Source organism: Ensifer adhaerens, assembly GCF_028993555.1.
GTDB lineage: Bacteria > Pseudomonadota > Alphaproteobacteria > Rhizobiales > Rhizobiaceae > Ensifer > Ensifer adhaerens_I.
This window is the reverse complement of sequence record NZ_CP118611.1, coordinates 1925275-2155960: the sequence shown is the minus strand read 5'-3', so window position 1 is coordinate 2155960 and position 230686 is coordinate 1925275. Positions and strand designations below refer to the sequence as shown.

At 63.2% G+C, this 230686-nt stretch carries 196 protein-coding genes and 3 pseudogenes (1 of these 199 cut by a window edge); 101 read left to right on the top strand and 98 right to left on the bottom strand.

What is annotated here, in order from left to right:
• The first annotated feature begins 76 nt into the window (after nt 1–76).
• The 7 genes from PWG15_RS29900 (at nt 77) to PWG15_RS29870 (ending at nt 9881) form a co-directional block, all read left to right on the top strand.
• Nucleotides 77–1354 (top strand): MFS transporter, encoded by a 1278-nt coding sequence (locus PWG15_RS29900; RefSeq protein ID WP_425536784.1) that lies wholly within the window; start codon nt 77–79, stop codon nt 1352–1354.
• A gap of 5 nt (nt 1355–1359) precedes the next feature.
• On the top strand, nt 1360–2577 hold the full coding sequence (locus PWG15_RS29895) for a mandelate racemase/muconate lactonizing enzyme family protein (RefSeq protein ID WP_275025158.1): 1218 nt from the start codon (nt 1360–1362) through the stop codon (nt 2575–2577).
• A 22-nt stretch (nt 2578–2599) separates the two neighbouring features.
• On the top strand, nt 2600–4213 hold the full coding sequence (locus tag PWG15_RS29890) for a GMC family oxidoreductase (protein WP_275025157.1): 1614 nt from the start codon (nt 2600–2602) through the stop codon (nt 4211–4213).
• 257 nt (nt 4214–4470) lie between these two features.
• Entirely contained in the window at nt 4471–6210 is a 1740-nt protein-coding gene (ggt, locus tag PWG15_RS29885) for a gamma-glutamyltransferase (protein WP_275025156.1), read from the top strand.
• Nucleotides 6211–6418: 208 nt separating this feature from the next.
• On the top strand, nt 6419–6775 hold the full coding sequence (locus PWG15_RS29880; RefSeq protein WP_275025155.1) for an SPW repeat protein: 357 nt from the start codon (nt 6419–6421) through the stop codon (nt 6773–6775).
• 298 nt (nt 6776–7073) lie between these two features.
• Nucleotides 7074–8408 (top strand): sensor histidine kinase, encoded by a 1335-nt coding sequence (locus tag PWG15_RS29875; protein WP_275025154.1) that lies wholly within the window; start codon nt 7074–7076, stop codon nt 8406–8408.
• 336 nt (nt 8409–8744) lie between these two features.
• Nucleotides 8745–9881 carry a YdcF family protein gene (locus PWG15_RS29870; RefSeq protein WP_275025153.1) on the top strand — a complete coding sequence of 379 codons (1137 nt, stop codon included), beginning with the start codon at nt 8745–8747 and terminating at the stop codon, nt 9879–9881.
• A gap of 244 nt (nt 9882–10125) precedes the next feature.
• On the opposite strand, the gene PWG15_RS29865 is transcribed toward PWG15_RS29870, so the two are convergent.
• Entirely contained in the window at nt 10126–10962 is an 837-nt protein-coding gene (locus tag PWG15_RS29865; RefSeq protein WP_275025152.1) for an N-acyl homoserine lactonase family protein, read from the bottom strand.
• 86 nt (nt 10963–11048) lie between these two features.
• Here PWG15_RS29865 and PWG15_RS36495 point away from each other — a divergent pair.
• From PWG15_RS36495 to PWG15_RS29840, 6 genes and pseudogenes are all read left to right on the top strand, one after another.
• A pseudogene (locus PWG15_RS36495) lies at nt 11049–11174 on the top strand (TetR family transcriptional regulator); the annotation flags it as partial.
• A gap of 45 nt (nt 11175–11219) precedes the next feature.
• Entirely contained in the window at nt 11220–11651 is a 432-nt protein-coding gene (locus PWG15_RS29860; RefSeq protein ID WP_275027261.1) for a TetR family transcriptional regulator C-terminal domain-containing protein, read from the top strand.
• Between the two features lie 161 nt (nt 11652–11812).
• Nucleotides 11813–12523: a 7-cyano-7-deazaguanine synthase QueC gene (gene queC / locus PWG15_RS29855; protein WP_275025151.1), complete on the top strand. Its 711-nt coding sequence runs from the start codon at nt 11813–11815 to the stop codon at nt 12521–12523.
• Nucleotides 12523–12879: a 6-carboxytetrahydropterin synthase QueD gene (gene queD, locus PWG15_RS29850; RefSeq protein ID WP_275025150.1), complete on the top strand. Its 357-nt coding sequence runs from the start codon at nt 12523–12525 to the stop codon at nt 12877–12879. Before queC ends, queD begins: the two co-directional genes overlap by 1 nt.
• Nucleotides 12876–13613 (top strand): 7-carboxy-7-deazaguanine synthase QueE, encoded by a 738-nt coding sequence (gene queE, locus PWG15_RS29845; RefSeq protein ID WP_275025149.1) that lies wholly within the window; start codon nt 12876–12878, stop codon nt 13611–13613. Before queD ends, queE begins: the two co-directional genes overlap by 4 nt.
• Nucleotides 13614–13710: 97 nt before the next feature.
• Complete coding sequence (locus PWG15_RS29840) at nt 13711–14061, top strand: DUF488 domain-containing protein (protein ID WP_275025148.1); 351 nt, start codon at nt 13711–13713, stop codon at nt 14059–14061.
• 8 nt (nt 14062–14069) lie between these two features.
• On the opposite strand, the gene PWG15_RS29835 is transcribed toward PWG15_RS29840, so the two are convergent.
• Nucleotides 14070–14918 carry an arylamine N-acetyltransferase family protein gene (locus PWG15_RS29835; RefSeq protein ID WP_275025147.1) on the bottom strand — a complete coding sequence of 283 codons (849 nt, stop codon included), beginning with the start codon at nt 14916–14918 and terminating at the stop codon, nt 14070–14072.
• Between the two features lie 3 nt (nt 14919–14921).
• Nucleotides 14922–16094, bottom strand: coding sequence for a serine hydrolase domain-containing protein (locus PWG15_RS29830; protein WP_275025146.1), 1173 nt, complete (start codon nt 16092–16094; stop codon nt 14922–14924).
• Nucleotides 16095–16287: 193 nt separating this feature from the next.
• Between PWG15_RS29830 and PWG15_RS29825 the strand changes: the two genes are divergently transcribed.
• The 3 genes from PWG15_RS29825 to PWG15_RS29815 all read left to right on the top strand — a co-directional run bounded on the left by PWG15_RS29825 (nt 16288) and on the right by PWG15_RS29815 (nt 19008).
• Nucleotides 16288–17103 (top strand): SDR family NAD(P)-dependent oxidoreductase, encoded by an 816-nt coding sequence (locus PWG15_RS29825; protein ID WP_275025145.1) that lies wholly within the window; start codon nt 16288–16290, stop codon nt 17101–17103.
• Nucleotides 17104–17110: 7 nt separating this feature from the next.
• Nucleotides 17111–17998 (top strand): LysR family transcriptional regulator, encoded by an 888-nt coding sequence (locus tag PWG15_RS29820; protein WP_275025144.1) that lies wholly within the window; start codon nt 17111–17113, stop codon nt 17996–17998.
• 158 nt (nt 17999–18156) lie between these two features.
• Complete coding sequence (locus PWG15_RS29815) at nt 18157–19008, top strand: alpha/beta fold hydrolase (protein ID WP_275025143.1); 852 nt, start codon at nt 18157–18159, stop codon at nt 19006–19008.
• Between the two features lie 62 nt (nt 19009–19070).
• Here PWG15_RS29815 and PWG15_RS29810 read toward each other — a convergent pair.
• The 7 genes and pseudogenes from PWG15_RS29810 to PWG15_RS29780 all read right to left on the bottom strand — a co-directional run bounded on the left by PWG15_RS29810 (nt 19071) and on the right by PWG15_RS29780 (nt 27646).
• A pseudogene (locus tag PWG15_RS29810) lies at nt 19071–20136 on the bottom strand (ABC transporter ATP-binding protein).
• A complete protein-coding gene (locus tag PWG15_RS29805; RefSeq protein ID WP_275025142.1) occupies nt 20133–22397 on the bottom strand; it encodes a glycoside hydrolase family 2 protein in 2265 nt (754 codons plus the stop codon). Before PWG15_RS29805 ends, PWG15_RS29810 begins: the two are co-directional and overlap by 4 nt.
• A gap of 8 nt (nt 22398–22405) precedes the next feature.
• Nucleotides 22406–23227, bottom strand: coding sequence for a carbohydrate ABC transporter permease (locus tag PWG15_RS29800; RefSeq protein WP_275025141.1), 822 nt, complete (start codon nt 23225–23227; stop codon nt 22406–22408).
• Entirely contained in the window at nt 23224–24123 is a 900-nt protein-coding gene (locus PWG15_RS29795) for a carbohydrate ABC transporter permease (RefSeq protein ID WP_275025140.1), read from the bottom strand. The genes PWG15_RS29800 and PWG15_RS29795 overlap by 4 nt, the downstream gene beginning before the upstream one ends.
• 77 nt (nt 24124–24200) lie before the next feature.
• The gene (locus PWG15_RS29790; protein ID WP_275025139.1) at nt 24201–25469 is read right to left on the bottom strand and encodes an ABC transporter substrate-binding protein; all 1269 of its coding nucleotides are present in this window, start codon (nt 25467–25469) and stop codon (nt 24201–24203) included.
• 124 nt (nt 25470–25593) lie between these two features.
• Nucleotides 25594–26622, bottom strand: a complete 1029-nt coding sequence (locus PWG15_RS29785) for a LacI family DNA-binding transcriptional regulator (RefSeq protein ID WP_275025138.1) — start codon at nt 26620–26622, stop codon at nt 25594–25596.
• A 136-nt stretch (nt 26623–26758) separates the two neighbouring features.
• Entirely contained in the window at nt 26759–27646 is an 888-nt protein-coding gene (locus PWG15_RS29780) for a LysR family transcriptional regulator (RefSeq protein WP_275025137.1), read from the bottom strand.
• A 91-nt stretch (nt 27647–27737) separates the two neighbouring features.
• Here PWG15_RS29780 and PWG15_RS29775 point away from each other — a divergent pair, with 91 nt between their 5' ends.
• From PWG15_RS29775 to PWG15_RS29745, 7 genes are all read left to right on the top strand, one after another.
• Complete coding sequence (locus tag PWG15_RS29775) at nt 27738–28637, top strand: EamA family transporter (protein ID WP_275025136.1); 900 nt, start codon at nt 27738–27740, stop codon at nt 28635–28637.
• A 215-nt stretch (nt 28638–28852) separates the two neighbouring features.
• Nucleotides 28853–29815 (top strand): galactofuranose ABC transporter, galactofuranose-binding protein YtfQ, encoded by a 963-nt coding sequence (gene ytfQ, locus PWG15_RS29770; protein ID WP_275025135.1) that lies wholly within the window; start codon nt 28853–28855, stop codon nt 29813–29815.
• Between the two features lie 123 nt (nt 29816–29938).
• Nucleotides 29939–31453, top strand: coding sequence for a galactofuranose ABC transporter, ATP-binding protein YtfR (gene ytfR, locus PWG15_RS29765; RefSeq protein WP_275025134.1), 1515 nt, complete (start codon nt 29939–29941; stop codon nt 31451–31453).
• Entirely contained in the window at nt 31450–32475 is a 1026-nt protein-coding gene (locus tag PWG15_RS29760) for an ABC transporter permease (protein ID WP_275025133.1), read from the top strand. The genes ytfR and PWG15_RS29760 overlap by 4 nt, the downstream gene beginning before the upstream one ends.
• On the top strand, nt 32472–33440 hold the full coding sequence (gene yjfF, locus PWG15_RS29755) for a galactofuranose ABC transporter, permease protein YjfF (RefSeq protein ID WP_275025132.1): 969 nt from the start codon (nt 32472–32474) through the stop codon (nt 33438–33440). Before PWG15_RS29760 ends, yjfF begins: the two co-directional genes overlap by 4 nt.
• A 16-nt stretch (nt 33441–33456) precedes the next feature.
• A complete protein-coding gene (locus tag PWG15_RS29750) occupies nt 33457–34185 on the top strand; it encodes a FadR/GntR family transcriptional regulator (RefSeq protein ID WP_275025131.1) in 729 nt (242 codons plus the stop codon).
• 156 nt (nt 34186–34341) lie between these two features.
• The gene (locus PWG15_RS29745; protein WP_275025130.1) at nt 34342–35859 is read left to right on the top strand and encodes an FAD-dependent monooxygenase; all 1518 of its coding nucleotides are present in this window, start codon (nt 34342–34344) and stop codon (nt 35857–35859) included.
• Between the two features lie 152 nt (nt 35860–36011).
• On the opposite strand, the gene PWG15_RS29740 is transcribed toward PWG15_RS29745, so the two are convergent.
• From PWG15_RS29740 to katG, 3 genes are all read right to left on the bottom strand, one after another.
• Nucleotides 36012–39200: an efflux RND transporter permease subunit gene (locus PWG15_RS29740; RefSeq protein WP_275025129.1), complete on the bottom strand. Its 3189-nt coding sequence runs from the start codon at nt 39198–39200 to the stop codon at nt 36012–36014.
• A gap of 3 nt (nt 39201–39203) precedes the next feature.
• Nucleotides 39204–40316, bottom strand: a complete 1113-nt coding sequence (locus tag PWG15_RS29735; protein WP_275025128.1) for an efflux RND transporter periplasmic adaptor subunit — start codon at nt 40314–40316, stop codon at nt 39204–39206.
• Nucleotides 40317–40738: 422 nt separating this feature from the next.
• The gene (gene katG, locus PWG15_RS29730; protein ID WP_275025127.1) at nt 40739–42946 is read right to left on the bottom strand and encodes a catalase/peroxidase HPI; all 2208 of its coding nucleotides are present in this window, start codon (nt 42944–42946) and stop codon (nt 40739–40741) included.
• 442 nt (nt 42947–43388) lie between these two features.
• Between katG and PWG15_RS29725 the strand changes: the two genes are divergently transcribed.
• The 12 genes from PWG15_RS29725 (at nt 43389) to PWG15_RS29670 (ending at nt 55401) form a co-directional block, all read left to right on the top strand.
• Nucleotides 43389–45629 carry an aq_1923 C-terminal domain gene (locus PWG15_RS29725; protein WP_275025126.1) on the top strand — a complete coding sequence of 747 codons (2241 nt, stop codon included), beginning with the start codon at nt 43389–43391 and terminating at the stop codon, nt 45627–45629.
• Nucleotides 45630–45780: 151 nt separating this feature from the next.
• On the top strand, nt 45781–45987 hold the full coding sequence (locus tag PWG15_RS29720; protein WP_275025125.1) for a hypothetical protein: 207 nt from the start codon (nt 45781–45783) through the stop codon (nt 45985–45987).
• Nucleotides 45984–46874, top strand: a complete 891-nt coding sequence (locus PWG15_RS29715) for a helix-turn-helix domain-containing protein (RefSeq protein WP_275025124.1) — start codon at nt 45984–45986, stop codon at nt 46872–46874. The genes PWG15_RS29720 and PWG15_RS29715 overlap by 4 nt, the downstream gene beginning before the upstream one ends.
• 134 nt (nt 46875–47008) lie before the next feature.
• The gene (locus PWG15_RS29710; RefSeq protein WP_275025123.1) at nt 47009–47917 is read left to right on the top strand and encodes a helix-turn-helix domain-containing protein; all 909 of its coding nucleotides are present in this window, start codon (nt 47009–47011) and stop codon (nt 47915–47917) included.
• Nucleotides 47918–48144: 227 nt separating this feature from the next.
• On the top strand, nt 48145–49053 hold the full coding sequence (locus tag PWG15_RS29705; protein WP_275025122.1) for a helix-turn-helix domain-containing protein: 909 nt from the start codon (nt 48145–48147) through the stop codon (nt 49051–49053).
• 144 nt (nt 49054–49197) lie between these two features.
• A complete protein-coding gene (locus tag PWG15_RS29700) occupies nt 49198–49848 on the top strand; it encodes a hydrolase (protein ID WP_275025121.1) in 651 nt (216 codons plus the stop codon).
• A gap of 84 nt (nt 49849–49932) precedes the next feature.
• Nucleotides 49933–50226, top strand: coding sequence for a XapX domain-containing protein (locus PWG15_RS29695; protein ID WP_275025120.1), 294 nt, complete (start codon nt 49933–49935; stop codon nt 50224–50226).
• Nucleotides 50226–52208, top strand: a complete 1983-nt coding sequence (locus tag PWG15_RS29690) for an amidohydrolase (RefSeq protein ID WP_275025119.1) — start codon at nt 50226–50228, stop codon at nt 52206–52208. Before PWG15_RS29695 ends, PWG15_RS29690 begins: the two co-directional genes overlap by 1 nt.
• Nucleotides 52209–52230: 22 nt before the next feature.
• Entirely contained in the window at nt 52231–52443 is a 213-nt protein-coding gene (locus PWG15_RS29685; RefSeq protein ID WP_275025118.1) for a hypothetical protein, read from the top strand.
• Between the two features lie 47 nt (nt 52444–52490).
• Nucleotides 52491–52946: a DoxX family protein gene (locus PWG15_RS29680; protein ID WP_275025117.1), complete on the top strand. Its 456-nt coding sequence runs from the start codon at nt 52491–52493 to the stop codon at nt 52944–52946.
• Entirely contained in the window at nt 52943–54484 is a 1542-nt protein-coding gene (locus PWG15_RS29675; RefSeq protein WP_275025116.1) for an MFS transporter, read from the top strand. Before PWG15_RS29680 ends, PWG15_RS29675 begins: the two co-directional genes overlap by 4 nt.
• An 86-nt stretch (nt 54485–54570) precedes the next feature.
• A complete protein-coding gene (locus PWG15_RS29670) occupies nt 54571–55401 on the top strand; it encodes an alpha/beta fold hydrolase (protein ID WP_275025115.1) in 831 nt (276 codons plus the stop codon).
• 96 nt (nt 55402–55497) lie between these two features.
• Here the strand turns inward: PWG15_RS29670 and PWG15_RS29665 are convergent, their stop codons facing one another.
• Nucleotides 55498–56385, bottom strand: coding sequence for a LysR family transcriptional regulator (locus PWG15_RS29665; protein WP_275025114.1), 888 nt, complete (start codon nt 56383–56385; stop codon nt 55498–55500).
• Between the two features lie 103 nt (nt 56386–56488).
• Between PWG15_RS29665 and PWG15_RS29660 the strand changes: the two genes are divergently transcribed.
• Entirely contained in the window at nt 56489–57682 is a 1194-nt protein-coding gene (locus PWG15_RS29660) for an MFS transporter (protein ID WP_275025113.1), read from the top strand.
• Nucleotides 57683–57691: 9 nt separating this feature from the next.
• Here the strand turns inward: PWG15_RS29660 and PWG15_RS29655 are convergent, their stop codons facing one another.
• Together PWG15_RS29655 and PWG15_RS29650 are read right to left on the bottom strand one after the other, a co-directional pair.
• Complete coding sequence (locus tag PWG15_RS29655; protein ID WP_275025112.1) at nt 57692–58336, bottom strand: Vgb family protein; 645 nt, start codon at nt 58334–58336, stop codon at nt 57692–57694.
• Between the two features lie 10 nt (nt 58337–58346).
• Nucleotides 58347–59567 carry a helix-turn-helix domain-containing protein gene (locus PWG15_RS29650; protein WP_275025111.1) on the bottom strand — a complete coding sequence of 407 codons (1221 nt, stop codon included), beginning with the start codon at nt 59565–59567 and terminating at the stop codon, nt 58347–58349.
• A gap of 445 nt (nt 59568–60012) precedes the next feature.
• On the opposite strand from PWG15_RS29650, the gene PWG15_RS29645 reads away from it, so the two are divergent.
• Together PWG15_RS29645 and PWG15_RS29640 are read left to right on the top strand one after the other, a co-directional pair.
• Nucleotides 60013–61080 carry an IS110 family RNA-guided transposase gene (locus PWG15_RS29645; protein WP_275025110.1) on the top strand — a complete coding sequence of 356 codons (1068 nt, stop codon included), beginning with the start codon at nt 60013–60015 and terminating at the stop codon, nt 61078–61080.
• Between the two features lie 264 nt (nt 61081–61344).
• Complete coding sequence (locus PWG15_RS29640; RefSeq protein WP_275025109.1) at nt 61345–62559, top strand: MFS transporter; 1215 nt, start codon at nt 61345–61347, stop codon at nt 62557–62559.
• Between the two features lie 95 nt (nt 62560–62654).
• On the opposite strand, the gene PWG15_RS29635 is transcribed toward PWG15_RS29640, so the two are convergent.
• From PWG15_RS29635 to PWG15_RS29585, 11 genes are all read right to left on the bottom strand, one after another.
• Complete coding sequence (locus PWG15_RS29635; protein WP_275025108.1) at nt 62655–63959, bottom strand: CynX/NimT family MFS transporter; 1305 nt, start codon at nt 63957–63959, stop codon at nt 62655–62657.
• Nucleotides 63956–64633 (bottom strand): FadR/GntR family transcriptional regulator, encoded by a 678-nt coding sequence (locus tag PWG15_RS29630; protein WP_275025106.1) that lies wholly within the window; start codon nt 64631–64633, stop codon nt 63956–63958. Before PWG15_RS29630 ends, PWG15_RS29635 begins: the two co-directional genes overlap by 4 nt.
• Before the next feature lie 217 nt (nt 64634–64850).
• A complete protein-coding gene (locus PWG15_RS29625) occupies nt 64851–65192 on the bottom strand; it encodes a slr1659 superfamily regulator (RefSeq protein ID WP_275025105.1) in 342 nt (113 codons plus the stop codon).
• 13 nt (nt 65193–65205) lie between these two features.
• Entirely contained in the window at nt 65206–65766 is a 561-nt protein-coding gene (locus PWG15_RS29620) for a slr1658 superfamily regulator (RefSeq protein ID WP_275025104.1), read from the bottom strand.
• Nucleotides 65767–65770: 4 nt separating this feature from the next.
• Entirely contained in the window at nt 65771–68131 is a 2361-nt protein-coding gene (locus tag PWG15_RS29615; RefSeq protein ID WP_275025102.1) for a SpoIIE family protein phosphatase, read from the bottom strand.
• A complete protein-coding gene (locus PWG15_RS29610; protein WP_275025101.1) occupies nt 68128–69303 on the bottom strand; it encodes a class I SAM-dependent methyltransferase in 1176 nt (391 codons plus the stop codon). Before PWG15_RS29610 ends, PWG15_RS29615 begins: the two co-directional genes overlap by 4 nt.
• A complete protein-coding gene (locus PWG15_RS29605; RefSeq protein WP_275025100.1) occupies nt 69300–69818 on the bottom strand; it encodes a ubiquinone biosynthesis methyltransferase UbiE in 519 nt (172 codons plus the stop codon). Before PWG15_RS29605 ends, PWG15_RS29610 begins: the two co-directional genes overlap by 4 nt.
• 144 nt (nt 69819–69962) lie before the next feature.
• A complete protein-coding gene (locus PWG15_RS29600; protein WP_275025099.1) occupies nt 69963–71639 on the bottom strand; it encodes a putative bifunctional diguanylate cyclase/phosphodiesterase in 1677 nt (558 codons plus the stop codon).
• Nucleotides 71640–72194: 555 nt separating this feature from the next.
• Nucleotides 72195–73991 (bottom strand): adenine deaminase, encoded by a 1797-nt coding sequence (gene ade, locus PWG15_RS29595; RefSeq protein ID WP_275025098.1) that lies wholly within the window; start codon nt 73989–73991, stop codon nt 72195–72197.
• Nucleotides 73992–74066: 75 nt separating this feature from the next.
• The gene (locus PWG15_RS29590; RefSeq protein ID WP_275025097.1) at nt 74067–75467 is read right to left on the bottom strand and encodes an NCS2 family permease; all 1401 of its coding nucleotides are present in this window, start codon (nt 75465–75467) and stop codon (nt 74067–74069) included.
• 60 nt (nt 75468–75527) lie between these two features.
• A complete protein-coding gene (locus tag PWG15_RS29585) occupies nt 75528–77327 on the bottom strand; it encodes an adenine deaminase (protein WP_275025096.1) in 1800 nt (599 codons plus the stop codon).
• A gap of 111 nt (nt 77328–77438) precedes the next feature.
• On the opposite strand from PWG15_RS29585, the gene PWG15_RS29580 reads away from it, so the two are divergent.
• Nucleotides 77439–78380, top strand: a complete 942-nt coding sequence (locus tag PWG15_RS29580) for a LysR family transcriptional regulator (RefSeq protein ID WP_275025095.1) — start codon at nt 77439–77441, stop codon at nt 78378–78380.
• Here PWG15_RS29580 and PWG15_RS29575 read toward each other — a convergent pair.
• The 7 genes from PWG15_RS29575 to PWG15_RS29545 all read right to left on the bottom strand — a co-directional run bounded on the left by PWG15_RS29575 (nt 78377) and on the right by PWG15_RS29545 (nt 83868).
• A complete protein-coding gene (locus PWG15_RS29575) occupies nt 78377–79411 on the bottom strand; it encodes a threonine ammonia-lyase (RefSeq protein ID WP_275025094.1) in 1035 nt (344 codons plus the stop codon). The genes PWG15_RS29580 and PWG15_RS29575 overlap by 4 nt on opposite strands.
• Nucleotides 79408–80385 carry an ornithine cyclodeaminase family protein gene (locus PWG15_RS29570; RefSeq protein WP_275025093.1) on the bottom strand — a complete coding sequence of 326 codons (978 nt, stop codon included), beginning with the start codon at nt 80383–80385 and terminating at the stop codon, nt 79408–79410. The genes PWG15_RS29575 and PWG15_RS29570 overlap by 4 nt, the downstream gene beginning before the upstream one ends.
• Entirely contained in the window at nt 80382–80993 is a 612-nt protein-coding gene (locus PWG15_RS29565; protein WP_275025092.1) for a helix-turn-helix transcriptional regulator, read from the bottom strand. The genes PWG15_RS29570 and PWG15_RS29565 overlap by 4 nt, the downstream gene beginning before the upstream one ends.
• Before the next feature lie 189 nt (nt 80994–81182).
• Nucleotides 81183–81695: a DoxX family protein gene (locus PWG15_RS29560; protein WP_275027260.1), complete on the bottom strand. Its 513-nt coding sequence runs from the start codon at nt 81693–81695 to the stop codon at nt 81183–81185.
• Nucleotides 81696–81702: 7 nt separating this feature from the next.
• Nucleotides 81703–82506, bottom strand: coding sequence for an HvfC/BufC family peptide modification chaperone (locus PWG15_RS29555; protein WP_425536783.1), 804 nt, complete (start codon nt 82504–82506; stop codon nt 81703–81705).
• Complete coding sequence (locus tag PWG15_RS29550) at nt 82493–83407, bottom strand: MNIO family bufferin maturase (protein WP_275027258.1); 915 nt, start codon at nt 83405–83407, stop codon at nt 82493–82495. Before PWG15_RS29550 ends, PWG15_RS29555 begins: the two co-directional genes overlap by 14 nt.
• Nucleotides 83408–83544: 137 nt before the next feature.
• Nucleotides 83545–83868 carry a BufA1 family periplasmic bufferin-type metallophore gene (locus PWG15_RS29545; RefSeq protein ID WP_057255561.1) on the bottom strand — a complete coding sequence of 108 codons (324 nt, stop codon included), beginning with the start codon at nt 83866–83868 and terminating at the stop codon, nt 83545–83547.
• A gap of 226 nt (nt 83869–84094) precedes the next feature.
• Between PWG15_RS29545 and PWG15_RS29540 the strand changes: the two genes are divergently transcribed.
• Nucleotides 84095–84631, top strand: a complete 537-nt coding sequence (locus tag PWG15_RS29540; protein WP_275025091.1) for a sigma-70 family RNA polymerase sigma factor — start codon at nt 84095–84097, stop codon at nt 84629–84631.
• 2 nt (nt 84632–84633) lie between these two features.
• Nucleotides 84634–85272, top strand: coding sequence for an NrsF family protein (locus PWG15_RS29535; RefSeq protein WP_275025090.1), 639 nt, complete (start codon nt 84634–84636; stop codon nt 85270–85272).
• Between the two features lie 262 nt (nt 85273–85534).
• On the opposite strand, the gene PWG15_RS29530 is transcribed toward PWG15_RS29535, so the two are convergent.
• Nucleotides 85535–86317 carry a DeoR/GlpR family DNA-binding transcription regulator gene (locus PWG15_RS29530; RefSeq protein WP_275025089.1) on the bottom strand — a complete coding sequence of 261 codons (783 nt, stop codon included), beginning with the start codon at nt 86315–86317 and terminating at the stop codon, nt 85535–85537.
• Nucleotides 86318–86562: 245 nt separating this feature from the next.
• Here PWG15_RS29530 and PWG15_RS29525 point away from each other — a divergent pair, with 245 nt between their 5' ends.
• Both PWG15_RS29525 and PWG15_RS29520 read left to right on the top strand, forming a co-directional pair.
• Complete coding sequence (locus tag PWG15_RS29525) at nt 86563–89859, top strand: autotransporter domain-containing protein (protein WP_275025088.1); 3297 nt, start codon at nt 86563–86565, stop codon at nt 89857–89859.
• 458 nt (nt 89860–90317) lie between these two features.
• Nucleotides 90318–92132 carry an ABC transporter ATP-binding protein gene (locus PWG15_RS29520; RefSeq protein WP_275025087.1) on the top strand — a complete coding sequence of 605 codons (1815 nt, stop codon included), beginning with the start codon at nt 90318–90320 and terminating at the stop codon, nt 92130–92132.
• A 61-nt stretch (nt 92133–92193) separates the two neighbouring features.
• On the opposite strand, the gene PWG15_RS29515 is transcribed toward PWG15_RS29520, so the two are convergent.
• The 4 genes from PWG15_RS29515 to PWG15_RS29500 form a co-directional block, all read right to left on the bottom strand.
• Complete coding sequence (locus PWG15_RS29515) at nt 92194–93402, bottom strand: TIGR03862 family flavoprotein (protein ID WP_275025085.1); 1209 nt, start codon at nt 93400–93402, stop codon at nt 92194–92196.
• An 81-nt stretch (nt 93403–93483) separates the two neighbouring features.
• Entirely contained in the window at nt 93484–94557 is a 1074-nt protein-coding gene (locus PWG15_RS29510) for an amino acid ABC transporter permease (protein ID WP_275025084.1), read from the bottom strand.
• A complete protein-coding gene (locus PWG15_RS29505) occupies nt 94554–95744 on the bottom strand; it encodes an amino acid ABC transporter permease (protein ID WP_275025083.1) in 1191 nt (396 codons plus the stop codon). Before PWG15_RS29505 ends, PWG15_RS29510 begins: the two co-directional genes overlap by 4 nt.
• 20 nt (nt 95745–95764) lie before the next feature.
• Complete coding sequence (locus PWG15_RS29500; protein ID WP_275025082.1) at nt 95765–96808, bottom strand: amino acid ABC transporter substrate-binding protein; 1044 nt, start codon at nt 96806–96808, stop codon at nt 95765–95767.
• A gap of 344 nt (nt 96809–97152) precedes the next feature.
• Here PWG15_RS29500 and PWG15_RS29495 point away from each other — a divergent pair, with 344 nt between their 5' ends.
• A complete protein-coding gene (locus tag PWG15_RS29495) occupies nt 97153–98286 on the top strand; it encodes a DUF930 domain-containing protein (RefSeq protein ID WP_275027257.1) in 1134 nt (377 codons plus the stop codon).
• Between the two features lie 190 nt (nt 98287–98476).
• Here PWG15_RS29495 and PWG15_RS29490 read toward each other — a convergent pair whose 3' ends face one another.
• Complete coding sequence (locus PWG15_RS29490; protein WP_275025081.1) at nt 98477–99679, bottom strand: MFS transporter; 1203 nt, start codon at nt 99677–99679, stop codon at nt 98477–98479.
• 107 nt (nt 99680–99786) lie between these two features.
• Between PWG15_RS29490 and PWG15_RS29485 the strand changes: the two genes are divergently transcribed.
• From PWG15_RS29485 to PWG15_RS29470, 4 genes are all read left to right on the top strand, one after another.
• Complete coding sequence (locus PWG15_RS29485; RefSeq protein ID WP_275025079.1) at nt 99787–100725, top strand: AraC family transcriptional regulator; 939 nt, start codon at nt 99787–99789, stop codon at nt 100723–100725.
• Between the two features lie 370 nt (nt 100726–101095).
• The gene (locus PWG15_RS29480) at nt 101096–102154 is read left to right on the top strand and encodes a P1 family peptidase (protein ID WP_275025077.1); all 1059 of its coding nucleotides are present in this window, start codon (nt 101096–101098) and stop codon (nt 102152–102154) included.
• 73 nt (nt 102155–102227) lie between these two features.
• A complete protein-coding gene (locus PWG15_RS29475) occupies nt 102228–103094 on the top strand; it encodes a D-amino-acid transaminase (RefSeq protein ID WP_275025076.1) in 867 nt (288 codons plus the stop codon).
• Nucleotides 103095–103123: 29 nt separating this feature from the next.
• Entirely contained in the window at nt 103124–103468 is a 345-nt protein-coding gene (locus PWG15_RS29470) for an immunity protein Imm33 domain-containing protein (RefSeq protein ID WP_275025075.1), read from the top strand.
• Here the strand turns inward: PWG15_RS29470 and PWG15_RS29465 are convergent.
• Together PWG15_RS29465 and PWG15_RS29460 are read right to left on the bottom strand one after the other, a co-directional pair.
• On the bottom strand, nt 103465–104364 hold the full coding sequence (locus PWG15_RS29465) for a LysR family transcriptional regulator (RefSeq protein ID WP_275025074.1): 900 nt from the start codon (nt 104362–104364) through the stop codon (nt 103465–103467). The genes PWG15_RS29470 and PWG15_RS29465 overlap by 4 nt on opposite strands.
• 88 nt (nt 104365–104452) lie before the next feature.
• The gene (locus PWG15_RS29460) at nt 104453–105973 is read right to left on the bottom strand and encodes a serine hydrolase domain-containing protein (RefSeq protein WP_275025073.1); all 1521 of its coding nucleotides are present in this window, start codon (nt 105971–105973) and stop codon (nt 104453–104455) included.
• Nucleotides 105974–106215: 242 nt separating this feature from the next.
• Here PWG15_RS29460 and PWG15_RS29455 point away from each other — a divergent pair, with 242 nt between their 5' ends.
• Nucleotides 106216–107256 carry a dipeptidase gene (locus PWG15_RS29455; protein WP_275025072.1) on the top strand — a complete coding sequence of 347 codons (1041 nt, stop codon included), beginning with the start codon at nt 106216–106218 and terminating at the stop codon, nt 107254–107256.
• A gap of 54 nt (nt 107257–107310) precedes the next feature.
• On the opposite strand, the gene PWG15_RS29450 is transcribed toward PWG15_RS29455, so the two are convergent.
• Entirely contained in the window at nt 107311–108180 is an 870-nt protein-coding gene (locus PWG15_RS29450; RefSeq protein WP_275025071.1) for a LysR family transcriptional regulator, read from the bottom strand.
• A gap of 168 nt (nt 108181–108348) precedes the next feature.
• Here PWG15_RS29450 and PWG15_RS29445 point away from each other — a divergent pair, with 168 nt between their 5' ends.
• Nucleotides 108349–109320 carry a quinone oxidoreductase family protein gene (locus PWG15_RS29445; RefSeq protein ID WP_275025070.1) on the top strand — a complete coding sequence of 324 codons (972 nt, stop codon included), beginning with the start codon at nt 108349–108351 and terminating at the stop codon, nt 109318–109320.
• A gap of 36 nt (nt 109321–109356) precedes the next feature.
• Here PWG15_RS29445 and PWG15_RS29440 read toward each other — a convergent pair whose 3' ends face one another.
• The 3 genes from PWG15_RS29440 to PWG15_RS29430 all read right to left on the bottom strand — a co-directional run bounded on the left by PWG15_RS29440 (nt 109357) and on the right by PWG15_RS29430 (nt 111325).
• Nucleotides 109357–110034, bottom strand: coding sequence for a helix-turn-helix domain-containing protein (locus tag PWG15_RS29440; RefSeq protein WP_275025069.1), 678 nt, complete (start codon nt 110032–110034; stop codon nt 109357–109359).
• A gap of 167 nt (nt 110035–110201) precedes the next feature.
• A complete protein-coding gene (locus PWG15_RS29435) occupies nt 110202–110450 on the bottom strand; it encodes a DUF2798 domain-containing protein (RefSeq protein ID WP_275025068.1) in 249 nt (82 codons plus the stop codon).
• 32 nt (nt 110451–110482) lie between these two features.
• On the bottom strand, nt 110483–111325 hold the full coding sequence (locus tag PWG15_RS29430; RefSeq protein ID WP_275027256.1) for an NmrA family NAD(P)-binding protein: 843 nt from the start codon (nt 111323–111325) through the stop codon (nt 110483–110485).
• A gap of 153 nt (nt 111326–111478) precedes the next feature.
• Between PWG15_RS29430 and PWG15_RS29425 the strand changes: the two genes are divergently transcribed.
• Nucleotides 111479–112372, top strand: a complete 894-nt coding sequence (locus tag PWG15_RS29425; RefSeq protein WP_275025067.1) for a LysR family transcriptional regulator — start codon at nt 111479–111481, stop codon at nt 112370–112372.
• A 43-nt stretch (nt 112373–112415) separates the two neighbouring features.
• Here PWG15_RS29425 and PWG15_RS29420 read toward each other — a convergent pair whose 3' ends face one another.
• Nucleotides 112416–113279, bottom strand: coding sequence for a DMT family transporter (locus PWG15_RS29420; protein ID WP_275025065.1), 864 nt, complete (start codon nt 113277–113279; stop codon nt 112416–112418).
• Between the two features lie 80 nt (nt 113280–113359).
• On the opposite strand from PWG15_RS29420, the gene PWG15_RS29415 reads away from it, so the two are divergent.
• Both PWG15_RS29415 and PWG15_RS29410 read left to right on the top strand, forming a co-directional pair.
• Complete coding sequence (locus PWG15_RS29415; protein WP_275025063.1) at nt 113360–114802, top strand: aminotransferase-like domain-containing protein; 1443 nt, start codon at nt 113360–113362, stop codon at nt 114800–114802.
• A 335-nt stretch (nt 114803–115137) separates the two neighbouring features.
• A complete protein-coding gene (locus tag PWG15_RS29410; RefSeq protein WP_275025061.1) occupies nt 115138–116178 on the top strand; it encodes a glutamine synthetase beta-grasp domain-containing protein in 1041 nt (346 codons plus the stop codon).
• A 119-nt stretch (nt 116179–116297) separates the two neighbouring features.
• Here PWG15_RS29410 and PWG15_RS29405 read toward each other — a convergent pair whose 3' ends face one another.
• The 9 genes and pseudogenes from PWG15_RS29405 to PWG15_RS29365 all read right to left on the bottom strand — a co-directional run bounded on the left by PWG15_RS29405 (nt 116298) and on the right by PWG15_RS29365 (nt 124813).
• Nucleotides 116298–117203 carry an ABC transporter ATP-binding protein gene (locus PWG15_RS29405; RefSeq protein ID WP_275025060.1) on the bottom strand — a complete coding sequence of 302 codons (906 nt, stop codon included), beginning with the start codon at nt 117201–117203 and terminating at the stop codon, nt 116298–116300.
• Entirely contained in the window at nt 117200–118003 is an 804-nt protein-coding gene (locus tag PWG15_RS29400; protein WP_275025058.1) for an ABC transporter ATP-binding protein, read from the bottom strand. Before PWG15_RS29400 ends, PWG15_RS29405 begins: the two co-directional genes overlap by 4 nt.
• Nucleotides 118000–118889: pseudogene (locus PWG15_RS29395) on the bottom strand (ABC transporter permease). Before PWG15_RS29395 ends, PWG15_RS29400 begins: the two are co-directional and overlap by 4 nt.
• A gap of 1 nt (nt 118890) precedes the next feature.
• Complete coding sequence (locus PWG15_RS29390) at nt 118891–119868, bottom strand: ABC transporter permease (RefSeq protein ID WP_275025057.1); 978 nt, start codon at nt 119866–119868, stop codon at nt 118891–118893.
• Between the two features lie 191 nt (nt 119869–120059).
• Complete coding sequence (locus PWG15_RS29385) at nt 120060–121709, bottom strand: ABC transporter substrate-binding protein (protein ID WP_275025056.1); 1650 nt, start codon at nt 121707–121709, stop codon at nt 120060–120062.
• A gap of 38 nt (nt 121710–121747) precedes the next feature.
• Entirely contained in the window at nt 121748–122770 is a 1023-nt protein-coding gene (locus PWG15_RS29380) for a glycoside hydrolase family 3 N-terminal domain-containing protein (RefSeq protein ID WP_275025055.1), read from the bottom strand.
• Between the two features lie 22 nt (nt 122771–122792).
• Nucleotides 122793–123272: a GNAT family N-acetyltransferase gene (locus PWG15_RS29375; RefSeq protein ID WP_275025054.1), complete on the bottom strand. Its 480-nt coding sequence runs from the start codon at nt 123270–123272 to the stop codon at nt 122793–122795.
• A 463-nt stretch (nt 123273–123735) separates the two neighbouring features.
• Complete coding sequence (locus PWG15_RS29370; protein ID WP_275027255.1) at nt 123736–124059, bottom strand: YbaN family protein; 324 nt, start codon at nt 124057–124059, stop codon at nt 123736–123738.
• A gap of 64 nt (nt 124060–124123) precedes the next feature.
• Nucleotides 124124–124813, bottom strand: coding sequence for a DUF2161 domain-containing phosphodiesterase (locus PWG15_RS29365; RefSeq protein ID WP_275025052.1), 690 nt, complete (start codon nt 124811–124813; stop codon nt 124124–124126).
• A gap of 252 nt (nt 124814–125065) precedes the next feature.
• Here PWG15_RS29365 and PWG15_RS29360 point away from each other — a divergent pair, with 252 nt between their 5' ends.
• Nucleotides 125066–126418: an NfeD family protein gene (locus PWG15_RS29360; protein ID WP_275025050.1), complete on the top strand. Its 1353-nt coding sequence runs from the start codon at nt 125066–125068 to the stop codon at nt 126416–126418.
• Between the two features lie 53 nt (nt 126419–126471).
• Nucleotides 126472–127245 carry a slipin family protein gene (locus tag PWG15_RS29355; protein WP_275025049.1) on the top strand — a complete coding sequence of 258 codons (774 nt, stop codon included), beginning with the start codon at nt 126472–126474 and terminating at the stop codon, nt 127243–127245.
• Between the two features lie 12 nt (nt 127246–127257).
• On the opposite strand, the gene PWG15_RS29350 is transcribed toward PWG15_RS29355, so the two are convergent.
• The 5 genes from PWG15_RS29350 to PWG15_RS29330 form a co-directional block, all read right to left on the bottom strand.
• A complete protein-coding gene (locus PWG15_RS29350) occupies nt 127258–128067 on the bottom strand; it encodes an inositol monophosphatase family protein (protein WP_275025048.1) in 810 nt (269 codons plus the stop codon).
• A gap of 33 nt (nt 128068–128100) precedes the next feature.
• Entirely contained in the window at nt 128101–129162 is a 1062-nt protein-coding gene (locus PWG15_RS29345; RefSeq protein ID WP_275027254.1) for an ABC transporter ATP-binding protein, read from the bottom strand.
• An 8-nt stretch (nt 129163–129170) separates the two neighbouring features.
• The gene (locus tag PWG15_RS29340; RefSeq protein WP_275025047.1) at nt 129171–131408 is read right to left on the bottom strand and encodes an ABC transporter permease; all 2238 of its coding nucleotides are present in this window, start codon (nt 131406–131408) and stop codon (nt 129171–129173) included.
• Between the two features lie 131 nt (nt 131409–131539).
• On the bottom strand, nt 131540–132565 hold the full coding sequence (locus PWG15_RS29335) for an ABC transporter substrate-binding protein (RefSeq protein WP_275025046.1): 1026 nt from the start codon (nt 132563–132565) through the stop codon (nt 131540–131542).
• Nucleotides 132566–132741: 176 nt separating this feature from the next.
• The gene (locus PWG15_RS29330) at nt 132742–133764 is read right to left on the bottom strand and encodes an ABC transporter substrate-binding protein (RefSeq protein ID WP_275025044.1); all 1023 of its coding nucleotides are present in this window, start codon (nt 133762–133764) and stop codon (nt 132742–132744) included.
• Between the two features lie 217 nt (nt 133765–133981).
• Here PWG15_RS29330 and PWG15_RS29325 point away from each other — a divergent pair, with 217 nt between their 5' ends.
• Complete coding sequence (locus tag PWG15_RS29325) at nt 133982–134722, top strand: response regulator transcription factor (protein ID WP_275025043.1); 741 nt, start codon at nt 133982–133984, stop codon at nt 134720–134722.
• The gene (locus tag PWG15_RS29320) at nt 134719–136812 is read left to right on the top strand and encodes a two-component system sensor histidine kinase NtrB (protein WP_275025041.1); all 2094 of its coding nucleotides are present in this window, start codon (nt 134719–134721) and stop codon (nt 136810–136812) included. Before PWG15_RS29325 ends, PWG15_RS29320 begins: the two co-directional genes overlap by 4 nt.
• Before the next feature lie 15 nt (nt 136813–136827).
• Here the strand turns inward: PWG15_RS29320 and PWG15_RS29315 are convergent, their stop codons facing one another.
• Nucleotides 136828–137625 carry a phosphatase PAP2 family protein gene (locus PWG15_RS29315; RefSeq protein WP_275025039.1) on the bottom strand — a complete coding sequence of 266 codons (798 nt, stop codon included), beginning with the start codon at nt 137623–137625 and terminating at the stop codon, nt 136828–136830.
• Nucleotides 137626–137943: 318 nt separating this feature from the next.
• Between PWG15_RS29315 and PWG15_RS29310 the strand changes: the two genes are divergently transcribed.
• The 4 genes from PWG15_RS29310 (at nt 137944) to PWG15_RS29295 (ending at nt 141487) form a co-directional block, all read left to right on the top strand.
• Nucleotides 137944–138639 carry a response regulator gene (locus tag PWG15_RS29310; RefSeq protein ID WP_058327291.1) on the top strand — a complete coding sequence of 232 codons (696 nt, stop codon included), beginning with the start codon at nt 137944–137946 and terminating at the stop codon, nt 138637–138639.
• Nucleotides 138636–139808 (top strand): ATP-binding protein, encoded by a 1173-nt coding sequence (locus tag PWG15_RS29305; protein ID WP_275025037.1) that lies wholly within the window; start codon nt 138636–138638, stop codon nt 139806–139808. Before PWG15_RS29310 ends, PWG15_RS29305 begins: the two co-directional genes overlap by 4 nt.
• A gap of 162 nt (nt 139809–139970) precedes the next feature.
• Entirely contained in the window at nt 139971–140969 is a 999-nt protein-coding gene (locus PWG15_RS29300) for a DUF535 family protein (RefSeq protein ID WP_275025036.1), read from the top strand.
• A 101-nt stretch (nt 140970–141070) separates the two neighbouring features.
• A complete protein-coding gene (locus tag PWG15_RS29295; protein WP_275025035.1) occupies nt 141071–141487 on the top strand; it encodes a GFA family protein in 417 nt (138 codons plus the stop codon).
• A gap of 59 nt (nt 141488–141546) precedes the next feature.
• Here PWG15_RS29295 and PWG15_RS29290 read toward each other — a convergent pair whose 3' ends face one another.
• The 3 genes from PWG15_RS29290 to PWG15_RS29280 form a co-directional block, all read right to left on the bottom strand.
• Complete coding sequence (locus tag PWG15_RS29290; RefSeq protein ID WP_275025034.1) at nt 141547–142170, bottom strand: LysE family translocator; 624 nt, start codon at nt 142168–142170, stop codon at nt 141547–141549.
• Between the two features lie 97 nt (nt 142171–142267).
• Nucleotides 142268–142720, bottom strand: a complete 453-nt coding sequence (locus tag PWG15_RS29285; protein ID WP_275025032.1) for an Lrp/AsnC family transcriptional regulator — start codon at nt 142718–142720, stop codon at nt 142268–142270.
• Between the two features lie 88 nt (nt 142721–142808).
• On the bottom strand, nt 142809–143867 hold the full coding sequence (locus PWG15_RS29280) for a LacI family DNA-binding transcriptional regulator (RefSeq protein WP_275025031.1): 1059 nt from the start codon (nt 143865–143867) through the stop codon (nt 142809–142811).
• A 244-nt stretch (nt 143868–144111) separates the two neighbouring features.
• Between PWG15_RS29280 and PWG15_RS29275 the strand changes: the two genes are divergently transcribed.
• The 21 genes from PWG15_RS29275 to PWG15_RS29175 all read left to right on the top strand — a co-directional run bounded on the left by PWG15_RS29275 (nt 144112) and on the right by PWG15_RS29175 (nt 169594).
• Complete coding sequence (locus PWG15_RS29275) at nt 144112–145104, top strand: autoinducer 2 ABC transporter substrate-binding protein (RefSeq protein ID WP_275025030.1); 993 nt, start codon at nt 144112–144114, stop codon at nt 145102–145104.
• Nucleotides 145105–145256: 152 nt separating this feature from the next.
• Nucleotides 145257–146771: a sugar ABC transporter ATP-binding protein gene (locus PWG15_RS29270; RefSeq protein WP_275025029.1), complete on the top strand. Its 1515-nt coding sequence runs from the start codon at nt 145257–145259 to the stop codon at nt 146769–146771.
• Nucleotides 146764–147765: an ABC transporter permease gene (locus PWG15_RS29265; protein WP_275025028.1), complete on the top strand. Its 1002-nt coding sequence runs from the start codon at nt 146764–146766 to the stop codon at nt 147763–147765. Before PWG15_RS29270 ends, PWG15_RS29265 begins: the two co-directional genes overlap by 8 nt.
• Complete coding sequence (locus PWG15_RS29260) at nt 147762–148760, top strand: ABC transporter permease (protein WP_275025026.1); 999 nt, start codon at nt 147762–147764, stop codon at nt 148758–148760. Before PWG15_RS29265 ends, PWG15_RS29260 begins: the two co-directional genes overlap by 4 nt.
• A 2-nt stretch (nt 148761–148762) precedes the next feature.
• The gene (locus PWG15_RS29255) at nt 148763–149611 is read left to right on the top strand and encodes a sugar phosphate isomerase/epimerase family protein (protein ID WP_275025025.1); all 849 of its coding nucleotides are present in this window, start codon (nt 148763–148765) and stop codon (nt 149609–149611) included.
• A gap of 42 nt (nt 149612–149653) precedes the next feature.
• On the top strand, nt 149654–151123 hold the full coding sequence (locus PWG15_RS29250; RefSeq protein WP_275025024.1) for an FGGY family carbohydrate kinase: 1470 nt from the start codon (nt 149654–149656) through the stop codon (nt 151121–151123).
• Nucleotides 151120–151815, top strand: coding sequence for a class II aldolase/adducin family protein (locus tag PWG15_RS29245; RefSeq protein ID WP_275025023.1), 696 nt, complete (start codon nt 151120–151122; stop codon nt 151813–151815). The genes PWG15_RS29250 and PWG15_RS29245 overlap by 4 nt, the downstream gene beginning before the upstream one ends.
• A 96-nt stretch (nt 151816–151911) precedes the next feature.
• Nucleotides 151912–152469, top strand: coding sequence for a gluconokinase (locus PWG15_RS29240; RefSeq protein ID WP_275025022.1), 558 nt, complete (start codon nt 151912–151914; stop codon nt 152467–152469).
• 250 nt (nt 152470–152719) lie between these two features.
• Nucleotides 152720–153622, top strand: a complete 903-nt coding sequence (gene bcsN / locus PWG15_RS29235) for a cellulose biosynthesis protein BcsN (protein WP_275027253.1) — start codon at nt 152720–152722, stop codon at nt 153620–153622.
• A gap of 109 nt (nt 153623–153731) precedes the next feature.
• On the top strand, nt 153732–155909 hold the full coding sequence (bcsA, locus tag PWG15_RS29230; protein ID WP_275025021.1) for a UDP-forming cellulose synthase catalytic subunit: 2178 nt from the start codon (nt 153732–153734) through the stop codon (nt 155907–155909).
• Complete coding sequence (locus tag PWG15_RS29225; RefSeq protein WP_275025020.1) at nt 155909–158242, top strand: cellulose biosynthesis cyclic di-GMP-binding regulatory protein BcsB; 2334 nt, start codon at nt 155909–155911, stop codon at nt 158240–158242. Before bcsA ends, PWG15_RS29225 begins: the two co-directional genes overlap by 1 nt.
• The gene (locus tag PWG15_RS29220) at nt 158239–159288 is read left to right on the top strand and encodes a family 8 glycosyl hydrolase (RefSeq protein ID WP_425536782.1); all 1050 of its coding nucleotides are present in this window, start codon (nt 158239–158241) and stop codon (nt 159286–159288) included. The genes PWG15_RS29225 and PWG15_RS29220 overlap by 4 nt, the downstream gene beginning before the upstream one ends.
• Complete coding sequence (locus tag PWG15_RS29215) at nt 159285–161468, top strand: tetratricopeptide repeat protein (RefSeq protein WP_275025019.1); 2184 nt, start codon at nt 159285–159287, stop codon at nt 161466–161468. Before PWG15_RS29220 ends, PWG15_RS29215 begins: the two co-directional genes overlap by 4 nt.
• Before the next feature lie 313 nt (nt 161469–161781).
• On the top strand, nt 161782–162945 hold the full coding sequence (locus PWG15_RS29210) for an isovaleryl-CoA dehydrogenase (protein WP_275025018.1): 1164 nt from the start codon (nt 161782–161784) through the stop codon (nt 162943–162945).
• Between the two features lie 46 nt (nt 162946–162991).
• Nucleotides 162992–164599 (top strand): carboxyl transferase domain-containing protein, encoded by a 1608-nt coding sequence (locus PWG15_RS29205; RefSeq protein ID WP_275025016.1) that lies wholly within the window; start codon nt 162992–162994, stop codon nt 164597–164599.
• 10 nt (nt 164600–164609) lie between these two features.
• Nucleotides 164610–164993 (top strand): RidA family protein, encoded by a 384-nt coding sequence (locus PWG15_RS29200; RefSeq protein ID WP_275025015.1) that lies wholly within the window; start codon nt 164610–164612, stop codon nt 164991–164993.
• A 14-nt stretch (nt 164994–165007) separates the two neighbouring features.
• Nucleotides 165008–166996 carry an acetyl/propionyl/methylcrotonyl-CoA carboxylase subunit alpha gene (locus PWG15_RS29195; protein WP_275025014.1) on the top strand — a complete coding sequence of 663 codons (1989 nt, stop codon included), beginning with the start codon at nt 165008–165010 and terminating at the stop codon, nt 166994–166996.
• Nucleotides 166993–167862, top strand: a complete 870-nt coding sequence (locus PWG15_RS29190; RefSeq protein WP_275025013.1) for a hydroxymethylglutaryl-CoA lyase — start codon at nt 166993–166995, stop codon at nt 167860–167862. Before PWG15_RS29195 ends, PWG15_RS29190 begins: the two co-directional genes overlap by 4 nt.
• Nucleotides 167859–168644 carry a crotonase/enoyl-CoA hydratase family protein gene (locus tag PWG15_RS29185; RefSeq protein ID WP_275025011.1) on the top strand — a complete coding sequence of 262 codons (786 nt, stop codon included), beginning with the start codon at nt 167859–167861 and terminating at the stop codon, nt 168642–168644. Before PWG15_RS29190 ends, PWG15_RS29185 begins: the two co-directional genes overlap by 4 nt.
• Before the next feature lie 72 nt (nt 168645–168716).
• Entirely contained in the window at nt 168717–169088 is a 372-nt protein-coding gene (locus PWG15_RS29180) for an antitoxin Xre/MbcA/ParS toxin-binding domain-containing protein (protein WP_275027251.1), read from the top strand.
• On the top strand, nt 169088–169594 hold the full coding sequence (locus PWG15_RS29175) for an RES family NAD+ phosphorylase (protein ID WP_275025010.1): 507 nt from the start codon (nt 169088–169090) through the stop codon (nt 169592–169594). The genes PWG15_RS29180 and PWG15_RS29175 overlap by 1 nt, the downstream gene beginning before the upstream one ends.
• 50 nt (nt 169595–169644) lie before the next feature.
• Here the strand turns inward: PWG15_RS29175 and PWG15_RS29170 are convergent, their stop codons facing one another.
• The 12 genes from PWG15_RS29170 to PWG15_RS29115 form a co-directional block, all read right to left on the bottom strand.
• On the bottom strand, nt 169645–171009 hold the full coding sequence (locus PWG15_RS29170) for an FAD-binding oxidoreductase (protein ID WP_275025009.1): 1365 nt from the start codon (nt 171007–171009) through the stop codon (nt 169645–169647).
• 175 nt (nt 171010–171184) lie between these two features.
• On the bottom strand, nt 171185–172324 hold the full coding sequence (locus PWG15_RS29165) for a sulfate/molybdate ABC transporter ATP-binding protein (RefSeq protein ID WP_275025008.1): 1140 nt from the start codon (nt 172322–172324) through the stop codon (nt 171185–171187).
• A gap of 70 nt (nt 172325–172394) precedes the next feature.
• Nucleotides 172395–173351 carry a sulfate ABC transporter permease subunit CysW gene (gene cysW, locus PWG15_RS29160; protein WP_275025006.1) on the bottom strand — a complete coding sequence of 319 codons (957 nt, stop codon included), beginning with the start codon at nt 173349–173351 and terminating at the stop codon, nt 172395–172397.
• A complete protein-coding gene (gene cysT / locus PWG15_RS29155; RefSeq protein ID WP_425536781.1) occupies nt 173341–174201 on the bottom strand; it encodes a sulfate ABC transporter permease subunit CysT in 861 nt (286 codons plus the stop codon). The genes cysW and cysT overlap by 11 nt, the downstream gene beginning before the upstream one ends.
• A 117-nt stretch (nt 174202–174318) precedes the next feature.
• Nucleotides 174319–175320 (bottom strand): sulfate ABC transporter substrate-binding protein, encoded by a 1002-nt coding sequence (locus PWG15_RS29150; RefSeq protein ID WP_425536833.1) that lies wholly within the window; start codon nt 175318–175320, stop codon nt 174319–174321.
• A gap of 354 nt (nt 175321–175674) precedes the next feature.
• Nucleotides 175675–176733, bottom strand: coding sequence for a D-TA family PLP-dependent enzyme (locus PWG15_RS29145; protein WP_275025003.1), 1059 nt, complete (start codon nt 176731–176733; stop codon nt 175675–175677).
• A gap of 104 nt (nt 176734–176837) precedes the next feature.
• Nucleotides 176838–177923, bottom strand: coding sequence for an ABC transporter ATP-binding protein (locus tag PWG15_RS29140; protein WP_275025002.1), 1086 nt, complete (start codon nt 177921–177923; stop codon nt 176838–176840).
• The gene (locus PWG15_RS29135; RefSeq protein ID WP_275025001.1) at nt 177920–178855 is read right to left on the bottom strand and encodes a PfkB family carbohydrate kinase; all 936 of its coding nucleotides are present in this window, start codon (nt 178853–178855) and stop codon (nt 177920–177922) included. The genes PWG15_RS29140 and PWG15_RS29135 overlap by 4 nt, the downstream gene beginning before the upstream one ends.
• Before the next feature lie 3 nt (nt 178856–178858).
• The gene (locus PWG15_RS29130) at nt 178859–179884 is read right to left on the bottom strand and encodes an SIS domain-containing protein (RefSeq protein WP_275025000.1); all 1026 of its coding nucleotides are present in this window, start codon (nt 179882–179884) and stop codon (nt 178859–178861) included.
• Nucleotides 179881–180726, bottom strand: a complete 846-nt coding sequence (locus PWG15_RS29125; protein ID WP_275024999.1) for a carbohydrate ABC transporter permease — start codon at nt 180724–180726, stop codon at nt 179881–179883. Before PWG15_RS29125 ends, PWG15_RS29130 begins: the two co-directional genes overlap by 4 nt.
• A complete protein-coding gene (locus tag PWG15_RS29120) occupies nt 180726–181607 on the bottom strand; it encodes a carbohydrate ABC transporter permease (protein ID WP_275024998.1) in 882 nt (293 codons plus the stop codon). Before PWG15_RS29120 ends, PWG15_RS29125 begins: the two co-directional genes overlap by 1 nt.
• Before the next feature lie 180 nt (nt 181608–181787).
• Nucleotides 181788–183026: an extracellular solute-binding protein gene (locus PWG15_RS29115; protein WP_275024997.1), complete on the bottom strand. Its 1239-nt coding sequence runs from the start codon at nt 183024–183026 to the stop codon at nt 181788–181790.
• 230 nt (nt 183027–183256) lie between these two features.
• Here PWG15_RS29115 and PWG15_RS29110 point away from each other — a divergent pair, with 230 nt between their 5' ends.
• A complete protein-coding gene (locus PWG15_RS29110) occupies nt 183257–184486 on the top strand; it encodes an ROK family transcriptional regulator (RefSeq protein ID WP_275024996.1) in 1230 nt (409 codons plus the stop codon).
• Nucleotides 184487–184497: 11 nt separating this feature from the next.
• Here the strand turns inward: PWG15_RS29110 and PWG15_RS29105 are convergent, their stop codons facing one another.
• Nucleotides 184498–185418, bottom strand: a complete 921-nt coding sequence (locus tag PWG15_RS29105; protein WP_275024995.1) for a LysR substrate-binding domain-containing protein — start codon at nt 185416–185418, stop codon at nt 184498–184500.
• A gap of 132 nt (nt 185419–185550) precedes the next feature.
• Here PWG15_RS29105 and PWG15_RS29100 point away from each other — a divergent pair, with 132 nt between their 5' ends.
• A complete protein-coding gene (locus PWG15_RS29100; protein WP_275024994.1) occupies nt 185551–186228 on the top strand; it encodes an isochorismatase family protein in 678 nt (225 codons plus the stop codon).
• An 80-nt stretch (nt 186229–186308) separates the two neighbouring features.
• On the opposite strand, the gene PWG15_RS29095 is transcribed toward PWG15_RS29100, so the two are convergent.
• From PWG15_RS29095 to PWG15_RS29055, 9 genes are all read right to left on the bottom strand, one after another.
• Nucleotides 186309–187562, bottom strand: coding sequence for a Zn-dependent hydrolase (locus PWG15_RS29095; RefSeq protein WP_275024992.1), 1254 nt, complete (start codon nt 187560–187562; stop codon nt 186309–186311).
• Nucleotides 187559–188095, bottom strand: coding sequence for an L-2-amino-thiazoline-4-carboxylic acid hydrolase (locus PWG15_RS29090; RefSeq protein ID WP_275024991.1), 537 nt, complete (start codon nt 188093–188095; stop codon nt 187559–187561). Before PWG15_RS29090 ends, PWG15_RS29095 begins: the two co-directional genes overlap by 4 nt.
• 205 nt (nt 188096–188300) lie before the next feature.
• On the bottom strand, nt 188301–188507 hold the full coding sequence (locus PWG15_RS29085) for a hypothetical protein (RefSeq protein WP_275024990.1): 207 nt from the start codon (nt 188505–188507) through the stop codon (nt 188301–188303).
• A 69-nt stretch (nt 188508–188576) separates the two neighbouring features.
• Entirely contained in the window at nt 188577–189950 is a 1374-nt protein-coding gene (locus PWG15_RS29080; RefSeq protein ID WP_275024987.1) for a hypothetical protein, read from the bottom strand.
• Nucleotides 189947–191518, bottom strand: a complete 1572-nt coding sequence (locus PWG15_RS29075; protein WP_275024986.1) for a VWA domain-containing protein — start codon at nt 191516–191518, stop codon at nt 189947–189949. Before PWG15_RS29075 ends, PWG15_RS29080 begins: the two co-directional genes overlap by 4 nt.
• Entirely contained in the window at nt 191515–192519 is a 1005-nt protein-coding gene (locus PWG15_RS29070; protein WP_275024985.1) for a vWA domain-containing protein, read from the bottom strand. Before PWG15_RS29070 ends, PWG15_RS29075 begins: the two co-directional genes overlap by 4 nt.
• Nucleotides 192506–193033, bottom strand: coding sequence for a DUF4381 domain-containing protein (locus tag PWG15_RS29065; protein WP_275024983.1), 528 nt, complete (start codon nt 193031–193033; stop codon nt 192506–192508). The genes PWG15_RS29070 and PWG15_RS29065 overlap by 14 nt, the downstream gene beginning before the upstream one ends.
• Before the next feature lie 2 nt (nt 193034–193035).
• On the bottom strand, nt 193036–194031 hold the full coding sequence (locus PWG15_RS29060; protein ID WP_275024981.1) for a DUF58 domain-containing protein: 996 nt from the start codon (nt 194029–194031) through the stop codon (nt 193036–193038).
• A gap of 16 nt (nt 194032–194047) precedes the next feature.
• Nucleotides 194048–195019, bottom strand: a complete 972-nt coding sequence (locus PWG15_RS29055; RefSeq protein WP_275024979.1) for an AAA family ATPase — start codon at nt 195017–195019, stop codon at nt 194048–194050.
• A 258-nt stretch (nt 195020–195277) separates the two neighbouring features.
• On the opposite strand from PWG15_RS29055, the gene PWG15_RS29050 reads away from it, so the two are divergent.
• The 4 genes from PWG15_RS29050 (at nt 195278) to PWG15_RS29035 (ending at nt 200058) form a co-directional block, all read left to right on the top strand.
• Nucleotides 195278–196249 (top strand): formylglycine-generating enzyme family protein, encoded by a 972-nt coding sequence (locus tag PWG15_RS29050; protein WP_275024978.1) that lies wholly within the window; start codon nt 195278–195280, stop codon nt 196247–196249.
• 42 nt (nt 196250–196291) lie between these two features.
• Nucleotides 196292–197335, top strand: coding sequence for an HAD family hydrolase (locus PWG15_RS29045; RefSeq protein ID WP_275024977.1), 1044 nt, complete (start codon nt 196292–196294; stop codon nt 197333–197335).
• A gap of 458 nt (nt 197336–197793) precedes the next feature.
• Nucleotides 197794–198069, top strand: a complete 276-nt coding sequence (locus PWG15_RS29040) for a hypothetical protein (protein ID WP_275024976.1) — start codon at nt 197794–197796, stop codon at nt 198067–198069.
• A gap of 219 nt (nt 198070–198288) precedes the next feature.
• Nucleotides 198289–200058, top strand: a complete 1770-nt coding sequence (locus PWG15_RS29035; RefSeq protein ID WP_275024975.1) for a tetratricopeptide repeat protein — start codon at nt 198289–198291, stop codon at nt 200056–200058.
• A 21-nt stretch (nt 200059–200079) separates the two neighbouring features.
• On the opposite strand, the gene PWG15_RS29030 is transcribed toward PWG15_RS29035, so the two are convergent.
• The 9 genes from PWG15_RS29030 to PWG15_RS28990 form a co-directional block, all read right to left on the bottom strand.
• The gene (locus PWG15_RS29030; protein WP_275024974.1) at nt 200080–201105 is read right to left on the bottom strand and encodes an NADPH-dependent curcumin/dihydrocurcumin reductase; all 1026 of its coding nucleotides are present in this window, start codon (nt 201103–201105) and stop codon (nt 200080–200082) included.
• Between the two features lie 169 nt (nt 201106–201274).
• The gene (locus PWG15_RS29025; RefSeq protein ID WP_275024973.1) at nt 201275–202636 is read right to left on the bottom strand and encodes an O-acetylhomoserine aminocarboxypropyltransferase/cysteine synthase family protein; all 1362 of its coding nucleotides are present in this window, start codon (nt 202634–202636) and stop codon (nt 201275–201277) included.
• Between the two features lie 45 nt (nt 202637–202681).
• Nucleotides 202682–203722 carry an isopenicillin N synthase family dioxygenase gene (locus tag PWG15_RS29020; RefSeq protein ID WP_275027250.1) on the bottom strand — a complete coding sequence of 347 codons (1041 nt, stop codon included), beginning with the start codon at nt 203720–203722 and terminating at the stop codon, nt 202682–202684.
• A 622-nt stretch (nt 203723–204344) separates the two neighbouring features.
• The gene (locus PWG15_RS29015) at nt 204345–204581 is read right to left on the bottom strand and encodes a hypothetical protein (protein WP_058328064.1); all 237 of its coding nucleotides are present in this window, start codon (nt 204579–204581) and stop codon (nt 204345–204347) included.
• 120 nt (nt 204582–204701) lie between these two features.
• Nucleotides 204702–205424: a TfuA-like protein gene (locus PWG15_RS29010; protein WP_275024971.1), complete on the bottom strand. Its 723-nt coding sequence runs from the start codon at nt 205422–205424 to the stop codon at nt 204702–204704.
• A complete protein-coding gene (locus tag PWG15_RS29005; RefSeq protein WP_275027249.1) occupies nt 205421–206608 on the bottom strand; it encodes a YcaO-like family protein in 1188 nt (395 codons plus the stop codon). Before PWG15_RS29005 ends, PWG15_RS29010 begins: the two co-directional genes overlap by 4 nt.
• Nucleotides 206609–206680: 72 nt before the next feature.
• Complete coding sequence (locus PWG15_RS29000) at nt 206681–206902, bottom strand: hypothetical protein (RefSeq protein WP_275024970.1); 222 nt, start codon at nt 206900–206902, stop codon at nt 206681–206683.
• A 32-nt stretch (nt 206903–206934) separates the two neighbouring features.
• On the bottom strand, nt 206935–208806 hold the full coding sequence (locus tag PWG15_RS28995) for an AfsR/SARP family transcriptional regulator (protein ID WP_275024968.1): 1872 nt from the start codon (nt 208804–208806) through the stop codon (nt 206935–206937).
• Between the two features lie 27 nt (nt 208807–208833).
• Complete coding sequence (locus PWG15_RS28990; protein ID WP_275024965.1) at nt 208834–209286, bottom strand: helix-turn-helix domain-containing protein; 453 nt, start codon at nt 209284–209286, stop codon at nt 208834–208836.
• Between the two features lie 474 nt (nt 209287–209760).
• Here PWG15_RS28990 and PWG15_RS28985 point away from each other — a divergent pair, with 474 nt between their 5' ends.
• The 6 genes from PWG15_RS28985 (at nt 209761) to PWG15_RS28960 (ending at nt 218321) form a co-directional block, all read left to right on the top strand.
• On the top strand, nt 209761–212340 hold the full coding sequence (locus tag PWG15_RS28985) for an SH3 domain-containing protein (protein ID WP_275024964.1): 2580 nt from the start codon (nt 209761–209763) through the stop codon (nt 212338–212340).
• A gap of 106 nt (nt 212341–212446) precedes the next feature.
• The gene (locus PWG15_RS28980; RefSeq protein ID WP_275024963.1) at nt 212447–214564 is read left to right on the top strand and encodes a mechanosensitive ion channel family protein; all 2118 of its coding nucleotides are present in this window, start codon (nt 212447–212449) and stop codon (nt 214562–214564) included.
• Nucleotides 214565–214605: 41 nt separating this feature from the next.
• Nucleotides 214606–216060 (top strand): MltF family protein, encoded by a 1455-nt coding sequence (locus tag PWG15_RS28975; protein WP_275024962.1) that lies wholly within the window; start codon nt 214606–214608, stop codon nt 216058–216060.
• A gap of 42 nt (nt 216061–216102) precedes the next feature.
• Nucleotides 216103–216387, top strand: a complete 285-nt coding sequence (locus tag PWG15_RS28970; protein WP_275024961.1) for a hypothetical protein — start codon at nt 216103–216105, stop codon at nt 216385–216387.
• A gap of 69 nt (nt 216388–216456) precedes the next feature.
• Nucleotides 216457–217554, top strand: coding sequence for a glycosyltransferase family 4 protein (locus PWG15_RS28965; RefSeq protein ID WP_275024960.1), 1098 nt, complete (start codon nt 216457–216459; stop codon nt 217552–217554).
• Complete coding sequence (locus PWG15_RS28960) at nt 217551–218321, top strand: polysaccharide deacetylase family protein (protein WP_275024959.1); 771 nt, start codon at nt 217551–217553, stop codon at nt 218319–218321. The genes PWG15_RS28965 and PWG15_RS28960 overlap by 4 nt, the downstream gene beginning before the upstream one ends.
• Here the strand turns inward: PWG15_RS28960 and PWG15_RS28955 are convergent.
• Nucleotides 218308–219138, bottom strand: coding sequence for an MBL fold metallo-hydrolase (locus PWG15_RS28955; RefSeq protein ID WP_275024958.1), 831 nt, complete (start codon nt 219136–219138; stop codon nt 218308–218310). The two genes, PWG15_RS28960 and PWG15_RS28955, sit on opposite strands and share 14 nt — an antisense overlap.
• 277 nt (nt 219139–219415) lie before the next feature.
• Between PWG15_RS28955 and PWG15_RS28950 the strand changes: the two genes are divergently transcribed.
• Nucleotides 219416–220585, top strand: coding sequence for a DUF3095 domain-containing protein (locus tag PWG15_RS28950; RefSeq protein WP_275024957.1), 1170 nt, complete (start codon nt 219416–219418; stop codon nt 220583–220585).
• Between the two features lie 41 nt (nt 220586–220626).
• Here the strand turns inward: PWG15_RS28950 and PWG15_RS28945 are convergent, their stop codons facing one another.
• Nucleotides 220627–221964, bottom strand: a complete 1338-nt coding sequence (locus PWG15_RS28945) for a nucleotide sugar dehydrogenase (RefSeq protein WP_275024956.1) — start codon at nt 221962–221964, stop codon at nt 220627–220629.
• Between the two features lie 375 nt (nt 221965–222339).
• On the opposite strand from PWG15_RS28945, the gene PWG15_RS28940 reads away from it, so the two are divergent.
• The 6 genes from PWG15_RS28940 to PWG15_RS28915 form a co-directional block, all read left to right on the top strand.
• Nucleotides 222340–223689, top strand: coding sequence for an adenylate/guanylate cyclase domain-containing protein (locus PWG15_RS28940; protein ID WP_275024954.1), 1350 nt, complete (start codon nt 222340–222342; stop codon nt 223687–223689).
• A gap of 8 nt (nt 223690–223697) precedes the next feature.
• Nucleotides 223698–224648 carry a polysaccharide lyase family 20 protein gene (locus PWG15_RS28935; protein WP_275024953.1) on the top strand — a complete coding sequence of 317 codons (951 nt, stop codon included), beginning with the start codon at nt 223698–223700 and terminating at the stop codon, nt 224646–224648.
• Between the two features lie 122 nt (nt 224649–224770).
• Nucleotides 224771–226663, top strand: a complete 1893-nt coding sequence (locus PWG15_RS28930; RefSeq protein ID WP_275024952.1) for an ABC transporter ATP-binding protein — start codon at nt 224771–224773, stop codon at nt 226661–226663.
• Nucleotides 226660–228561 carry an ABC transporter substrate-binding protein gene (locus PWG15_RS28925; protein WP_275024951.1) on the top strand — a complete coding sequence of 634 codons (1902 nt, stop codon included), beginning with the start codon at nt 226660–226662 and terminating at the stop codon, nt 228559–228561. Before PWG15_RS28930 ends, PWG15_RS28925 begins: the two co-directional genes overlap by 4 nt.
• A 1-nt stretch (nt 228562) precedes the next feature.
• The gene (locus PWG15_RS28920) at nt 228563–229561 is read left to right on the top strand and encodes an ABC transporter permease (RefSeq protein WP_275024950.1); all 999 of its coding nucleotides are present in this window, start codon (nt 228563–228565) and stop codon (nt 229559–229561) included.
• A protein-coding gene (locus PWG15_RS28915) for an ABC transporter permease (RefSeq protein ID WP_275024948.1) crosses the window boundary here: on the top strand, nt 229558–230686 show its 5' portion. 47 nt of this gene lie beyond the right edge of the window; the window shows 1129 of its 1176 coding nt (coding positions 1–1129); the start codon lies at nt 229558–229560; the stop codon falls past the right edge of the window. The genes PWG15_RS28920 and PWG15_RS28915 overlap by 4 nt, the downstream gene beginning before the upstream one ends.

The window sequence follows — 230686 nt, the reverse complement described above, 5'->3', positions numbered from 1 at the left end:
CGGAATTGCTCCGACGCCAACAACGATACCGGGCCGATGGCATTGCTCCCGCCGTCGGCCGGGGAGGAGACTGCCCGTGAGCTCAATTACCGAAACCGAAATCGCCGTGCCATCCGTGTCGGCCCGCAGCCGCTACCTTCAACTGGCGCTGATCGTGATCGCCGCCGGTGCGATCTATCCGATCCTCTATCTTCGCCAGTCCTACCAGACGACGATGCTGGAGGTTCTGAAACTTTCGAACACCGAGCTTGGCGTCCTCTATTCCGTTCTCGGTACCAGCTTCCTCGTCGGCTATTTGCCGAGCGGTTGGCTTGCCGACCGCGTCCAGCCGCGCATCCTGATCCTCATCTCCATGGTTGGCACGGGTCTGCTTGGCCTCTGGTACGCGACGCTGCCTGGCTACTCCGCCCTTCTCGTCATTTACTGCGGCTTCGGCGTCACGACGGGTCTGACGTTCTGGGCGGCCACGCTCAAGCAGGTCAATCTGATCGCCGGCGCTGACGAACAGGGACGTTTCTTCGGCATTCTCGATGGCGGCCGCGGCCTCGTCGAAGCGCTGCTGGCAAGCGTCGCCATCGCGCTCTTCGTCTTCACGACGGAAACGCGCGCCGCCGGGCTTGCCACGGGTTTCCGTGATGTCGTTCTGCATTATGCCATCGTCTGCATCGTCGTCGGCGTTGCCTATTTCGCCGTGTCGCAGCCGGTTGCTGCGGACAGGACCGCGCGCAAGCGCGAGGGCAGCCTTCTCGCCGACATCAGGACACTACTTCGCATCCCCGAAGTGTGGCTGGTCGCTGCGATCATCTTCTGCGGTTACCACGTCTTCCTCGCCACCTACAGCTTCTCGGCCTATCTGCAGGAAGGCGGCTTCGGGATTTCGGCGGCGATGGCCGGTTTGATCGTCACGATCAAGCTGTGGTTGCGTCCGGTAGGCGGCATTGGCGGCGGCTTGCTCGGCGACCGTTACGGCAAGACCGGCATTCTGTTCTTGAGCTTCATTGTCGCGGCCGCCAGTCTGGTGGCAATGATCGTCCTGCCGGGCATCGGCTCGACCGTCCTCTTTGTCGGGCTGGTGCTGCTCGTTGGCCTCATCACCTATACGATCCGCGGTCTCTACTGGGCGATCCTCGACGATTGCCATGTGCCGGCCAACATCACCGGTCTCGCGATCGGCATCATTTCGCTCGTCGGCTACGCGCCCGACACCTACCTGCCGCTGGTCAACGGATACCTCTCGGACCGCTATCCGGGCATCACCGGCTACCAGCTCTATTTCGGCTACATCGCCGCCGTCTGCGTCCTCGGCGCCATCTTCACCCTGGTGCTGATGGCCCGCCTCAAGAAAAAGGGATGACACAAATGAAGATCGCGTCTCTCAAGACCTATGCCGTTGCCGTCCCGCCGCCGCATGTTGGCGGCATGTACTGGATCTTCGTCCGCCTCACCACCGCCTGCGGTATCGAGGGCATCGGCGAAATCTATGCGACCTCCTTCCATCCTAGCGCGATGACGCCGCTGATCGAGGACGTCTTTGAACGGCATCTTCTTGGCCATGATCCGCACCAGATCGAGCGCTTCTGGCGCTCGGCCTATTCGAGCGGCTTCACCCAGCGCCCCGATCCGACGATGATGGGCATCGTCTCGGGTCTCGAGATCGCCTGCTGGGACATTATCGGCAAGGCGGCAGGACGGCCGGTCTCCGACCTTCTCGGTGGAACGGTGCACGCGAAGCTCCGCGCCTATACCTATCTCTATCCGAAGAACGCTGCCGGCGAGTTCGATTTCAACGACCCGGATCTCGCAGCCGAATGCGCCGTCGAGATGGTCGAAATGGGCTTTACGGCCGTGAAGTTCGACCCGGCCGGTCCTTACACCAACTATTCCGGCCACCAGCTCTCCCTTGGTGTCATGGATCGCTGCGAGGAGTTCTGCCGCAAGATCCGCGATGCCGTCGGAAGCAGCGCCGACCTTCTCTTCGGTACCCACGGCCAGATGGTTCCGTCCTCGGCGATCCGTCTCGCGCGTCGCCTGGAGAAGTACGATCCGCTTTGGTTCGAAGAGCCGGTTCCGCCGGGACAGGAGGCGGCGATGGCCGAGGTCGCGCGTGCAACCTCGATTCCCGTTTCGACCGGCGAACGGCTGACGACCAAGTACGAGTTCCAGCGCGTGCTCGAACTGAAGGCTGCCTCGATCCTGCAGATGAACGTGGCGCGTGTCGGCGGCTTGCTGGAGGCGAAGAAGATCGCCGGCATGGCCGAGGCCCATTACGCCCAGATCGCACCGCATCTCTATAACGGCCCGGTGGGGGCCGCCGCCTCAATCCAGCTATCGGCTGCAACGCCGAACTTTCTCATCCACGAGGCGATCCTCGACTTCTCCGGTTTCCATGCCGACGTGCTGAAGACCAAGCTCGCCGTCGAGGACGGTTATCTCATCCCGTCACGCGAGCCTGGCCTCGGCATCGAACTCAACATGGACGTGGTCGAAAAGCACACGCCCTACACCGGTGAGCGCCTGCATCTGCAGATGGACAGCCGGCCGGCCGACGTGAAGGCCTTCGCGCCCGCGCGCGGGTGAACTCGGACAACAGGGACACGAGATGATCTACGATTACATCATCGTCGGCGCCGGGTCGGCGGGCTGCATTCTTGCGAGCAGGCTTAGCGAAAATGGGCGTCACAAGGTGCTTTTGATCGAGGCCGGCGGCAACGACAACTCCTTCTGGTTCAAGATCCCGGTTGGCTACGCCCGCAGCTACTACAATCCTGAGGTCAACTGGATGTATTCGAGCGAGCCAGAGGCCGCACTGCAGGATCGCAGCATCTACGTGCCGCGCGGCAAGGTCCAGGGCGGCTCGGGTTCGATCAACGCGATGATCTACGTGCGCGGCGCGCGCGACGATTTCGACGACTGGAAAGCGGCCGGCAATGCCGGCTGGGGCTATGACGATGTGCTGCCCTATTTCCGGCGCCTGGAAACCCATGCGCGCGGATCGTCCGAATGGCATGGCGGCGACGGCCCGATCCACATCACCCCGATGCGCGGCATGACGCATCCGATCACCGATGCCTTTCTCGAAAGCTGCGGATCGCTGCAACTGCCGCTGAATGAGGATTTCAACGGCGCCTCGATCGAAGGCGCCGGCGTCTACGACGTCAACACCAACAATGGCCGCCGTTCGCATTCGAGTGCCGAGTATTTGCGTCCGGCGCTCAAGCGACCCAACCTGACGATCGAGCGCTACGCCCAGGCCGAGCGGCTGGTCTTTGGGGATGACGGGCGCGTGACCGGCGTCGATGTCGTCCAGAGCGGTGTCCGCCGGCGCTTTACGGCGGGGCGCGAGGTCATCCTGGCGGCCGGTGCCGTCGGCAGCCCGCAACTGCTGCAGGTCTCGGGTGTCGGCGACAGCAAGGCGCTGTCCTCGCTCGGGGTCAAGACGCAGCGGCATTTGCCGGCCGTTGGGCAGAACCTCCAGGATCACCTCTGCGCCAGCTTCTACTATCGGGCCACCATCCCGACCCTCAATGACGAGTTCGGCAGCCTGTTCGGCCAGATGCGGCTCGGCCTGCAATATCTGCTCACCGGCAAGGGCCCGCTCTCGATGAGCGTCAATCAGGCCGGTGGCTTCTTCCGCGGCAGACCTGACGAAGAGCGGCCGAACATCCAGCTCTATTTCAATCCGCTCTCCTATCGCATCCCCAAAGATCCGAAGGCGGGGCTGAAGCCGGAGCCCTATCCCGGCTACCTGATCTGCTTCAATTCCTGTCGACCGACGAGCCGCGGCAGTATTTCGATCGCGTCAGGCGACCCCGCGCAAAAGCCGCTGATCCGGCCGAACTACCTGACGACCGACCGAGACGTCGACGAAGTGCTGCAGGGAAGTCGACTGGTACGGCGGATCGCGTCGGCCTCGGCGCTCTCTTCGCTGACGGCGGAAGAGATTTCGCCAGCGCCGCGGGTTGAAAGCGACGACGACCTGATAGAGTACTTCCGCGAAAATTCCGGCTCGATCTATCATCTCTGCGGCACCTGCGGCATGGGGCCGGATCAATCGAACTCGGTGGTCGACAACCGCCTGCGCGTCCACAGCGTTCCGGGTCTGCGCGTCGTCGACGCCTCGATCTTCCCCAACATTACGGCCGGCAACATCAACGCGCCGACGATGATGGTTGCCGAGAAAGGCGCCGATCTCATCCTGGCGGACGCGGCCTGACGAGAACCGAATGGTTCCCCGGTCCGCTGGTCTGCGAACCCGACGCAGGCGCCGGTCATTGATGCAAGTGCTGCGATTGGTCATGTGTGAATTGCCATCGCCGATCGAGCACGGCTATACTTCGCAGACTTCATAGCTGCCCACAATCAGTGCTTGCCTGGTCGAAAGATTGTTGCCGTCGCGCTTGGCGCGGTGGAGGGTGTCCGTGCTGCGGCCGTCGGCAAACACTGCGAGCAACGCCTGCGAGGGAGAGAAGCATGCGCAGTTCCCGCTTGAAGAGCCTGTCTGTCACCGTTTTTGTTTCGTTGAGCCTGGTGCCATGGAGCGCGCAGGCGGCCTCGCCGGAACCGGTGAAGGCCGAGCACGGCATGGTGGTCACCGCCCAGCACCTGGCATCGGATATCGGCGTCGCCGTCCTGAAGAGCGGCGGCAATGCGGTGGATGCGGCGGTCGCCGTCGGCTACGCGCTCGCCGTCACCTATCCGACCGCCGGCAATATTGGCGGCGGCGGCTTCATGACGATCCGCTTCAAGGATGGCAAGACGACCTTCCTTGATTTCCGCGAGCGGGCGCCGCAAGCGGCAACCAAGACCATGTATCTCGACGACAAGGGCAATGTCGTCGACGGCCTGAGCACCGAGGGTTATCTCGCCGTCGGCGTGCCCGGCCCGGTCATGGGGTTCGAAGCCGCACGCAGCCGTTACGGCACGAAGCCGCTTGCCGAACTGATCGCGCCGGCGATCGCGCTTGCCAGGGACGGTTTCGTGCTGGAGCAGGGCGATGTCGATTCCTTTGACGGCGAGACCGACAGGCTCGCCAAGGATCCGGCCGCCGCCGCGATCTTCCTCAAGGACGGCAAGCCCTTCGTCGTCGGCGAGAAACTGGTTCAGACGGACCTTGCCGCATCACTATCCAGCATCGCCGAGAAGGGAACCGATGCCTTCTACAAGGGCGCGATCGCCGATGCGATCGTCAAGGCGAGTGCCGATAAGGGCGGCATCCTGGCGAAAGCGGACTTCGAACGTTATGCGGTGCGCGAACTGGAGCCAGTCAAGTGCAACTATCGCGGCTATGACATCGTCTCCTCGCCGCCACCGTCGTCCGGTGGCGTGATCATCTGCGAAATCCTCAACGTGCTCGAAGGCTATCCGCTATCCTATATGGGCTACGGCGCCGCGGACACGGTTCACGCGATGATCGAGGCGATGCGCCACGCCTATGTCGACCGCAACACCTCGCTCGGTGATCCCGATTTCGTAGAGAACCCGGTCGCCAAGCTCACCGACAAGGCCTATGCGAAGGAAATCCGCGGCAAGATCGATCCGTTCCGCGCCGGCGTCTCGCAGGCGCTGATCCCCAAGGGCTTCGGCGAAAGCAAGGAAACGACGCACTATTCGATCATCGACGACGAGGGCAATGCCGTTGCCGTCACCTATACGCTGAACGGCTCCTTCGGCGCTGGCGTGGTGGCGCCTGGAACCGGCATCCTGCTCAACAACGAGATGGATGATTTCACCGCCAAGCCCGGCGTGCCCAATCTCTACGGGCTCGTGCAGGGTGAAGCGAATGCGATCGCGCCCGGCAAGACGCCGCTGTCGTCGATGAGCCCGACGATCATCTCCAAGGACGGCAAACCCTTCATGGTGATCGGCAGCCCCGGCGGCGCGCGTATCATCACCATCACGCTCGAGGCGATCCTCAACGTCATCGATCACGGCATGAACATTCAGGAAGCGGTCGATGCGCCGCGCATCCACCACCAATGGCTGCCGGACAAGGTGTTCATGGAACCCTATGCGCTTTCGCCCGATACCCGCAAGCTGCTGTCGGCGATGGGCCACAATGTCCAGATCGACGAAAACTGGACCATCTGGGGCCAGGCAACCGGCATCCTCGTCGGCGGCGAAAGCCTCTCCGACATCGAGGCCGGCGGCGGCGCCCGCTACAACGGCGCGGTTGACAGCCGTATCGGCGCAGGCGCTGCGCGCGGCTACTAGAGTTCGACGTAGCGGATGGCCAGACGGCGCTTCGGCCCCCCTTGAAAGCTGCGGTCCGCCGGTCCGCAGCGCGCTTTTGCGCGTGCGATCACCGGATGCTCGCGCGAAAAAGATTTGAAAGCGGTTTCGGTTGAATTTATTATAGTTTCCAGAGCGTGCGCCGCACGCGGTCGTACGCTTTGATCAAGCTTCATTCGTGGAGGTTGTCATGGCACTGATGGAAGGAAAGAAAGCGCAGGACTGGATCAATCTGGTTCTCGCCATCTGCCTGTTCGTCTCCCCCTGGATCATGGGCTTCGTTGTCGAGAGCGTTCCGGCTTGGAACGCTTGGGCCGCCGCCGTCGTGCTCGGCGTTCTGGCGATCGCAACGCTTGCCATGTTTGCGGAATGGGAGGAATGGGCAAGCCTCATCGTCGGGCTCTGGCTGATCGCTTCCCCCTGGCTGCTCGGCTTCTCGACCAGCGCCAATCCCATGTGGACGCATGTCGTCCTCGGGGCATTGGTGACTGCGCTCGCGATCTGGTCGGTCTGGGACGAACGGCAGCACCCGCATGCGCATGCATGATGATGAGCAGAGAAGGTCGCGGCCCGGCGCCGCAGCTCCGGGCCGCGAACAGAGGGCGTAATGTCGGTGCAATCTCGAGTTTGCAGCTTCACTCGGATTGAGAGCAAATCCTGAAAACGTGTAGAACGATCCTCTTTCAGATTTGCGTGATTTCAAAAAGTTTGATCCCTTCGAACGTGTCCGAGCGAGGCCCGACGATGCACCGCGCATTCAATCCAGCCCTATGGTGCCGCCGGTGAGGAAACTATGGCCTCGATCCCTCAAACAGCGGTTGATCGCTCAGCTTCTCGTTCTCCAATTGGCGATACTGCTGGCTTTCGGACTTTCCTTCGTAAGCCTCCTGGTTCTTGCTGACGAGGGCGGTGTGCTTGTCAGCCCCGCACCGGTCGAGGCCGCATTTGACGCGATCCGCAGAGGCCCGGATGGCAAACTCGTGCTCGCAAAGACCGAGGAGATGGGCGACGTTTATGCCAGGCATCCGGACTTTTGGTTCATCGCGCGCAATGACCATGGAGAGATTGTGCAGGTCGGCAACATCCCCGCGATCTATCGGGGTATGAGCGAGAACCTCGGCAAGATGACCTATTCGGACATTCGCGATGCGGGTGATCCATCGCCTTATCTCGCCGTTCTCCGGCGCCGGTCGAACGCGGACGGGGATTTCACCGTGTTTGGGCAAGGCGAGCTTATGAGCCAGTCGGCCCTCATCCTGCAGTTTTCGCGCTTTTCCCTCGCGCCGATGCTGGTCCTCCTTGCTCTGGTGACAATCGCCGGCGTGCCGTGGATCGTCAATCGGGCCAGCCGGGACATTTCGGACCTCGCGCGCGAAACCCAGGAGATCGATATCGATCGGCGCAGCTATCGGCTGCCCGAAACGGCCATTCCCAATGAGGTGCGGCCGCTCGTGCGGGGCATGAACGATGCGCTCCATCGGCTCGATCAGGCCTATGGCCGTCACCAACGCTTCATCCTTGATGCGGCCCATGAGTTGCGCACACCAGTCGCCATCCTGCAGGCACGGCTGGATTCGCTTGGCGCCGGGCCCGACCGCGACCGGCTCATCGCCGATTGCGAAAGGATATCGGCGCTGGCCGAGCAATTGCTCGATCTGCAGCGGCTGGAAGCCGATGCCAAGCCGTTCGCCGCGGTGGACCTCGTCGAGCTGTGCCGCGACATTGCCGCCGACCTTGCGCCGCTGGCGATCGATGAAGGCTACGAATTCTCCTACGAGCCGGCGGTGCAACGCTCGCTCGTTCAGGCGGACGCGCCATCTCTCAGGCGTGCCGTCATCAACCTGGTACAGAATGCGATCGAGCATGCCGGCAACCGGGGGACAATCGTCGTCCGGGTGGAGCGCCAGGGAGTGATCGAAATCTGTGACGACGGTCCGGGCGTTCCCGAGGCGGAGCGCGAGCGGATATTTGAGCCATTTTACCGGCTGAAGCCGCGGGATCGCGGTGCGGGCTTGGGTCTCAATCTCGTGCTGCAGATTGCACGACGGCATGGCGCGCAGATGACCGTTCTGAGTTCGCCGAGCGGCGGCGCGTGCTTCCGCATGGCTTTTGGTGGCGAGGTCGCGGAAGCAGGCCTTGCCATCCGACGAGCCGCAGAAGTCTCTGGCGACAAAAGCTGATTGTTGGTGACATCGCTGGTCATGGAACGGCCGCACACCACCTGGTCCGCGCATCCCGGCACAAAATTGGATAATACCAATAAAGCACCAATCAGCAACTGTCTCGAAGCGTTGGCGCAACTTGCATGCGCTATCTGTAAGAAATGTAATATAATTTATCCATATTTCGGGCGAGGTAGCGCGCAGTTCCATCGCCACGCAGTAGACAGGTGGTCATGTTTTGGTATTGCTGATGTTGGCCGCATATCGATTGGGCCAGATCGGAAGTGATTACGGAACGTTTATCTGCCCGAGGGCGAGCAAGCCTGCGGGCAACCGGAAAACTGGGAGATATCAATGAAGCCGAGTTCCATTCTTGCCCTTTTGACGGGCTCGACCGTGTTTGCATCGGACGTTCCGCGTCCGACAAAGGCGGGCGGCGCGAGACGCAGACTGCTTGCAGTGTTGACAGCAACGGCGTGCCTTATCTCGGCCGCTCCAGTCGGCGCCTTCGATCAGACCAATGCTGCGCGCATCAAGCAGTTGGTCGACACTGGCATGCAGTATTACTGGTCGGGAGGCGACGTCAAAAAGGCCGAAGCCGAAGTCTTCAAGGGCATCACCCTGCACGGCAAGTATGATGTCGTGGAGGCGGCTTTCAAGGAAGCATCGACTTTAGCGCCTAAGCGCCTGGATTTTCAGTATGCCGTGGCCTCAACCCAGATCATCCAGAAGAAGCTCGACGAGGCGCAGACCACGTTCCAGGGCATCCTTGAGAAGGAGCCGACCGCATTCGACGCGCAAAGCTGGCTGGAGGCAATTGCCCGCATCCGTGGCGACGAGACCGGCGCGGCACTCGCCCATCAAGCGCTCGCAGGTCTCGATCGCGAGCGCGCGGAGGAGTATCGGAAGCGCTTCGTTCGCGCAGAACAGATCATGGCCGAGAAGCCGAGCTTCGATATCCCGACGGTGTCCGGCAAGGTCGTGGTGGTCGCCTTGGGATACGCGCTGGCGGATGACGGCACCGCGCAGCAGACCTTGCTCGACCGCCTCGAAGCAACATTGAAGGCTGCTGAGGCCAATCCGACGGCACTGGTGATGGTGAGTGGCGGCGTGCCGAAGAACGGCGTAACCGAAGGCGACGTGATGTCGAAGTGGCTGGTCGACAAGGGTGTCAGCCGTGATCGCATCATCATCGAAGACAAGTCGAAAGATACGATCGGCAATGTGATCAATGCCGCCAATCTGCTGGTGCGGCATCAGGCTGATACCGTGATCCTGGTGACCAGCTCCAGCCACATGCGCCGTGCCCGCACCGTGATGGAAGACGCATTGAAGCAGCGCGATCTCCCAGCGGCGGTCGTGCCGGTGAATGCGCTGGACGCGCCAACCCAGGACGAAGCTGCAAAGGTCGGGCCCGACGAGCGGTTGGTCATCTACCGTGATCTGATGCGCGTTTCGGGCGTATGGGCCTATCCGGGGCTCCAGCAGTAGTTACCGGAGCACCTCAAGATTCCTTGAAGCCCGCGCGCCCCAACCCATTACAGGGCGCGCGAACTGTCGGCGAGCGGATCCATTTTCACGCCACAAGAGACGCTTGCCTTGCCCGTCGTGATCGAGAATTTCCAGCGTATGAAGGGCCGATCACTCGCGTGTGCCTGCCCAGGCCGAGACGACCTGGTCGCGCCCAAAATGGCTTCAGCGGAACCTGCACCGAAAGGTCGGCTATCTTGTCGTTTCAGACCAAGGCCAATCCTGCTGCGAGCCGCGCGGCGCTTTCCGGGTCGTGAGCCGGTAGCAGGATCGTCGGTTCGTCTGCAGCAAACCGGCGGATCGCGCGCAATGTCGCAAGCGCGGTTGCCGGATCGTTCGTGACGCCATCCGTCCGTTCTGCCAGTAGGTTTTCCTGCGAATAGGTGGCGTCGCCGGCGAGGAAATAGGTGAACTCATCGCCGCGCACGAGCACGGCAACGTGGCCTGCGACATGTCCTGGTGTCGGCACAAGCAGGATCCGTCCATCGCGGGTGATCGGGTGCGAGGCGGCGAAGGGGCCGACGGGCGGGCCATCCATGTCCACGAGCTCCGGCCGCAGCCAGATCGGCCAGCGTTGTGGCAGGCAGCCGGTCATCATGCCTCTGAGGCCGATCGATACGGCATAGTTGGCACGTGGGCCGATAATCCGGCTGCGCGGAAAGTGATCGAGCCCTCCGGTGTGGTCGTGATGGAAGTGGGTGAGAATGACGGTACCGATGTCTTCGGCCGGATCGAGCCCCATTGCGAGCAGCCGTGAGCCCACCTCTTCGTGGGGCGCAACGCGGATCTGCACCTGCTTGTAGAACGGGTTCCAGCCCGGAAGGTAGCCCGGCACCGAGTTGCGCCAGGTATCGCCGGTATCGACGAGAAAGCGGCCTTCCGGATGCTCGATCAGGAAGCACAGGATGGGCAAGGGATCGATCCAGTGTGGGTCTCGGAAGATGTCGATCTTGCGGCCGATGGCGCCGCGGCCCTCGCGTCCCGTGCGCTGGGCCGACTTCATCCGGGCCTTGCCCGTTTCGATTGCCGTCACTCTGATCATGGTCGCCTCCATAAAAAGAACGGTCATTCGTTTTAATATTTTCTGCGCCTCTTTAAAAGAGGGAGCGTTCGTTTTATTTTAAGCGAATGCCGAAGATATCAGATGACAAGCGCGCCGCCCGAAGGGCTCAAATTCTCGAAGCAGCCTGGATCTGTTTTCAGAAGGATGGGCTGCACGCCACGACGATGGACCACATCATCCGTGCGTCCGGCCTGTCGGCCGGCGCCGTTTATTCCTACTATCCGAGCAAGGAGGAATTGATCCTCGCCGCGGTCACGACATCTTTGTCCGGCCTTTCGGCGATCGTCGCGCCGTTTTTGCATGCCGACCCGGCGATGAGCCCCAGCCAACTCGTCGGCAAGATTGCCGAGGCCATCGATAGCTTTTCCAGCCGGGATGGCTTCGATCTGAAACGCATCGCCCTGCTTGGCTGGAGCGAGGCGCAACGGAGTGACCACCTTCGGGCAACGATGAAGCGCTTCTACGTCGATTTTCGCAGCGACCTGGCCGGGGCGCTGAAGCGTTGGCGTGACGACAGAACCGGTGTGCAGCATGATGTGGACACGGAAATGGCTGCGGCATTGCTGTCATTTGTGCTCGGCTATGTCGTCCAGTCCGCGGTCATCGGTGACGTGTCGTCCCAAGACATGGTCCGCGGACTTGCGCAGTTGGAACGGGCTGTGGTTTAAGATCTCGGCTCCTCCGGCGCCGGCATTCCGGCCAGCGGCGGGCCGGAACGGGCCGTTTCCTTTGAACAACAATTTAACGCTTCACACCGGCCCTGCTTTGTCCTAGAAGGCGCCCCGTAAATCCGGTCGCAGCCTACCCGGTCAAAACAAGGACACCTATCATGAAGACGATCGTCATCTGCTCCGGCGGATTGGACTCGGTATCGCTTGCCCACAAGGTCGCCGCCGAGCACGAACTCATTGGCCTGCTCTCCTTCGACTACGGACAACGGCACCGCAAGGAATTGGACTTTGCCGCCGCCTGCGCAACGCGGCTTGGCGTTCCCCATCAGGTCATCGATATCCGCCCGATCGGCGCCCACCTCACCGGATCGGCGCTGACGGACGATGTCGATGTGCCCGACGGCCACTATGCCGAGGAAACGATGAAGGCGACGGTGGTTCCGAACCGCAACGCCATCATGCTCGCCATCGCCTTCGGGCTGGCGGCAGCGCAGAAAGCGGATGCGGTGGCCGTCGCCGTGCACGGTGGTGACCACTTCATCTATCCCGATTGCCGCCCCGGTTTCATCCACGCCTTCCAGACGATGCAGAACCACGCGCTCGAAGGCTATGCCAACGTCGCGCTCTACGCGCCCTATGTGACGATTTCGAAGGCGGATATCGTCTCGGACGGTGCAAGCCATGCGACGCCGTTCGAGGAGACCTGGTCCTGCTACAAGGGTGGCGTGAAGCATTGCGGCCGCTGCGGCACCTGCGTCGAGCGGCGCGAGGCCTTCCATCTCGCGGGTGTCGCGGACCCGACCGACTATGAGGATCCGGATTTCTGGGTCGCCGCGACGTCGGCCTTTGCGGCTGAGGAGGTGAAGTGATGTTTCGGATCACCAAGGAATTCCATTTCTCCGCCTCGCACCAGCTGAAAAGCCTGCCCGCGGAACATCAATGCGCGCGGCTGCATGGCCACAACTACATCGTCGAGGTCGAGCTTACGGGTGCGGAACTCAACGAACATGGCTTCGTTCGCGACTACCACGAGCTTTCGCCGCTGAAGCGCTACATTGACGAGAGCTTCGATCATCGCCACCTCAATGACGTCCTCGGTCACGATCGGGTGACGGCCGAATGTCTGGCGAAGCATTTCTACGACTGGTGCAAGGCACGACTGCCGGAGACCTCGGCTGTCCGCGTCAGCGAGACGCCGAAGACCTGGGCGGAATACCGGCCATGACCGGGCCTGCAGAAACACGAATCCGCGTCAGTGAAATCTTCGGGCCGACGATCCAGGGCGAGGGCATCCTGATCGGTCTGCCGACCGTGTTCGTGCGCACGGGCGGTTGCGACTATCGCTGCAGTTGGTGCGATACGCTGCACGCGGTCGACAGCGAATATCGCGACCAATGGCTGCCGATGACGGTGGAGGAGATCTGGCGGGAAGTCCTCACTCTCTCCGGCGGCAAGCCGCTGACGGTCTCGCTGTCCGGCGGCAATCCGGCGATCCAGCCGCTTGGCCCCCTGATCGCCCGCGGTCGAGAGGAGGGTTACCGTTTTGCACTCGAAACGCAGGGCAGTATCGCCAAGGGCTGGTTCGTCGATCTCGACGTCCTGGTGCTGAGCCCGAAGCCGCCGTCGAGCGGCATGGAGACCGACTGGAACGCCTTCGACGACTGTCTTCGCATGGCGGCGGGCGGGCCTGAGATCGCCCTGAAGATCGTCGTCTTCGACGAGCGCGACTATGCCTATGCCCGTGATGCCGCGTCGCGCTACCCGGATCTGCCGCTCTACCTGCAGCCGGGCAACCATACACCGCCACCGCCGGATGACGACGATGCAAAGGTCGATATCGACGGTATCATCGACCGCATGCTCTGGCTGGTCGGCAAGGTGACCGAGGACCGCTGGTTCGAGGCACGTGTACTGCCGCAACTGCATGTGCTGCTCTGGGGCAACAGGCGGGGGGTGTAGCAGGCGCGCTGTTGCCGTCCGTCGACAAGCGCCTTGGCGCTTGGATCGCCAATCGGCGGCGGCTATGGTCTTCGGATCGAGACCGATGAGGAGCGTCATGCAGCTGAAGACGAAACGGGTTTACGAGCCGAAGGCAGAGGGCGAGGGGATGCGCATCCTCGTTGATCGCTTGTGGCCGCGCGGTCTCACCAAGGCGGAAGCCGCGGTCGACCTGTGGCTGAAAGAGATAGCACCGACGACGGAACTGCGCCGCTGGTTTCACGCTGGTGAAGGCAGCTGGGAAGAGTTTCGCGAGCGCTACCTTGCCGAGCTCGACAGAAATCCGGCGGCCGTCGATATGTTGCGGCAACGCATTGCTGAAGGCGCCGTGACCTTGCTCTACAGCGTGAAGGATGAGGCTCGAAATCACGCGGCGATCCTCAAGGACTACATCCTGACGCACCGATAGACGGGGTATCAGGCCCGCGTCGTATCGCTGCCCTCCAAGGTGTTGCCGATGCGCGCAGTGATCCGGCGCCAGTCGCCCTCGAAAGGCAAGCCGAAGACATCTGTCAGGATATGTTCGATTGAAGGTACATCGAGTTCGTAGCGCGCGATGGTGCCGTTCTTGTCACGGATCGTCAGCCGGTTTCCGAACAGGATCTGGCGCGCCTCTCCGGTGGTCAATGTCACCAACAGGGTCTGCCGGAAAAGCGATTGCGGATCCGTGGATGTCGCGATGTTCGCGAACCGATACGCGTCCTCTGCGCAAATCCGCGGTGACACTTCGTAGACCGGGACCCAATCGCGACCAAGTTGGGCTTCAAGCAAATAGCCATTGAGCGTCCGGCTGAGGCGGAACGGCTCATGCGGTGTCGGCTGTGCCGTGGTCCTGTCGAAACGCAGCGGCGCGGTTGGCACGCAACTGCCGAAACCGACATCGACGAGATAGCCGACACTGTCCACGAAGACGCGGAGCGCCATGTGCGACCATCCGGGCGGCGGCGCATCGGGCTCGCGCATCCAAAGGACGCGGGCCATCAAAGGTTCCACCCGATATCCGAGCGACGTGAGCACACGCTGCAACAGGCCGTTCTGTTCGAAGCAATAGCCGCCACGCCTGCGGTCGATGAGTTTTGCGTCGACCGCCGTCGGCGACAAATCGACCGGCCGTCCGAGCAGCACGTCGATGGCCTCGAAAGGGATCGACGCTGCATGGCGTGCGATGATCGCGCCAAGGGTTACCAGGTCTGGTGAGAGCGGCCCGGCATGTCCGATACGGGCGAAATAGCCATCAAGGTCGACGGCAGACAAGGCGTTCGGCATGTCCTACAGGCTCCGGTAGATCGCGTCGCGCAGTTCGATCGGGAAACGTCCGATCATGCCCTCAAAGGCGGTGTTGGTGAGCGCGACGACTGTCAGGCCGCGGGCCGGGTCGATGAACCACGTGTGGCCGTAGGCTCCGTCCCATTGCAGCGTGCCGGGCGACTGCGGCGTGCCGGCCATTTCGGGCTCGACAAGGACGGCACCGCCGAAACCGAACTCCCACCCGGCGCCGGCGGCCAATCCGCCGGTCCTTGCCTGAATGTCGAACATCGAGCGGGTGCTGGGGGCGTCAAGCACCGGCGAATGTCCGGTTCTGAGGCTGTCGAGAAGGCGGATCACGTCGCCTGCGGTGCCTGCCATGCCGGCACCGCCAGAGGGAAAGGCCCGAGGATTGAAGATTCGGCCGGGTGAGAAGCGGACGGGATTGCCGAAGAAGGGAACCGCATCATCGCCAACGAGCCGCCGCGGCCGCGGCGACGCGTCGCCATAGTGGGCCACGAGCCGGCGCGGATCGGTCACGGAAAAGGCGGTGTCGTTCATCCCCATCGGGCCGGTCACGAGCGCAGCGATCGCCGCCGGCAGCTTTGATCCTGTCGCCTCCTCGATAACTGCGCAGAGCACGTCGAGGCCCATCGAATAGCCCCAGCCTTGTCCGGGCCGATAGGACAGCGGGATGTCGTTGAGCTTACCGATCAGGGCAGCGAGGTCATCCTCCGTGTCGTCGAGACCGCTGCTGATCGCGTGCCGGTGGTAGGGTCCATCGCCCTGTTCCATGAACACGTAGCCAAGGCCGGCGCTGTGCGTCAGGAGTTGGTGGACGGTGATCCGAGGCTTGCTGCCGTCCGGCAGGCGCGGTCTGAAAGCGGGCAGCCACCCCGACACGGCGTCGTCGAGACCGATTTTGCCGCTTTGCACCAGATTGAGAGCGGCGACCGTGACGATCGGCTTTGCGACCGAGGAAAGCAGGAAGATGCTGTCGCCGGTCATCGGCCGGTCGGCTTCGCGGTCGGCGAGGCCGGCGGCCCGTTGGTAGGCTGGCTCGCCGTCGATGAGGATCTCGACGACCGTGCCGACGATACGCTGTTCGCCGAGTGCTTCGGCAATCACGCGGTCGAGTTCGGCCTTTAGCCGGTTCCGGCGCTTCGATCTCCATTGCCTTGTCGCGATTGCATCCATGTTCGCCTCCCGCTTCTGCAAACTGAAGCCCGATCGGCGCTTCGGGGCGACGACGGGTTCGCGACAATGGCAATCCCGATCGCATCGAAAGTCGATTGGCTGTCCATGTATGGGAGGCATACGTTCCTGGACGAGGCGGCTGGCGCCCTGCGCCGCTAGAAACGGCGCGACAGCGTCGGATGGAGTCGGGTTGATGAACAAAAACGATCTGGGATTTGCCGGGAAAGTCGCCTTGGTCGCGGGCGCCAGCAAGGGGATCGGCGCGGCCACAGCCCGCGCCTTCGCAAGGGCCGGAGCGTCCGTTGTCGTTCTCTCCCGTTCGCAGGCGGCGGTCGAGGCGCTGGCGGTCTCCATCCGTGAGGCGGGTGGCGACGCACTGGCGATCGCGGCTGATGTCGGTGACGAGATTGCGATGGAGCAAGCGCTTGCGCGTGTGATGCGGCACTATGGCCGGCTGGACGCCGCCTTCAACAATGCCACGGACGGAACCATGCCGGCGCCGCTTGCCGATCTCGACATTGACGGTTTCGATCGCGGCATCCGCACCAACATTCGCGGCACCTTCCTCGGTATGCGTTACCAGATCGAGGCGATGACAGCGGGAGGCGGTGGCGTGATCGTCAATATGGCGTCCGTCGCCGGCATCAACGGCACGTCCGGGCTTTCCGCCTATGTCAGCGCAAAGGCAGGTATCATCGGGCTGAGCAAGGCTGCAGCACTCGATTACGCCGATCAAGACATCCGGATCAATGTCATCGCGCCCGGGCCGATCCTTACCCACCATCTCGAGGCTGCCGGCGCGGAAATCCAGCGGCAAGCGGCACTTTCGACGCCGATGCGCCGCCTCGGCCGGGTGGAGGAGGTGGCGGCAAGCGTGCTCTGGCTCTGCTCCGACGAGGCGAGCTACATCACCGGCGTGGTGCTGCCGATCGACGGGGGCATGACGGCGGGCACGAAAGTGCCTATGAATTACCGCCAAGGCGAACCGCCTCGACCGGCTGAACCCTGAGGTGCCTGTGGACTGGGAAGAACTCCATCTTGTTCAGATGCTCGCACGCCACGACTCGCTGAGCGCAGCGGCGCGGGCTCTGGGCACGACCCAGCCGACACTCAGCCGTCGCCTCGACGCGTTCGAGCAGAAAGCGCAACAGAAGCTGTTCGAGCGTCAATCAACCGGCCTTGTGCCGACGGCGGCATGTCTCTCCATCCTGTCGGCTCTCGAGCAGATGGAGGCGGCGGCGCTTTCGGTCGAGCGTCGCCTGGCTGCGCAGGACGATGCGCTCAAGGGCACCGTGACCGTGACCAGCCTCGACTGGCTCGGAGATTACCTGCTCGCGCCGATGCTCACCAGATTTGCTGCGACCCATCCCGGTGTCACCATCCACCTGTTGAATGACGGCCGGCGCTTCAACCTGTCCCGGCGCGATGCCGATATCGCCTTCCGTTTCGGCGGCTTCGACCAAAACGATACCGTCGAGCGCAAGGTTGCCGATATCCGCTACGGCCTGTTTGCCAGCCAGGCCTATCTCGATCGCTTCGGCCATCCGAACGCCACAGGTCGCGGTCACGCCATTGTCGAACTGGCCGAGATGCCGGTGCGGGTCTCGCTCTCGACCTGGCTGAAAGACCGGTTGCCGGAAGCCAGGATAATGTTGCGCGCGAACTCGATCCGTTCGCAACTGAGCGCAGTCGAAACCGGCGCGGCTCTGGCGACGCTTCCGTGTTACCTTGCGGCCGACCGGGACGGCCTCGTGCCGATCGATCTCGGCGTTGCCCCGCCGCTGCTGTCGTTGAAGCTCGGCGTGCACCAGGAAACGCGCAATCTCCCGCGCGTGCGCAAACTCATCGACTTCGCCGCCGCGGAGTTTGCCGGCCTGCGACCGAAACTCAATCCGCCGAACTGATGCGGCCGTACCGCTGGGCCAGTGGCTGCGAGGTACGGTCCCGACGCTTGCAACGAAAACGCGAAAATATCTTCACCGTCGATGTCGGGATGGAATCTCGCCGCACGTCTTAATCTCGAAGGCGGTTCTGGACCGCACTGACAACAAGGAGATTGAGAATGTTTCGTACTGCTCTGATCGCAGGCGCCTTGCGCATGTCCGGCACCGCCCTTGCCGAGGCTGAGACCGTCGAAGTCAACGGCATGAAGATGTACTACGAGGTCTCGGGCGAGGGTGAGCCGCTGGTCGTGCTGCACGGCGCCTACATGAACATTCCCTCGATGGGCGCGATCATTCCGAAGCTGGCCGAAACCCACAAGGTCTATGCCGTCGAGTTCCAGGGCCACGGCCGTACGAACGACATCGACCGGCCGATCACCTATCCGAACCTCGCCGACGACGTCGCGGCCTTCATGGATGCCGTGAAGCTGGAGAAGGCCGATGTCTTCGGCTACTCCATGGGGGCCGCTGCCGGCCTGCAGCTGGCGATCCGCCACCCGGAGAAGGTGAACAAGCTCGCCGCCGCATCGGTGGCCTACGATGCCGAAGGCTGGCAGCCGGAGTTCAAGGCGGTGATCCCGCAGATGACGGTCGAGATGCTCGTCGGCCTGCCCTTTGCCGAGGATTATCGCAAGCTCGCCGTCGATCCCAATGGCTTTCCGGAACTGGCGCGAAAGCTGATCCAGCTCGAAAAGGAACCGATGGCCTGGGAGGCCGACGTCAAGACGCTGAAGGCGCCGGTGCTGATCATCGCCGGTGACGCCGATGTGGCGACGCTCGAGCACAATGTCGCGCTCTTCCGCCTGCTCGGCGGCGGCGCCATGGGCGACATGGGCAAACCGCTCTCGGCCTCGCGTCTTGCCATCCTGCCGGCCACGTCGCACACCGCCGTCATCAACCAGACGGAACTGCTGGAGGCATTCATCGAACCCTTCCTGAAGGGCGAGACGCCGAAGGGCATGTTCCCGTAACAGACACCTGGCGGCGCCACCTTATGGATGGCGCCGTCTCTTTTTGGTTCCGAGAAGCGGCCTTAGCGCAGACGCCGGCCATCGGCGTCAAACACCAGAGCGACCGTGGGATCGAAACGGGCGGCGATGGCATCGCCGGATTTCAAGCCGCGGCCGTTCTTCGTTTCGATGATGATCAGTTCGCCTTCGCCGTGCCGGGCATAGGCAAAAGTCTCGCCACCGAGATGTTCCAACATGTCGATCGTCAGGTCGAGACTTGCCGAACCGGCGTCGCCGAAATGCTCGGGGCGAATTCCGATCGTCACTGTGCTTCCGGGCGTTGCATCCTTGACCCTTACCGGAATGATCGCGTTGCCCAAATCGGGCAGGCGGACCTCGGTTCCGCCAGTTTCGACGATCCCTTTGAGAAAATTCATCTTCGGCGAACCGATGAAACCGGCGACGAAGAGATTGGGGATCGTCGTAGAGGTCGAGTGGCGAGCCGACCTGTTCGACCACGCCGCCGCGCATGACCACGATCTTGTCGGCGAGTGTCATCGCCTCGACCTGGTCATGGGTGACGTAGATGATCGTGGTCGCGAGCTTCTTGTGAAGCCTGGCAATCTCGATGCGCATGTGCACGCGCAGTTCGGCATCGAGATTGGACAGCGGCTCATCGAAGAGAAAGATCCTCGGGTGGCGCACGATCGCCCTGCCGATCGCCACGCGCTGGCGCTGACCGCCGGAAAGCTGCTTCGGCTTGCGGTCGAGCAACGGCCCAAGCTCGAGGATGTTCGCCGCTTCGCCGACGCGTTTTTCGATCTCGGCCTTCGGCACGCCGGCAAAACGCAATGCAAAGCCCATGTTTTCCCGGACCGTCATGTGCGGGTAGAGCGCATAGGACTGGAACACCATGGCGATGCCGCGCTTCGAGGGATCGACATCGTTCATCCGCTCGCCGCCGATCGTGAGATCGCCTGATGTGATCTCTTCGAGACCGGCGATCATTCGGAGCAGGGTCGACTTGCCGCAACCGGATGGGCCGACGAAGACGACGAACTCGCCGGACTTGATGTCGAGGTCGACGCCCTTGATGACCTCGAAGCCGCCATAGGATTTTCTGACGTCGCTGAGTTGCAGTTCGCTCATGCGGCCGCCGCCTCCTGCGTCGCCGCCGTCAGTTCCAGTCTCACGGTTCCGAGCCGGGTCGAAGTCACCGCGACGGCGATGCCGCCGGCAGTGCCCGTCGTTTCGAGCCAGAAGCCGGTCGAGCCGCCCTGGAAGACGAGGCGCTCGGGCCCGAGCAGGCGGGCAGGGCCTGTGACCGTCACGTCGACCGCGTCGTTAAGGAACGGCAGGACGTTGCCGACCTGATCGAGGGCGCGGACGATCACGCGCACGCTGTCACGGCCTTCGGCCTGAAGCACTGTGTTGTCGGCGGCGACGTCGAGCGTCGTCGGTACCGGATCGGCGACCATGCGCAGATGGGCGGCGGCTTCGCCGTCGATGAAGCCGGTGAACTCTGCATTCTCCCACTTCATGCCCCAGACGCCGAGTTCGTCCTTGGTGAAGTGACGATGGTCGATGACGACGGGCGGATGCGGCAGATGCGGGAAGTTCTCGCGGTCGGGGCCGACGCGCTTGACGAGCGAGCCGTATTTCAGCTCGACCTCATCGCAATTGGTCAAGACGATCAGCGGCAGCACGCCGCCGATGTTGCGTTCGCCGCGCGCCCAGAAGGTCACCGGCTTCATCAGCACCTCCTCCGACGGCGCGCACTGGCTGGCGTAGACATAGGCTGCGAATTTCGGCTGGCGGAACATGTCCATGACGCCGTGATAGCAGATCCGGTCGCCGGAACCGAAGTCCTTGTGGGTGTTGTAGTCGAACATGCACCAGCCGACGGCGCCGGAGATGTTCGGATCGCCGTATGCCGCGTTGAGCACTTCAAGATGCCGGCGTACGTGCTCGGCCTGCCGCTGTTCCTGGTCGTAGATCTTCGTCGGATACATATGACCGCCGAATTCGGTGATCATGTAGGGCACCTTGCGATTGAGCCCGGTGCATTCCTGTTGCGGGCGCAGCGCCGTGCGCGGGCGGTTTGCACCCGGCAGTTCCTCGTTGCCGAGAATGAAGTCGTTCATGGTGTAGACGTCTTCGAGAAGCTCGCTGTCGGTGATGTAGCGCACGCCGCCGGTCTGGCGGGTCTGGTCGAGTTCGTGCGCCAGCCTGTTGGTTTCGACGTAGAAGTCGTGCGAGTCCTGCGATTCATTGATGCGCACGCCCCAGATGATGATCGACGGATGGTTCCAGTCGCGTTCGATCATGCGCCGGACGTTTTCGATCGCCTCCTGCTTCCAGGCCTCGCCGCCGATATGCTGCCAGCCTGGGATTTCCTCGAAGACCAACAGGCCGATGCGGTCGCAATGCTCGAGGAACCACTTGGACTGCGGGTAGTGCGAGGTGCGCACGAGGTTACAATGCAGCGTGTGCTTGAGGATCTCGGCATCGCGCTCCTGCGCGGTGCGGCCCATGGCGTAGCCGACATAGGGGTAGGCCTGGTGGCGGTTGAGGCCGCGGATCTTGAGCGGCCGGCCGTTGAGCTTGAAGCCTTCGATCGTGAATTCGGCCGTGCGGAAGCCGAAGCGGGACAACAGACGGTCGCTGCCGCGATCGCTGCGCAGCTGGACTTCGACCTCGTAGAGAACCGGGCTGTCGATGTCCCAGAGCGATAGTCCTGCAAGGCCGGTCATCTGCAGCGTGACGCTCTGACCGCGGGTTTCGCCGGCCGCCTCTGCCAGCACCTTGCCGTTGGCGTCCTTGAGCAACGCCGTGATCGTGCCGGCCAATGCGAGGTCTTGCGGGTTTGCGAGATCGCAGCGGATCGAGACCGACTTGGCGTCGCTCAGGGTATCGCGGGTCTCGATCTTGATGTTGGCGATCGACACGGCGTCGGTGATTTTCAGCCAGACGTCACGATAGATGCCGGCATAGGTGAGATAGTCGATGCGGCCGCCGAAGGGCGGGATCTCCGGATTTTCGCTGCCGTCGATTTTTACCGTGATCAGGTTGTCGCCTTCGCGCAGACTGTCGGTCAGTCGCGCCTCGAAAGGGGTATATCCGTCCTTGTGTGCGATGATCTCCTCGCCGTTGAGGTAGACGACCGCGTCCGCCATGGCTGCGTCGAAAACGAGCGAGACCTCGCGGCCATGAAACTCGCGGCGCCAGGTGAGCACCTTCTGATAGGTGAAGGCACGCTGATAGCTGGTTTCGTCGAAATAGTTGAACGGCAGTTCGACCGCATTGTGCGGCAGGCTGACGGCTTTGCCCGGCTGCAAGCGGCCGGCGTCGGCAGCCGCAAAGCCTTCGGAGAAAACCCAGGTGTCGTTGAATGAAGTAACAGAACGCATGATCATTCCTATTTGACTGAGCCCAGCATTCCCTGGACGAATTGGCGTTGCATGAAGAAGAAGACCGCGAGGGTGGGGAGTGTCGCGAGAATGGTGCCGACCATGACGACGCCGTAGTCGGGGTAGTAGGCGGAGGCGAGCGACGAGATGACAAGCGTGATCGTCTTCGTGTCGTTCGACTGCAGCACGATCAGCGGCCAGAGATAATTGTTCCAGGCGGTCATGAAGACGATGATGAAGGCGGCGGCATAGGTCGAGCGCATCACCGGCACGTAGATGAACAGAAAGATCTGCCATTCCTTCAGCCCGTCGACCTTGGCGGCATCGCGAAGTTCGGATGGGAACGCCTTGGTGGTCTGGCGGAAGTAGAAGACGATGAAGGCCGAGCCGATTGTCGGCAGTACGACCGCGAGGTGCGTGTTGATCAGCCCCGCCTTGCCCATCATGATGAAGAGCGGGATCATCAACGCCGCAAACGGGATCATCATCGTCAAGAGCAGAGCGCTGTAGATCCGGTCGCGGTAGCGCGAGCGGAACATCTCGAAGCCGTAGCCGGCAAGCGAGGAGACGGCGAGGGTGAGAATCGTCGCCAGAATGGCGATCTTGGCGGAGTTCCAGAAGACCAGCGGCGCGTTCACCTGGGTGAAGAAGGCGCTGACGTTGGTGGCAAGGGCGCTGCCCGGCATCATCTTGCCCTTGATGATGTCGATCGACGAATTGGTGGCGCCGAGCAGCATCCAGACGAAGGGAAAGATCGAGAGAAAGGCCATCAGCCCGACGAAGCCGTAGGTGAAGGCGGTGGTCGCGATGCGGGTGATTGGTGTGTTCATCGGTCGCGCTCCCTGGCCGCAAAGAACTGAACGCAGGCAAGCAGGGCGACGAGCACGACGATGACATAGGAGACGGTCGCGGCGTAGCCGAAGTTGGGCATGAAGCGGAAGGTCAGGTTGTAGATGTAGAGCGACAGCGTCAGCGTCGCGTTTGACGGCCCACCCTTGCCCTCGGTGAGGTTGTAGACTTCGTCGAAGAGCTGGATGGTGCCGATCGTGGAGATCACCGTCGTGAACAGGATCACGGGCTTCAAGAGAGGGACGGTGATGTGGGTGAAGCGAGCCCAGGCGGGAACGCCGTCGATGCGGGCCACCTCGTAAATCGACTTGTCGATGTTCTGCATCGCCGCGAGGTAGAAGATCATGTTGTAGCCGGTCCAGCGCCAGGTAATGGCGAGGATGACGAGCACCTTCGCCCAGAAGGGGTGTGTCAGCCACGGGATCGGCTCGCCGATGATGCCGATCGCTTCGAGCGTTGCGTTAACGATGCCGTCATGGGCAAACATGCCCTTGAAGAGGACCGAATAGGCGACAAGCGAGGTGACGCAGGGCAGGAAGATGGCGGTGCGGAAGAAGCCGCGGCCGACGAGCTTCGGATTGTTGAGCAGCGACGCCAGGATCAGCGCCAGAAGGATCATGATCGGCACCTGCACGACGAAATAGGTCAGCGTGTTGGTCAGTGCCTTTATGAAGACCGGATCGTTCCACAGACGGACGATGTTGGCGAAGCCGGCAAACTTCAGCATCATGCCGCGGCCGGACTGGAAGGACATCCAGAGCGACCAAAGGATCGGGTAGACCATGAACAGAGCGATCAGCCCGAGCGCCGGCGCAACGAAGAGCCAGCCATTGACGTTGTAGTATCGGCCGATGCCGCCGCGGCGTGCGAGAGCCATCATCATCCTCGTGGAAAGCGGGAGCCGTTGGCCGTGGCTTTGTTGCCACGGCCAGGTGCGGTCAGTCGCGGGAGCGATTACTGGATCTGCGCGCTGACTTCGGCGTCGATCGCCTTCAGCACCTCGTCAACCGGAGTCCCTTGCGTCAGGGCCGGCAATTGCGCGGTGACGGCTGTATCGGCCTCGTTGGTGAAGACGCCGTAATTGACCGAAGGAACCTTCGCGAGCCAGTCGGAGAAGTTCTGCCAGACCTTTTCGCCACCGAAGAAGGCATCGGCCTCGCCATAGGCTGCTCCACCGCGGGCGGCGAGCAGTGAGCCGACGGCACCGCGGTCCTGCAGGATCGTCTGATAGAAATCGACGTCCTTGGCATAGACTTCGTTGAGGAAATCGATCGCCTCTGCCTTCTCGGCCGAGCTTTCAAGTACGTACCAGCTCGAGCCACCGAGGTTCGATGCATGCGTCGCGCCGTCGATCGAGAGTGCCGGGATCGGCGCCACGCCCCACTTTCCGGACTGATCCGGCTGGGCCTTGACCGTGCCGGTGATCCAGACACCGGTGATCACGCTCGCCACATCGCCGGACGTGAAGGTGCCGACCCAATCCGACCAGCCGGCGGCCGGCTTGTAGATGTTGGCGGCCATGATCTTGTTGATCGTCTCCAGCGACGCCTTCAGCGCTGCGTTGCCGGTGATGTTGGGCTTTCCGTCCTTGTCGAAATACCATTGCCCGGCCGATTGCATGATGATGCGGACGAGTCCGGCGTCGGTCGGATCGAGCCCCATCATCTTCTTGCCGGTCTTGGCCTCGACTTGCTTGCCGATCTCGATGAAGCGGTCCCAGGTGATGCCCTGCATGTCCTCAGGCTTGAAGCCGGCCTGCTCCAGATAGTCCTTGCGATAATAGAGACCGGTGACGCCGGAATCGAACGGCATGCCGTAAACCTGGCCCTCCAGCGTCATCAGCTCGACCTTGTAGGGAGCAAAACCGGAATAATCGACGGTGCCGGAAAGCGGCGCGAAGGCGCCGGGGAAGGACTGCAGGTATTTCTGCGCGCCATAATCCTCGATCAGGACGATGTCCGGCAGCGCATCCGCCGTACCGGACGAAAGGCCGGTCTGCAGCTTCTGCTCGACGTCGGCCTTGGCGAAATCGACGATGTTGAAGGTGACGTCCGGGTGCGTCTTGGTATAGCGCGCGCCGGCTTCCTTCATGATCGCGACGTTGAAGTTCGGGTCCCAGCACCAGACGGTGATTTCCTTGGCTTCGGCGGCCGTCACGGCCAGCAGGCTTGCGCCGGCAAGAGCCATGCTTGCGAAGCGCGGCAGATACGTAGTCACGTTCATTGGTTCCTCCCTCGAACTCGTTCCCCGAGACGTTCCTCTTCGTCTCGGCCGGGAGTATTTCGCAAAATTCCGAAGAAGGCAATATTTCAGTAAATTTTTACCACCGTGTTTTTGCCGGACTGTTTTACTGGTCTATGACGGCAGCCGCGCTGGCCGTACTGCCGCGCCAGACCATCTCGGTTCCAAGGATCACCTTCTTGGCGACGTCGCGTCCGGTCAGGCGCTCGACCAAGAGGTCGACGGCGGTCTCGCCGATCACTTCGGCCGGGATCTTGACGGTGGAAAGCGGTGGGCCGAGAAACTGCGCGACGGGGATGTCGTTGAAGCTTGCCACGGCGACATCGTCAGGGATTCGAAGGCCCATCTCATGAATGGCGCGGTAGGCGCCGATCGCCATGTTGTCGTTGCAGGTGACCAGGATCTTGGGCGGATTAGGCTTCGACAGCATCGCCTTGGCGAGCGTGTAGCCGCTGTCCGGCGTCAGCTTCTCGACCATGCAGAGTTCCGGATCGTAGAGGCCGGCCTTGGTCATCCAGTGGATGAAGGCGCGGCAACGGCGCTCGGAATGAATATCGTCCTTGTCGCGGAAAGCATCGATCCAGCCGAGAAAGCCGATGCGGCGGTAACCCATGCCGTAGACGCCTTCAAGCAGGCGGTTCATCGCGATGGAAACGTCGCTCATCACGCTGTCGTCGACATCGTCGTCGGGGGCGAAATCGGCAAAAACCAGGTGGCGGCTGTGCCGCCGCAGCCAGTGGACCTCTTCGCCATAGTGGTGGCCGACGGCCACGACGCCGTTGGCACCCTGCAGGATTGCCGCCTCCGGCAGGTTGCCATTGTGGAAGACCTTGACCACCTCGATCTTCAGCGCCTGGCAACGGTTCTCGATCCCGAGCCGAACGCCAACGTAATACGGGTCGATCAGTTCCTGGGCTGGCTGAAGGAAATGCACCAGCGCGAATTTCAGGCCTTGCATCGGCCCGGCACCGCGCCCGCGGTTGCGGGGCGTCGCATAGTTCAGCGCCTCGGCGGTCTCGATGATCGCCTGCCGCTTCTTGGTGGAGATAGAAAGCGTCGGATCGTAGTTCAGCACTCGTGAGACGGTTGCCGAAGAGACCCCGACAGCCGAAGCGATTTCCTTGATTGTTACCATGTCCAACGTCCTGCCAGCCGCCATCAGCCCCATTTCAGGCGCGGCGCAATCTTTATTTAGTAAAATTTTGCTTCGGTTTTTTCAATCTCTGGGCGTCGTATTTCGTTCGCCGAGCGTGATGCAACCGCGGCCGAGATCACGCGGCGCGGCCAGTCGCCAAAGCCTGCGCCTGGAGATCTTCGGAAAGAAACGCCCAGAGTGCTGAGACCGGGCGCGACGACAGGCCCTGGTCATCGGCCGCAAAAAGCCCGAGTTCGATCACCGGGGCCGGAGGCAGGCCCTCTTCAGCACCGAGGACCCGCATCGTGTTGGCGCGAATGTTGAGGTCCAGCAGAACGGCAATGCCGAGGCCTGCCTCGATCATCGACTGTATGGAGGCGAGGCTGGCGCTCGTCAGCACCGTGCGCCAGGGTCGCCCCCCGCCATTCAGCGCCTCGATCATACTCTGGCGCCAGGTGCAGACACCGTCGAAGGTGACGAGCGGCAGGGGGCCGTCTTCCGGCACCTCGAAGCCACGTGCCGCAACCCATCTGAGCGGCAGCCGCCACGTGAGGATCGGCCGTCCGCGGATCAATGCCGGGTCGCCGATCGCGACATCGAGCTGTCCCTGGGACAGCTTCTCCGACAACGCGGTGCTTTCGGTGACCGTCAATTCGAGCGCCACGTTCGGGTGGCACTCGGCGAAGCGCTGCAGGGCTCTCGGCAGCGAGCCGACGGCGATGTCCTCGATCATTCCGAAACGGATTGGACCCTGGAGCGCCTGTCCGGCGAGCGCACGTCGCGCGCTGACGCTCAGTCCAAGCATCTTCTGGGCATAGGGAAGCAGCACATGCCCGGCTTCCGTAAGGTCCATGCCCCTGCTGTTGCGGTTCAAGAGCCTGGCACCGAGATCGTCCTCCAGGCGGCGCAGTTGCATGCTGACGGCGGCTTGAGTTCTTGCCAGCCGCTGGGCGGCGGCGCTGACGCTGCCGCACTCGGCGGTCACGACGAAGGCGCGCAGAAGGTTGATGTCCAGGTCATGCATATAACGATCCCTTATGGCGACATCACAATTATTAGCGTTCTTTATTGTGCCGGGGTTGCTATGTCTGTTCAAGCCCAACGGGAGAACGGACATGGCGGAAACGGAGACGACAGCGGATAGCACGTGGAGCGAGTCGGGTGCGACAGGCGACACCGGCGGGCGCGTAACGATCGCCGTTGTCTTGTGCCTGCTCTCGATGTCGAGCGTTCAGTTTGGTGCCGCACTCTCGAAGCCGGCCATGGAAAGCGTTGGTGCCTTTGGCGCGACCTGGTTGCGGCTCTGCTGGGCGGCGGCATTCCTGTTGCTCTTGGTCCGGCCCGCCTTCCTCAGCTACACCCGGGTGCAGTGGCTCTCGGCGCTTTCGCTCGGGGCCACGATGGCGGTGATGACGCTCTGTTTCTTTGCGGCCATCGCGCGCATCCCACTCGGGCTTGCGGTGGCGATCGAGTTTCTGGGGCCGTTGACGGTCGCTGCGATTTTCGGCGGCCGTGGCTGGCGCCTGCTTTGCCCCGTTATCGCCGGTGCCGGCGTACTCTGCCTCTCCTGGGACGGTGCCGCCTGGGTGGCGGATACGCCTGGCCTGTTTCTTGCCTTCGGGGCGGCGATCGGTTGGGGCGGCTATATCATGCTGATGAAGCAGGCCGGCCAGCGGTTCAGGGGATTGGAGGGGCTTGCCGTTTCGCTGCTGTTTGCGGCCCTTTTTGCCACGCCGTTCGGGCTGCATCAGGCTCAATCCGGTTTCTCCTTTGACATGCTGATGATGACGGCCGGGCTTGCCATTCTGGTGCCGCTGCTGCCCTACGCGCTCGAGTTCATGGCGCTGCGCTGCATGCAGCCGTCGGCCTTCGGCATCCTGATGAGTCTGGAACCGGCGATCGGTGCCGGTGCCGGCTTCGTCATTCTCGGTCAGGCACTGGTCCCCAACCAGGTCTTCGGCGTCGTCCTCGTGATGATCGCCAGTGTTACCGGCACATTGCTGGCGAAAGGCTAGCGCGCAGCGGAAGCCGCCTGTTTTTACCGCTAATCCTCTGAACATTCCGACATTACCGGCGCCCGGGGGAGGCCGGCACGCTTCCGGTCGTCCCGCCATCCGTTGAATTTCGTCGATGCTCGGCGCGCTAGGTGAAAAGTGCCCGTTTACAAAAGTAATATTATATGATTTTTTCTCGATGGCTGCGTGGAGGCAGCTTTCTTTGGGAGGAAATCATGAAAATCGCCAAGGCACTTGCGAGTGCATCGATCCTTGCCGCCTGCACGTTTGGCAGCGCTTCCGCGGCCGACCTGGTGGTTGGTTTTTCGCAGATCGGTTCGGAGTCCGGCTGGCGTGCCGCCGAGACGACGCTGACCAAGCAGCAGGCCGAACAGCGCGGCATCGACCTCAAATTCGCTGATGCGCAGCAGAAACAGGAAAACCAGATCAAGGCGATCCGATCCTTCATCGCGCAAGGGGTGAACGCCATCCTCGTCGCCCCGGTGGTCGCGACCGGCTGGGACGAGGTGCTGCAGGAAGCCAAGGACGCAGAAATTCCGGTCATCCTGCTCGACCGCACGGTGGATTCCTCAAAGGATCTGTACCTGACGGCCGTAACGTCCGACCTCGTGCACGAGGGCAATGTCGCCGGCAAGTGGCTCGTCGACGCTACGGGCGGCAAGCCCTGCAACGTCGTCGAACTCCAGGGCACGACCGGTTCTTCGCCGGCCATCGACCGCAAGAAGGGCTTCGAACAGGCCCTTTCCGGGCAAGACAACCTGAAGATCATCCGCAGCCAGACCGGCGACTTCACCCGCACCAAGGGCAAGGAAGTCATGGAGAGCTTCCTCAAGGCCGAGGATGGCGGCAAGAATATCTGCGCACTCTACGCCCACAACGACGACATGGCCGTCGGCGCCATCCAGGCGATCAAGGAAGCCGGCCTGAAGCCGGGCAAGGATATCCTTGTCGTCTCGATCGATGCCGTTCCGGATATCTTCCAGGCGATGGCAGCCGGCGAAGCCAATGCCACGGTTGAGCTGACGCCGAACATGGCCGGTCCCGCCTTTGATGCGCTTGCCGCGTTCCAGAAGGATGGCACGGCACCGCCGAAGTGGATCCAGACGGAATCAAAGCTCTACACTCAGGCCGACGAGCCGCTGAAGGTCTACGAGGAAAAGAAGGGCCTCGGCTACTGACGTCGGCCGTGGCCCGCGCAGCTTCTCGCGCGGGCCACGCTCTTTCCAAGTAGAGCGCTGTTTGCCGCAGGCAGGCGCTGTGCTTCTCGCCCGACGGATACCAGCATCGCGGAGACGGTACCGATGCAGACCAGTGACCACATTCTCCAGGCGATCCGGATCGAAAAGACCTTCCCGGGAACGCGGGCCCTCGACAAGGTCGATTTTCACCTGCGGCGCGGAGAGGTGCATGCGCTGCTCGGCGAAAACGGCGCCGGCAAGTCGACCCTGATCAAATGCCTGACGGGCGCCTATCGCCGAGATGGCGGCGCCATCCTGCTTGATGACGTGCCCGTCGACCCGCGTGACACGTTCGAGGCTCAGGGGCTCGGCATCGGCACGGTCTACCAGGAGGTCAACCTGCTGCCAAACCTGACGGTCGCCGAAAACCTCTTCCTCGGGCGCCAGCCGCGCCGTCTCGGCATGGTCGACGTTGGCGCCATGAACCGGCGCGCGCGGGATCTGCTTGCCGACTACGAACTCGACCTCGACGTCACCCGCGATCTTGCGAGCTATTCGGTCGCAATCCAGCAGGTGGTCGCCATCGCTCGTGCCGTCGATCTCTCGGGTAAGGTGCTGATCCTCGACGAGCCGACGGCGAGCCTCGACGCGCATGAGGTGGCCATGCTGTTCCGCATCGTCCGGCGCCTCAAGGCTCGTGGGCTCGGCATCATCTTCGTCACTCATTTCCTTGAGCAGGTCTATGAGATTTCCGACCGGATAACGGTTCTGAGGAACGGACAGCTCGTCGGAACCCGTGACACTGCCAACCTGGATCGGCGCGAACTGATCGCGATGATGATCGGCCGTGAACTGGCGGCTGAGATCCACGCGCCACGCGCGGAAGCCCAGGAAGGACCGTTGCGCTACCGGTTTCGCAACTACGGTCGCAAGGGCCGCGTCCGTCCCTTCGACCTCGATGTCCGCGCTGGCGAAGTCGTTGGCATGGCCGGCCTGCTCGGCTCCGGACGAACGGAAACAGCGGAGCTTCTCTTCGGCGCCCATCGGGCCGACAGCGGCGAGGCGGAAATCGATGGTCGCGCGGTCGACCTCTCGTCGCCGCGCGTCGCCATTCGTCATCGGTTCGGCTTCTGCCCGGAGGATCGGAAGACATCAGGGATCATCGGCGACCTCTCTGTGCGTGAGAACATCATGCTTGCCCTCCAGGCGCGCCGCGGCTGGACGCGGCCGATCTCGCGCGCCGAACAGAACCGGCTGGCGGACCACTACATTCGCGCACTCGATATTCGCACGGCCGATCGGGAAAAACCGATCAAGCTGCTCTCCGGCGGTAACCAGCAGAAGGCGATCCTGGCGCGCTGGCTTGCGACTGAGCCCGAATTCCTGATCCTCGACGAGCCGACGCGTGGCATCGACGTCGGGGCCCATGCGGAGATCGTCAAGCTCATCGAGGCGTTGCGCGAGAAGGGCCTTTCACTGATCGTCGTCTCCTCGGAAATCGAGGAGCTGGTCGCCTACAGCACGCGCGTCATCGTCCTTCGGGATCGCGCCCATGTGGCCGAACTCGACGGAAACCGCATCACCGCTGATCAGATCGTCGAAGCGATCGCCGCAAGCAACGAGAGGAGGACGTCGTGACGTCGTTCGTCAGGCTCTATCTGAACCGGTTGCTGCCGCAACTGGTCGCGCTCGGCATCATCGTCGTGGCGGTATCGCTGGTGTTTCCCGGCTTCCTCAGCCTGGAGATCCAGAACGGCCGCCTCTATGGCAGCCTCATCGACATCGTCAATCGTGGCGCGCCGGTCGTGCTGCTGGCAATCGGCATGACTATCGTCATCGCCACCAAGGGCATTGACCTGTCGGTCGGCGCAGTCATGGCGATCTGCGGCGCCACCGCGGCTGCCTGCATCACTTCCGGCCACTCGCTGGCCCCAACGCTGCTGATTACGCTTGCCGTCGGTGTCCTGTGCGGCCTGTGGAACGGGGTGTTGGTGGCAGTGCTCGACATCCAGCCAATCATCGCGACGCTGGTCCTCATGGTCGCCGGGCGTGGCATCGCCCAGCTGATCACCGAGGGCGCGATCCTGACCTTCAACGACCCTGGTCTCATCTTCATCGGCAGCGGCTCCTTCATCGGCCTGCCGATGCCGGTCGTGATCTGGCTGGTCTTCGGCGTGTTGATCGCCATGCTCGTGAGGCGGACGGCGCTCGGCATGCTGATCGAGGCGATCGGCGTCAACCGACAGGCGAGCACACTCTCCGGCGTGCTGACCCCCGTGCTGCTGATCGCGGCCTATGTCCTTTCCGGTCTCTGTGCCGCCATTGCCGGCATCATCGCCGCCGCCGATATTCGCGGCGCGGACGCCAACAACGCCGGCCTCTGGCTGGAGCTCGACGCCATTCTCGCCGTCGTGGTCGGCGGCACGTCCCTGCTCGGCGGTCGCTTCAGCATCGCCGCATCGGTACTCGGCGCCATCATCATTCAGGCGATCAACACCGGCATTCTTCTTTCCGGCTTCCCGCCGGAGTTCAACCTCATCATCAAGGCCGCGATCATCGTCTTCATCCTGGTGCTTCAGTCGCCCCGCTTCCGCACTGCCTTTGCATTCCTCGTGCCGGCGCGTGGCGCGAGCAAACCGAGCGAGCGAGCAGCAAAATGAAGCAGAAATACCTTCCGCTCACGGCGACGCTGGTGATCTTTCTTCTCGGCTATGCGCTCTGCGTTGCGCAATATCCGAACATGTTGTCCACGCGCGTGATCGGCAACCTCTTGACCGACAACGCCTTCCTCGGCATCGCGGCGGTCGGAATGACCTTCGTCATCCTCTCGGGCGGCATCGATCTTTCGATTGGCTCGGTCATTGCCTTTACCGGCGTGTTTCTTGCCGTGGTGCTCGAACAGACGAGCATCCACCCGCTCATCGCCTTCGCGATCGTTCTTGCGATCGCAACGCTTTTCGGCGCGGCGATGGGGGCGATTATCCACTATCTGGAGATGCCGGCCTTCATCGTCACGCTCGCCGGCATGTTCCTCGCGCGCGGCATGGCCTTCGTATTGTCGATCGACAGCATTCCGATCAAGCATCCATTCTACGCGACGTTGAAGAGCCTCTACCTGAAGCTGCCGGGTGGCGGGCGCATCACGCTGATCGGCGGGTTGATGCTGTTCGTCTTCGCCATCGGTATCCTGCTGGCGCACCGCACGCGCTTCGGCACCAATGTCTACGCGCTCGGCGGTGGCGCGGCGACGGCGCGGCTGATGGGTGTTCCGGTTGCCGCGACGACGGTGCGGATCTACGCCCTTTCCGGCCTGCTTGCAGGGCTGTCCGGCATCGTCTTTTCGCTCTACACCTCGGCCGGCTATTCGCTCGCGGCGGTCGGCGTTGAACTCGATGCGATTACCGCCGTCGTCATCGGCGGGACGCTTCTGACCGGGGGGGCTGGCTTCGTCGCCGGCACGCTGGTCGGCATCCTCATCCAAGGGCTGATCCAGACCTACATCACGTTTGACGGATCGCTGTCGAGCTGGTGGACGAAAATACTGATCGGCCTCCTGCTCTTTGCTTTCATCCTGCTGCAGAAGGGGATCATCTTCGTTTCGCGCCAGCGCCAGCAGCGGGCGTGAGGCAAGGGCGCGCGCGATGTGGCCATCCCTTCAACAGCCGCGCAAAAGGACAAGCCACCGGCTCGTCGTCGAGGAACTCGGCCAAGCGGTGGTCGGTGGGGAATTTGCCGTCGGAGATATCCTGCCCGGTGATGCGGAGTTGGCGGCGCGCTTCAACGTTTCCCGCACGGTCCTGCGTGAGGCGATGAAGACGCTTGCCGCCAAGGGGCTCGTTATTGCGCGCGCCCGTATCGGCACGCGCGTCATGTCGCGAGCCAACTGGAATCTGTTCGACGGCGATGTGCTTTCCTGGCATTTCCGGGCCGGCGTCGACGAGGAGTTTCTTCGACACGTCAGCGAGGTCCGCCTGGCGCTGGAACCCTACGCGGCCGGACTGGCGGCGCGGCGCGCCACGGATGCCGACATCTCCCAGATGATGCGGCTGGCAGTCGCCATGGGCGATGCCGGCCATAGCGCGCAAACCTTGGCGCGCGCCGATCTGGAGTTCCATCTCCGCCTGCTCGAGGCTTCGCTCAATCCGTTCATGCAGACCGTCGGCAGCCTGATCGAGGCGGCGCTGATGGGCGTTTTCCGGTTGAGCAACGCGGCCGCCGATGGCGCCGAGATCGATCGGGTCGCCGTCGCGCATATCCGCATCGTCGAGCAGATCCGGCTCCGCAACGAGGAAGGCGCGCGAAACGCGATGGAGCATGTGATCCGCGTGGGCCAACAGCAGCTGATCGCAAACCTGAGAACACGTGGCTGATCCGCAGACAGGCGGCTCGGGCGCCTTGCAGCAAGGTCGCAGACGACCTGTGCGGTGCCGCTTGGCTTCACCGGGCATCTGCGCGTAGGCTATCGCACCGGCGACGCCAAATGGCGATGCCGGAAGGTCGAAAGCAGGGCGAGCGGAGAGGGAAGGATGACGGAACGGGATGTTCTGATCGTCGGCGCCGGGCCGACCGGGCTGGTGCTTGCTCTCTGGCTGATCGTCCAGGGGGTGAATGTCAGGATCATCGACAAGAACGCCGCTCCTGGCCCGACCTCTCGGGCGATGGTGGTGCATGCCCGCACACTCGAACTCTATCGCCAGCTTGATCTGGCAGCGGCGGTGGTGGCGGCCGGACACCGCAACCCCTCGGTCAATCTTTGGGCGAAGGGCAGGGCCAAGGCACGGATATCCTTCAGCCCCACCGGTGCAAAGCTGACGCCTTACCCCTTCGTTCTGGTCTATCCGCAGGATCACCACGAGCGCCTCTTGGTGGAGCGGCTGGAAGCCATGGGCGTCATCGTCGAGCGGCAGACCGAGCTTGTCGACTTCGAGGATACAGGCGACCGGATCGTGGCGCGCCTCCGGTCGCCTGACGGCAGCGAGAAGATTTCTACGGCGCGTTATCTGGCCGGGTGCGATGGCGCGCGCTCGCTGGTCCGGCACAAGCTCGCCGTCGGGTTCGAGGGCGGCACCTATCAGCAGACTTTCTACGTCGCCGACGTTGAGGTAAGCGGCCCGACTGCCAATGGTGAGGCACATATATCGCTCGAAAGCAGCGACTTCGTTGCGCTTCTTGCTTATGGCGATGGGCGGGGACGCCTGATTGGCCTGGTTCGTGACGAGCGCGATGACATGGACAAGCTCACCTTCGACGATGTCGGCCAACGTGCCATCGAGGGTCTGCAGCTCAACGTCGACAAGGTCAATTGGTTCTCGACCTATCGCGTCCACCATCGCGTGGCCGAGCGCTTTCGGGAGGGGCGTGCTTTCCTTTTGGGGGACGCAGCCCATGTTCACAGCCCTGTGGGTGGCCAGGGCATGAACACCGGCATCGGCGATGCGATCAATCTTGCCTGGAAACTTGCGGCAGTGTTGAAAGGTCGCGCGTCCGACACGCTCCTCGACAGTTATGAACGCGAGCGTATCGGCTTTGCGCGCCAGCTTGTGGAGACAACCGATCGGCTGTTCACCTTCGTGACCGCAGAGGGTCGCTTTGCGGACTTTTTGCGGGTCGAAGTAGCGCCCGTTCTGGCGGGTGTCGCCTACCGCATCGGCGGCATCCGGGAGTTCCTGTTCCGGATCCTCTCGCAAACCCAGCTGAACTATCGTGACGGTCCTTTAAGCCGGGGCAAGGCCGGTCGAGTGCAGGGCGGAGATCGGTTGCCCTGGGTTCAGGTGAACGGTCTCGACAACCACGCGCCGCTTGCCGCCGTTAGTTGGCAAGTTCATGTCTATGGAGCGGCATCCGGCGAACTGAGACAATGGTGCGCGACGCGGCATGTGCCGCTCCATGTATTTCCCTGGACGGAGGAGCACGCAGCCGCGGGCCTTGTCGTCGATGCCGCCTATCTGCTGCGCCCCGACACCTACGTGGCGGTTGCAGCCCTGGACCAGGCGCCCGATATGTTCGACGCCTATCTGGCGGATGTGGGGATCACTTCCGCCTGAGGTGCCGCGTCGCAGGCAATCCCGAAGGCACGGATTGCAGGTCAGCTGTTGCCAATGCGGACGGGCAGAAAGGGTAACGAAAACAGGGCCGATCCGGCCCCGTTCTCAACGCTGCCAGCGGGAGGTCAAGCCTATCCGTGACCGGCCGGTGTCTAGGGCTTGCCGTCCGTCGCAGCGCCTTCTGCCGTCGCACCTTCTGTCTGGGCCGGGTGCTTCGAAATGCCGGCGAGCTTGTGGCCACGCTCGCGCAGCCACTGGAAGGCGACGTAGAGTGCCGGGATGACGAAGATACCGACGAGGGCGGCGGCGAGCATGCCGCCGGCAACGCCGGTACCGACTGCGCGACGGCTGAGTTCGCCGGCGCCCTTGGCGACCACCAGCGGAATGAGGCCGACGATGAAGGCGAAGCTTGTCATCATGACCGCCCGGAAGCGGGCGCGAGCGCCCTCGATTGCCGCCTCGACGATCGGTGCGCCCGCTTCGCGGTGCGCCTTGGCGAACTCGACGATCAGGATCGCGTTCTTTGACGCAAGCGCGATCAAGACGACGAGGCCGATCTGGGCATAGATGTCGAAGGAAAGCCCGGCGACGAGCACCGACAGAAGCGCGCCCGAGACGCCAAAGGAGACCGAGAGCAGCACCGGTACCGGGATCGTCCAGCTTTCATAGAGCGCCACCAGGAAGAGGTAGGCAAAGAGCACGGCCATCGCCAGGATCGCCGTCGTCTTGCCCGCCGCTTCCAGCTCCTGCAGCGCCGTTCCGGTCCATTCGTAGCCGTAGCCGGGCGGAAGCGTCGAGGCCGACAGCGCTTCCATGGCGGCAAGCGCCTCGCCGGACGAATGTCCTGCCGACGGCTGGCCGTTCAGCGTGATCGAGCGATAGTTGTTGTAGCGTACGATCGATTGCGGGCCGACGATGTAGTCGACCCTGGCGACCGAGGCGACCGGCACCATTTCACCGCTGGAGTTGCGGACGTGCAGGCGCTGAATGTCGTCGACGGCGTTTCGGTCCGCCTGTGCGGCCTGCATCGTCACCTTCCAGGTGCGGCCGAAAAGGTTGAAGTCGTTGACATAGTAGCTGCCGAGCGTGCCCTGCAGCGTGGTGAAGAGGTCGCTGACCGAGACGCCGAGCGATTGCAGGCGGTCGCGATCGATATCGAGATAGAGCTGGGGCGAACTTGCCGAATAGGTGGTGAAGGTCGGCCCGAGCGCAGGGTTCTGGTTCGCGGCGATGATGAGGCCGCCGGCGGTTGCCGAGAGGTCGGCGACCGAACGACCCTGCAGGTCGAGCAGCTGGTACTCGAAGCCCGAACCGGTGCCGAGACCCATGATCGGCGGCAGGTTGAAGGCGAAGATCTGCGCGCCGCGGATCGCCTGTCCCTTGGCCATGGTGGTGCGGATCGCCGCCTCGACGCCAGCAGCGTCGCTCAGGCGCTCCGCGAAGGGCTTCATGGTGACGATGGCGAAGGCCGAGTTGGACTTGGAAAGGCCGTCGAGGAAGGAGTAGCCAGTGACGGTGATCACGTTGGCAACGCCTTCGATGCCGCCCAGCATCGTCTCTACTTGCTTCACGACCGCATCGGTGCGGTTGTACGAGGCCCCTTCCGGCAGGCGGATTTCGGTGAAGAACGCGCCCTGGTCTTCCGCCGGCAGGAAGCCGGTCGGTACGACGCGGAAGAGGAAGCCGGTTGCGACGAAGGCGATCGCCAAAAGCACGAGACCGATGATCGCGCGCCGGGCGATGTGCCCGGCGACAAAGGCATAGCCGTCACGCCCTTTGTCGATGGTGCGCGAGATCAGGCCGAGGATGCCGCGCTTCGGTCCGTGATGCGGCTTCAGGAGCACGGCGCAGAGCGCCGGGCTCAGCGTCAGCGCGTTGATCGCCGAGATCACCATCGACACCGAGACGGCGACGGCGAACTGCTGGAACAACTGACCGCTCAAGCCCGGAATGAAGGCGACCGGCACGAAAACCGACAGAAGCACGAGCGTGATGGCAACGATGGCGCCGGTGATTTCGCCCATGGCGCGACGCGCCGCTTCCGCCGCAGAAAGGCCGGGGTTCTCCTCCATCACCCGCTCGACGTTTTCGACCACCACGATCGCGTCGTCGACGACGATGCCGATCGCCAGAACCAGGGCGAGCAGCGACACGGTGTTGAGCGAGAAGCCCATGGCGAGCAGCACGGCGAAGGTGCCGATCAGCGCGACCGGAACGGCGACAAGCGGGATCAGCGTTGCCCGCCAGTTTCCGAGGAACAGGAAGACGATGAGGATGACGAGGACGAAGGCCTCGAGCAGCGTTTCCTCGACGTTGTCGACGCTGGCTTCGACGAACTGCGCCGTGTCGTAGGATACCGAATAGGTCAGGCCCGGCGGAAAGGATTTCGACAACCGCTCCATCGCCTCCTGCACGCCCTTGGCGGCGGCAAGCGCGTTGGCGCCCGGCGCCTGGTATGTGCCGATCATGGCAACAGGCTTGCCATTGATCCGGGCGTTGGAATCCGAGCTGGCAGCGCCGAGCTCGACACGCGCGACGTCGCGGATGCGCACATAGGACCCATCGGGCCTTGCACGCAGCACCACATCCTCGAACTGCTTGGGATCGGTGAGGCGACCTTGCGTTTGAAGATTGAGCTGGAACAGCGGATCGTCGGTCATCGGCTGGGCGCCGATGCGGCCGATCGCGGCCTGGACGTTCTGCGCTTTCAGCGCGTTGATCACATCGGTCGGCGTCAGATCGAGGCTGGTCATGCGGTCGATGTCGAGCACGACCCTCATGGAGTAGTCCTGCGCGCCGAAGAGCTGGGCGTCACCGACGCCGGGCACGCGCTTGACCGTGTCGAGCACGTTGATCGTGGCGTAGTTGGACAGGAACAGGCTGTCGAAGTTCTGCTTCTCGTCCGCAGCAAAGATGGTGATCACCTGCATCAGTGCGGAAGACTTCTTGCGCACGCTGACGCCGCTCTGCTTGACCTCGGACGGCAGCCCGGCTTCAGCAAGCGATACACGATTCTGCACGTTGACGGTGGCGATATCCGGATCGGTGCCGACGGCGAAGGTGACGGTGAGCGTATAGGACCCGTCGGCGCCGCTCGTCGATTTCATGTAGAGCATGTCGTCGACACCGACGACCTTGCTCTCAATCGGCTGGGCGACGGTGGTCTCGACCACGTCGGCGCCGGCGCCGGGATAACTTGCCGTCACGCTCACTTGCGGCGGCACGATGTCCGGAAATTGGGCAATCGGCAGGCGGGTGAGCGCCAGCAGACCCGCCAGCGTCAACACGATTGAAATGACCGTGGCGAAGCGCGGGCGATCGATGAAGATCTTTGAAATCATCGGTCAGCCACCTGCTGCCGTGGCTGCATCGACAGTGATGCCGGGTCGGACCTTGCCTGCCCCTTCGGTGATGACGTTCTCGCCTTCCTTGAGGCCCTTGCTGATGACCGCCTGGCCGCGGGTGTTGCGCGCGACATCGACGCGGCGCAGTTCCACCTTGGAGCTGGCGTCGACGACCAGCACGAAAGCACCCTGCTGATCGCGCTGGATCGCCTGTTGTGGAACGGCAAGGACATCCTGCTTGTCGGATTGTTCAAGGACGACCCGCACCAGCGCGCCGTCGAGCAAAATGCTGTCCGGATTGGGGAATTCGGCACGCACGGTCACCGTGTCCGTCCCTTGCGAGACGTTGCTGGCTATGAAGTTGATCGTGCCCTTCTGCTTGTACTCCGTTCCGTTCGGAAGCCCCAGCCCGACATTGGCGCCGCCGCTGATCTCGCCCTTCAGAACGCGTTCGCGATAGGTGAGATAGAGCGCGGTCGCCACCGGAAACTGGACATAGATGGGATCAAGCCGGGTCAATGTCACCAGCGGCCCGCTGTCCGGCCCGACAAGCGCGCCGACATCGGCGGCGGTGAGCCCGATGATGCCGTCGAAGGGGGCCACGATCTTCGTGTAGGAGAGATTGAGGTCGGCGTTGTCCTTGCTGCCCTTGAGGCGTACGAGGTCGCCGTCGGCCTTTTGGACCTCGGCGTTGGCCTGATCCACTTTGGCCTGAGAGATGGTCTTGGTGGTGAGCAACTGATCGGCGCGATCGCGCTCGAGGACAGCGAGTTGCTTGGCGGCTTCGGCCGCCTCGATCTGCCCCTGGATTTCCTGGACGGCAGCGCGATAGGCGCCATCCTCAACGCGGTAAAGCTCCGTTCCCGCCGTAACCTTCTGTCCCTCGGTGAAGTTGACAGCTTCGAGGAAGCCCGACACGCGGGCCCGAATGTCGACCTTCTGGATAGCCGTGACCTTGCCGGTCAGGTCGACACTTTCACGAAGATCCATAATCGTGGCTGGCGCCACGACCACGGCCGGAGCTTGCTGGGCAAGAGCCGTCTGCGCTGTGAGACCAATTGCGACCAGAAGCGTTGATGTGATTGAAGCTGCACGGATTCTCGTATGAGGCATGCAACGTTCCCCCTGAACGAAACAGCTTGAGATGATGTCAGTACGCCTGGACAGGCGTCCTTATTGCGATGAAATCAGAACACGTTATCTGTCTCAAGTCACGCAACTTTTGATTGATAAGGCGTCGACCACATAAATGGGACGGGTTTGGAGCAGACGGGCGCCACGAAGGCGAACTTGTCACAAAAGCAATGGTTTGTGCCGCTTGCCCAGACGAAGGCGGAAGTGCGCCCCAATGCGAGGATCGTGGCGGAGCGGTTGACCCCATCGCTCGACGGCGATCGTTTAACGTGTGCTTGGCCGCTGCGGCCAGGAGGTCGGATTTGCAGCCTTAGGTGACGCGCCACACGCGGGTATCGCCAAAGAACAGGTCCCGGCGCGAAGCCGGGACCTGCAGTCGGCGTTGGAGCCAGACCGGAATCTCAGACGAGATCGAAGCGGTCGGCGTTCATCACCTTGTTCCAGGCCGCCACGAAGTCGCGCACGAACTTCTTCTTGGCATCCGCCTGTCCATAGACTTCGGCGACGGCTCTCAGTTGCGAGTTCGAGCCGAAGACGAGATCGATGCGGGTCGCCGTCCACTTGACGTCGCCGGTCTTGCGGTCACGACCTTCGAAGACGTCCTTGGCATCCGACGTCGCCGTCCAGGCCGTGCCCATGTCGAGCAGGTTGACGAAGAAGTCATTGCTGAGCGTTTCCGGGCGATCGGTGAAGACGCCGTGCTTTGCCGCATCGTGGTTCGCGCCGAGGACACGCAGGCCCCCGACGAGGACCGTCATTTCCGGCGCAGTCAGCGTCAGCAACTGTGCCTTGTCGATCAGAAGCTCTTCGGGCGAGACGGCGTACTGGCCCTTCTGGTAGTTGCGGAAGCCGTCGGCGATCGGCTCGAGGACCGCGAAGGATTCGACATCCGTCTGCTCCTGCGTGGCATCCGTGCGGCCGGGCGCGAAGGCAACCTCGGCGTCGTGGCCGGCCGCCTTTGCAGCCTTTTCGATGGCTGCTGCGCCACCGAGAACGATCAGGTCGGCGAGCGACACCTTCTTGCCGCCGGTCGCGGTGCCGTTGAAGGCCTGCTGGATGCCCTCAAGCGCTTCCAGAACCTTGGCGAGTTCACCCGGCTGGTTGACCTGCCAGTCCTTCTGCGGCGCAAGGCGGATGCGGGCGCCGTTGGCACCGCCGCGCTTGTCCGAGCCGCGGAAGGTGGAGGCGGAGGCCCAGGCGGTCGAGACCAATTCGGAGACCGAAAGGCCCGAGGCGAGGATCTTCGCCTTGAGGTCGGCGATATCAGCAGCGTCAATCAGCGGGTGATCGACGGCTGGAACAGGATCCTGCCAGATCAGGTCTTCGGTCGGGACCTCCGGGCCGAGATAGCGCGCACGGGGGCCCATGTCGCGATGGGTCAGCTTGTACCAGGCGCGAGCGAAGGCGTCTGCGAAGGCGTCCGGGTTCTCGTAAAAATGCCGTGCGATCTTTTCGTAAGCCGGATCGACGCGCAGCGCGAGGTCGGTCGTCAGCATCGATGGGGCGTGACGCTTGGACTTGTCATGCGCATCCGGCACAGTATTGGCGCCCATGCCATGCTTCGGGGTCCACTGGTGCGCGCCTGCCGGGCTCTTCGTCAGTTCCCATTCGTAGCCGAACAGGTTCCAGAAGAAGTTGTTGCTCCACTTGGTCGGCGTCGTCGTCCAGGTCACTTCAAGGCCACTGCTGATGGTGTCGCCACCACGGCCGCTGCCGTAGGTGCTTGCCCAGCCGAGGCCTTGTTCTTCGATGCCGGCCGCTTCCGGCTCGCGACCGACATTGGCGGCATCACCAGCACCATGGGTCTTGCCGAACGTGTGGCCGCCGGCGATCAGCGCGACGGTTTCCTCGTCGTTCATGGCCATGCGGGCGAAGGTCTCGCGAATGTCCCTTGCGGCAGCGAGCGGATCCGGGTTGCCGTTCGGGCCTTCCGGATTGACGTAGATCAGGCCCATCTGCACCGCCGCGAGCGGGTTTTCGAGATCCCGGTCGCCGGAATAGCGCTTGTCGTCGAGCCAGATCTTTTCCGTGCCCCAGTAGATGTCTTCCTCCGGCTCCCAGACATCGGGACGGCCGCCGGCGAAGCCGAAGGTCTTGAAGCCCATCGATTCGAGCGCGACGTTGCCGGTCAGGATCATCAGGTCGGCCCAGGAAATGCTGTTGCCGTATTTCTGCTTGATCGGCCAGAGAAGCCGGCGCGCCTTGTCGAGATTGACATTGTCCGGCCAGCTGTTGAGCGGCGCGAAGCGCTGCTGCCCGGCACCCGCGCCACCGCGGCCGTCGCCAGTGCGGTAGGTGCCGGCGCTGTGCCAAGCCATGCGGATGAACAGCGGGCCGTAATGGCCGAAGTCGGCCGGCCACCAGTCCTGCGAATCGGTCATCAGCGCCTTGAGGTCGTCCTTCAGCGCTTGCAGGTCGAGCTTCTTGAACGCCTCGGCATAGTTGAAGGCTTCGCCCATCGGGTCGGAAAGAGAGGAATTCTGGTGCAGGATCCTCAGGTTGAGCTGGTTCGGCCACCAGTCACGGTTCGAGGTGCCGGCGGATTGAGCGCTCGTCTGCGCTCCGTGCATAACGGGACATTTGCCCGTCTTGTCGGCTTTCGCGTCCATTTCTATCTCCCTTTGCGATGACGTGAATTGTGCGGATCAGAGGAAAGGCGGGCTGTGCGGGCCAGCGATGCGCCGGGCCCGGCTTGCGGCATTCTTTGTGCCGTCGGTGGTTGTCGTTCCGCGAAGCGGTCTCGCCACTGGCTGCGTCTCCCTCATTGCGTCGGCGACTCTATCAAAGTGGTTTCATTAATTTAAGTTGGATTTCCTGATGATGACGATAAGACGATCCTATGGCTAATGGACGGCGGGGCAACAAGCGCATGCTTGCAGCCCTGTATGCATCTTTGATGACGCGCGAGCGCTTTGCCGATTGCAGCCCATACAAGAATATTGGTGCACTGCACTCCCGCCAAACTTGCGGAAGAAAGCGCCAATGGTTAGTCACACCCGCAAAGACTCGAAGAGCTTTTCCATTTTTTCGCGTGGTGAAAGGACAGACATCGTGGCTGAGACAGAAATTGGGGCCGGCAAGGGCCGTCGCAAAGCGCTTTGGGCGGCCGTCGCGGTAATCGCGATCGCAGCTGCCGGCGTCGTCGGCGGCAAGTTCATGCTCGAAAGAACGGTCGACAAGTTCATCGCCGAGCGCGGCGGCAAGGCGGGCTCCGTCGAGGCGGATTTCCTTGGCCGAATTCATCTGCGTAACGTGACTCTGCCCTTCGCCAATGGCGCCCGGGTTCAGGTCGCCGCCATCGATGGCCGGCCAAAGATCTTCTTCCTGAGCGGCAAGCTTGATGTGAAGGGCCTTGAGCTCGACATCGCCGCCGGCAAGTTCTCCGTGCCGCATGCGGTCATCGAAGAGCCGGACTTCTTCGCAGGCGCGCTTTCCAAGGCAGGCGATCAGGGTGAACTGACGACACTGAAGCGCATTGAACGCTTTGCCGCAAAGCGGATTTCGGCTCCGGAGGCATCCATCAGCCAGGACGTGGCCGGCACCGAGCAGAAGACGGTTTACAAGGACCTGGCTCTCGAGGACATCGCCGGAGGCCGCGTTGCTCGTTACTCTGCGAGTGGCGCAAGCTTCGCCTTTGCCATGGATGTTCCAGACGGAGAAGGCGCGACGAAGCGCGAGCAGATGAACGGCTCGATCGGGGCTGTGGCGGGCGAGAACTTCGACGCGGCCTATATGGTGCGGATCTACACGGAAAAGGCCGGCCCGGACGACATGGAAGCAAAGCTGCTCTATGGTCCGATGTCGGCGAAAAACCTTACCTTCTCCGACGGCAAGGCGCAGTTCGGTTATGACGAAGTGCGCAGCAAGGGCTTCAGCGCGCGCATGCCGGCCGAGCCGTTGCTGGAAACCTTGGAGAAGCTGCAAGGGGTGACGGACCCCGAAGCGCTGCCTCCCGAGGAGCGGCAGGCATTCTTCAAGCGCATCCTCTCGGTTGTCGACATGATCGGCAGCGGCGACATCGAGCTGCTCGGCCTCAAGATGGAAGTACCGGACCAGAACAGCGAAGAGGAAGGCAAGACGATCAAGCTCGCCGTCGACAAGATGGCGATGCAGCTCGATGGCCGCAGCTTCGACGGTGCCCTGCACGGTCTTTCCGCGGGAGAAGGCGCAGACTACGTCAAGATCGGCGAAGCGAGCATCAAGGGTTTCTCCTGGGCTCCGACCATGGAGGCGCTCACGAAGCTGGCGGGCCTGAAAGAGGAAGAGTTCGAGACCTTCCCCTTCACCACGCTGATGCCGGAATTCGGAACGATCCGTATTGCCGGACTGGATGTCGACATGCCCGGCAGTGCGCCGACAAGCTTGACCGACAGCGAAACTGGCGAAGACGATCAGGCCACCACCGAAAGCGAGGCGGATCCGTCGGTCAGCGCCGAGCCGGCGCCGGATGCGGCAACCGATGGTGATGCCGCCTCCGATGCCGCTGCCTCAACCGATGCTGATGCCTCGACGGATGGCGATGCCGCCTCCGAGGCAGAGGTCCCGGCCGATGCCCAGGACGATCCGATGGCCGAAGCGCCGGTCGAGCAGGCTGCCGTGCCTTCCGTTCCGGAACGCGTACGCTTCACGCTCGACAATTACGAACTCGCCCTGACCAAGCTGCGCAACGGTATCCCGACGGATGTGCGCGTCAGCTATCGCGATCTCAGTGTGCCGATTCCGGCCGACACACAGGAGGAAGGCTTCGCGACGCTGCGCAAGCTGGGCTTCGACAAGCTGGTATTCTCTTCCAACGTCGAGCTTGCCTGGGATGAGCCGAACGAGAACCTCGTCATCAAGGATATCTCCTTGAACGGCAAGGACATGGGCAGCTTCTCCTTCTCCGGCCAGATGGGCGGCGCCAGCAAGGATTTCTTCTCCGGCGACATGACCGCTGCCCAGGTGGCGCTCTTCGGCCTGACGGCCCGGGAAGCCACGCTCAAGCTCGAAGACAAGGGCATCCTCGCCAAGGGCATCAAGCTCTATGCCGAGGACAATCACATGACCGAGGACAGCGTTCGCGGTCTCCTCGTACTGATGACGAGCGCAGGCGTGCAGCATTTTGCGGCCACACAGCCGAAGCTGCAGGACGTCGCAACTGCGTTTACACAGTTCATCAGCAAACCGGGCGCCTTCACCCTGAAGGTCAAGGCCAAGGATGAAGCCGGGATTGGTGCACTCGAGCTGATGGGGGCCGCCGAAAATCCGGCGCTTCTGCTCGACAAGGTCGATCTCGAAGCCGCAGCACAGTAAATCGATTGCGGGCCGCGTCAGCTGACGTGGCCCGCATCACGTCTGGCTGTGAGAACTGCTGCAGCACCTTCGGGCATCGGCCGTTTGCCCCCGCGGGACAATCAAGCTGAGGCCCCGTAAGCACTGTGCGATCGGCGAACGCAGAACCAGCATGGTCAAAACAGAGTCGTTTGCGGCCAAATGTGAGCAAAGCATGCAAGAAATTTGTCGCGGTTCGCCGCATGTTTGCCCCGACATGGATGGCAACGGCGAGATGATCGCCAGTGCATTCGTCATCGCATCGATCCTGCATCCAGGCAGATTCCACGCGAAGGATGAACTCCATCGTCGGGAGGCGAGGGTGGACGGCGGCCTATGACAGAACCGAATGGCATTGGAGCGTGTTTTGGCGAGCCGAAGGCGCCGTTTCTCACGGTTCGGCCCGTCCGTGACGCCCGGTTTTCGGTGACGCGTCTGCAATGCCGGCTGGATGGCGCATTGAGCCGCGTCGTTTCCCTTCCCGCCGACGACGCCTATTTCCTGATGTTCTATTTCAAGGATGTCATGCATTGCGACGTGGTGCCGGGCGGAAACGAGAATGAAATTCGCCGCTACCGGCAGGGGTCGATCTGCCTCGTCGATCTCGTCCAGGGTGCCAGTATCCGACTTGTCAGCGATCTCGATTCACTCGCCTTCCACCTGCCGCGGGCCTTGTTTCGCGAAGTCTCCGGGTTCTCGCACGCTCCGGCTGCCACCGGTCTCAGGTGCCGCCGCGGCGAGAGCGACGACGTCATGCACAATCTTGCCTTGGCGCTGCTGCCGCTTCTCGCCGACAGCGAGAATGAACCGGGGCCGGTGCTGCGGCATATCGCTGTCGCCATCTGCGCGCATCTCCTGCACTCCTATCCGGATCGTGCCAATGCATCCGGCAGCCCCGATCTGTCCGTGTGGCAGGAGAAGGCGGCCAAGGACTTCATGATCGACCATTGGGCCAAGGACTTTTCGTTTGCGGCTGCGGCGACGGCCGCGAACCTGTCTGAGGACGCTTTTGCCGCGGCCTTTGCATCCGTGACCGGGCAGGCGCCGGAGGAGTGGCTGATGCGGTACAGGATCGGCCGGGCCAAACGCTACCTCATCGAGGAGGGGTGGTCGCTGGCCAAAACCGCCGCCCGTTGCGGCTATGCCGACGAAGTGCGTTTCATTGAAGCCTTTCGCGAGGTGACGGGAGTGACGCCAGCCGTCTGGCGCGCGCGCTGGCTGCAGTGAGGGAAGCGATGTTGACCTGTGGAGCCCCGCGATGCACCGTGAGATTTGCCGCTGTCTTGCGACCGCCAACCGTTGTAGCATTTGCCCGGCCGCCAAAGCGGGAGGCTGAGCCGGATATCGGGAGACCCTGACCGATGGCCTCACAAGCGGGACTGAGCGCAGACGAGCGTACACCGCCCCCCACTGTCAAAAGGATCAGCGCGGGCGATATCACCATAACGAGAACCTCTTCGGATCGCTTCGATCTGGAACTCGGGCCGCTTATCCCGGTCGCCGACGCCTTCAATGTCATCGTCCAGATGCGTGACTTCGACGCGCACCGCCTGTGGCGGCGCGGCGAGCTTGTCTATGAGGGAGGGCACTCCAGGGCATCGCTCGCGATCACCGACCTACGGGACCAATGGCAGTGCCACCATCTGTCGCCTTTCGACAATGTCCGCTTCCACATTCCATTTGCCTGCATGCGGGCCTTCACCGAAAGGGCCGGACGCGGCGAGTATGTGTCACTGTCTCCCGTGCAGGGCCGCGTGGATCCGGTGATGTTCGGCCTCGCGCAGGCGCTGCTGCCCTCGCTCGACGAGCCTGATCGGGCCAATCTGCTTTTCGTCGAACAGATCAACCTTGCCGCACTGGCGCATCTCAGCCAGACCTATGGCGGCTTGCATTTCCCTGTCGACAAGAAGGGTACGCTGGCGCCATGGCAGGAGAGGCTGGCGACGGAGTTTCTGGTCGCACACTTCAACAAGGCGTTTTCGATCGGCGATCTCGCCGCCCAGTGCGAGCTCTCGCGAAGCTATTTCAACAAGGCCTTCAAGGAGAGCTTCGGTCGCACGCCGTCCAGGTGGCTGACCGAATACCGGATTGCGCGGGTCAAGGAGTGTCTGCTTCAGGACACCCCGCTTGCCGAGATCGCGATCCACTGCGGTTTTGCCGACCAGAGCCACATGACCCGGGTGTTCACCAGCCAGACAGCGGAAACGCCCGCGCGTTTCAGGAAAAAGAACCGCTCCATCGGGCTGGCAGTGGATCGATCTCAGCAATAGCGTGGAAAGAGGGCGCGCCCTCATGCAATATTTTCAAAACACATGAAAATCGTGCAAGAATGATGCGGCGATCGGGGCAATCATAGGGGCGCTCCTGCAAACGATTTGGTGAATGCGAGAGTGAATTGCGTGCACGTTTCCGATGCGTGCCGCGATCCGCACCCTTTGCGTTCATCGTCATGACGGGAAGCCTTGGCGCGTGATCCCTATACACAGGAGCGAAGACGATGACTGATGCCTCCGCTCCCTCAGACCGAACGCGACCGCGCGATAGCCTTGGATGCTCGCTAGACCAGCTCGATGACAACAGGACGATCGAAGGCCGCGACATGGTCTTCCATCGCAAGCGATCGGCATCGGGGCCGCCGGGCAGGGTCGCGACGCCTGGAAACGGGCGGGGTTATCTGGTCGGTCTTTCGCTTGCAGGCGGTCATAGCCGCCGGATTTTCGGGGAGCACCATTCGGCGATCCAGGAGTTCGGCCAAAACTCGGTCTACGTCAGGAACTTCGCCGACGACTACAAGGCGGATCTGAAAGGGTCTTTCGACTTCACCTTGGTTGAAATCGGCCACGGTGCGCTTGAGCGCATTGCGGATGCGGCCAATGTCACGGGTGTCAGTGAGCTGCGGTCCATTTCCGGCTCGCCCGATCCTGTTCTCGGCGGCATGCTCGGCGCCCTGTTTGCCTCGGTGGACGGGCACACGGATCGCAGCGCCCTTTTCGTCGACCAGCTTTCGGTAGCAATCGGCGTGCATATGGTGCGGCAGTACGGCAATGGCCGCAGCGATAGCTTGGCTGGAGGGCGAAGGCTCTCGCAGCGCTGCCGGGCAAAGATCCGCGATTTGGTGCAAGCCCGCCTTGATGGCGAGCTCACGGTCGAGGAACTGGCCTCGACCTGCAACCTTTCGCAGGCCGCTTTTCTTCGTGCCTTTCGCGAGACCATGGGTAGCACGCCCTACCGCTGGCTGCTGCAGCAAAGGATCGAAAAGGCCAAGGACCTGCTGCAGTTCTCTCCCACGTCGCTGAGCGAGATCGCCACCACCTGCGGCTTCTCGGATCAGAGCCATTTTACCCGAGCCTTCGTACAGGCGGCAGGGGCCACGCCGCGCCAGTGGCGGCGCAGCCGGCAGTCGTAACCCTCTGAATGTACACGCGTGCTGCCCTGGCGTGGCGAGCGAAATTTTCAAAAATCCACCTTTGGCGACAAGAACGGGAGCGCCGTCGGCGTCATAGTTGAGCCTCTCCGATCGGAGCGAGTTTCAACAGAAGAGGCCACGACCATGTCCGCAACTGCGACCCCCGGCAAGCTCCTCGTCTCGCCCAAGGATCACACCTTGATCATGATCGATTTCCAGTCGCAGATGTCGTTTGCGACCAAGTCGATCGATGCGGTGCTCCTGCGCAACAACGCGGCATTGGTCGCCAACGCGGCCGCCGGCTTCGGCGTTTCGACCATTCTCACCACCGTTGCAGAGAAGACCTTCTCCGGTCCGATGTTCTCCGAGATCACTGACGCCTTCCCGGGCCAGAAGCTTCTGGACCGTACCTCGATGAACACCTGGGAAGACGCCGCCGTCATCGATGAGGTCAACCGCATCGGCAAGAAGCGCCTCGTGATGTGCGGGCTGTGGACCTCGGTCTGCATCGTCGGCCCGACGCTGTCGGCGCTCGACCAGGGTTTTGAAGTCTATGTCATTGCTGACGCCTGCGGAGACGTCTCCGACGAGGCGCATGAGCGGGCGATGGACCGCATGGTGCAGGCCGGCGTCCGGCCGATGACCGCGCTGCAGTACATGCTCGAGCTTCAGCGCGACTGGGCCCGCACCGAGACCTACGAGATGACCACCGGCATCGCCAGGAAGTTCGGCGGCGCCTATGGCCTCGGCATCATCTACGCCAAGTCGATGTTCGGCGCCTCCGAAGGGCACTGACACGGGGCTGCCGTGCCCTAGATTATCGCTCTGGCCGTGCGTAAGGCGACCGGGGCGGCACTGTTATTCGTGAAGGAGTTGGCGATGAAGATGTACCTTCTCTCGCTCGGAGCCGGACTGCTTGTCGGCATCATCTATTCTCTCTTGAACGTCCGCTCGCCGGCGCCGCCGGTCATCGCCCTGGTCGGCCTGCTCGGCATCCTCATCGGCGAGCAATCGGTGCCGCTGGTCAAGCGCGCCCTGTCGGGCGAACCGGTCAATCTCAGCTGGTTCAATCTGCAGTGCATGCCGCACATGTTCGGCCAGCTGCCGGGCGGCGCACAGGCCACCGCCAGCAAGGCGAAGGATGCGGCCATCAACGATGAAAAGGCAGGATGATGCCGACACGACGCTCCTTCCTCGGCGCGGCATCGTCGCTTGCCCTGCCTGCTCTTTTTTCGACGGCCCGCACCGCTGGCGCCCAACAGACCGGAGATACCTCGATGACGCCCGATCTCATCCTGCACAATGGCCTTTTCACCACGCTTGACCGCAGCCATCCGACGGCCAGCGCCGTGGCCATCAAGGACGGGAAGTTCCTGGCCGTCGGCGACGAGCGGACGATCATGGCGCTGGCCGGGTCGGATACCAAGGTGATCGACCTCAAGGGCAAGCGCGTTCTGCCGGGTCTCAACGACAACCACACCCACGTCGTGCGCGGCGGCCTCAACTTCAACATGGAGCTGCGCTGGGACGGCGTGCGCTCGCTTGCCGATGCGATGGCGATGCTGAAGCGGCAGGTGGCGATCACGCCGGCACCGCAATGGGTGCGCGTCGTCGGCGGCTTTACCGAACACCAGTTTGCCGAAAAGCGGCTGCCGACGATCGACGAGATCAATGCGATCGCCCCCGACACGCCGGTGTTCCTGCTGCATCTCTATGACCGGGCGCTCCTGAATGGCGCCGCCCTGAGGGCGGTCGGCTACACCAGGGACACGCCGAACCCGCCGGGCGGCGAGATCACCCGCGATGCCAACGGCAACCCGACCGGTCTGCTCTTGGCCAAACCCAATGCCGGCATCCTCTATTCGACGCTCGCCAAGGGACCGAAACTGCCCTTCGACTACCAGGTCAATTCCACCCGCCACTTCATGCGCGAACTCAACCGGCTCGGCATCACCAGCGTCATCGACGCCGGTGGTGGCTTCCAGAACTATCCGGACGATTATGCCGTCATCCAGAAGCTCTCGGATGACAATCAGCTGACCGTTCGCCTGGCCTACAACCTCTTCACCCAGAAACCGAAGGAGGAGAAGGAGGACTTCCTCCACTGGACCGCCTCGGTCAAATACAAGCAGGGCAACGACTACTTCCGCCACAACGGTGCCGGCGAGATGCTGGTGTTTTCGGCCGCCGACTTCGAGGACTTCCGCCAGCCGCGGCCCGAGATGGCGCCGGAGATGGAGGGCGAGCTCGAGGAGGTCGTCCGGGTCCTGGCCGAGAACCGCTGGCCCTGGCGGCTGCATGCCACCTATGACGAGACCATCAGCCGCGCGCTCGACGTCTTCGAGAAGGTCAACAAGGACATCCCGCTCGAAGGCCTGAACTGGTTCTTCGACCATGCCGAGACGATCTCCGACCGCTCGATCGACCGGATTGCCGCGCTGGGCGGCGGCATCGCCACCCAGCACCGCATGGCCTACCAGGGCGAATATTTCGTCGAACGCTACGGCCACGGGGTGGCGGAAGCGACGCCACCGATCAGCCGCATGCTGGAGAAGGGCGTCAACGTGTCGGCCGGCACCGATGCCACCCGGGTCGCCTCCTACAACCCCTGGGTCTCGCTGTCGTGGATGGTGACCGGCAAGACCGTCGGCGGCCTGCAGCTCTATCCGCGCGCCAATTGCCTCGATCGCGAGACGGCGCTTCGGATGTGGACCGAGAAGGTGCAGTGGTTTTCCAACGAAGAAGGCAAGAAGGGCCGGATCGAGAAGGGGCAGTTTGCCGACCTGATCGTGCCGAACAAGGACTATTTCACCTGCCCAGAGGACGAGATCTCGTTCCTGACCTCGGAACTGACTGTTGTCGGCGGCAAGGTCGTCTATGCGGCTGGCGACTTTGCCGCCCACGACGACAACCCGGTGCCGCCGGCGATGCCCGACTGGTCGCCGGTCCGCACCTTCGGCGGCTATGCCGCCTGGGGCGAGCCCGATGGCGCCGGCAAGAACTCGCTCCGGCGCACGGCGATCACGACCTGCGGCTGCGCCAGCAATTGCGGCGTGCATGGCCACGACCATGCCGGCGCCTGGACGTCAAAGCTGCCGATCGCCGATCTCAAGGGCTTCTTCGGCGCACTCGGCTGCTCCTGCTGGGCCGTGTGACGACTGCGGAAGGAGACACAAGATGAAAACGATCGTCGGCGCCGCCGCGTTGGCAGCCTCCATCCTGATCACGTCGTCGGCCGCACTCGGCGGCGATGGTGCACCTGCAAAGGATAGCAAGCGCCCCTCCTGGGCGAAGGTCGTGGTGAACCAATCGCCAGCGAAGGCGGGTGCCTATTACAAAGGCATATCCCGGACCGCGTTCAGCAACTCGAAATGGCCGCAAACGCGATGAGGACGGCTTGGCCGCCCGTTAAGCCGACCATCTGACAAGGAACCAAAATGCCGAGCCTGTCTTCTCTCGAAAACAATCTTGCCGCCCGCCTGCGACCGGTGCTCACCAACCGGTGGATCGTCTTCGTCGGCCTGCTGGCGCTTTGCTCGGCCTATATCCAGGGACCGCTGACGAAGATCTTCGACTTTCCGGGTGCGCTTGCCGAGATGGATCATTTTGGCCTGCATCCGGCGCCGCTCTTTGCCGTCGGGGTCATTGTTTTCGAGCTTCTGATGTCGGCCCTCATTCTCACAGGTCTCTATCGCTGGGCGGCTGCCGGCGCGCTTGCGGCCTTCACACTCGCCGCTACCTTTCTCGCATTTCGCTTCTGGGAGCTTCCGCCCGGCATGGAACGTGCGATGGCGACGAACGGCTTCTTCGAACATATCGGCCTCAGCGGTGCCTTCCTGCTCGTCGCCTGCTACGATCTTCTTGAACGGGCCGCAGGAAGGGCTGGGCAATGACGGCAGCGAAAGAGGGCACGGGGACGTTTGCGCCGCTGCGGCAGAAAGTTTTTGCGGTCCTGTGGGTGGCGACGGTCATCGGCAATACCGGCAGCTTCATCCGCGATGTCGCCAGCTCCTGGCTCGTCACCGACCTGTCGGCGACACCGGCCGCCGTTTCCACGGTCCAGGCGGCAGCGACACTGCCGATCTTCCTGCTTGCCATTCCCGCAGGCGTTCTCTCGGATATCCTCGATCGGCGCAAGTTCCTGATCGTGGTGCAGTTGCTGCTCGCAGCCACAAGCCTCTGCCTGCTGTTTCTTTCCGCCACGGGCCTGCAGTCCGTCAGTTCGCTGATTGCACTCACCTTCGTCGGCGGCATAGGGGCGGCCCTGGTCGCACCCACCTGGCAGGCGATCGTGCCTGAGCTCGTCTCGAGGCAGGACGTCAAGGGTGCCGTGGCGCTGAATTCGCTCGGCATCAACATCGCCCGTGCGATCGGTCCGGCGCTTGGCGGCCTGCTGCTCGCCTCGTTCGGCGCAGCCGTCACCTACGGCGTCGATGTCATCAGCTATGTCTTCGTGATCGCGGCGCTCCTGTGGTGGCGGCGCACGCTATCGGAGGACGACGTTCTCGCGGAACGTTTCTTTGGCGCCTTCCGGGCGGGCCTGCGCTACGCACGCGCCAGCCACGAGCTGCACGTGGTCCTTTTGCGTGCTGCCGTGTTCTTCGCCTTTTCGAGTGCGATCTGGGCTCTCTTGCCGTTGGTCGCCCGCCAGCTTCTCGGCGGCGCGCTGGTGATGCCACGCCTGCGCGCACGGATGGATGCCGACGGGCTCCTCTTGCTGTCCGCGGTGTTGACGGCCGCGGTGATGGGCGTGCTCTCATTGGCGCCGGCGCAATGGGTGGCAGTCGTCGTGCTGCTCGTTTGCGGTGCCGCCTGGATCACGGCGCTGACGACCTTGAACAGCACCGCGCAGGCCATTCTTCCCAACTGGGTGCGCGGACGCACGCTCGCCGTCTACCTCACCGTCTTCAACGGGGCCATGACCGGAGGCAGCCTGGCCTGGGGCGCCATCGCAGAGGCGATCGGCGTGCCCTTCACCCTGGCAGTGGCGGCTATTGGCCTTCTCTGCGTCGGCGTCGTCTTCCACGCCATGAAATTGCCGAAGGGCGAGGCGGACCTCATCCCTTCCAACCATTGGCCGGAGCCGCTGACCAGCGAGCCGGTCGAACACGACCGCGGACCCGTGCTCGTGCTGATCGAGTACACGGTCGACAAGGTGGATCGCTCGGAATTCCTGAAGGCGCTTGCCCGCCTGTCGCATGAGCGTCGCCGTGACGGAGCCTATGGCTGGGGCGTGACCGAGGACGCCGCGGACACCGGCCGCATGGTGGAGTGGTTCATGGTCGAGTCCTGGGCCGAACATCTGCGCCAGCACAAGCGCGTGTCCAAGGCCGATGCCGATATCCAGGAAGACGTTCGTCGCTTTCACAAAGGGCCGGCGGCGCCGGTCGTACACCACCTTCTCGCGATCAACCGACCGCATCTCGGTTGACGTGGGTTGCGTTCCATGGCGCCAATCCAGCGCCACGGAACGTGCCAGGAAGATCACCCTAGAACCCAAATAAAGGAACCGTTCCCATGACCGAGAATTTCGTCAGGACTGAAGACGGCGTCGATATCTTCTACAAGGATTGGGGCTCGGGCCAGCCAATCGTCTTTCACCATGGCTGGCCGTTGTCAGCAGACGATTGGGACGCGCAGATGCTCTATTTCGTCAACAAGGGCTATCGCGTCATCGCTCACGACCGCCGTGGCCACGGGCGCTCGACCCAGGTCAGCGAAGGGCACGACATCGCCCATTATGCGAAGGACGTCGCGGCACTCGTCCTCAAGCTCGAACTCAGCGATGCGATCCATATCGGCCACTCCACCGGCGGCGGCGAGGCCGCAGCTTACGTGGCGCGCCACGGTGCCGGACGGGTCGCCAAGCTGATCATGGTCGGTGCCGTTCCGCCGATCATGGTCAAGACCGCGAACAATCCGGGCGGGCTGCCGATCGAAGTGTTCGATGGCTTCCGTTCCGCGCTTGCCGCCAACCGTGCGCAGTTCTTCCGCGATGTGCCGGCGGGCCCCTTCTATGGCTTCAACCGCCCGGGTGCCGAAGTGTCCGAGGGGGTAATCCAGAACTGGTGGCGTCAGGGCATGATGGGCAGCGCCAAGGCGCATTACGAGGGCATCAAGGCCTTTTCGGAAACCGACTTCACCGAGGACCTCAAGACGATCGACGTGCCGACGCTGGTCATGCATGGCGACGACGATCAGATCGTGCCGATCGACGATTCGGCGCGGCTTGCGGTCAAGCTCCTGAAAAATGGCACGCTCAAGGTCTATGAAGGTTATCCACATGGGATGCTGACGACCCACGCCGATGTGATCAATCCGGACCTGCTTGCCTTCATCAAGGCCTAAAGGGCTGCCATGATCCGCGGCGTCTCGGTACTGCGGACCGTGCCGGGACAAATCTTGATGCCCGCACCGTGATGATCGCGGTGCGGGTTTTGTCGTTCAGGCCCTTGCGCTTTTGCCGAGGGCCCCCATCAACCGGTCGATGAAGACGCGGACCTTGGGCGCGACAAGCTTCGTCGTCGGGTAGACGGCCCAGATCGCCAATGTCTCGGGTGCTGCATCTTCGAGGTGAATGCGTACCAGCCGCCCTGCATCGAGATCGTCGGCGATATTCCAGTCCGAAAGCAGGGTGATGCCGGCACCGGTGAGGCAGGCCGCATGGCATCCTTCGATGCTCGTCGACGAGAAACGGCCCTGCAGTCGTACATGCCTCTCGACCCCAGCGCTGAGAAAAGTCCAATGGCTGACGCCGTGCAGTGGCAAGCATTGATGATCGATGAGATCGCCGCTGGTCCGCGGGCTCCCATGCTTTTCGACATAGGCTGGCGAAGCGACCAGGGAACGCGGATTTTCGGCCAGTTTCTTGGCGATCAGACTGCTGTCTTTCAAGCGCGCGACGCGGATCGCCAGATCAATGCCCGACGCCACCAGGTCAGGCATCGTGTCGTTCATATCGAGCGAGACCTTGAGCCCAGGATGATCGTCAAGCAGCGAAGGTATGAGCGGCGCAATCAGCTTGATCGAGAAGGCAACCGGTGCCGAGACACGCAGGAGACCGGTCGCTCCGTCGCCGTCACCCCTCAGCAACGTTCGCGCCAGCTGCTCGGTTTCGAGCAGATCCTGGGCATAGGGCAGAAAGGTTTCGCCCTCCGGCGTCAGTGACAGGGACCGGGTCGTGCGGTGCATCAGCCGGGCACCAACTGCCTGCTCCAGCGAGGCGAGCCGCCGGGTCGCGATCATGGGGGTGATGCCAAGCCGTCGCGCGGCTTCGGCGAGGCTGCCGCCGCTTGCCGCGGCGGTGAAGACGCTGACGTCGTCGAGGTTCATTGTATCGAAATCCGATATTCTGCTATGTATAGTGGCGACACTACAGCGAGTTTCGATAAAGCGATAGATCAAGCCCATCTCTCCAGTGAGAAGGGCAAGTGAAATGTTTACCCACGAAACCGTGCATTCCGGCCTCGGCCGAACCCGCCTCTACGCCATGGCCGTCGCCAGCGGTATCGCGGTCGCAAACATCTACTACAATCAACCATTGCTGGGTCTCGTCGAGGCCGAGTTTCCTGGCGAGGCGGTCGTCGGCCTGCTTCCGACGGCGACGCAACTCGGCTACGCCCTCGGGCTGCTGCTTCTGCTGCCGCTCGGCGATATCGTTCCGCGGAGACGGCTGATCGTCGGGCAGTTCCTGGCGATCGCGATAGCAGCAACCGCTGCGGCTTTGGCGCCATCGCCGTTCTTGCTGATTGCTGCGTCCGTGCTGCTTGGGGCCAGCGCCACCGTCGCGCAGCAGATTGTCCCGATCGCTGCGATGCTGTCCACGCCTGACAAACGCGGGGCGGCGATCGGCACAGTCATGGCCGGGGTTCTGACCGGCATCCTGCTCAGCCGCACGGTCTCCGGTTTTGTCGGGGCCCACGCCGGCTGGCGCGAGATGTTCTGGGCAAGTGTTCCTCTCGCACTTGCAGCTTCGTTCCTGATGTTTCGGACCTTGCCGGATCTGCGCCCGGAATTGCGTTTGCCTTATCGCGAAGCCCTTGCCTCGCTCGCCACGCTTTGGCGGCGCGAGCCGGCGCTCCGCCTCGCCTCGATGGTGCAAGCGGCGCTTTTCGCATCCTTCACGGCGTTCTGGAGCGTGCTCGCGCTTTATCTGGCGATGCCGCGTTTCAATTTGGGCGCGGATGCCGCAGGTCTGTTCGGCATTGTCGGCGCGATCGGTGTCTTTGCAGCACCGCTCGCCGGCAGGGTGGCGGATCGACGAGGCGCACGGTCCGTCGTCTGGTTCGGTGCGGCTTTGACGCTCGCTGCCTGGGTGCTACTCGGGGCCTGGGCCTCGATTGCCGGACTTGCGGTCGGCGTCATCGTGCTTGATATCGGCATCCAGGTCGCGCTGATCGCCAACCAGCATATCATCTATGCGCTTGAGCCAGCGGCGCGCAGCCGCATCAATACGATTTTCATGACCAGCATGTTTTTGGGGGGAGCGGCAGGCTCGGCTCTGTCGTTCGCCGCCTGGAGCTATGGCTCCTGGCCCGGCGTCAGCGTGCTTGGCCTGGCACTTGCGGCGCTGGCATTGGTCGCCAAGCTGCTTGCTCGACGGGTGGCCAGGCTGGAGACTTCGCGCTGAGGGATGAAGCTAGGGAGCATGCTTCTTCGGTCGGCGGACGGCGCGGATCGTTCCGCTCACGCCGCCGCCGCAGAAGAAGCGTTCGCCGCCATCGGACTCCAGTCCCGACACACCGGTGCCCGACGGCATCACGATCCGCTCGAGCACCGCCCCCGTTTCCGGGTCGATATGCCTGAGGTCGCTGTCGTCGCCTTCCCAGGTGCCGTGCCAGAGCTCCCCATCGACCCAGGTGACGCCCGTCACGACGCGCTTGGACTCGATGGTGCGCAGGATTGTGCCGGTCTCAGGGTCGATCTGGTGGATTCTGCGGCCGCGATACTGCCCGACCCAAAGGCTTCCCTCGGCCCAGGCAAGGCCGGAATCGCCGCCGCCGCCCGGCGCCGGGATCGTCGCCAGCACACGGCCGGTATCCGGATCGATCTTCTGGATGCGATCCTCGGCGATCTGGAACAGGTGTTTGCCGTCAAAAGCAGTGCCGGCATGAGCCGCGACGTCGATCGAGCGAACGGTGCTGCCGCTTTCCGGGTCGAGCGCATTGATCTTGTCGCCCGAGGCAAACCAGACGTTCCGGCCGTCGAAGGTGACGCCATGGACGTGGTCTGCTCCCGGGAAGGGGCCATACTCGCGGAGGATTTCGGCTTCGGATTTTTTCATGGTCTCAATCCTAATCGCTTGGCAGTGGACCGGGGAGTAACAAGATTGTCGGGAATGTCGGTACAGGCGGGATCACCCAGCGTCGCGCGCGTCCGCGACCCACCGGCAGGGCCTTGCCTTCCGAGGAAAGCTCTTCGAGCGCCCTTTGCACGGTGCGCGGGCTCAAGGAAAGCGCGATGGCGAGCGCGGAGCTCGACCATGCCTCGCCATCACCAAGCAGTGCCAGCACCGCCGCATGTCGTTCATCGACCGGCGGCGCAAGCACCGCGACCGCGTGGTCGCCATGTGGAACCAGCCGGAAGCCGTCGCTGGTCGCGCTGATGTTCGCGAAGGCACGGAGTTCGTCGCGTAGCCGGCCGATCTCGACCCTCAGTCGTGCCCGGTGGGATTCGTCGACATGTTTCGCCCCGAAGGCACGGGCGAGTAAGGTGCGCCGCGAGACGTCGCCTGGCCATGCCTCTCCAAGTGTGCGCGTCAGCGCAAAGAGCACCGGCCGCGATGCAAGCGGAACGGCGGAGGCTTCGCACCGGATGATGTTTCGGCAGGCGTCGATGACAAGGGCGCCGGAAGCGAGCAGAGTTTCGACGTCCTCCAGCAGCAGCAGGCGCTCATCTCCCCTACTCAGGAGCCGGGCGGCCGGCGTCTTCAGGATGGCGGCCGCGCCTTCGACTTCCGCGATCAGCGCCGCAATGCTTGTTGCTTGCGCCGCCTCGCTTGCCCTGGCGAAAGCGCTAGCAGCAGCGCCCGTCTGCAGTCGGCGAACGGCGATGCCGGCAACCACGAGCTCGTGTGTGGCTCTCGCTGGCGGCGTTAGCCGGCTTGGATCGACGCCGGCAAGCAGGTGTTCGGCTTCGTCGAGACGGCCGAGAAGCAGCAGGCGCCGGGCGCCAAGATTGCGAGCGTGAGCGGAATTGAGGGTGTCTCCATGGGCCTCGAGCGTTGCGCGGGCGGTATCCAGCGCCTTCGTCGGCCAGGAGAGATCGCGCGAGACGATCGCGATTTCCGCTTCGGCAACGATGCATCGCGCACGGGCCACGGCCTCCTTAGGGCCGAAGCCGCGCGCGGCCGCCTTCAACAGCGTCTTGGCGCGGCCGAGATCTCCAAGCTGAGCCATCGCGATACCGCGAAGCGCCAGTGCCGGCGGGTCGTCGCGCAGGGCGACACGCTTCAGCGCTCCGAGCAGGTCTCCAGCCGCCAGCGCCTGGCCTGCCGCGGTGATCAGCGAATCCATCGAAATCCCGTCACACTTGTCACTCCCCCCAACAGTGCTTCGGCCTCTATCTATTGCTCAACCGGTACGGGACAACAGAGAGGACCTTCGAGGCACAATCAAGTGGCCTGGATCAGATCTGGTCAACGGTGTGCCGCGTGACGCCAGGCGAACCTGCAATACTTATAAAATTCTGCAAATGGGATGTCGGCTTTCGTCCAGCGCCTGCGTCTTACAGCAACCAGCAAGGGAAGCGCTCTGCACTTTCGACCTGCTGCGCGATCAGTTTGCACGTTATCGGCGCTGCCGGCAGTCGGGCGCCACCAAGGAGGTGGCATGAAAGAGTGCCCGCCCACTGAGAGAACGGATCACTGAGATGCAGGTGATGATCGAGGGACAGTCACGCTTCCAGCCTGTCGGCTTATCCTGTTGGGGTTTTGGAGATCTCAACACGGGAGTTGGAAGCATGACTGCGTCCTATGAATACCATATCGGCGTCGACTACCACAAATCCTACAGCCACCTGGTGGTGCAGGATTCGGGCGGCAAGACGCTCAGATCCGGCCGGGTGAAGAACGACCGCCAGTCGCTGGGCAGCTTTCTCGAACGCTATCGCGAGAATAGCCATGCGGTTGTCGAGGCAACGCGCAACTGGATGGTGATCTACGACTGGCTCGACGACATTTGTGACGATGTCGTTCTCGCCCATCCGTTGAAGGTCAAGGCGATCGCCGACGCCAAGATCAAGACCGACAAGATCGACGCCACCGTGCTGGCACACCTGCTCAGGGCCGACCTGGTGCCACAGGCCTGGGCACCGAGCGACAAGGCCCGCGAGTTGCGTGTCGCGCTGCGCGAGCGGATGTTTTACGTGCGGCTGCGCACGATGACGAAGAACCGCATAGTCACGGTGTTTGATCGTTATCCGGAACAGACGGCGCAGTTGAAGACGCTTGGGGACCTGTTTGGTAAGGCCGGCCGCAGCCAGCTGGCGCAGATTGAGGTCTCAGCGATCGACCGTATCCAGATCGACCGTGGCCTCGCCTTCATTGGCGACATTGACGTGCGGATCAAGCAGGCGGAAGCAACGATCCGGGCGATGACCAAGGGCAATGGCGATGTCAGGCTGTTGAAGACGATCCCCGGCATCGGCGAGTTCTTCGCCCGGCTGATCGATGCGGAGATCGATGATATCAGCCGGTTCCGCACCCCGAAGAAGCTGGCCGCCTATGCCGGCCTCGTACCATCGACCTATTCGAGTGGCGGCAAGACCTACCACGGCAAGATCATCAGGCAGGGCAATAAATGGTTGCGCTGGGCGTTCGTCGAGGCGGTCACCCCCGCCATCGCCAGCGATCCTGAGCTGCGCGCCCAGTACGACCACTTGAAGTTCAAAGGAGTGAACAAGGCGCGGGTTGCCATCGCGCGCAAGCTTTTGACGATCGCCTTCCAGATCCTGCGTGACCAGCGCGCCTACGAGCGGCGCGACACCGGCCCCATGGAAAGCGCGTCAACGATATCCCGGCTGTCCTGATTGCAGTCTAGCGAGCCCGGCAGGACTGGGCTGCGCTCTTCAAGGAGAATGGGAAGCCGGGAGCCGAACGCCACTCTGTGACCGAAGCCAAGGCATCAGGTCACGTATTGGAGATTGGTTCAGAACCGAACGGCAGATGCCTGTCGCGCGGAAGGAAGACATTTAGCCTATCGGCGGAAATGCCGGTCAATAACCAACCGAACCCAAGGAAAAGCCGCCAATTGAAGCCGTTTTGCCCCTTGTGTTCTTTCATTGGAGATTGCAATGACCAATTCGCATTATCGTTGGGTTATCGTGGCAGCTGGCGGCCTGCTTGGCTGCCTGGCGATCGGCGCGATGTTCTCGCTACCGGTGTTCCTGTTGCCGATCTCGCGGGATACCGGCTGGTCCGTCACCGGGGTCTCCAGTGCCATGACCATCGGCTTCCTGGCGATGGCCTTCGCCAGCATCGCCTGGGGCAGTCTCTCCGATCGTTGGGGTGCACGGCCGATCGTTCTCATCGGCTCGGTGCTTCTGGCTGTCAGCCTGATGGCGGCAAGCTGGGCGACCTCGCTGATCGCCTTTCAGATCGTTTTCGGCGTTGTCGTCGGCACAGCAACAGCGGCGATCTTCGCGCCGATGATGGCCTGCGTCACCGGTTGGTTCGATACGCACCGGAGCCTTGCCGTGTCGCTCGTTTCGGCCGGCATGGGCATGGCGCCAATGACGATGTCGCCGTTTGCCGCGTGGCTCGTCTCTGACTACGACTGGAGAACCGCGCTACAGATCATCGCCGTCGTCGTCGCCGTCGTGATGATCCCGGTGTCGCTTCTCGTTCGCCAGGCGCCGGCACTGGCCGGCGGCGCTGCCGCGGCTTCGCCTGAGGATGAGGCGCAATCGTCGATGACGACGAGCCAGGTGCTGAAGTCGCCGCTGTTCATCATCCTGCTGCTGACAAACTTCTTCTGCTGCGCCACCCATTCCGGCCCGATCTTTCACACGGTGAGCTATGCCATTACCTGCGGTATTCCCGTGATGGCGGCCGTGTCGATCTATAGCGTCGAGGGGTTGGCCGGCATGGGCGGACGCGTGGTCTTCGGGCTGCTCGGCGACCGGTTCGGGGCAAAGCGCGTGCTGGTTCTCGGGTTGCTTGCCCAGGCCTTTGGGGCGCTGGCCTATGTCTTTGCCGCGGGGCTTGGCTCGTTCTACGCCGTCGCCGCCCTGTTCGGCTTCATCTATGCGGGCGTCATGCCGCTCTATGCCGTGCTCGCCCGCGAGAATTTCCCCCTGCGGATGATGGGGACGGTGATCGGTGGAACGGCGATGGCCGGCAGTCTGGGCATGGCGACGGGACCGATCGCCGGCGGCATGATTTACGATGCGATGGCAAGCTACACGTGGCTCTACGTCGGTTCCTGGGGCATCGGCCTCGGCGCATTCCTGATCGCGCTGACCTTCCGACCGGCGCCGCGGTACCAACCGGCAGCTGTTGCAGCGTGATGCAAAGCCCGGAGGCCAACAGGAAAGGGCTCCACCACGGAGGTGGAGCCTGATGAAATTGATGCTTGCCAATAGCCGAGAGGCCGCCGCCTGCCTTAGCGGTCGTCCACCCGGATGGTCCGTGCGCCAACGTGCAGTGCCCGGCCGGCGCCCAAGCCCATGATCGCCGCGCCGGTGCCAAGGGCGATGAAGAGAACGGCGCTGGCCGTAAAGCTGCCGGTCCAGCTGCGAATGAAGCCGACGAGCAGCGGGCCGATGGCGGCGAGCACGTAGCCGACGCCTTGGGCCATGCCGGAGAGATGCGCAGCGACATGGGAGTCGGGCGAGCGCAGCACGATGAGGGTCATCGCTGCGGCAATCAGGCCACCCTGGCCGATGCCTTGAAGAACGGCCCAGACGAGCACCGTCGACAGCGGCGCGAAAAGGATGCCGATGAGGGCAATGACGGCAGCGGCCACGAGCGCCACGCAGACGGCGCGCTGGTCCCGGCGCCGGACGGCGAAGGAGGGCACGAGCAGGCAGGTAACGACCTGCATCATGATCGAGGCAGAGACGACTGCGCCGGCGGTTGCGGCATCAAGGCCGCGCTCGCGAAGGATCGGAGCCATCCAGCCGAAGACGCAATAGGCAAGCGCCGACTGCAAACCCATGAACAGCGTCACCTGCCAGGCAAGCCGATCACGCCAGAGGCCGACGACGCGGAAACCGCTGTGGCGGGCCTGTGCCTTGCCGCGCAGCGCCTGCGGCGCCCAGATCAGAAGCACGATCAGAGCCGGCACCGCCCAGGCGGCGAGTGCGCCGGACCAGGAGCCGACGACATGGTGCTCGATCGACAAAGTAAGGCCGGCGGCACTGGCCGCGCCGGCGCAGAGTGCCATGGTGTAGAGGCCCGTCATCATCGCAGCCCGATCGGCAAAGTCACGCTTGACGAGACCGGGGAGGAGAACGTTGCCGATCGCGATCGCCGCACCGGCGGCAAAGGTTGAGATGAACAGCAACGGAACGGACTGCACACCGCGGAGCCCCGTGCCGAGCGTCAGCAGCAACAGCACGCCAAGAAGCGTGCGCTCGGCGCCGAAGCGTTGCGCAAGTTTGGGTGCGAGCGGCGCGAAGATGCCGAGGCAGACCACCGGCAGGGTGGTGAGCACGCTGGCGCCAGCGGTGGACAGGCCGGTCGCCTGCATCACCTCGGGCAGCAGCACCGAGAGGCTTGAAAACAGTGGCCGCAGGTTGAAGGCGATCAGGACGAGGCTCACACCGAGAAGGATGCGGGCGCCGTGGCTCAAGACCGGTGGCTGCGGTGCCGGCAGGCTGTCGGCCTCGGCGTCGATGAGCTGGTCTTCGGGGCCGAGTGGTTCGGCGGCCTCGGCCTTGTGGGGGTCACGAAACGTCTGGTTCATTGGATGAGAAGCCGATCAAGTTCAGCGAGGACGGGGGCCATGAACGCCCGGACGGAGGCAGCGGCCTTGTCCGGATCACCGGACGCGATTGCTTCGACGATCGCCGCATGCGCCTTGTCGTCCGGTTCGGGCAGGTCGCCGCGAAGGGTCGAGTGGATGGTTTCGAGGATGGCCGAGGTGAAGAAGTCATAGAGCTCGACGATCGCCTTGTTGCCCGATGCCTCGACGATCGATCTGTGGAAGGCGATGTCGCGTTGGCCGAAGGCGTCGCGTCCGCCGTCGGCCACCGTGCCGCGGGCGGCGAGCAGCCTGGACATGCGCTCAAGGTCTTCAGGCGTATGACGCAGTGCCGCCAGCCGTGCCGCCTCGACGTCGAGTGCCGCGCGTGCCTCCCACTGGTCGCGCAGACCGGTGCGTTTGACCCGGTCGAGAGCGTCCGAGGCGTCGACGGTGGAACGGACATAGGTGCCGGAGCCCTGGCGGGCGTCGAGAAGGCCCTTCGAGATCAGGACCCGGACGGCTTCACGCACGGTGCCGCGGCTGACGGCGAGCAGTTCGGTGAGGGCCGTTTCGTTCGGAATACGCTCACCGACCGCCCAGCGGCCACTGAGGATTTCCATGCGCAGGCTTTCGGCCGTGCTCTCGGCGAGATTGGTGCGATTGATCGGCTGCATCGTCTGCTCATCAAGTCATCAGATGATTTGATGGATAGGCCGAGTTGAGACGCGAGTCAATCGGGGTAAGGCGCAGCGGAGGGCCGAGCCGCGTTGGGTTCTTCCGCTGATATCGGTCTTTTCGGATAAGCAATAGTCAGCGCTGCCGGTAGAGAGACCGGGAGCACTGGCATGAAGATCGGCGTGCATGAGCCGCAGCGCGACCGAACCGGCTATCTCAGTTGAGCCTCAGGTCGAGGCCGGGATGCAGCTTCTTGAGGTTCGGCAAGGATTTCGATTGCCACGGGATCTCGGAGGTTCCGCGCACCGTCAACTGCACGTTCGGGCGATTGCGTGCCTCGATCGTCAGCTTGGCGAGCAGGTTGATCCCGGACGAATTCAGGAACTGCAATTCGGTCAGATCGATCGTGACGTGCTCGGGCTCGGTTTCAAGTACGCCCATGACGGTCGAGAAGATCGGGGCATAGGCTTCCGTTCCCGGCAGCCGCATCGTGCCTTCGAAATGGATATCGTTGCCTTCGGACCAAACGCGATATTCTTCTTCGTCCCTGTTTTCCATATTCACCGGCTCATCAGTTCGAGAGGTCTGGGACCGCGATGGAGGCATAGGTCTCCAGCGAGGTTTCGCCGTCGTCCCCCTGGGCACCAAAAACCCAAGCGAAACGAACGCCATAATCGCTCATCAGCGTCAAAAGACCAAGCCCCGAGCCGCTCTTGCCGAGCCCGGTTGCATTGGCTTCGATGCGCTCGATGAGCAGGTCTCCGGGGTCGCCGTCTGCGATCTCGGAAAGCAGGTCCTGAAAGCGAGCAGCCGCCTCGTTGCCGATGACGTTGGACACTTTCGTTCGGAAACTGTTTGCTTCCAGAGCGGCTTCTACCATAACGGCTCCGGAGGCACGGAACTTCACCGCATTCTCCACCAGTTCATTGGTCAGGTAGCCGATGTTGTGCCGGACTTCGCGGTAGGTGTTGTGCGAGGCGCGGTAGCGCAGCGCTGCAAGTTCGGCCACGAGATCCGAAGCCATGGCGCAATGCTTCCAGCTGAGATCAAGCGGCCCGTCATAGAGGCGCAGCCGCGTCATTCTCTGGTGGGCGCCGATCGTCAGGTCCGCCAGTCCGTAGAGCGTGGTCATCTGATCACCTGTGTCTCATGACGACGAGCGTGATGTCGTCGTAAATCTTCTGCTTGCCGATATGCGCCATCAGGTCCACGATGATACCTGTCTTGACGTCTTCGGCGCTCTGCCCGTAACGTTTTCCGGCGCTCTCGCAAAGCCGCTCGATGCCGAAAAGCTCGCCCTTGGCGTTCACCGCCTCGGTCACGCCGTCCGTGTGCAGCACGATCATGTCGCCGCGGCCAAAGGAGATTTCGCGCGTGGCAACAAAGCGCGAAATGTCCGCTTCCAGGCCGATCGGCAGACCGAGGTCGAGCGTGTCGATGCGCTCGATTTCCGCACCCTTGCGCACGACGATCAGTTCCTCGTGCTGCCCCGACAGCGTCAGGCGGCCATCGTCGTAGTCGAGGAAGGCCAACGACAGATGCTTGTCGGTATTGGTCCGCACGATGTTCTTGTAGATGGCGCGGTTGAGGCGGTTGAGGAACTCCTCCGGATCCATGTCGCCGGCTTCCTGCAACGCGCGGGCGACGGACTGCACCATCAGCATCAGCACACCGCTTTCAAGGCCATGACCGGTCACGTCGCCGATGCCGATCTTCAGCCGCTCGCCGTCGCGCAGCACATCGTAGTAGTCGCCTCCCACCTCGTCGGCCGGGCGCATATAGGCGGCGATTTCGAGATCGGCGATTTCCGCGAGCTCGCCGGCCTTCGGCAGCACCATCATCTGGATCTGCTTGGCGACGGCGAGTTCGGCGCCAAGGCGCAGGTTCTCGCTGCGCAGTTGGGTATTCAGCGTCGAAATCTGATGATTGGCGTCCTCGAGCTGCTTGGTGCGCTCGGTCACCAGGTTTTCGAGGTTCTCGGTGTGGTAGCTGATCTCTTCGGCCATGCGGTTGAAGGCGATACCGGCTTCACCGACTTCGTCGCGCGTCGTGATGGGCACCCGGACGGAATAGTCCTTGGCCTCGATGCGGGTTGCCGCTCCGGCAAGCGCGCTGATGCCGCGGGTAACCCGCTTGGAAATGCCGAACACGGCGAGCGTGACGAACAGCAGCGAGGCGAGCAGGGCCAGGATTTGATAGACAAGGATGCGGTTCGTCGCTTCAGAGATACTCGCCTGCGCCGCAAACAGTGAGGCATAGATTTCCCGCTCGGGCACGACGATGCCGATCGACATGGTCTCGCGGCGCACCGGACCGGACACCCAGAAGTTCTCGGGCTCGAGCTGCTTCAGGACAATGAGATAGGGGACCTTCTCACCGCTCTCGTCGAGCAGCACCCGCTGAATGGCGCCATCGGCGCCAAGCGGCAGCTCTGCGATCGCAGGCTGTATGCTGCGGCGCAGCGAGCGCTCCAACCCGGTGACGCCTTGTCCACCAGTGTCGCTCGAACGCTGCAGGCCGATCACCTTTTCGCCGACCGGATTGATGGCAAGCACGTTGCCGTCGGACATCACCAGGAACCCGAAGCCACTGTCGCCGACTTTGACGCTTTCGACAACCTCGGCCAGCTGGTCGAGCGTGATATCGGTTCCGGTCGCCCCGGCGACACCCTTGCGGTCGCGCGTCCAGAGCGGCTGGAAGAAGCTGACGATCAGTTTCCCCGAGGCGGCATCCGTATAAGGTGCCGTTTGCGTGGTATCGGCTGCGACGGGCCTGAGGCTCGGAGACTTCGCCCATCCCTCCCAGGACTCGTAGAGGCCGGGGAAGAAGAAGTTCCAGAAGTTGGCCTCGTTGTGACCGGGGTAGAGACGGTCGAACGTCTGCGCCTGATCGGCATAGGGCGCCATCCGCAAGATCGGCCGCTCCTTTGGTCCGACGTAGTACATCTGCAGTTTGGAGCGGCCGTGCTCAAGCAGCGCAGGAGCAACCAGATCGAGAACGGCGCTGTTCTCGATATCGGTCTGCACCTCGGGCAATGGCCGGTGGTCGGGGCCAAGGAGATAGCTCCAAACGCTTACGCTCGAGAGCGGTCCCCGAAGGTTCTGCGCCCACCCACCTTTCGGATCGTAGGTGACGGTAACGGATTCCGGTGCGTGCCGCGCCAGTGCCTCTCCGACATCGGACCTGCGCACGGGGCGATCGATCTGCGCCTGGAGCACGCCCGCGAGCGTGGCGACGTCGGCGTGCACCTGGCCGAGCAGAAGATCAACCCGCGCGGCCGTCGATTCCGCATAGGTGAGCATGTAATCTTCGTTGGCCTTTTGCAGGCCCTGTCCGACCTCCGTTGTCGCATCACGCGACAATCTTTGAACATTCCAGAGCGCCAGGCCGCCTGTCAGCAGGAGGTCGAAGAGCACGGCGCTGCCGACGACCAGCACGAACTTGGCGCGAAAGGATCTCAAACCGAACCGAGGCTGTTGGATATTGCTTGCGCTCATAGTGGTTTGCGCCCGGATGCTGCCCAGATCGGCCAGCCCGCATAGCCCTTCGGATGCAGTGCCGCGAAGATGTGATCCTGGAAGCCCTGGCGAAAACGGTCGATGAATTCGGGTGCTTCGCCGTGTCTTGCAGCCATCGCCGCAAACATCTTCTCCCAGCCGGCGATGATGTCGGCGAAATCCTGGGGGTCACCGTCCAGATTGGTGACCATGAAGGATTCGACCAGGATGTCGTCGAAGCCCGCGTCGGCGAGATAGCGCCGGCTTTTCGGCCCGAGTTCCACGTCCATCTCGAAATGGCTCAAAAGCCTGGCGAGCTCATTGTAGGTCCATTGGATGCTTTGCGCCCGTGGCTCGCCGAGGCAGTGCGAGTTCTTCTCGTTGGTGATGTAGACGCGGCCGCCCGGCTTCACGATCCGAAAGAGCTCCTTGAGAAGCAGCTCCGGCTGATTGAAGATCTGCAGCGAGTGGCGGCAGGTCACGAAGTCGAACTGGTTGTCCTCGAGTAGCATCTCCGACGCGTCGCCGTAGGTATATTCGATACCCGTTACGCCGAACTCCGCCGCCACATTGCGGGCATAGGCGAGGCTCGGCTTCGAGTGGTCGAGGGCGACGATCCGCGCCGGCTGAAACTCCTTCTGCGCGAGCACGGCGAAATCGCCGATGCCGCAACAGATGTCGGCCACGGCGATGCCGGGCCGCATGCCGTGGCGCGGCAGGATGGTGCGCTCGTGGCGCCAGGTCAGTTTCGTCTGCGCGCGGAGGATGGGAATGAAGCTCGTATCCTCGACGAAGCTCTGGCCGGGATAGAACATCGAGTCGTAGACCTCGACGGAGATCTGCGGCTCGATCGTGCTCAGGTGCCGGAACATGCGCGTCGTCCAGCCGACCACGCTTGAAGTGATGATGATCAGGCGCAGGTCCGACCGCTCGCGGCAGGCATCGAGGGCGACCCGGATGAAGGCCTGGAAGGCCGTGTTGTTCATCTGGATCAGGCGCTTCACATCGATGTAGAGAACGCCGCGCACCGCATCGATCGCTTCCCGCAGCGCGTGAATGCTCTCGGCGATTTCATCGATTGAACGCGGCCGGATCGTTCCTGCGAGCGAGAAGATCTGGCTGTTCGGATCGAAGGCGACCTTGAAGCGCTGAGTAAGGCCCGCTGCGATCAACTCACCATTCCTTCAAGAGGAAGATCCACGATCAGGGTGATTGCCGGAGCCGCATCCTCGTCAAGCCGGAGGCGGGCGTCATAGTTGAGCGCGAGGTCCAGAAGCACCGATTCCCGGCTTGGGGCAAGATCGTTGGAAATGGCGTCGAGATAACGGGCCTGGGCGTCGCTTTCACGGGTTCTCGATACCGCCTCGCGATAGAAGCGCACCTGACCAGGCGGGCATGGGAAGTTAAGCTGAACCCGTTCCGTGGCGCCTTGGCGGTAGATCGACAGGCCGATCTTTCCGTCGGTGGTGCCGCCGCGAAACGAAACTTCGAGAAGCTCGTTCAAGGCGGAGGAGAAGAAGTTCGAATGCCGCACCGGATCTGTTCTGTTGTGGCTGATCATGCGGGCGAGGTAGCTTGAAACATGGTCGCAGTGATGCCAATCCGAGAGGAAATCTTCCATCTCCATATCGAACTGCAGCAAGGGCTCGAAAGCCGTTTCCGTGGTCTTATTGACAGTTGCACCCATGCAGCAATGTCCTCCGCACCCCGAACTCTGCAACGGCCATAAAGCACTTTCTATAATGATTTGTAACCACTGAGCCCCCGGATTTTGCACGTAAGCAACCCAGGTTTTGCGCCGCGTTTCACGGCGCGCAACGCACGGATGCGGCTAGAGTGTCGCCATTGCCGACGACCGGCGGAGATAGGCGCCGATCGCTTCTGCCGGCATGGGCATGCCCAGGAAATAGCCCTGCAGCCGGTCGCATCCCTCCTTTCGGAGCCAGACCGCCTGTCCCACCGTTTCCACGCCTTCGGCGGTAACCCGCATGCCAAGGCCATGCGCAAGCCCGATGATCGATCGAACGATTGTCTGGCTCTTCTCGTCGCTCTCGAGATCCTTGATGAAATATCGGTCGATCTTGATCGTGTCGAAGGGGAAGTTCTTGAGGTAGCTGAGCGAGGAGTAGAAGGTGCCGAAATCGTCGAGCGAGATCTGGATGCCCAGCACGTTCAGGGTATTCAGCGTGTCCAGGTTGTTGGTGGTGCGCTCAAGCAGGACCGTTTCCGTAACTTCCAACTCGAGTCGGTCAGCTCTGAGGCCAGCCATGTCGAGCGCCTGGGCGATGCGGTCGGTCAGTCCCTCCCGCAGGAATTCGGCCGGCGACAGATTGACGGCGACGGTAAAGTGCGACGGCCAGGTGGCGGCCTGCCTGCAGGCCTCTTCCAGCACCCATTGACCGATCTCGTTCATCAGTCCGTCGGCCTCCGCCATCGGAATGAAGACATTCGGCGGGATGACGCCCACAAGCGGATGGTGCCAGCGCACCAGCGCCTCAAATCCGACGATCGAGAACGGCGGTTCGACGAGCGGCTGGTATTCGATGGAAAACTGCCTGTCCTGGAGCGCCGTTCGCAGGCTGCGGCGCAGCATTTCGCGCTGTTCGAGTACGATCAGCATCGAGCGGCTGAAGGTCTTCGCTCGGCCTCGGCCGTCCTTTTTGGCGGCATAGAGGGCGATATCCGCCGCCTTCATCAATTGTTCGATCTCGTTGCCGTCATTGGGGGCAATGGCGATGCCGATGCTGGCGCCGACAAACACGGAAATTCCGTCGATCGTGAACGGTTCATTGAACGCCTGGATCAAGGCTTCGGCCAGATACTCGGCATCCGTCGGCTGGTCGCTGTGGCGCTGGATGACGGCAAATTCGTCGCCGGCGAGGCGATAGGCGACCTCTCCGTCGCGGAGCGCGCCGCGGATGCGCTCCGCCGCCATCTTGAGCACTGCGTCACCAGCGCCGTGGCCGAGCGTGTCGTTGACCGGCTTGAAGTCGTCGAGGTCGATCTGCATCAGCGCGAGCTTCTCGCCGGGCGTCGGCAGAATGTTCTGCAGGTCGTCGCTGAATTGCCGGCGATTGGGCAAGCCCGTCAGAACGTCGTGCGTTGCCTGGTGCAGAAGCAGCGCGCGCTCACTCTCGCCATGGCTGCCGACCTCGCGGCGCGTCGAGCGACCACTCGTTTCGAGAACGCCGATGCCGCGCAGGGCGCGGAAGACCAGCAGCGTGCGCCGGGACTTGGTGTTGGCGTCGATGACTTCGACGCTTCGGGGCACGCCGCTTGCGATCACGGACGCGACCGTCGCCTTGGAGGTGGGAGCAAGCAGTTCCGGATAGAGGTGCCACAAGGTTGCATCGACCAGCGTGCCGACCTCATAGGTTTCCTGGAGCGCCGGCGAAGCACTCGTCAGGTGGAAGGCCTCGTCATAGAACGAAAGGATTTCATCGGCGTTGGCCGCGACGGGATCCTGCACTGAAGCTGAAGCAGACGAGGTTGCATCAGTGTCCGGCATGCTTGCCTTTCCCTTTCTGTTCCGAACGCGCTCGGGGGCAGCAAGCGTCGCGCCCCCTGCGGACACTGCACGCACGGAATTTCGGCGTGGCTCGTCCTTCTCCAAAGCTATCGCGCGACGCATCCGGGTCAATGCCCTTGCCGCACGCTTGTGTACCGCCTGTGGAAACCTCGCTTCGGAACGTCATGGGCCTGGCGCGGCGCCATTGCCCTGCACGGTTGTATATAAGTGCCTTCTTGTATCATTTACCATTATTGCATGCAATTTGGTGACGTTTCGAGAGAGCGCTTGGGTGTCGTCCGCGTCGTCATCCCATTGCAGGACAGCTGCCGAGAGCGCGCCTTGGGGCGCGGGCGTTTGCTGTGCGGGGTCGACGAACGGCTGATTTGGGCGGGTAAATGGAACGAATGCTCACCGTCAGGTTTGGATTAACCATAAACGAAGAAACCGGGGGATTGGCTGGCGGCTGCTTCTCCCTCGCTGGTACGCAGGGCCATTTGACGCTTCGCGGCCAGAGACGGCCGCCAGTACTGGCGGCCGAATCGTGAAAGCGGGTCAGCGCGTGCTCAGGATCACATCGGTCTTCTGGAAGGTCCGCACGTCGATCAGACCCTTGTCCGAAATCCGGAGCTCCGGAATGACGACGAGCGCCAGCAGCGAGTGCTGCATGTAGGCGTTGTTCAGCTGGCAGCCGCAGGCGCGCATCGCCTCGACGATGGCTGCCGCCTTTTCGGCAACCACTTCGGCGCGCTGATCGGACATCAGGCCGGCGACGGGAAGCTCGACGAGGGCCAACTCGCGGCCTTCCCTGATGACGACGATGCCTCCGCCGACCTCGTGCAGCCGATTGGCGGCCTTGGCCATGTCAGCCTTGTTCGTGCCGACGACGATCATTTGGTGGCTGTCATGTGCGACCGTGCTGGCCATGGCGCAATCGCTGTCGTAGCCGAAACCGGAGACGAAGGCGTTGACCACGTCGCCGGTGCCGCGGTGGCGTTCGACGAGCGCGATCTGACAGATGTCGTTGGCGCCATCCATCTGCACGAGGCCGTTTTCGATCGCCACCTCAGCCTCAAGCGCCCGCGTCGGCGCCTGGTTCTCAACCACGCCGATCACGTTCACGCGGGCCCGCGTCGCGCGCGCATTCGACGGGATGTCGAAATCCGCGGCGGCCAGCATCCGGCCGAGATGGACCGTGTTGCGCGCGCTCTCCGGATAGACATAGGCCGGGATGTCGCGCACCAGCGCACCGCCTTCGGCCATCAGTTCCCCACGGGCAAAGACCATCTCGATCGGAAGGGCTGCAAGATCGGACGTCACGATCAGGTCGGCTCGGCGGCCGGGTGCGATGGAGCCGATCTCGCGCTCGAGGCCAAAATGCTGGGCGGTATTGAGCGTTGCCATCTGGATGGCGGTGATCGGCTTCAGCCCTTGCGCGATGGCGTGGCGCACCACCCGGTTCATGTGCCCGTCGTGCACAAGCGTGCCGGAATGGCTGTCGTCGGTGCAGAGCAGGAAGTTGCGCGGGTCGAGGCCGGATTCGGTGATGGCCTTGACCTGAGCTGCCACGTCGAACCAGGCCGAGCCGAGGCGCAGCATGGCGCGCATGCCCTGGCGCACGCGGGCGATCGCGTCTTCGGCGGTCGTGCCCTCATGGTCGTCGGCGGGGCCGCCGGCGGCGTAAGCGTGGAACTCGCGGCCGAGATGCGGCGAGGCATAGTGTCCGCCGACGGTCAGACGAGCATCCTGGGTGGCTGCGATCTCGGCCACCATCTTCGGATCGTTGGCGGCGACGCCGGGGAAATTCATCATCTCGCCAAGGCCGATGACGTTCGGCCAGGCGAGCGCCTCGGCGACATCATGCGCTGACAGTTCCGCCCCTGCAGTTTCAAGTCCGGGCGCGCTCGGCACGCAGCTCGGCACCTGCACGAGCACGTTGACCGGCAGGCTCTGCGCCTCTTCGTTCATCAGCCGTACGCCATCGAGGCCAAGCACGTTGGCGATCTCGTGCGGGTCGATGAACATGGTGGTGGTGCCGTGCGGAATGACGGCGCGGGCAAATTCAGTGACGGTGACGAGCCCGCTTTCGACGTGCATGTGCGCGTCGCAAAGGCCAGGCACGAGATAGCGGCCGGCGGCATCGACGACCTTGGTCTCCGCGCCGATCGTGTGGCTCGCGTCCGGGCCGACATAGGCGAAGCGGCCGGCTTTGACGGCGATGTCGGTGCCCGCAATGATCTCGCCGGAATAGACGTTGACCCATTTGCCGTTGCGGATCACCAGATCGGCGGGCTTCCGGCCCATTGCGACGTCGACCAGTTCGGGTGCGGTTCTCGACCAGGATTGAAGCATGTTGGTTTCCTTCGAATGGGGCAGTGCCGGCGCTCCCGATCCATTCCATGAACGGGAGCGAGAGCGCCGAGAGGCTTACTGGGTCTGGGCGACGAGCGCTGCGGCGAGCAGCGCGACGAACCACATGACCGGTCTTACATCGCCGGCCCGGCCGCAGACCAGCTTGATCAGCACATAGGCGATGATCGCGAGCGACAGACCGAGCGTGATCGAGAAGGTGAGCGGTATCAAGACGATCGCGAGGAACGCGGGGATCGCCTCGTCGAGCGCGCTCCAGCGGATGTTGCTGATCGGCTCGGACATGAAGAGACCGGTGAGGATCAGCACCGGCGCGGTCGCAACCGCCGGCACCAGCGACAGGAGCGGCGACAGGAACAGGAACGGCAGGAACAGCACGCCGGCGACAAGCGCGACGAGGCCGGTGCGGCCGCCCTGCTGGATGCCGGCGCCGGATTCGAGATAGACGGTCGCGGGGCTCGTGCCGAGCGGGGCCGAGATCAACGCCGCGATCGCATCGACATGCATGGATTCGCGGATGTTGCGCGGCATGCCGGTTTCGTCCTTGAGGTCGGCCGCTTCCGCAAGACCGAGGAAGGTCGAGAGTGCCTCGATGAAGTTGGTGAAGAGGAAGACGAAGATGAACGGCAGGTAGATCAGGTTCAGCGCGCCCAACAGATCGATCTGACCGACGAAGCTGAAATCCGGTGCAGCGGAGAAGCCGCTCCAGTTGACCAGCGTGTGGACGTCGGGCGTCTCCGGCGAGAATGCGCTGCCATCGCCCCACCAGCGGCCGATCGGGATTGCAAGGATCGTCGTCAGGATCATGCCGGCCATCATCGCGCCGGGGACCCGCCGCACCACCAGAGCAACCGTCAGCACGAAACCGGCGATGAAGGTGAGGGTGACGGGGTTGAACTGGGTCAGGCCGACGATGGTGTCGGGATTGGCGACGATGAACTTGGCGTTTTCCAGGCCGATCAGCGCGATGAACAAGCCGATGCCGCAGGCGATGCCGTAGCGCAGATCGACCGGGATCGCCTCGATGATCGTCTGGCGCAGGTTGAAGAAGGCCATGACGGTAAAGAGCACACCGGCCCAGAAGACGCAGCCGAGCGCGACTTCAAGCGGCACCTTGGCGCCGACCACCATGGTGTAGGCAAAGAGCGCATTGATGCCCATGCCCGGTGCGACAAGAATGGGGCTGCGCGCATAAAGCCCCATGGCGCAACTGCCGATGAAGCTGACGAGCACCGTTGCCGTCACACCCGCCGAAAACGGGATGCCGGCATGTGCAAGGATCGATGGGTTGACGACGATGACGTAGGAGGCAGCGAGAAAGGTCGTGAGCCCGGCAAGGATTTCGGTACGGACGGTGGAGCCGAAGCGCGAGATCTGGAAGTAGCGGTCAAGAAGCGCATGAAGCCAGGATCCCCCCGGGCCCGGCGCCGCCTCCACGGTCTTGTTCTGAATGTTCATTTTGTTCCCCTTTTTTGAAACGACGGAGGGGGCCGGCATGACCGGCCCCCTCCTTGAGCACTATTCCGCGGCTTCGGCGCGCTCGTCTCCGCTGGCGGGCGAAAACGGCGAGATCACCTTCAGCCCGACGCAGTCGACGACGCCAAGGTCGGTGATCGCGTATTCCGGGATCGCCGTGATCTGCAACACGAACATGTACATGAAGGGCCAGGGCAGCGGGCAACCGAGCGAGCGGGCCGCGTCGTCGAGCTGGTCTTCCAGCGCCGCCATCTCTGCCGGCTCGATGTCGGAGACGATTCCGCCGATCGGCAGGTGCAGGAAGGCTTCAATCTTGCCGTTCCTGACCACGACCTGACCGCCATTGTTGGCGATCAGGTGGTTGATGGCGATGCGCATGTCCTCGAGATCGGCGCCGATGCAGATGATGTTGTTGTCATCCGGTGCGGTGGAACTGGCGATCGCGCCTTCCTTGAGGCCAAAGCCGGAAGTGAAGGCGACCGGACGATTGCTGGTCTTGCCGTAGCGTTCGACGACGGTGACGTATTGCACGTCCCTTGCCGGGTCGGCGAGCACATGGCCGTCCTTGACGGCAAGCGTCACGTCGCGGCGGGTGCGCACGAAGATCTTTTCCGGGGTGACGGCGATCGCCATCGCTTCCGCCGTGTCACCGGCTCCGTCATAGGCAACCTTGAGGTCGCCGGGCTGAAGCGGCGCCACCTTGACCGAGTTGAGAATTGCTGCGCTGCGCTGCGGCGGCGTCAGCTCGATCGCCATCTTGCCACCGCGGGCGACCACCTCGCCCTTGGCGACGACGGTTTCGATATTGAAATTGCGCAGGTCGTCGACGAGCAGGATATCGGCGGCGCGGCCGGGCGAGATCGAGCCGACCTTGTCGTCGATCCGCAGCGCATCGGCGCCGTTGATCGTCGCCATCTGGATCGCCGCCATCGGCGAGATACCCATGGCGATTGCCATGCGCACCATGTTGTCGAGGTGCCCACGCTTCAGGATGTCGCTCGCCACCACGTCGTCGGTGCAGAAACTGATGCGGCGGAGCGCCTTCACGCCCATTTCCGTCACGATGCGTAGATTGTCAGCAAGGAAGTGCGAGATCGAGGATTCGCGCACCACCACATGCATGCCGGCGCGCAGCTTTTCGAGCATTTCTTCCGGCGTGTAGCTCTCATGGTCGGCGCGCACGCCGGATTGCTGGTAGCCGTTGAGCCGGGCGCCGCGCGTCATCGGGCAGCAGCCGAGAACCGGAAGCCGGCTCTTTTCGGCAAGCTCGAGCGCCGCCAGCACGTCGGCGTCCTCTTCCTGGATGAATTCGCGCACCGTCTCCCAGATGCCGACGCATTCCGGCCAGTGGTGCGTCGCCTGGTGGTCCGCGGGGCTGAAGTAGTGGCCGACGGTCGAGCGTGGCATGGTGTAGGGCGTCTTGCACGGCGCGCCCCAGAAGACCTTGAGCGGCGTCTGCTTTGCCTCGTCGAGGAATTCGCGCGCCGCAGCCGGGCCGCCGACGACGATGATCTGGTCGAGGCCGGTAACGATCGAAGTGGTGCCGAGTGGAACGACGGCCTTGGCGAAGCTCGTCAGCGACATCTTCGAGCATTCGACATGCAGGTGGCCGTCGATCATGCCCGGTGTCAGGTACTTGCCGGTCGCGTCGACGATCTTGGTCTCGGGGCCGATGTAGTCAGCGATATCGCCGACGGCGATGATGCGCTCGCCATAGATGGCGACGTCAGCCTGGTAGATCTCTTCCGACACGACATTGACCAGCCGACCGCCGCGGATCGCCAGCGTTGCCTTACCGCCGGTGCCCGATGCGGCGCGAATGAATTCTCTGATATCGCTCACTGGAACCTCTTCTCCCTTAGCTCCAGTGAATATTCCCAATTCCCACTCGTTTACACAATGGGCCGAAATAGGCTAATCTCTGGACATATCGTGCAAGATTTTGGACGAAATATGGACCTGTCACTCATCGACTGCTTCGTGAAAGTCGCCGATTCCCGTTCGATTTCAGCGGCTTCCAGGCGATACCGGCTGCCCAAGTCGACGCTCAGCCACAAGATCCGGCAATTGGAGGATGAGTTCGGCATCGAGCTCTTCGTGCGCGAAGGACATCAGTTGCACGTGACCGACGCCGGCGCCGAATTCCTGCGCTACGCCCGGCTCATCCAGTCGAACTGTGACGATGCAGCAACCGCTATGGCCGAGATGCGCCAGGAGGTGGCGGGCACGCTGCGGGTGGGATCAACAGGCGAATTCGGCACGACGATCACGTCGGAACTGCTCTACGCTTTTCGCCAGCAGTATCCGCAGGTCAATCTCGATGTCGTGTTCCTGACTTCGCGCCAGCCGTTCTCCGATGTCACCGAGCAGGCGCTCGACGGTATCTTCCACTGGGGCGAGCCGTCGGATGTCGATTACATCAGTCGACGGCTCTCGGTGTCGTCCTACGGGCTTTTCGCCAGCCCGCAATACATCGCCCGCCATGGTCAGCCGCAAACCCCTGATGAGCTTTCCGGCCACCGCGGTCTCGTCTTCCGCCAACCGACGCGGCTGCAGTCCTGGTATCTGACCCAGGCAGTGAAGGACGAAGTGGACCTTTTGCCGACATCCACCTGCACCACCAACGACTACTGGACGATCAAGTATTTCGCGGTTGCCGGCGAAGGCATCGCCTATCTGCCCGATTTCTTCGTCGAGACCGAGCGGCAGGCAGGGCTACTGGAGCCGGTGCTCTCAGACTGGCGCTCGCCGCAGACGGCGATCAACCTCATCTATTCGCGCCGCCGGCACGTGTCGAAACGCTTCAAGGCCTTCGTCGATTTCTGCATCGACTTCTATCGCGACCGCGACCGGGTGAAGATCCCGCGCTACTATGTCGAGCGCGTCAGTCTCTAGGGCAATTCCAGGAGACGTTCGAAACGGGTTTCCGTCCAGGATTGTGTCGTTTCAAAAGCCTCGTGCGCCTGGCGAAGCAATGCAGGCAGGACACTCGCTCCATCGACGTTGCCGCCGCAAAGCAGGATGACGTTGGTCTGGCCGGCGCATTTTTCGGCGACCTGGCGAAAGCCGGCGAGCGCGAGCGCTGCCGCTCCTTCGACCAACATATGCTCGCTCAGGAGCAGGTCACGCATCGCCGCTTCGATTTCCGCTTCCGTGCAGGTGACGACCGCATCGACCACGGCCATCGCCAGCCCAAGCGTCAGGCTGTCGGCATCGAGACCGCCGGCGACCGCCTCGGCGAGCGTGTCGAGATGATCGGTTTCGACGACGCGGCCCGCTTTCATCGAAGCGGCGAGCGCCGCGGAATTGGCGGCCGAAACCCCGATGATGCGGGTGTGCGGGCTGAAACTCTTCAGCACCGAACCGATGCCGCTGATCAGCCCGCCACCGCCCATGGCGATGAATATGTTGTCGATGCGCTCGGCCTGTTCGAGCAGTTCGAGTGCGATGGTGCCCTGTCCGGCAATGATGTCGGCGTCGTTGTAGGGCGAGACGTAGACGAGCCCTTCTGATGCGGCCAGCTTCTGGGCATGATGTTCGGCAAGCCCCGTTTCCGCGCCATGGAGGATGACGTCGATGCCATAGGACCGGATGCGCTCGAGTTTTGCCGCCTTGACGATCTCAGGCAGCACCACGGTCAGCTTCTGGCCGATCGCGCTTGCCGCATGGGCAGCGCCGATGCCGTGATTGCCGGACGAAGCGGTAATTACCGGCTGGTTCTTCGGCAGCGACGTCATCTTGCTGGCGGCGCCCCGGATCTTGAACGAGCCGGTCAGTTGCAGGTTCTCTGCCTTGAACAGCACGGTCGAGGACGTTTGTCGTCCGGTGACACGCGACGGGATGAGCGGAGTTTCATAGATGAAGGGGCGAATGCGCTGACGCGCCCTGACGGATTGCGCGGCCGTCTCGAAGACGTCTTTGTTCATGGTCGTGTTCCTTCCGTCGGCCCGAGCAGGCCGAGTCCGTCGAGTACGGTACGGGCGATGGCGATGTCCTGGGTGGCGATCCCCGTCAGGTCGGCGATGGTGATGTCCTGATCCGAGCGTCGGCCCTGTGCCGCACCGGAAAGGACTGCTCCGAGTGCAACGCAATCGTCTTCGCCGATCAATCCAGCCTGTGCGGCTGCGGAAAACTCGCCATGGTCCAGGCATTGCGCGGCGAGATCTGTCATACGGCGATCGGCGCGGGCGACGAGTGCCACATCCAGCTCCTGCTTGCCCGGCGCATCTGCGCCCATGGCGGTGATATGCGTGCCGGGCGCGATCCAGTCCGACCGGATCAGCGATTCTCTGGAGGGCGTCGTCGTCACGATCGCATCGGATTGGCGGCACAGCGTTTCAAGGTCGGTTGTAGCGTCTATGGAAAGATCAAGGTCCGCTAGATCGGCAAGCACGGCAGCCGTCTTTTCCGGCGACCGGCCCCAGACCGTGAACTGCAATGGCCGAGCCGAGAGCGCTGCGAGCGCCCGGATCTGAATGCGCGCCTGCGTGCCGGTGCCGACGATGCCGATCTTTCGGGCATCGCTGCGCCAGAGCGCCATGGTGGCGATCGCGCCGCCGATGCCGGTGCGCAGATCGGTCAACAAGCCGTTGTCATCGAGCATCGCGACCACGTCCCCGGTCCCAGCGGAGATCGCAACCATCATGCCGTTGCTGGATGGCAGACCTTTGGCGGGGTTGTCGTAGAAACCGGAGGCGATCTTCACGACGAAGATCGGATCGCCCTCGATGTAACCGTACTTGATATGGCAGTCGGCGTTGCGGCCGGGAAGTGCCAGATAGCCGACCGGCGGCAGGTTGGCACGGCCATCGGTCACCGCGATATAGGCGTCGCGGATGGCCGGTGCGGCCAGCGTCAGCAAGGGCAGGGAAGCAAGTTTTTCGCGACCGATGACGATCATGGGATATTGCCCTGGCTCAGATATTTGTAAACGGTCGCCCGGCCCATGCCGAGGATGCGGGATATGTAGGAAGCGGCGTTCTTGCCGCCGAAGGCGCCGTTTGCGGAAAGGGCGATCACCAGCGCCTGCTTGTCGGTCCGGCTCATGGACGAAATCGTCAACCCGCGCGCCGTCGTCCATTGCTGGACATATTCGTTGACGCGCTCGTGCCAGTCCTCCTTGAACAGGCTCTCCGGCTTGTCGCCGCTTGCGGATACGCGGACGAGCGCGTTGAGCGTCCTGAGTGCTGCGTGAAAGTCCGAGACATCGGCGTTGATGCAGAGCACGCCGATCGCCTTGCCGTCTGTTCCTCGCAGTACGGCGCTGATCGCTTTGATCGAGCGCCCGTCCCAATTGACCTTCTCGTAGGGACCGATGACCCCGTCCGTTTTGTTGAAACCGATCTCGCTGAGCAGCGAGGGTTCGCCGATTTCCCGCTTGGAAAAATTGCCGGCGATGTGGACCACGGTTTCGGTTGCGAGATCGTGCAGCACGACTTCGGCGTAGGGCTGGAACAGCAAGGCGATCGCGTCGCAGACAAGTGCGTGCGGGCGGAGTTCGGGGTTCACGGCCTTCCCTTTCTTCAGGAACCGCCCTTAAATCACGTGTGGACTAAAATGTCCATATTGGACTTCTTGTCCGTAAATCATCTCAAAAAAAATTACGACGGCGGCGTGCGATGATTTTCGCACGCCGCCGTCGAAGCTGTCGTAGGGATCAGTTTGGCGCACCCAGGTTATGCGGGCGCCGCAATGGGCTCAGCCTTTGTTGGGGCCGTCGCGCCAGGCGAACACCAGATGATCGAGCGACAGCTTTCCAGGACCGGAAGCCATGAGGCCGAGAGCCATTGCCGCCCAGGTGATGTGGATGGGCCAGCCGTCCGGAACGGTCAGTTGCACGACGGCTGTCATGACCAGCAAGCCGAACGCGGCAAATCGCGTTGCCAGGCCGAAGATCAGCAGCATCGGCAGAAGGATTTCGGCCGAGCCGGCGGCAAAGGCCATGGCGGCCGGGGCTGGGTAAGGGTAGGGACCGCCGGGAAGATGCAGCTGGAACTCCGAGCTGAAAAGCAGGACGGCGACGTCGTTCAACTGCAGGAAACCGTCCCACTTGCTCATGCCGGACCGGAAGAACGGCACGGCCAACCCGAAGCGCAGCACGAGTTGAGCAAGCCAGAGAGGAGCGAGCGCGCCGACCGCGCGGTTGGCGCGGCGGGCCCACTGCGACAGGTCGGTGGCATTGACGCTGTTGCGGGAGCTGGATGCGGACATCATGGTTTCATCCTCCGTAATGAATGGCCGAAAAGGCGCCGGCCTCGAGCGCCGTTGCGATGGCGGTGGCGAGGTCGAGAGAGGGATATTGGCTTGCCGCCTCCCCTGCCGCCGTGGCGAGGGGAACACCGGACAGCAACCGGACGAGCAGAATCTCGGATCCCGGTGTCAGGTGGCGGACAGCCACCTCCAGGTCGGGGCGGGTGATCAGTGCGCTTTCGGGCGCCGAGATCTCGATGCGACCAACCGGGCCACTCGCCCGATTGGCGGCAAAGATCGTCACGGCCGGATAGTCGGAACGGACGATCCGGGTTGCCGGATGTGCTTCGAAGACGGCGTTGCCGAGCCGATCCGGCGGAACGGCGGCGAGAGCATCGGGCGTCAGGGCCGGCTTATCGGCGGCGTGGTAAGCGTCGAGCCAAAGGCGTTCGATCCGCGCCACATCGGAAAGCCACGGCATCGATTGCGCATACTCGTAACGTGCGATGAAGCCGGGAAAATCCCGGCCGTATTCGAAAAGCAGCGGCGAGGTCGGGGGCGTCTCGCGCACATGAAAACGCGCCATCGCGCGAAAGAAGGTTTCGCCGGTGATGCGCATCGTCGCCGGAAAGGTCGCCGCCAGCGCCTCGATCAGGCTGACGGTGACATTGTTGCGGTAGACATTGAAGCGCTTGACCGCTGACTTGCCGTTCGGACCGGAGACGAGCGAAGGCGTCAAGCGCTCGGGATCGAGAAGCGGCGGCACGAAGCCGGCTGCGTAACTGCCGACGGTGCCGATGGGTGCGGCGGGTATTCTGCTAGGCGCTTGCACTGATCTTCTCCCGTGACGCCGCCTGCGCATGGCGATCGAGGATCGCCTGTGCGGCGGTCGCTTCGCGCTTCAACACCGGCCAGTCTGGAATGGCGCTGTCCCATTCGACAAGCGTCGGGATCGGCCCCGTGCGCGCAGTGACCAGCTCGTAGAGTTTCCAAACGGCGTCGGCGACGGGGCCGTCATGGCTGTCGATCAACAGCAGTTCGCCCTCGTCGTCCTGCTGTTCCGCATGCCCGGCGAGATGGATCTCGCCGACGTCAGCCAGCGGAAAGTCGCTGAGATAGGCAAGGGCGGAATAGCCCTGGTTGGTGGCCGAGACGAAGACGTTGTTGACGTCGAGCAACAGCCCGCAGCCGGTGCGCTTCACCAGTTCGCGGATGAACGCCGTTTCGCTCATGGTCGATTCGGTGAAGGCGACGTAGGTCGAAGGGTTTTCGAGCAGCAGCCGACGGCCGATCGCCTCCTGGACTTGGTCAATATGGTCGGCAACGCGGGCGACCGTCGCCTCGGTGTAGGGCAGTGGCAAGAGGTCATTGTAGAAGATGGTTTCGTGGGTCGACCAGGCGAGATGCTCGGACACGAGAGCCGGTTCGTAACGTTCGACCAGATCCTTGAACCGGGCGAGATGCGTCCGGTCCAGTGGTCGTGGTCCGCCGATCGACATGCAGACGCCGTGCAGCGAGACCGGAAAATCTTCGCGGATCCTTGCAAGCGCCGCATGCGGCGGACCGCCGGCGCCCATGTAGTTCTCCGCATGGACCTCGAAAAATCCGCCGGGTGTATCGTCGGCGAGGATCGCCGGCAGGTGCTGGTGCTTGAAGCTGGTGCCTGCCAATCCCGCGATTTCATGCTTCGGCAGACGTTGGCCCAGCAAGGCAACACGACTGCCGTTTTCCATTGAGGTGCTCATCGAGGAATCCCGTTTCCATTCGTGTGGTGCTCGGTGGCGAACAATCCTGGGTCCGCCACCGCTTTGTGAGACTTGCCTGCGAAGCGGGGCGCGTTGCCCCGCATCCGGTTCGGCGTCGTTGCGGATTAGGAAGGCATGTCGCGGGAGAGCGGCTCCGGTGAGCCCATGCGGCCGTCGGGCAGCTTCATCGTCGTGCAGGTGCCGCCATCGACGAATTTCCAGGCATTGCCCTGATAATCGACCGTCGAGGTCGCCTGGCACGTCGTGCCAGGCCCGGCTGCGCAATCGTTGTGGCCCTTGAGGGCGACGCCGAAGCATTTCTCCTTGCCCGCATCCATCGCGCTTTTGACCTGTGCTTCGGTGAGCGGGCCCGCAACGGCGAGCGACGACAGGGCGGCAGCAACCGCGCTTGCCAGCATTGCGCTGCTGATCGTGGACTTCATGGACATCATAATATCTCCGTGTTGAACTCATCCCGTGCGTCCCATCTCGGTCGCACATCGGGTCTTTCGTCGCGGAGACAGCTGGCGTTACATAACGTTCGCAACACGCTTTCGTGATGTGTTCGCGAGCGGTCACGATCATGTCAGTCCGCTTGAGGAGACAGGCCGCGCGATTTTTGCGAAGAGCGTGTAACAAACACTTGCGATCGGCGAATGAGGAGGAATGGCGCGGGTGAGCGGCGCAGACGACGAACATCTTGCAAGCCTCCTGCGCGGCGCCGTGGCCGGCGACGAAAAGGCCTATGGCGATTTCTTGCGCGACGCGGCACTGGTGATCCGCGGCTGGGCGCGAAGATGGACGGTAGGTGGTGGTGTTGACGCCGAAGACATCGTTCAGGAGGCGCTGCTGGCCGTGCACGTCAAACGCCATACCTGGCGAGACGATGCGCCTGTCATCCCCTGGCTGCATGCGATCGCCCGGCACAAGTTCGTCGACGCTGTTAGGCGACAGGCCCGTCGCCCTACCGTTGGCATCGAGGAATACGAAGAGACGCTGGCGAGCCCGGAAACCGAAGGGGCTCGCGACTGGGAGATTGGTCGGGCACTCGAAGGTCTTGCGCCGGGCCAGCGGTCGGTCGTCAACGCGATCTCGATCGATGGCTGCTCGGTGGCCGAGACGGCGAAGAGACTGGATATGAACGAGACGGCGGTCCGCGTGGCGCTTCATCGCGGCCTTGCGGCAATCGCCCGCCGATTTGGACGAAACTGATCATGGATACGAACGAACTGATCAAGGCACTTGCGGCAGATGCACGACGGCCCGGTCTCACGATGAATGCCACCTGGAGGGGAGCGGCAGCCGGCGCGCTTATGCTTGCCGGGCTCGTCTTCTTCATGATGCTTGGGCCGCGGCCGGATATCGCGACCGCCGTCGAGACCGTGCGTTTCCTCTTCAAGTTCGTGGTCACCATCGCGCTGGCAGCAGCCGCCTTTGCGACCATGCGCGTCGCCGCCTGGCCCGAGGCTGAGTTACGCCGGATGCTGCCCTATCTTGGCGTCGCGCCGGCACTGGTGCTCGCCGGTGTCGTGCTCGAACTCATCGCCCTGCCTTCCGATGCTTGGGGCACGAAGCTGATCGGGACGAACAGCATGCTCTGCCTGACCTTCATACCGCTGATCGGGTTGGCGCCGCTCGCACTCTTCCTGCTGGCGCTACGTCACGGCGCGCCCTCGCGGCCGTCGCTTTCCGGTGCGCTGGCGGGGCTTGCTGCCGGCGGCATCGCGGCGACCTTCTATGCGGCCCACTGCCCGGACGATTCACCACTGTTCGTGGCGACGTGGTACACGATCGCGATCCTTGGCCTGACACTGCTCGGCGCGATCGCTGCCCGCTGGGCCATCCGCTGGTAGAAGCACACGATTGCGGTCATTCCGGCTGAGCCGAAAAACAAAAAAGGCCGGCAATGCCGACCTTTTCCCGTTCGCTGCGTCACACTGCCAGTACATCCGTGGTCAGCGTTTTCGCGCGAGCCGTGCCCGGAGCCTTCGGTTTATCCCTTTGGTTCCACGGGCAATGCGTTGACGCCTATGTGTGGTGTCCTGCGACCGATTTCAAGGCCTTCGCCTGAAAGGTCGCCAAACCGCTTATCCAAAGAGCATCTATTTTGAGGCGCTAGCAGTGAATGCTGACGCCGTGTTTTACCAGCAAAGCCACGATCTGATCGCTCGGCAACTGATCGGTAACAAGCGCGTCGATATCGGCAAGAGATGCAAGGCGCACAAGCGCGCGCCGGCCGAACTTGCTGCTGTCGACCGCGAGGATCACGCGCTCGGCTTGCTGCATGGCGGCCGAGACGGCGGCGACCTCGGCATGGTCGTCGTCACCGATATCGCCATCCTGGTCGATACCGCTGACGGAGATGACAGCGACGTCGAATTTGAACTTGCGGATATAGTCGGCGGTCTCCTCCCGAAACACGCCGGCGTCCACCTGCCGCACGAAGCCGCCGGGCACGGCGACGGCAAAGCTCGTGCTTTCGCTGAGCGTGGTTGCGACGCGCAGGCTGTATGTGACGACGCGCAGGTCGCGGCGCTTCAACAGGCCGCGGGCCACCGCCTCGCAGGTGGTTCCGGTGTCAATGAAGACGGCGGCACCATCGGTGATGAGATCGGCGGTCAGTTGCCCGATGCGTTCCTTCATGGCTGCGTTATCGACACGCCGCTGCCTGTAGATGTTGGGGTCCACCGGGGTCGCAATGGTCGCTCCGCCATGCAGGCGGCGCACCTTGCCGTCCTGTTCCAGCGCCATGATGTCGCGGCGTGCCGTCTGCGTCGTCACGCCGAAGAGATCGGTGATCTCTTCGATCGAGATATAGTGGTTGTTTTCGAGATGGCTGAGGAGCTGCGCCTGCCGGCGCGTCTTCTTGTCACCACCTTCAATTTCCCGGTCGTTCATCACCCTCATCCCAATCCCCCAGGGCACGCCTTGGTATCATAGGGCTTGCGTCGATCTCCAAGGAAATCGCAGCAGCCTGTCCGGCCCATGATTTTTTTGGCGCCCGATGAAATGTTGTAAAACTGACATTTAACTCGCTTAATGTCTGTAATCGTACATTTCATCGAACTCTTCCGCTCAACAACACCATCGCGATGAAGGTCTTGTGACGGAGCGTGTTCGCATCGCGACATTGGAGCAGCATTATGAAACAACGTGGACATATCCGCGGGGTGCGGGCACTTGCGCGCCTCACGCAGCCGCTTCGCCTGACGACGGCGATCCTTCTGTGCGGAACAAGCCTGACGCTTTCGGCAGCCGAGGCGCGCGCCGCCGACGACAGCATGAAGATTCTGACGCTCAACACCTGGCTCGATCGGTTCAAGGCCAATCCGAGCGTGATGTCGGACTTCTTCATCAAGGGGAACTACGACATCCTGACCTTCCAGGAGTTTCGCGCCAACAGCACCTATGCGCGTGATATTCCCGGCATCCTGAAGAATGCCGGTCTCGGCACCTATGCCACGCGCCAGGACAGCGACACCGGCGTCTTCTCGCGGCTTCCCGGCACTTTCGGCGCCAGCACGCTTGGCGACATCGTGACCTATACGGTGGTCGATCCGACCGTCAGCAAGCCGCAGGTGGTCGTCGGCACCACGCACCTCAACTATTACGACCCGCCGACGAACCGCATCAACGAGGCCAAGGGCATCAATCAATGGGCCAAGTCCGAGACACGGCCGATCATCCTTACCGGCGACTTCAACGCCGGCGACGTCTCCGAGCGCGGGCTGCATTCGGTGAGCCAGCAGGAACTGCTGCTGAAGACCTACGTCAAGAACCCGACCAACAGCTTCTACATGAGCCTGCTGCGCGACTATGCGAAGGACCAGCAGAAGCTCGATGCCTATATCGCCGAATGGAAGGGCAAGGGCTCTGCTGCGATCAACGCCTCGACGGTCCCAGCAGGCCTCTTTGCCGACGAGATGTACCCGGTTGCCGGCAACCTGCCGCAGACGATGAACATCCTCAAGAAGCAGTTCCAGCTGCTGCAGCTTCCGAACGAGCGCGAGCAGTTTTCGCCGCATGCCCTGAACGACGGCAGCGTCACCTGGCCCTCGCACGGTGAGGATGCCACCAACACCTGGGCGAGCTGGCACCGGGTGAAGATCGACCATTTCCTGGCCTCGCGCCCCTTCGGCAAATGGTGGACGCTCAACGACGATCCGAAGGATCCCTATTCCGGTGTCATCACCGATGTCAGCTACGTGACCAACCCGGATGGCTCGAAGACGCCGTTGTCCGATCACGAGCCGGTGGCACACACGGTGCGCTGGGTCGGCCCGGTGCTGCAGAATTATACCGATCCGGCGACGTCTACGGCCAAGACCAGGATCGTCTGGGGCGATGATGCGTCGACCTTCGCGGAGAAGGGTGGCGTGTTCAACCTCAGCCGCAACAATATGCGCAATGACGTCTATCTCGGCCAGATTGCCGACGAGAACGGCTTGCCGATCCTTGTCGGTCTGACCGACCAGGAGAAAAAGACGCTGCTCGACTGCAAGAGCACCGAGCTGCGCTTCCAACAGGCGATCCGCGATTACTGCATCGACGATCATGCCTTCATCGGCGAAACGCTGGTGACCGACAACGGTACCGTGGTTGTCGAAGAGGACGCAGCCCTTGGCAGCGCTTCGGCGAAACTCAGGCTCGACGGCGGTGCCCTCAGGATCGCTGGCCGTGACATGCACCAGATCAACCGCGATATCGTTCTTGAAGGTGCCGGGGGCGCGCTCGACGTCGCCGATGCTGCCAACGTCGTCGCCGTCAGCAAGGCGATCAGTGGTAGCGGTGGCCTCACCAAGCTCGGCGCCGGGGCGCTGGTACTCAACGGCCAGAACACCTACACCGGCGCGACCACGGTCAAGTCCGGCCTGCTCTCCGTCCAGGGTTCGATCACCTCGTCCTCAGGGCTGACCGTCGAAAAAGGCGGAGCGATCGGCGGCATCGGCAAGTTCGGCAGCCTGACGGTCGCCGATGGTGGCGTCATTGCACCCGGCAATTCGATCGGCACATTGAACGTTACCGGCGATATTACCTTCGCCAAAGGTTCGACGTATCAGGTCGAGGCCAATGCCGCAGGTGAAAGCGACAAGATCATCGCCTCCGGCAAGGCGCAGCTCAACGGCGGCTCGGTTCTGGCGCTCGCCGCCAACGGCAGCTATGCGCCCCAGACCCGCTACAGGATCCTGTCGGCGGCAGGCGGCGTCAGTGGCACCTTCGCAGACGTAGCCTCCAGCCTCGTCTTCCTTGACCCGACGCTCGGCTACGACGCCAACAACGTGACGCTGACGCTCAGCCGCAACGATATCCGCTTTGCCGACATTGCGACGACGGCCAACCAGCGGGCAGCCGCGATCGGTGCCGAAAGCCTCGGTTTCTCCAATGCGGCCTATACCGCGCTCACCAATCTGGACCGCGATCAGGCGCGTTTTGCCTTCGACCAGCTTTCGGGTGAGATCCACGCCTCGACCAAGAGCATGCTGCTGCAGGACGGGCTGCTTTTGAACGCTGCCGCGACGAACCGCATCCGTGCGGCATTCGGGGATGACAGTGGCAAACCGACGCCGGTTCTCGCCTATGGCGAGGGCGGCATCGAAAGCGTCGCGGCCGACACGGAGCGCTTTGCCTTCTGGAGCGAGGCGTTCGGTACCTGGGGCGATACGGACGGCAACGGCAATGCGGCCGCTTTCCAGCGCAACGTTGGCGGCTTCCTCGTCGGCGGCGACGGCCTTGTCGGTGACAACTGGCGTGCGGGATTCTTCGGCGGCTACAGCCGCTCGTCCTTCGATGTCGTCGACCGGCGCTCGTCCGGCGATAGCGACAACTACCATATCGGCGGCTATGCCGGCGGCGACTTCGGTGCCCTGTCGCTGACGGCGGGCGCGGCCTACAGCTGGCACCGCATCGAGACGACGCGGGGCTTGTCGTTCGGCGGTTTCGATGACAGCCTGTCGGCGGCCTACGATGCCCGAACCGCGCAGATCTTCGGCGAAGCGAGCTATGCCACGAGCGCGGGCCGCTTCGACTTCGAGGGCTTCGCCAACCTAGCCTATCTCAACCTCGATACGGACGGCTTCCGCGAAAAGGGCGGCGCCGCAGTGCTGTCGGGCGCTTCTGATAACGCCGAGACGACCTTCACGTCGATCGGCGTGCGCACGTCGACCGATGTCTCCTTCGGTGAGACGGCGGCTGTTCTTAGCGGCACCGTCGGCTGGCGGCATGCCTTCGGCGATGTCGTGCCGACCTCGACGCTCGCCTTTGCCGGCGGCCGGGGCTTTACGGTCGCAGGCGCGCCGATCGCCCGGGATGCGGCGCTCGTGGAAGCGGGCATCGACTTCAAGATCGCACCGGCCGCCACCTTCGGCGTCAACTACGCTGGCCAGATCGCCTCTGATGTTTCCGATCATGGGGTCAACGCCAAGCTCAAGGTCCGCTTCTAGGATCCGCCTCAACCAGGCGTTCTGAGGTTGAACGGACGCACCGGGACTGGAGCGCCGCGCACTTATGCGCGGCGCTTTTCTATGTCAGCGCATCCTTACGTAACTGTTGCAAACCGGCCGCAGCCGCGACGATTGGCGCCATGGCAAGATTTCTGCACTTGGCGGTTGCTGCCGATTCGCCTATAGGTCGTCTTCCGGCAATCAATCAGGGAGGTTTCAAAAGATGCCAGCTTTTTCTTTCTCCCTACGGGGCGGCGTACAGTTCTGAACTGGACGCAGAAAGGCACTTACGCCTTTCCGTCTTTTCCAGGTCGGAGTTCGTCTCGCTGACCTTGGCCCTTCCTCCCCGGAGGACGCTGCCAAACCAATGATGCCGCATCGGAAGCTGGGTTCCTTTTTTCGGCATATTCCGTTCTGAATTCGTTTTGAGGCCGATGTACGCGCATCGGGCAGATATTATGGCTTTTACTCGTTTCGCTTTGCGCGGCGGTGCATTCCGCAGCGTTCTTGGTTTCACCTGGTCACATTGGAAGGCACAGCCGCTCAGGATCAGCGTCATTCTCGGAATGGTCCTTCTGTCGACGCTTGCCGACGTCCTGACGCCGCTCTACTCGGGCAGGCTCGTCGATGCCGTCGTTTCGGGCTCGGCGACCGATCAACTCGCCTGGAATGCGGCGATTGCGGCATTCTGGATGCTGATGGCGCTCTCGCTCGGCGCCATCCTGCTTCGACACCTCACCTTCCTGGGCGTCACGGATCTGACGCTCAAGATGATGGCGGACATCGCGTCGGCGGCGTTCTACCGCATCCAGCGCTTTTCGACCGACTGGCACGCCAACAGCTTTGCCGGCTCCACGGTGCGCAAGGTGACGCGTGGCATGTGGGCACTCGATCTGTTGAACGACACGTTGCTGGTCGCGCTGTTCCCGTCTGTCGTGATGCTTGTCGGTTCGACGGTGCTGATGTCGTTCTACTGGCCGATGATGGGCGTCATCATCGGTATCGGCTCGATCATCTTCATCGTGGTGACGATCCTCCTGTCGCTCGGATATGTCGCGCCGATGGCGAGCCTCGCCAACCGCTGGGACACCAAGCTCGGCGGTGCGTTGGCCGACGCGGTGAGCTGCAACATCGTGGTCAAGGGCTTCGGCGCCGAAGGCCGCGAGGACGCGCGCCTTGCCAAGGTTCTCGCCAAGTGGCGGGACCGCACGCGCCGTACCTGGATACGCGGCACCACCAACGGCACGACGCAAGGGGCCATGCTGCTCGTCCTGCGCGCGGCGGTAATCGGCTTTGCGCTGCTATTGTGGTCGCGCGGACAGGCGACGGCGGGTGACATCACCTTCGTGCTCACCTCGTTCTTCATCCTGCAGGGTTACCTGCGTGAAGTCGGGCAGCATATCCGCAACCTGCAGCGCTCGATCAACGACATGGAGGAGCTCGTCGACATCCATGGTCAGTCGCTCGGTATCGAGGACAAGGCGGACGCCAAGGCGATCCGGATCACCGACGGTCGCATCGAGTTCAGGGATGTGACGTTCCACTACGGTGCGCACCGCAAGCCGCTCTATGACCGGTTTTCGGTGACGATCTGGGAGGGCGAGCGCGTCGGTCTCGTCGGTCACTCGGGTTCGGGCAAGACGACCTTCGTCAAGCTGATCCAGCGGCTGCACGACCTGAAGTCCGGGCAGATCCGGATCGATGGCCAGGATATCGCTTCGGTGGCGCAGACGTCGTTGCGCCAGCAGATCGCGATCGTCCAGCAGGAGCCGATCCTGTTCCACCGTTCGCTCTCGGAGAACATCGCCTATGCACGGCCGGACGCCACGCAGAGCGAGATCGAAAGGGCGGCAAAGCTTGCAAGCGCGCACGACTTCATCACGTCGCTGCCGAAAGGCTACGGCACGCTGGTGGGCGAGCGCGGGGTCAAGCTCTCGGGCGGCGAGCGTCAGCGTATCGCCATTGCCCGCGCCTTCCTTGCGGACGCTCCGATCCTGATCCTCGACGAGGCGACGTCGAGCCTCGATTCGGAATCGGAGGTGCTGATCCAGCAGGCGATGGAACGGCTGATGCTCGGGCGCACCACTCTGGTGATCGCCCACCGGCTGTCGACGGTCAGGGCGCTCGACCGGCTGCTGGTCTTCGACCACGGCCGGATTGCCGAGGAGGGTACGCACGACGCGCTGATCCGTCTCGACGGCGGCATCTACCGCGGTCTCTTCGAGCGCCAGGCGCTGGAACTGACCAAGGGGCTGGTGTTGAACGACCAGTAAAGGGTGCTGCTTGCCAAACTTTTCGCCGCGCCTGAATAAGGCGCGGCGAAAACCTGTCGCTCTATCGGCTGAGCCAACGGTCGATGCCGCGCGCAGCCGCACGCCCTGTGGCGAAACAGGCGGTCAGCAGGTAACCGCCGGTCGGCGCCTCCCAATCGATCATTTCGCCGGCTACGAAGAGGCCGGGCAGCGCCTTCAGCATGTAGCCGTCGTCGATTGCCTCCCACGCCACCCCGCCGGCCGAGGAGATCGCTTCGACGATCGGGCGCGGACGCAAAAGGGGGATCGGCAGCGCCTTGATCAAGGCAGCGAGATCGAGAGGCGCCATGCGCGCAGCATCAGGCGAAAGCTCGCGCAGCAGGGATGCCTTCACGCCTTCGAGCCCGGCTCCCTTGCGCAGGCGATTGGAGAAGCTGGTCTTGCTGTCGAAGCGGCCAAGATTCTTGGCCAGTTTCTCAACGGTTCGTCCGGGGGCGAGGTCAATCAACAGTTCTGCCGGCTGGCCACGCAACAGCCGGTCTCTGAGCGCGCTCGTATGGGCATAGACAAGGCTGCCTTCGATGCCGCTCTTGCTGACGACAAATTCGCCGGGAACGGTGCCCGCTTCTGAAGTAGCCGTGACGCCCTTGAGTGCCGCACCGGCGAAGCGGTCTCGGAAGGTTTCGCTCCAGTCGACGTCGAAGCCGCAATTGGCGGGCTGGAAATCCGAGACGGTGACACCCTTTTCCAGCAGCCAAGGGAGCCATAGGGCGTCCGACCCGAGGCGCGGATAGCTGGCGCCACCAACTGCCAGCAACATGGCATCGGCTCTGACGCGCTTCGTTCCGTCAGACGTGTAGAAAGTCAGCTCATTGCCCTCAAATCCTGTCCAGCGGTGTCGCGTCAGGATTTTGACCCCGCGCCCTTCAAATGACCTGAGCCAGGCGCGCAGCAACGGCGACGCCTTCATCACTTCCGGAAAGACGCGGCCCGAAGAGCCGACGAAGGTTTCGGTTCCGAGCGCTTGCGCCCATTGCCTGACATCGTCGGGCGTGAAGGCATCAAGCGCCGCGCGCAGTCGCGGCGAGGCGTTGCCGAAGCGCTCGGCAAAGGCGGCATAGGGCTCCGAATGGGTAATGTTCAGCCCCGACTTGCCCGCGAGCAGGAACTTGCGCGCGACCGTTGGCATGCTGTCGTAGACGGTGACCGCGTGGCCGCGCTCCGCCAACACCTGCGCGGCCATCAGCCCGCTTGGCCCGCCGCCCACAATGGCGATGTTCTTTTGTCCCATGCGCTTGCCCGGTCACAGATTCCATGTCGCCGCACTCTTGGCCCGGCGGCGCGCGGCGCGCAACCCCGCCGCGACGTGCGCTCAGTAGCGATTGGAACCATTGAGCTTGCGCTCGAGCCACAGGCTGTAGCGCGAACCGGTGAAGCAGATTGCGAAATAGACCAGTGCCGCAAAGATATAGGCCTCGCTGTAGAAGCCGAGCCAGGTCGGGTCGGTTGCCGAGGTCTTGGCGGCGTTCAGCAGATCGTAGATGCCGATGACGGCAAGCAGCGAGGTGTTGAGCACGATGCCGATCGAGAGGTTGACGATTGCGGGAATGACGGCTGTGAGCGCCTGCGGCAGCACGACCAGCCGCAGCATCTGGATCCGGCTGAGGCCAAGGGACAAGGCTGCCTCCTTCTGCCCGGAAGGGATCACCTGCAGGCCGGCGCGGATGACTTCGGCGAGATAGGCGGAGAAGAACAGGGTGACGCCGATCTGTGCACGCAGCAGCTTGTCGATTGCAGCGCCACTCGGCAGCGCCATCGGCACGATCAGCATCGCCACATAGAGAACGGCGATCATCGGCACGCCGCGCAGGACTTCGATGAAGACGACAGCGAGTGAACGCAGGATACCCATGTCGGATTGGCGGGCGAGCGCCAGCAGCAGTGCGATCGGGAACGCAAAGGCAAGGCCGGCGATCGAAACGGCAAGGGTGATCGGCAGCCCGCCCCAATGATTGGTCGATACCGGTTCCATGCCGGCCGTGCCCGCCATCAGCAGCCAGATCACGAGCAGGGCCAGCAGCCAGACCGGTACCAGGCGAAAACTCCAGAAGCGGGGCAGGGCAGAGACCGTCAGCAGCGCTGCGATCAGGGCGACGACCAGCGCCGGTCGCCATTGCAGATGAGGCGGGAAGAAGGCGAAGAGCATGAACCGAAACTTGGCTCCGACGAAGGCCCAGCAGGCGCCGGCCGTCTCCGTTGTGCAATCGGCTGACGTGCCGGACCAGACGGCATCGACGACGGCCCAGCGAAAAAAGGGCAGCGCGAGCCAGAGGATCGCCGTGAGCGTGGCAAGCGTGACGAGGCCGTTGGCCCAGCCGTTGAAAAGACCTTCGCGCCACCGGTGCCAGTCCGGTGCGACGGGAGGCGCAAGTTCGATCTGGCTCATCGCTTTCCTTCCGCGCGCAGAACCACGCGCCGGTTGTAGAGATTCATGACGGCCGAAACCGCAAGGCTGATGCTCAGGTAGACGGCGGCGATGATGATGATCGCCTCCAGCACCTGCCCGGTGGTATTGGCCGTCGTGTTGGCGACGCTGACGAGGTCCGGGTAGCCGATCGCGACCGCGAGGCTCGAGTTCTTGGTGAGATCGAGGAAGCTCGAGATCATCAGCGGCGTGATGACCCGAAGCGCCTGCGGCAGCACGACGAGACGCAGGATCTGCGCCGGCTTCAGTCCGAGCGCCCGGGCTGCTTCCCATTGGCCCGACTTTACCGACTGGATGCCGCTGCGCACGATCTCGGAGATCGAGGCCGAGGCATTGACGACGAGGCCAATCAAGAGTGCTGCGAACTCCGGCGTCAGCGACAGGCCGCCGCGAATGTTGAAGCCGCCCTTGGCGGGAATTTCGACAGATGCGGCGAAACCTAGGGACGTGAGGGTGAGGTAGCAGAGGGCAAGCGCCCCGAGCACGGCACCGGCAGACTTCGGCAGATATAAAGCTGAGCCTGCAAACAGGCGACGGGACAGGACGAGCGTGGCGAGGACAGCCAGCGCCACCACTGAAAGCCAGATGAAAGCTGGCAGTCCTTCGACCGAGAGCGAGGGAAGATAGACGCCGCGGTTGCTGAGATAGACGCTGCCGAGGAACGTGTATGCGCCGCGCGGTGGCGGCAGCGTGTGGATAATGGCGCTCCAGAGAAAGAGCTGCAGCAACAACGGCGTGTTGCGCAAAAGCTCGACATAGCCGTGAACGAGACTGGCGAGCAGCAGGTTGCCCGAGAGCCGCGCGATCCCGAGCGCAACGCCGAGTACCGTTGCAAGCAGGCAGCCGACGACCGCGACCTTGATGGTGTTGGCGATGCCGGCGCCAAGCGCGCGGGCATAGCTGTCGCCGGCCGAATAGGAGAACAGGCTCTCACCGATCTCGAAGTTCGCCTGGTGAGAGAGAAAGGCGAAGCCCGGCGTCAGCCCCATGCGGTGCATGCTGTCGGCTGTGTTTTGGCCCAGAAAAGCGAAAAGCAAGAGCACGCCGACGAAAAGCAGGCCTTGCTGCAGCGGCAGCGGCCCGATCCAGCTGCGCAGCCGTGAGACGGGTCCGGGCCCCGAAGGGCCCGGTTGGATATGGCGTTTCATGGGAGAAACCATGAACCCGCTCAGCGGAACGGCGGCGAATAGAGCAGGCCGCCCGCGGTCCAGGGCTGGTTGTAGCCGCGCTCGAAGTTGAGCGCCGTGCCCTTGCCGACGTTGCGCTCGAAGATCTCGCCGTAATTGCCGACGGCCTTGACGATGTTGTAGGCGAACTTCGGGTCAAGGCCGATGGCTTCGCCGAGCGACGGGTCGACGCCGAGGAAGCGCTTGATCGCCGGATCCTCGCTCTTCAGGAACGTGTCGACATTCTCCTTGGTGATGCCGAATTCTTCGGCCTGGATCGTCGCATAGACGGTCCAGTTGACGATTTCGAGCCACTGGTCGTCACCGGCGCGGATGGCCGGTGCCAGCGGTTCCTTCGACAGGCGCTCCGGCAGAAGCACGTAGTCGTCGGGTTTCGAGAGCTGGGTGCGCTTGGCGGCAAGGTCGGTGGCGTCCTGGGTGAGCGCGTCGACGCGGCCTGAATCGAGCGCCTTCAGGAACTCGCCGGTTTCTTCGATCGTGACCGGCGTAAAGGCCTTGCCGGTCTTGCGGAAGAAGTCGGCGATGTTGAGCTCGCCCGTCGTGCCGCTCTGGACGCCGATCGTCGCGCCGTCCAGTTCCTCGCCCTTGCTGACGCCGAGATCCTTGCGCACCAGCAGGCCTTGGCCGTCGTAGAAGACGACGGGACCGAAGTGGAAGCCGAGCTTGAAGGCGCGGCTCACCGTCTGGGTCACGCCCGAAAGCAGGATGTCGAACTCGCCCGATTGCAGCGCCGGCAGGCGCTGCTGCGGCGAGGAGTTGGTGAATTCCACCTTTTCGGCATCGTTGAAGACGGTGATCGCGATGGCGCGGCCGAAATCGACGAAGAAGCCCTGCCAGCGACCGCTGCTATCGGGCGAGAAGAAACCCGGCGTGGTGCCGACGCCGACCTTGATGACGCCGCGCGCCTTGATCTTGTCGAGCGTTTCGCCGGCGAGCGCTGACGTGGCGATCAGGCCAGCCGCCAGCGCTGCCGTTGCGGCAAAGGCTTTGGTGAAAAGTTTTCGGTGATTGGAATTTCGCTGCATGAAGGCCCCCAAAGCCACAAAAGAACGTCACTGCGCATGCACGGCGGAAGTGCCCGCTGCGTACTGAAATAATTAAATCTATAGAAATTATATAATAGGTATTTTTGTGCAAAATTGACGCGTTGCCCGAAACAGATTTCGCCGCCTCGTTTTTGCCGGGAACGTTTTTGACAAGCAGTTGGTTGGTTCGAAGCACGGCGACCCGACACGCCGCCGGGTTGCACCGGTCCTGACCGAGAGCGGCACGGGCTCTCCAAAAGCCGATCGTACTTGTAGGCTTGCCTCTTGTTGAGTTCGGCGGAAGTTCCTAGGTTCCGCGCGTCTGTTGGGTTATCTCCTTGGCGATGCAACTCTCTGCGGGAAAATGGCGGGAACGGTTGGGATGGGGCGCGCCGGTGTCGGTCGCCCTGCATCTCGTCGTCGCCTTTTTCCTGCTGTTCGATCTGCCGCTGGAACTGCCAAAGCCGCCGCAGGAGCAGACGGTCAATGTCGAGCTCGTTCCGCCGCCTGCAGAGGCGAAGGAGGAAAAGAAGGCCGAGCAAAAACAGGCGGAGCAGAAGAAGGCAGGGCCGAAAAAAGGCGAAGAGAAGAAGGCCGAACAGCCAAAACCGCAGCCCAAACCCAAGCCCCAGCCCAAGCCCCAGCCCCAGCCGAAGGCAGATCCGAAACCGGAACCCAAGCCGGCGCAGCAGCTGCCGCAGTCCTTCGCCTCCGCCATGGCCAAGACCAAGCAGGACAACAAGGAGGCCGAGCTGCCGCCCGCGGCGCGGGACACGGAGAAAAAGACCGAGCCGTCCGAGCCGGCAAAGGCCGTGGACGAGAAGGCAAAGCCTGCGGACCTGCCGGCAAAGGTGCCCACGGCGGAGAAAAAAGAACCGGTGAAGGAGCCGAAACCCCTGTCGACTCTGGCCGTGCCCGCAAAGTCACCTGAAAATGCCACGCAGAAGGCGGATGAAAAAGCGGCGGCGGCAGTGGCCGACGCCAAGCCTGAGCCAAAAAAAGTACCTGAAGCCAAAGAGCAGACGGTCAAATCGGAACAGAAGGCTGCAACGGCGAAGCTGGCCGATGCCGCAGCGAAGGTTGAACTCAAGCCGGTTCCGAGCAAGATGACCGAAGCAAAAGAACTTTACTCGGCAAAGTCGATTGCCGACCCTCGCGTGAAGCAGGCGCTGACCAACCTGCCGGTCAAGAGGCGCATTCTGCAACTCTGCAATCTCGAGGCGCTCGAACAGATCCGCAGCCAACGACCGGATACCCCGCCGGAAGGGCTGGTACCTTTCGGGCCGAGAGGCGGCTTCATCTCCAAGAACCGGATGGACGCCAGCGGCGGTGCCTATCAGAACAAGTCGAATTGGTACGACGTCGATTTCAAATGTGTCGTCAACGAAGAAGCGACGGAAGTGACCTCCTTCAGCATCGCTATCGGTGGCCAAGTGCCGAAGGCAACCTGGAAGGAGCGGAGACTTCCGGGGAATTGATCTTCGGGACATGGGCAGCGGCGACGGTCCTATCCTAGGCAGAACCTCATGCTGCTCGGCGTACGGCTCGTCGCAGCCCTTGTCGCCAGACATCGCCCGTGGCTGCGCTGCTTGGAGACCTTTGCCTGCCGGACCCGTTCGAGCCCGACAGGCAGATGCGAGTTGCCACTCCCACACCGATCTCGGGTCGTTACTCGGCGGGCTGGAGGGCTCGCTCACGGTAGACCGATACGAGCGACGTGCCGAGCATTGCTGCGACTGCGGCGAAGAGGAAGACGCCGGCCGGCCCCTGCAACTCGACGAGCAGGCCACCGAGGATCGCGCCGGTGGAAATGGCGATCTGGAAGGTCGTGAGCGTCGCCGCACCTGCACCTTCGGCCTCGTCACCGGCCGCACGGCTTAAGAACGACTGGACGCTGACGGGAAGCGCACCGAAGGCAAAGCCCCATGCCGCCGTGGCAACGATGGCGACGGCCGGCAGTGCGCCGGCAAGCGCCAGGATCAGGGTGGTGGCGGCGACGCCGGCTGCGGCCGACATCATGGACAGCCGGGTGCTGCGCTCGGCGAGAAAGCCGCCGGCAATGTTGCCGAAGAAGCCGCCAATGCCGAAGGCGAGCAGGATCGCGGTGATCGCTTCGACCCCGAACTGCGGTACCTGTTCAAGGAACGGGCGAACATAGGTAAAGCCGGCGAAGTGGCCGGTGACGACGAGCAGGATGGTTGCGAGGCCGAGCCGGATGGCCGGACGCTTCAGCACGTTGAGGATCGTGTTGAGGCCCGTCGTTCCGACCGGCGGAAGGCGCGGAACCGTCAGCGCCTGGACGATGAAGGTGACGATACCGACGGCGGCGGCAAGCAGGAAGGCGTAACGCCAGCCGAGCGTAGCACCGATCCAGGCGCCGACCGGGGCCGCGCAAACGGTCGCGATCGACACACCCGACATGATGATCGCCATGGCGCGGGGCATCAGCCGGCCGGGAACGAGGCGCATGGCGAGCGCCAGCGACAGGGCCCAGAAACCGCCGAGACCGATGCCGAGCAGGAAGCGCGCGACCAGTAGCATCGGCAGGCTCGAGGCGAAGCCGGCGATCAGGCTCGAAATCACGAGAAGAGCTGTCAGCGTAAGAAGGACGTTCCGACGGTCGAAGCGTCCGGTGTAGACGACGATCGCCGGGCCCGCGATAGCAGCGACCACGGCGGTTGTGGTGACCGACTGGCCGGCAGCGCCGACCGTTACACCGAGGTCGGCAGACATTGGCGTCAGCAGACTGGCCGGCAGAAACTCCGCCGTGACCAAGCCGAAGACCCCGAGCGACAGGGAAACGACGGCCGCCCACAGGGGCTTTTCGCGTTCATCCGCCTGTCCCGTAGGCTTGGCGACAATACCATCCATGACTTTCATCTCCATTATGATTGGGATGAAAATATGCATGGCCATCTGGAGTTTCTATGCTAGAAAATCCAAAACACTATGCCGTTCGTCCAAAGGTGAGATATAGAATGAGTGATGCGCTAACCGAGATCCTGCGCGGCCTCAGACTCGACGGTGTTGAATATGGGCGCTGCCAGCCGTGTGCGCCATGGGCGACCTCCTACCCAGAACAGGAGCCTGCGCGATTTCATTTTCTTGCGTCCGGCTCGGCCCATCTTCAGATGCCCGACGGCACATGGACGGAGCTGGCGCCGGGAGATGCGGTGCTGCTGCCGCGCGGCGACGCGCATGTGCTCGCCAGCAAGCCGGGTCTGCCGACGATCTCGATCCGCGACCTGCCGAAACGGCAGCTGTGCGACGGTATCGTCGATGTGCAGTGCCCCAATTCGGACAGCCAGAACCTTCTGTTTTTCGCGGTCATGCAGTTCAACGTCGACCGGCTGCATCCGCTGCTGCAACTGATGCCGTCGGTGATGCGCACCAGCGATCTCGCCTCCAGCGAACCGTCGATCCCGTCGCTGCTCGATACCATGACGCGCGAGGCGGCGATGCAGCGCGTCGGCTCCGGCGGCATCCTGGCGCGGCTCGCCGATGTCCTGACGGCGACGATCATCCGCGCCTGGGTGGAGCACGGCTGCGGTACGGCGACCGGCTGGCTGGCGGCCGTGCGTCATCCGGAAGTGGGCCGGGTTCTTGCGGCCATTCACCTCGACCCGACGAAGGACTGGACAGTCCCCGAACTCGCCAAGCTCATGGGCGCGTCGCGCTCGGGCTTTGCCCAGCGTTTCGCTGATACCGTCGGTGAAACGCCGGCCCGCTACGTGGCGCGCATGCGCATGCACCAGGCGCATCAGTGGCTGCGGGAAGGAAAGCGCGTCGCCCATGTGGCGAACCGCCTCGGCTACGATTCCGAGGCGTCGTTCAGCCGCGCCTTCCGCAAGATCATGGGCGCGCCGCCCAGCCATTCGCGCAGCCTGACATCGGCTCCCGAGCAGATCGCGTCGTGAACTGCGCGGCGCCAGCGCCTCAGAACTTGACGGAGAGATCAGCCCTTGCGCCATGATGTTGCCGACGACGAGCGCCGAGCAGGCCCAGATCCCGAGGCTCGGCCGTGCAGTCACTTCGGACGTTGTCTGGTGAGGCCTCACTGAGGTTGCATCAAGCGGCTTCGTCATGGATCGGGGGCTCCCTTGCCAAAGACGAGGCGAACTTATGAGCTGTTTTTGATGGAGACGCGCTGCGATCGCCCGCGTTGCAGGCTTCTCATGAAACTATTCCATTTTTGCGATGCCGTTTTGCCGCCGATGAAGGTAGGGTCCCCTGCGACGAAATGACTGCTTCGCTATCGGGTCTGTTGGCAGGGAAAACGACAGAAAAATGACGAATATCAAATGCTTGCGCCTTCGTGACATCGGTTTTCAGCCGGGCACCTGCGAGACCGGCCCGTTGAATGCGATCACCGATGTCGAGGGCGTCGCGGTCGGCCATGTCACCGTGGTCGAGGGGGACCGCATCCGTACCGGCGCGACCGCCATCCTGCCGCACGGCGGCAACCTCTTTCAGGACAAGGTGCCGGCAGCACTCGCCGTGCTCAACGGCTTCGGAAAGTTCGCTGGATCCACTCAGATCGAGGAACTGGGCGAGTTGGAGACGCCCGTGGTCCTTACCAATACGCTGGCGACGGGACGCGCCATCGAGGCGATCAACCGCTGGACGCTGGCTGTGCCCGGCAACGAGAAGGTCGTGTCGCTGAACGCGGTCGTCGGCGAGACCAATGATTCCCGCCTGAATGATATCCGTGCGGGCCGGCCGACGATCGAGGAAATTGGCGCGGCCCTCGTGTCCGCCAAGACCGGCCCTGTCGAGGAGGGCGCGGTCGGGGCCGGAACCGGAACGGTTGCCTTCGGCCTCAAGGGCGGCATCGGCACCAGTTCGCGCCGGGTAAAGACGGCGGGCGAGATCTTCACCCTCGGCGTGCTGGTTCAGTCCAATTATGGCGGGCGGCTCACCGTTTGCGGCCGCACCTACGATGCGCCGACGGGACACGACCGGGATGGATCGATCGTCATCGTGATCGCGACCGATGCGCCGCTCTCCGCCCGCAACCTCAAGCGCCTCGCCGAGCGTGCCTTCGGTGGCCTCGCCCGTACGGGAGCAGCACTCAGCAACGGCTCCGGAGACTATGCGCTTGCCTTCTCGACGGCGCCATCCGTTCGCCGCACCAAGGCACGGCGGTCAGCGATCGCGGATTACCCGGACGTTCCGAACGACCTGATGTCGCCGCTTTTCGAGGCGGCGATCGAGGCAACCGAGGAAGCCATCCTCAATTCGCTGACCATGGCCCGCACGACGCACGGCTTCAACGCCGCGAACGGCAAGCTGAGCACGGTCGAGGCGATTTCGCTCGAAAGGCTTCGCGACCTCGGCCAACAGTGATCGTTGCACCGCGGATCGCGAGCGGTGCGGCGATCCACGGTTGCACACCAAACCTAACTTTTACGGAGCCCACATGTCCCAGCCGCCCATTCGCACAGTCTATCTCAACGGCGCGTTTCTGCCGGAGAACGAGGCGCGCCTGTCGATCTTCGATCGCGGCTTTCTCTTCGGCGACGGCATCTACGAGGTGACCGCTGTTCTTGAAGGCAAGCTGATCGACAGCGCGCCGCATATGGCCCGGCTGGAACGTTCGGCGCGCGAAATCGGCGTGCCGCTGCCGGTGTCGACCGAGGAGATCGTCGCCATCGAAAAGCGGCTGGTGGCAGACAACAACCTTGTCGAAGGCATCGTCTATCTCCAGCTCACCCGTGGTGCCGAAGACCGGAACTTCCTGTTCTCGGCCGATCTCCAGCCGACGCTTTTGCTCTTCACCCAGGAAAAGACGCTGGTGAGCGTCGCTGCGGCGGAGAAGGGGCTTTCGGTGAAGACCGTGCCCGATCAGCGCTGGGCACGTCGCGATATCAAGAGCGTGTGCCTGCTGCCGCAGGTGATCGCCAAGCGCATCGCCAAGGCCGAAGGCTGCGACGAAGCCTGGATGATCGAAGACGGGTTCGTTACCGAAGGCGCGTCCTCCACCGCCTATATCGTGACCGAGGACAACCGCATCATCACGCGCGGCAACAGCCATGTGACGTTGCCCGGCTGCACGCGGCTGGCCGCGCTGGCGCTCGCGCGCGAGCAAGGGCTAACGCTCGAGGAACGACCGTTCACGCTCGACGAGGCGCTGAATGCGCGCGAAGCCTGCCTGACCAGCGCCTCGAATTTCGTCGCCCCGATCACTCGGATCGACGGCAAGCCGGTTGGCTCCGGTGCACCGGGTCCGATCGTCAAGCGTCTGCGCGAACTCTATCTGGAGCACGCGCGGCGGACGGCGATCTAGTCGACGGATCTCCTGCCTTGGAACGGGAAATGAAGCAGGCTCAACGGGACGTCTGCCGACGCTACGGTGCCGGGTTCGACGCGCCCGACATGTCTTGCAAGCTTGGTATTTCCGCCAGCGCACTGCGGGGCGAACAGCCGCTCAATGGGTTGCGTCATCCGCCCGAGAACGGAACGAATGGCTGGTACATCTGGGGAGGGGAAGAACTATCTGCCGATCCTGAATTCTTCATGCCTCTCCATGCCCATCATCTGCAGACGCTTTGTGTTTCTGTGCTGCCGTATCTCGCTCTGCCTCCGGGCTGGCGCTTTCTGATTGCGCCTCACCACGCGGATGTCTGGTGCGACGGCACACTTCTCAAGCGGCCTGATTAGGACCCGGTCTCCAGGCTCTGCCAGACTCGACCGACGACCGGGCGGCGGTTCTCCTTGGCGCGATAGAGGCGGATTTCGACGCTGACGTCCCAGCGAGGCTCGGCGGCCCTGACCAGGGAGCCACTTGCCAATTCGTCCGTCATCAGGCTCTCGGGAACCCAGGCAATGCCCCAGCCGGCTTCGGCCATGGCTTTCAATCCCACGGACATGCTGCCTTCGTGCACCCGTTGCGCCGGCGGCAGGTTCGGACTGACCAGCTCGTCGAGGAGTTGGCCGAAGAAGGACGACTTCTCGTAGCTGAGATGCGGGAAGGGCTTTGCCCCGCCTTCGAGCAGATGCATTGGCGCCCCTGTCTTGCTGGCGGCCGAGACAGGAAGGATGCGTTCGTGCCCCAGCACACGATGCTCGAAGGCCTGCGGGTCGAGCAGGTGCGGGACCTGGGTATGGGCGTAGGTGAGCAGGAAGTCGCATTCGCCGTCGACGAGCGAGTTGAGGTTCTCCTCCATGCTGCCGGAGTCCGGGCGAAGCCTCGAGAACAGTGGCCCGATCTTGGCGTTGACGCGGCTCATCCACTCCGGAAAGAAGGTGAAGGAGAGCGTGTGTAGCGCCGTCAGCTTGATCGTACGGGCGTCGGAACCCTCTTCCTGCTGGAGATTGCGCCGCGCCTGATAAAGCTGTTTCAGCGTTTCCTGTGCCACCGGCACGAATTTTGCACCGGCTTCGGTGAGGCGCGAAGGATAGGTCGCCCGATCGACGAGCGTCGCTCCCAGCCAGGCCTCCAATTGCCGGATGCGACGGCTGAAAGCGGATTGGGTCACGTGACGCTCGTCCGCCGCCTTGGAGAAGTTCAGCGTGCTGGCGAGCGCCAGGAAGTCTTCAAGCCATTTGATTTCCACGTCATGCACTCCGGAAGTCCAGTCCGCTCACTCGGTCGCCGGAGGGACAGGCTTCTTTGCGGCAGCGCTCGCGTGGCATCAAGAAAAATCAGGCGCGGCGACGATATTCGATCATGCGGGCGCGGCTTGACACCAGCTCGAGACGGTCAGCCCCAAGCAGATGCAGGCAGATGCGCTTGACCCACGGACCGTCGGTCAGGGTGAACAGGAAGCGGCCATTGCCGAGTGCGGTCAGTACCATGGCCTGGCGCACTGGGCCGATGCCCATAAGCACCGTGCCGTTTTCGACCGTGAATTCCGCGCCCTCGTCCGAGTGCCAGACGCCGGAAAGCGACGCTGGCACCGGCTCATGCGTCACTGCTGGAAGGAAGCGCCGAGCGGCATGGCCGACTTCGCCGACGAGGGCGGAACCATCCCGGCGAAGTCTCAGAGGGGACGATGCAGAACGTGACGAGGCCCAGCCGTCGCCGTCCTCATAGAGCGTCTCGTCGGCATCGAGATAGGTGCAGGTACTGCCCTTGACCTCGATCCACCAGGGACCGGTGTCCGTCACATAGAGACCGTCGCCGAGATCGGCCGCGATAGCCGGCAGCGTGAGCCCGGTGAGCGCCGCCATGCTTTCAAGCGCGATCTTGTAGCCGTTGGTGTCTTCGCGGTTGGAAACGACGACGAAGCCGGCGCGCGTTTCGGGGGCGAGCAGGAAGTAGGTCTTGTAGCCGGGGTGTGAGCCGCCGTGCCCGACGAATTCATGCGAGCCGAGCCGGGACTTGCGCAGGCCCAGGCCGTAGCCCGTCGGTCGCCCGTCGGCAAGGAACCGGGTCGCCTGCAATTTCTGCAGGAGACCTGCAAAGCGGCCTTCATCATCAAGCAGCGCCTGCAGCCAGGTGGCAAGCGCCCGGGCACTGCCGGTCAGGCTCCCCGACGCGGAAATGTGCAGGCCGGCAGCGGAAAGCTGCCAGCTTTCGCCCGAGTGCCAGTATCCGGGGACGAGGCCCTTCACCGGGTCGTTCCAGACGTCCGGTGCTTTCAGTGCGATACCGAGTGGCAGTGCGATCTCGCGCTGGACGAAATCGTCGAAGCGGAAGCCCTTGCGCTCCAGCGCCGCTTCGATGAGGCGATAGCCTGTGTTCGAATAGGAGACCTCGGTGCCGGCCGCGAAGTTCAGCCGTTCAAGGCGCGCGATGTAATCGAGCAGTGGTCGGGCCTTGGTTTCCGTGTAGACGGACAGGCCGAGCAACGACAGGCATTCGCGCGTATCCGGCAGGCCGCCGCTCATGTCGAGCGCCTGTCCCACGGTCACTTCGGCCAGCGGAGACCGCAATTCCGCAAGGTGTTGGCCCAGCGGATCGTCAAGACCAATGATGTCGGCATGGGCGAGCACCATCGCCGAAAAGACGTGCTTGGTGACGGAAGCGTAACGCACGACGCTGTCGGCGGTGAACGGTGCAAAGGTGGCGAGGCTCCCGACGCCGCCGGCATGCGAAAAGCGGATTCCAATTCCGTCGAAACCGATGACGGCGCCGCCCGGCTCGTCCGCCGCCCATTGTGCAGTCAGGCGTCGCGCTGTTTCTTCGGCGGCTTGCCAGTCCAGCGATGCCGGCTTCGTCATATCCATTCTCCGTCCCGCTCGCGGGGTTTCCTTGCGTGCATTTCTGACTAAGCACGTCAGCCGCATGGCTGCCAATTCCGATTCCGGCAGGGCCTATGCACGGTTTGCATTTGCCCAGCATGCCTGCACTGGGCTAGGCCGGCAGGGAAAAAGGGTGCGGTTCGCGCACCCAATGTCTATGGTCCGTCCGCGACTATCCATGAGTCGCGCATAGGACAACAGGTTGAGAAGGCGATCCAGAATTGGCGACGCAAGCGAAAATCCCGGTCTTTGATGGACATAACGACGTGCTGTCACGGCTTTGGCGCTCGCCGGGCGGCGCACCGGAACGCCGCTTTCTCGACGGCGTCGATACCGGGCACATCGATCTCGACAAGGCTCAGGCGGGCGGCCTTGCCGGCGGCCTTTGTGCCGTTTACGTCGCTTCGCCGGGCCTCGCCAAGGACGGCAGCGGCGACTTTGCGACGCCGGATCAGCAAACCGCCCTCGAGGCCACGCTCGGCATGGCGAGCCTGTTGATGCGGATCGAGCGCCAATCCGCGGGACGGCTGAAGATCTGCCGCACTGCTGCCGATATCCGCGACGCAATGGCCAAGGGTGCCTTTGCCTCGGTGCTGCACATCGAGGGCATCGAGGCCGTCGGTGCCGATCTCGACGCGCTCCATGTGCTCCATGCCGCCGGCCTGCGCACGCTTGGCCCCGTCTGGAGCCGGCCGAACATCTTTGCCTATGGCGTCCCTTTCCGTTTTCCCTCTTCGCCCGATATCGGTCCGGGCCTCAGCGAGGCCGGCAAGGATTTGGTGCGCGCCAGCAACGAACTGAAGATCATGCTCGATCTCTCGCACATGAACGAGCAGGGCTTCTGGGATATCGCTGCGCTGTCGCACGCGCCCCTGGTCGCCTCCCATTCCAACGTTCATGCGCTCTGCCCGCACAGCCGCAATCTGACGGACCGTCAGCTCGACGCGATCAAGGATACTGGCGGCCTCGCCGGCATCAATTTCGGCGTCCTGTTCCTGCGCGCGGACGGGACCAGGAACACGGATACGCCGCTCTCGCTCCTTGTCGACCACATCGACTATATCGTCGAGCGTATCGGTATCGACCATGTGGCGCTTGGCTCTGATTTCGACGGTACGGCCATTCCTGCTGCGATGCGCAGCGCAGCCGATCTGCCTCTGCTTGTCGACCAGCTGCGGACCCGTGGTTACGACGACGCAGCACTCGCCAAGATCTGCCACGGCAACTGGATCCGCGTGCTGGACACGACCTGGGGCGCGTGAACTCTATCCGGAGCCACGTGTTCTCAAGCGGCCGGGCGTTTCAAACGAAGATCGCTAGGCTCTTGACGCTGCCGGCAGGGCTTCGAGCAGCACGCTGATCGCCGCATCGACGACGGCTGTGCGGCGATCCCTGGCGAACAGCCCATATTGGACGGCAAGCGGCTTCGGGACGCCGGCGGAGGCGGGCAGCGCCCGCATCGTGCCCGCGCGCACGGCTTCTGGCGGAAGCAAGCCAATGCCGAGCCCGTTCTCGATTGCGGCTTGAAGCGCGGTGATGCTCTGGCTGGTGAAGGTGATCCGGTGGTCCCGCCCCTTATCCGCCAGCGTCTCGATCATGCGCCGGCGCCAGAGGCAGGGTGCTGCGAAGGCGACGAGGTCGATCGGCCTCGTCTCGTCGAATGCGTAGTCCGTGGCGCAGACCCATTGCAGGTCGACGTTCCATGTGGTGAGGGCGTCTGCCGTGACCACAGAGGTCGGCACCACCATGATATCGAGATCGCCTTCGGGCCACGTCCTTCCGAGCGCCACGCACTGCTCGACCACAACGTCGAGCCGGATCTCCGCATAGCCGCGCCGCAGCCGCCCGAGGGCTTCGGGCAGCGCCGTTGTCGCCACTTCCTCGGCAAGGCCGACCCGCACGCCACCGCTGAGATCGGCTTGTCGTAACCGCGCAGCGGCTTCGTCGCCGAGCGCCAGCATCCGCGTCGCATATCCCAGGAACAGTTCGCCCTCGGGTGTCGGCACGACACCACGGCCGGTGCGGTTGAAGAGTTGGCGGCCGAGCAGATCTTCGAGCCGTCGCATCTGCATGCTGAGCGCCGATTGGGTGCGGCCGGTCTGCGTGGCGACACGGTTCAAGCTGCCTTGTCGGCAGACCGCCACGAAGGCGCGCAGCAGGTCGATGCCGATCTGTTCAGATATCATATTTTTTGAACTCTGTTGTCGTTGATATCAGTCTACACGGGGGACTGCCGCGTGGCTATCTATCAGATGTGACCAGCGAGGCAGGCTCGAAACGGCGTCAGGCATATCGGCATCGACCGTCGGCCAGAGGCTGCCACGGCCAGCCAACTCAACCAGAGGACAAGATCCATGAAAGCAATCCGCGTGTATCAGCACGGCGGGCCTGACGTGCTCGCCTATGAAAACGTAGAACTCGGCGACCCTGGCCCCAGCGAGGTCCGGGTGCGCAACCGGGCAATCGGCGTCAACTTCGTCGACGTCTACCTGCGTAGCGGCGCCTACCCGCCGCCGCAACTGCCGTTTACTCCTGGCAAGGAGGGGGCGGGCGAGGTGATCTCGGTCGGGCCTGATGTCGCAGGCTTCAAGCCCGGCGATCGGGTCGCCTATGCCGAGGCGCTCGGCGCCTACGCACAAGAGCACAATGTGCCGGCCCATTTCCTCGTGCATCTGCCTGACGATATCGACTTCGAGACCGGTGCGGCAATGATGCTCAAAGGCCTGACGGCACAATATCTCCTGCGCCGGACGTTCCGCATTGAAGCTGGCCACACCGTCCTCGTCCATGCCGCCGCCGGCGGCGTCGGTCTCATCCTGACGCAATGGGCCAAGCACCTCGGTGCCACGGTCATAGGCACCGTCGGCTCACCGGAAAAAGGTGAGCTCGCGCGATCCAATGGCGCAGACCACGTGATCGATTACAGCAACGAGAACTTTGCCGCTCGGGTGCGCGAGATCACCGAAGGCCAAGGGGTCGACGTCGTCTACGACGGCATCGGCAAGGCGACGTTCGAGGGTTCGCTTGATAGCCTTCGCCCCTTCGGCCACTTTGTCAGTTTCGGCGCCGCCTCCGGCCCGATCCCGCCGTTCGACATCACGACGCTGGCACGCAAGGGCTCGCTCTACGCCACCTGGCCGCTATTGCCGAACCATCTGGCGCGGCGCGAGGACGTGCTTGTAATGAGCACGGATCTCTTCGACGTCGTCACCAGCGGCGCGGTCAAGATCCCCGTCCACGCCCGCCTGCCGCTTTCGCAGGCATCCGAGGCGCATCGCCGGCTCGAGGGACGCCAGACGACCGGTGCCATGGTACTGTTGCCCTAACGCTTGGAGGCTCGACAGCTCGGGCGCCCCTGAAGGTCATGTCTTGCTGGTGGCGCTCAGCCGGTTGTCGGCCCGCGTCACCGCAAGGCTGTCGGCAGGACTTCCCGACGGATCCCCGTCGCCGAACACATCCATGGTGCAGGTGTGCAGAATGGTGGTGGGCTCGCTCGTGTGGTTCCACATCGTGTGGGTACGGACAGAAGGGAAATGGGCGGAATCGCCGGCTTCCAGCACCATGCGTTCACCGTCCACTTCCAATGTCAAAGCCCCCTGGAGAATGAAGAAGATCTCTTCGCCCTCGTGCGACATCGGTTCGCTGCGATGGCCCGGCGGTTCGTGGATGATGGTGCTTCTGAGTACGTTGCCGGGGAAGGAGGCGGAGATCCGCTCATAAGAGACCGCGTTGCTGCGTTCTCCGCCGAGCCCATAGATCGGCCTGTGTTCGCGGCGGGTGAACGGTGTCGCCACCTTTGGCGGATTGAGGAAGCTTCCGGCCTCGACCTTCAGCGTTCGGCAGACGGCGATCAGCGAGGTCAGCGAGGGAACGGTGATGCCGCGTTCGATCTGTGAAATGAAGCCGACGGAAAAGCCAGCCTCGTCGGCGACCTCCTGAAGGGTCATCTTCAGCGTCTTGCGTCGTTGGCGCAGGCGATCGCCGAGCGACGGCGCCTCTGCCTCGCCGGTAGATGCGCCGCTGACATGTTCCGTCGTCACTGTCTGTCCCCTTCTCGTCTCTCCTCAAGCTAGGGTGCGGTCCGATTTCCTGTCAATCGATTTTAGATATCCTAAAAATCGCGATGACAGCGGGAGCCGGAGACGGCGAAGGGGGAAACTCTTGGCGGGTGGTCGCAGAGAGGAGCAGCGAGCGCCGTGCTGCCGTCTCAGGAATTGCCGCGCGGTTGCTCCACCATCGCCGCGACGATCCGGCGCACGACGGGAAGAACCACGAGCAGGCTCGGGAACGCGACGAGCCAGGAAAACACCCAGGCCTTGAGCCACAGCGACAGAAGACCCGGCTGAAGGCCGCTGCCGCTGGCCGTCGATACGAAGGAGACGATGGCGGACATCAGGACAGAAAGGACCAGTGGCATGACGATTGCCTGGTACCGGTGCGGAAGCTTTCTGGGCATAGGGGTGAACTCCGGGCGTTTGAAGGGAAGGGTTATGGATTACCGCCGACCGGAACGGGTCCGGACGGCGCATGTTGCCGGGCTTGCGCCAACTCACGGATGAAGTCTTCGAGGCTGCGGGGTTCGCGCTGAAGCGTCGCGCGGAGTGTCAGGCTGTTTCCGCCGAGGCCGACATCCGCGTAGTGGGCGTGCACCTTGGCCAGCAGTTCCAGTTGGTGGTCGGTGTACTTGGCGCGGATCGGTTTCGCCCATTCGTGAAAGCCGATGTTTCCGGCAAGAACCGGTCGCCCGAGTGCTTCGCTCATCATGCGGGCGATCTCCTCGCGATTGTGCCGACCTTCGGCGGAGAGTTCGAGCGTCGCATGGGCGAGGCGATCCTCGGTGAGTGCAATTGCCGCCACCTCGGCGACGTCCCGGTAGTCGACCCGGGCGATGCGCGTCGTCGTCGGGAACGGCTCGGCGAAGGTGCCGGTTGCAAGCACACTTGGCCAGGCCGGGCGGAGGTTCTGCATGAAATTCGCCGGATGCAGGATGGTGTATTCGAGCGGTGACGAATAGAGCGCGTCCTCCACCGGGATCTTCGCCGCATGGTTCTTCAGCCGCACATGGGTCGGCTGGATGACCGAGGAAAAGACGAACTTCCTGACACCGGCGCGCACGGCGGCTTCGACCATCGACACGCCCATCGCCGCTTCGTCAGGCGCGAAGGCGGGTCCGATGTGAAAGACGCCGGCAGCGCCCTCAAGTGCTTGATCGAGGCTCCCGCGCTCACGCAAATCGCCGATCGCGATCTCGGATGCACCAAGGGATTTCGCAAGGCCGCCATGTGCTTCGTCGCGGATCAGGGCACGAACTCTTGCACCGCGCCGCGCCAGTTCCGGAACAACGAGGCCCGCGAAACGACCGCGGGTTCATCTGGGCCTGCCTTTCGTGCCGTCGCGAAGTGATGAGCTCAAGCTAGTGACACAGAAGAAAGCGGACAATCGGCGTGGAATGTGATTTATTATCCCGGAAAACGGGATTATTGCATGGGCCGCATCGAAGACCTGGAAGCCTTTCTGGCGATCGTCGAACAGGGCAGCCTGACGGCTGCCGCGAAACGGCTGGGGCGACCGCTCCAGACGGTCAGTCGGTCGCTCGCCATGCTCGAGGCCGATGTCGGCGTTGAACTGGTGCATCGCACCACCCGCCGCTCGATGCCGAGCGAGGCGGGTGAGAGCTTCTATCAACGCGTCAAGCCGGCGGTGGAGGAGATCCGCGAGGCGCGCGCGGAAGCGGCGCAACGCCGGTCCGAACCGTCAGGCGTACTGCGCCTTGGGGCGCCCAATCTGTTTGCGCCGCGGTTCCTGATGCCAATCATCGCGGAGTACATGGCGAAGTATCCTGAGGTCGAGGTGGACCTCGACCTTTCCGACGCCTTCGTCGATCTTGCCGGAAGCGGCCTCGATATGGTGGTTCGGATCGGAGATCTCGCGGATTCGGGACTGACAGGCAAACGCCTTGGCGCGCTTCGCCGCGTCGTCTTCGGCTCTCCCGCCTACTTCGCCCACTTTGGCCGGCCCTCGCATCCGCTGGAACTGGCTGAGCACAGTTGTGTCACGCGGACCGGCGACGAGCGACCCGGTGTCTGGATGTTCACCATCGACGGCCGGGCTCGCGCGGTCAAAGTGACCGGCGCGCTTCGCACCAACGCGATGAACGCGATCTATTCGGCGGTGGAGGAGGGGCTCGGTGTCGGCTACTCGCCGCTCTGGCAAATCAAGCACCTGATCGACGCCGGCAAGGTCGAAATCGTGCTTGAAGACTTTGAGCCTGTTCCGGTGCCGATCCACGCGCTCTGGCTGGAGGGACGGAGCCCTTCGGCAAAGATCCGTTGCTTCCTCGATCTGCTCGGCGAACGGTTGAAGCTCGACCGCCTGTAGGGCGGGGGCAGTTGCCCGCACCCCGCCTCGATCTGTGAAGCGACTACTTCGCGAACTTTTTGGCGCCGGCGACGCACAGCACGATCGCGCCGGTGGTCGCAAGCATGGCCCAGCTCACAGGCTCTCCCAGCAGCGTTGCCGCAAGTGCCAGGCCGAAGAAGGGCTGCAGAAGCTGTAGCTGGCCGACGCCGGCGACGCCGCCAAGTGCGAGACCGCGGTACCAAAAGACGAAACCGATCAGCATGCTGAAGATCGACACATAGGCGAGGCCGGTCCAAGCGCCCTGGGTGACCGTTGCAAAGGAGGGAGGTAGTGTGAAGAGCGTGAGGGCGAGCATGATCGGCAGCGACAGAACCAGCGCCCAGCAGATGACCTGCCAACCGCCAAGCTTGCGTGAAAGGCTGGCGCCTTCGGCATAGCCAAGGCCGCAGACGATGATGGCGCCGAGCATCAGCAGGTCGCCGATGGGGGAGGCGGCGAAGCCTTGCACCAGCGCGAAGCCGACGACCGCCGCACTGCCGAGGGAAGAGAAGAGCCAGAAGGCCGGGCGCGGCCGTTCGCCGGCGCGCAGCACGCCGAAGATCGCCGTTGCCAGCGGCAGCAATCCGACGAAGACGATCAGATGTGCCGAGGTGACGTGCTGCAAGGCCAGGGCGGTAAGCAGCGGGAAACCGAGCACGACGCCGAAGGCGACGATTGCCAGCGAAACGAGGTCGGCCCGTGCCGGGCGGGGCTGGCGGAAGATGAGGAGCAGCAGGAGTCCAAGCAGGCCGGCGATTGCCGCGCGCGCCACCGTCAGGAATACCGGATCGAAGTCCATCACCGCGACGCGTGTCGCAGGCAATGATCCGCTGAAGATCAGTACCCCGAGAAAACCACTCACCCAACCGTCTGCCGACTTGTCCATAACATTCTCCTTTTTCGTCTGTATCGGCGGGAGAGGGTGGTCTTGCCAGAGACAATGCAGTACAGTTTCTCAAAACTGTAATGGATAATCGGGCAGTACGGATGACGGTGCAGGAGCTTGGGATCGGCAGCGAAACGCTGCTCGAAGGTGTGATGGCGACGATCCGGCAGCGGATCTCGGGGCGCGTTCTCACACCCGGCGCCAAGCTTCCGTCGATCCGCGCCTTCGCCAAGACGATGCGCGTTTCAAAGTCGACCGTCGTCGAGGCCTATGAGCGGCTGGTGGCCGAAGGCGTCATTCGCTCGAAACCGGGCGCGGGCTTCTTCGTCGCCGCACCACTGGCGCCCTTGTCGCTGGCCGAGATCGGGCCGCGGCTCGACCGGGCCGTCGATCCGCTCTGGGTATCGCGTCAGGCGCTGGAAACGGGCGACAATGTGCTGAAACCGGGCTGTGGCTGGCTGCCGCCGAGCTGGATGCCCGAGGTCGCAATTCGCCGTGCGCTCAAATCCGCAGCCAAACTGGAGGCGAGCGGGCTGACGGACTACGGAGCGCCGCTTGGCCATCGGCCCTTGCGCCAGCTTCTGGCACGACGTCTCGGCGAGCACGGCGTCGAGGCGGCGCCCGATCAGATCATCCTGACGGAATCGGGAACACAGGCGATCGACCTTCTCTGTCGCTTCCTGCTCGAGCCCGGCGATACGGTCGTGGTCGACGATCCATGCTACTTCAATTTCCATGCGCTTCTGCGCGCCCACAGGGCCGAGGTGGTGAGCGTGCCCTATACGCCCTCGGGGCCTGATCTCGAAAAATTCGCCGAGGTGGTAGCGGCGCATCGGCCGCGCCTCTACATCACCAATTCCGCGGTCCACAATCCGACCGGCGCCACGCTTTCGCCTGTCGTCGCCCATCGGTTGCTCAAGCTTGCCGAACAGGCGGGGCTCACGATTGTCGAGGATGACATCTTCGCGGATTTCGAGCATGCGCCGGCGCCACGGCTCGCCGCCTTCGACGGGCTGGATCGTGTTGTGGAGATCGGCAGTTTTTCCAAAACCCTCTCGGCCTCTATACGCTGTGGCTTCATTGCCGCGCCGCGCGATTGGATCGAAGGGCTGATCGACCTGAAGATCGCCACGACTTTCGGCGGGCCAAGCCTGGCAGCAGAGCTGGTTTTCTCGATGCTCAAGGATGGCAGCTATCGCAAGCACATGGATGTGTTGCGCCAGCGCCTGGCGCGCGCCATGAGCGAGACGGCGGCGCGGCTCGGCGATATTGGCATTGAGCCATGGATCGAGCCGCAGGCCGGGATGTTCCTCTGGTGCCACTTGCCGGAAGGCATCGATGCGGCCGACGTGGCGCAGATGGCGCTGCAGCAGGAGATCGTGCTGGCGCCGGGCAACGTCTTTTCCCATGCCGGCACCGCCAACGGCTTCGTGCGCTTCAACGTCTCCCAATGCGAGGATGAGCGGCTTTTCAAGGTTCTGCCCTTGATCATGCGCCAATGCGGTGTCGCGCGAGCCGGGTGAGCACACCGGTGTGCTGAAGGCGATTGCTCGTTTTAGAGGCAATCGCCGGCGGTTAGAGGTAGAGGGGCGTTGATCTCAGCCTTGCCATTCTGCTTTGCTGCGGAGTCGGGCAGGTTTTGCCTATTTTTTGCGCAAATCGCTTCTTCCTTGCGCTGTCGCGTCTGTTCGCTCCTGCTCCTGCCTGCTGCCAAAGGCAAATTTCTCTGGGTTTTCGGCGTTGAATCCGAGTTGGCACGATTAATGCTTCTTAACAGGCATCGGTCGTCGGGCAGCCGATCTGGATTGCCCAGCCGCTTCGGAACCAAGCCATTCCTGGCGTCATGTGAGAGAACGAAATGACAAAGTTTAAGCTCGAATACATCTGGCTCGACGGTTACAAGCCGACCCCGAACCTGCGCGGCAAGACCCTGATCAAGGAATTCGACGCTTTCCCGACGCTTGAGCAGCTTCCTTTCTGGGGCTTTGACGGTTCCTCGACGATGCAGGCCGAAGGCAGCAGCTCCGATTGCGTGCTGAAGCCGGTTGCCGTCTATCCGGACCCGGAGCGCAAGAACGGCGTTCTGGTTCTCTGCGAAGTCATGATGCCCGATGCCAAGACGCCGCATCCCTCGAACACCCGCGCTTCGATCCTCGATGACGATGGCGCCTGGTTCGGCTTCGAGCAGGAGTACTTCTTCTACCAGAACGGCCGCCCGCTCGGTTTCCCGGATGCCGGCTACCCGGCACCGCAGGGCCCCTACTATTGCGGCGTCGGCTTCAGCAATGTCGGCGACGTTGCCCGCAAGATCGTCGAAGAGCACCTCGACATCTGCCTGGCTGCCGGGATCAACCATGAAGGCATCAACGCCGAAGTGGCCAAGGGCCAGTGGGAATTCCAGGTGTTCGGCAAGGGCTCGCGTAAGGCCGCCGACGAAATCTGGCTCGCACGCTACCTCTTGCAGCGCCTGACGGAAAAATACGGCATCGACGTCGAATACCACTGCAAGCCGCTCGGCGACACCGACTGGAACGGCTCGGGCATGCACGCGAACTTCTCGACCGCTTACATGCGCGAAGTCGGCGGCAAGGAATACTTCGAAAATCTGATGGCTGCCTTTGCCGAAGCCCGCGCCGACCACATCGCCGTCTACGGCCCGGACAACCACATGCGTCTGACCGGTAAGCATGAGACCGCCTCGATCCACCAGTTCAGCTACGGCGTGGCTGACCGCGGTGCTTCGATCCGCGTTCCGCACAGCTTCGTCAACAACGACTACAAGGGTTATCTGGAAGACCGCCGCCCGAACTCCAAGGGCGACCCCTACCAGATCGCTTCGCAGATCCTGAAGACGATCTCCACGGTCCCGACGGACGTCGAAAAGCGCGAAGCCGCCTGATTTTCAAGGCCCGGCGGCTACGAGGGCGCCGGGCCGAAATCGACGGGGTTGCGCTTTTCGCGCCCAACAAAAAACGCCCCGCGGTCTGCGGGGCGTTTTTTTGTCGGTCGATTGGCGGTTCAGGCCGCGCGCACGAAATGATCGGGTTCCACTTCGCGGATCGTCTCCTGCGTTGCCGCCGAACGGCGCCGTGTCTCGTCGGCCTCAGAGGCGTTGACCTGCACATTCGGATCGTCGAAGCGGATGTCCGGGTCCGGCACGGCTGAAAGCAGCAGTTTGGTGTAGGGGTGCGCCGGGTTGTCGATGACCTTGCCGGTATTGCCCCATTCGACGATCTGGCCTGAATACATCACGGCGATATCCTCGGCGACATAGCGGGCGGTCGCGATGTCGTGGGTGATATAGAGCAGGCCGAGGTTCATTTCCCGCTTCATTTCGCTGAGCAGGTTCAAGACGCCGAGCCTGACGGAGACGTCGAGCATCGAGGTCGGTTCGTCGGCGACGATGACCTCGGGCTTGACTGCCAGTGCCCGCGCTATGTTGACGCGCTGGCGCTGGCCGCCCGACAGCTCGTGCGGGTATCTCGGTGCGACGATATCAGGATCGAGCTTCACCTGCCTGAGCAGCGCCTTGATCTCCTCGGCGATGGCGGCGCCCTTGAGCTCCGGGCGATGCAGCATCAACGGACGCTTCAGGTGGTAGGCGATCGTGTGGGCCGGATTGAGCGAGGCAAAGGGATCCTGGAAGATCATCTGTACCGAGCGGCGATAGTCGGCGATCTCTTTCGCTCCGGCCGCATCAACGGGCTTGCCCTTGAACAGCAGCCGCCCTTCGCTCGGCTCGTATTCGCGCATGGCGATGCGGGCGCAGGTGGTCTTGCCGCTGCCGGATTCGCCGACGACGGCGAGTGCTCGTCCGGCATGGAGCGAAAACGATATGGAGCGTGCAGCACGCACGGCGCCCGGTCCATTGCCGAAGGTCTTGCTGACCTTTTCGAGGGTCAGAATGGGGGATGTCGCGGTCATCGAAGAACGCCTCCGTGCAGCGAGGGGAAGGAGGCCCAGAGCTTCTTGGTATAGTCGTGCTCCGGCGTCCGGTAGATGGCGTCGGCGGTGCCCTGCTCGACCAGCTTGCCGCCGAGCATGATGCCGATGCGGTCGCAGAACTGCACCATCAGCCCGAGGTCGTGGGTGATGAAGAGCACAGCGAAGCCGAGCTTGCGCCGGAGCTCGTTGATCCGCTGCAGGATTTCGCGCTGGACGACGACGTCGAGCGCCGTCGTCGGCTCGTCCATGACGATCAGGCGCGGATCGAGCGCCAGGCAGATGGCAATGACGATGCGCTGGCGCATGCCACCCGAGAACTGGTGCGGATAGTCGCGCATGCGGTCCGGCGCGATGTCGACGAGCTTGAGCATTTCCGCGGTGCGGTCGCGTGCAGCGGCCCGGCTCATTCCCTTGTGCGTCTTCAACACGTCGTAGAACTGCTGCTCGATGCGAAGCACCGGGTTCAGCGAGTTCATCGCGCTCTGGAACACCATCGCCACCTCGCGCCAACGAAAGTCGGCAAGGCCCTGCTGATCGAGATCGAGTACATTGCGGCCGTCGAGCAGAATGGCGCTTTCCTTGCGGATCAACGCCGGCGGCTTGTGCAGCCGGCTGATGGCAAAGGCGATCGTGCTCTTGCCGCAGCCGCTTTCGCCGGCAAGGCCGAAGACTTCACCGGGGGCAACGTCGAAGCTGACATCATCGACGGCGCGGAAGTCGTCGGTTTCGCCGATGTAGTCGATGGTCAGGTTCCTGACCGAAAGCAGAGGCGCGGTCACAGGCGGCCCTCCCCGGAGCGGATTAGGGCCGACCAGCGGCCGAGCCGGTTGCCGGTGCGAAGCCGCGGATTGGCGATCTCGTCGACGGCGAAGTTGAGCAGCGACAGGCCGATGCCGAGGAAGGCGAGCGCAAAGCATGGCGTCAGGATGTCCCACCAGGCGCCGACCGAAAGCGCCGAGGCCTTCTGCGCGCCATAGAGCATGGTGCCCCAGGAAACGACCTTGGGGTCGCCGAGGCCGAGGAACTCCAGCGTCGCCTGGGTGATGATCGCAAAGATCACGCTGCCGATGAAGTTGATGCCGACGATCGAGATCAGGTTGGGGAAGATCTCGAAGGTCATGATGCGCCAGCGCGGCTCGCCCATCATCTCGGCGGATTTCACATAGTCCTTCTGCTTGACCGAGAGCGTCTCGGCGCGGGTGACGCGCGCTCCCCAGGCCCAGGAGGTGCCGCCGAGAATGAGGGCGATCACCCAGGGGCTCGCCTGGCCGATGAAGGCGGCAAGCACGAGCAGCAGCGGCAGGTTGGGCACGACGAGCACCATGTTGGTGAAGAAGCTGATGACTTCATCCAACTTGCCGCCCCGATAGCCGGCGATGATGCCAAGCGCGGTACCGACCGCGGTGATCAGGAGGCCAGCACCGAAGCCGACGGCAAGCGAGGTGCGGGCGCCATAGAGAAGGCGGGCAAAGACGTCCTGGCCAATACGGGTGGTTCCGACCAATGCTCCCAGGACGGCGCCTGGTGCGGCCGGCCGACGCGGGCGCTCGGGTCATAGGACGTCAACAGCGGAGCGGCGATCGCCACAGCCAAGATGAAGGCGACGATCAGCGCGCCGACCATGGCCTTGCGGTTGCGGATGAGCGGGAAGAAGGATTTCTTCATATCACGCCCTCTTCAGTCGCGGGTCAAGCAGCACGTAGCTGACATCGACGATGAAGTTGGCGATGAGCATGGTGGCGGTCATGATCAGAAGCTGTCCCTGGATGACGGGGTAGTCGCGGGCGAGGATCGCCTGGTAGAGGATGTTGCCGAGGCCCGGATAGTTGAACACCACCTCGGTCACCAGCGAGCCGCCGAGCACGGTGCCGATGGCGATCGCAAGGCTCGACACGGTCGGCAGCAGCGCGTTGCGCGCCGCATACCAGAGCATCACGCGGGTGTCGGAAAGACCCTTGGCGCGGGCCATGACGATATAGTCTTCGCCGAGCAGGTTGATCATGTTGTTGCGCATGGTCACGGCGAAGCCGCCGGTGAGCACCGCGCAGAGCGTCAGCATCGGCAGGATGCCGTGATAGGCGACGCTGCCGAGATATTGGAGCGAGAAGGCCGGATCGAGCGCCGGATCGGCGGCATAACCGGTCGGGAACCAGCCGAGCGTGAAGCCGAAGGTGAAGACGACGATCAGAGAGGTGACGACGGCCGGGACCGAGGTCGCAAAGATCGCGCCGACGGAAACGATGACGTCAAACAGGCTGCCGCGCCGCCAGGCGGCGAGAATGCCAAGGAAGGTGCCGAGCGCGAAGCTCACGATCGTGGCCGTGCCCATCAGGCCGACAGTCCAGATGAGGGCATTGCCGAGCACCGTCGTCACCGGCAGCGGGAAATACTTGATCGAGCGGCCGAGATCGCCGCTGAAGATGCTGCCGAGATAGGTGAGGTATTGCTGCCAGAGCGGGCCGTCGACGAAGCCGAAGGTGAGTTTCAGGGCCTGCAGGCTTTCGGGCGGCAGCTCGGCGCCGGCGCTCGAAAACATGATCTGTACCGGATCGCCGGGCATCAGCCGCGGCAGGAAGAAGTTGATCGTCGCAGCTGCGACGAAGGCCGCCAGGTAGAAGCACAGGCGGCGTAGCAGAAAGGCCATCGGGAACTCCATCGACTGCGGCCGCCGCAGGTGGGCGTCAGGCGGCAGGGCTGTCTTCTTGTCGGACCGCCTGGCTGGGGCAAAGCCAGGACGATCGCGTGGCGGACGAACGACGTCCGCCACTGTTGCCGGATCAAGACAAGGCGCCCTCCCGGAGTATCGTCCGTGAGAGCGCCGCGTCTGCGATCGGGTTACTTCACCGGTTCAAGCGCCAGAAGGTGCAGGAGGCGCGCCGGGTTGTTGCGGGTGATCGACGGGTTGACGAAGGGGTTTTCCGCCGTCGCCCAGCCCTTGAAGCGCTTGGTGTTGTACTGGTACCAGTTCGGGTTGTTGAACACCGGCATCATGGGCATGTTCTCGGCGACGATGCGCTGGGCCTTGTTCATCGCTTCCTTCTGCTTGGCCGGGTCAGCCGTCTGAGTGAACTCCGTCAACAGAGCCTCGACCTCCGGATTGAACCAGCGCTGCGAGGTGAAGCGGGTCTTGCCCTTGTCGCTTGAGCTGAAGGCGCGCTTGTAGGGATAGTAGGGCGAGGCCGATGCCGGCAGGCTGTTGATCGCCGCGTCGAAGGTGCCGTTGATCAGGTTGCCGGTCCAGACGGCTTCTTCGGGCGTCTCGATCTTGGCGTCGAGGCCGACGGCCTGCAGGCCTTCGACCGCGATCGTCACGGTGTCGATCCAGTCGGTCCAGGAGCTCGGAACGATGATCGAGAAGGAGATCTTGCTGCCGTCCGGATTGTCACGGAAGCCGTCGCCGTCCTTGTCGGCATAACCGGCTTCGTCGAGCAGCGCCTTGGCGGCATCGGCATCGTACTTGCCGTACTTGCCGAACTCCGCAGCGACCGACGGATCGGCCCAGCTCTTGTAGAGCTCGCCCATGCCGGCCGGGTCTTCGTTGAGCGTCGGATAGCCGTAGCCGGCGACATCAACCATGGTGCCGCGGTCGAGCGCCATCGAGGCGGCCCGGCGGAACTTCACGTCGTTGAAGGCCTTGCGGTTGTTTTCGTTGGCGGTCTCCTGGTTGAACAGGAAGGCGACCATGCTGCTCGGCGAATACCAGAAATGGAAGTGTTCCGGATCCTTGGCGACATAGACGTTCTCGATATCCGGGATGAAGGAGACGCCCCAGTCGAGCGTGCCCGACGCGGTCGCCGTCAGGATCTGGTTATTGTCGGCAAGCTGCGGGAAGCGCACGCAGTCGATCTTGAGCGTTGCGGCGTCCCAATAATGCGGGTTGCGGCACTGGTCATAGGTCTGGCCGGTGAAGCGCGGAATCTCGGTCAGCGGGCCACTGCCGACAGGCGTTTCGTTGGCGAAGGTCACCGGCTCGGCAATGTCCTTCCAGACATGCTCGGGAACGATCGGCAGCTGTGCCAGCTGCTCGGCGGCAAGCGAGCTCGGATTGGCAAGCGTGAAGCGGACGGTCTGAGCATCGACCGCCTCGACGCCGGTGATGAAGGTCCAGATGCTGACGAAGTCGAGCGCCGGGAACTTCTTCAGGTAGTCGTAGGTGAACTTGACGTCTGCAGCCGTCAACGGCTTGCCGTCGGACCACTTCAGGTTCGGCCGGAGCTTGAACTCGATCGACTTCAGATCATCGGCGAGCTTGAAGCTTTCGGCAAGGCGGAAGGCCGGCTTGTTGCCGTCGAAGCGGTTGAAGACGACCAGCGGCTCGTAGATGAAGTCGAGCGTGCTCTGGCGCGCCGAGGTCTGGTTGAACGGGTTGAAGTTGCGCACCCAGGTGGTCGCCGGCTCGATGTTGGCGGTGAGCACGGTTTGGGCTGCGGCCGGGCCGGCGATGAGGGCGAGCGCGGTGGCTGCGCCGAGTATGGATTTCTTCACGGTAGTTCCCCTTTGATTTCCAAGGATTTCTTGTCTTTTCAGGCAACGAGGGCGCTGTTGAAAATGTCCTCGACTTCGGCATGGGCTGCGCGCACGTCGACCTTCAGCGTGCCGAGGCGCGCCTTGCCGGCTTCGATGCGATTCAGCGCGGCCGCGGTCAGCGGCCTTGCCGCCTTGGCGGCAGCTTCGCTTTCGGCGAGCGTGCCGTGGCTGTGGAGCGCAATGTCGGAACCGGCGTCGAGCACCTGGCGGACGCGTTCCGGCAGTGCGCCGCGCAGCGATTCCATGAAGATGCAGTCGGAAACGAGGACGCCGTCGTAACCCATGTTGTTGCGGATCACGTCGTGCATGACCGGCGAGATCGATGCGGGCAGATCCTTGTCGAAGGCGGAGTAAACGACGTGGGCAACCATGGCCCAGGGCGTGTCGCGAAGTGCGACGAAGGGCTTGAAGTCGGTGGCGGTCAGCGTTTCGCGCGAGGCATCGACAACCGGCCGTTCCTTGTGCGAATCGAGCGTCGCGCGGCCATGGCCGGGGATATGCTTCATGACCGGCATGTTGCCGGTCTCAAGCAGGCCATCGACCACTTCGCGGCCAAGGGCTGCGACGAAATCCGGATCGGCGCCGAAGGAGCGGGCGCCGATGACCGAGCTCGTTGTTGCGAAAACCAGGTCGAGCACCGGCGAGCACCCGCTCGTGAGACCAAGTTCGCTCATCATCGTGCCCATGGCCTGGCTCGAAAGGCGAAGCGCCTTCTTGCCGAGCGCAAAATCGTGGCGCGCGAGTTCGGCGAATTCGCCGAACGAGCGGAAAAGCGGCCAGGGACCGGCGTCGAGATGCTGTACACGACCGCCTTCCTGGTCGGTGAAGACGGGCGCATCTTCGCGGCCGACCGCTTCGCGGAAGCGCTCGATCAGCGCCCTTGTCTGTGCGGGTTCGCGCTGGTTGCGGCGGCCGACGAAGAGCCCAAGCGGATTGGTCTCGCGGAACAGCGCGAACTCGTCGTCAGAAAGCGTGGGATTGGGTATGCCGACAAAGAGGGCAAGCGGGGTCGAGGACATTGGGAGGCTCCGATCGTGGAAATTACTTGGAAGGGCGGCGCAGCATGCCCTGGTAGATCCCCTTGTCGGGGGCGGGGATCGACACGGCGCCGACGGTCTTTGCATAGAAGTCGACCGGGCCGGCATCGCCGATGAAGGCATAGGCGTGGCCGAGCGTCTTCATGGTATCGAGGCAGTCGGAAAGCAGCGCGACGCCGATGCCCTTGCCGCGGCTTGCGCCATCGACACCGGTCGGGCCGAAAAAGCCGGGAGCCGTCGTATCATAGCAGGCAAAGCCGACCAGCTTGCCGTCGTCTACGGCTACGAGGCACGCCACGGGGCGGCGCGTGAAGGCGACCGTCACCTCGCTTGCCCAGTTCTCGCTAAAATTCTCGCGCACCCAGTCGACGACCAGGCCCATTTCCGGGGGCAAGGCGGGCCGGATGGTCACCCTGTCGGTTTCGGTTCTGCGCTTGAGTTCGCCGAGGATCGGCGCATACAAGCTCACCAGCATGTCAGGCATATGCTCCTCCACATATTCCCTTATTAAGGAATTGCTGCCTTTGTAATGCAATAGATGGAGCCAAGCTGACCGGCTTGTCAATCGCCAATCGTCAGTTTCGGGGTGGTATCCTCTTTTCGCGCGATCAAACGTCGACCGATGAAACGTTCCAACGAGTGCCGTGCGGGTGCGCGCGCCGGTCTGTCTCGGGTGCACGGGGGCTGCGACGGAGGCGGCCAACGGGCGCCCTAAAACAGCGAACAAAGCGCGCCTCTCGCCGGAATTGCACGTTTGTACAACTTTGTTCTTGAGTTGTTCGAAATATATCTTGATTTACAAAAACACTAAGTGTCGATATTCGTGCGCTCATAAAGTGCATGCTTAAGAAGAACTCGCCAGTTTCGAGCGCGACCAAGTATTTCCTGAGTAGAAAAGTATCGTTTTCCTGGGTGGTGCGAAGAATCGTGGCGTGCTGCCTCTTTGGCTACTCCGCCGGGCGCGTCAGGATAAATAGCGCAGGAAGCGCCATCGACGCCGCGACGATCGCGGCGAGCGTCAGGCTGGGATTGCCGAAGAAAACGAAGAGGCCGAAGCTCGCGGCCATCAGACTGACCGCACCGGTTTTGGCGCGCTTGGAGATCGCGCCCCTTTCACGCCATAGCCGCAGCGAGGCCCCGAAGACGCGGTGGTTGAGCAGCCATTGCTCCAATCGCGGAGACGCGCGCGCGAAGAGTCCCGCTGCCAGAAGCAGGAACGGGGTTGTCGGCAGGACGGGGAGGAAGGCGCCGATGACACCCAGCCCGACCATCAGCCATGCGAGGCATAGACAGAGGATGCGAAGGGCCGGGTTCACGTGATGGCTCCAGATGGCGTCATGCTTCCGAGGTCTCGACGGATGCCGCCGCGGACGGTTCGCTCGGCGGCCAGCGGCGCAGTGCCTCGATCCCCAGCTCCGTCAGGGCGTAGATGCCACGGTCAATCCGCTCGAACCAACCATAGACATTGCTGAGCAGGATCTTGGCGGCGTCCGGTGCGACTGCGCGAAGGTCGCGCGGGCGCAGCTGACCGTTTTGCAGCGCGGCGGCACAGGCGAGCGCCTGTTGCCGGTAGGCGGTCATGATCGGCGAGCGCGTGGCGCCACCGGCAGTCGGGTCGCCCTTGCGGCGGCGGTGCTCGCTGATCAGCCGTGACCGCTTCCTGTTGTTCTTGCGGGGCATTACCGCGGAGGCTGCAAGAATGACGTCGACCATGCCGTTGTCGGCAACGGCCAGCATACCGAATCCGAGCCTGCGGCAGAGATCGCGGAAACGGCGATCGCTCTCCCGTCCCTTGCCCTTGGCCGAGACGCGCGCGGCGATCCATACCTCGTCGCCGGCTGTTGCCCGGTCGACGGCCTGCAGGATCAGTTCCAGATTGAAGCTCAGCTTGAGTTCGCAGATGACGACGAGCGGCGGCTCGTCATCGCCGAGCGCCACCATGTCGCAGCCGCCGATCTCGCCCTTGACGCTGTAGCCACGAGTTTCGAGAAAGGTCTTGATCGGCTGATAGAGGGTCGTCTCCAAACCCGGGTATCCTGTTCTGGTCGAAATCGGGGAGGCTTAAGCAGTGACGGATCACTGCGGAAAGAGACTAGCAGATAACGCCGATCGTCGGACTTGTCATCACGTTGCAGCAGGAAGGCGGGCTGACTGCGTTGCTCCCGGGGCCGTGCCGATGCAGTAGCAAGCTTGCTTCGTCCTAACCTTGTGTTGTGCTATCATTCTCGAATGGACGCCCTCTTCGGAGGCGTCGGGCATGCGAGGTTTTGACGACGGATGTTGCGTTACCTCACGCTGTTGTTTGTTTTGATCTCATCATTCGCGTTTCCAGCTTCGCCGCGGGCCGAAAACGATCGGGCCGCCTTGGTGCTGCATGTCAACGGCGCGATCGGCCCGGCAACGGCCGAGTATATCAAGCGTGGCCTGACGAAGGCGGAAGAGCGCCGGCTGCCTCTGGTGATCTTGCAGATGGATACGCCTGGAGGTCTCGACACGTCGATGCGCGAGATCATCCGCGCGATCCTTGCTTCGCCCGTGCCCGTTGCGAGCTACGTCGCACCGAGCGGCGCGCGTGCGGCGAGCGCCGGCACCTATATCCTCTATGCGAGCCACATAGCGGCGATGGCACCGGGAACAAATCTCGGTGCGGCGACGCCGATTGCGATCGGCGGCGACATGTTCGGTCAGGGCGGAGAAGGCGATGCCGGCAAGGACGACAGCAAGCAGCCGGCGGCACAAAGCGCCGCCGAGGCGAAGCTCGTCAATGACGCCGTGGCCTATATCCGCGGATTGGCAGAGTTGCGTGGGCGCAATGCCGACTGGGCCGAAAAGGCGGTGCGCGAGGCTGCAAGTCTCTCGGCCGAGGCGGCCGTCAGGGAGAAGGCCGTCGATTTCACCGCCACCACCATCGCTGATCTGCTGAAGCAGGCAAATGGGCGCACGGCCCGCGTCGGACAGCAGGAGATCGTGCTCGACACGGCAGGGCTTGCTGCCGAGGATTTCGTGCCCGACTGGCGGACAAAGCTGCTTTCGGTCATCACCGATCCCAACATAGCGGTCATCCTGATGATGATCGGCATTTACGGCTTGATCTTCGAGTTTCTCTCGCCCGGGTCGGTGGCGCCGGGCACGGTCGGCGGCATCAGCCTGCTGCTCGGGCTCTATGCGCTTTCGGTGCTGCCGGTCAGCTACGCCGGCATCGGGCTGATCCTGCTTGGGATCGGACTGATGGTTGCGGAGGCGCATTCGCCATCCTTCGGCGTGCTCGGCGCCGGCGGCAGCGTTTCACTCGTTCTGGGCGCGGCAATCCTCTTCGACACGGATACGCCGGGTCTTGCGGTCTCCTGGTCCGTGCTGGCAGCGCTTGCCGCCGCAAGCCTCGGCTTCAGCCTGCTGGTCGCGCGGTTGGCCTTTAGCTCACGCCACCACGCCGTGGTGACCGGCGGTGAACAGATGATTGGTCTTGCGGGCAAGGTCGACAGTTGGACAGGGGCCGCCGGCTACGTGATTGCCCATGGTGAACGTTGGCAGGCCGTCAGCACGGAAACGCTGTCGAGGGGTGAGGATGTGAAGGTTGTAGGGCGGAACGGACTGACGCTCGAAGTGGTGCGCGACGGTCAGAAGGCATAGCGCGCCGCGGGTCCTGTGTACGCAGGCGAAAGCGTACGGAATGGAGGAATGTCATGGACATGTTTGGGAGCCTTGCTCCTTTTGCCGCGTTGCTGGTGCTCATCATCCTCGTTATCGCCTATTCGATCCGAATCCTGCGCGAATACGAGCGCGGGGTGGTCTTCACGCTCGGCCGGTTTACCGGCGTCAAGGGACCAGGCCTGATCCTGCTGGTGCCCTATGTGCAGCAGATGGTGCGGGTCGATCTCAGGACCCGGGTGCTGGACGTGCCGAGCCAGGACGTCATTTCCCATGACAACGTTTCGGTGCGCGTCAGCGCCGTCATCTACTTTCGGGTCATCGATGCGGAAAAATCGACCATCCAGGTCGAAGATTTCATGATGGCGACCAGCCAACTGGCTCAGACGACCCTGCGGTCAGTGCTCGGTAAACACGATCTCGACGAGATGCTGGCCGAGCGCGACCGGCTGAACGAGGACATCCAGAAGATCCTCGACAGCCAGACGGATGCCTGGGGCATCAAGGTGGCGACGGTGGAAATCAAACATGTCGACATCAACGAGAGCATGATCCGCGCGATCGCCCGCCAGGCCGAGGCCGAACGCGAACGGCGCGCGAAGGTGATCAATGCCGAGGGCGAGCAGCAGGCTGCGGCCAAGCTGCTCGAGGCTGCCGAGATCCTGTCCAAGCAGCCTCAGGCCATGCAACTTCGCTATCTGAGCACGTTGAATGTCATTGCGGGCGAGAAGAATTCGACTGTCATCTTCCCGTTCCCCATGGAGCTCGGCGGCCTGCTGGGCTTCAAGTCCGACAAGCCGGCCGGTTAGACGCCAGAGTGATCAGGCTGCCTTGTCGAGCCTGGCGACGTTCATGAGATCGTCGACTGCGCCCGGCGCGGCAGCGAGCACCGGGGCCCAATGCGTCAGTGCTTCGCCGCGGGTCGGGAAAGGCAATGTCCAGCCGCCGGCTTCGTTCACCAGGCAGTACCCGCCGAGGCAGTCCCAGGCATGCATGTAGGGCTCGTAGTAACCGACGAGGCGACCGGCGGCGACATAGGCGATCATCAGCGCACCGGAGCCGTTGCGCATGAAGTTGCCGCCATTCGAAAGCAGGCGCTCGACGATGGCGCCCATCTCGCCGGGTTTCACCTGATCGTTGGCGCCAAGTCCGGTGACGGCGTTGCGGATCGTGCGCGTGCCGTCGAGGCGAAGCACCTTGCCGTTCAGCGTTGCGCCCCGGCCCGTCGCCGCCGCATAGACTTCCTGGTGGCAGGGGGCGTGGATGACGCCGATGACGGGCTTTTCCGCATGCACCACGGCGATCGAGACGCACCAGTTCGGCATGCCGTTGACGAAAGGCGTGGTACCGTCGATCGGATCCAGCACCCAGGTGAAGCCGGAGGTGCCGTCGAGAAGACCATGCTCCTCGCCAAGCACGCCGTCTTCCGGAAACGCTGCGGCGATCTTTTCGCGAATCAGGGTCTCGACGTTGCGATCGGCGATCGAGACGACGTCATGCGCGTCGCGCTTCGTTTCGATGACAAGCGTATCCCGCTTGAGGAAATAATCGTAGGCGAGCCGGCCGGCCTCCTCGGCCATGGATTTGGCAAGCGCGAACCGGGCGTCGAGGCCGGCAATTTCAGCAGTCATGCAAGTGTCCTTCTCGTATCCAGTTGTAAAATGTCATGCGTCAATCAAAGCGAGGCCGCGGTTGCGGAAACCGATGGCGACCTCCGTTGCCGGAGATAACATGTCCTCGACGGCCTGATCGACAACAAACAGGAGGCCGGTTGCCGTTTCGACTTCGTATTCGACATGGCCGCCAAGATAGGCGGCGCTGCTGATCGTGCCGGAAAGTGCCGCCCCCTTGGCCGGCGTCAGGGTTACCGCGTTGGGACGCACCGCGAGCTTCGCCGAACCGGGTCGAGCGGTCTTCGAGGGTAGGCGATGCTCGAAGCCCCCGATCCGGATCGTCGCCTGGCCGGCATCAGTCGCGGTCACCTCGCAAGGCAGCACATTGGCCTCGCCCATGAAGTCGGCGATGAAAGTGGAGGCGGGCGCCTCGTAGAGGTCGCGTGGCGCTCCTTCCTGGGCAATCGCCCCATCCTTCATGACGATGATACGGTCGGAAACGGCGAGTGCTTCGTCCTGATCGTGGGTCACGTAGACGGCCGTGAAGCCGAGACGCTGCTGCAATTCGCGGATCTCGGTGCGCACCTTGCGGCGCAGCCGCGCGTCGAGGTTGGAAAGTGGCTCGTCGAGCAGCAACACCTGTGGTTCGAGAACCAGGGCGCGGGCAACGGCCACGCGTTGCTGCTGCCCGCCGGAGAGTTCGGCGGGCAGGCGTTGTCCGAGGCCGCCGAGACCCACGAGCTGCAGGCCTTCTTCGGCGCGCTCGCGCGCCTCCTTCTTCTTGATGCCCGACGACTCAAGGCCATAGGCGACATTGTCGAGTGCCGTCATGTGCGGGAACAGCGCATAGGACTGGAAGACCATCGACACGTCGCGCTCGTTGGCCGGCAGCATGGTCACGTCCTTGCCACCGATCAGGATCTTGCCGGCGGAGGGGTGCTCGAGCCCGGCAAGCATGCGCAGCGTCGTGGTCTTGCCGCAGCCGGAGGGTCCAAGCAGGGTCACGAGCGTACCGGGCTCGATGGTGAGCGACAGGTCGTGGATGGCGGTGAAGCTGCCGAACTGCTTGCGCACGTTCTTAAAGACGACCGAGCCGGTGCGCGGGGTGCTCATTTGGGTGCTCATGCGGTTTTCTCCTGAGAGATGGTGGTGGCGGACGACCGCGCGGGAGCGGCGCCGAGAACACGGTTCTCGCGCCTCAGCTTGCGTTCGCCGACGAGGAGTTGCAGACCGGTGATGACGGTGACCATCACCAGGATGAGGGCCGAGGAATAGGCAATCGCCACACCGAACTCGCCGTTCTCGACAAGGCCGACGATGTAGGCGGTTGCCATGTTGTATTCGGCGCTGACGAGGAAAACGACGGCGCTGATCGAGGTGATCGCCCGCACGAAGGAATAGACGAGCGCGGCGACGATTGCCGGCCTCAAGAGCGGCAGGATGACCTTGCGCAGTGTGCGGAAGCTCGTTGCCCGAAGCGTCAGCGACGCCTCGTCGAGGCTCTTGTCGAGCTGGCTCATCGCCGCAATGCCACCGCGTACGCCGACGGGCATGTTGCGGAAGACGAAGCAGGCGACGAGGATCAGCGCCGTGCCGGTCATTTCGAGCGGCGGCAGGTTGAAGGCGATGATGTAGCTGATGCCGATGACGGTGCCGGGAATGGCAAAGCTCAGCATCAGCGCGAATTCGAAGACGTCACGGCCGGCAAAGCGCTGGCGCACGATGAGGTACGCGGTGAGCAGTCCGACGAGCGCCGTCAGCGGTGCGGCGATCAGCGAAATCTCCATGGTCGTCCAGAACGAGTTCCAGGCGACACCGGTCCAGGCGATTGCGCCGTCGGCAAACGAGATCGAGAAGGCCTTGGCGTAGTGATCGAGGGTCAGCGAATTGTCGAGGCCCCAGGTCTTCACGAAGCCGCCGAAGAGGATCATGCCGTAGACGACGACGGTGAAGATCATCCAGGGGATGACGATGGCGTGGACGCCGATCGAAAGCGAGCGTGGCAGCGCGCTATGGGCGCCGGAGTCGCCCTTGCCGGTCACCGTCGAATAGTTCTTGCCGGCGAGCCAGTAGCGCTGCGCCAGGAAGGCGGAAAGCGTGAAGCAGAGCAGGATGATCGCGAGAACCGCGGCACGTGACGGATCGTTCTGCGCGCCGACAACGGCAAAGAAGATCTCGGTCGAAAGCACGCCATGGCTGCCGCCGAGCACCAGCGGGTTGCCGAAATCGGCCATGCTTTCGATGAAGCCGATGAGAAAGGCGTTGGCGAGGCCCGGTTTCATCAGCGGCAGCGAGACGTTCCAGAAGGTGCGCCAGCGGTCGGCGCGCAGCGTCTGCGATGCCTCTTCCATCGATGGGCTGACGCCCTCGACGACGCCGATCAGCACGAGGAACGAGATCGGCGTGAAGGAAAGAACCTGCGCGATCCAGATACCGGTAAGACCATAGAGCCAGCGACCGGGTTCGATGCCGAAGGCATCCGAGAGAAACTCGGTGACGACGCCGGCGCGGCCGAAGAGCAGGGTCAAGGCCAGGCCGATGACGAAGGGTGGCGTGATGATCGGTAGCACCGTCAAAAGCCGCATGCCCTTCTTGAAGGGGAAGCGTGTGCGGGTGGCAACGAGCGCGAAGGCGAGGCCGAGAAGTGTCGAGCCGGATGCCGTCATCAGTGCCAGCCAGAGGGTTCGCCAGGCGACGCCGCAGCGGCCCTCGCCGACGACGCAGCTCAAGCTCCAGATCGAGCCGTCCTGGATGTTGCGGATGAAACCATCAGGCTTGAACGAGCCGTCGAAATCCTGGACGGAGGCCGCGAACATGCTGCCGACCGGATAGAAGACGAAGACGATGACGAGGGCCACGAGCAGCGAGATCGCGGCGACAATGAAGGCGTCGCCCTTGAGCACGCCACGCTCGGCAAGCCCGAAGGCGAAGAGCAGAATGAAGGCAAGGGCAGACAGGACTGCGCCGGCGCCCATCGACGGCTGACCGTCGGAAAGCGGCCCGAACAGGGTTTCGCTGATTGTCCAGGTCCAGCCGGTGAAACCGATCGCCAGTCCTTGAACGGCGAGATAGAGGACACCCGTTGCGCCGGCGACGGCAAGCAGGAGCCCGCGGTGCGCTGGATCGCGAACAAAACGCGCTGCCGCGCAGATGCCCAGCAGCACCAGTGCCACGACCAGCCATGACCGACCATGGGCGAAGATCTGCATCAGGCCGGGGGCGACGGCCGGGTCGGATGGGAAATCGGCGAGCCAGCCGAGCCCGAAGAAGCCACCTTCGATGCGATACCAGGGGACAGCCAAGAATGCGGCCAGCCCGAGCCCGAGCGTGAGGTCGAGCCTGCGGTTGCGATGTTCCATGACGGTCCTCGCGTGAATTGAGATGAAAATGAAATGCCGTTGGGCCGCCCCGATCGAGATCGGAGCCGACGAACGAGCGTCTAGGCCAGGCGGTGCCGGCCGGATTGTTTTCCGGCCGGCCGAACCTGCAATCAGTTGGCGCTTGCGCCCACTTCGCGATCCCAGCGCTCGAGCAGTGCCTTGCGCTTCTCGGCGTCGCCGAAGGTGGCGAAGTCGTAGTCGATCAGCTTGATATCCTCGAACTTCGGGGCTTCCTTCGGCACTTCGGCCGACTTGTTGGACGGCAGCTGGAAGGACTTGGCGTCCTTCATCCGCGACTGTACTTCCGGCTTGAGCGCCCAGTCGTACCAGGCCTTGGCGTTGTCCAGGTTCTTGGCGCCGCGGATGATCGACATCGAGCCGATTTCGTAGCCGGTGCCTTCGCAAGGCGCGACCGATTTGACCGGGAAGCCTTCGGCGGTCTGGGCGACTGCGTCATGCATGAAGACGATGCCGAGGCCGGCTTCGCCGCGTGCGGCCGCCTTTACCGGTGCCGAGCCGGACTTGGTGTACTGCGCGATGTTGCCGTTGAGCTTCTTCAGATAGTCGAAGGCCTGATCTTCGCCCATGATCTGCACCAGCGAGGCGAGCGCGGTGTAGGCGGTGCCGGACGAGTTCGGGTTCGCCATCTGGATCTCGCCCTTCAGCGAGGCGTCGAGCAGGTCGGCCCAGCATTTCGGTTCCTTCAAACCCTTCTTCGAGAAGATCTCGGTGTTGTAACCCCAGCCGAGCGCGCCGGCATAGACGCCGACCGTGCGGTAGCCCGAGCCTTCAGCCTGCTTCTTCGCCCAATCCTGAAGCTGATCGAGCATCGGTGACTTGTATTCGAGCGTCAGGCCGTCGGAAGCCGCCTGCAGATGCGGGTCGCCGGTGCCGGCCCACCAGATATCGGTCTTCGGGTTGCGGGCCTCGGCGCGGATCTTGGCATAGGTCTCGCCCGACGACAGGCGAACCATGTTGACCTTGATGCCGGTCTCCTTCTGGAAATCGCCGGTCATCTGTTCGCAGATCACCACGTCTGCCGAGCAGATAAGGTTGAGGCTGCCGGCAGCCTGAGCCGGCAGGGCCGTGAGCGCCGTTCCGGCGAAGAGCATGAGGGAAAGGGTCGTCTTTTTCATAGGGGCATCCTCCTGTTGCCTGGTTTGAAAATTGGCGTGAACGAGACACGGCGCGGCCATCGGCCTGCCCGCCGGGCGACACGTTCACGGTTTCGGACTTGTGGTTTGCTGGAGCGGGATGTGGAAAAGTCTGTGCGGTTTTCCGCCCGCATCCCGCTCCAATTCATGCAGCTCGGTCAGTTCGTCGCGGCGATCTCCGCGTCGAACCTTTCGAGCAATCGACTTCGTTCTTCCGGCGAGCCGAAGGTGGCGAAGTCGTAATCCACCATCTTGATCATCGAGATATCGGGCGCGGCGAGCGGCAGGTTAGAGCGCGCATTGGACGGCACCTGGTTCTGTCCGGAGGCCGCCCCCGTGCCCTGGCCGTCCGGGCTGAGCGCGAAGTCGACGAAGCTTTTCGCCGCCTCCAGATGCCGAGCACCCTTGACGATGCTGACGGCACCGATCTCGTAGCCGGTTCCCTCGCAGGGGGCGACGATGACGAGCGGCGAGCCTGCCTGCTTCTGGGTAACGGCGTCGTGCATGAAGGAAATGCCGATCAGCGTTTCCCCGCGCGCGGCCGCTTTCACCGGAGCGGAGCCGGCCGTCGTGTATTGGTCGATGTTGCGATTGAGCGCGGACAGGAAGCGAAAGGCTTCATCCTCGCCGAAAAGCTGCACCAGGGTTGCAAGCGTGGTGAAGGCGGTGCCGGAGGAATTCGGATTGCCGCTGCGGATGCGCCCGCGATAGGCGTTGTCCGCGAGGTCCTTCCAGCAGGTCGGTGCCGGCAGCTTCAGCGCATGCAGAAGATCGGCATTGTAGGCAAAGCCAAGCGCCCCGGCATAGATACCCGCCGATCTGCCGCCGGAAATGGCAAAGAAGTTTTTGGCCCAGGGCAGCATGTCGCGTTCATGCGCCGGCCTATACGGTTCAAGCAGGTTCTCGGATCCGGCCTGCAGATGGGTGTCGCCCGTGCCGCCCCACCAGACGTCTACGGTCGGCGCGATCTTCTCGGCACGCAACTGGTTGAGAATGTCGCCGGTGCTCTTGCGGGTCATCGAGATCTCCAGACCGGACTTCGTCTCGAACGCCGTCTTCATCGCGGCGCACCACGCCTCGTCGACACCGCACAGCACGGTGAGCGCCGGCGCCGTGATGCCTGTTGTAGCGGTGCACAGCCACAGGGCCACGCCCGCACAGATAGCGGTGATGCCTCTCACGATGTCCTCCCATTTGGAACGCTGCCGTCCCAATCTCCGCAGTCAGGATGTCGATATTCCCCGCCTGCCGCAATCGGAGAATGGTTACCGTTCTTACAGCCCTGGGCGCTCTCCGACGTTTCAAAATTACAAAGATTACAAATATGACAAATCGCATAATGTGAGCTGCTTTGAACATTGGAACGGCCCCGCCTATGATGGGGGCGGGAGGACGTGCATGCTGAGTGAGAGGATACGGATTCTGATCGTCGAGGACGATCCGGACATGGCGGAGCTTATTTCCGATCTGGTGGAGGCGGAAGGCTGGCTGCCCCTGACCGCGCCGTCGGCGGAGGCGGCGGCCAATGTGCTCGCGCGTGAGGCGGTGCATCTCGTGCTTGTCGACCATAATTTGCCGGGCACTTCGGGCCGCACCTTTGCGCAGAGGCTGCGGGCCCGCACCAATATCGGTATCGTCATGGTGACGGCGGCAGGCAGTGCTGCGGACAGGGTGCTGGGGTTGGAGACGGCGGCGGACGATTACGTCGTCAAGCCGTTCGAGCCGATCGAACTGACGGCGCGCATCAAGGCGGTTCTCCGTCGCACCTATCCATCGCTGAAGCCGGAGCGGGAAAGCGAGCGCGAGACCGAGCCGGCATCGATGAAGCTCGGCGACTGGTCGATCGATCTGAGGAGCCGCCGGGCAGTTTGCCTGACCGACCCGTCGAGGTCGCTGACGAGTGCCGAGTTCGCTCTTCTGGAAATCCTCGCAGAGACACCGAACATGCCGGTCGGCCGTGCGCAGATCCTCGACCGCCTCGGCGCCGAAAGCGACCGTTACATCGACCGCAATGTCGACGTGCTCGTGCTCCGGCTTCGGCGCAAGATCGAGCGCAACCCGGACCTGCCGCGCCACATCAAGACGAGACGCGGCAAAGGCTATGTGCTCGATACCGACGACGGCGAGCCGAAGTCGTGATCGTTCGCCCTTTTCTTTCGTCGATTGCCTTCCGGCTCCCCTTCGCGATCGCCTTCATCTGCGTGCTCGTCTTCGGCCTTGCGACGGTTGCCGTCTTCGGCTTGCAGCGGGCGCGCGACGAGATGGCCGCCTATGGGTTGCAGGCGTTTTCCAGCCTTGCCAAGGCCTCGCTCGTATCGCGCCAGGTTTCCGATCTCGTGTCGAGCGCACCGTTTCTGATGAACGCCACCTCGCCCTACCGGGTTTCCAGCGAAAGCCGTTCGGTGGTCGCGCAGGTGGATGCACTGTTGCGCGCCATGGCGCCGCAGAACGGTGATGCGGCCGTCAAGGGCTTTGCCAGCGGGCATATCGTTGAGCTGTTGGAGACCATCCGCATCCAGACGATGGCGCTGGCGGGGGATGCCGAATCGGCGCAGCAGCATAAGGCAGAAGCGGCAGCCGCACTTGGCGAGATCGCGACCGGCAGCGGCATGGCCGATGCCGACTTCCGCCGTCGCCTCAACGGGATCGTGCAATCGGCATCCAACTCCGACAGCCTGTTCCAGCTCGGCGAATTGCGTCGCCGCTACATTGCCGAAACCGTGCCGCGCCTTGAGCATGCGGCACCCGATATCCGGGTTTCCGCCAACGACCTCGCGCCCTATGAACGGGTCTTCGAGGCGCAGACCCAATATCTCCTGGAGATGTTCGCCATTCGCGCGGCCGTCGCGCGATTGCACACCGTGTCGCGCGACCTCTCGCATGCGACGGAAACGCAGAGCGAGGCGGTCGCCCGCGGCCTCAATGACGATCTCGTCTCGACCTCCAATGCTCTGAGCCGTCTGCTCGTCATCGTCGCCGTCGCGGCGCTGCTCGTGCTTGTCATGGCCGTCTTCTCGATTCGTTCCGTGATGCGCGTGTCGCGTGGGATCGTGTCGCTGTCCAACGGCATGAACGCGCTGGCGGAAGGACGCCGGGACGTCGATGCGCCGACCTACAAGGGGACGGAGACGGAGCTCGTCCGGTTGCTGGAGGCTTTCAGCGCATTTCGAGAAAGCGTCGAGCGCGTCTCGCGGCTGCGACGTACGGCCGAGGCAGCCGCACGCACCATTCGTTCGACCTTTCGCAACATGAACGAAGGCATCGCGCTCTTCGACCCCAGCGGCAAACCGATCACGATGAATCGTCGCGTCATGGAGCTCGTCGGCTGGCCGGGCTCGGCAAGGAAGCTGCCGCTGCGCAGTTTCGTGAGCCCGATGCCCGAAATCGACCCGGCTCTGCTACCGGCCGATCGCGACACGGGCACGCTCGGCGACCGGCTGGTTCTCCGGCATCGCTCCGAAGCCGGTCGTGTGACCGAGGTCTCGCTGTCGCGGCAACCGGACCGCGGCATCGTGCTGTTGGCGCGGGATGTCACTGACGTGGATCGGCAGGAGGCTGAAGCGGCAAAGGCCCAACGCCTGGATGGCATCATGCGCATGACGCACCAGGTGAGCCACGAGGTCGGCAACATGATCGGCATCATCACCGGCAGCCTGGGGCTGCTCGAACGGGATACCGGTTTCAACGATCGGCAGAAGCGCCACATCGCCCGCATTCGCAAAGCGGCCGATCGGGGGCGCTCGCTTGCCAGCAGCATGTTGTCCGTCGGCAGCCAGCACCCGATCCAACCGGGCGCACTCGAGATCGGCGCGGTGCTGCGCGGCATGGCCGACGTGCTGGAAATTGCCGTCGGGGAAAGGTGCCGTCTCGCCTTCGAGATCGCCGACGGTCTTCCCAATGTGCATCTCGATGCCGCCCTCTTCGAACAGGCGATCCTCAATCTCTGCCTCAATGCAGCCGCCGCGATGCCTCAGGGCGGGACGATCCTCATCCGTGCTGCGAGCATGGAAGCCGATGTCGTCGTCTCCGTCACCGACGAGGGGATCGGCATGTCTCCGGAGGCCGTGGACAAGGCATTCGAGCCCTATTTTACCACCCGCGACGAGGAGGGCGGCGCCGGTCTCGGCCTTGCGGTCGTCTACGGCTTCGTCCGGCAAAGCGGCGGTGACGCCCGCATCCTCTCCCAACCGGGGAAAGGAACCACCGTCGAATTGGTCTTTCCGAGCTGAATCGCCGGTGGCGGTCTACGGATTTCGCCGCCGCCCGAGCCGTTGCATGGCGGCGTCGATGCGTTCGCCGTTGTCCCGGAAGGCCGACCAAAGCCACGTCATCAGCCACAGCATCAAAAGCCAGGCGAGCACGACGTCGGAGAGGAAGTGAGCGCCAAACACGATGCGGTTGAGCGAGAAGGCGAGGATCAACGGGACAAGCGCGATGATCGCGACACGCCTCCACCGAACGGGCAGAAGCAGCGCGAGTGCAACGAGTGCAATCGCTGTTGCGGATTCGCCTGATGCGAAGGAACAACTGCGCGAACAGGCGCTTGAGACCTGCCAGGCGGGCGTGAACGGCAGGGTGCCACCGAAATCCGTAATGTCATAGGGCCGGGCGCGGCCGATCAGCCGCTTCAATGCCTGGATGAGCAGCCCGGGGCCGATGGCATAGAAGGTGAGAAAGAATAGTGCCTTGTGCGGCCGCAGCAGTCGCGGGCGCGGTGCAATCGCCTGCATGACCAGCAGCGCCAGGACGCAGGGTAGAATGAAGACCGGCAGGATGCGATTGAAGTCGCGAAGCGCTCTGAGTAGGGGCTCCCGGGAAAGCGGAAAATCGCCTGCCGCGGACGCCGCCCAGCGGGAAACGACGAGATCGATGCCGGGATAGGCCATGAAGACGAAGGCCGCGCAAATGGTTAGCGCGCCGGCAATCGCGATGGGCTGATCTTCAACCCGCCCACGGGCTAGTTCGGCCCATTCGCGCGGGCTCGCGCGCAACCATCGGATGCTGTTTGAAGATGTTGCCGTGGAAGGGTAGAGGCTGGACATGCCGGTCGCTCGCAGATTGTCGGTGTGTGCGGGCCGGACATTTGCTTTGCTTTGTCAAGGCTAAGTGGAGGATCGGGGAGAGCTTGATGCGTAGAGCAGGGCGATTGTTGACTACACCTTTTGGTTGCTGATGGGCGGCGCGCCGTCGATCAATGTCCCGAATGCCTCGGTGCCGATTGTCAAGAAATGGCGGAGATTTGTCGGGGGCTCTATCCGGAAGGCCAGCCAAAGGGCGGCAGTGGTGTGCGGACGAATTGCAAGTCGAAACTAATCATCCCATAAGCTGCTGATCACAACATCGGGCCAGGGAGTTTGTTTATGGTCGACAAGGGTCTCATCCTTTTGGCGGAGGACGAGCCGGAGATCGCGCAGATCCTGGATGCCTATCTGGTGCGCGATGGTTTCAGGACTGTGCGTGCTGCCGATGGCGAAACGGCGCTGACGCATCATGCGGTGCTGTCGCCCGACCTGGTATTGCTCGACGTGCGCATGCCGAAGCTCGATGGCTTCGAGGTCCTCGCCCGCCTTCGGCGCGAAGGCAATACACCGGTCATCATGGTCACCGCTCTGGCCGAGGATCTCGACCGGCTGACCGGCCTCAGGCTCGGTGCCGACGACTACGTGGTCAAGCCGTTCAATCCGCAGGAGGTGGTGGCGCGCGTCAACGCGGTGCTCCGGCGCACCCGGAACGGCGCCGGCGCAACGGTGCTTCGCTTCGAGAATGTGGAAGTCGATCTCGATGCTCACGTCGCCTTCGTTGAAAAGAGCGGCCGCCGACACTCGGTGCCGCTGACGCTCAGCGAATTCCGCATCCTCGCCCACATGATCCGCCGCCCGACGCATGCCTTCGACCGCGCCGATATCCTCGACGCCTGCCTGCCGGACAGCGATGCACTGGCCCGTACGGTCGATACCCATATCGCCAATCTCAGGCGCAAGCTTGAGGATCTCGGTGCCAGCGGCCTCTTCAGTGCCGTTCGCGGTGTCGGCTATCGCTTCGTGGAGCCGAGATGAAGATCAGCCTCTCGCGCCTGCCGCTCGGCATTCTCACGGCCCTGGTGACGATCGTCCTGCTCATCATCAGCGTGTTCATCATCTATGCCGGCGTCGACTTCATGGAGCCGCGGCTGGAGGCCAGGCTCCTGGAGCGGATGCCGCCGGAAGCGGCCCAAGCTTATACCGATTTCAATTCCGGCAAGCTGCCAAGCCAGGAGTCGCTGCAGAAACTACTCTCGACGATGCCCGAACTCGAGGAGTGGGCAAACTGGGAGGTGGACAAGATCATCCTCGGCTTCGGAGCGACCGCGGTGACGTTCTGCGGTCTCGTCGGCTACTGGCTGGCGCGCAAGATCAGCCGGCCGCTCGAGGTGCTCGCCCAGGCGACGCAGAACCTCAGGGCGGGCGATTTCGCTGTGCGCGTCGGATCGATCCGCAAGGGTGCCAAGGAGGTGGCAACGCTCGTGAAGACCTTCGACGAACTGGCGGCCGAGCTCGAAAACATGGAGAACCGGCTGCGTTTCAACACGATGGCGGTGGCTCACGAGTTGCGCACGCCGCTGACGATCCTTCAGGGCAATCTTCAGGGCATGGCTGATGGCGTCTTCCCCCTCGAACAGGAGAGGGTCCAGCAATTGCTGGTCCAGGTGGAGGGGCTTTCCGCTTTGGTCGAGGACCTGCGCACCCTGTCGCTCGCCGCCGGCCAGAAGCTGGTCACCCAGTGTCAATCGGTCGATCTTGCCGCGGAGGCCACCCAGGTTCTCGGAGCGTCCTGCACCTTGCTCGGTTCGGCCGGCATGTCGGTCGAGACCGCGCTGGAGCCGGTCCGGGTCTCCGGAGATTCGCAACGACTGCGTCAGGCGCTGCTGGCGCTGATCGAAAACGCGACGCGTTACGCAGCCAGTGGCGGGGTCTTGCGGTGCGAGACGGGTCGCCGCGGCGCTGACGAGGCCTTCATCCGGTTGCTGGATCGCGGTCCAGGACTGCCCGACGATGTCGCGACCCATTCGATCGATCTTTTCTGGCGCGGCGATGCCTCGCGGTCGCGGGCGACGGGCGGCACCGGTCTCGGTCTCTCCGTCGTGCAGGCGATCGCAAAGGCGCATGGCGGACGGCTGGAATTCGCGTCCCGCGCCGGTGGCGGTGCCGTGATCACGATTGTGCTGCCGCGCGCCATCCCGGCCTAGCGCCTCCCGTGGAAGGGTGCCGGCTGCTGCGGGCCTCACGCCTGGCTCCCAGGTTCCGCGCTCATTTGCCGACCGCTTCTCCGCGAATCCTTGACAGTCCACGGGCAAACCCAGGCAGGCCGACTAGTCCGGCCGGCAGAGTTTGCTCTTAAGGATTGCACCATGTCCCTGGAAATCAGGCAGGAATACTGCGCGGATCTGCGGTTGCCCGTTCAAGACAGCGCGACATTTGGCGGTGAGCCCTTAGCGCCTTCCGGGCGCTCGGTGGCTGCACCGAGCGGAAGGGAGCAGTCGCGAGCCAAGACATCGATTCTGGGCCACGTCCTGAAGCTCGGCCTCAGGGTCAGCCTGAAACGCGCCGTCGTCTTCTCGATGCGGTTTGTGCGCCATCCCTTCCTCACCGCGCGCTGGATCGCCTTTCTCGGGGAGTTCGGTGAACGCTATTGCCTGGGGCTGCCGCATGACGATCTCGTGCGTAAATCGATCCCGACCTTCTTCCTGCACGGCGCGTCCTCGTCCGAGCGGCTCGACTTGCTGCTCAATCATTTCGACGTCGCGAGCGAGGTCCTCTCGCGCCGCTCGCTGATGGCGCTCTGGCGCGGGGGCGCGCTGGAAATGGGAACGGTCGCCGGGCGCGGCGAGAACTATCGCATCCAGCTACAATTGGCGGACCATTGCGGCGCCCGCCACGAGGGCGCCTTCGCAATCCGGCTTCGCCGTCAGAGCGACGAATACACGCTGTGCACGGTCGGTTTCGTCTTCGTGCGCTGCAATGACGATACCTACAGTCTTGCGATCGGTGGGATGCAGGGGCCGAAGGGCGAAGACGCAAAGCGAGCGCTGATTACGGCAACACGTGATCTTGGCGGTTTGCGTCCCAAGGATGCAGCACTGCTCGTTCTCCAGGGGCTGGTGACGGAAGGCCATGCAGCCTGCATCCATGCGGTATCGAATGAAAGGCATGTCATCAATCGCCGTCGCCTCAAGCGGCGAAGGATGATGATGGCAGACCTCGACGCCTATTGGCGCGATCGCGGCGGGATACCGTCCGAGCCTTTCGGTTTCCGTCTTGCCATTGCAGACGGCAAGGCTGCGCCCGAGGGCAATCGACGCGACCAAAGCAAGCGGGCGTTTCGCGACATCGGCGCCTGGTTCTATTGAACCGGGCGTATTGTCACGCTTCAGAACCTCAGCTTTCCTTGGTGGTCGATGCAACGTACGGTGGCGCAGTTCGAATCAGATATGCCGCTGGAGATTGGCCGATGACGACCGTTGCCGTTCGGAAGAAGAGGTCGCTTTTCACCGGAGGTTGCCTCTGCGGAGCGATCCGCTTCGAGGCCAGAGGGGCGCCCGGCAAGCCGCACACATGTTCGTGCAAGATGTGCCAACGCCACTCGGGCGCGCCGACCGTGGCCTGGGTCGAATTCGACAAGGACGCAATTGCGTGGACCGGTCCGGGCGGCGCCCCTTCGGTTTACCGCTCGTCCGACTATTCCAGCCGCGCTTTCTGCCCGGCCTGCGGGAGCAGCATCGGGGCGATCGACGATGCACCCGTCGTTGCGCTGCTGCTCGGCAGCTTCGACAAGACGAATTCCGCCGATCTCATCCCCACTGGCCACAGCTACCGCTCTACGCGGCCCAAGTGGTGGCATGTGGAGGCCGCAAAACCCGCGACTTGATAAGAGACGCGGCCAGGCTGAAAGTCGTCGGCGCAGCCGGGTAGGCTGCGCCGACTGTTCTAGGCCAAGCCCTTGGCGGCGGCGGCGATGGCGATGATGCCGAAGGCGATCAGGACCAGGCCCGAAACGCGCGACACCCAGGCGACGAAGCTGTCGGGCAGCCGTGTCCGGGCGATCGCCACTCCGCCGCTCAAGAAGAACCACCAGCCGAGCGATCCGAGGAAGACGCCCATGACGACGATGGCAGCGCTTGACGCGTTGCCCGTTTCGGCCAGCCCCAGGCCGGCGAAGATCGCGGCAAAGGAGAGGATTGTCGCTGGACTGGTCATTGTCAGGAGAAAGGTGGCGATGGTCGTACGGATGAGATCGCGGCCGCCGACGTCGGCCGCCGCCGTCACCGGTTTAGGTCGCAATCCGCTCCAGCCGAGCCAGATCATGAACAGTCCGCCGGCAAGACCGAGCGGGACTGTGATCATTGAAAGCACCGCGGCAAAGGCAGCAAAACCGATCGCCGCGAGTGCTGCATAGGTGGCGTCGGCGGCGGCTGTTCCGAGCCCCCCGGCGACGCCCGCCCAGAAGCCGCGCTCCAGTGTGCGGTTGATGCAGAGCGCCCCGATGGGGCCGAGCGGGGCCGCGACCGCGAGGCCGACGAGAAGGCTTTTTCCAAACAGCAGTGTAGACATGGCATAGGGCTCCAGCCGCGGCATGCTTTCATCCATCCGGTTCAAGGACGGTGCATGCCCGGCAAATCGAGAATGTTGCAGCAGTTTGCGCGTTCGGTCAGGCGCGCGGCACAGTCGTTGCCAGGCTTTCCCGGACGCTCGACAGCGCGATCACCGTTTCGCTTCGTGCCAGGAACCGCCGTTGCTTCAACTCGGCAAGGAACGGTTCGAGGTCGCCGAGCGAGGGCATCCGGACCTTGACGCAATAGGACCATGCGCCGGTCACGTGGTGGCATTCGGCCACGGCCGGATGATCGGCCATGAAGGCACGGAACGCTGCCTCGTCCGCATCCTGCGCCAAGCCGACCCACACGAAGGCGAGTACGTCGAGGCCGAGTGCGCGATGGTCGACCTCGACGGTGAAATTTCGGATCACGCCATTGGCGACGAGCCGACGGATGCGCTCGTTGACGGCGGAGGGCGAAAGCTCAACCGCAGCGCCGATGTCGGTCAGCGACCGCCTCGCGTCCTCGGCGAGAATCTCGACGATTTTTCTGTCCACCGTATCCATTGCCAATGAATACGCTGAAAATACCCAAATGTACAGATGATTTTTTGTTTTTATGCGCAATTTGCCGAGGAAACATTGGTCAGGTGGTCTATTCGATGTCCTTGAGTGCGTCGAGCGGGCCGGTCAGCGCCGTTCGCGGCTGTACGAGTTCGGGCTGGATGAGGTGGATCCGCGGCTGGGGCCGGGCCTCCTCGATGACATCGAAGGCCTTGGTGATCATGCCTTCGACATCCTGCCGGATCATGATGACGGGGAAGGGCAGGAAAGATGCGAAGGGATCGTAGTCGTAGCAACCGACGACGAGGTCGGCGAAGTTCTCGTGCGGATGTCCTGCCATGAAGCGAAGCAGGCCTTCGAAGTTGATCGAAGAGTTGACGAAGAGGCCGCGCGGCAGCTTGCCGTGCTTCTCGTAAAAGGCCTCGAAAGCGAGCCTGGCATTGTTCGGCGCATAGCCGGTCGGCTGGATGCATTCGTCCGGATCGGCACCGAGCAATTCGTTCTTGACGGCGCGGAAGCCGCGGATGCGCTCGCGGCTGGCATGGTCGTTGCGGCCGCCGAAGAGGTAAAGTTCGTGCGGTTGCAGCGGGCCTGATGCCTGGAAGTGGCGGATGATCGCCTCCGTCAGCATCCGTCCGCCTTCGTAGTTGTCGCTGATGACGGAGGGGACCTTGGTGCCGGGCAGGTCGATGTTGATGTGCTTGAGGCCGGCCGCCTCGCAAACCTCGTGCACACCGTCGGGATCGGTGGCGCCGCAGATGAACAACTCGTCGATCGAATAGGAGATCAGCGTCTCCGCGGTCTTGCGCTCCTCTTTCGGATCGCGGCTGGCGCTGACGACGATCGGGCACTGTCCCTTGCTTCTGACATGCGCCTCGAAGGTTTGCGCCATCGACGAGAAATAGCGGTTGTCGTGGATCGGCAAGAGCAGGCCGATCAGCCCCGAACGCGAACTGCGCAAGCCACGCGCCTGGCGGTTGGCCGTGTACTGGTGCGTCTCGGCGAGGCTGCGGATCAGTTCCGCCGTGCTTTCCTTGATCCGTCGCTTCTGCCAGGTGCCGTTCAAAACAGCACTTACGGTTGAAGGTGAGCTGCCGGATAGCACCGACAGGTCGTAGATCGTCGCTTTCTTTTTGCCGCTGCTGGCCATCGTTTTCTCCCTCGATCGTTTTAGTGCCGATTTCCCCTTGACGAAAGATTAAGTCTGCACAATAGTTCTTGCACCATCGATTGTGCAAACAAGAAATATCGATTGTGCAAATTGATGGTGCCGTCTGAGGAGGCGGCGATCAGGGAGGCGAGGACAGCTTCGCCAGTGATGGTTGGAAACTGGAGGCCGGCGCTTGGATAGCGACCGGGTGCGTTCCCTTGGTGGAACGAGTGGAGGAGAGAACATGATCAGGAAAATTCTCGTCGCCGCCCTGGCGACATCGCTGGCGCTTGCCAGCTCTGCAGCCGCCTTTGCGCAGGATGCCGGCAAGGTCGGCGTCGTCGTCAAGATCGGCGGCATTCCGTGGTTCAACGCCATGGAGGCGGGCATCAAGGAGCGCGGCCAGAAGCTCGGCATCGACGCCTTCATGGTCGGTCCGACCAGCGCCGACCCGGCGCTGCAGGTGCGCGCGATCGAAGACCTTATCGCACAAGGGGTGAAGGTAATCGGCGTGGTGCCGAACGATGCCAAGGTGCTTGAGCCGGTTCTCACCAAGGCCAAGGAGAAGGGCATCATCGTCATCACCCATGAATCGCCGAGCCAGAAGGGTGCCGACTGGGACTTCGAGTTGGCATCCTCGACCGGCTTCGGTGAGGCGCATGGCAAGCTGCTCGCCGAAAAGATGGGCGGCAAGGGCGAATATGCCGTCTTCGTCGGCTCGCTCACCGTGCCGCTGCACAACGCCTGGGCCGATGCGGCGATCGCCTATATCAAGAAGAACTATCCCGATATGACGCTGGTTGGCGATCGCTATGGCGTGGCCGAAGACGTCGACAAGAGCCGGTCGACCGCACTCGACCTGATCTCCGCACATCCGAACCTTAAAGGCTTCCTTGCCTTCGGTAGCCAGGGTCCGATCGGCGCAGGCCGTGCGGTCGAGGAGCGCCGCAAGGTCGGCGAGATCTTCGTGCTCGGTCCCTTCTCTCCGGGACAGGGCCAGAAGCTGGTGAAATCCGACGCGATTTCCGGCGGCTTCATGTGGAATCCGAAACAGGCCGGCGAAGTCTTCGTTACCCTTGCCGACAAGCTGATGAAGGGCGAGGAGGTCAAGGACGGCGACGAGATCGAAGGTCTCGGCAAGGTCAAACCCGACTTCGAGAACCGCAACATCATCGTCGACCAGCTCGTGCCGATCAACAAGGAGACGGTCGCGGATCTCGCGGCCATGGGCCTCTGACGCCCAAAACATAAGGGTTCTCCCGGCTGCTGGGCCGGCTTCGGCCGGCCTGGCAAGTCCCTTCAAAGGTACTGGAGCGGGATGGGGCAACGTGTTTGCGATTATCCGCCCGCGTCCCGCTCCAACTTAACGTGATTTACGGGCACAGACACATGCACCAGCTTGCGACCGCGGGAGGAGGCGAAAAGCCGCTTCTGTCCCTGCGCGACATCAACATGACGTTCGGTGGCGTCCGGGCGCTCAAGAATGTGAGCTTTGACGTTCGTCCGGGCGAGGTTCATTGCCTTGCCGGTGAAAACGGCTGCGGCAAGAGCACGCTGATCAAGATCATCACCGGCGTCTACCGCCCCGCCGATGGCGCCTCGATCGAATTCGATGGCGAGAGCTATTCCCACATGTCGCCGGTAACCGCGCAGGACCGCGGCATCCAGGTCATCTGGCAGGATCTGGCGCTGTTTCCCGAGATGAGCGTCGCCGAGAATATCGCCTTCCAGACGGTGCTCGGCCGCTGGCCGAAGCTTGTCGACTACGGCCGCATGCGCCAGATCGCAAAGGAAGCGCTCGCCCGCCTCGGCGTGACGCTCGACGTCGACGTGCCGCTGAAAGAGTACGCAATCGCCCAGCGCCAGATCGTGGCGATCGCCCGGGCGCTGGTCGGCGAAGCGAGGCTCGTCTTCATGGACGAGCCGACCGCGTCCCTGACCCAGTCCGAAACCGACCACCTGCTCGACATCGTTCGCGGTCTCTCAGCCTCTGGCGTCGCCGTCGTCTTCGTCAGCCATCGGCTTGCCGAAGTCCTGGAGATTTCGAGCCGCATCACCGTCTTGCGCGATGGCGCGTTGGTCGGCGTCTATCCCGCCACCGGCATGACGCAGTCGCGCATCACCGAGCTGATGACCGGCAAGACCTTCGACCAGCAGGTGCGGGCGAAGTCGCGCGATGGGCAGCCCGTCGTTCTCGACGTCAAGCGCCTGTCGCGCCCCGGCCAGTTCGAAGACATCTCGCTGACCGTGCGCCGCGGCGAGACGCTCGGGATTACCGGGCTGCTCGGGGCGGGGCGCACGGAACTGGCGCTGACGCTCTTTGGCATGCTGAAGCCTGTATCAGGCTCGATATCGATCGAGGGCAAACAGGCCCGCTTCTCCTCAAACCGCGATGCGATCAAGGCAGGCGTCGCCTACTTGTCCGAAGACCGGCTGTCGCTCGGCCTCATCCAGCCGCAATCGATCGCCGACAATCTCGTCATCAGCTCGCTCGACAAGATCCTCTCCGGCGGCCTGCTCTCGGAAGAGCGCAAGCGCAGCCTAGTCGGCCGCTGGATCGCCGATCTCGGCGTCAAGATCGGACTGCAGCAGGATGCGATCTCCACGCTTTCAGGCGGCAACCAGCAGCGCGTGGCGATCGCCAAGTGGCTGGCGACCGATCCGAAGCTATTGATCCTGGATGCGCCGACCGTCGGTGTCGATGTCGGTGCCCGCGCCGGCATCTTCGACATCGTCGCCCGGCTTGCCGAAAGCGGGCTTGCGATAATCCTGATTTCCGACGAGGTGCCCGAGGTCTATTTCAACGCCGACCGGGTGCTGCACATGGCACAGGGCCGCATCGTCGGCAGCTACGATCCGCGCACATCCTCGCTCGCCGATATCGAAGGAGCTGTCTATGCGTAGCTTCGTCAGCACCCACGCGACCGAAGTGTCGCTGCTGGCCGTCATCATGGCGATCTGCGCCGTGTTATCGGTGACGACGGCCAACTTCTTCTCGCTCGGCAATGCGTTCGACCTGCTCAATATCAGCTCGGTCAACATCATCTTCGCTGTCGGGCTTCTGGTTGTGCTGATCGCCGGCGGTATCGACATTTCCTTCGCCGTCGCGGCATCGGTCGTCCAGTATGGCACGGCGATCGCGCTCGGCTGGATCGGTGGCGTCGGCTGGGTATCGGGGCTCTTGATCGCCGGGTCGCTCGGCATTCTGCTCGGCGCCGTCAATGCCTTCCTGATCCATCGGTTCCGGGTGATCTCGATCGTCGCGACGATCTCCACCTTCAACATCTATTTCGGCCTCCTGATGTTCTTCACCAAGGGTGTGTCGATCTACGACCTGCCGGATTGGCTGACGGATCGGGTCGTGCTCTTCGAGCACGAGATGCCTGACGGAACCTGGATCGAAATCACCCTACCGGTGCTGGTGATGGTCATCTGCGTCATCGCCACCTGGGTGCTGATCACCCGCACAACCACCGGCCGCCAGCTCTATGCTTTCGGCGACAATCCGGAAGGTGCGCGCCGTTTCGGCATCAACATCGGCGCCATGCAGTTCATCGCTTTCGGCTGGCTCGGCCTGATGGCCGGGATCGGCGGCCTCATCCAGGCGCACTATGCGCAGGAAGTGGTACCGAATGCGCTCTACGGCCGCGAACTCGATGTGCTGGCGGCCGTCGTCCTCGGAGGCGCACGCCTTGGCGGTGGCAAGGGCTCGGTGCTCGGCTGCGTGCTCGGCGTGCTGCTGATCTCGATCACCCAGAACGGCCTCAACCTGATGGGCGTCTCGCCCTTCGCCTTCAAGATGATCATCGGCGCCATCATCCTCGTGGCGATCACGCTCTCCAACACCAGCATCGAAAGGCTTCTGCCCTTCGTCAGCCAGAAAGGGGCCTCACGATGAACGCGATCGTCGAACGGGTGAAGACCCTGCTCGGGCCGGAGATGGCCGGGCCCGGACTGGCATTCCTCGCCGTGGTGCTGGTCTTCGGCCTCGCCTCGCCGCAATTCCTGAGCGCCGCCACCTTCGGTTCGGTTGCCTTCCAGCTGCCCGAACTCGGGCTTCTGACGCTCGCGATGCTGCTGCCGATCCTGACCGGCGGTCTCAATCTCGCAATCACGTTTACCGCCAACATCGCCGGGCTGACGCTTGCCTGGGTGCTGCAGGCCAATGGCGGTGTTGACGCCGGGCCTGGCGCATTCCTGCTCGGCTCGGTTCTTGCGATCCTCGTCGGGGCGGCGAGCGGCGTCATCATGGGGCTGGTGATCGCCTTTACCCGCGCCCATCCGATCCTTGTCTCGCTGTCGATGATGATCTTCCTGCGCGGGCTCGGCGAATTCCTGACGCGCGGCGGTGACGTTTCCGGCTTCCCGGCCTTCCTTGGGCCGCTTGGCCACGGCTCGCTTCTCGGGGTGCCGATCCCGCTCATCGTCTTCATCGTCTGCGTGTTTGCCTGGAACCTTTTGCTTTCGCGCACCAAGCTCGGCTTCAACACCTACATGATCGGCTCCAACCTCGAGGCGACGCGCTATTCCGGCACCAACACCCGCAAGGTGATCGTGCTCGTCTACGCGCTCTCGGGCGCCATGTGTGCCATTGCCGGTATCATCATGCTGGCGCGCTTCAACTCCGTGCGCATCGGCCACGGCGAAAGCTACCTGCTGATCACCGTGCTTGCCTGCTTCCTCGGCGGCGTCAATCCGTTCGGCGGCTTCGGCCGGGTCATACCCGTCTTCGTCGCGCTGGTGGTGCTCCAGCTTCTTTCCTCGGGCCTCAACCTCGTCGGCGCCAACCAACACCTGGCGACCGCTGTCTGGGGGCTGCTGCTCGCCGGCGTCATGGTGCTGCGGTTCGTCGCCACCAAGTTCAAGATTTCATTTGTCAGAAAGGAAACGTGACCATGCAGGGTTTTGGCGTCCATACGAGCATGTGGACCATGAATTGGGATCGCCCCGGTGCCGAGCGTGCAGTGGCCGCGGCGGTGAAATACGCCGTGGATTTCATCGAGATCCCGATGCTCAATCCGCCGGCTGTCGACACCGCTCACACCAAGGCGCTGCTTGAGAAGAACAAGCTGCGTGCCGTCTGCTCTCTTGGCCTGCCGGAACGCGCCTGGGCGTCCGTTCGCCCCGATGCGGCGATCGAGCATTTGAAGGTGGCGATCGACAAGACGGCCGACCTCGGCGGTGAGGCGCTCTCCGGCGTCATCTATGGCGGCATCGGCGAGCGTACCGGCGTGCCGCCAACCGAAGCTGAGTATGACAACATCGCTCGCGTGCTGCAGGCAGCAGCCAAGCATGCGAAGACGCGCGGCATCGAGCTCGGCGTCGAGGCGGTCAATCGCTATGAGAACCACCTGATCAACACCGGCTGGCAGGCGGTCGACATGATCAAGCGCGTCGGGGCCGACAACGTCTTCGTCCACCTCGACACCTACCACATGAACATCGAGGAAAAGGGCATCGGCACCGGCATTCTCGATGCCCGCGATTTCATCAAATACATCCACCTGTCCGAGAGCGATCGCGGAACGCCCGGTTACGGCAATTGCGCCTGGGACGAGATCTTCGCGACACTTGCCGCCATCGGCTTCAAGGGCGGTCTTGCCATGGAGAGCTTCATCAACATGCCGCCGGAGGTGGCCTACGGCCTTGCCGTCTGGCGACCCGTTGCCAAGGACGAGGAAGAGGTCATGGGCAACGGCCTGCCGTTCCTGCGTAACAAGGCGAAACAATACGGTTTGATCTAGAGCGCCTCTGCGCGCGTTGGATCAGGACGGGAGGGTTGCGGCATGTCAGTCGCGGCGGAGGACGCAGCCGGCACGGTCGCCGTGCTCGATGTCGGCAAGACCAATGTGAAACTGAATGCGGTCTCGGCGAGCGGCATCGTTCTGGAAACCCTGAGCGTTGCGAACCCGGTGCTGCCGGGTCCCCCCTGGCGGCACCACGACCTCGCGAGCCTCGGGGAATGGATATTCTCCAATCTCGCAGTGCTTGCCGGCCGTCATCCGCTGCAGACCTTCGTCGCCGCCGGTCACGGGTCCGGTGGCGTCCTCGTCGGCGATGATCCCGATGCGGCGGCCGGTGCCGCCGTGCCGATGATCGACTACGAGCAGCCTTTGCCGGAGGCGATCCGGCAAGGCTATGCGCCCCTTGCCGGTTCCTTCTTCGATCGCGGCAGCGCGATGATGCACAGCGCCACCCACCAGGCACGCCAGCTCTTTTGGATGGAGGAGCATGTGCCGGATGCTGTCAACGCCGCGCGCTACTATCTCGGCCTGCCACAGTACTGGGCGTGGCGTCTGTCTGGCGTTGCGGCGTCGGAGGCCAGTTTCCTCGGCGCACAGTCGCACCTGTGGAACGTTGCCGAGCGCCGCTTCGCGCCCATTGTCGCTGCGCGCAGCTGGCAACGGCTGATGCCGGATTTCGCCGATGCCTGGCAGCACCTCGGCCCTGTGCGTCCACAGCTTGCCCGTCGCCACGGGCTGCCGGACGGGCTGCAGGTGCTGGCGGGCGGTCACGACAGTAGTCTCAATTACTATCGTTATCACGCGGCCGGCCTGACCGATTTCATCGTCGTCTCGACAGGAACCTGGATCGTCGGCTTTTCCGGCCGCGCGCCCCTCGACCGGCTCGACGAGCATCGTGGCATGACGCTGAACAGCGACGTCTTCGGCAAACCGCTCGGAGGGGTGCTCACCATGGGCGGGCGCGAGTTTTCGCATCTGGCGGGCACTGCACCTCCGGCAGCCCCTGTCCCGGACGATGTCGTGCTCGGTCTGATTGCCAGACGCACCATGGCGCTGCCGTCCTTCGGCGACGACGATGGTCTCTTTCCGGGAAGTGCCGGACGCGGCCGCATCAACGGGCCGCCGCCGGAGACGCCGGTCGAACGCAAGGCGCTGGCGCTGCTTTACTGTGCCCTGCTGACGGCGGAATGCGTCGAGGCATTGGGGCCAGGGCCGCTGGTCGTGCTCGACGGAAGCTTCCTGCGCGATCCCCTCTATGCCCGCCTCGTTGCGGCGCTCATTCCGAACCGGCGGGTCCGCTTCAATCTCGATGCCTATGGCGTTGCCTCAGGCGCCGCACTGCTCGCGGGGGAGGGCCGGCGCCAGGGCCCGGCCCCGCTCTCGCTCGCCGATCCGGGCGACGTTTCACATCTTTCGCCAGCGGTCGCCGTCTATGCGTCGCAATGGCGGACCCGGGCGCGCACCGGGCACAACAACGGTTTCAGTCGCGACTTCGAAAGGACATATCGATGACCAAGACAGATACTCTGTCGCTCCGCCGCGAGATGGTGGACATCTGCCGCCGGATGAATTCGAGTGGCATCAACCAGGGCACCGCGGGCAACATTTCGGTGCGCACCGATACCGGCTTCCTGATCACGCCCTCGTCAATGCCCTATGAGACGATGCAGCCGGAAGATCTGGTCGAAATGGATTTCGACGGCACCTATGTCGGCCTTCGCCCGTCGTCCGAATGGCGGTTCCATCGCGATATCCTGAGGGAGCGCACGGATATCAACGTCGTGCTGCATTGCCATTCGGTCTACGCGACGACCCTTGCCTGCCATCACAAGACCATCCCAAGCTTCCACTACATGACCGGCATCGCCGGCGGCACGACCATCCGCTGTGCCGAATATGCGACCTTCGGCACCCAGGCGCTCTCCGACAATGCGCTGGTGGCGCTCAAGGACCGCACCGCCTGCCTGCTTGGCCAGCATGGCCAGATTTCGCTTGGCAAAACGCTTGAGTCGGCCCTGTGGCTGGCGATCGAGATCGAGACCCTGTCGCGCATGTATGTCCAGGTCTTGACGCTCGGCGAGCCGCCGGTGCTGCCCGACGACGAGATGGAGCGGGTCATCGCCCAAATGCGCCGCATGAGCTACGGCCAGGCGCCGGATGGTGAGGGCGTCAATGACGTCGCTCGCCCCCGTGCTGCAGTTTGAGGTATCACCCGAGACTTGTATGAGCCGCCTTGTTCACCCGGTGCCGCGACGCTATCAGGGAGAATGAGTGCGGCAGATGCAGGGAGCAAGGTGTCCATGTCGATCGATCATGCGTCCGGGGCGGGTGTTCACCTGGCATTTCCCGGTTCCATCGTCGTGATGGGCGTGTCCGGTACCGGCAAGACCTCGGTCGGCGAGGCCATCGCCGCTGCTTGCGGTTACCGTTTCGTCGAGGGGGATGCGCTGCATCCAGAGGAAAACATCCGCAAGATGTCGGCGGGCATTCCGCTCACCGATGCGGACCGCTGGCCGTGGCTGAAGGAAATCGGCCGACAGCTGGCCTCGGGAGACGCGCCGGTCGTCGTCTCCTGCTCGGCACTGAAGCGCAGCTATCGTGATCTGCTGCGCGAGAGCGCCGGACGGCCCATTGCTTTTGTCTATCTGCACGGCGAGCGCGATGTGCTGGTCGGACGGATGCAGCGCCGGACGGGACATTTCATGCCCGCCTCGTTGCTCGACACGCAGCTCGCGACTCTGGAAGACCCTGCCGGCGAGCCCTTGACGGTGATCGTGGACGTCGCTCCGCCGTCGCAGGACGTCATCCGAGCTTCACTCGTCGAGCTTGCGCGACTGGGTGCCGCGAACGGCCGCTAGCGCCCGAAGGGACCTTGAGAGGTTCCCCGAAATCTTGATCCGGCGTTGCCATAAAGCCGCGCCCCGCCGGTTCTCCGCGTCGATGCCCCATTCTTCTCGGGTTTGCGAAATGGGGTGAATCACTTAATGCTCAGCCATGATGCAAGGATATCTGAGTCGGAGATTCGGCACGCTGGAAGAGCGTCCGCGCTTTTCGAAAGGCTGGCATGCTTCCGTCGCGGTAGCCGCTTTGCTGGGCGCTACAGCAGTGATGTCAGGCTGCACGACGCGCCAGGATGTCGGTACGCCGACTGGCAGCACTATGGTTCCCGCCGAAAACGCACTGATCCTGCCACCGCCCGGCGGACCGGCGGTCTTGAACGTCGTCGAGCGACGCCGCACCAATGCCATCGAGCAGGACATCTACCTCTATACGTCCGCTGCCACGCCAGGACAGAATGTACTGCATGCCAAGTTCTTCGGCCCTATGGACGCAAGGTTCGACCAGCAGAAGAGCAGCCGCTACGCCGGCATTCAGGACAACAGGATGATGGCTGAGGCGCGTCGGGCGCTTCCCGGCGTTCCCCTGGCACTCAATCCCTATTTCCTCCAGAACAATTACGGCCCGTTCGGTTATGCCTTCGGCCGGGGGCGGGCGGACGATGCCTGTATCTTCGCATGGCAGCAAATCCGCCAGCAGGAGAACCACCGTTCTCCGCTCAAGGGCTATGGCACCATTCAGGTCAGGCTTCGTTATTGCGCGACAGGGGCGAGCGAGGCCGAACTCCTGGCGCCGGTCTACGGCTACACCATCACCGGAACCTTCGGCGATCCCGCCTGGAACCCCTATGGGGCGCCGCCGCCGCTTGAGGCGGGGATCGGCCGTACCGGCAGCCCGATCTACCGCAAAGAGCAGGCGCCGACCGAAAGCACACCGGTGACCGTCACGACACGCCCGGCGCCCGCGGTCGTTCGCCGTGAGGTTCGCGCCGTACCAACCGCGCAACAGCAGAAGCCGGTCATAGAGCCAACCGCAGGGGTATCCATTCCGCTGCCGCGTCCGGACGGCACTGCGGCACTGCCGCAGCCGGGCAGTCTTGCGAAAACGGTGCCATCCGTGATCGTGCCGGCGCCGGCATGCGATGCACAGCAGGCCGGAGGAGCGTGCCCTTAATCGACTGCTAACCATCGGTTGCTAAAGGCTGAGGCAGATTGAGGAAACTCGATCGAAGGTAGGATGAGCAATACCAGTGGCATGACGCCGAACGCTGGAAGGCAAATGTATGAGCAAGGTCGGATCTGTAGCCGCTTGGGCGTTCTTCTCGCTTTGCGTCATGGCCGTCATCACATTGCCGGTCAATCTCCAGACCCAGCTGATCGTCAGCGTTCTCATCGTCACGTTCATGGCCGTGCTCAAGCTCGCCAATGCCGGCGGTCGCTGGCGCCTGATCGCGCTCGCCTTCGGCACGGCCGTGGTGCTGCGCTACGTCTATTGGCGCACGACGAGCACCTTGCCGCCATTGAACCAGCCTGAGAACTTCATCCCGGGCTTCCTGCTCTACCTCGCGGAAATGTACAGCGTCATGATGCTGTCGCTAAGCTTGTTCGTGGTGGCGATGCCGCTGCCGCCGCGCAAGGCGAGCTCCGTTTCTCCCGGCAAGTTCCCGAAGGTCGACGTCTTCGTGCCGTCCTACAACGAGGATGCCGGGCTGTTGGCCAACACGCTCGCCGCAGCCAAGGCGATGGACTATCCCGCCGACAAGCTGACGGTCTGGCTGCTCGACGATGGCGGCACCCAGCAGAAGCGCAACTCGGCAAACCTCGTCGAAGCGCAGCGCGCATCCGCCCGCAATGCGGAACTGCAGGCGCTGTGCGACGATCTCGGTGTGCGCTATCTCACGCGCGAGCGCAACGAACACGCCAAGGCTGGCAACCTCAACAATGGCATGCTGCATTCCGACGGCGAGCTGATCGCCGTCTTCGACGCGGACCACGCGCCGGCGCGCGATTTCCTGCTGGAGACCGTCGGCTATTTCGAGCAGGACCCGAAGCTGTTCCTGGTTCAGACGCCGCACTTCTTCCTCAATCCGGACCCGCTCGAGCGCAATCTGCGCACCTTCGAGAAGATGCCGAGCGAGAACGAAATGTTCTACGGCATCATCCAGCGCGGCCTCGACAAGTGGAATGCCGCCTTCTTCTGCGGCTCGGCCGCCGTTCTCCGTCGCAAGGCGCTGGAGGATACCGAGGGCTTCAGCGGCATGAGCATCACCGAGGATTGCGAAACCGCGCTTGCGCTGCACGGGCGCGGCTGGAACAGTATCTATGTCGACCGCCCGTTGATCGCCGGTCTGCAGCCGGCGACCTTTGCGAGCTTCATCGGCCAGCGCAGCCGTTGGGCGCAGGGCATGATGCAGATCCTTATTTTCCGCTTCCCGCTGTTCAAGAGCGGCCTGTCGATCCCGCAGCGTCTTTGCTACATGTCCTCGACGCTGTTCTGGCTGTTTCCGATCCCGCGCACGATCTTTCTCTTCGCGCCGCTCTTCTACCTGTTCTTCGATCTGGAGATCTTCACGGCATCGGGCGGCGAGTTCCTCGCCTATACGCTTGCCTACATGCTCGTGAACCTGATGATGCAGAACTATCTCTATGGGTCGTTCCGCTGGCCGTGGATCTCCGAGCTTTATGAGTTCGCGCAGACGGTGCACCTCTTGCCGGCCGTCATTTCCGTTCTTCTCAGGCCGAGCCGGCCGACCTTCAAGGTGACGGCAAAGGATGAATCGATCCAGGAAAGCCGCCTGTCCGAAATCGCCCGACCGTTCTTCGTCATCTTTGCGGTGCTGCTGATCGCCCTGGTGATGACGGTCTACCGGGTCTATACCGAGCCATATAAGGCCGACGTCACCCTCGTCGTCGGCGGCTGGAATCTCCTGAACCTGATCATGGCCGGCTGCGTGCTCGGCGTCGTGTCCGAACGCGGCGAGCGGGCTGCCTCGCGTCGTGTCAAGGTCAGCCGCCGCTGCGAATTCGGTGTTGCCGACCAATGGTATCCGGCAACCATCGAGGACGTTTCCGCCCACGGCGCCCGCGTCCAGGTCTTCGGCATCAACGCATCGTTCCTGCCGACCGATACCGAGGGCACGATCCGCTTCGAGCCCTATAGCGGCAGCGGTGGACCGGAATCTTTGCCTGTCGCCATCCGGAACAAGGAGGTTGCTGGCGACATCACCACCATCGGCTGCCGGTATCTGCCGCAGGTCGCACGGCATCACAGCCTGGTCGCCGACCTGATCTTTGCCAATTCACGGCAGTGGAGCGAGTTTCAGAGCGCGCGGCGCGGCAATCCGGGCCTGGTGCGCGGTACGCTCTGGTTCCTGTGGCTGGCGCTCTACCAGACGAGCCGCGGCATGATCTATTTCCTTCGCAGCCTGCGCGGCTCCGAGGCGCAGAAGGGGGGAGCGTGATGATCCGGCGCCTCGTTCTTGTAGCCTCCCTGCTGGCTGTGACGACGGCCGGTGTGTTTGCTCAACCGTCACCCTTTGACATGTCCGGCGAACGCCCTGCAGATGCGCCGGTTCTGCAGCCGCCGGCGACGACCTCGGGTGAGAATGGTGGGGTGGTAGCCGAACCGCCGGTTGCTGTCGGGGCATCCGATGAGTTCAAGCGCTTCATCATTCCCTTCAGCGCGTTGTCGCTGACAGGCGAGGTCGACGAGCGCACCTGGTCCATCTATCTGACGCCGGCACAGGCGCAGGCCGCGGCGACATTGAATTTTGCCTATCAGAACGCGATCGTCGTCGCTCCCGAGGCGTCGATGCTGCAGGTCTTCGTCAACGGCGAACTCGCCGGCGGCGGTGCGATAGGGTCCGCCGAAACAGCAGAGCCGTTGAGCTACGACCTGAAGCCGGGGCTGCTGCGTGCCGGCGCCAACGACATCCGGTTCAAGGTCCGCCAGCGTCATCGCACGGACTGCACGGTCGAATCGACCTATGAGCTCTGGACGGAGATCGCGCCGGATTCCGCCTTCATTCGCTTCTCCTCGGGCGAAAGCGCAGTGCTTTCGAGCCTTGACGACGTGCGCGCGGTCGGCCTCGACGAGAGTGGCCGCACGCAGTTCAACCTGGTTGTTCCCGGGCTCCAACAGCCGAGCCGCACGGCCGCCCTTATGCGGCTTTCGCAAGGGCTGGCACTGCGCGGTCAGATGCCGGCGCAAGAGCTTTCGCTCAGCGAAACCATGCCCGAACTCGGCAAACCCGGCCAGATCACCGCCCTCGTCGGCACCGCCGAGGAGTTGGCGCCGCTGCTCGAGCGGGTGCCGGACGGTGCTTCGAGCGGGCCGGTCGCCATGTTCATGCACGACAACAGGACGAAGGCTTCGGTCCTGGTCATCAGCGGGCCGGACTGGTCGGCGGTGCAGGAGGCGATCGAAGGGGTCACCCAGCCGATGGACCGCCCGAGCAACGTGCCGCGGGACGTGATTGCCACCGGCCGCTGGCTGCTGCCGGAAACACCTCTGGTGGTTTCGAGCGCGCGCTTGCGCTTCTCGGAGCTCGGGGTCGAGACCAGTGAATTCACCGGCCGGCGTTTCCGCACGCGCTTCTCCGTTGCCGTACCGTCGGATTTCTATGCGGACGCCTATGGCGATGCGACGTTGCTGCTTGATGCGGCCTATACCGAGACCGTTCTGCCCGGCAGTCACATCGACATTTACGTCAACGGCAACATCGCATCGACGATCCCCTTGAACTCGGTGACGGGCGACATTCTGCGCCACCTGCCGATCAATGTGACGATGCGCCACTTCAAACCCGGTCCCAACCTGATCGAGATCGAGGCGGTGCTGACTGCCGAGCCGGACAAGGCGTGCGCGCCAGGGACGCCCGCTGCCAACGATCCGCGCTTCGCGCTCTTCGACACCTCGGAGTTGCGCATGCCGAACTTCGCACGAATTGGCCTTCGGCCGAACCTTGCCGCGATTTCCGGGGCGGCAGCGCCCTACCGCAGCGACACCGCCGCCATACCGCTCTATCTCGACCGTGCGGACGAGGACACACTCTCGGCCGCGGCGACCTTTCTTGCCCGTCTGGCCGTTGCCGGCGGCAGGCCGCTCGCCGTCGAAGTGGTCACGTCGCCGCTTGCGGCCGGCAACCGCAATGCGCTTTTCATCGGTGCCATGCCGCAACTGCCAAAGACGGTGCTGACCCAGGTCGGCATCGACGCTGCCCGGCAGATGTCCTGGGGCAATGCCGAGGTTGCCGGCTCGGGCAACCAGACACAGCAAGCCATCGACGCGTGGCAGACGCGTCTCAGTGGCGGCGCATGGCGAAATCAGGTCACGGCATTCCAGACCTGGGTGAAGCAGGAATTCGACATTTCGCTGAGCTCGCTGCGCATCGTGCCCGAAACACAGACCGAATTTGCTCCGTCGGAAACGGCAAGCCTGGTTCTGGCACAGGGCGCCAACCCCACTGACGACGCGACCTGGACCTTGCTGACGGCGCCGACGGCCAAGCAACTGCGCGAGGGGGCTTCCGCAATCGCCGATGCCGCGCGCTGGCAGCAGCTCTCCGGCCGTGTCTCGGCCTACGAGCCGGTGACGGACAAGATCGAAGTCACGCCGGTCGCCGGTTTCGATTTCGTCCAAACGCAGCCAGCTTCAGTGACAAACTACCGCCTGATCTTCGCCAACTGGTTGTCCAGCAACATCATGGTCTACGCGCTGTTGCTGATCGTGCTGTCCGTGCTCTTGGGGCTGGCGACGTCCTCCATGCTGACCCGCCTGGGGCGGCGCCAATGAGGTGGCGAACCGCGCTCCTGGCAAGCTTTCTCGCGCTGGCGATGCCGATGGCAGCCGGCGCGGCCGAAGGGGGCGGTTCGGTCAGCGCCGACGACTGGGCGCAATACAAGACCCATTTCCTCGACCCTGGCGGTCGGATCATCGACGATGCCAACGGCAATGTCAGCCACAGCGAAGGGCAGGGCTATGGTCTGCTCTTGGCTGTGCTTGCGGAAAACCCGGCCGATTTTGCGCTGATCTGGTCGTTCACGCGGCGCGAACTGCTGCTGAGGGACGACGGGCTGGCGGCCTGGAAATGGAGCCCGACCGAAACGCCCCATGTCATCGACATCAACAACGCAACCGACGGCGACATCCTGATCGCCTATGCGCTTGTTCTTGCCGGTGAGCGCTGGAAGCGGGAGGACTATTTGCAGGCAGCGGCTCGGATCGCCACGGCCATCCTCGACAACGCCTTGCTCGAGCATGGGGGACGAACGCTGCTGCTGCCGGGCGCTTCCGGTTTCGGCGCGACCGACCGCGCCGATGGTCCCGTCGTCAATCCGTCCTACTGGATCTTCGAGGCTTTTCCGGCACTCGATCGTGTAGCGCCGTCACCGCGCTGGAACGAACTCACGGACGATGGTCTGGGATTGTTGAATGCTGCCCAGTCCGGCCCGCGGAAACTGCCGGCCGACTGGGTCAGCCTGCGCACGGTTCCAAAGCCGGCCCAAGGCTTCCCGGCCGAGTTCGGCTACAACGCATTGCGGATCCCGCTTTATCTGGTACGGGCGGATCTGGGTGGCAGGGACCTGTTGACGCGATTGCGTGAAGGCATGGCAGGCAGCGACGGCACGCTCGTCCTCAGCGACGTCTCGACCGGTACCGTCCAAACCACCCTGACGGACCCCGGTTATCGATTTGTTAACCATATTCTGGCCTGTGTCTTGGACCGGGTTCCGATACCCGACAGCGTCAAAGTGTTCAGCCCGACGCAATATTATCCTTCCACGCTGCACCTGCTGGGGCTGTCTTACGTGAAGGAGAAGCGTCCGGAGTGTCTATGAAGTCCTCAATCGTTGCCATTGCTGCTGTGATGACTACGGCGATCGGGGTTGCCGGACTGACCGATGGCGGCTTCTTGCGGCCAAATAGCAACAAGTTCACGGGCGTGTCCGAACCGACGTCCGAGATGCAAGCCGCAGTCGCCAGCCCAACGGACAAGGTTTCGCGAAGCGCTGCGCCGCAGTTCACCGAGGTCGCGCAGGCCGACAAGCCTTCGGAAGAGAAGGCAGCACAGAGCAAGACGCCGCCCGTCGTCGACGAATCGGCGCTCCGGTACTTCGCCGCCAAGGGCGATACGGCCCGGCTTCAGGTTGAGATCTCTCGTCTGCGCTCCTTGTATCCGGATTGGGTCCCGCCATCCGACCCGTTGGCCGTGCCGCGCAACAACGACGTCGCGCTCGAAACCATGTGGCGGCTCTATTCGGAGGGCCGTTACGCCGAGGTTCGCAAGGCGATCGCGGAGCGTCAGGCGAAGGAAGCCGCGTGGCAGCCGCCGTCGGACCTTCTGGAGCGGCTTAACGTCGCCGAGGCACGTGCCCGGTTGGTGAACGCCTCCCAGCTCAAGCAATATGAGACCGTCATCTCGGTCGCCGCCAGCACGCCGAGCCTTCTCACCTGTTCGGAAGTGGATGTGCTCTGGCATGTCGCGCAAGCCTTCGCCGAGACCAATCGTCCGGAACGCGCGCGCGATGCCTATCTCTACGTGTTGAACAACTGCGAAAACGCCCCGGAGCGGCTGGCCACCGTCCAGAAGGCTGCGGCGGTATTGCCCTATGCAACGATGCAGAACCTGCTCACGCTCGAGCGCACCAATCCCGGGGGCGTATCAGAATTCGAGAGCATCCGTGACGACCTAGCCCGGCGTTTTGTCGCCGAAGGCGACGCGGACAAGGCGCTCGCGGTCGATCCCAAGTACGTCCAGCGTGTCGAGAAACTGGCTGAGGCCGGTGGCATGGCAAGCGATGCGCTGCTGCTCGGCTGGTACCAGTTGCGCCGCGACAATATGAGCGTAGCCGAGCAATGGTTCCGGCGCGCGCATGACAAGGAAGATTCCGCGTCGGCCGCGCAAGGCCTGGCATTGACGCTGATTGACCGCAAGGTACCGGCGGAAGCCGAGGCGGTTCTCTATCCGTGGCGGGACAGTTCGCCCGACGCGCTCGCGACCTATTTTGCGGCCACGGCCAACCTGTTGGCGATCGATCCGCCGTTGGCCCTCGATGCGGCCGTGCTGGCGCGCATCGCCGCGGAAACGACCAAGGCCCGTGAACCGGCAACGGCACAGCAGTTCGGCTGGTACGCCCGCGCTCTCAATCAGCCGGCGACCGCCGCACAGTGGTTTGCAACGGCGCTGCGCTGGAAGCCGGACGACGAACCGTCGGCCTATGGTCTTGCGCTCAGCCGCGACCAGTTGGGCGACAAGGATGGGGTCATCGAGATCCAACGGTTGTGGTCTGGCCGCTCTGACCGCATTGCGCGCCTCGGCGAGGTCGAGGAACTGCGGGACAAGGTCAATCCGGTCCAGCCTCCGGTCGCCGAAGCCCAGAGAAGCACATCGGATTCTGCCGAGCGAACGGTCGTCGTGACGGAAACGCCCCGCCAGACCGTTACCCGTACTTCCCCGGCCAGCGGTGCAAGGCAAAAGGTCGTGCGGAGCGGAGCTGGCTGCAGAACCACGATCAATCCCGCCGCGTTGGCGCCTCAGGCAGCACTCGCCCGCGGCTGGTGCCTGATGGACTTGAACCGCCCGCTGGAGGCGGCCGAGGCCTTCGAGGTTGCCCTGCAGGCTCCGGCATCGCAAACCCGCGAAGACGCCGCCTATGGCCAGAGCCTCGCCTACCTGCGCGCTGGCCTGACCAACAAGGCCGCGGTTTCTGCGACGAAGTCGAGACAGAGCCAAGGGCGGGTTGACGAGTTGCAGACGGCCATTTTGGCCGATCGCGCCATCGCGGCTTTTGACGCCAAGCGTTACCGGGAAGCGATCCTGTTCCTCGACCAGCTAGGGCAGATTTCAAGCCGGCGCCAGGACCTGATGGTGCTGCGCGGCTACGCCTATATGAACCTCAAGCGCTATGACGAGGCGCGGCGGATCTTCGAGGCGCTGGCCGCGACGGGCAATCGCGATGCCATGCAGGGGCTCGCAGCCGTTGGCGATACCCAGGAAATCTGGCCGAACAAGAACTGAGTGGCCGTCGTTCGCCGAACCGGCCTCCAAATATCCGCGGGTCTGCGCGCGGACGATCCGCGCCGGCTGCGACAGCGCGAGCGCCAATGACCGCTTCACGCACAGGATGCAATCGGCGGGCGCCTCCGGATTTCCATATCGTGCTTGGCTTCGCCCCTCTTTGGAAGGAAATTAGCGAAACGCGGTGCTATCGTCCGGCCGTGTCGCGGCGTTGATATCATTGCATTCGCTGCGATCCGCGTAGAGGATGGAGCGTTATCGTCTGGCCGCTGTGGGAGGAGACCACGCGGACCGGCACGATGGGAGGATAGACATGTTTCAGGGCGGATTGAGCTTCGCACTTGGCGAGGACATCGACGCATTGCGCGAGAGCGTGCGGCGCTTCGCAATGGACCGCATCGCGCCATTGGCCGATGAGACCGATCGCAACAACGCATTTCCAATGCAGCTCTGGCGCGAGATGGGCGAGCTCGGCCTGCTTGGCATCACCGCGGGCGAGGAGCATGGCGGTGCCGGCATGGGCTATCTCGCCCATTGCGTGGCGATGGAGGAGATCAGTCGCGCATCGGCCTCGATCGGCCTCAGCTACGGCGCCCACTCCAATCTCTGCGTCAACCAGATCAACCGCAACGGCAATGACGACCAGAAGGCGCGCTACCTGCCGAAGCTGATCTCCGGCGAATATGTCGGTGCGCTCGCAATGTCCGAGCCTGGCGCCGGCTCCGACGTGGTTTCAATGACGCTTAAGGCCGACAAGCGCGGCGACCGCTACGTGCTGAACGGCAGCAAAATGTGGATCACCAACGGCCCCGACGCCGACGTGCTCGTCGTCTACGCCAAGACCGATCCGACGGCCGGGCCGCGCGGCATTACGGCATTCCTGGTCGAAAAAGGCTATGCCGGGTTTTCCACCGGCCAGAAGCTCGACAAGCTCGGCATGCGCGGCTCCAACACGTGCGAACTGATCTTTAAAGACTGCGAAGTGCCGGAGGAAAACGTGCTCGGCACGATTGGTGGCGGCGTTCGCGTGCTGATGTCCGGGCTCGACTACGAACGCGTGGTGCTGTCGGCCGGCCCCCTCGGCATCATGGCTGCTTGCCTTGATGTCGTCGTCCCCTATCTGCATGAACGCAAGCAGTTCGGTCAGCCGATCGGCGAGTTCCAGCTGATGCAGGGCAAGCTCGCCGACATGTACGTGACGGCGAACGCGGCTCGCGCCTATGTCTATGCGGTCGCGGCCGCTTGCGATCGCGGCGAGACGACGCGCAAGGACGCAGCCGGCTGCATCCTCTACGCGGCCGAGAAAGCGACAGCGCTCGCGCTCGAGGCGATCCAGGCGCTCGGCGGTAACGGCTACACGAACGACTATCCGGCGGGCCGTCTGCTGCGCGACGCCAAACTTTACGAGATCGGTGCCGGCACCAGTGAAATCCGCCGCATGCTGATCGGCCGGGAACTGTTCACCGAGACGAGCTAGAGCGGGATGAGACGAAAGCGGCCGAACTCGATCCAATGAGGACCTCATGACCGTTCTGAAATCTCACATCTCACCGTCCTCCGAAACGTTCAGGGCCAATCAGGCGGCCATGGCCGAAGCGATCGTGACGGTCGAGGAGGCTGTGAAGCTTGCGGCCGGCGGCGGCGGCGAAACCGCGCGCGAGCGCCATGTCAGCCGCGGCAAGCTTCTGCCGCGCGACAGGGTGGCCAACCTCATCGATCCCGCCACACCTTTCCTCGAAGTCGGCATGACGGCCGCGCACGGCATGTATAACGGCGATGCGCCGGCGGCCGGCCTGATCACCGGCATCGGCCGGGTGTCGGGCCGCGAATGCATGATCGTCTGCAACGACCCGACGGTCAAAGGCGGCACCTACTATCCGTTGACGGTGAAGAAGCACCTGAGGGCGCAGGAAATCGCCGCAGAAAACCATCTGCCCTGCATCTATCTCGTTGATTCCGGCGGTGCCAACCTGCCGAACCAGGATGAAGTCTTCCCGGATCGGGATCACTTCGGCCGGATCTTCTACAACCAGGCCAACATGTCGGCGGCCGGTATCCCGCAGATCGCCGTGGTGATGGGATCGTGCACGGCGGGCGGCGCCTATGTGCCGGCCATGTCTGACGAGACGATCATCGTCGAGGGCCAGGGCACGATCTTTCTCGCCGGCCCGCCGCTCGTCAGGGCGGCGACTGGCGAGGTGGTCTCGGCGGAGGATCTCGGCGGTGCCGATGTGCATACGCGCCTGTCCGGCGTGGCCGATCATCTGGCACGCGATGACGCCCATGCGCTGGCGCTGGCGCGCCGCGCCGTCGCCGCGCTCAACCGCCACAAGCCGCTGTCGGTCGAACTCGCGACACCGGAGCCGCCGCTCTACGATCCACAGGAGATCGCCGGCATCGTGCCCTCCGATCTGCGCACGCCCTACGATATCCGCGAGGTCATCGCCCGCGTCGTCGACGGCTCGCGCTTCGATGAGTTCAAGGCACGCTACGGCACGACGCTCGTCTGCGGTTTTGCCCATGTGCACGGCATCCCGGTTGGCATTATCGCCAACAACGGGGTGTTGTTTTCGGAATCGGCGCTGAAGGGCGCGCATTTCGTCGAGCTCTGCGCCCAGCGCAAGATCCCGCTCGTGTTTCTGCAGAACATCACCGGCTTTATGGTCGGACGGAAATACGAGACAGAAGGCATCGCCAAGCACGGTGCCAAGCTGGTGACGGCAGTCGCGACCGCACGCGTGCCGAAAGTGACGATGCTCGTCGGCGGCTCCTTCGGGGCCGGCAATTACGGCATGTGCGGCCGCGCCTTCTCGCCACGCTTCCTGTGGACCTGGCCGAACAGCCGTATCTCTGTGATGGGCGGCGAGCAGGCGGCCGGTGTGTTGACGACCGTGCGCAGCGAGGCGCTGAAGCGGGCGGGAACACCCTGGAGCGAAGAGGAGGAGGCGCGTTTTCGCCAGCCGATCCTCGATCTCTTCGAGCGCCAGAGCCATCCGCTCTACGCCTCGGCAAGACTTTGGGACGATGGTGTCGTCGATCCGCGCAAGACGCGCGATGTGCTGGGCCTGTCGCTATCGGCAGCGCTCAATGCGCCGATCGAAGACACGCGCTTCGGCCTCTTCAGGATGTAGGGAGACCTGGATGAAACGCGACGACATCAATGCCAGCGACGCGCCGCAATCGCGTGGAGGCTATTCGCAGGCCGTTCGCCTGGAGGACTTCCAGCAGCTTCTGTTCGTCAGCGGCCAGGTGCCGTTGAGCGCCGAGGACGTGCTGCCGGAGGGCTTCGAGGCCCAGGCGCGTCAGGTCTGGGCGAACATCGATGCACAGCTGCGGGCGGCAGGCATGAGCAAGGCCGATATCGTCAAGGTGACGGTCCTGCTTGCTGACCGCCAGTACGCGATGGCGAACCGCGCGGCCCGCGCCGAATATCTCGGCACGCTCGCACCCGCCATGACGGTGGCGATCGCCGGGATCTTCGATGCCGGCTGGCTGCTTGAAATCGATGTGATCGCTGCGCGATAGGGGCCGGGATGCCGATGTTTGCCAAACTACTGATTGCCAATCGCGGTGAGATCGCCTGCCGGGTGATGCGCACCGCCAAGCGTCTCGGTATTCGCACGGTCGCCGTCTATTCCGATGCCGATGTCGGCGCGCTGCATGTGGCGCTGGCCGACGAGGCGATCCGTATCGGCCCGCCACCGGCACTCGAAAGCTATCTCTCGGCCGAGCGCATCATCGCCGCCGCACGCGCGGTCGGTGCGGATGCGATCCACCCGGGTTACGGTTTTCTCTCGGAGAATGCCGATTTCGCCGATGCCGTCGAGGCGGCCGGCATCACCTTCGTCGGGCCGTCGGCGCGGGCGATCCGCGCCATGGGCCTGAAGGACGCCGCCAAGGCGCTGATGGAGCAGTCCGGCGTGCCGGTCGTTCCCGGTTATCACGGCGAGCGGCAGGATGCCGACTTCCTCGTGGAGGAAGCGGCAAGGGTCGGTTATCCGGTACTGATCAAGGCGCGTGCCGGCGGCGGCGGCAAGGGCATGCGACGCGTCGACAGCGCTACCGAGTTTCCAGCCGCACTCGAGGCGGCGCGCCGCGAGGCGGAAGCCGCCTTCGGCGACGGCTCGGTGCTGATCGAGAAGTATCTGACGAAACCCCGGCATATCGAAGTCCAGGTCTTCGGCGACCGGCACGGCAACATCCTGCACCTCTTCGAGCGAGACTGCTCGCTGCAGCGCCGCCACCAGAAGGTCATCGAGGAAGCGCCGGCTCCCGGCATGACCGCGGAAGTGCGGCGTGCCATGGGCGATGCTGCGGTTCGGGCAGCCCAGGCGATCGGCTATGTCGGCGCCGGCACCGTCGAATTCATCGCCGACGTGACCAATGGGCTCTGGCCGGACCAGTTCTATTTCATGGAAATGAACACCCGGCTGCAGGTCGAACATCCGGTTACCGAAGCGATCACGGGCATCGATCTCGTCGAGTGGCAGCTGCGCGCCGCCGCCGGCGAGGCGCTGCCGAAACGCCAGAGCGAGATCGGCATCGACGGCTGGGCGTTCGAAGCCCGCATCTATGCCGAAGACCCGTCGCGCGGCTTCCTGCCGGCCACTGGTCGCCTGACGACGCTCAGCTTTCCGGAGGATGGCGTACGCGTCGATGCCGGCGTGCGGCAGGGCGACCGGATCACGCCGTTCTATGACCCGCTGATCGCCAAGCTGATCGTCCACGGCCCAAACCGCTCGGCCGCGCTTGAGAAACTTGAAAATGCCCTGAGGGCTTGCCGTATCGGCGGCACGGTCACCAATCTCGATTTTCTGGCCCGTCTTGCTGCGGAACCGGATTTTCGCGCCGGGCATCCCGATACCGGCCTGATCGACCGTTCGATCGATCAGCTCACGGCGACGATGGCGCCGAGCGACGCTGCTTTGGCGCTTGCGGCGATCATCTCGACCGGCGCCCTGCTGCCGGACGGAACTGCCGATCCGTGGTCTTCGCTCGGCCATTGGCAGATCTGGGGCGACGCCAGCAGGAACGTCACGATCGAGCACACAGGCGGACGGGCGATTGTGACGCTGGCCGCACGCGGCCGCGACCAGTTTGCGGTCCACACCGGATCCGCGGCCCTGCCCGTGGTGATCCTTGACCGGTTCACCGATGGCGCCCGCGCCGAAATCTCCGGCGCCCAGCACGATTTCCGCTTCCTGCGCGAAGGCGAGCAGATCACCCTGTTTCTCAACGGCGACACCCATGTCCTGCGTCTGCCCGACGCGCTTGGCGCTGGTCATTCCAGCGAAGTGGCCGATGACGAGGTGTCGGCGCCGATGCCGGGCATCGTCAAGCTCATCCGGGTCCGCCCCGGTGATGCGGTCGAAAAGGGGCAGGCGCTCGCCGTCATGGAGGCGATGAAGATGGAGCTGACACTGTCGGCCTCGCGCGCCGGCGTTGTCGAGAGCGTGCTGGTCGGCGAAGGCGAGCAGGTCAGTGCCGGCGCGGTCTTGGTCATGCTCCAGCCGGAGAGTGCCGAATGAGGGGAAAGGCGCCTGAGCACGTGACGATCGTCGAGATGGCGCCGCGTGACGGGCTGCAGAACGAAAGCCGTCTGGTCGCGACCGCCGACAAGGTCCGCCTCGTCGATCTTCTCTCCGACTGCGGTTATGAGCGCATCGAGGTGACGAGCTTCGTCAGCGCGAAATGGGTGCCGCAGATGGCCGACGCCGCCGAGGTGATGGCGGGCATTCGCAGGCGACCCGGTACGCGCTACGCCGTACTGACGCCCAATATGCGCGGGCTCGAGGCGGCACTCGATGCCGGTGCCGACGAGGTGGCGATTTTCGCTTCGGCTTCCGAAACCTTCTCGCAGACGAACATCAATTGCTCGATCGCCGAAAGCATCGAGCGCTTTCGCCCGGTAGCCGACGTTTGTCGTGAGCGTGGGCTCTTGCTGCGCGGCTATGTCAGTTGCGTTGTCGAATGCCCCTATGAGGGTGCGATCGCCCCGGCCAGTGCCGCCCATGTCGCGGGCCTGCTCGACGATCTCGGCTGCTACGAGATCAGTCTCGGCGATACGATCGGGCGGGGCAGGCCTGAGGCGGTCGACGCGATGCTGGCTATAGTACTCGAGCGCATTCGGTCCGAACGGCTTGCAGGCCACTTTCACGACACGTCAGGCCGCGCGCTCGACAATATCGCCGTGGCGCTCGACCGCGGTTTGCGGGTTTTCGACGCTTCGGCCGGCGGTCTCGGCGGCTGCCCCTATGCGCCGGGAGCGGCCGGCAATGTCGACACACTCGCCGTCAACGCCTTCGTCGCCGGCAAGGGCTTCTCGACTGGCCTCGACGTGGCGAAACTCGAACAGGCGGCCGCTTTCGCACGGACCTTGAGGACAAGTTCATGACCTTCGATACGATAAGGATCGCGACCGACGCACGCGGCGTCGCGCGGCTGACGCTGGCACAACCGCAGAAGCACAACGCGTTGTCGGCCAAGATGATCGGCGAACTGACCGATGCCGCTCACTCGCTTTCCGCAGATCGCGCGGTCCGGGTCGTCATACTGGAGGCCGAAGGCCGCAGTTTCTGCGCCGGCGGCGATCTTGGCTGGATGCGTGAGCAGTTCGATGCGGATCGGGCGACCCGCATCGCCGAAGCGACACGGCTTGCGATGATGTTCAAGGCGCTGAACGAGATTGCCAGGCCGGTGATCGGCCGTCTGCACGGCAACGCCTTTGGCGGCGGCGTCGGCCTCATGAGCATCTGTGATGCGGCCGTCGCTTCCGCCGACGCCAGGTTTGGTTTGACCGAGACCCGTCTCGGCCTGATCCCGGCCACCATCAGCCCCTATGTCGTCGCCCGGATCGGCGAGGGCAAGGCGCGGCCGCTGTTCATGTCTGCCCGGCTGTTCGGCGCCGAGGAGGCACGCGCCATGGGGCTCGCCACCGTCGTGGTCGCGGCTGACGCACTGGACGCGGCCGTCGAAGCGGAGGTCGAGCCGTATCTGGCGACGGCGCCTGAAGCCACCGGTCGGGCGAAGCGGCTGGCGCGTTCGCTCGGGGCCCCGATCACCGAGCAAACCATCGCCGCGACGATCGAACAGCTCGCCGATTGCTGGGAGTCCGGAGAGGCCCGCGAAGGTGTTGGCGCCTTTTTTGAGAAGCGCGAACCCGCTTGGCGACAATAGGGCTTCCTTGATTTGCGCGCAATTTGAGCCTATTTTGATTGCTTGATGATCAAAATAAGCTCGGAACGTGCCATGGTCGCCGTCGGTTTCAACGTCTCCGCCGCGCATTACGGCGAGAGCCATTCCTCCTTTCTCTCGGCCCGCTTGGTCGCCGATCGCCTCGGCGTGACCCTGGCGGAACTGGCAAAACTGATCGGTGTCGCGCGTAACACACTGACGGCGAAGTCGGGTGCCCGCAAGGTCGACGCCGCGTTGAGCAGCGTCGTGCGCATCCTCGCGATGGCCGGCGAGATGGCGGGGGACGACGGACGCGCCGTTATCTGGTTCAAGCACCAGCCGATCCCCGGATGGGCCGGCAAGACGGCCTATGACCTCGTTGGCGAGGGCAAGGACGACAAGGTGCTCGCCTATCTCGAAGCCGTGCGTTCCGGTGTCTACGCCTGATGTCGGCAGACGAGCCGGTGCGTCTGTGGCGCGCCTATGTCCCGCGCTGGGCGCATGCGCCCCTTTCCGGTGACGGTGCCGCGCGCTTCGGTGGGCGCTGGAACCCCTTGGGCATGCCGACGATCTATGCCACCCGCGAACTCTCGACTGCCTGGGCGGAGTACAATCAAGGTTTCGTCCAGCACCCGGCGCTGATTGCCCAGCTTGAATTGCGCTTTGCGCGACTGGCCGAGCTGACTGCGGCGGACGGGCTTGCCGCCTTCGGGCTTACCAAGGACATTCATCGATGCGAATGGCGCGATGCGCTCGACCATAGCCTCGTGCCGGAGACCCATCGGCTGCAGGCAGAACTCGACGCAGGGTTCGACGGCCTGGTCTATCCGTCGTTCATGTCGCCCGGCGGAACCTGTGTCGCACTCTGGCGCTGGAACACCGGCGAGGGCGCCGAGCTGAAGGTCATCGATCCCGATGGACGTCTGCCAGAGACGCCGGCGTCCTGGCTCTGAAACGAGCGCAAGCAGAGACGATAGCGATCCTATGCCTTGCCGCCTCCGCTTCAGAGCACCTTGCCCGGATTGAGGATGCCATTCGGATCGAGCGCATGCTTGATACGGTGCATGAGGTCGAGCTCGGCGGGGCTGCGGGAATGGTCGAGGAAATCCCGCTTCAGCGTACCGATGCCGTGTTCGGCCGAGATCGAACCCCGGTAGCGCCGTACGATCTCGTAGACGATGCCATCGACGATATGCGGTGTTTCGGCGTCGCTGTCCGCTTCCGAGAAGGCGATGTGCAGGTTGCTGTCGGCGACATGGCCGAAGAAGGAGACATGAGCGGCCGGGAAACGCGCGGAAAGGGCCTGGCTGCAGTCCTCGGCGAAGCGGCCGATATCGCCGATCGGCAGGCTGACATCGAGATTGATGAGCGACGGCAGCAGCTGGTCCATCGCGTGGCCCTCGCGCGCGCTCCAGAACGAGCGGCTCTCCTTCTCCGACTGGGCGATCAGCGCATCGTTGATGATACCCTCTTCGAGCGCCTCGCCGAGAAAGGCCTCGAACGCATCGCGGTCGCCGTCGTCGCTGAGCAGATCCTGTTCGATGATGACGGAAAAGGGTGGAACGTCATCAAAGAGCTTTAGCTTGCTCGCCTCGGCGTTGAAGCGGAAATAGTTCTGCCACATGGCCTCGAAGGCTGAGAGCCCCGGCAGGCGGCGCTGGCAGCGCGCAAGGAAGGCGACCACATTGTCGTAGCTTTCGAGGGCGCAAAGCGCCGTCAGCCGACCGGCCGGCAATGGCCGCAGACGCAGGACCGCGCGGGTGATCACGCCGAGCGTTCCTTCGGAGCCGATGAAGTACTGCCTGAGGTCGTAGCCGGTGTTGTTCTTGATCATCTTGTTGAGCGACGTGATGACAGTCCCATCGGCCAGAACGACTTCGAGGCCAAGCACATTGTCGCGCGTCACGCCATAGCGAAGCACACGGATGCCGCCGGCATTGGTGGCAAGGTTGCCGCCGATCTGGCAGGAACCGCGGGCGCCGAGGTCGATCGGCAGCAGGAAGCCGGCATCTTCGGCGGCACGTTGCGCCACTTCGAGCGGCGTGCCGGCGCGCACGGTCATGGTTGCCGCCTGCGGGTCGATTTCTTCGATGCCGGTCAAACGTTCGAGCGAGATCACGATCGCATTGCCGTCGGCATTGGCGCCGCCGGCAAGGCCGGTCATTCCGCCCTGGACCACGACGGCCTGGCCATTCGCGTTGCAGAGGCGAAGGGCTTCGGCGATCTCTTCGCTGCTTGTCGGTCGGATAACAGCCTTCGGCAGGTCTTTGCCAGTCAGGCTGGCGTCGCTGCGGTGGCGCTCGCCGATTTCCGCGCCGACCAGGACGATGTCGCCGAGGGCTTGTTTCAGGTCGTCGACAATCGGCATGCAGCGCTTCTCCCGTTTCAGCGGCACTTTCGGCCACGGACGGTCCTGCTTAGCGCATCTTGAAGCGAACCGATATCCGCACGGCGACGCGTAGACTGTCGTTCGCCGGTGCCTCGTCACAGCTGGAGCAATTTCCAGAAAGCCGTTGAAGCGGCTTCCGTTGCGAAACGGGCAATCAGGTGCCCGTGCGCGCCAGTTCGAAGGGCTCGGCCCCCGCGGTCTCCACGTCGGCCCGTGCTTCCCGCTCCGCCGACGTTGCTATCGCCGGCTGTTGTTCTTCCCTGAAGAGTTTCCACTTTGTCGGTCGGAAGGCGATGCGGCTGTGGTCACCGGCCGCGGCGCGTTCGGGGGAGAGTTCGATCTCGACATGCGGATGGTTGCGGCCGAGGTCGAGTTCGAGATGGCGGGTGCCGGCGACGCGGCGGCTGGCGGTGACGAGGCCGGCGAGACAGCCGCCGCAGCCGTCGATCAGCTCGATGTCGTGCGGGCGGAAGTAGAGATTGGCCGGGCCGTCCGGCTCGGATGGCGCGCGCAGGCCGATCGGCCGGTCCTCGAACCAGATCTCGCCGTTCTGCAGCGTGACGGAAAGGCAGTTCGACTGGCCGATGAAGCCGAAGACGAAGGGCGAGACCGGATGGTCGTAGATCTCGTCGGGGGTACCGACCTGCTCGATCGCGCCCTTGCTCATGACGACGACGCGGTCGGCCAGTTCCAGCGCCTCCTCCTGGTCGTGGGTGACGAAGATGGTGGTGTGGCCGGTGCGGTCATGGATCTCGCGCAGCCACTTGCGCAGCTCTTTGCGCACCTGGGCGTCGAGCGCGCCGAAGGGTTCGTCGAGCAGAAGCACGTTCGGCTCGACCGCCATGGCGCGGGCCAGCGCCACGCGCTGGCGCTGGCCGCCCGACAGCTGCGCCGGATAACGCTTGTCGAGGCCGGAGAGCTGCACGAGGTCGATGAGGTCGAGCGCCCGCTTGCGGATCTCGGCGGCCGGCGGCCGGCGGCTCGACGGGCGCACCTTCAGGCCGAAGGCGACGTTGTCGAGCACGGTCATGTGGCGGAAGAGGGCATAGTGCTGGAAGACGAAACCGATGTTGCGCTGCTGCACCGTCTTTTGCGAGGCATCCTCGTCGCCGAAGAAGATGGTGCCGCCGGTCGGGCTTTCGAGCCCGGCAACGAGGCGCAGCAGCGTCGTCTTGCCGGAGCCGGAGGGGCCGAGCAGCGCGATCAGCTCACCGGAGCGGATGTCGAGCGAGACGTCGTCGAGCGCCGGGAAGCGGCCGAATTCCTTGCGGATGTTGTGAACGCGCACGTCCATGGCGATACCTTTCAAATGCCTGCGGCAGCTGGTCGAATGCGGGCTTTCCCGGTCAATGCTTGCACGGCGATCAATGTCTGCGGCTGGCGGCGATCTCGGCGCTGTAGCGGATCTCCAGCGCTGTCTTCAGGATCAGGGTGATCAGCGCCAGCAGCGCCAGCAACGCCGCCACCGCGAAGGCGGCGACGAAGTTGTACTCATTATAGAGGATTTCGACCTGCAACGGCATGGTGTTGGTCTCACCGCGGATATGGCCGGAGACCACCGAGACGGCGCCGAACTCGCCCATGGCGCGGGCGTTGCAGAGCAGCACGCCGTAGAGCAGCCCCCATTTGATGTTGGGCAGCGTCACATGCCAGAAGGTCTGCCAGCCCGACGCGCCCAAGGACAGGGCGGCTTCCTCGTCGCTCGATCCCTGTTCCTGCATCAACGGGATCAACTCGCGGGCGACGAAGGGGAAGGTGACGAAGACGGTGGCCAGCACCAGCCCGGGCACGGCAAACAGGATCTGGATGCCGTGGCTCTGCAGCCACGGACCGATCAGGCTGTGCGAGCCGAACAGCAGCACGAAGACGAGGCCGGAGATCACCGGCGAGACCGAGAACGGCAGGTCGATCAGCGTCGTCAGGAAGGCCTTGCCCTTGAACTCGAACTTGGCGATCGCCCAGGCGGCGGCCACGCCGAAGACGAGGTTGAGCGGCACGGCGATGGCAGCGACGGTGAGCGTCAGGCGGATCGCCGAGAAGGTCTCGGCATCGCCGAGGGCTGCAACGAACTCGCCGATGCCCTTGCGCAGCGCCTCGGTAAAGACGGCGGCGAGCGGCAACAGCAAAAACAGCGCGACGAAGGCAAGCGCCGTGATCGTCAGCGTCAGCCGGGCAAAGCGGCTTTCCGAGGTGGCGGCGGCCAGTTCCGGCAAGGCGGGCTGCGGGCCGGACGCCGGCAGCGGGCCGGATGCGGGCAGCGGGCCGGATGCGGGCAGCGGGCCGGATGCGGGCAGGGGGCTGGCGGTCAGATCATGCGACATAGACATATCTCCGCCGGCTCCAGGCCTGGATCGAGTTGATGAGCAGCAGCATGGCAAAGGAGATCGCCAGCATGACCGCGGCAATGGCGGTGGCGGCAGCGTAGTTGAACTCTTCCAGCCGGATGACGATCAGAAGCGGCGCAATCTCGGAGACGTAAGGCAGGTTGCCGGCGATGAAGATCACCGAGCCGTATTCGCCGACGCCGCGGGCAAAGGCGAGCGCAAAGCCGGTGAGGCCGGCCGGCAGCAGTCCCGGCAACAGCACCCGGCTGATCGTCTGGAAGCGGCTGGCGCCGAGCGTGGCGGCGGCCTCCTCCACTTCCTTGTCGATCTCCTCCATGATCGGCTGCACGGTCCTGACGACGAAGGGCAGGCCGACGAAGATCAGGGCGATGACGATGCCGGCGGGGGTAAAGGCGATCTTCAGCCCGAGCGGCTCGATGAACTGGCCGATCCAGCCGTTCGGGGCGTAAAGCGTCGTCAGCGCGATGCCGGCAACCGCGGTCGGCAGGGCGAACGGCAGGTCGACCATGGCGTCGATCACCCGTTTGCCGGGGAAACGATAACGCACCAGCACCCAGGCGAGGATGACGCCGAAGACGAGGTTGATGACGGCGGCGAGAAACGCCGTGCCGAAGGAGATCTTCAGCGCATTGAGCGTGCGCGGATCCAGCGCCAGTTCAAAGAACTTGGCCCAGCCGAGGCCGCTGGCCCGAAACACCAGGCCCGACAGCGGGATCAACACGATCAGCACCAGCCAGCTCAGCGTGATCCCGAGCGACAGCCCAAAGCCTGGCAAAACACTCGGCTGGCGAAACCGCCAGGGCGCAGTCTTCGTCGCTTCCGTCAATGACACTACCTTTGTAAAACTCGTAAGACGTAACGAACCGCGTTTCCTGCCAATGGGCCGGTGCGGTGCAAAGCAAGACGCGCAGCCAGGTTGTCCGGCTGCGCGTCCAAGATGTCCTTATTGGCCCGGCTTGTAGAGCTGATCGAAGACGCCGCCGTCGCCGAAGAATTTCGGCTGGGCTTCCTTCCAACCACCGAAGTCTTCGATGGTGACGAGCTTCAGGTCGCCGAACCGCTTGATATCAGCCGGATCGGCGGCTGCCGGCTTGAACGGCCGGTAGTAATGCTTGGCGGCGATCTTCTGGCCGGCATCGCTGTAGAGGTAGCCGAGATAGGCCTCCGCCACCTTGCGCGTGCCCTTGGCGTCGACGTTGCCGTCAACGAGCGCCACCGGCGGTTCGGCCTTGATCGAGACCGACGGCGTGACGATCTCGAACTTGTCTGGTCCGAGTTCCTCGAGCGACAGATAGGCCTCGTTTTCCCAGGCGAGCAGAACATCGCCAAGGCCACGCTGCACGAAGGTCGTCGTCGCGCCGCGCGCGCCGGTATCAAGTACCGGAACATGTTTGAAGAGCTCGGTCACGTATTCCTGTGCCTTGGCATCGTCTCCGCCATTGGCGGCCCGACCATAGGCCCAGGCGGCGAGGAAGTTCCAGCGTGCGCCGCCCGAAGTCTTCGGGTTCGGCGTGATCACCTGGATGTCCGGCTTCACCAGATCGCCCCAATCCTTGACGCCCTTGGGATTGCCTTTGCGCACCAGGAACACGATTGTCGAGGTGTAGGGGGCGCTGTTGTTTTCGAACTTCGTCTTCCAGTCCGCCGGGATCTTGCCGGTTTCCTTGGCGATCGCGTCGATGTCGGCTTCGAGCGCGAGCGTCACGACATCGGCCTGCAGTCCATCGATGACCGAGCGGGCCTGCTTGCCCGAGCCGCCGTGCGACGTCTGGATCGTTACGGTTTCGCCGGTATCGGCCTTCCACTTCTCAGCGAAGGCAGCATTGAAGTCCTTATAGAGTTCACGTGTCGGATCGTACGACACGTTCAAGATCGTCGTGTCGGCAAACGCAACACTCGCAGCACCCAGCTGCAGGCCCCCGAGCACAATTGCCAGTCCCACCATTCCGGTAATTCGTCCAAAGACCATTTCGACCTCCATCGGTTACCAGATAAAACTATCAATTTAATCGACTGCTACAACGCAAACAGATGACCCCGAGGGCGGCAGACGGGAAAAGTCCTATCGTTCTCGCCGCCTTTTCGAGAACGGTTTGCCTGCAACCGCCCAATATGGACGTGCCGACCCGCCAAGGTCATTAGATGGAGGGCGCGATGCCGGTGTCCAGTGCACGGGCGTCGTTTCTCCTTTCGGGCGCCTTTCGGATCGGTCCGTCGACGAGCCTTCAACCCTCCATTTCCGGCGAATGCGGGGGTTCCAGGCGTGTACAGATTTCTGTAGGGTCTCTAAGGCGCGATCCTAAAGGACGCGGCCGCGGGCGACGATCGGCCAGGTGTCCTTCAGCGTGTCGCCTTCGACGATGTGGACCGCATCGACCATGTTCGTGACGACGCAGGCGTGATTGGGCACGATGCGCAGCTGATCGCCAACCCTAAGGTTGATTGGCCCGTCGGTGACGAGGCGGCCGTGTTCTTCCGAAAGTTGGTCGATGCGGATGTCGTCGCGGCCAAGCACGTGACCGTAGCCGGTGAGGCCAAGCAGGTCCGAGGTCAGCACCTTGCTGCCGGCATCGATGATCGCGCGGTTTTCCGAAGGCACGGAAACAACGGTTGCAAGCACAGTCAGGGCGCAATCGTCCCAGCCGGCGACACCACGGGAAACGAGTGAGCGGTCGTTGTAGATATAGGTGCCGGGCCGGTACTCGCTGGCGACCGGGGCGCCGGCGGCGTGCATCATGCTGGGCGTGCCGCCCGAGGTGATGGCAGGCACCGCGATGCCGTCGGCTTCGATCAGCTGTTTCGCCTCGGTCATGAAAGCCTGAACCTTCGCCTCGCCGTTGACGGGCGGATAGGTCATCAGTCCACCGAAGACGAGGCCTTTTGCGTTCGCGATACGGCGGGCGAGCCTTGCCGCTTCTGCCGGCGTGCCAACGCCGCAGCGATCGGCACCGGTGTTGCATTCGACAAATACGCGCAGCGGCTTGTCCTTGCCGGCGAAATACCCAGCTAGCCCATCGATCACGGTCTCGCCGTCAGCGACGACGGCAAGTGCGACGCGGCCATTGAGCCGTTCCAGCCGTGCCATCTTGGCGTCACCGAGAATGTTGTAGGTGATCAGCACATCCCTGATCCGGTCGCTGCCGTCGACCATCGCCTCGGCTTCGGTGACCTTCTGGCAGGTGATGCCAATGGCGCCGGCCGCAAGCTGAAGCTCGGCCATCTGCGGCAGCTTGTGTGTCTTGATGTGCGGGCGCACGCGAATGCCATGTTCATTGGCATAGGCCTGGAAGCGCTCGATGTTGCGCTTGGCAATTTCGAGATCGACGAGAACGGCCGGCGTTTCGATCTGCAGGGGCATCGCGGTCACTTCCTCTTCTCGCGCGGGACAACCTGTGATGAACGATTCTCACAGGAAGGAAAAGGCGTTGCTAAAGCAATCCCGGTCGTCGCCCGCCCGCACCCTCAGTCTTTCGCCAGCGACCGGCCGGTGTCGGGATCGAAGAGATGAAGGGCATCCGCCTCGATGGTGAAGGTACGCTCTTCGCCCGACAGGACCGAACTGCGCGGTGGCAGGCAGGCGGTGATGCGCTGGTCGCCGATCCGCGCAGTCGTGACGAGTTCGGGGCCGGTCAATTCGACGACCTCGACGCGGGCCTTGAACTGCGGCGTGGGCTCGTCACCAGCGACAAGTCGCAGCGCTTCCGGGCGAACACCAGCCTTGACGCGCTGGCCATCGGAGACAACGTTGCGGAGGCGTGACGGCAGGGCGATCGCCTGGCCGTCACCGGCGATTTTCAACTGACCTTCGACAACGGTCGCCTCCAGGATGTTCATCGGCGGCGAGCCGACGAAGCCGGCGACATAGAGTGTGGCCGGGCGGTCGTAGATCTCTTCTGGCGTGCCGAGCTGCTCGATCCGCCCGTCGCGCATGACCGCGATGCGGGTCGCGAGTGTCATCGCCTCGATCTGGTCGTGGGTGACGTAGACGACCGTGGTCTTCAGCATCTGGTGCAGGCGCTTGAGCTCGGTGCGCATCTCCATGCGCAGCTTCGCGTCGAGGTTGGAGAGCGGTTCGTCGAAGAGGAAGACCTGCGGATTGCGCACCAGCGCCCGGCCAATGGCGACGCGCTGGCGCTGGCCGCCGGAAAGCTGGCTCGGCTTGCGCTCGAGCAGGTTTTCGATCTGCAGCAGTTTCGCCGTTTCCTTGACTGCCTTCTCACGCTCGGCGTTCGGAACCTTGCGCATCTCCAACCCGAAGCCGATGTTCCGAGCGACGCTCATGTTGGGGTAGAGCGCATAGGATTGAAACACCATGGCGATGTCGCGGTCCTTCGGATGGGCGCCGAGAATGGAGCGATCGCCGATGCGGATGTCGCCGCCACTCGGCTCGGCAAGTCCGGCGATGATGTTGAGCAGGGTCGACTTGCCGCAGCCGGATGAGCCGAGCAGCACCAGGAACTCGCCGCTATCGAGATCGATGTCGATCCCCTTCAGCGTCTCGACCTCGCCGTAGCGCTTGTGAATGTTCTCTATGGCAAGAGCGCTCATGCGCCGGTCTCCTGAAGAAAGGACGAAAGCGGTTTGCCGTAGCTGCGCGGCAGGGTGGAAATCGCCTCGGAAGCGATGGCGACGCCGGTGCGAAGACAGGCTTCCAGAGGCATCTCGGCGGCAAGCGCTGCCAGGAAACCGGCATTGAAGACGTCACCGGCGCCGATGGTATCGACGACGGTAACCGCGGGGGCGGCGGCCGAAGAAAGACGGCCTTCCGCATCGATGGCGATCGCGCCGTGCGGACCGCGCTTGACGACGACGATTGCGCCTTCGGGCATGTGTTTGCGGAGTTCGTGGGCCGCCTCGCTCGGGTCGGAGAGACCGGTCAGCGTCGTCGTCTCGACTTCGTTGAAGAGCGCCAGATGGCAGCGGCCGAGCCAGCCGACCGTTGCGGCGCAATTCGCCACGGTCCAGCCGTCGAGCGGCCAGCCCGTATCAAGTGCAACGGCGATGTCGTGCGTATCGCCCCAGTCGAAGAAGCGGTCATAGTCTGCCGTCAGGGCGTCGGTCAGGAATGAGCCGGTCAGAAGCGCGTAACCGCCGCGCAGTTTCTCGCCGTCGAGCATGGCGCGGACCTCCTCGAAGGTGAGCAACGGCAGGTGCCCGCGCGTGGTGAAGAAGGTGCGCTCGCCATCGGGATGGGTAATGCCGACGGATAGTGTGGTGCCGACATTTTCGACCGGCCAGGATTTGGACCGCTCCGGAAACGCCTCCCTCAGCCAGGTGCCGAACTGGTCGTTGCCGACATTGGCGGCGATCGCGTAGTCGACGCCGAGCGAATCCCAGGCGAGCGCGCTGTTGCCGGCGCAGCCGCCGACGCGCAGCTCGTCGTGATCGACGATGATTTCGGTTCCGGCCTTCGGCCAGGGGGCCGCTGGTCCGAGAATGAGATCGACATTGGCATTGCCGACCACTGCAAGAGGACGCATCGTTTATTCGCTCCGGGTGATCTTGGTCGAGCGCACCGGAGTGCCGGCATTCTCGACGCGGGACGTGGCAAAGGCGATCATGAAGGATTGCGCAACCGGCAGCATGGCGAAAATCGCCGCCATGCCGGAGGCGCGTGCAAAGGGGATGGTGCTGACGCCTTCGACGGGGGCCTCGCCGGAGGCATCGAAGACGATGACCGGCGAGCCGGCTTCGGCGGCGGAAATGGCCATGGCTTCTACGAGGCCGGCAGTCGGATCGGCCGCGCGGAAGAGGACGACGCCGACGGATGGGCCGAGCATTTCCATCGGCCCGTGCCGAAGCTGGCCGCCCTCGAGCGAGAAGCAGGGCAGGCGCGAAAGCTCGGTCAGGCCAAGGCCGATCGCTTCGGCGAGGCCCTGCAGCCGGCGACCGGACGTGACGACGGAGCGGACGCTGTGCAGGGCTTCGAGTGCCGCCGACGTGTCGGGCGATTGCGGGTTTTCCAGCGCATCAAGCGCGTCGGTCGGGTCATCGCCGAGAGCCGCGAGAACGGCGAGGTGCAGGGCGAAGCTGATCGTCAGGCTGCGGGTTGCGGCAAAGGCTTTCTCGGTTCCGCCAACGCCGACCAGCGACGGTGCGTTTTTGGCGAGGAACGAACCCTCTTCCAAGGTGAGGCCGAAGGTGTGTGGCGTTGCGCCATTCGTTTCGCTGAACCAGCGCAGCACCTCGGCGCTTTCGCCCGACTGCGAGGTCACAAGGATTGTCTTGTCCTTTATAGATAGCGGCTGGCCGAGTTGCTCCGACAGCGGCAGGGCAACGGCGTCGATGCCATGGGCACGATAGAGCGGCTCGACGGCGCGGCCAACCGCATGCGAGCCGCCCATGCCGAGCAGCAGCAGCTTTCCGGTCGCCTTCAATGAAGCCGCGATCTTCGCTGCGAGTGCTGTCGCCTGATCGACGGAGGCGACGGCATCCGAGGCCTGACGTGCCATTTCGCGGTCGATCGCGATGAGCCCTGCGGGGCGTTCCGAATTGGTCATAGCCGTCATCCTTTGACACCGCCGCTGGTGAGCCCGGAAATCAGGGCGCGCTGCATGACAAGGCCGATCAGCACTGGGGGCAGGGCGGCGAGCACCCCGGCTGTGGCGATCAGCCCGTAATCGGAGACACGGCCGCCGGCGAGATCGGAGATGGCAACCGTAAGGGTCTTGGCGCGCAGATCCGAGGTGAAGAGCAGCGCGTAGAAGAACTCGTCCCAGGCAAGCAGGAAGGCGAAAAGCGCCGACGTTGCCATGACCGGTGCGGCGAGCGGCAGCGTGATCAGTCGGAGGATCTGATCGAGGCGGGCACCATCGATCATCGCCGCACTCTCGATCTCCTTCGGAATGGAATCGAAGCCGGATTTCAGCAGCCAGGTCGTGAATGGCGCCAGAATGGTGAGATAGACGAGCGCGAGACCGAAGACCGAGTTCAGAAGCCCGAGATAGGCAAGGCCCATGTAAAGCGGTACGGCGAGCGCGACCGGCGGCAGCATGTAGGTGGCGATGACGCCATAGAGCGACCAGGAGATGCTGGGCGTGCGCGAGACCGCCCAGGCGGCCGGAATGGCGACGGCGATTGCCGCCAGCGTTGCCATGCCGGCGACCTTGAGGCTGTTGAACAGCGAAGCGGTGAAGGCGGCGCCGGCGCTGTTTTCGATCGTCGACAGGAGCAGCCGATAGCGCGACAGGTCGATCTCGCTGGGCCACCAGTTGAGCGGCTTGGTCGACAGATCGGCGGCCGACGAGATGCTCATGACGAAGAGCCAGAGGATCGGGGCGAGGATGATGGCCGCGAGCAGCAGTGCCGAGGCGTAGACGAAGGCGGTGAAAACCGGGTTCTGACGTTCCATCACGACGCTCCTGCAGCTTTGCGCACCAGGCCGGCATAGGCGACGGCGAGCACGGTGACGAGCAGCGTGACGATCAGCGCGAGCGATGCGCCCGACCCCGCCCGCTGGAAGGAGAAGGCTTCCTGGTACACGAGGATCGACAATGTGCGGGTGCTGTTTGCCGGCCCGCCACGCGTCATAACCCAGATCAGGTCGAACACCTTGAAGGCCTCGATCGTGCGCAGCACCAGGGCGACCAGCAACGGACCTGCGAGATAGGGCATGATGACGTAGCGGAAACGGTTGAAAGGCCCGGCGCCATCGACGAGCGAGGCGGCGGTGATGTCGCGCGGCACGGCCTGAAGGGCGGCAAGCGCAATCAGCGCGACCAGCGGAAAGTTCTTCCAGCAATCGGCGATGATCAGCGCCGTCAGTGCCGAGCCGGGTTCGCCCAGCCACGAGCGGTAACTGTCGATCAGGCCGATTTGCGTCAAGGCGGCGTTGAGCGCGCCATATTCCGGGTTGTAGATCAGCCGCCAGAGGGTGGCGTTGACCACCGTCGGCAGCGCCCAGGGCAGGATCATCAGGGCTCTAAGCGCTGTGCGGCCACGAAATTGCTGGTTGAGCAGCAGGGCCGCGAGCACGCCGATCACCATTTCCGCCGTGACCGAAACGACCGCGAACCAGGTCGTCGTCACGAAGGCGCGCAGGAAGTTCGAGCCGCCGAGCATTTTCGCATAATTGTCGAAGCCGACGAACGTGCCTTCCGTGCCGACGAGCCTGGCGTCGGTGAAGGAAAGCCTGACGGTATCGACCAACGGCCAGCCGATGACCGCAATCATCACCACCAGCAGCGGCAGCATGAGCAGCCATGCGCGCGTTGTTATCCAGGTGCCGGACATAGGATGGAAACCTTCTCGGGTCTAGGGAGCCCCGTCATGCTATCGCATATTGTCCCGGACCGTAATCGATCCAAGCGAATGATGCGCCAAATCAAGGTGTTAAAGCGCGTGAATGCCAGCGCTACCGCACAATTCCCGCGGTCCCCGGGCGGCTGGCCGCCCGGGGCTTGGGAGGGCGGCTCAGAGGCCGCTGTTTTCGGCCGCTGTCTTCAGGGCGTCCTCAGCCGAAGCCTGGCCGAGCAGTGCTTCCTGGATCGCTTGCTGAAGGGCAGTCGAAAGTTCCTGGTACTTCGGGGTCGTCGGGCGCGGATACATGGCCGCGAGGCCGAGCTTGGCAGCGCCGATCAGCTCTTCCTGGCCCTTCGTCACGCTGGCATCCTCGTAGGAAGACGCCCAGATCGGCAGGCTGAGCTTTGCGTAGGCATTCTGCGTCTGCTGCGAGGTCATGTAGACGATGTACTTCCAGGCCTCGTCCGGGTTCTTGCTGGTCGAGGTGATGCCAAGACCCATCGAACCATTGACGGCGGAGACTTCGCTCTTGCCCGCCACGCCTGGCGCCGGCACGACGCCGACCTTTCCGGCAACCTTGCTTTCCTTCGGATCGTTGGCGAGGTTGTACATGTAGGTCCAGTTGAGCGCGAATGCGGCTTCGCCGTTCTGGAACACCTTGCGCACGTCCTCCTCCAGAAACTCCTTCGAGTTCGGGTTGGTGAGGCCGGAAGAGTAGCTCGTCACCATGTAGTTGAGCGCATCGAGGCCGCCGCCCGAGGTGAAGGCCGGCTTGCCGCCGTCGATGAACTTGCCGCCATAGGCGCTGACCAGCGTGGTGTAGTCGCAGATCGCGGCTTCGGCCTGCGACCAGCTCCAGGCGATCGGGGTCGCGAGCAGTCCCTTGTCCTTGATCACCTTCGCCTGTTCGGCAAGCTCGTCCCAGGTCTTCGGCGGCGCCTTGATGCCGGCCTTCTCCAGGATTTCCTTGTTGTAGAACAGATATTTGGTGTCGAGGATCCAGGGCATGCCATAGCGCTTGCCGTCATATTCGACGGTCGTCCAGGCGCCCGGCAACACGCCGGACTTCATCTCGCCGGTGATGCGGTCGGTCACGTCGACGAGAACCTTGTTGGAGGCATATTCGGCCGGCCAGATAACGTCGAAGAGCACGACGTCGTAGCCGCCGCCGGAGCCCTGCGCCAGCACGGTCTTGTCGTGAAGGCCCTCATAGGGAACGAACTCGAGATTGACCTTCACGTCCGGGTTGGCCTTGGTGAAGGCCTCCGTCATGGCGCGCACGTCCGCCTCGCTATAGGCCGCCTGGGCCATGAAGAGAGCGTTGAGCGTCGTTTCCGCATGCGCGTGCCCGACGAAGGATACGCCGGCAAGGGTCGCGCAAAGCAGTGTGGTTCTTATGGATTTCAACATTCCTACCTCCAATACTTAAGCGTTTCAGATCTTCCCGGCGTGCCGCCTCGGCCCGCCGTATGCGAGAAATCCGCCCGTGCGGAGCGGCTATCGACATTTCAATCGGAGCGCTTGCGACAGCATATTGCCATCGCCTTCGTTCCCCCGGAGCTCTTTTCGGCCCTCATTAAGTCAATTGTCTTGACTTATTTTTTGTTCAATATTCTAACAGTGTCAAGAGGGGTTTTTGGATGAACGATATGCGCCTGATCCGGGCGAAGAGCGGCACCAATCAGGAGGGGACGAGCGCACACAACCGGCGCGTCATGATCGACGCGTTGCGGCTGAATGGGCAATTGTCCCGGGCGGACCTTGCCCGCGCGACGGCGCTCACGAAGCAGACGGTCTCCAACATCATCGAGGATCTGGAGCAGGACGGGCTGGTCGAATCACTAGAGGCGGTGCGCAATGGCCGCGGTCAGCCCTCGACCCCATACCGACTGGTACCGGAGGGAGCGTTTGCAATCGGCTTGCAGATCGACCGGCATGTGACGCGAACGATCGCGGTTGATCTCGTCGGCCGGGTGCTCGCCCGCGGCGAAGCCAATCTGCCGGCCGGCGGGCCGGCGACTGGCGTGCGGACGATCCTGGAATTGATCGAGAAGACCCGCCGTGACCTCACGGAGATCGCGCCGCAATCGGAAGACCGCCTCGTCGGCCTTGGCGCTGCGATGCCCGGTCCCTTCGGTATCGAAGCCGATGACGACGATACCTGGATGATGGCGGCCTGGCAGAACTTTCCGCTGCTCGAAACGCTTGCGACCGGAACGGGGCTCGACGTCGGCCTGCAGAACGATGCCGCTGCGGCGGCCACCGCCGAGCGCATGGTTGGGGCTGCGCACGGCGTCGACCATGCCATCTGCATCTATCTCGGCTATGGCCTTGGCGCCGGGCTGATCCTCAACGGCGAACTCTACCGTGGCGCCAATGGCAATGCCGGCGAGATCGGCATGATCCTCAGCCTGCCGCGTGGCGCATCGCTGGATGAACGCACGCCGCTCGAACACCGCGCCTCGATCGCCTCGCTCTGCAGGCTGCTCGACCTCGACCCGGCCGACCCCGAGCTTTACGCCCATATCGACGCGGTCGCCGCCGGCCCGGACGAGCGGGTGCGGCGTTGGCTCGATGCCGCGGTCTTCGAACTGCGCGCCGCCGTCCAGACGCTCGAAACGATCTTCGACCCGCAGACGGTGATCCTGTGCGGGGGGCTTCCGCCGGGGCTCGCGCGCCTGTTGGTCGAGGCGATGATGCCGCTGCTCCCCTCGATCGCCGAGCGGCGCGACAGGACACTGCCGCGCCTGCAGATCGGTTTCACCGACCCTTGGGCGGTGGCGATCGGGGCAGCCGCAGAGCCGATCAGCCGCACCTTCGATCCGCGCTTTTCCGCGATCCTGAAAACACGGGAGCATACCGCAGTGTAATCGCTCGACCGTCAGGTTCTGGGCTCATCCAGACGGGCAAGCTCCGCATATCCGGCGGCCAGAAAATCGAGCAGGGCACGCACCGAAGGGAGCAGACCCCGACGTGAAGGAAAGGCCGCGTGGATGATGCCAGCCCTCGGCGCCCAGCCGGGTAGCACGTCGACGAGCGTACCGTCCTTCAGGTCTTGCCGTATCACCATCTCCGGCAGTTGGCAGATGCCGACGCCGCTCAATGCGGCGAGCCGCAAGGCCACCATATCTTCTGTGACGAGCCGCGGCCGATGGCGCACGATTGCGGTCGCTCCGCCGGGCCCCTCCAGCCGCCAGTCGTGTTCGGGGCGATCCGGGTCCCAGGCAAGGCTGGGGAAGGCGGCGAGGTCGGCCGCCGCCAGCGGCTTGCCGATCGCCGCAAGCAGTGCCGGGCTTGCGACCAGCCGCTGCCTGCTCTCGGCAAAGCGCTTGACGGCAAGATCGCTTTCTTCAAGTGGCGGGAAGCGAACGCGGATAGCGATGTCGATGCCTTCGCGCAGCACGTCGACGCGCCGGTTGGTGCTTTCGAGCACGACCTCGACCTTCGGGCATTCTGCCATGAACCGGGCGATCATTTCCGCGACCTGGAAATAGACCACCGAGGACGGGCAACTGACATGGACCACACCCTGCGGCTCGGAGCGCATACGCTCGATCATTTCCTGCGCCGCCTCGGCCTCCACCAACATGGCGAGGCAATGCCGGTAGTATTCCCGGCCGATCTCGGTGATGACGAAATGGCGGGTCGAGCGCTGCACCAGCCGCACCCCAAGACGCTCTTCCAGAAGGCCGATGCGGCGGCTCAAACGCGAGCGTGGCATGTTGAGCTTGCGCGCGGCAGCGGCAAAGCCGTTCTGTTCGACAACGTCGACAAACAGCTTGAGATCGTTCAGGTCCTGCATGGGCAATTGTCCTGTTTTCAGGACATTATAGCCCGATACTGCCGTCTACTGCCAGGTTTGTTGCATGGATATCTTCTCCTCAACGCCAACCACCACGGACGGGTTGTCGCGCAACCAACAAGGAGCAAGACCATGACACCTGCAAACTTTAACGGAAAGCGCCCGGTCATCGATCCCGATGACGCCGTGATGCTTCTGATCGACCACCAGAGCGGCCTGTTCCAGACCGTCAACGATATGCCGATGCCGAAGCTGCGCGCCCATGCGGCAGCCCTTGCCAGCATGGCGACGCTGACAAAGATGCCCGTCATTACCACGGCTTCCGTGCCGCAGGGTCCGAACGGTCCGCTGATCCCGGAAATCCACAACAATGCGCCGCACGCCAGGTACGTTGCCCGTCGCGGCGAGATCAACGCCTGGGACAATCCGGATTTCGTCGCCGCGGTGAAGGAAACCGGCCGCAAGACGCTGATCATCGCCGGCACGATCACCAGCGTTTGCATGGCCTTCCCGGCGATCAGTGCCGTCCATGACGGCTACAAGGTCTTCGTGGTTGTCGACGCTTCGGGCACCTATTCGAAGATGGCGGAGGAAATCACGCTGGCCCGTGTCGTCCAGGCCGGCGTGGTGCCGATGGATATGGCGGCGGTCGCCTCCGAGCTGCAGCGCACCTGGCACCGCGACGACGCCCAGCAGTGGGCAGAAATCTACACCAAGATCTTCCCGGAATATCAGCTGCTGATCGAGAGCTACCTTAAGGCGCAGCAGGTCGAGAAGGAGCACGAGCAGCTCGACTCGCAACGCGGCTAGCGCCAGCCAAGCCTGAAATGCAAACACCCACCGCAGACGGACTGCGGTGGGTGCTTCTTGTTTGCTCGGTGAAGGAACGGTCAGCGCCGGTCGAGTTCCAGGATCGTCTGGAACAGAACCTCCGCGCCGCGGGCGCATTCTTCGGGCGACGTATACTCCGCCTCGTTGTGCGAAAGGCCGTCCTTGGAGGGCACGAAGATCATCGCTGTCGGAATGACCGTCGCGACATGGGCCGCGTCATGCCCGGCACCCGATACGACGTCCGTGGCCGAATAACCGAGAGCTTCTACAGAGGTCCGCACGGCGTCCACGATCGACGGATCAAAGACGACCGGTGCTTTCGACCAGATGCGCGTCAGTTCGGCGTTTGCGCCGGCTTTCACAACGGCATCCTGCAACGCGGCTTCCATCCGGTCGAGGCCCGCCTCGGACGGATGACGCATGTCGATCTGCAGCCGGACTGCGCCGGGCACGACATTGCGCGAATTGGGACCGACCTCGACGAAGCCGACGGTTCCGACACCGGGCGGATTTTCGCGGGCGATGTCGCGGACGGCGAGCACGATTTCGGCAGCGGCGACAAGGGCATCGTCGCGCTGGGCCATCGGCGTGCTGCCGGCATGAGCCTCGGTGCCGGTGACGACGACGTCGAACCAGCGCAGCCCCTGGATGCCGGTAACGACACCGATCTCGGTTGCGGAGGCTTCCAGCAGCGGTCCCTGCTCGATGTGCAGCTCGACATAGGCCGCGAAGGCAGCCGGATCGACTTTCGTCTCGCCGCGATAGCCGATCGCATCGAGCGATGTGCCGACCGTGACACCTTCGCGATCGGCGAGCGCGTGCGCTGCGTCGAGTGCAAGCGCGCCGGCAAAGGCGCCTGAACCCATCATCGCGGGCGAGAAACGCGACCCCTCCTCATTCGTCCAGTTGACGACCGTCAGCGGATGGCGGAGCAATGTGGCGGTTTCCTTGAGCGTACGCAGCACCTCGACCCCGGCAAGCACGCCGAGGATGCCGTCAAACCGGCCACCCTGTGGCTGCGTATCAAGATGGCTGCCGACGGCGATCGCCGGCAGCGACATGTCCTCGCCGGCATAGGTTGCGAAGATGTTGCCGATGCCGTCGACTTCGACCGTGCAGCCGAGCGCCCGGCACTCGGTGACGAACCAGTCACGGACCTGACGATCCTCGTCGGTCAGCGTCAGGCGGGTGACCCCACCCTTGTCCGCAGCGCCGAAACGCGCCGTCGAGACGATGTCGTTCCACAGCCGGTCGCCGATTGTTGCCGGCGTGTTGATGCGCTTGGGCTCAGTGCGCAAGGCTCCAGCACTCATTTCGGCTGCTCCGGAGCGTCCTTGTTGAGACGGTAGCGGAAGTCGCAATGGGAGGCACCCTGCATCACCGTCTGGGTACGCTCGAGCGTGATGCGCGGATCGTAGCCGGTGCAGAAGACGCCGTCGCGGTTGCAGGAAAGCAGGTGCCCGATATGGCCGAGCCCCATCTCGCGATAGGTCTCGGCGTAGCGACAGCGCTTGACGTTGTAGTGGAATTCCTCATCCGTCGCCTTGGTCACCTCGATGACAAGCGCATCGTCCTGGGTCCAGAGATCCTGCAACTCCTGGAAGGTGCGCAGGTTGGTGCCGCCGGGCGTCTTTGCGGCAAAGGTCCTGCCAGCTTCGATCGCGGCCTTTGTGATTGCCTTGTCGAGGATCGCCTGAGCGCGCTCCTCGCCGATCTCCTCGCGCATCGCCTCATAGATCGGCGCGATGATACCGGCCTCGATGCGGCGGCGCGCGAGAATGCCGATCTCGCCATCCATCGCCGCGCGCGAGGTGTTGTCGACGTTTTGTTTGTCCGTCTTTTCCATGGAATGCCTCCCTGTCTGCCATAGGGCAGATCAACAGGGAGAGAATACTACGCCGGCGATGCCTCTGTGTTGCAAATCTGTGCCGGAGGCATCAGCTGCCGTGCAAATATTTTGCGCTATTCTGGCTCTGTGCAGGATTCAATCTTGGTCTATCGATACGGCACGATTTGCTGTCGCGCGGAAGCCAGGAATCGCAAGTGCGCGATCAATGCTCGCTGCTCGAAACGAACCAGCGATAATAGGGATTGTCCGGTTCCACCCGCATCAGCAATTCCATGTCGCGGGCCCATTCGTCGCGATAGCCGGCATAGGCGTTGAGCGACGCCTGGTAGAAAAGCATCAGCCGGTTGTGCGCGTCGGCCAGTGGCACCTCGCTGCGCGAGGCGACGAGGGGTGGCAGTGTGGGCTGCAACTCGCCGGAACGAACCCAGTTCGCATATTTGATCCACGGCTGAGCCGATCACCGGCAGCGCCGCGGGCGTCAAAGGGGCTTGTGGGAAGCGTTGGCGAACACCGGATTGAGATCGGGCAATTCATCCGTCGGCGGGCTGTCGTCATCGGAGAAATCGTCCTCCAGCCATCTTCGTCGCGCCACCTTCAAGCCGCTACGCAGTCGGGCGAAATCGGGCCGCTGGTGTTGCGATTGAAGAGTGCCGTAGCGGGCGTGTCGTTGGTGTGCGAAAGCAGTTCTCGTTTGCGGATCGGCGAACCGCTCCACCCATTTCGCAAGAGGCACATTGCCGGTCTTGCGCGACCAGCGATCGAGAGCCGACTCCAGCCGTACCCTGTCGTGGTCGCGGCAAGCGTCGAGAACGTGGCGAAAGGCCGTCTCCTCCGATTGCGCGTTGCGCGTGAGCGCCGCGTCGATCCAGGTTTCCAGCCGGCCGGCCAGGTTGGCGGCGATCTGTACCAGCAACGCAAATGCCAGGACAGCCGCTGTGGCGGCAGTCCACCACAACCAATCGAAGGGTTCTTCGGCGGGCGGCGGTGCTGGCGGCGCAAGGGCAACTTCCGTTGCAGGTGCCGCGCCGACCTCCACCTGCGCGCCGTCGGCCCCGGCGGTTTCGGTCTTTCCGGATTGAGGGTTGAACCACTCCAATGTGATTGCCGGCAGAGAGAAGGTGCCTGGCTCGGCAAAGACGTAGGTTGCGGTGTCCTTGCGCAGTCCCGCGGCAACCTCGCCGCGCGGCGTGCGTTCCTCCGAGAGCACCGGATCGTGCTGATAAATCTTGACGCCCTCAGGGGCCTTCAAGCTGGGCTCGGGGATCATCATGGGCGCGAGGCCAGCCGCCCGGGTGGTGACGGTGCGTACCAGCGCATCGCCTACATGCAGGCCGGCCGGGTCACGGTCGAAAGTCTGCGTGATGGTGATTTCGCCAGCGGTCACGCCGGGTGCGCCGCCGACACTTCCCGGGACCGCTTCCACGGCAAATTTGAGCCGTGGCACCGTTACCTTGCCCTGTGTCGTCTGCCCCGGTACGGCGGCATAGCCGAAAGGGATCACGATCGTCGGTAAGGCATAATTGCCCGCCGCCTGTGGCGTGATCACATAGGTCTTGCGGATGCCGGAAAAGGCCTCGCCATCGACGGTCTCGTTGAGGTTCAAGCCGCGGTCGTCGGGCATGGTGACCACCGCACCCTGAAGATCGAACAAGGGAAACTGCGGCGGGGTCAAAAAATAGTTCGGCACGAAGACGTCGATGTCGATCTCTACCTGCTGCCCGGCATAAATCGTTCCCTTGGTCGCGAGCGTGGCGCGTGCGAAGGGGTTGGCGGCGAGCGTATCGCCGGCAAACCAGAGCGACAGGCCGATGAGCCAGGTCACCAGCCGAGGCAAATTGGATAGAGCGCTCACGGCGTTGCCTCCTTTGCCTCGATCGCGAATTTTCGCGCGAGCAACTCGGCGGGCGAGACCTGAATGTTGCGCATCCACATGTCGGTCGTCTGTGGTCCACCCTGGATCGTCGCTTCTGTGCCTTTCTTGCCCTTGTCGTCGAACTGGACCTGGTCGGGGTCTATGCCTGCCTGTTCCTGTTGTGCGTCCTGTTCCTGCTTGTCCTTGTCGGCCTTGAATTTTTTCGCAGCGGCCAGGTTCTTTTCCGCGTCGGGCCAGTCGGGGCGGCGTTTCAAGGCCTGCTCATAAACCGCAATCGCCTCTTCCGGCTTGCCGAGGTGCATGAGGGCGTTGCCCTGATTGTAGTAGCTCTCGGCCGTATCGGTTTCGGCAAAGGCGTCGATCGCGTCCTCGAAACGGCCGGCACGGTAGAGCGCAGCCCCGCGCCAGGAAGGATCTGCGAACTTCTCGGCGGCGCCTGGGAACTCGCCCTGCTCGAAGGCGCGGCGGCCCTGCTGGTCGGGTGTCAGCCAGAGGTCGAGGAAGCGATTGTCGGCGGCCTCAGCCCGCCCGTTGCTCATGAGCACGGTGATGCCGAGCAGGTAGACGGCCCAGCGCACGGTCCACCCGCGCCGGAACCAGAACAGGCCGAAGACGGCAATCGGGATCGTCAGCCACCAGCCGGCATCGTGCCAGCGGGTCAGCCCCTCGGCGGTCTTTGCAGCGAAGTTGGTCTGGATGCGCCTGACGATCCAGCGCACGTCGGCATCATCAGCCGTGACGGTCGCAACCTCGGCCTTGGATGCGGACTGCAGCGCCTTGAGGCTGTCGACATCCAGCTTGGAGCGAACATGACTGCCGGTCGCATCGGTCAGGAACCCACCGTCGGCCGTCTTCACCGGGCCGCCTTCCACCGTGCCGATGCCGAGCACCATCAGCGCGTTGCGGCCCTGATACTGGCCGAACGCCTGAAAGGCAGAGCGCTCGACCCCGTCGGTTATGAACAGGATCGTGCCGGGCACCGTTTCATTGGCCAGACCCTTCTCGACTTCCTGCAGGGCCTTTGCCGTATCCTTGCCGTCGACCGGCATGATCTGGGGCGAAAGTGCCGCGAGATAGGTCTTGACCAATGCCGCGTCGTCGCTGAGCGGCAGCACCATGTGCGCGGAGCCGGCATAGGCAAAGAGCGCGGTTCGCGAACCTTTTCTGAGGCTGAGAATGTCCTGGACCTTGAGCTTGGCGCGTTCGATCCGCGTCGGCGAAATGTCGGTCGCGTTCATGGTCGGATTGAGGTCGATGGCGATCGCCAGCGGTGCGGTATCTTCGACGAAGGGCGGGCGCTCGCGCTGCCAGGTCGGTCCGGCGGCCGCGACGGCGGCAACAGCAATCAACGCCGCCGTAATGTGCACGGGCTGCAGGCGCCGCTTGCCGCCCTTTTCGATCAGCAGGTGATCAAGCAGATGCGGTGCGATCATGCCTTGCCATTGCGAGCGCACATCGCCGCGCCGGCTGACGAGGTAGATGAGCAGAGGGACGGCGAGAAGCGCCAGCAGCCAGAGCGGCCTCAGGAAATGGAAATCCGCGATCATGGCGCTGCCTCCTGCCGCCGGCGGCGCTCGGCAACTGAAGAGAGGAGCCACATGCTGGCGTGGTAGACGAGGACCATCAGGAGTGCTGCGCCAAGGGGGTAATGGAACAGTTCGATGCGCGGACGCCAGGAGAGTGTCTTCTGGTTTGCCGGCGTCAGCTGATCGAGCAGTTCATAGATGTTCTGCAGACCCGCCTGGTCCTGGCCGAAGAAGTAGCGGCCCTTCGTGGTCTCGGCGATGCCCTGAAGGGTCGCCGTGTCGAGCTTCTGTTCGCCTTGCGCACTGGGGTCACCAATTCCGACTGTGTGGATCACCACCTTCCGCTCCGCGGCGATGCCGGCGGCCTTGTCGGGTGGCATCTTGCTGGCGGTGTCGTTGCCGTCGGTCAGGAGGATCATCACCTTGTCCGGCGCGGTGCTTTCGTCGAACATCTTGATCGCAAGCCCGATCGCGTCGCCGACCGCGGTGCGCGGGCCGGCCATGCCGGGCAGGCTGTCGGCCAGCATCAGCTTGACCGTCTTGTGGTCGAGCGTGAACGGCACCAGCGGATAGGGCGCGTCGCCGAAGGCGATCAAGCCGAGACGATCGTTCGGCCGCCGGTCGATGAAGTCGGCGACCACCTTGTGCACCGCCTCGACGCGGGTCTGCAGATTGCCGGAGGGATCGCGGAAATCCCGCGTGTCCATCGACTGCGAAAGATCGATCGCCAGCATGAGGTCGCGCTGTGGCTCGGTCTTTTCGATTGGCGGCTCGACATATTGCGGCCGCGCCAGCGCCAGCACGATCAGTGCCCAGCAGATGGGCGCAATCGCCTTCTGACCGAGATTGGTTCTCGGAACGACGGAGCCCTCGGTCGGCCCGAGATTGGCGGCCGCGGTGATATCCTTGAAGAAGGGTATCCTGACTGCGGCGGATTGCTCGCGGTAGGGTGGAAGCAGCCACCAGACGGCGAAGGGCAGTGGCAGAAAGATCAGCGCCCAGGCGTGGTCAAGCACGTACATGGTGCGCCTCGATCCAGTGACGTGCAGCGGCGGCATAGGCCCGCGCATCGGGCTCCGGGATGGCGCAGAGCGCCGCGCTGCCACGATATTCGGCTTCCTCGAAGAAACGCGCCGAGGCAATCGGGAACACCGGGCCTCCGGAATTGGCATCGAGGAAGCTGGTCCAGCCCGTGCCATGAAGCCCGGCTATCTTCTCGCGCGGCCAGAGCACCAGGGCGGTGCGCTTCAGGAGGACGGGCAACGCGACGAGCGCGTCGCCGCGGGTCGTGGGCGCGGTGAGCCGTCCCTCGATCTTCTTCAGGTCGGCGAGTGCTTCGCGACGGTAACGATTGGCCTCCCAGCGCCGGTACCAGCGCCAGCACGCGAAGGCAATCAGCAGGAGTATGACGCAGCCGAGCCCCGCCCAGGCCCAGGTCTGCGGCATCATCGATACGGGCTGAGGCATGGCGATGTCGGCGAGCTGCCGAAGAGTCGCCTCGAGCAAAGGGTCTTTCGCAGGGGCGGCGGTCGCCATCGCTATCGCCTCCGTTGCCGGCTGGCGAGCTGGCCGAGCATGGTGCGCAACTGCGGCGCGACCTCCTCGGCGGCGGAAATCGGCAGCATCGGCAGGCCGAGCTCCTCCTGCCAGGCGCGCAGTGCGCGCCCGCGTTTTCTGGCGAAGCTGTCGATCGCCTCGCGCACATTGCCATGACCGAATTGCACTTCGGCCTGGAGCAGTCCGCCGCTGAAGACGATGTCACCCTTGCGCGGCAGCTCGAGCAGGAAGGGATCGTAGATGAGAACGGAGATCACATCGTTGTGGGCCGAGAGCTTCAAGAGCATGTCGCGGGTTTCGAGGCTGTAGCCGTCGAAGTCGCTGATGACGATGATCAGGTGATCATGCCGCGCAACGTTGGCGACGGTGGTGAGCACGACGTCGAGCTGCTCCGCGCCATGCGGCGCCTGCGAGCCCGCTTGCAGTGCCATATTGTGGCGAACGATGCTGTCGGCAAGCCGGATCACCGCCTCGCGGCTCCGATAGGGGCGCACCTCGGTAACCTCTTCGTCACCGAAGACGAAGCCGCCGACGCGGTCGCCGAGCGCCAGCACGCGCCAGGCCGAGAGCGCCGCAACTTCGGCTGCGGCGACCGATTTCATGGCACGGCGGCTGCCGAAGAACATGTTGATGCGCTGGTCGACGAGGATCAGGGCCGGCCGGTCCTTCTCTTCGTCATAAACGCGGACGACCGGCTTGCCGGTGCGTGCCGTCACTCGCCAGTCGATCGCGCGGATGTCGTCTCCCGGGAGATAGTTGCGTAGCTCCTCGAAGGAGAGGCCGCGGCCGCGCATGCGCGATTCATGGCGGCCAGCGAGCAGGCGCTGCACCGGCGCCTTGCGCAGGAAGGTCAGGTCTCGGGCCATGGCCTCGAGGCCGACGAGCGTGTCGACCGACGTGTAGACGCCGGTCGTATCGGCCTGGCGGGGCTTTACGATGCTGCGGGAACGGGCGAGAGCCGGCAGGGATATGGCCATCGACGAACCTCCATCCTCAGGCGACCGCGACGAGTTCGACGATACGGTCGATCACCTGGTTGGCGGTGGTGCCGCCGGCATGCGCCTCGTAGGAAAGCACCAGCCGGTGGCGAAAGACGTCATGCACGGTGGCTTGCACATCGTCGGGGGTGACGAAGTCGCGGCCGTTCAGCCAGGCGTGGGCCCGTGAAACCTTGTCGAGACCGATGACGCCGCGTGGGCTGACGCCGACCTGCAGCCATTTGGCGAGATCCTTGTCGACCTTGTCGGGGTAACGGGTGGCCATGACGAGCGCGACGATGTAGTTCTCGATTGCTTCGGAGACGGTGACCGCCGAAATCTCCTGACGCGCCGTGAACACCGAATCCTGGGCGAGTTTTTCCGTCGCGTGATTGTTGGATTTCGCGTGAATTTCCTCGGAGCGCACGAGCCGCATGATATCGGCTTCCGACGTCGCATCGGGATAGTCCACCTGGATGTGCATGAGGAAGCGGTCGAGCTGCGCCTCTGGCAGCGGGTAGGTGCCTTCCTGCTCGATCGGGTTCTGGGTCGCCATCACCAGAAACAGATCCGGCAGCATGTGGCTTTTGCCACCGATGGTGACCTGGCGCTCCTCCATCGCTTCGAGCAGGGCCGATTGCACTTTTGCCGGCGCACGGTTCACCTCGTCCGCCAGGATCAGATTGGCGAAGATCGGACCTTCCTGAAAGCGGAATTCGCCTTTACTGCCGTCGGAAAAGTAGATCTCCGATCCGGTGATGTCGGCGGGCAGAAGGTCGGGCGTGAACTGGATGCGCGACAACTCCGCGTCGAGGTTCTTCGCCATGCTCTTGATAGCCCGGGTCTTGGCCAGCCCCGGCAGGCCCTCGACCAGCAGATGGCCGTTGCTGAGCAAGCCCAGCAGCAACCGTTCGATCATGCCTTCCTGGCCGATGATCGCTTCGCCGATGCGCTTGCCAAGTTGCTCGATATCGTCGCGTGCACCCATGAATTCCTGCTTCCTCTGCCTGTCCGGCAGCATCGGTCATCATGAAATTTCGGCAGAGCTTATTGTTAAATCTGGCCAATTGGAAAGAACGTAACAGTAACGAAAGTCCGGCAGGGCCAACATTTGCGTGATTTTTGGCTTGGCACGGGACGTTTTGTTTGTCGTCGTAACGGTTACGTACTTTGGGTCGGAGAGGAATGGCGCTAGCTTGGAGCGGTCTGGTCGTCGAACTCGCCACCTTCGGGAGATGGAAGCCGCATGCACGTGTCGCAGAAGATACCGCTTCTCAACGAAACGCCGGCAGCGATAAGCGCGCGCGAACCGATCTGGATCGAAGGCGGCACCTTCGTCATGGGCTCGGACAAGCACTATCCGGAGGAAGCGCCGGCGCATCCGGTCAAGGTGGATGGCTTCTGGATCGATGTGGCGCCGGTGACCAACCGGCAGTTTGCCGCCTTTGTCGAGGCGACGGACTATGTCACCGAGGCGGAGAAGACGCCGGACCCGAAGGATTATCCCGGCGCCCTGCCGGAGATGATGCGTGCCGGCTCGGTGATCTTCGATCCGCCGAAGAGGATTACCAGCAACAGCCCGTCGCAATGGTGGAACTTCAAGTTCGGTGCCGATTGGCGGCGGCCCTATGGGCGGCAGAGCAACATCCGCGGCAAGCTCGATCATCCGGTCGTCCAGGTCTCCTATCTGGATGCCAAGGCCTATGCGGAATGGGTGGGCAAGGACTTGCCCACGGAGGCTGAATGGGAGTTCGCGGCAAAGGGCGGGCTCGAAGGCACCGAATTTGCCTGGGGTGACGAATTGATACCGGAAGGTCGCTTCATGGCGAATACCTGGCACGGCATGTTCCCGACGGAGAATCTGAGGCCTGATGGCTTCGAGCGGACGTCGCCAGTGGCGAGCTTCCCGCCGAACGGTTACGGACTCTACGACATGATCGGCAATGTCTGGGAATGGACGAGCGACTTCTGGTCGACCCATCATCCGGCGCCGGCGCAAAAGAGCTGCTGTATCCCTTCCAATCCGCGCGGCGGCGACAGGGAAGCAAGCTTCGATCCGAGACAACCGACAATCCACATCGCCCGCCGGGTGGTGAAAGGCGGCTCTCATCTCTGCGCACCCAACTACTGCCGACGATATCGGCCGGCGGCGCGCCATGCGCATGAGGAAAACGCGGCGACCACCCATATCGGTTTTCGGTGCATTCGGCGGCCCTGACACTGTGCGAGGGCTCAATCGTTCCCGCAAGGAGGATGCGTGATGACGGCATTTGCGATGCGATCCAATTCCACGCCGAGCAGGTGCCGCTCGCGGCTGGTCGGGCTCCTGTTCCTGCTTTCCACGGCTTTCGCCGCATCCGCCGTCGTCGCAGCCGATGCGCCGGCCGACAATCTTCCATCCTGGAACGATGGCGAGGCGAAGACGGCGATTGTCGATTTCGTCACGCGGGTGACCAGTGAGGGCGGAGCCGATTTCGTGGCACCGGAGGAGCGCATCGCCGTCTTCGACAATGACGGCACGCTGTGGACCGAGCAGCCGAATTATTTCCAGGGCATGTTCGCCATAGATCGCGTCAAGGCGATGGCGCCGGAACACCCGGAGTGGAAGGACAAGGAGCCGTTCGCTTCGTTGCTCAAGGGCGACATGGCGGGTGTTGCCGCCGCCGGCGAAAAGGGCATCGTCGAGCTTGTAATGGCAACCCATGCCGGCATGACGACGGATGCGTTTACCAAGACGGTCAAGGACTGGTTTGCGACCGCCAAACACCCGCGCTTCAACCGTCCCTACAACGAGATCACCTATCTGCCGATGCACGAACTGCTCGATTATCTACGGACCAACGGCTTCAAGACCTACATCGTCTCCGGCGGCGGCATCGAATTCATGCGGCCGATGACCGAACAGATGTATGGCATCCCGCCCGAACAGGTCGTCGGTAGCAGCATCACCACGAAGTATGAGCTCGACGGTGACACGCCGGTGCTGACGCGCGAACCCAAGATCGACTTCATCGACGATGGCCCGGGCAAACCCGTCGGCATCAACACGTTCATCGGCCGGAGACCGATCTTTGCCGCCGGCAATTCCGACGGCGACTATGAGATGCTGCGCTGGGTGACGGCGGGATCCGGTCCACGCTTCGGCCTGATCGTGCACCATACGGATGGCGAGCGCGAATGGGCCTATGACCGGCAATCGCCCGTCGGCAAGCTGGACAAGGCGCTGACGGAAGCCGAACAGAGAAACTGGCTGCTGGTCGACATGAAAGAGGACTGGCGCAAGATCTATGCCTTCGAGAAATAGACGGCGGGCAGGCGGCCCCCAGGACTGACCAAGATCCCTATCGATTTCGCCTGCGACCCCGCGGCCGGCGGGTTCAGCGTTCGCCGAGTTCCGGTGAAAATGACCTGCGGCCCGACAAAGGTGTCCTTGCGGATCTGTCACCCATAGGGATCGTCTTTGCAGTGCCGGGACCTGCTGAGGTGCAAATCTTGTCGCATCGAGGGACGATTTCGGACGATCTATTCGTTCGGCGTCAAGGCTATCGGGGCAAAGTTACTGTTACGTACTTCCGAAATGGTCTGTCTGTTGTCACGTTAACCATCGAGGGAGCGGTCCAGTCCGGATGCCAGTTTTGGTTGAGTGTCCGGCGGACTGATGTGTCGTCACGGTCCCGGAGAAAATGATCCTTGAGAAATGGCGTGCCAGCCAGTCGGGCTGGCGGCAAGGTCATCGATTGTTGATCAGGCGGGTAGAAAACAATGCCCAACGCGGCCGTACAGCGCGGACTTCTGAAGCTCATGCTGAAGCTTCCGGCACTGCGCGGCCAGTTGCAACTCCTGAGTGCCAAGAACCTCTCTGTTTCCAATCTCTGCGAGGCCTACGAAGAGGCGAGCTCGATGCTTGACCGGCAGCGCAAGCTCGATCCTCTGGATCATTCGCTGATCTCGGAGTATGAATTGATCTGTCGCGAGATCGAAGAAGAGGTAATTTCGATCTGTATCATCGATTCAGGCCGCGAACCTAGTCCATTGTGATTAACAAATAGCCTTATCGGGTTCATGAATTTCATGTAAATCCCGTGAAAATTCTGTGGGATTTTCGATCGGTTCTTGTTCCGTTTTGAAATGACACATTTCCTTCGTGAAAATGTTTTGTGATGGCGCGATATTTTTCTTTTCGCCACTGCGGCTCTCGTCTAGAGTTCGTCTCGCGTTTGCACTCTCTTTGGGGTTGTGGGCAGTTGGGAGCGCATCATGGAAGCCAGAAATGCGGGTCAAGCAGTTCCTGGTGCCGTTGCTGAATGTGACGCACGTGCTGCACTTGATCGTATTCTTGCCGATAGTCAGTTTCACGCGACCGAACGGCACCGGAAGCTCCTGCGCTATCTGGTCGATGAGTTCTTTGCTGGCCGCTCGGGGCAGGTCAAAGCCTATACCATCGCGATCGACGTTTTCGGCCGGCCGGCTTCCTTCGACCCGGCAACCGATCCGATCGTGCGTGTCGAAGCCTCGCGTCTGCGCGCCGCGCTGACACAGTATTACGACACCGTCGGCGAGAAGGTGGGTCTTCGCATCGAGCTTCCGAAGGGCAATTACGTTCCGCATTTCGTTGTGAGCGACCACTTACCGGATCCGTCGGAAATCGCAACGCCCCCCACGGAGACGGCGAGCGATCTGGAGGAACTGATCGACGTCCCTCCCGCCATCGTCCAGCCCAAGCGTCGCCCGTTCGGTCTGATCGCCGTCGCCGTCGCTGTTGCGGGGGCCGCGGCAATGACTGGAGCCTTCTATCTCTCTGTTGTTGAGCGCCTCCCGTGGCAACCGGTGCTTTCTGCCAAGCCGACGATCGTCATCGACGTTGCGGCGGGTAGCGGGGTCGGCGACGAAATGCAGAGAAAAGCAGGCGACTACCTGGTCCACGCGCTGTCGCAGTTCTCCGCTGTGCGGACTTTGGCGCCGGCGGCGGGCGTCGATGTTGCATCGATTACCGGCTGGGTCGCACCGGCGTCGCCGGTGAAGCTGCAGGGGAGCAAGGAGTATCGGCTCTCGGTCGCCTACAGTGCCGACATCAACGAGCATCAGGTCTCGTGGCAGGTTGTCGATGCGCAAAGCAACGAGGCACTCCGCGCGGGTACGGCGAAAGCTGATATCGACAACGGTGGCGAACGAGCCGTCCAGGAAAAACTGCTGGCTCGGCTCGCCCGATCGCTCGCCGGCGAGGAAGGTGTCATCGTCAGCCTGGAGGCGGCGCGGCAGCTCGTGTCACCGTCGATCGGCTACGGTTGCGTGCTGCTTGCCGATGTCGCGCTGGCGCGGATCGACCCGGAAGCAATGGCTTCGGCACATGCCTGCCTGGAGCAATCGGTGACCTATCAGGCGACGGACCCTGACGTGCTTGCCAGCCTGGCCATGGTTCTGGTGGCGACCGGCGAAGCGAACGCCTCGCCGACCGTAGCGGCGCGGGCGATCAAGCTCGCGGACAAGGCCGTGGCTCTCGCACCGCAATCGAGCCAGAGCTACATTGCCCAGATGCAGGCCCGCTTCGTCGCCGGCGACACGGAAGCCGCGTTCATGTCCGGTCGCCGCGCCGTTGCGCTCAATCCGCTGGACGATGCCATACCCGCTCGGCTCGGCCTGCTGCTCTTCGTCAGCGGGCAGTATTCGGAGGGCGCAAGTCTCGCGCGGGTGGCGCAAGCGGGCTGCGAGTATATGCACCACGACGCGGCGCTCACGCTGGCGCTCGAAGACTACCGGAACGGCAAATACCGCGAAGCGCTGACACGTGCGCGCCAGCTTGCCAATCCCGCCGACACGGCCGTCAACCTCCTGCGAATGGCCGCAGCAGGTCAACTCGGTCTGACGAGAGAGGCCACGAGTGCCCTCGACGGCTGGCAGTGGAACAAGGCCGGATCGACGCGGTCGGCGGAGAGCGAACTCGCCGCGCGCGGCTATACGCCCGAGCTGATCGCGCTTCTCGACGACGGTCTTGGCAAGGCGGGCGTCCGTCTCGCCGGTCTGCATTGATCGCTTGCGACCTCCGGCTTCTCAGCTCTCAGGCGCCACCCGCACGACCAGCTTGCCGAAGTTGCGGCCTTCGAGCAGCCCGATGAAGGCATTCGGAGCGCTCTCGATGCCATCGACGACGTCTTCCTTGTAGCGAATCTCGCCGCTGGCGATCCAGCCGGCCATCTCCTGGTAGAAAGCCGGGCGTTGATCGGCGAATTCGCGCTGGATGAAACCCCTGATCAGCAGGCTTCGGCTCAGGACCTCACGCATGAGGCCCGGCAACCTGTCGCCGCCGGCTTGCGGACCTCCGGCCTGATTGTAGTGCGCGATCAGGCCGCAGACCGGTACCCGGGCGAAGTCGTTCAACAGCGGAAAGACTGCATTCCAGACATGGCCGCCGACATTCTCGAAATAGACATCGATGCCTTTTGGGCAGGCGGCGGCGAGTTGCTCGGCGAAATCCTGCGCACGGTGATCGATCACCGCGTCGAAGCCGAGCGTATCACGAACGAAGGCGCACTTGTCGGCACCGCCCGCAATGCCCACCGCGCGTGCTCCCTTGATGCGCGCGATCTGGCCGACTGCCGAGCCGACGGCACCGCTTGCCGCGGCCACGACCACCGTCTCGCCCGGTTTCGGCTTGCCGATCGTCAGCAGCCCCGCATAGGCGGTGAAGCCCGGCATGCCGAGGATGCCGAGCGCGGTCGACAGAGGGGCTGCGGACGGATCGAGCTTGCGCAGGTCGGCGCCGCGCGACAGCGCATAACTCTGCCAGCCGGAATGGGAGAGCACGAAATCGCCGTCGCTGAAATCCGGGTGGCGCGAGCGCACGACGCGGGCGACCGTGCCGCCTTCCATGACCGCGCCGATGTCCACCGGCTTGGCATAGGACCGGCCGGCGTTCATGCGTCCGCGCATATAGGGGTCGAGCGAGAGATAGAGGATCTTCAACAGAACCTCGCCTTCGGCCGGCTCCGGGATTGCCGTTTCGACGATGCGGAAATCGCTCGGCGTCGGCCGACCGGATGGCCGGGCGGCAAGCAGGACCTGGGTGTTCGCGCTCATGATCTCTCCTCGTGGGCGTTTGGTCGCGTTGACGGACGCAGCGACCGGTGAGCATTTGTGGCATGAAACCGATTGCGGACCTATCGGGCATTTCTGGCCCGCCAAAAGGAACCTCCGCAGACCGGCCGCAAGGGGTCGGGCTGCGGAGGCTGGCATGGGAAACGTGTCGTCAGGCCGCGTCGATCGCCTGACGGATATCTGCGATGATGTCGTCGGCATGTTCGATGCCGATCGAAAGCCGGACATAGCCCGGCGTCACACCGGTCTTGCGTTGGTCTTCCTCCGAAAGCTGCGAATGCGTCGTCGTCGCCGGATGGATCGCAAGCGAGCGCGCGTCGCCGATATTGGCGACGTGGTAGAGCAGCTTCAGCCCGTCGATGAAGCGACGTCCGGCCTCGCGCCCATCTTTCAGTTCGAAGCCGACCAGCGCCCCATAGTGCCCGTTCAGGAGATACTTTTCGGCGCGCGTCTTAGCCTCGCCTTGCTGGAACTTCGGGAAGATCACGCGCCCGACCTTTGGGTGGGAGCGGAGGAACTCGGCCACCTTGATCGCATTCTCGTTGTGCTGGCGGATCCTGAGCGGCAGCGTCTCCAGGCCTTGGATGAACTGGAAGGCGTTCAACGGACTGATTGCTGCACCAAGGTCGCGCAAGAGCACTGCGCGGGCGCGAAGGATATAGGGATGGAAGGCGATCGCCGCGGCCTTTTCGAGCCAGGTCTTGCCCTGGTAGCTCGGGTCCGGCTCGTGCAGGCTCGGCTGCCGCGCCTCATGTTCGTGCCAGGGGAAGCGGCCGCTGTCGATAATCGCGCCGCCGATCGAGGTGCCGTGACCGCCGATGTACTTTGTTGTCGAATAGACGACGACTGCAGCGCCGTGTTCGAAGGGGCGGATGGTGAGCGGCGCGGCCGTGTTGTCAACGATCAACGGAATGCCGAAGCGCAAGCCGACTTCGGCCACGTCGGCGATAGGAAAGACCTCGAGCTTCGGGTTCGGTAGGGATTCGGCATAGTAGGCGCGCGTCCTGTCGTCGGTTGCCCGGGCAAAGGCCTCGGGATCGGCGGCATCGACGAAGCGCACCTCGATGCCGAAGCTTTTCAACGTTGCGGCAAACAGCGCCCAGGTGCCGCCATAGAGGCCGACGGCACTGACGATGTTGTCGCCGGCGCGCGCAAGGTTCAGGAGGGCGAAGGCCGATGCCGCCTGACCGGAACCGAGCGCCAGTGCTGCGGCGCCACCTTCGATTTCCGCCAGCCGCTGCTCGAATGCGTCCTGGGTCGGGTTGGACACACGGGTATAGAGATGCCCCGGAGCCTCGAGCGCAAAGAGTTTGTCGGCGCCATCCGTGCCCGGCAGCTGGTAGGAGGTCGTCTGGTAGATCGGCACGGCGACGGCGCCACTTGTCGGGTCGAAGCGGTAGCTGCCGCCATGGAGCGCCAGCGTTTCCGGATGCAGCCGTCCGCCGGTCTCCCGCAGCCCCGTGGGTGCCTTGATCTCGGCTGCTGGTTCTTCCGGCTTCTGATGAATCGTCATGCCATTTCTCCTTGGCTCTCGGGTTGATCGGCGCTGTTCGGTCAATCAGGCAGGCACGGCCGCCTTCTGCTGTTCCAGCAGGTCCGCGTGGTGCTCGGCGGCGACATCGGGGTGTGAGCGCAGCCGGGATTTCAGCACGTTGCGGCCGACCTCGTGGAAGAGCGGGTTCTGCGGATCCTGGGTGACGCCGCGGACCTCGGCGGCAAGCGCCGGCGGCAGGTCGAGCACCGGGATGGTGGAGGCGAGGTTGGCGCCGAGGAAGAAGGCGACGGAGAGCCGGTCGCCGCCTGCCGGCGGCGTGACCACGCGGTGGATGTTGGCGAGCAGATAGCCGTTCGACGCCAGTTCCAAGAGCTCGCCGACGTTGATCACGAAGGTGCCGCGCTTCGGCGGCGCGTCGATCCAGCCGCCCTTGCCGTCATCGACCTGCAAACCGCCGACCACGTCCTGCAGCAGGATGGTGACGAAACCGCCGTCCTTGTGGGCGCCCACCCCTTGATCGCTCTCCGTCTTGTCGCGGCCTGGATAGCGGATGATTTTCAGGAGCTGGTTGGGGCCATCGCGGTAGATCGGCCCGAAGACATCGGGCTTTTGGCCGAGCGCTTCCGAGAAGATTTCGATCAGCCGGATACCGAGCCCGGTGACGGCTTCGATGTAGGCAAGGATCGCGGGCTTCAATTCCGGCAGGGCATCGGGGAACTGATTGGGGCCGACCAGCCGTTTCCAGGGTGCATCGCCGGACGCGACCTTGAGGCTTTGACGTTCGGGGCCGAAGTCCACCTGCTCGCGCCAGTCCTGAGTGCCGCGGGTATATTCGAGACCGGCGCGGTTGTAGCCGCGGAAGTGCGGCGACTTGCGCATTTCGATTGCCAGCTTGTCATCCTCGGGTAGTGCGAAGAAACGCCGCGAAAGCGAAAGGATACCGTCGATCTCATCCTGCGGTATCCCGTGGCCTTCGAGGTAGAAGAAGCCCACCGAGCGGGCAACGCTGCGCAATTCGTCGAGCGCCGTCGCCCGCTCGGGGTGGCCCGCCGCAAAGCGCGAAAGGTCGAGGACGGGTAGGGTAGGGTTGGCCTGACTCAAGATGGTCTCCGTTGTTTCGTGGCGGGTGCCGCTCGCTGCCGAGACCCTCGCGCGTTAAGCGAGCGAGCAGCGGGGCATACCCAAGGGTTCAGGTGCGGGGGGCGGATGCCGTCGCAGCCGCTGTGCCGGTTTGCCGCAAGAGGGTGCTTGGCGAGAAAACGCTGGTCTTTGAATGGCGCTGGCTCATGGCATCCCCGCTTGTGTCGAGTGGTTCAAGCCTAACCGGCGGCGCCATTTATTCAATAATATCTATGGAAATTATGGACTAAATTCCACGTGGTGGGCGAAGCAAACATTCGAACGGGGCGAGGTTCCGGGGAAATTCCGTCCGACCCCTGCATCTGGTCTTGGCGAGCGCTCCCTTGCCTTGAAATTGAAATGGATGCTGAAGGCGCGGCGGTAGATTGGAGGAACACGCAGCCTCCGTCGCCTTGGGCCGCACGGTACGCATTGCGGGAGATGAGTTCGCTTCTAGAAGGTAAACGAAAGGCCCTGTTTTGCACTTCTGCAAAACAGGGCTTGGTAGGGTCTCTTTGTTTGGATCTTTCCACCGTTCCCGGAAAACGGAGGACGATCCTTCACGACCGCGCAATTCCGGACACTGAACGCCCCGAACTTGTCGGCCTCAGCAGCGGCCGAGGCTTGGTCGCGTTAGCAGTTCGTTGGTCAGATGTGCTCTCTTGTCTCCGCATTCCTCTGCTTCCTTGAGCAGCGACGCAAGCGCTAGCTCGAGGCAGTATTGCACACCTTCGACATTGAGGGTCTTGGCGGAGTCTCGCGCATAGGTGACAAGGCGAGCCAATGCCAGTAGCTCCTTCTCCTTGTCTTCCGGCTCCACCGGTACAGCAAATGAAGACAGCATGATTTTCCCCAGCTCCCTACGGATCAGCCAGATCCAGTTCAGCGTGGCCAATCATAGCGTGACTGCGCGACAGTGCGCGTGACATGAGCGTGACACACGTTGTATGGGAAAACCACGCGCTTAAGATGAAGCGTCAGGTTGACCGGACAACCTCTTCCACAGGCTGGTAGAATTGAATTCCCAGTCGCGCGCTACAACCGTCCGTTGGTTCGGCGCATTGTGCAGCGCATCGAGCAAATGCAGCGCATCGATACGTTTCTGGTCGACGAATTCGGTGGCAAGCAGATCTGCGAGACGCGCGCGGTCTATACTGGCGGGAAGGAGAGCACGCTCGACAACCGCGGCCCAGGTGCGTTCCTTGTAGAAGATGGCAGCTGCCGCTGTGCCGACCGCCGCCACCGTTTCGGCAGAAAGCAATTGGCGATCCCGCAGCCGTCTGAGGGTCATATCCACGTTGACGAGCGGCAAGGTCAGCGGCAGGTATCCGAGTTCGGCCGGGCCGTGGATCAGGGCGACATCGGCATCGTCCACGCGCTCGCCTTGCGCATATTGTCGGTAGACCTCGCCAATGCCCACCATGCCGAAGGGAGCGCATTCGGCAGCGCGAAGCGCGCCCATGCTGGCTGCGCCGAAAACCTGAACGCCTCGCGTCAGCGCGTAGAGGATCTCCTTGTGCCAGACCGGCGCGACCTGTTCGAAGTTGCCGTCGATCAGACCGATAGCGGTCGCACCGCGCTCGGTCGCGCGAAGAATGTCGCCCTGGACGGCAGGTGGCCGGAGATTGATGGGGCCCCCAGGGCGATGTGCGTCCGGCAAGGTGGGTCCGACGAAGACGATCTTCATCCGCCCTCCAACGCGCGTGCCAGCGCCCGCTCTCCGAAACGGCGCTTGCGCAGCCCGTCGGGGTTCTCCAGGTCCGGAACGAGAACCTTGACGACGGAGAACGGAACATCTCCGTCTTCGACGAGCGGCACAACCACAACCGAGCGGATATGCGCCTCCTCGAGCCGCTGCATTGCATGGCACAGCAGCCCTTGCGGTCCGTCCTCGGCGATTGCGGCGGTTGCCGTTTTCCTTTGCGGGACCGCTTCGAACAGGCGCTGCGTCTCACCAGGGAGGGGGCGGGCAAAGGTCTCGGGAAAGACATCGTCGCGGGCGCCGCTGATATAGGTGAGCCGCGACTGGGCCGCCTCCGTCACGGCGCGGAGGGCGGCTCTGCGCGCCACCGGGTGCGCCCCGTGGCCGATCGTCACGTCGTGGTAACGGGGTTGCCGCGCGGTCAGAATGCCGGCGTCGGCAAGTGTCGCTGCATAACACGGGACGGCGACGTCGCTGGTCATGTCGAAGAGACGCAGTTGCAGGCCGCAGACCGCGATCTGCCGCGCCATCTGGTCGAGGATCGGATCCGCGAACGATGCTGGATCGATGCAAGTTGCGAGCTTGCCGCTCAGCGGCAACAGACGCCAGAGCGTTTCGGCGTCGCGCTCGATGCGCTCGAGCAGGCCGTGCAGAATGGCTTCTGTTTCGGTGTTGCCGGAGGCAAGGCCGTCGGAGGATTGCCAGTATCGGCAGTCCTCGATGGTCCGGTCGAGCGTCGTTGCGTGAAGCGGCGCCCACGTGATGGTTCCGTCTGTGAGATTAAAGCCGCGAAGCCAGGAGATCGTCTCGTCGTCGCCGAGATCGGGCTTTCCGGCGGCCGCCAGACCCGGAAGCGTCAGTGCCTGATCCCCGCTCTCACATAATGTCCGTCGGGTCGCCATTCGGGCCGGCACCGCGGGCGCGCAGGCAACGGCGCGTTCGATCGCCTCCATCGCGGCCGAAACCTTGGCGTCGTTATCGGTAATGCCTTTTCCTTGATTGATGACGATCGACCGTGCGTTCGGCGAGATGGCGCTCCAGACGGGGATGCCGATCTTGTCGAGTCTGGTCAGGCGCGCCAGTCTGCTGACGCCGAATGTCGGCAAAAGCGGTTCTATACGCCGAAGGGTCTCTTCGGGCGAACAGGCGCGATCGCTGTACGAAAGCACACCGGCCGTCGGATGAGCGAAACGATCATCCGACGGCCGGTCAATTCCGGTGACTTGCGCCACGTATCGGCGCTAGCCGTCCATGAACCCGCCGGAAACCGAACCGGACGAGGCCGCCAGCACGGCGAGGTTCACGCCCTTGTGCACCGTTGCACCGCCGGTGGCGCGCAGATCGTTGGCCGCTGCCAGCGGCCCCTGCGTCGGCGTCGGGATTTGCGTCACCGTTCCGGCGTCCAGATCCGCCATCCAGAGCCTGTCGTCGCCTGCCACGCCAATTACCACCACTTTCGCCATTTACCCCTCCTGGCTTTCGTTGAATGAAGACGTCAGAAGCCTGCCTTGCGCAGGCCCTCGCAATAATGGACTCGCTGCCATTCTTCCCTAAAGGGAACGATTGCCATCCATTTGTCGAGATCAAAATCCGGGTGCACGTCGAATGTTTTGCGGACGAATTGCCGGGCCTTCTTCTTGTTGCCAAGCATACCCCAACTCGCCGCGGACAAGCGGTCGGCAGGCGTCGGATCGCGCATGCGCTCGATATAGGCGATCGCCTGCTCGTACTGGCCGAGCGAATAGCTGGCCCCGGCCGCGGTCCAGAAATATTCGTCCGGCGCGATGGGGCTGAGGTCTAGCGCGGCCTGGATCTTGCGAAGGCCGCCCTCAGGCCGCGACGCCTGTACCAGCGTGTCGGCATAGCTCGCGATCACGTTGGCATGCTGCGGGCTCAGCGCCTCCGCCTTGTCATGGTACTCCATGCTCTCGTCGAATTGCCTCAGATAGAGTTTGACGACGCCGAGCTCGCGGTAGCCCGTTGCCAGCGTGTCATCGGCCCCCACCGCGTCGCGCGCATGCCGTTCCGCAAGCGCCAGCAATTCGCTGTCGCCGCGCGCCGTCAATAGCCACTCGAAGAAGTAACTGCGCGCCAGGCCGCTCATAGCAGGCGCAAAGTCGGAATTTTCGTAGAGTGATTCACGGAAACTCTTGCGAGCGCGCCGCACCTCCGGAAGGTTGAGCTGCTTGAGGTAGCGCTGCCCAAGCAGGAAGCTGCGATAGGAGCCGACATTGGTCTCGTAGGTCTTCCGGTGCGTCTCGTTGCGCTCCATCTGACTGGCGATGGCGTAGGCGATCTGCCGCGCTATCTCCCGCCTGGACGTCATCAGCCCGTCGCCGTCGAGATTGAAGCGGTCGGCCCAGATCACTTCGTCATTGGCAAAGAAGATCAACTGCGTGAACAGCGTCAGGCGGCTGCCCTCGTCTGTCAGGCGCGTGTCGAGGATGTAGCTGATGGCGTGCTTCTGGTAGGTGTTTGCCTTGTCGGCCTGAAGGCTGATCTGCGCGGCCGTGTAGGGCGCGATGACCGAAACCGATCGAAGCGCGCAAAGGCCGATGGTGACGTCCTCGATCAGGGCGCTTGCAAATTGCGTGGCGGGACTGTCGATCGCGCCATTGCTCGGCGGCAGCAGCACGACGCGCGGCGGACGCAAATCCGCGGCTGCCTCTGAGGCCGGCGCAAAGAGCGTCGAAGCTGGCCGCCATTCCGCGACGGCCGGAGCGAGCGGCGCATTGCTGTGCGCGATTGCCCTTGCTTCGAGGTGATTGCCCTCCAGCTGAAACACCTGGGTCAGGATCTTGCGCACATCCTCGTCGAGCGGATTGCGCTCGAGGAGGCGCGCTGCAGCGGCCTTGACCAGCTTGCGATGGCTCTTCGTCGCTTCCGGTGCTGCTGCAATCAGGCTTTCGCGCAAGATCGCCATGTGTTCGCCGCGCTGCCGTTCGATCCAGCCGTGCAGCGCTTGCCCCTGGGACTTCAGGTCCTTGAGGAAGTCCTCCTGGAACGTCGTTGCTGCCAGTTGGAAGCGATTGAGCGCATCGCCTGGATCACGACTGATTTCGTCCAGGTCGCTCTGCAGTCGATCGACGTCGAGGCAGACCGACGATTGAGAGAAGCTCAGGAAATGACAGCCGAGTTCATCCTGTCGCGCGCTGATGCGCGAGATCGTCTTGCGCAGGTTGACGAAGGCCTGGCTGGGGACGACTTCGTCCCACAACAGCTTGGCGATGTCGTTTCTCGATTGTTCGCGATATCCGCCGACGATCAGATGGCAAAGGATCAGCAGACCCTTCTCCGGGAACGTCACTTCGCGCCCGTCCTTATCGACGAGACGCAAGCGCCCGAGGGTCTGCAGTCTGAATGTCATCCGGTCATTCCTGTCGGGTGCAGGCGCTTATCCGTGCAGATCCTGGGCGTGGGTCGTTCCCGCTCGGCTGCTTTCGGTCTCCGGCGTCTGGGCCACGGCGGCGACGAGAGAGATGATCTTCTTGCGCAGCACCGGATCGGTGATCTTCAGGAAGGCGCGGTTGAGCGCGATGCCTTCCTTCGACGAAACGAAAGAGGAGATTTCGCTCGGCTCGCGCGTGGTGTCGCCGGCACCGGTGCGGGCAGAGGCGTCATCGCCTTCCTGGAAGAAGAAGCTCGGATGCACGCCGAGGATATCGGCGATCGCCTGAAGGCGGCTGGCGCCGATGCGGTTGGTGCCTTTCTCGTATTTTTGAACCTGCTGGAATGTGATCCCGAGGCCGTCAGCCAGCTTTTCCTGGCTCAACCCGGCCATCAACCGACGCATCCTGACGCGGGAACCGACAAAGACATCAATCTGGCTGGGGGCTTTTGTGTTCACTTGCATTTCCTCCGCACGTAGGAATGGTCAAATCATACATATGAGTTTGCTTGAATAAATCTCCCGATGCAATCACCACGGGCTAAAACGCGGAGATTTGCAGCGCCGTCCCGGTTTTCCAGGGGATGAGCCGGGCAATGCTACCGTGATCGGCGCGCAACTGCGCGATTTGTGGTGGTTCGAGTGCATCACGATTGCCTCAATCGCGCCAGGATACCGGGCGGCCCGCGCGAATCGATCCCGCGTCAATCTGCATTCGACGGGCCCGAGGGAAGGGCTCATGGCCGAGCCTCGCCGTCCCTTTTCAACGGCCAGTTACGGTCGCCGTTACTGTTACGTACTTGTGTTGCCCGCGATGCCGAAGATGCTGCGATCATACCGGTCCGATGTCCGCTCGTCATCCGCCAACTATCTGGCACAGGCAGCGACAGTAGGGTCCCGGTTCGGATTGCTGCTAGACGCCGGAGAACCGAGATGCGCAAACTGACCCTGGCCTTCACCCTGTTCGCGATTGCCTCCGTGCCCGCCGAGGCGGGGCCGGCCACCACGAACGCGTCCGTCAATTTCCGGGAAGGGCCGGGTACCGGCTTCGATAGCCTCGGCAAGCTTGCGGAAGGTACGGAAGTCGACATCAAGGAATGCGACGATGGCGGCACATGGTGCGCGGTGAGATTCAACGGCCAGAACGGCTTCGTCAGCGGCAAGTATCTGAACGATGCCGACCCCAAGGGGCTCGGCTGGCCGCGCGCCTTCAAGACTGACAGCGGCGCGACCATTACGCTGTACCAGCCTCAGATCAACGCTTGGAAGGATTTCACGGATCTCGATGCGCTGATTGCTGCGGAATACAAACAGTCCGACGATGCCAAGCCGATCTATGGTGTCATCGGGGTGACCGGCAAGACCGACGCCGACAGCGCATCCGGCCAGGTAGTCGTTTCGGATATCAAGATGACGGAGATCAATTTTTCCGTCCTCGACCGCAAGGAACTGGCGGATCTCGCCCTTGAGGTCGGCAAGCTGATGCCGGTCGGAACCATCACCGTTTCGGAAGACAAGCTGACGGCGAGCCTGGCGGACTACGAGCGGCTCGGCAATGTCGAGGGGTTGAAGGCCGACGCGCCGCCGATCTTCGTCAGCAAGGAGCCGGCGATCCTCGTGCAGACCGACGGCAAGGCGGTGTTCGCGCCGGTCAAAGGGGTCGAAGGCCTATCCTTCGCCGTCAACACCAATTGGGACCTGTTCAAGGTCGATGCGGATGGCACCTATTATCTGCGCAACGACAAGGCATGGCTGCAATCGAAGGATCTGGCCTCGGGGTGGCAGCCTGCTGCATCCCTGCCGGACATTCTCGGCAAGCTTCCGGACGACGACAACTGGAAGGATGCCAAGGCTGCGATCCCGCCACAGGCCGAGGTGGGCGCTGCCGCGAAGGTCATCTACTCGGACAAGCCGTCAGAACTCCTCGTCTTCGACGGCGAGCCGAAGCTCGAGCAGGTGCCGGGTACTGGCCTCAAGGTTGCGACGAACAGCGAGAGCGACGTCTTCTATCGCGATGCGGATTCCAACTGGTACATCCTCGTGTCCGGTCGCTGGTTTGCAAGCTCCTCCCTCGACGGTCCGTGGACTTTCGCCACGCCGAAGCTTCCCGAAGATTTCCAGAACATCCCGCAGGACGCGGCCTATTACACGGTGCGCTCGTCCGTTCCCGGCACGTCCGAAAACGCCGAAGCGCGGCTGAAGGCAAGCATCCCCGAAAAGGCGCGGGTGGCGCTCGACGGGTCGGTCAAGGTGGACGTGACCTATAGTGGAGATCCGAAATTCGAGAAGATCGACGGCACCTCGCTGACCTATGCCGTCAACACGAACGAGACCGTCATCAAGGTCGGTGACAAGTATTTCGTCGTGAAGGACGGCGTCTGGTTCGTCGGCGATACACCGACCGGACCGTTCAGCGTCGCCAAGGCGGTGCCTGACGAGATCTACAAGATCCCGCCGTCTTCCCCCGTCTACAACGCGACCTATGTGCGGATCTACGAGACCGAGCCCGACGCGGTCTGGTTCGGCTACACGATGGGTTATCTCGGCGCCTATCTTGCCTGGGATACCTTCGTCTACGGCACCGGCTGGTACTACGACGATTATTGGGACTATGGCTGGGCTGGTGGCGGCTACTGGCCCTATTATCCACGCCCCGTGACTTATGGGGTCGGTGCGTTCTACAACCCGGCTGTCGGAACGTTCGGCCGCTATGGTTATGCCTATGGGCCCTATCGCGGCATTGCCGCCGGTGCGGCCTACAATCCACGCACCGGTACCTACATGCGAGGCGCTGTCGGCTACGGGCCGAACGGCGACCGGGGCTTCGTCGCCGCCTACAATCCGCGCACCGGCAACGCGGCGATCGCGCGTGGCGGACATAATGTCTATGGGAGCTGGGGAACGGCATCCGTCAAGCACGGTTCCGACTTTGCGCGCATTTCCGGCGGTTCGACCGCGGACGGAGCGGGCGCCCATTGGCGCACGTCAGACGGCAACCATGGTTTCGTCGCCGGTGGCAAGGGCGGCGACGTCTACGCCGGACGCGACGGAAACGTCTATCGCCGCGACGACGGACAATGGCAGAAGCACACGCCTGACGGCTGGCAGCCGGTCGACAAGCCTTCGATCCAGGACAGGGCCAAGGCGGGCGAGCAGTTTTCTGCCAAGCACCCGGACGCAGCCCAGAACCTGAACCAGCGGATCGGAACCGGCCAGGGAGCAGGTAGCGGAGCGCTGGACCGCGCGCCCGATCATCTGGCGATCGACAATATCGGCCGACAACTCGGCAACCAGCGTTCCTTTGAGCGTCAGTCCTTCGATCAGCGACCACTGAACTTCCCGAGCAGTGGGGGTGGCGGTTTCGACCGCCCTGGTGGCTTTGGCGGTGGGGGCTTCGAGGGAGGTGGTTTCCACGGTGGCGGCGGCTTTCAGGGCGGTGGTGGATTCCAGGGTGGGGGAGGCTTCCATGGGGGCGGCGGTTTCCATGGCGGCGGCGGCTTCCGTCGTCGTTGATCCGCGGCGAAAGGGCATTGGCAGAACCGCCTACAGGTATGTTACCATTTGTAAAAGTTGAGAATCATGCCGGTCGGGGCCGGCTTGATCCCTGGGGGTGGTAAGCATGGGCTGTGTCGGGTCGTCGCGTCGTTTTCTGGGGCCGGTCTTCGGCTTTCTTGCGTTTCTTTCAGTTGTCTTCGGTCCCGTTTCCAAGGGATTTGCGCAGGAGGCGGCGCCCGCTACGCCGCCCGCCAAGGTCCAGCAACTGATCCAGTTACTCGACGATCCGGAAGTGAAGCAATGGCTGTCGGCGAAGCCGGCTCCGGCACCGGCTGCCGAAGCGCCGGCTGCGGGCGTCGTCGCGCGCTGGACCGCCGAGATCAGGCGGCGCCTGACCGGCATTCGCGATGCCGTGCCGCGCGTTCTACCGGAAATGCAGGCGGGGCGGGATCGGCTGGCCGGCGTCATGGAGAGCCACGGCAGGGCACCCGTTCTCAGGGGTTTCTTCCTCATTCTCCTGATCGGCTACGGTGCCGAATATCTGCTGCGCTGGCTGTTGCGGCGTAGCCTGCAAGGGGCCGCGTTGGCAGGACCGGCGCGGACCATGTTGGCACGCGTTCTGCCGCTCGTCGTCTTTGCTGCCGCCAGCATGTCCGTGCTCGCCTTCGCAGAATGGCCAAAGATGCTTGAGGCGACGATCGCGCCGCTGCTTGGAGCGTGGATCGGCGCTCGCCTGCTGATGATCATCGCATCCGCCGTCCTGAAAGGTGGTCGCGAAGGCGAGGAGGGCGCCGACGCCCGTGGCGGCTATCTGTCTCTGACCGCAGACGAGGCAGGCTTCTGGTATCGTCATTTTCTCTGGCTGATCAGTGCCGCCGCGCTCGTCTGGGGCGTCGGTGATGCGATGCTGGCGCTTGCCATATCCGCGGACGTGCGCGAACTGGTAACGACGATCCTTGGGCTCGTGGTCCTGGTCCTGGCGATCGCAACGGCGTTACGGCGACCGGCAAGTGCGGTTGCCGGCTCGCGCCGCGTCGTCGGCAATGTGCTGCTGGTCGCCTTCCTGATTGTGCTGTGGCTGATCTGGGTCGCGGGCATGGAGGTCCTGTTCTGGATCGGTCTCTATGTGATCGGCCTGCCGCCGTTGCTGCGCTTCACCAGCGCCTTCACGAAGACGATGCTGGATGCCTCCGCCGCCGATGATTTCAGAGTGATGCGCAACGTCCTGATCGAGCGGGGCGCCCGTCTCCTGATCATCGCCCTCGCGGCCGCCTGGCTGACAGTCGTGTTCAAGATCAACGCGATGGCAATGATGCAGGATGATGTTTTCAATCGGATCTTCCGCGGCGCGCTCGCCGGCATCGTGATCTTGCTGGCGGCGGATCTCGTGTGGCAGTTGGTGAAGGGTTTCATCAGCCTGCGCCTGACGCAGGCGCATGCGGGGGCCGCCGATCCGGCGCAGCAGGCTCGCAACTCGCGCCTGATGACCCTGTTGCCGATCCTGCGCAACTTCCTCGCGATTTTCATCGCCGTCGTGGCGGTACTGATGGTTCTCTCCGGCCTCGGCGTCGAAATCGGCCCGCTGATCGCCGGCGCCGGCGTGTTCGGTGTCGCACTCGGCTTCGGATCGCAGTCGCTGGTCAAGGATGTCATCAGCGGCATCTTCTACATGACGGATGACGCATTCCGGGTGGGCGAATATATCCAGAGCGGCAGCTACAAGGGCACGGTCGAATCCTTCAGCATTCGCTCGGTCAAGCTCCGGCACCATCGGGGCCCGGTCTTTACCGTGCCGTTCGGCTCGCTGGGTGCGGTCCAGAACATGAGCCGCGACTGGGTGATCGACAAATTCATGATCAACGTTTCGTTCGATACCGATGTGGCGAAGGTAAAGAAGGTGGTGAAAGGTATCGGGGCCAAGCTGCTCGAGGATCCCGAACTGGGGCCGTTGATCCTGGAAACGGTCAAGATGAAAGGCGTCGAACAGTTTGGCGATTATGGGATGACGCTCAGCTTCGCCATGAAGACGAAGCCGGGAAATCAGACCCAGGTCAGACGTCGGGCCCAGGTCATGATCAAGGAAGCCTTCAAGGAAAATGGCATCAATTTCGCTTCGCCGACGGTGCAGGTGGCGGGCGACGAGCAGCAGCAATCTGCTGCGGCCGCTGCCGCGACCCGTGATGCCATCGCCAAGAAGAATGCCGCTGCAGCGCTCGGCGAAGGTGACGCGTCGCAGGAATAGGATTTCGCCGACAGGTTTTCCAGGGGCCGGGGAGGCCGATCATGAAACGCGTTCTATGGGGGATGTTGCTTCTCGTGATGTTCGCGGGTGGCGGCGCCCTGGCGCAATCGAACGAGCAATTCCTCCGATCGATGTTCGTACCACACAAGGACGACTTCGACGGGATGGAAAAGCGACGTGTGATCCGCATCATCGTGCCATTCAGCAAGACGATCTATTTTGTCGATCGCGGCCAGCAATTGGGCACGGCCGTTGAATTCGGGACGGCGCTGGAAAACGAGCTCAACAAGGATCGCAAGAAGCAGATCGACAAGATCCGCGTCGGTTTCGTGCCGATGCCGCGGGCGAGGCTTCTGTCCGCGCTGGATGAAGGTCTCGGCGATATCGTCATGGCGAACCTGACGATCACGGAAACACGGCTTGCCAAGGTGGATTTCACCGCGCCGCTCTACGACGAAGCCAAGGAGGTTCTTGTCACTGGCCCATCCGCGCCGGCAATCGCCGGACTTGATGACCTGAGCGGACAGGAAATCCATGTGCGCCGCTCGAGCAGCTACTACGAACACCTGGCGGCGCTGAGTGCAGGCTTCGAAAAGTCCGGCCGCCCGCAGATTACCCTGAAGGACATGGATGAGAACCTGGAGGACGAAGACGTCCTGGAGATGATCAATGCCGGCCTGCTGCCGTGGACGGTCGTCGATATGTACAAGGCGAGCATCTGGTCGAAGGTCTTCACCGACCTCAAGGTGCGGGAGGACATCGCTGTGTCTGATCACGGCGAAATCGCCTGGGCGATCCGCAAGGACAGCCCGAAGCTCAAGGCCGTCCTCGACGATTTCGTCAAGACCCACAAGGTCGGTACCACCTTCGGCAACATCTTGAGGAACACCTACTATAAGGGCGACAAGATGCTGAAGCGTGCCTACGATCCAGCGGATGTCGAACGCTTCAAGGCGCTGGTCGAGATCTTCCGCAAGCACGGAAAGACCTATTCCTTCGATCATCTGATGCTGATGGCGCAGGGATACCAGGAATCGCAGCTCGATCAGTCCCGGCGCAGCCATCGCGGTGCTGTCGGCATCATGCAACTGCTGCCGTCGACTGCAGCGGACAAGGCGGTCAACATCCGCGGCATCGACAAGGACGAGAGCCTGAATGTCGAAGCCGGATCGAAGTATCTGCGTTTCCTCGTCGATACCTATATCAACGACCCGGCCGTGACGCCGCGAGATCAGTTGCTGTTTGCCTTCGCTGCCTACAATGCCGGGCCCGGGAACCTGCGCAAGTTCCGGGCAAAAGCCAAGGACATGGGGCTCGATCCAAACCTCTGGTTCGGCAATGTCGAAAATGCCGCCGCCGCGATCGTCGGGCGTGAGACGGTTCAATATGTCAGCAACATCTACAAGTACTATGTGGCCTACAGCCTGCTGGAGGCCCACGACGCTGACGCAGCGGCGGCGAAAGTCGAAAACAAGGCGGCTGCTACCGCACCATAGGCTGGCGGTGCACGGGTTCCTGGCAGAAGTGGAGGTCTCGAAATGGTCGCGGTGAAAAGCAACTCGCCCGTAAGGCGGTCGGCAGCCCTTCTTTGCCTTTTCGCTCTGACGCTTGCCGGCTGTACGACACCAGATATCGAGCCGATCCCGGGGAGCATCACCTATGGCGGACAACCCCGCACGAAACTGACGAAGGCGCCCGTCGGCAGCATCGTCCCGCACCGTTTCACGAGCGGCAACAGCTTCGTTCAGGAGACCTACATCATTGAACCGGATCGCACGCTCAGGCTTATCCGACGCGACTACTATGATTTGCCGATCGATTGACAAGCCGCTTGTGTGTGCGGAACCCCGTTGGTTGACAGTCGCGCGCGGAGGCACGATAGCTCGCTGCGGATGAAGATCGCCTTTTATGCACCGCTCAAATCCCCCGATCATCCGGTGCCGTCAGGCGACCGGTTGATGGCGCGCATGCTGATTGCGGCCCTTCGGATCGGTGGGCACGAGGTTGCGATTGCATCCGACCTGCGCAGTTTCATGGCCAAGCCGTCGGATCAGGATTTCCGGGAACTGGAGCGTGCGGCGGAGGCTGAGGCCACCCGCCTTCGGACACTCTGGCGGGGCGAAGGCGCTCCCGATCTCTGGTTTTGCTATCATCCCTATTACAAGGCGCCGGACCTGCTCGGACCCGGGCTTGCGGACGAATTCTCCATTCCCTATGTGACGGCGGAAGCGTCTTACTCGATGCGGCGGAACGAGGGTGTCCGGGCCGTTGCCCAACGCCATGTTCTCGCGGCCATCTCGCAGGCGGCAGTCAATATCTGCCTGACGGGCCGCGACCGCGACGGTCTTCTTGAGGCCGCTCCCTCATGTCGTCACGCGATGCTTGCGCCATTCATCGACGCGACGCGGTTCACCGAAAGCAAGCCCCGGGCGGGTGCCGGTTGTCGGATGGTCGTGGTCGCGATGATGCGCAGCGGCGACAAGATGAGCAGCTACCACATGCTGGCGCAGGCGCTGGCGCGTGTTGCCGACGCTGCCTGGACCCTGACGATCGTCGGCGACGGTCCTTGCCGCGAGGAGGTCAAAGCGGCTTTTGCTGTATTGCCGCCAGATCGGTTGGCGTGGCTTGGCGAAAAGGATGCGGCCGACCTGCCGGATATTCTTGCAAGCAGCGATCTCTACGTGTGGCCCGGCTTCGGCGAGGCCTACGGGCTTGCCTATCTCGAAGCACAGGCGGCAGGGTTGCCGGTCGTTGCACAGCGAACGGCCGGCGTGCCTGAAGTGGTAAGAGACGGTGAGACCGGGCTCCTGACGCCTGACGGGGATATCGACGCCTATGCGGCTGCGATGCGCAACCTGATCGAGGATGCGGCGGGCCGTCGGCTACTGGGCGCTGCCGCACGGCGGTTCGTTCACGGGGAGCGCTCGTTTCCGGCTGCTGCCCGACGGCTTGGCGCGATTTTCGATGAATTGCTGGAGACGCCCCTATGACGGAGGAAATCCATTGGCGACATCTTGCTGCGGAACTCGATCGCCTCTCGGCATCGGGGCGGCAGGTGGACTTCTGGCTGCGTGACGACGACGCAGCCGAGCCGACGGCGGCGCTCGATCGTCTGCTGTCGCTGACCGACCGATGCGCACTTCCGGTCGTTCTGGCCGTTCCGCCGGCGCAGGCCGGCGAAGCGCTCGCGCGCCGCCTCGACGGGCTCGAAGATGTCAGCATCGCCGTACACGGGTGGGCGCATCGTAATCACGCTCCACCTGAGGAAAAGAAGCAGGAGCTTGGCGCGCACCGGCCGCGCGCCACGGTGCTCCACGAACTCGAACTCGGCTATGACCGCCTGCGGACGCTTTTCCCGGGTGGCTTGGTGCCAATGCTCGTTCCGCCGTGGAACCGCATCGATCAGGCGCTCCTCGACGGCCTGCCCGACGTCGGCTTTACGGTACTCTCGGTCTTCGGGCCCGAGAAACCATCACCGTTCAAGCTCGTCAACACCCATGTCGATGTCATGGATTGGCGCGCGACGCGCGGTTGCCGCGACCATGCACTGATCGTCTCCGACATCATTGAGAGGCTTCGACAGGTGTCCGGCGATGTCGAGGAGAGAGCCGACCAGAAGGGCGCTACGATCGGCGTACTGACGCATCACCTCGTTCACGACGAGGGTGTCTGGGCGTTTCTCGAACAGCTCTTTGCGGCGACCAGCGGACATCCGGCCTGCCGCTGGCTTTCCGGCCGCGAAATTACAGCTCGATGATCTGTCCGTCGCGGGCAGCAAAGGCGCCGGCAAACGTCGCCTGAACGTCGCGTTCCATTGCGGCTAGCGCTTCGTCGGTGCGCGACGGATCGTGATGGAACATGGCGAGCTGCTTGACATCGGCGGCCATCGCCAGCCGGGCGCCATGCATGCCGGTCGAGTGCCCAAAGCCCTGAAAATGATCCATTTCGCTCTCGAGATAGGTGCAGTCGTAGACCATCAGGTCACAGCCGGCGATCAATTCGAGAACAGCGGGATCGAGAATGCCGGGCTCATGCTCGGTGTCGTAGACGAGCGCGACAGCGCGCCCGTTCCATTCGACACGGTAGCCGACACAGCCGCCCGGATGATTGAGGCTCGTCGTGCGGATCGTGATTCCCGCGCGTGGCGTCAGCACGTCACCGGGCTTGAAATCCATGCCGTCGAGGCTCGCCTGACAGATATCCGGGTCCACCGGGAACCAGGGCGGGCGCATGAAGTCGCGGATCATTTCCTTCGTGGTCATCGTGCCGTGCAGATGGCCGGACCAGAAGCGTACCGAGTTTTGACACTTGTAGATCGGCTTGAAATAGGGAAGGCCGATGATGTGGTCATAGTGGCTGTGGGTGAAGAAAAGGTCGAACTGATCGATGCCTTCGGCGATCAGCGAGTAACCAGCTTCGCGCAGCCCGGACCCCGCATCGAAGAGCAAAACATCCTTGCCGCATCGAATCTCGACGCAGGATGTATTTCCCCCATAGGCGACGTATTGTTGGCCGGATACCGGCAAACTTCCTCTTACGCCCCAGAACCGCACTCGAAAGTTGTCGTCACGCATTCAGTTTCGGCTTCACTACGCACGCTCGGATCATTTTGATCCTTGTGTGACTGTTAAACAAGCACATATGGCCGCACCCCTGCAATGCCATGGGTTATTATTTGGAAAGTAACCGTAGCCTCGCCAAGGGGCGGAGTACCAAGTTGCCCGGCTAAGCCCCCAGTTCCTGCTGGCTTTGCGGGTAGTGGTGGCCTTAGCAACGGCCTGTGAAACTTTTTGTTGCCCTGTTATGTAAATTATCTATCGAACGGACTGTAACTTAGGGAACAGGTCACGCATGGGTGAGGCGGCTGACGGACGGTTTTACGACACGGTGCCTCTTTTCGATGCGTTTGAAGGGGTCGCGGACGAGACGAATTATCGCCCGCTGCCGGACGGCTGGCTTCTTGCTGTCGCCGACATCGTCAACTCCACCGCCGCGATTGCCGAAGGCCGCTACAAGACCGTGAACATGGCGGGTGCCAGCGTCATTTCGGCGTTGATGAACGCGCTCGAAGAAAAGTCGATGCCCTTTGTTTTCGGGGGTGACGGGGCGCTCGCCGCGCTGCCGGCACCGATGGCGGACCGCGCTCGCGATGCACTTGCCGCCGTGAAGACCTGGGTCGCGGAGGAGCTGGGGCTCGAATTGCGTGCCGCCCTCGTGCCGGTCAGCGACATCCGCGCCAACGGCCTCGACATGCGTGTCGCCCGCTTCAAGGCGAGCGAAGAGGTTTCCTACGCGATGTTTGCCGGCGGCGGGGCCAGTTGGGCCGAAGCGGCGATGAAGGCGGGGCGCTATCCCGTCGGCGCTGCGGCGGCTGGCAGCCGTCCTGACCTCACCGGGCTTTCGTGTCGCTGGAACCCGATCAAGTCCCGCCATGGCACCATCGCCTCGATTATTGCCGTGCCCGGGCCAAAGGGTAATGGGCCGGAGTTTCAGACATTGATCGCCGATATTGTCGCATTGGCCGACGAGGAAGAACGCAACGGCCATCCGGTACCCGAACTTGGGCCAAAGCCACGTTTCTCCTTCAAGGGCATCGGAGCCGAGGCGCGGGCCGTGGCGCCGAAAGGACGGCGTTTTGTCGCCCGTTGCTTCATCACCGTGCAGACGCTGGTGCTGTTTGTTTGCCTCCGAATGGGCTGGAATCTGGGCTCGTTCGACACCAGCCGCTACCGCCGCGACCTCGCCGACAACACGGATTTCCGCAAGTTCGATGACGGGCTGAAAATGACGATCGATGTCAGTGCCGAACGGCTCGAGAGGATCGAGACCCGACTAAGGCAGGCGGAGGCGGCAGGTATCGGGCACTATGGGCTGCATCAACAGGATTCGGCGTTGATGACCTGCATCGTGCCGACGCCGATGACGCGGGACCACATGCATTTCGTCGATGGCGCATCGGGCGGCTACGCGGTGGCGGCAAGCAAGCTCAAGGCCGCGCTGGCGCGCATAAAGGCGGCCTAGCAAGACACCGCCAGTGCCGCCTGTTTTCAGCGCCTGGTGGACTAAGCCTTCACGATATGATCGCCGGTCAGCCCGTTGCGATGAAACACGTTGCGCGTATCGACGATGAGCGATGCGGAAGCGGCAAGGGCAGAGTAGTCCACCTTGTCGTGATCGGTGGCAATCAGCACGGCATCGAATTCGGCGACCGCTTGCGCGTCGAGCGTGACCGAACGCCGGCCCTTCAGGGCGCCGTACTCGCGTGTCGGCGGAATCTCGGCGACATAGGGGTCGTGATAGGCGGTGCGTCCGCCGCGCTCTTCGATCAGTTCGATCAGTCGCAGCGACGGGCTTTCGCGAATATCCGGAACGTTCTTCTTGTAGGCGAGGCCGACGACGAGGACGTTGGAACGGCTGAGCGCCTTGCCAGCCTTGCGGTCGAGCGCCTCGGCAAGGCGGCTGACAACATGGCGGGGCATGGCCGAGTTGATTTCGCCGGCAAGCTCGATGAAGCGGGTTGGAAGCTCGTACTCGCGCGACTTCCAGGTGAGGTAGAAGGGATCGATCGGGATGCAGTGGCCGCCGAGCCCTGGGCCGGGGTAGAATGGCATGTAGCCGAAGGGCTTTGTCTTCGCAGCTTCGATCACTTCCCACACGTCGATGCCCATCGCCTCGTAGACGACCTTCAATTCGTTGACGAGGGCGATGTTGACGGAGCGGAAGATGTTCTCGGTGAGCTTTACGGCCTCGGCCGTGGCGTTGGAGGAAACCGGCACGACAGTCTTTACCACGGCTGCGTAGAACCGTTCCATCAACGCGGAAGCCTGTGGTCCGTCGCCGGCCACGACTTTCGGAATGCTGACCGTTTCGTAGGTCGGATTGCCAGGATCCTCGCGTTCCGGCGAAAAGCCGACGAAGAAGTCGCTGCCGGACTTGAGCCCGGTTTCCTCGAGGATGGTGCGCACGACGCCGTCGGTCGTCCCGGGGTAGGTGGTCGATTCCAGGACGACGAGTTGTGCGGGCCTGAGGGTCGCCGCGATCGCGCGCGATGTCTTTTCGACGAAGGAAAGATCCGGGTCGCGGTGTTTGGTGAGCGGCGTCGGCACGCAGATGATGATGACGTCGCAGTCCGCCAGTTTTTGAAAGTCCGTCGTCGAGCTGAAGCGACCGGCACTGCTCTCTTTCACGAGCGCTGCGTCCGATACGGCGGCGATGTAGGACGTGCCCGCGTCGAGCGCGACAATCTTGGTGGGATCGATGTCGAAGCCGGTAACGGCAAAGCCTGCGCGGGCAGCGGCGATGGCCAGCGGCAGGCCGACATAGCCGAGACCGATGACGCCAACCCTGGCGCTCGAGGCGGAGATGGACGACAGCAGGCTTTCGTAGTGAGGTGAGGTCAAGGTTGCTTTCCGGATCTCGTGGCCAGGCGGACGGCGTCGCGCGAACATGTCGTGGTTTGTTGGAGAGAAACAAGCCCCAAGTCAAGCGAGGCAGCTCGCCGGCCCGCGGGACAAGGCCCTTGAGCCGGCTATCAAAACGTCGTGCGAGAAAAACTTTGCCCGGCCTCTGGAAATCGCCGGGTGGCATCAATATCTGCAGGATGTAAATGCCGCATTCCGGGTGCCTGCACGTCATCGACGCCGGAATCGGCTGGAGCATTTTCTTAACGGGCACGGCTCATCATCATCCACCGCGAACATGGACCGGCAATTTGCCGGAGCGTTCGTCGTCTCCGGATGCTGACGCGGGACGGTCTGTGATGGTGAGGACGCGAAATGGCCCTGGCGAACGACAACGTATCCGAAATCCTCATCGACAAGGTTGCCGACTGGCTGATGCGGACGTCGCTCAGCGACGCACCGCTGGAAACGATCGTCAAAGGTTTCTGTGAGCGGCTTGCCGCTGCCGGCCTGCCGCTGATGCGCGTCCATCTCTCCTTCTCGATGCTGCACCCGCTCTATGACGCCCTGGGTTTTACCTGGATCCGAGGCAAGGGCGTCGAGGTGAGCGGCCTTCGGCACGAAGAGCTGGCGCTCAATCCCGAGCGCTTCCTGCAGAGCCCATATTACTATCTGCTCAACAACAATCTCGAGCATGTCCGGCGGCGCCTTTATCAGGATACGCCGTCCGAGTTTCCGATCTTCGACGATCTCAAGGAAATGGGCGCCACGGATTACCTGGCCTTCATGCAATCGCTCGGCGCGGATTCCGGCCACGGCATGGTCGGCTCCTGGACGACGGACCGTCATGGCGGCTTCACCGATGATGTAATCGGGGCGTTGCTCAAGCTTCAGCATCACCTCGCGGTCGCTGCCAAGATGGCAGTGCTCGGCAAACTCGCTGACAACATGCTGACCACCTATCTCGGCTCCAGTGCCGGCCGGCGCGTGATGAGCGGCCAGGTTCGCCGCGGCGACGGCGAGACCGTGCGCGCGATCCTGGTCATGGCCGACATGCGTCGCTCGACGATGCTGGCGGAAAAGGAGGGGCGGCAGTCCTATATCGAGACGCTGAACAGCTATTTCGACGCGATCGCCGCGCCCTTCAATCGCAATGGCGGCCATATCCTGAGTTTCGTCGGCGACGGGTTCATCGCCGTCTATCCGTGTGGACGCCATAAGGAACCATCCGAATTTGCCGCCCGCGAGGCCTTTGCCGCCGTGCGCGCAGCAACGGTACGCATGGAGATGCTGAACGGCGAAAGGCGCAAGCAATCACGCGATCCGATCGGCTACGGTATCGGGCTGCATGTCGGCAACGTGATGTTCGGCAACGTCGGGCTGCGCGACCGGCTGACCTTCTCCGCCTTCGGCTCGGCGGTCAACGAAGTGCAGCGGCTGCAGAACCTCACCAAGAAATATGCACACAGCGTCGTCGCCAGCGAGGCCTTCGTCAATTACTGCGGCGGAGACTGGACGGCGCTCGGCCAGGAAAAATTGCGCGGAGTGCGGCAGAAATTCACGATTCTCTACCCCAACGATGCAGCATTGCTTGCCAGAGCCGATGAGCGCTTCGACGATGTGTTGCAGGATGGACTTTCCGAAGCGGAACATGTCATGTTGCTTCATCGCAATACTCGCCCGCTTCAACCGCCGCGTGGTCTTATCGACAAGATGCTTCAATAGGGGGAAGAATGTTCCGAGCCGTGATTGTCGCCGCCAGCATCGCCATGGCCGGAGGCGCGATGGCGCAGCCGTGGGAAACCAAACTGTCTGACGGCTTCGAGGGACAGAATTTTTCCCCCGAAGGCGGGCTCTACTATCGCGAGAATTTTGAGCAGTCTGCGGGCACGGTGGAATTTCAAGACCAGGTGACGCACACCGGCAAAGGCGCACTCAAGCTGAGCGTCATTCCGACCTGCCCGGATTCGCTTGATGGTTGTAGCGAGCGAGCCGAGATTTGGGAGAAGACGGCGCTGCGCGTTCCCTATGACCAGGGGGTCTGGTATGGTTTCGCGGTCAAATTCGCCGATCCGGTCCCAAAGGAAGATCACCGCTATCTGATCGCCCAATGGAAGCGTGAGATCGATCCCGGTGCCGAAGGTGATTTCAGCCCGTTTCTCGCTTTGCGCCTAGAGGCGGGCAAGCTCTTCGTCACGGTGGAGACCAATTACATCGCGCCGCTCTCGTCCGGCCCGGAAGGTACGCCAGCGAACTGCAGGCCTGGCGAGATCCCGGTATGGGGGCGGCCTGCCGTCAACCAGATGCGTATGCTGGTCGCCGCCGACAGCAACTGGAAACCGGAAGACGGCAGCCTGTTCAACGCCTGCACGGATGCCATCAAGGTGACGAACCATGGCAACCCGCTGCCGGATCCAAAGTCCGGCTGGATCGACTTCGCGATCTACACGCTGCCGGGGGCCGGTGGCACGGGGCGCATCGAGCTCTTTGCCAACGGCAAGCCGATCATCACGGTGGCGGGGCATGTCGGTCACGCCGACAAGGGGCTCGGCAAGAACCAGTACTTCAAGTTCGGTCCCTATCGGGCTGCCGATACGACCAACTGGACGCTGTTTTATGACGACTTCCGCCGCTCGCCGAATTGCTCCGACGTGCTGAAGGGCGGGACGTGCCCCGCGCTCTAACCAACTGAAGATGCACGGGGCAATGCTCCGGTTGCAACTGGCCATGCTGGACAGCCCTCTGAAGCTGCGCTAGTCTTTTTTTAGAGGCGGCGGATAAAAAGCAATGAGGGAAGCGTGCTGCTATGACATCTGGGGCGGACCTGCTTCGAGTTGAAGGTCTGCGGATCACATTCTCGGTGCTCGGCGGCGAAGTGCAAGCCGTCAACAATGCGAATTTCAGGATTTTGCCCGGCAAGGTCACGGCGCTCGTTGGTGAGTCGGGGTCGGGCAAGTCGGCAATCAGCCAGGCCGTGATGGGCATCTTGCCCAACGTCGCCAGGGTTGGTGGCAAGATTTTGTTCAACGATCCGATCACTTCGGCGAAGCCGACCGACCTGCTCGCGCTGGAGCGGGAAGGTGAGGAAATACGTAGCCTGCGCGGCACGCGTATCAGCAAGATCTTTCAGGAGCCGATGACGTCGTTGTCGCCGCTCCATACGATCGGAAACCAGATTTCCGAGGTGCTGAAGATCCACACGGATGCGGAAAAGGCCGAACGCCGGGCGCGGACAGAAGAACTGCTCGGCTATGTCGGCTTCGCCAATCCGAAGCGCGCCTACGACATGTATCCGTTCGAGCTTTCCGGCGGCATGCGCCAGCGCGCGATGATCGCGATGGCACTGATCTGCCGGCCGGCGCTGTTGATTGCCGACGAACCGACGACCGCGCTCGACGTGACCGTACAGGCCCAGATCCTGAAACTTCTGCGCGAGCTTCAGGTGAAGCTCAATATGGCGATGTTGCTGATCACCCACGACCTCGGCGTCGTCGCCAACATGGCGGATGAGGTAGTGGTGATCTATCACGGGCAGATCGTCGAGGCTGGCCCTGTCGAAGCCATCTTCCGCAACCCGCAGCATCCCTATCTCAAGGGTCTGATGGCGGCGGTCCCGCATTTCGACATGAAACCCGGCGAGCGTTTGAAGGCGCTGCGCGAAGTGTCGGTCAAGGCCGGCACGCTGCTCGGGACCACGGCAGCGGACAAACCCACCGGCCCGGATGTGCTGCTTTCCGTCCGCAATGTTTCGAAGACCTATGGCACGCGGAGTTCCTCCTGGTTCGGGGGCGGGGAAAGTACACTGCATCGTGCCGTCGATGATGTCAGCTTCGACATCCGTCGCGGCGAATGTCTTGGTCTTGTTGGCGAAAGCGGTTGTGGCAAGACGACCGTCAGCAAGATCCTCATGCGCGCCGTTACGCCCGATGCCGGATCGGTAATATTCGACAACGGCGAAGGGCCTGTCGATGTCTTGAAGGTGCAGGGCGACGAGCTTCAGGCGCTGCGCTCGAAAATCCAGATGGTCTTCCAGGACCCGGTTTCGTCACTTTCGCCGCGCATGACGGTCAAGAACATCCTCAGCGAGCCCTTGGAGATCCACGGTCGCGGGACGGCGAAATCACGCGTCGAGACGGTGCGTTCGCTGCTGCAGGCTGTTGGTCTCGACCAGCGCTTCATCAACCGTTATCCGCACAGCTTCTCGGGTGGCCAACGCCAGCGCATCGGCATTGCCCGGGCTCTCGCGCTCGTGCCGGAACTGCTGATCTGCGACGAACCGGTTTCGGCGCTGGACGTTTCCGTTCAGGCACAGATTCTCAATCTTCTCAAGGATCTGCAGAAAGAGTTGGGGCTGACCTGCCTGTTCATTTCGCACAACCTTGCGGTTGTGGACTATATGGCGGACCGTATTGCCGTCATGTGCGCCGGCCGCATCGTCGAACTCGCCCCGCGCGAGGTGCTGATGCGCAAGCCGGTACATCCCTATACCAAGTCGCTGCTGGCGGCCGTTCCCTATCCGGATCTTGACCGGCCGCTGGACTTCGACAGGCTGAAGGACAGCGAAGGATCGGATATGCGGCGCTGGGGACCGCAGTTCCGTGTCGACGACGCTGGCGACACGCTCATCCCCGCCGATCTCGGTGGCGACCACTTCGTGCTGGCGCGCCGGTCCGTGGATGCAAGGGAGTTACGGCCATGATCACCCGCCGAACTGTACTGGCATTGCTTGCAACCGTGGCATTTCCCATGCGGCTCTTGGCTGCTGGGGTCGAGCCGGCGTTTCTGGAAAAACTGATTGCCGACGGCAAACTTCCGCCGGTCGGCGAGCGCTTGCCCAAGACGCCACGTGTCATCAACGTCGCTGCCCTGGGGCGCACGCCCGGCAAGCATGGCGGTGTCGTGACGATGCTCATCGGCAGTGCCAAGGACATCCGGCTGATGACCGTCTACGGCTATGCCCGACTGGTCGGCTATGATGAAACGCTGAAGCTCGAAGCGGATGTTCTCGAAAGCTACGAGACGGTCGAGGACCGCATCTTCACCTTCCATCTGAGAGAAGGGCACAAGTGGTCCGACGGAACGCCACTGACGGCCGAGGACTTCCGCTATTGCTGGGACGATGTGCTCAACAACGAGAAGCTGAGCCCCGCCGGTTTGCCGACCGCGCTGGTGATGGACGGCGAGGCCGGAAAGTTCGAAGTCATCGACGAGCGAACCGTTCGCTATACGTGGTCGACGCCGAATCCGGACTTCCTGCAGAAGCTCGCAGCACCGCAGCCGCTGGTGGTAGCGGTGCCTTCCGCCTATCTCAAGCAGTTCCACGAGAAATATCAGGAAGAAGACAAGCTCAAGGTCTTGATGAAGGAGCAGCGCGTCAAGAAGTGGAGCCAGCTCCATATGCGCATGGCTCGCTCCTATCGCCCTGAGAACCCCGCGCTTCCGACGCTCGACCCATGGCGCAACACGACGCCGCTTCCGGCCGAACAGTTCGTCTTCGAGCGCAACCCTTACTTCCATCGCGTCGACGAGAATGGGTTGCAGCTTCCCTATATCGACAAGTTCGTGCTCAACGTCAGCTCGTCGGCGCTGATCCCGGCAAAGACGGGCACGGGTGAAAGCGACCTGCAGGCGACAGGTATCGACTTTGTCGACTATACCTTCCTCAAGGATTCCGAGAAGCGGTATCCGGTCAAGGTGCTACTGTGGAAGAAGACGCAGGGCTCGCGCCTGGCGCTGTTGCCGAACCTCAACTGCTCGGACACGGTTTGGCGGTCGTTGCTGCAGGATGTGCGCGTTCGCCGCGCGCTCTCGCTGGCCATCGACCGCACGGAGATCAACAAGGCAGTCTTCTACGGCCTGACCAAGGAGAGCGCCGACACGGTTCTGCCGGACAGCCCGTTGTTCCGTCCGGAGTTTGCCAACGCCTGGGTGGCTCATGATCCCGATCAAGCCAACGCGCTGCTCGACGAAGCGGGCCTGACGCAACGCGGTAGCGACGGCATTCGCGTCCTGCCCGACGGCCGGGCCGCGCAAATCGTCGTGGAAACCGCCGGCGAAAGCACACTCGAGACGGACGTGTTGCAGCTCGTCACCGACTACTGGCAGAAGGTCGGAATATCGCTTTTCATTCGCACCTCGCAGCGCGACACGTTCCGCAGTCGTGCCGTCGGCGGCGAAATCGTCATGTCGATGTGGTTCGGGCTCGACAACGGCGTTCCGACGCCGGGCATGAACCCGGGGCAACTGGCGCCGACGGCCGACGACCAACTGCAATGGCCGGTCTGGGGACTCAACTACCTGTCCCATGGTGAAATGGGCCAGCCGCCGGATCTGCCTGCCGCGGTCGAATTGACGGAGCTGCTGCAACGCTGGCGACACTCGGCTGAAGACGCCGAGCGCACGGAGATCTGGACCCGCATGCTGTCGATTTACACGGACCAGGTCTTCTCGATCGGTATCGTCAACGCCTCGCTACAGCCGATCCTCGTGGCGACGAAGCTTAGGAACGTGCCGGAAACGGGGCTCTACGGTTTCGATCCCACCGCCTATTTTGGTGTTTACAAGACCGATACCTTCTGGATCGAGCAGGAAGCCTGACATGCTGCGATATATTCTCTGGCGTATCGCAGCGATGGTTCCAACCCTCCTGATCATTTCTGCGCTTGTCTTCACCATCATCGAACTGCCGCCGGGCGACTACTTCGAGAGCTATGTCGCCGAGATCAAGGCGCAGGGCGAAGGCGTCGACATGGAGCAGATCGAGGCGCTGAGGAAAGAGTACGGCTTCGACCAGCCGCCGGTCCTGCGCTACGTCTACTGGCTCGGCGGCATGCTGCAGGGCGATTTCGGCTATTCTTTCGAATACGAGCTGCCGGTCAGCTCTGTCGTCGGCGACCGTCTGTGGCTGACGATCCTCGTTTCCTTCGTCACCATCATCTTCACCTGGCTGATCGCCTTTCCGATCGGCATCTATTCCGCCACCCATCAGTACAGCTGGGGCGACTACGGCCTGTCGCTCATGGGGCTTATCGGCATTGCCATCCCCAACTTCATGCTGGCGCTGATCCTGATGTATTTCGCCAATATCTGGTTCGGGATCTCGATCGGCCACCTGATGGACCAGAAATATCTGGCCGAGCCGATGAGTTGGGCGAAAGCGAAATCGATCCTCGAACATATCTGGATCCCCGTCATCATCGTCGGTGCGGCGGGCACTGCCGGCATGATCCGGCGTCTGCGTGCAAATCTGCTTGACGAGCTGCAGAAGCAGTATGTCGTGACGGCCCGCGCCAAGGGGCTTTCGCCGATGCGTACGCTGGTCAAATACCCTTTGCGCATGGCCCTGAATTTCTTCATATCGGATATCGGCTCGATCCTGCCGGCGATCATTTCCGGCGCTGAAATCACCGCGATCGTCTTGTCGCTGGAAACCACCGGTCCGATGCTGATCAAGGCCCTGCAAAGCCAGGACATGTATCTCGCCGGTTCGTTCCTGATGTTCCTCGCCTTCCTAACCGTGATCGGCGTGCTGATTTCCGATATCGCGCTCGCCATTCTCGATCCTCGAATTCGGCTGCAAGGCAGGAGCACCAAGTGACGTCATTTCTTCCGGCGCCCGGCGAGCCCTTGCCGCATTACGTATCGACAGCTCCTTTCGATCCCTATTCCGTCGAGGCGATGACCGACGAGCAGGTGCGCGTCAACCAGGCTTCCCAGCTTCGCCTGATGTGGTGGAAATTCCGCCGCCACAGGCTCGCGCTCGTCTCCGGCATCTTCCTCGCCGTGCTCTACCTGTCGATCCTCATCTCCGAGTTCCTGGCGCCCTATAACCTGCACACCCGCAACATGGATTATATCTACGCGCCGCCGCAGGCGGTGCACCTGTTCCATGAGGGCAAGTTCGTCGGTCCCTTCGTCTATGGACGGACCATGACGCTGGATATGGAAACGTTGAAGCGCAATTATGCCGACGATGTCACGGATGTGCAGCGGCTTCGCTTCTTCTGCCGCGGCGACAGTTATCGCTTCTGGGGGCTGTTCGACAGCAATGTACATCTCGTTTGCCCGGCCAAGGACGGTCAGGCGTTCTTCCTTGGAACGGACCGTCTCGGTCGCGACGTGCTGTCGCGCATCATTTACGGTGCCCGAATTTCGCTGACGATCGGCCTGCTCGGCATCACCGTCAGCTTCGTGCTCGGCATCGTCATCGGTGGCCTTGCGGGTTATCACGGTGGCGTCTTCGATCTCATCGTCCAGCGTGTCATCGAAGTCCTGCAGTCTATCCCGAGCATCCCGCTCTGGCTGTCGCTCGCAGCGATCATGCCGGCGACCTGGAGCCCGATCCTGATCTATCTGGCGATCACGATCATCCTTGGTCTCCTGGACTGGACGGGGCTTGCGCGCGCGGTGCGCTCGAAACTGCTGGCGCTTCGCGAGGAAGATTATGTGCTTGCGGCCCAGTTGATGGGCGCAAGGAGCAGCCGCATCATCGGACGGCATCTCGTGCCCGGTTTCATGTCGCATCTGATCGCCACGGCGACGATCTCGATCCCCGGCATGATCCTCGGCGAGACCGCCCTGAGTTTCCTCGGTCTCGGCCTCAGACCCCCCATCACCAGTTGGGGCATTCTCTTGACGGAGGCCAAAAGCGTCAGCGTTATTGCGTTCTACCCCTGGCTCCTATTTCCCACAATTCCGGTCATTCTTGTGATTTTGGCATTCA

Excerpts from the sequence above, each read along its gene's own strand:
- PWG15_RS29475 (WP_275025076.1), top strand. The coding sequence starts at position 102,228 with ATGTCCCAGCCGCCCATTCGCACAGTCTATCTCAACGGCGCGTTTCTG.
- PWG15_RS29695 (WP_275025120.1), top strand. The coding sequence starts at position 49,933 with ATGAAGATGTACCTTCTCTCGCTCGGAGCCGGACTGCTTGTCGGCATC.
- PWG15_RS29280 (WP_275025031.1), bottom strand. The coding sequence starts at position 143,867 with ATGGCCAGCAGCGGCAAAAAGAAAGCGACGATCTACGACCTGTCGGTG.
- PWG15_RS29545 (WP_057255561.1), bottom strand. The coding sequence starts at position 83,868 with ATGTCCATGAAGTCCACGATCAGCAGCGCAATGCTGGCAAGCGCGGTT.
- PWG15_RS29200 (WP_275025015.1), top strand. The coding sequence starts at position 164,610 with ATGAAACGCGACGACATCAATGCCAGCGACGCGCCGCAATCGCGTGGA.
- ytfQ (WP_275025135.1), top strand. The coding sequence starts at position 28,853 with ATGAAAATCGCCAAGGCACTTGCGAGTGCATCGATCCTTGCCGCCTGC.
- PWG15_RS29490 (WP_275025081.1), bottom strand. The coding sequence starts at position 99,679 with ATGGATGGTATTGTCGCCAAGCCTACGGGACAGGCGGATGAACGCGAA.
- PWG15_RS29205 (WP_275025016.1), top strand. The coding sequence starts at position 162,992 with ATGACCGTTCTGAAATCTCACATCTCACCGTCCTCCGAAACGTTCAGG.
- PWG15_RS29045 (WP_275024977.1), top strand. The coding sequence starts at position 196,292 with ATGACGGCATTTGCGATGCGATCCAATTCCACGCCGAGCAGGTGCCGC.
- PWG15_RS29185 (WP_275025011.1), top strand. The coding sequence starts at position 167,859 with ATGACCTTCGATACGATAAGGATCGCGACCGACGCACGCGGCGTCGCG.
- PWG15_RS29880 (WP_275025155.1), top strand. The coding sequence starts at position 6,419 with ATGGCACTGATGGAAGGAAAGAAAGCGCAGGACTGGATCAATCTGGTT.
- PWG15_RS29070 (WP_275024985.1), bottom strand. The coding sequence starts at position 192,519 with ATGTACGTGCTTGACCACGCCTGGGCGCTGATCTTTCTGCCACTGCCC.
- PWG15_RS29785 (WP_275025138.1), bottom strand. The coding sequence starts at position 26,622 with ATGGTAACAATCAAGGAAATCGCTTCGGCTGTCGGGGTCTCTTCGGCA.
- PWG15_RS29255 (WP_275025025.1), top strand. The coding sequence starts at position 148,763 with ATGCAGGGTTTTGGCGTCCATACGAGCATGTGGACCATGAATTGGGAT.
- PWG15_RS29195 (WP_275025014.1), top strand. The coding sequence starts at position 165,008 with ATGTTTGCCAAACTACTGATTGCCAATCGCGGTGAGATCGCCTGCCGG.
- PWG15_RS29505 (WP_275025083.1), bottom strand. The coding sequence starts at position 95,744 with ATGAAACGCCATATCCAACCGGGCCCTTCGGGGCCCGGACCCGTCTCA.
- PWG15_RS29345 (WP_275027254.1), bottom strand. The coding sequence starts at position 129,162 with ATGAGCACCCCGCGCACCGGCTCGGTCGTCTTTAAGAACGTGCGCAAG.
- PWG15_RS29350 (WP_275025048.1), bottom strand. The coding sequence starts at position 128,067 with ATGACTGCTGAAATTGCCGGCCTCGACGCCCGGTTCGCGCTTGCCAAA.
- PWG15_RS29340 (WP_275025047.1), bottom strand. The coding sequence starts at position 131,408 with ATGGAACATCGCAACCGCAGGCTCGACCTCACGCTCGGGCTCGGGCTG.
- PWG15_RS29425 (WP_275025067.1), top strand. The coding sequence starts at position 111,479 with ATGGGCCGCATCGAAGACCTGGAAGCCTTTCTGGCGATCGTCGAACAG.
- queC (WP_275025151.1), top strand. The coding sequence starts at position 11,813 with ATGAAGACGATCGTCATCTGCTCCGGCGGATTGGACTCGGTATCGCTT.
- PWG15_RS29355 (WP_275025049.1), top strand. The coding sequence starts at position 126,472 with ATGGACATGTTTGGGAGCCTTGCTCCTTTTGCCGCGTTGCTGGTGCTC.
- PWG15_RS28970 (WP_275024961.1), top strand. The coding sequence starts at position 216,103 with ATGGTCGCGGTGAAAAGCAACTCGCCCGTAAGGCGGTCGGCAGCCCTT.
- PWG15_RS29285 (WP_275025032.1), bottom strand. The coding sequence starts at position 142,720 with ATGGATACGGTGGACAGAAAAATCGTCGAGATTCTCGCCGAGGACGCG.
- PWG15_RS29470 (WP_275025075.1), top strand. The coding sequence starts at position 103,124 with ATGAAGCAGGCTCAACGGGACGTCTGCCGACGCTACGGTGCCGGGTTC.
- PWG15_RS29740 (WP_275025129.1), bottom strand. The coding sequence starts at position 39,200 with ATGATTTCAAAGATCTTCATCGATCGCCCGCGCTTCGCCACGGTCATT.
- PWG15_RS29165 (WP_275025008.1), bottom strand. The coding sequence starts at position 172,324 with ATGGACGTGCGCGTTCACAACATCCGCAAGGAATTCGGCCGCTTCCCG.
- PWG15_RS29065 (WP_275024983.1), bottom strand. The coding sequence starts at position 193,033 with ATGGCGACCGCCGCCCCTGCGAAAGACCCTTTGCTCGAGGCGACTCTT.
- PWG15_RS29835 (WP_275025147.1), bottom strand. The coding sequence starts at position 14,918 with ATGCCGAACGCCTTGTCTGCCGTCGACCTTGATGGCTATTTCGCCCGT.
- PWG15_RS29535 (WP_275025090.1), top strand. The coding sequence starts at position 84,634 with ATGGATACGAACGAACTGATCAAGGCACTTGCGGCAGATGCACGACGG.
- PWG15_RS29175 (WP_275025010.1), top strand. The coding sequence starts at position 169,088 with ATGTCGGCAGACGAGCCGGTGCGTCTGTGGCGCGCCTATGTCCCGCGC.
- PWG15_RS29225 (WP_275025020.1), top strand. The coding sequence starts at position 155,909 with ATGATCCGGCGCCTCGTTCTTGTAGCCTCCCTGCTGGCTGTGACGACG.
- PWG15_RS29260 (WP_275025026.1), top strand. The coding sequence starts at position 147,762 with ATGAACGCGATCGTCGAACGGGTGAAGACCCTGCTCGGGCCGGAGATG.
- PWG15_RS29415 (WP_275025063.1), top strand. The coding sequence starts at position 113,360 with ATGGATAATCGGGCAGTACGGATGACGGTGCAGGAGCTTGGGATCGGC.
- PWG15_RS29830 (WP_275025146.1), bottom strand. The coding sequence starts at position 16,094 with ATGGATGCAATCGCGACAAGGCAATGGAGATCGAAGCGCCGGAACCGG.
- PWG15_RS28920 (WP_275024950.1), top strand. The coding sequence starts at position 228,563 with ATGCTGCGATATATTCTCTGGCGTATCGCAGCGATGGTTCCAACCCTC.
- PWG15_RS29500 (WP_275025082.1), bottom strand. The coding sequence starts at position 96,808 with ATGCAGCGAAATTCCAATCACCGAAAACTTTTCACCAAAGCCTTTGCC.
- PWG15_RS29170 (WP_275025009.1), bottom strand. The coding sequence starts at position 171,009 with ATGCCGATTGTCGACGACCTGAAACAAGCCCTCGGCGACATCGTCCTG.
- PWG15_RS28935 (WP_275024953.1), top strand. The coding sequence starts at position 223,698 with ATGTTCCGAGCCGTGATTGTCGCCGCCAGCATCGCCATGGCCGGAGGC.
- PWG15_RS29635 (WP_275025108.1), bottom strand. The coding sequence starts at position 63,959 with ATGAACCAGACGTTTCGTGACCCCCACAAGGCCGAGGCCGCCGAACCA.
- PWG15_RS29800 (WP_275025141.1), bottom strand. The coding sequence starts at position 23,227 with ATGAACACACCAATCACCCGCATCGCGACCACCGCCTTCACCTACGGC.
- PWG15_RS29750 (WP_275025131.1), top strand. The coding sequence starts at position 33,457 with ATGTGGCCATCCCTTCAACAGCCGCGCAAAAGGACAAGCCACCGGCTC.
- PWG15_RS29265 (WP_275025028.1), top strand. The coding sequence starts at position 146,764 with ATGCGTAGCTTCGTCAGCACCCACGCGACCGAAGTGTCGCTGCTGGCC.
- PWG15_RS29605 (WP_275025100.1), bottom strand. The coding sequence starts at position 69,818 with ATGGGTGCAACTGTCAATAAGACCACGGAAACGGCTTTCGAGCCCTTG.
- PWG15_RS29000 (WP_275024970.1), bottom strand. The coding sequence starts at position 206,902 with ATGGCGAAAGTGGTGGTAATTGGCGTGGCAGGCGACGACAGGCTCTGG.
- PWG15_RS29010 (WP_275024971.1), bottom strand. The coding sequence starts at position 205,424 with ATGAAGATCGTCTTCGTCGGACCCACCTTGCCGGACGCACATCGCCCT.
- PWG15_RS29625 (WP_275025105.1), bottom strand. The coding sequence starts at position 65,192 with ATGGAAAACAGGGACGAAGAAGAATATCGCGTTTGGTCCGAAGGCAAC.
- PWG15_RS29295 (WP_275025035.1), top strand. The coding sequence starts at position 141,071 with ATGACGACCGTTGCCGTTCGGAAGAAGAGGTCGCTTTTCACCGGAGGT.
- PWG15_RS29570 (WP_275025093.1), bottom strand. The coding sequence starts at position 80,385 with ATGATCGTCATCGGTCGCGAAAAACTTGCTTCCCTGCCCTTGCTGACG.
- PWG15_RS29715 (WP_275025124.1), top strand. The coding sequence starts at position 45,984 with ATGACAGAACCGAATGGCATTGGAGCGTGTTTTGGCGAGCCGAAGGCG.
- PWG15_RS29560 (WP_275027260.1), bottom strand. The coding sequence starts at position 81,695 with ATGTCCGCATCCAGCTCCCGCAACAGCGTCAATGCCACCGACCTGTCG.
- PWG15_RS29375 (WP_275025054.1), bottom strand. The coding sequence starts at position 123,272 with ATGCCTGACATGCTGGTGAGCTTGTATGCGCCGATCCTCGGCGAACTC.
- PWG15_RS29795 (WP_275025140.1), bottom strand. The coding sequence starts at position 24,123 with ATGGCTCTCGCACGCCGCGGCGGCATCGGCCGATACTACAACGTCAAT.
- PWG15_RS28960 (WP_275024959.1), top strand. The coding sequence starts at position 217,551 with ATGACGGAGGAAATCCATTGGCGACATCTTGCTGCGGAACTCGATCGC.
- ytfR (WP_275025134.1), top strand. The coding sequence starts at position 29,939 with ATGCAGACCAGTGACCACATTCTCCAGGCGATCCGGATCGAAAAGACC.
- PWG15_RS29710 (WP_275025123.1), top strand. The coding sequence starts at position 47,009 with ATGGCCTCACAAGCGGGACTGAGCGCAGACGAGCGTACACCGCCCCCC.
- PWG15_RS29805 (WP_275025142.1), bottom strand. The coding sequence starts at position 22,397 with ATGCGTTCTGTTACTTCATTCAACGACACCTGGGTTTTCTCCGAAGGC.
- PWG15_RS28955 (WP_275024958.1), bottom strand. The coding sequence starts at position 219,138 with ATGCGTGACGACAACTTTCGAGTGCGGTTCTGGGGCGTAAGAGGAAGT.
- PWG15_RS28995 (WP_275024968.1), bottom strand. The coding sequence starts at position 208,806 with ATGACATTCAGACTGCAGACCCTCGGGCGCTTGCGTCTCGTCGATAAG.
- PWG15_RS29675 (WP_275025116.1), top strand. The coding sequence starts at position 52,943 with ATGACGGCAGCGAAAGAGGGCACGGGGACGTTTGCGCCGCTGCGGCAG.
- PWG15_RS29650 (WP_275025111.1), bottom strand. The coding sequence starts at position 59,567 with ATGGATTCGCTGATCACCGCGGCAGGCCAGGCGCTGGCGGCTGGAGAC.
- PWG15_RS29495 (WP_275027257.1), top strand. The coding sequence starts at position 97,153 with ATGCAACTCTCTGCGGGAAAATGGCGGGAACGGTTGGGATGGGGCGCG.
- bcsA (WP_275025021.1), top strand. The coding sequence starts at position 153,732 with ATGAGCAAGGTCGGATCTGTAGCCGCTTGGGCGTTCTTCTCGCTTTGC.
- PWG15_RS29895 (WP_275025158.1), top strand. The coding sequence starts at position 1,360 with ATGAAGATCGCGTCTCTCAAGACCTATGCCGTTGCCGTCCCGCCGCCG.
- PWG15_RS29125 (WP_275024999.1), bottom strand. The coding sequence starts at position 180,726 with ATGGAACGTCAGAACCCGGTTTTCACCGCCTTCGTCTACGCCTCGGCA.
- PWG15_RS29680 (WP_275025117.1), top strand. The coding sequence starts at position 52,491 with ATGCCGAGCCTGTCTTCTCTCGAAAACAATCTTGCCGCCCGCCTGCGA.
- PWG15_RS29110 (WP_275024996.1), top strand. The coding sequence starts at position 183,257 with ATGAACGATATGCGCCTGATCCGGGCGAAGAGCGGCACCAATCAGGAG.
- PWG15_RS28940 (WP_275024954.1), top strand. The coding sequence starts at position 222,340 with ATGGCCCTGGCGAACGACAACGTATCCGAAATCCTCATCGACAAGGTT.
- PWG15_RS29210 (WP_275025018.1), top strand. The coding sequence starts at position 161,782 with ATGTTTCAGGGCGGATTGAGCTTCGCACTTGGCGAGGACATCGACGCA.
- PWG15_RS28975 (WP_275024962.1), top strand. The coding sequence starts at position 214,606 with ATGAAACGCGTTCTATGGGGGATGTTGCTTCTCGTGATGTTCGCGGGT.
- PWG15_RS29410 (WP_275025061.1), top strand. The coding sequence starts at position 115,138 with ATGACAAAGTTTAAGCTCGAATACATCTGGCTCGACGGTTACAAGCCG.
- PWG15_RS29100 (WP_275024994.1), top strand. The coding sequence starts at position 185,551 with ATGACACCTGCAAACTTTAACGGAAAGCGCCCGGTCATCGATCCCGAT.
- PWG15_RS29055 (WP_275024979.1), bottom strand. The coding sequence starts at position 195,019 with ATGGGTGCACGCGACGATATCGAGCAACTTGGCAAGCGCATCGGCGAA.
- PWG15_RS29685 (WP_275025118.1), top strand. The coding sequence starts at position 52,231 with ATGAAAACGATCGTCGGCGCCGCCGCGTTGGCAGCCTCCATCCTGATC.
- PWG15_RS29105 (WP_275024995.1), bottom strand. The coding sequence starts at position 185,418 with ATGCAGGACCTGAACGATCTCAAGCTGTTTGTCGACGTTGTCGAACAG.
- PWG15_RS29645 (WP_275025110.1), top strand. The coding sequence starts at position 60,013 with ATGACTGCGTCCTATGAATACCATATCGGCGTCGACTACCACAAATCC.
- PWG15_RS29335 (WP_275025046.1), bottom strand. The coding sequence starts at position 132,565 with ATGAAAAAGACGACCCTTTCCCTCATGCTCTTCGCCGGAACGGCGCTC.
- PWG15_RS29870 (WP_275025153.1), top strand. The coding sequence starts at position 8,745 with ATGAAGCCGAGTTCCATTCTTGCCCTTTTGACGGGCTCGACCGTGTTT.
- PWG15_RS29305 (WP_275025037.1), top strand. The coding sequence starts at position 138,636 with ATGAAGATCAGCCTCTCGCGCCTGCCGCTCGGCATTCTCACGGCCCTG.
- PWG15_RS29720 (WP_275025125.1), top strand. The coding sequence starts at position 45,781 with ATGGTCAAAACAGAGTCGTTTGCGGCCAAATGTGAGCAAAGCATGCAA.
- PWG15_RS29310 (WP_058327291.1), top strand. The coding sequence starts at position 137,944 with ATGGTCGACAAGGGTCTCATCCTTTTGGCGGAGGACGAGCCGGAGATC.
- PWG15_RS29140 (WP_275025002.1), bottom strand. The coding sequence starts at position 177,923 with ATGAGCGCTCTTGCCATAGAGAACATTCACAAGCGCTACGGCGAGGTC.
- PWG15_RS29095 (WP_275024992.1), bottom strand. The coding sequence starts at position 187,562 with ATGAGTGCTGGAGCCTTGCGCACTGAGCCCAAGCGCATCAACACGCCG.
- PWG15_RS29480 (WP_275025077.1), top strand. The coding sequence starts at position 101,096 with ATGACGAATATCAAATGCTTGCGCCTTCGTGACATCGGTTTTCAGCCG.
- PWG15_RS29315 (WP_275025039.1), bottom strand. The coding sequence starts at position 137,625 with ATGTCCAGCCTCTACCCTTCCACGGCAACATCTTCAAACAGCATCCGA.
- PWG15_RS29050 (WP_275024978.1), top strand. The coding sequence starts at position 195,278 with ATGCACGTGTCGCAGAAGATACCGCTTCTCAACGAAACGCCGGCAGCG.
- PWG15_RS29215 (WP_275025019.1), top strand. The coding sequence starts at position 159,285 with ATGAAGTCCTCAATCGTTGCCATTGCTGCTGTGATGACTACGGCGATC.
- PWG15_RS28965 (WP_275024960.1), top strand. The coding sequence starts at position 216,457 with ATGAAGATCGCCTTTTATGCACCGCTCAAATCCCCCGATCATCCGGTG.
- PWG15_RS29640 (WP_275025109.1), top strand. The coding sequence starts at position 61,345 with ATGACCAATTCGCATTATCGTTGGGTTATCGTGGCAGCTGGCGGCCTG.
- PWG15_RS29525 (WP_275025088.1), top strand. The coding sequence starts at position 86,563 with ATGAAACAACGTGGACATATCCGCGGGGTGCGGGCACTTGCGCGCCTC.
- PWG15_RS29840 (WP_275025148.1), top strand. The coding sequence starts at position 13,711 with ATGCAGCTGAAGACGAAACGGGTTTACGAGCCGAAGGCAGAGGGCGAG.
- PWG15_RS28930 (WP_275024952.1), top strand. The coding sequence starts at position 224,771 with ATGACATCTGGGGCGGACCTGCTTCGAGTTGAAGGTCTGCGGATCACA.
- PWG15_RS29130 (WP_275025000.1), bottom strand. The coding sequence starts at position 179,884 with ATGACGGCTATGACCAATTCGGAACGCCCCGCAGGGCTCATCGCGATC.
- PWG15_RS29575 (WP_275025094.1), bottom strand. The coding sequence starts at position 79,411 with ATGAACAAAGACGTCTTCGAGACGGCCGCGCAATCCGTCAGGGCGCGT.
- PWG15_RS29705 (WP_275025122.1), top strand. The coding sequence starts at position 48,145 with ATGACTGATGCCTCCGCTCCCTCAGACCGAACGCGACCGCGCGATAGC.
- PWG15_RS29120 (WP_275024998.1), bottom strand. The coding sequence starts at position 181,607 with ATGTCCGGCACCTGGATAACAACGCGCGCATGGCTGCTCATGCTGCCG.
- PWG15_RS29090 (WP_275024991.1), bottom strand. The coding sequence starts at position 188,095 with ATGGAAAAGACGGACAAACAAAACGTCGACAACACCTCGCGCGCGGCG.
- katG (WP_275025127.1), bottom strand. The coding sequence starts at position 42,946 with ATGGACGCGAAAGCCGACAAGACGGGCAAATGTCCCGTTATGCACGGA.
- PWG15_RS29865 (WP_275025152.1), bottom strand. The coding sequence starts at position 10,962 with ATGATCAGAGTGACGGCAATCGAAACGGGCAAGGCCCGGATGAAGTCG.
- PWG15_RS29515 (WP_275025085.1), bottom strand. The coding sequence starts at position 93,402 with ATGGGACAAAAGAACATCGCCATTGTGGGCGGCGGGCCAAGCGGGCTG.
- PWG15_RS29390 (WP_275025057.1), bottom strand. The coding sequence starts at position 119,868 with ATGGCCTTTCTGCTACGCCGCCTGTGCTTCTACCTGGCGGCCTTCGTC.
- PWG15_RS29620 (WP_275025104.1), bottom strand. The coding sequence starts at position 65,766 with ATGACCACGCTCTACGGACTGGCGGACCTGACGATCGGCGCCCACCAG.
- PWG15_RS29615 (WP_275025102.1), bottom strand. The coding sequence starts at position 68,131 with ATGAGCGCAAGCAATATCCAACAGCCTCGGTTCGGTTTGAGATCCTTT.
- PWG15_RS28985 (WP_275024964.1), top strand. The coding sequence starts at position 209,761 with ATGCGCAAACTGACCCTGGCCTTCACCCTGTTCGCGATTGCCTCCGTG.
- PWG15_RS29780 (WP_275025137.1), bottom strand. The coding sequence starts at position 27,646 with ATGCATGACCTGGACATCAACCTTCTGCGCGCCTTCGTCGTGACCGCC.
- PWG15_RS29380 (WP_275025055.1), bottom strand. The coding sequence starts at position 122,770 with ATGTCCTCGACCCCGCTTGCCCTCTTTGTCGGCATACCCAATCCCACG.
- PWG15_RS29035 (WP_275024975.1), top strand. The coding sequence starts at position 198,289 with ATGGAAGCCAGAAATGCGGGTCAAGCAGTTCCTGGTGCCGTTGCTGAA.
- PWG15_RS29445 (WP_275025070.1), top strand. The coding sequence starts at position 108,349 with ATGAAAGCAATCCGCGTGTATCAGCACGGCGGGCCTGACGTGCTCGCC.
- PWG15_RS29220 (WP_425536782.1), top strand. The coding sequence starts at position 158,239 with ATGAGGTGGCGAACCGCGCTCCTGGCAAGCTTTCTCGCGCTGGCGATG.
- PWG15_RS29150 (WP_425536833.1), bottom strand. The coding sequence starts at position 175,320 with ATGGTGGGACTGGCAATTGTGCTCGGGGGCCTGCAGCTGGGTGCTGCG.
- PWG15_RS29325 (WP_275025043.1), top strand. The coding sequence starts at position 133,982 with ATGCTGAGTGAGAGGATACGGATTCTGATCGTCGAGGACGATCCGGAC.
- PWG15_RS29245 (WP_275025023.1), top strand. The coding sequence starts at position 151,120 with ATGACCAAGACAGATACTCTGTCGCTCCGCCGCGAGATGGTGGACATC.
- PWG15_RS29530 (WP_275025089.1), bottom strand. The coding sequence starts at position 86,317 with ATGAACGACCGGGAAATTGAAGGTGGTGACAAGAAGACGCGCCGGCAG.
- PWG15_RS29735 (WP_275025128.1), bottom strand. The coding sequence starts at position 40,316 with ATGCCTCATACGAGAATCCGTGCAGCTTCAATCACATCAACGCTTCTG.
- PWG15_RS29435 (WP_275025068.1), bottom strand. The coding sequence starts at position 110,450 with ATGCCCAGAAAGCTTCCGCACCGGTACCAGGCAATCGTCATGCCACTG.
- PWG15_RS29460 (WP_275025073.1), bottom strand. The coding sequence starts at position 105,973 with ATGACGAAGCCGGCATCGCTGGACTGGCAAGCCGCCGAAGAAACAGCG.
- PWG15_RS29550 (WP_275027258.1), bottom strand. The coding sequence starts at position 83,407 with ATGGAAAACGGCAGTCGTGTTGCCTTGCTGGGCCAACGTCTGCCGAAG.
- PWG15_RS29190 (WP_275025013.1), top strand. The coding sequence starts at position 166,993 with ATGAGGGGAAAGGCGCCTGAGCACGTGACGATCGTCGAGATGGCGCCG.
- PWG15_RS29510 (WP_275025084.1), bottom strand. The coding sequence starts at position 94,557 with ATGAGCCAGATCGAACTTGCGCCTCCCGTCGCACCGGACTGGCACCGG.
- PWG15_RS29015 (WP_058328064.1), bottom strand. The coding sequence starts at position 204,581 with ATGCTGTCTTCATTTGCTGTACCGGTGGAGCCGGAAGACAAGGAGAAG.
- PWG15_RS28950 (WP_275024957.1), top strand. The coding sequence starts at position 219,416 with ATGGGTGAGGCGGCTGACGGACGGTTTTACGACACGGTGCCTCTTTTC.
- PWG15_RS29030 (WP_275024974.1), bottom strand. The coding sequence starts at position 201,105 with ATGAGCGCGAACACCCAGGTCCTGCTTGCCGCCCGGCCATCCGGTCGG.
- cysW (WP_275025006.1), bottom strand. The coding sequence starts at position 173,351 with ATGTCGCATGATCTGACCGCCAGCCCCCTGCCCGCATCCGGCCCGCTG.
- PWG15_RS29600 (WP_275025099.1), bottom strand. The coding sequence starts at position 71,639 with ATGCCGGACACTGATGCAACCTCGTCTGCTTCAGCTTCAGTGCAGGAT.
- PWG15_RS29115 (WP_275024997.1), bottom strand. The coding sequence starts at position 183,026 with ATGTTGAAATCCATAAGAACCACACTGCTTTGCGCGACCCTTGCCGGC.
- PWG15_RS29825 (WP_275025145.1), top strand. The coding sequence starts at position 16,288 with ATGAACAAAAACGATCTGGGATTTGCCGGGAAAGTCGCCTTGGTCGCG.
- PWG15_RS29700 (WP_275025121.1), top strand. The coding sequence starts at position 49,198 with ATGTCCGCAACTGCGACCCCCGGCAAGCTCCTCGTCTCGCCCAAGGAT.
- bcsN (WP_275027253.1), top strand. The coding sequence starts at position 152,720 with ATGTCAGGCTGCACGACGCGCCAGGATGTCGGTACGCCGACTGGCAGC.
- PWG15_RS29520 (WP_275025087.1), top strand. The coding sequence starts at position 90,318 with ATGGCTTTTACTCGTTTCGCTTTGCGCGGCGGTGCATTCCGCAGCGTT.
- ade (WP_275025098.1), bottom strand. The coding sequence starts at position 73,991 with ATGCTTCAATCCTGGTCGAGAACCGCACCCGAACTGGTCGACGTCGCA.
- PWG15_RS29075 (WP_275024986.1), bottom strand. The coding sequence starts at position 191,518 with ATGATCGCGGATTTCCATTTCCTGAGGCCGCTCTGGCTGCTGGCGCTT.
- PWG15_RS29360 (WP_275025050.1), top strand. The coding sequence starts at position 125,066 with ATGTTGCGTTACCTCACGCTGTTGTTTGTTTTGATCTCATCATTCGCG.
- PWG15_RS29060 (WP_275024981.1), bottom strand. The coding sequence starts at position 194,031 with ATGGCCATATCCCTGCCGGCTCTCGCCCGTTCCCGCAGCATCGTAAAG.
- yjfF (WP_275025132.1), top strand. The coding sequence starts at position 32,472 with ATGAAGCAGAAATACCTTCCGCTCACGGCGACGCTGGTGATCTTTCTT.
- PWG15_RS29630 (WP_275025106.1), bottom strand. The coding sequence starts at position 64,633 with ATGCAGCCGATCAATCGCACCAATCTCGCCGAGAGCACGGCCGAAAGC.
- PWG15_RS29040 (WP_275024976.1), top strand. The coding sequence starts at position 197,794 with ATGCCCAACGCGGCCGTACAGCGCGGACTTCTGAAGCTCATGCTGAAG.
- PWG15_RS28980 (WP_275024963.1), top strand. The coding sequence starts at position 212,447 with ATGGGCTGTGTCGGGTCGTCGCGTCGTTTTCTGGGGCCGGTCTTCGGC.
- PWG15_RS29240 (WP_275025022.1), top strand. The coding sequence starts at position 151,912 with ATGTCGATCGATCATGCGTCCGGGGCGGGTGTTCACCTGGCATTTCCC.
- PWG15_RS29250 (WP_275025024.1), top strand. The coding sequence starts at position 149,654 with ATGTCAGTCGCGGCGGAGGACGCAGCCGGCACGGTCGCCGTGCTCGAT.
- PWG15_RS29590 (WP_275025097.1), bottom strand. The coding sequence starts at position 75,467 with ATGAACATTCAGAACAAGACCGTGGAGGCGGCGCCGGGCCCGGGGGGA.
- PWG15_RS29660 (WP_275025113.1), top strand. The coding sequence starts at position 56,489 with ATGTTTACCCACGAAACCGTGCATTCCGGCCTCGGCCGAACCCGCCTC.
- PWG15_RS29405 (WP_275025060.1), bottom strand. The coding sequence starts at position 117,203 with ATGACCGCGACATCCCCCATTCTGACCCTCGAAAAGGTCAGCAAGACC.
- PWG15_RS29775 (WP_275025136.1), top strand. The coding sequence starts at position 27,738 with ATGGCGGAAACGGAGACGACAGCGGATAGCACGTGGAGCGAGTCGGGT.
- PWG15_RS29655 (WP_275025112.1), bottom strand. The coding sequence starts at position 58,336 with ATGAAAAAATCCGAAGCCGAAATCCTCCGCGAGTATGGCCCCTTCCCG.
- PWG15_RS29180 (WP_275027251.1), top strand. The coding sequence starts at position 168,717 with ATGGTCGCCGTCGGTTTCAACGTCTCCGCCGCGCATTACGGCGAGAGC.
- PWG15_RS29745 (WP_275025130.1), top strand. The coding sequence starts at position 34,342 with ATGACGGAACGGGATGTTCTGATCGTCGGCGCCGGGCCGACCGGGCTG.
- PWG15_RS29890 (WP_275025157.1), top strand. The coding sequence starts at position 2,600 with ATGATCTACGATTACATCATCGTCGGCGCCGGGTCGGCGGGCTGCATT.
- PWG15_RS29450 (WP_275025071.1), bottom strand. The coding sequence starts at position 108,180 with ATGATATCTGAACAGATCGGCATCGACCTGCTGCGCGCCTTCGTGGCG.
- PWG15_RS29580 (WP_275025095.1), top strand. The coding sequence starts at position 77,439 with ATGGACCTGTCACTCATCGACTGCTTCGTGAAAGTCGCCGATTCCCGT.
- queE (WP_275025149.1), top strand. The coding sequence starts at position 12,876 with ATGACCGGGCCTGCAGAAACACGAATCCGCGTCAGTGAAATCTTCGGG.
- queD (WP_275025150.1), top strand. The coding sequence starts at position 12,523 with ATGTTTCGGATCACCAAGGAATTCCATTTCTCCGCCTCGCACCAGCTG.
- PWG15_RS29270 (WP_275025029.1), top strand. The coding sequence starts at position 145,257 with ATGCACCAGCTTGCGACCGCGGGAGGAGGCGAAAAGCCGCTTCTGTCC.
- PWG15_RS29420 (WP_275025065.1), bottom strand. The coding sequence starts at position 113,279 with ATGGACAAGTCGGCAGACGGTTGGGTGAGTGGTTTTCTCGGGGTACTG.
- PWG15_RS29485 (WP_275025079.1), top strand. The coding sequence starts at position 99,787 with ATGAGTGATGCGCTAACCGAGATCCTGCGCGGCCTCAGACTCGACGGT.
- PWG15_RS29135 (WP_275025001.1), bottom strand. The coding sequence starts at position 178,855 with ATGCGTCCTCTTGCAGTGGTCGGCAATGCCAATGTCGATCTCATTCTC.
- PWG15_RS29815 (WP_275025143.1), top strand. The coding sequence starts at position 18,157 with ATGTTTCGTACTGCTCTGATCGCAGGCGCCTTGCGCATGTCCGGCACC.
- PWG15_RS29370 (WP_275027255.1), bottom strand. The coding sequence starts at position 124,059 with ATGGTCGGGCTGGGTGTCATCGGCGCCTTCCTCCCCGTCCTGCCGACA.
- PWG15_RS29790 (WP_275025139.1), bottom strand. The coding sequence starts at position 25,469 with ATGAACGTGACTACGTATCTGCCGCGCTTCGCAAGCATGGCTCTTGCC.
- PWG15_RS29670 (WP_275025115.1), top strand. The coding sequence starts at position 54,571 with ATGACCGAGAATTTCGTCAGGACTGAAGACGGCGTCGATATCTTCTAC.
- PWG15_RS28925 (WP_275024951.1), top strand. The coding sequence starts at position 226,660 with ATGATCACCCGCCGAACTGTACTGGCATTGCTTGCAACCGTGGCATTT.
- PWG15_RS29690 (WP_275025119.1), top strand. The coding sequence starts at position 50,226 with ATGCCGACACGACGCTCCTTCCTCGGCGCGGCATCGTCGCTTGCCCTG.
- PWG15_RS29275 (WP_275025030.1), top strand. The coding sequence starts at position 144,112 with ATGATCAGGAAAATTCTCGTCGCCGCCCTGGCGACATCGCTGGCGCTT.
- PWG15_RS29145 (WP_275025003.1), bottom strand. The coding sequence starts at position 176,733 with ATGCCCCTGCAGATCGAAACGCCGGCCGTTCTCGTCGATCTCGAAATT.
- ggt (WP_275025156.1), top strand. The coding sequence starts at position 4,471 with ATGCGCAGTTCCCGCTTGAAGAGCCTGTCTGTCACCGTTTTTGTTTCG.
- PWG15_RS29300 (WP_275025036.1), top strand. The coding sequence starts at position 139,971 with ATGTCCCTGGAAATCAGGCAGGAATACTGCGCGGATCTGCGGTTGCCC.
- PWG15_RS29665 (WP_275025114.1), bottom strand. The coding sequence starts at position 56,385 with ATGAACCTCGACGACGTCAGCGTCTTCACCGCCGCGGCAAGCGGCGGC.
- PWG15_RS29025 (WP_275024973.1), bottom strand. The coding sequence starts at position 202,636 with ATGACGATTCATCAGAAGCCGGAAGAACCAGCAGCCGAGATCAAGGCA.
- PWG15_RS29290 (WP_275025034.1), bottom strand. The coding sequence starts at position 142,170 with ATGTCTACACTGCTGTTTGGAAAAAGCCTTCTCGTCGGCCTCGCGGTC.